Source organism: Paracoccus mangrovi (genome assembly GCF_042648425.1).
Taxonomy (GTDB): domain Bacteria; phylum Pseudomonadota; class Alphaproteobacteria; order Rhodobacterales; family Rhodobacteraceae; genus Paracoccus; species Paracoccus mangrovi.
On record NZ_JBHRXJ010000006.1, the window covers coordinates 1 to 197,392 of the forward strand.

Genomic DNA, 197,392 nt, shown 5'->3' on the forward strand with positions numbered 1-197,392 from the left:
AATCAGCTGGCCATAATGTTCGCAGGGCGTTTCGACGCCTGACCGTATCTGAAAACCGCATGGGCCCGGTCAGATACACAGAGTTTCGGATACTCCCGCCGAAACCGGCGGCACGGGCAAACATGAATGCGCCAAGCAGCCACAGACATGCCAGCCACAAAGCGGCCTTTCCGGGGCGGCGCCCGTAATCGACGGATTTGCCAAGGGTCCAATCCCAGATGCGGGCGATGTTCAGTCGAAACCACGCGCCGACAACCCTGTCCGCGTTTGGGGCGAAACCTTCGGATCGTGCGCTGCGGTCCCGCAAGGCGCGTGCGGATTGAAGTTCCTTGCGTAGCGCGCGCCGCCTTGCCTTTCGTTGCAGGCGTTCCTTTTCGATCAGCACCTCGCGGGCATCTGTACCATGCCCGGCCTCGCGCAGGGCGCGGGCACATTCTTCATAAGGGTGTGGCCAGAAGTCGTGACCGTATTCACGCGGCTTCATCCGGGACAGCCAGTCGATGCGTTCGCGCCCCGAAACACCCTTGCCGGTAAAGGCGCCATAACGGCAACGATGCAGCAGCACTTCGGGCGGCCAACATGTCGGGTCGTCGCAGATTGTGCCGATTTGCGCGGCGGTCAGGTCGATTGCGCCCTTGCTTTGGGCGCCGCTTCGCCAGAACCAATTTCCGGCGATGGTCGCGCCGCTTGCGTTTAGTGCCTTGCCTTTCGCATTCAGCTTTGCGTCGGTGCAGGACAGATCGCCCCCCAGCTTTGCGCTCAGCAGGCGTATCTCACCTGCTGCCTCGAGGTTGTCTAGGAATACGCTTCCTGCTACCTCCAACCTGTCCGCACTCAGTGCATCTTCCGTCGCATTCAGCTTTGCGCCGGCGCAGGAAAGATTGCTCCCCAGCTTTGCGCCCAGCAAGCGTATCTCACCTTCGGCCTCAAGGTTATCTAGGAATACACTCCCCTTTGCCTCCAACCCGTCCGCACTCAGTGCATTTCCCGTCGCATTCAGCTTTGCGCCGGTGCAGGAGAGATTGCCCCCCAGCTTTGCGCCCAGCAGGCGTATCTCACCTGCGGCCTCGAAGTTGTTTAGGAATATGCCTCCCTGCGCCTCCAACCCGTCCGCATTCAATGCCTCGCCTTTCGCATTCAGCTTTGCGCCGGTGCAGGAAAGATCGCCCCCCAGCTTTGCGCCCAGCACGCGTATCTTACCTGCGGCCTCGAGGTTCCTCAGGAATACGCCCCCCTTCGCTTCCAGCCTGTCCGCAAGGAGTCCTTTAGCCAGCTCTGATCCGCTGAGAAACAGGCTGGCCAAGCGGGCGCTGCGCAATAGGATCGGGTCCGGGAAGCGACATTTAAGCAGCGCAAGATCGTTGTCCAATGTCGCGCCTTCAAGATCGAGGCCGCTCGTTCCGCCGCCTTTCGGGCTGTCGCCGTAGATATATGCGCCCATCACCCTCAATCCCCGTTCGGGCAGCGGGCAATCCTCGACCTGCTTCAGCACCAATGCCCGGATCAGGCTGGCGCGGATATGCAGATCCTTGGGGGCGTTTTCGGGCGGAACGCTTCCTGATACGGAATAAACCCCCGGCTTTCCCGCCCGCAGATGCGCAATCAGGCCCGTCTCGGCCTTGGTCAGTTTCCCGAAATCCTCGACCTTCATTCCTATCCCTCGAAAAGTGCGCCCTGTTCCGGCGCGGGCGGTGCCTCAAGTCCCAGATGCCGCCAGCCGCCGCGCGCCAGAACCCGGCCGCGCGGGGTGCGCGCGACAAGGCCCTGTTGCATCAGATAGGGCTCGATCACCTCTTCGATGGCGTCGCGGCTTTCGGACAGCGCGGCGGACAGGGTTTCGACGCCGACCGGGCCGCCGCCGTAATGTTCGGCCATCAGCGTCAGATAGCGGCGGTCGGCGCCGTCCAGCCCCAGATGGTCGACGCCCAGCCGGGTCAGCGCCGAATCGGCGATTTCGCGGGTCAGGCGGCCATCGCCCTCGACCAGCGCGAAATCGATGACGCGGCGCAAAAGCCGGCCGGCGATGCGGGGGGTGCCGCGGGCGCGGCGGGCGATTTCGCGGGTGCCGGCAGGTTCCGAGGGGATGTTCATCAGCTTGGCCCCGCGCGTCACGATCAGGTCCAGTTCCTCGACCGTGTAGAATTGCAGCCGCGTCGGAATCCCGAAGCGGTCGCGCAGCGGCGTGGTCAAGAGGCCCAGCCGGGTGGTGGCGCCGACCAGCGTGAAGGGTTGCAGCTCGATCCGCACGGTGCGGGCGGCGGGACCTTCGCCGATGACCAGATCCAGCTCGAAATCCTCCATCGCCGGATAAAGGACTTCTTCGACGGCCGGGCTCATGCGGTGAATTTCGTCGATGAACAGCACGTCGCGGGATTCCAGATTGGTCAGGATCGCGGCCAGATCGCCGGCGCGGGCCAGAACCGGCCCCGAGGTCATCTTGAAGTTGACGCCCAATTCGCGGGCCATGATCTGGGCCAGCGTGGTCTTGCCCAGGCCGGGGGGGCCGTGGAACAGCGTGTGATCCATGGCCTGACCGCGCATGCGGGCGCTTTCGATAAAGACGCGCAGATTGGCGCGGGCCTCGGCCTGACCGACGAAATCGGCCAGAAGTTGCGGGCGCAGCGCGCGGTCCTCGGTGTCGGTGTCGATCGGTTCGGGGCGCAGCAGGGGGTCGGGCTGGCTCATTGGGTGCCCCACGGGCCGCGGCCGGATGAGGCCATGGCTTGCAGGCGGGCAATGCGTTCCTCGGTCGGGGGGTGGGTGGCGAACAGGCGGTCCATGCGCAGCGCATGCAGGGGGTTGATGATGAACATGCTGGCCGAGGCGGGGTTGCGCTCGGCGGGGATGTTCACGCTGCGGCCGGCGGCGCGGGCGATCTTGGCCAGCGCCGAGGCCAGCGCCATGGGATGGCCGCTGATTTCGGCGCCGGTGCGGTCGGCCTCGTATTCGCGGGTGCGCGAAATGGCCATCTGCACCAGACCCGCCGCAAGGGGGGCGAAGATCATCGCCAAAAGCGTCGCCAGCCCGCCGCCGCGATTGTCGTCGCGGCCACCGAACATCGATGAAAACATCAGCATATTGCCCAGCATGGCGATGGCGCCGGCCATGGTCGCGGTCACCGTCATGGTGAGCGTGTCGCGATGCTTGATATGGGCCAGCTCATGGGCGATGACGCCGGCCAGCTCGTCGCGGTTCAGGGTTTGCAAAATGCCCTGTGTCACCGCCACGGCGGCGTTTTCGGGATTGCGGCCGGTGGCAAAGGCATTGGGCTGTTCGGTGGCCAGCAAATAGACCGCCGGCATCGGCAGGCCGGCGCGGTTCGCCAGCGCGGCGACCATGTCTACCAGTTCGGGCGCTTGCTCCCGGGTGACGCGCATTGCGCCCTGTTGGTTCAGGATCGCCTTGTCGCTGTTCCACCAGGCCCAGAGGTTGCCGGCCCCGGCGATGACCAGCGCGATCACCGCGCCGCCCTGACCGCCCAGCAGATAGCCCATGCCCATGACCAGCGCGGTCATCGCGGCCATCAGGATGAAGGTGCGGATATTGCCGGTCATGGCGTCACTCCTTTGGGGCCAGCAGCCGCAGGGCTGCGCGGATCAATGCGGGCGTGGCCGCGCCGGGTTCCGCGCCTGCGGCCTCGGCCACGGCGCGGGCGGCCTCGGACGGAGCATAACCCAGATTCCCCAAAGCCGAGAGCGCATCCGCCGTCGCCTGTGCGCCGCTATCCGGCGCGGGGCGCGAAGCGGGTTTCTTCGGGGCGGGGGCGGCGTCGGCTTCCACCACGACGGGGCCGGGATCGACGGTCAGCGCGCCCCCCAGCGCCATCACGGCCGGGGCCTTGTCCTTGAGTTCCATCGTCACACGCTGCGCCAGCTTGGGGCCTACGCCCGGCGCCTTGCGCAGCGCCGACCAGTCGCCAAGCGCCAGCGCCCGCGACAACCCGTCCGGCCCCAGCGTGCCCAGAATCGCCAGCGCCACCTTGGCCCCCACCCCCTGGACCGAGGTCAAAAGCCGGTGCCATTCCTTTTCCAGAAGCGTCGGAAAGCCGAACAGCTGCAACAGATCCTCGCGCACCAGAAGTTCGGTATAAAGCGCGATCGTCTGACCGGCGGGGGGCAGGCTGGCGGCGGTGCGTTCGCTGACATGGACGATATAGCCCACGCCGCGCACGTCGATCAGCACATGGTCCTGTGCCCGGTGCAGGATGATGCCCGCGATACGTCCGATCATACGCCGTCCCCTTATGCGCTGGTCTTGATGCACAGGGCGCGGCCCTGCAAATGATGGGCGTGGCAGATGGCGACGGCCAGCGCGTCGGCGGCATCCGGCCCGGCAAAGGTGACGCCGGGCAGCATGAAGCGCACCATGTGCTGGATCTGTTCCTTGGCGGCATGGCCGACGCCGACCACGGTTTTCTTGACCGCGTTCGGGGCGTATTCGCCGATCTCAAGCCCGGCCTCGGCGGGCGCCAAAAGCGCGATGCCGCGCGCCTGACCCAGCTTCAGCGTGCCGACCGCGTCCTTGTTCACGAAGGTCTGTTCGACCGCCGCCGTATCGGGACCGTGTTCGGCGATGACCGCGCAAAGCCCGCGATACAGCGCCGCCAGCCGCGGCCCCAGATCGTCGCCGCTGGAATGGACGATGCCATTCGCGAGATGCCGCAGGCGCGGCCCGTCCACCGCGATCACCCCCCAGCCCATATTGCGCAGGCCCGGGTCTATGCCGATGATCTTCATGCCTGTTCCCTTTTTTGGAAAGGGTTAGCACGAAAGGCGAACATCGCCTAGCGGCTTTGTCATCTGCTTGACATTGCGACCTTGCATCGCAGAGACAGGGGATTAACCGGGAAATGAGGGTCCATGTCACCAGCGCTGATTGCCGTTTTGCCCTTTATCGGGGCCCTTTTGCCGGGCCTTTTGATCCGTTCAGGCCGCGATGTCGCGGCGATATCCTGTGGTACGGCGACATTGATCGCGCTGTTGGGGTTGTGCCTGCATATCCCGGCGATCATGGCCGGCGAGGTGATCACCGCGCGCATCGAATGGCTGCCCTCATTGGGGCTGAACGCGAATTTCCGCATCGACGGGCTGGGCCTGCTGTTCGGCATCCTGATCCTGGGGATCGGGCTTTTGATCATCACCTATGCGCGCTATTACCTGTCGCGCAACGATCCGGTCGGGGTATTCTATACCTATCTGATGTTGTTCCAGGGCGCGATGATGGGCATCGTGCTTTCCGATAACATCCTGCTTTTGCTGGTGTTCTGGGAACTGACATCGCTGTCGTCATTCCTGTTGATCGGCTATTGGCGCCACCTGCCCGAGGGGCGGCAGGGTGCGCGGATGGCCTTGACCGTGACCGGCATGGGCGGCCTCGCGATGATCGCGGGCATGCTGATCCTTGGCAATATCGCCGGCAGCTATGAAATCAGCGACATCCTTCAGTCGCGCGAGGCGATTCAGGCCAGCCCGCTTTACCTGCCGGCGCTGATCCTGATCCTTTTGGGCGCCTTCACGAAATCGGCGCAGTTTCCGTTCCATTTCTGGCTGCCTCATGCGATGGCCGCGCCGACGCCGGTCTCGGCCTACCTGCATTCCGCGACCATGGTGAAGGCGGGGCTGTTTCTGATGGCGCGGCTCTGGCCGGTGCTGTCGGGGACGCCGGAATGGTTCTATATCGTCGCCACCACCGGGTTGGTGACCATGGTTCTGGGCGCGTGGATCGCGATTTTCCGCGACGATCTGAAATCGCTGCTGGCCTTTTCGACGGTGTCGCAGCTGGGCCTGATCACCATGCTTCTGGGTTTCGGGACCGAGGCGGCGGCGGTTGCGGCCATGTTCCACATCGTCAACCACGCCACGTTCAAGGCGGCGCTTTTCATGACCGCCGGCATCATCGACCACGAGGCGGGCACCCGCTCGATCGCACGGCTCGGGGGTCTGCGCAGGCTGATGCCAATCACCTTTGTCATCGGCACCATCGCCTCGCTGTCGATGGCCGGGGTCGCGCCGCTGAACGGATTTCTGTCGAAAGAGCTGATGCTTGAGGCGGCCGCCCATACCAGCTGGATGGGTCATCCCTATCTGCTGGGGGTGCTGGCGACGGTGGGGGCGATTTTTTCGGTCTGCTATTCGCTGCGCTTTGTCTGGCAGGTGTTTTTCGGGCCCGAACGCGACGATTATCCCCATCATCCGCATGATCCGGGCTTTGGGTTGTGGGTCGCGCCGGCCTTTCTGGTGGTGCTGGTCGTGCTGATCGGGCTGTTTCCCAACCTCACCGCCGGCTGGCTGGTCGAGGCCTCGGCCAGCGCGGTGACGGGCGGGCATCCGCATCCGCATTTCGCCCTGTGGCACGGGGTGACCACGGCGCTGAAACTGTCGGCGATCGCACTGATCGGCGGGGTGATCCTGTTGACGCTGAACCCGCGCATGCTGGCGCTGCGCGATGCGGTCTGGCGGCCGGATGCCAAGCGCATTTTTGACGCCATCACCCGCGCCGCGACCGGCGCCGCCCGCTATGTGACCGAGCGTTTCACCAATGGCTCGATGTCGCGGGCGCTGGCGGCGCTGTCGATCAGCATCGTGCTCTGCGGGCTGTGGGCGTTTTCGACCGGACGCTATCAGGGCGTTACCCGGCCGATGCTGGAAATCCGCGCCGTGCCGCTTATCGCGTGGGTCCTGTTGATGGTGGCGACGGGCTGCATGGTCTATTTCCACCGGCTGCGCATTCTTGCGCTGGTTCTGGTGGCGATCATCGGGCTGATCGTGTCGTGCAGCTTTATCTATCTGTCGGCGCCGGACCTTGCGCTGACCCAGATCTCGGTCGAGGTGGTGACCGTGATCCTGCTGTTGCTGGCGCTGAATTTCCTGCCGAAATTCACCGTGCTGGACAGCGCCGACCGCAAGCGCGGGCTCGATGCCTTTATCGCCACGGTGACCGGCGTCGGCTTTGGCGCGCTGTCCTATATCATCATGCGCAGCGATTTCGCCTTTCCGTCGATTTCGGGCTATATGCTGGAAAACAGCCACAAGCTGGGCGGGGGCGACAATGTCGTCAACGTCATTTTGGTGGATTTCCGCGGCTATGACACATTCGGCGAAATCACCGTGCTGGGCATCGCCGCGCTGACCATTTTCGCGCTGACCGAGACCTTGCTGATCGGGGCAAGCGGGCGGCGGCTGCGCAATTGGGTGCATGACAGCCTGCGCGCCGGGGATCGCCACCCGCTGATGCTGGTGGTGGTGACGCGGCTGATCCTGCCGATTTCGCTGGTCGTGGGGCTTTATATCTTCCTGCGCGGGCACAACCAGCCGGGCGGCGGCTTCATCGCCGGTCTGGTGGTCGCCATCGCGCTTGTGTCGCAATACATGGCCTCGGGCTTTGCTTGGGCGCAGGAGCGGCAAAAGATCAATTATCACGCCCTGATCGGCGCGGGCGTCATCGCCGCCGGCATCACCGGCATCGGCGCATGGTTCGCGGGGCTGCCCTTCCTGACCTCGACCTTTGGCTATGTCAAACTGCCCGGGATCGAGAAATTCGAGCTGGCTTCGGCCATGGGCTTTGATCTGGGCGTGTTCCTGTGCGTCGTGGGCGCGGTCATGCTGGCGCTCAATTCGCTGAGCCGGATCGCGCGCCAGACCGGGGCGGTCGTGAACCTTGACCCGATGGATGTCGATCCCAGCAAGGAGGCAGGGCACCCCTGATGGAACTGTTGATTTCAAGCGCGATCGGGGTGCTGACCGCGGCGGGCGTCTATCTGATCCTGCGGCTGCGGACTTTTGCGGTGGTGCTTGGCATGACCATGCTGAGCTATGCGATCAACGTCTTTCTGTTCACCACCGGCCGGCTGGTCGTGGACGCGCCCCCGGTCCTGCAGGACGGGGTGACGAGCTATACCGACCCGCTGCCGCAGGCGCTGGTGCTGACCGCCATCGTGATTTCCTTTGGCATGACGGCCGTGGTGGTGATGATGTCGCTTGGCGCCTTTCTCGAAGGGGGCGACGACCGCGTCGACATGCCCAGATCCGATCGCATCCCCCCGCGTGACACAGGGGACGAAGGCGCATGAACCACCTGATCATCGCCCCCGTCATTCTGCCCGCGGTTATCGGGCCGCTGATCATCCTGTGGATGCGCAACGACCTGTTGTTGCAGCGGGTGTTTTCCATCGTGGGCACGGTCCTGCTGGTCGGGGTCGGGATCTATCTGAACCATCTGGCCGCATCGGGCGAGGTGCTGGTTTACCGGCTCGGCAACTGGTCGGCGCCCTTTGGTATCGTGCTGGTGCTGGACCGGCTGGCGGCGCTGATGGTGCTGTTGACGGCGGTGCTTGCGCTGATGGTTCAGCTTTATGCCGTGGGCTCGGGCTGGGATCGCAAGGGCTGGCATTTCCATGCGCTGTGGCAGTTCCAGCTGATGGGGATTTGCGGCGCGTTTCTGACCGGCGACGCCTTCAACCTCTTCGTGTTCTTCGAGGTTTTGCTGATCGCCAGCTACGGGCTGATGATCCATGGTGGCGGCGAGATGCGGCTGCGCGCGGGCGTGCAGTACATCGCCTATAACCTTGCCGGCTCGACCCTGTTTCTGGCGGCGCTGGGGGTGCTTTATTCGGTCACCGGCACGCTGAACATGGCCGATATGGCGGTCCGCATCGCCCAGATGCCGGCCGAGGACACCGCGCTTTTGCGCACCGGCGCGGTGCTGATCATTCTGGTGTTCGCGATCAAGGCGGCGCTGGTGCCGCTGCATTTCTGGCTGCCCTCGACCTATGCCAATGCGCCGGGGCCGGTGGCGGCGCTGTTTGCGATCATGACCAAGGTGGGCGTCTATGCCATCATCCGTTTCCTGACGCTGGCCTTTCCGCAGGATACGGTGATCGAAAGCATGATTTCGGATCTGCTGTTGCCGGCGGCGCTGTTCACGCTGATCATCGGTCAGATCGGGATCTTGGGCACCCGGCATCTGGGGCGGCTGGCGGCTTTCGCGGCCATCGGATCGATCGGGACGCTGATGATCGCGGTGGCGCAATATACGCCGCAGGCGACGGCGGCGGCGATCTATTACATGATCCATTCGACGCTGGCGGCGGGGGCGCTGTTTCTGGTGGTCGACCTGATCGGGGCGCGACGGGGCGATCTGTGGCTGCGGCTGGACCGGGTGATGCCGGGCAGCGGGGTGATTTCGGTCCTCTACATCCTGACCGCCATCGCGGTGGCCGGCATGCCGCCGCTGTCGGGGTTCATCGGCAAGCTGTTGATCCTGGATGCCAGCGCGCAATCGCCGGCCGCGACCGTCATCTGGACGGTGATTCTCGTGACCTCGCTCATTGCGATCTATGGGCTGTCGCGGGCCGGCACGCTGATATTCTGGAAATGCTATGAGATGCAGGGGCCGGGCGCGCCCGAAGCGCCGGCCGCGGCCCCGCGTCCCGGGCCGATCCCGCCCAAGGTCGAACCCGATGAGCCGATCCAGGACCTGCGCGATGCCTCGGCGACCTGGCTTGCCATGCTGGCGACCGGGCTTTTGATCGCGGGCATCGTCGCCCTGTCCGTATTTGCGCAGCCGGCCATGCGGCTGGCCGAGGATACGGCGCGGCAATTGCACAACCCCGTCGCCTATCTCGAGGCGGTGCTGACCGCGCAGGAGGGCACGAAATGATCCGCCGCCTGTTTCCGCATCCCTGGCTTTCGGTGGTCCTGATCCTGACCTGGATGCTTCTGGTCAACCGCTGGGCCGTGGGGTCGATGGTCTTTGCCGTCATCGTCGGCGTGGTGGTGCCGATCATGACCGCGCCCTATTGGCCCAATGCAAGCGGTTACAGCCAGCCGGGCCGGATCCCGGCCTATCTGGGGATCGTGATCCTTGATATCGTCAAGGCCAACTTCGCGGTCGCGCGGATCGTGCTTTTCACGCCGCGCCGCAATCTGCGCCCGGCCTGGATCACGGTGCCGCTGGAACTGCGCCGCCCCGAGGCGATCACCGCGCTTGCCGGCACCATCACCCTGACCCCCGGCACGGTCAGCTGCGATCTTTCGGAGGACGGGCACGCGTTGCTGGTTCATTGCCTGCACGCCCCCGATCCCGCCGCCGTTCTCGATGAGATCAAGACCCGCTACGAGGCCCGGCTGAAGGAGATTTTCGAATGATCGAATACGCCCTTTACTTTGCCTATGGCTGCTTTGGTCTGGCGCTGCTGTTCTGTCTTTACCGGGTGGTTTTCGCGCCGGGACTGGCGGATCGGGTGCTGGCGCTGGACACCATGACCGTGAACATGATCGCGCTTTTGACGCTGTTTGGCATCGACCATGGCACGACCATGTATTTCGAGGCCTCGCTGCTTTTTGCCATGGTCGGCTTTATCTCGACGGTGGCTTACGCGAAATTCGTCCTGCGCGGCGACATCATCGAATAGGGGGGATGCGATGATCTGGGACATCATCATCTCGGCGCTGCTGGTCATTGGCGGGTTTTTCGGGCTGGTCGGTTCCTATGGGCTGGTCAAGCTGCCCGATCCGATGACGCGGCTGCATGCGCCCACCAAGGCGGCGACGCTGGGGGTGGGGGCGGTGCTGCTGGCCTCGATGATCTGGTTTCCGACCCAACAGGGCCAGGTCACCTGGCATGAGCTGCTGATTGCGCTGTTTCTGTTTCTGACGGCGCCGATGACCGGGTTCTTCATCGCCAAGGCGCATATGCATCTGGGCTGGGACGCGAGCGAGCTGCCGCGCCCGGCGCCGGACCGCAACTGGGCGACCTTTGCCAGCCCCGAACAGGACAGCCTGTTCGACCGCCGCGACGCCAAGGATAACTGCCAGCCGGAAAACTGAACCCTGATGCGCCACGGGCGCAGGGGCTGCATATGAAAAGACCCGCCGCAGGTGATGCGGCGGGCCTTTTCATTCAGGCGCTGTCGCCCCGGTTCAGATCAGCCCGGCATGGCGCATGGCCGCGTCGATGGCCGATTTTGTCGCGTCGGTCGGCCCGACCAGCGGCAGACGCACCCGGTCGCTGCACAGACCCAGCCGCGACATGGCGTATTTCGCCCCGGCAAGACCCGGCTCAAGAAAGATCGCCACATGCAGCGGCATCAGCTTGTCCTGATAGCTCAGCGCCAGCGCATAGTTGCCCGCCAGCGTGGCGTTCTGGAACTCGGCGCAGAGCCGCGGCGCGACATTGGCCGTGACCGAGATGCAGCCGACGCCGCCATGGGCGTTGAAGCCAAGCGCGGTATCGTCATTGCCGGAAAGCTGGATGAAATCGGTGCCGCAGGTGATGCGCTGCTGGCTTACGCGCTCAAGCTTGCCGGTGGCGTCCTTGACGCCGGCGATGCGCGGCAGTTTCGCCAGCTCGCCCATGGTTTCGGGCGTCATGTCGACGACCGAACGGCCGGGAATGTTATAGATGATGATCGGCAGATCGCTGGCCTCGTGCAGGGCGGTGTAATGCGCGATCAGCCCGGCCTGCGTGGGCTTGTTGTAATAGGGCGTCACCACAAGCGCGGCATCGGCGCCGGCGGCCTGGGCATGCTGGACCAGACCGATCCCCTCGCGGGTGCTGTTGGAACCGGCGCCGGCGATCACGGGGATGCGGCCGGCGGCGACACGGATCACCTCTTCGACGACCTTGCGGTGTTCATCATGGCTGAGCGTCGGGCTTTCGCCGGTGGTGCCGACCGGCACCAGTCCGTGGCTGCCTTCGGCGATATGCCATTCGACAAGCTTTTCCAGCGCGGGGAGATCCAGCTCCCCGTCGGGGGTGAATGGGGTAACCAGCGCGGGCAGCGAGCCTTTGAACATGACGGTATCCTGATTTTCTGATCTATAGGGGCTTACAACCGGCAGCGGCGATTGCCAAGGATGTGAGTTGCGCCCCCTGGCAGAGTCTCGCAGAAATGAGTCCATGATGTATCCATTCCGCGACATGATCCTTGGGCCGCTGCTGGCCGCGCTGTTGGCCGCCGGTATCGCGCCGGCACGGGCCGAGGATGCGGGCGAGCTGTCGCAGGCGCTGGTCGCCGCCAGCCAGCGCGACTGGGCGACGGCCGAGGCGCGCGCCGCGCGATCCGGGCCGATCGCCCGCGACCTGATCCTGTGGCAGCGGCTGCGCGCCGGACAGGGCAGCTGGCCCGAATATCGCGATTTCGCCGCCCGGCACGGCGACTGGCCGGGGATGGCGCTGCTTTACAAGCGCGGCGATGCGGTGTTGCGCGCCGATTTGCCGCCGGCCGAGGTGACCGGATGGTTCGGGACCCGCCACCCCGACACGCTGAACGGGGCGCTGGCTTTGATCGCGGCCTTGCGCGCGACCGATCCCGATGCCGCCCGGGCCGAGATCGCGCGTTTCTGGACCCAGCAGGCGCTGAACAAGGCCGAGAGCGATATCTTTCTGGCCGCCTATGGCGCGGATGCGGCGGGGCTGCATGATGCGCGGGTGATGCGGCTTCTGGATCTGGGCGAATGGCAGGCGGCGCGGGTCGCGCTGCCCTTGGCATCCGAGGGGGCGCAAAAGCTGGCCAATGCGCGGCTTGCGCTGCAATCGGGTCAATCGGGGGTGGATGCGCTGATCCTTGCGCTTCCCGCTGCGCAACAGGCCGATCCGGGCCTCGCGCTGGACCGGTTCCGCTGGCGGGTCTGGGCCAGGATGCCGGATCTGGCCCGCGACCTGATGCTGGAACGTTCGACCAGCGCCGAGGCCTTGCGCGATCCGCAGGCCTGGGCCGGCAAGCGCGCCGATTACGCGCGCCTCGCGCTGCGTCAGGGGGACTGGGCACAGGCCGAAAAGCTGGCGGCGGGGCATTTTCTGGAACCGGGGACCGAGGATTATTCCGATCTGGAATGGCTGGCCGGCTATGGCGCGTTGCGCGGCGGTGCGCCCGACCGCGCGCTTGCGCATTTCCGCGCGCTTGAGACGGCGGTGGTCAGCCCGATCTCGCTTGCGCGCGCCCATTACTGGCAGGCCCGCGCGCATGAGGCGGCGGGCGATGCCACCGCCGCCGAGGCCGCCTATCGCCGTGCCGCCGGCTATCAATCGGCATGGTACGGGCAGTTGGCTTCGGAAAAGCTGGGCCTGCCGATGGCGGCGGATCTGGCCATAGCCGGGCGCAGCGAAACCACGCTGCCCGAATGGCGCGGCAGCGCGCTGCGCGAAAACGGTGTTTGGCAGGCCGGGATATGGCTGATCGCGGCCGGGGATCCGGCGCAGGGGCAACGGTTCCTGATGCATCTGTCCGAAACCGCCACGCCCGAGGATATCGGCCGCATGTCGCGGATGATGCTGGAAATGCACATGCCCTGGCATGCGCTGCGTCTGGCCAAGGCGGCGGCGGCCAAGGGCGTGGTCTATCCCGCCGCCTATTTCCCGCTGACCGGGCTTGAAACCAGCGAGCTGGGCCTGCCGCCGGAACTGGTCATGGCCATTGCCCGGCGGGAAAGCGAATTCAATCACACCGTCTCATCCCATGCCGGGGCGCTGGGGCTGATGCAGGTCATGCCCGATACCGGCCGTGCCATGGCCCGCCGCATCGGCGAACCCTTTGATCAGGGGCGGATGACGCGCGATGCGGCCTATAACGCGCGGCTGGGCGGGGCCTATCTGGCGGGGCTGCGCGAACGCTTTGGCCCCTCGATCGCGCTGGTCGCGGCGGGCTATAATGCCGGGCCGGGGCGTTCGGCGCGCTGGCTGGGCGAATTCGGCGATCTGCGCCGGGGCGCCGATCCGGTCGAATGGGTCGAGATGATCCCCTTTGACGAAACCCGCAACTATGTCATGCGGGTGGCGGAATCGCTGCCCGTCTATCGCGCCCGGATCAGCGGCCGGCCCGCGCCGCTGGTGCCGACATGGGACCTGACCGGGGGCGGGATGCTGCCGGCGCCGCCGGCCGCACAGGTCCGCATGGTCAATTCGCCCCGGCCGCGTCCGGGCGGGCGCGCGTTGCTCCATTACGCCGGTGGCGGTGTCCTGTCCGAGGTGGTGCTGGGGCCGTTGGCCGCCATGCCCGCCGCCCCGGTCGAACAGGCACAGGCCGAAGCGGAGAGCGCGGTCAGTTCCGCTCGGCCCGCTCGTTCTGGCGCGAACGCCACCAGGTAAAGAGCCCCGCGCCCACGACAATGGCGCCGCCAAGCGCCACGTTCGGGGCCAGCGTTTCGCCAAAGATGGCGACGCCAAAGATGCTGACCCAGACCAGCTGGGTATAGGAAAAGGGTTGCAGGGCGGAAGCCTCGGCCAGCTCATAGGCCTTGATCAACAGGAAATGCGCGCAGGCCGCGCCAAGGCAGAGCAGCAAAAGCCACGGGATGTCGCGCCCCGCGATGGGTTCCCAATGCCAGATCCCGACAAGAGTGATGGCGACCGCCCCGGACATGCCGGTCCAGAAAAAGCTGGTCGTGGCCGGATCGTCGCGCCCGACCAGCCGCGTCAGCAACCCATAGACCGCGAACATGATCGCACCGGCAAAGGGCAGGGCCGCCTCGGCGGTAAAGACGCCGCTGCCGGGTTTCAGCACGATCAGAATGCCCAGAAAGCCGACCGCGACCGCCGCCCAGCGGCGCCAGCCGACCTTTTCGCCAAGCACCGGCCCCGCCAGCGCCGAAATCAGCAAGGGGTAACAGGCGAATATCGCATGCGTGTTGATCAGGCCCAGCCGCACGAAGGCCTCGACCGTGACGATGACCTCGGCCGCCAGAAGCACCCCGCGAAAGGCCTGTGTCCAGGGCCGTTTCGTGCGCACCGCACCCGCCAGCCCGCCCGGCGCACGGGCACAGATCACCACGACGAAAACCGCAAAGAACCAATAGCGCAGCATGATCACGAAGATCGGCGAATAGGTCGCGCCCAGATAGCGCGAGATCCCGTCCTGCGCCGCAAAGATAAAGGCCGAGGCACAGATCATCAAAATCGCCATGCCCTGCCGGTCGATGCGCGGGCGCGCAAGCGGCGGCGGCACGGCGGGATGCTGGGCCGAAGGGGCCATCAGCGGCCCCGAAGGCGGGGCCGCATGGGGATCGCCGTGATGGCCTGGCTTAAGATCGTCTGGCATTGCGCATGTCCGGGTCTGGTATACCAGCCATGCGCCCAGCCTCTGGCAAGGTCAAGCGGGGCTCAGTCGCGCTGACGTATAATTCCCGAGAATTCGTCGAAAAGCTGCGGGTTACCGCAGACGATCGATCCCGATTCAACCGGGTTTTCATCCGGGCGGATCGATTCGACAAAACCGCCCGCCTCTTTGACCAGCAGGATACCCGCCGCCACGTCCCAGGAATTGATGCCGCGTTCCCAGTAACCTTCGTAGCGGCCGCAGGCCACATAGGCCAGATCCAGCGCCGCCGCGCCCCAGCGCCGCACGCCCGCGGTCAGCGGCATCAGCCGGCCCAGATCGCGGATGGTCGCGGGCAGGGTGCCGCGCCCGCCAAAGGGCACGCCGGTGGCAAAGATCGACTCGATCATCTGCCGGCGCCCGGACACCCGGATGCGGCGGTCGTTCAGAAAGGCGCCGTCGCCGCGCTCGGCGGTGAACATTTCGTCCTTGGCGGCGTCAAAGACCACGGCGGCGACGATTTCGCCCTTGTGTTCCAAGGCGATGCTGACCGCCCAATGTGGCAGCCCGTGCAGAAAATTGGTGGTGCCGTCCAGGGGGTCGACCAGCCAGCGCCGGGTCGGGTCCTCGCCCGGCTCGGTGCCGGTTTCCTCGCCCAGCCAGCCGTAATTGGGGCGCGCGCCGCGCAGCTCTTCCTTGATGATGCGCTCGGCCTCGCGGTCGGCGCGGCTGACGAAATCGCCCGCCCCCTTGACCGAGACCTGAAGGTTTTCGACCTCGCGAAAGTCCTTGACGAGGCTGCGGCCCGCCTTGCGCGCGGCCTTGATCATGATGTTGAGATTGGCGCTGGCCATGGCTTTTCCTTTGTGGGATTGGCCGACCTCTTAGGCGAAGGCCGCCCGAAAGCCAAGCGGGACTAGGGCGTCGCGATCAGTTGATAGCCGGGATGAAAGGCCAGCCGCACCGTGGTGATGGCGCCAAGGTCGTTGAAGGTCGTCCGTTGCAGGATCAAAAGCGCCGTGCCCTGCCGGGTTTCCAGATGGCGGGCATCGCGGGCATCGGCGCTTTCGGCGGAAAAGGCGATGTCGGCATGCAGCCACGGGAAATTGCGCACCAGCCATTCATTGGCATTGATGCGGTGAAAGTCGATCTTTTCGACGCCGGGCGCGGCGGCGGGGTTGATCCAGCGATCCTCGACCTGAAACGGGCGGCCATCGCCGTAATGGATGGTGCGCATGCGGATCAGCATGGTCCCTTCGGACAGCGCCATGCGGGCGGCGATATCGGCGGGGGCGGGGCTTGGGCGCTGGGCCAGGACGCGGTGGCTGTATTCCAGCCCGGTGCCCTCGATCTGTTCGCGCACGATGGGGATGGTCAGCGTGGCCTTGCGCGCCGGGTTCACCGTGACATGCGTTCCGGCGCGGCGCTTGCGGTCCAACAACCCCTCTTCGGCCAGAAGTTGCAGCGCCTTGTTCACGGTGGCGCGGGCGGCGCCGAACTGTATGGCCAGCTCGGCCTCGTCGGGAATGCGGTCGCCCTGACGCCATTCGCGGTCCACGATGCGGCGGCGGACTTCGTTGACGATGGCCTGAGCCTTTGATGTCGTGGCGGAGCGTGCGGTCACATTCTGTCCTGAATCCGGGCGATGGTTTGCAGATATTCCGACATGATGCGGTCATGGTCCATATGCTTGCCCTCATGCACCATATGGCGGCCGGCCGACCAGACATCGCGGATCAGCCCGTCATGGCCCGCAAAGATCAGGCTGTCCAGCAGCTGGTCGCCGGCGCGCCCGGCCATGACCGGATTGTGCAGATCGACCGCGACCAGATCCGCCCACAGCCCCGGCGCGATGGCGCCCGTCTCGCGCCCGGCGGCGGTTGGGCTGGCGGCCAGCCCGGCCTCATAGAGCACCCGCCCGGTCGAGCGCTCGCGCGTGGCCAGAACAGCCCGGCCCCGGTCGCGCAGCCGCTGGCTGTATTCCAGCGTCCGCAGCTCTTCGATCAGCGAGATGCGGATATTGCTGTCCGAGCCAAAGCCAATGCGCCCGCCGGCCTCTGTCCAGATTGTGCCGTTGAAAATCCCGTCGCCCAGCGATGATTCGGTGATCGGGCACAGGCCCGCGACCGCGCCGGTGGCGGCCAGCCGGCGGGTTTCGTCCTCGGTCATGTGGGTCAGGTGGATCAGCGTCCAGTTCCGGTCCGGCTGATGATGGTCCAGCACCCATTCGACGGGGCGGCGGCCATAGGCGGCGCCGACCTCGTCGATTTCGGGAACCTGTTCGGCAAGATGCATGTGAAACGGCCGGCCCGGGCGCAGGGTTTCGCACAGGCGCAGCGCCTCGGGCGAAACGGCGCGCAGCGAATGCGGCGCGACACCGATGCCCGCATCCGGGGGCAGGGCGGCCAGCGCCACCCCGGCACCATCGAGCAGGCGCTGAAATTCGTCGGGGGTGGTGCCGAACCGGATCTGTCCCGGACCCAGCGGCCGGCGGTCGACGCCGCCGAACTGGTAATGCACCGGCAACAGCGTCAGGCCGATACCGGTCCGGGCGGCGGCCGCGGCGATGCGTTCCGACATCTCGGCCAGGTTGTCGTAATGGCCGCCGCCGGGGCGGTGATGCAGGTAATGAAATTCGACATTGGTGGCATAGCCGGCCTCAAGCATCTCCATCTGGACCAGCGCGGCGATGGCCTCGACATCCTCGGGGGTGAGGTGGTCCAGAAAGCGATACATGATCTGGCGCCAGGTCCAGAACGTGTCGCGGGGTTCGGGGCCGCGCGCCTCGGATAGGCCGGCCATGGCGCGCTGGAACGCGTGGCTGTGCAGGTTCGCCATGGCCGGCAGCAAAAGGCCGACCCGCTGCCCCTCTGGTGCGGCGCCGGGGGTCACGCGGGCGATTCGCCCCCGATCAAGGGTCACGCCGACATTTTCCGCCCAGCCGCCGGGCAACAGGGCCTGCTCTGCCCAGATATGAACCATCCGCCTGCCTCGTTTGCGAAAATAAGTTTAGACATAGAGTTTCATTAAGTTTAGACATAGAATCACAGGGAAAGCAATCGGGAAGGGTGGGATGCAGCTTCTGACCAATGCCAGTCTGGCGACAATGGATGCCGAATCGGGGGGATATGGCCTGATCGCGCGGGGTGTCGTGGCGATGGCGGACGGGCGCATCCACTGGGCCGGTCCCGAGGCCGATCTGCCGGCGGAATATGCCGGCGTCCCGCGCCACGATCTGGAGGGGCGGCTGGTGACGCCGGGGCTGATCGATTGCCATACCCATATCGTCTTTGGCGGCGACCGCGCCCGCGAATTCGAGATGCGGCTGGAAGGCGCGAGCTATGAAGAGATCGCGCGCGCCGGCGGGGGCATCGTGTCATCCGTCGCGGCGACGCGGGCCGCCGATGAGGCGGCGCTTTTGGCCAGCGCCCAGGCCCGCGCCGATCACCTTCTGGCCGAGGGCGTGACCACGCTGGAAATCAAGTCGGGCTACGGTCTGGATATCGCGACCGAGATCAAGATGCTGCGCGTCGCGCGCCTGATCGGCGAAACCCGCCCGGTTCATGTCCTGACCACCTGGCTTGCGGCGCATGCGCTGCCGGCGGAATATGCGGGCGACCGCGCCGGCTATATCCGCGATGTGGTGATCGGGGGGCTGGACGCCGCCCATGCCGAGGGGCTGGTCGATGCCGTCGACGGCTTTTGCGAGGGGATCGCCTTTTCGCGTGACGAAATGGCGGCGATCTTTGACCATGCCGCCGGGCTTGGCCTGCCGGTCAAGCTGCATGCCGAACAGCTGTCCGATCTGCACGGTGCGGCTATGGCGGCGGCGCATGGGGCGATTTCGGCCGATCATCTGGAATATCTGGGCGCCGATGGCATCGACGCCATGGCCGCGTCGGGGACGGTGGCGGTGCTGCTGCCCGGTGCGTTCTATACGCTGCGCGAAACCCAGCTGCCGCCGGTTCAGGCCCTGCGCGATGCGGGTGTGCCCATCGCGCTGGCCACCGATTGCAATCCCGGCACCTCGCCGCTGACCTCGATCCTGCTGACGATGAATATGGGGGCCACGCTGTTCCGCCTGACCCCCGCGGAATGTCTGGCGGGCGTCACCCGCAATGCCGCCCGGGCGCTGGGGCTGGCGGATCGCGGCGCGATCGCGCCGGGGCTGCGCGCCGATCTGGCGATCTGGGACGTCAAACACCCTGCCGAGCTGATCTATCGCATCGGCTTCAACCCCCTTCATGCCCGCATCGTCGGAGGCGAATTTGTCTGAACTGAACCTGACCCCCATGATCCTGACCCCGGGGGAAACCACGCTGGCGCAGCTCGAAGAGGTCTGGCGCAAGGGGCTGGCCGTGCGGCTGGCCGACAGCGCGCGGCCCGGCATCGCCGCATCCGCCGCGCGCATTCAGGCGGCGGTCGACGGCGACGCGGCGGTTTACGGCGTCAATACCGGCTTTGGCAAACTCGCCTCGATCAAGATCGCGGCCGAGGATACCGCCACGCTGCAACGCAATCTGATCCTGTCGCATTGCTGCGGCGTGGGCGAGCCGGTCGAGCCGGAAACCGTGCGCCTGATCATGGTGTTGAAACTGCTGTCGCTGGGCCGTGGCGCATCGGGCGTCCGCCCCGAGGTGATCCAGCTGATCGAGGACATGCTGGCGCGCGACGTGCTGCCGGTGATCCCGGCGCAGGGCTCGGTCGGGGCCTCGGGCGATCTAGCGCCTTTGGCGCATATGGCCGCCGCCATGCTGGGCGAGGGGCGCGCGACCTATCAGGACCGCGAAATGCCGGCGGCCGAAGCGCTGGCCGCCGCCGGGCTGAAGCCGGTGGTGCTGGCCGCGAAAGAGGGGCTTGGCCTGATCAACGGCACCCAGGTTTCGACGGCCTTTGCGCTGGCGGGGCTGTTTGACGCCTTTGCCAATGCGCGCGCGGCGCTGGTCGTGTCGGCCATGTCGACCGATGCGATCATGGGCTCGACCGCGCCTTTCCTTGAGGAAATCCACAGCCTGCGCGGCCATCGCGGCCAGATCCTTGCCGCCCGCGTCATCCGCGACCTGATGGCCGGATCGGAAATCCGCGAAAGCCACCGCGAGGGCGATACCCGCGTGCAGGATCCCTATTGCATCCGCTGTCAGCCGCAGGTGACGGGCGCTTGTATCGATATTCTGGCGCAGGCCGCGCGCACGCTGGAAATCGAATCGAACGCCGCCACCGACAACCCGCTGGTGCTGGTCGAGGCCGACATGATCGTCTCGGGCGGGAACTTCCATGCCGAGCCGGTGGCCTTTGCCGCCGACCAGATCGCGCTGGCCGTGGCCGAGATTGGCGCCATTTCCCAGCGCCGGATCGCGCTTATGGTGGATCCGACGCTGTCGCATGACCTGCCGCCCTTTCTGACCCCCGATCCCGGCCTGAACAGCGGGCTGATGATCGCCGAGGTCACCAGCGCCGCCCTGATGAGCGAAAACAAGCATCTGGCGACGCCGTGTTCGACCGATTCCACGCCCACCAGCGCCAATCAGGAAGACCATGTCAGCATGGCCGCCCATGGCGCGCGCCGGCTGCGGCGGATGAACGCGAACCTTGCCCAGATCATCGGCATCGAGGCGCTTTGCGCCGCGGCCGGGGTCGAATTCCGCGCGCCGCTGAAAACCTCGGACAGCCTTCAAGCGGTGATCGCGCGGCTGCGCGAGACCGTGCCGCCGCTGGATCAGGACCGCTATCTGGCCCCCGACCTGACCGAGGCCGCGAACCTGATCCGCGAGGGCGAGCTGACCGGCGCCGTCGCAGGGGGCATTCTGGACGAGGTGCGGCCGTGATCCCGGTCGAGGTCGCGCCCGGCGACAGCCCGGTCATCCTGGGCCTGCCCCATACCGGGACATGGCTGCCCGATGACATCCGCGCCCGGCTGAACGCGCGCGGACAGGTTCTGGCCGATACCGACTGGCATATCCACCGCCTTTATGACGGGCTTTTGCCCGGTGCGACCACGGTGCGGGCGGTGTTTCACCGCTATGTCATCGATGCCAATCGCGGGGCCGATGATGCGAGCCTTTATCCCGGGCAGAACACGACAGGGCTGGTGCCGCTGACGGATTTCGATGGTCAGCCGATCTGGGAAAGCGAACCGGACGCGACCGATATCGCCCATCGCAAGCAACAGTTCCACGCCCCCTATCACGCCGCCCTCGCGGCCGAGATCGCGCGGGTGCGGGCGCGTCATGGCGTGGCGATCCTTTATGATTGCCATTCGATCCGCAGCCATATCCCGTTCCTGTTCGATGGCACCTTGCCCGATTTCAACATCGGCACGAATAGCGGTGCGTCCTGCGATCCGCGGATCGAGGGCGCGGTTCACGATCTTTGCGCCGCCACCGGACGCAGCCATGTGCTGAACGGCCGCTTCAAGGGCGGCTGGACGACGCGCCATTACGGCCAGCCGGGAAGCGGGGTCCACGCCATCCAGATGGAGCTGGCGCAATCGACGCATCTTGCGACCGAGGCGCCGCCCTTTGCCTATGACGAGGACAAGGCCGGGGCGCTGCGCGTGACCCTGCGCGCGATCCTTGAGCGGCTTGCCGCGCTGGCGCCCGAGGTGCGGGCATGAAGCCGCTGGACGGAATCCGGGTGCTGGACCTGTCGCGGGTGCTGGCCGGGCCTTATGCCACCGCGCTGATGGCCGATCTGGGGGCCGAGATCATCAAGATCGAACCGCCCCAGGGCGACGATTACCGCCATATCGGCCCGTTCCGGGACGGGGAAAGCGCGCTTTTCACGCTGAACAATCGCGGCAAGCAAAGCCTTGCGCTGGACCTCAAGGATCCGGCGCATCTGCGGATCGCGCAGGCCATCGCCGCGCGGGTCGATGTGGTCGTGGAAAACTTTCGCCCCGGCGTGGCCGCGCGGCTGGGCCTAGGCGCGGATGCGCTGCGCGCGGAAAATCCGGGGCTGATCTATTGCTCGGTCTCGGGCTTTGGGCAGCAGGGGCCGTTTTGCGATCTGCCGGCCTATGATCTGGTCGTGCAGGCCATGTCGGGCCTGATGGCCGGAACCGGAGAAGAGGGCGGCGCGCCCCTGAAAACCGGGGAAAGCATGGCCGACCTGATCGCCGGGCTGTTTGCGAGCTGGTCGATCATGGCGGCGCTGGTACAGCGCGGACGGACCGGGCAGGGGGCGACGCTGGACGTTGCCATGTATGACGCGCTGTTTTCCATGCTGACCACCAGCCACGCGCTGCATTTCTATGCCGGGCAGGTGCCGCAGCGGGTCGGAAACCGCCATCCCCTGTCCACGCCCTTTGGCTGTTTCGCGACCCGCGACGGGCAGGTGGTGATCGCGGTCCTCAGCAGCAGACAGTTCGCCGCGCTGGCCGCGCTGATCGGTGCGCCGGGGGCGGCGGACGATCCCCGCTTTGCCAGCGACGAGGCCCGCACCGCGCATGAACCGGAGGTCCGGGCGCTGATCGAGAACTGGTCGCGCGGTCTGAGCACGGATCAGGCGGTCGCCGCACTGACCGGCGCGGGCATTCCGACCGCGCCGATCTGGGACATCGCGCAGGCGGCGGACAATGCGCATGCGCAGGCGCGCGAACTGGTGAGCCAGTTGCCGCATGCGACGCTTGGCACCGCGCCCAGCGTCGGCCAGCCGGTGCGTTTCGACGGCGCGAAACCGATTGCCGCGCGTTCCGCCCCCCAGCTCGGCGGCGACCTGCACGCCGTCCTGCGCCAATTCGGACTGGAGGATCACGCATGAATGACGACTGGCACATGCTGGCCGAGGAAGAGCGGCTGTTCTGCGACGTGCTGACCCGCATCTGCGCCGATGAGATCGCGCCACGGGCGGCCGAGACCGACGAAACCGCGGCCTTTGTCCATGACCAGCTGGCCGTTCTGGGACAGGCCGGGATGATGGGCGCGAATCTGCCCGAAGAATATGGCGGCGGCGGCATTTCCGCCCCGGCGCTTTTGCGGGCGGTGGCGATCGTGGCGGCGGCCTGCGGCTCGACCGCCTCGGCGCTGACGGCGCATTATCTGGCGACCGATTCCATCCTGATCGGCGGATCGGACGCGCAACGTCACGAATGGCTGCCCCGCGCGGCGACGGGCGAGGCCTTGGGGGCCTTCGCGCTGACCGAACCCACCGCTGGCTCCGACCCCGCCGACATGAAGACCCGCGCGCGGCGGACCGATGACGGCTGGCATCTGAAGGGCACGAAATGCTTTATCTCGAACGGGGGCGTGGCGGATTTCATCGTGGTCTATGCGGTGACCGACCCCGACAAGGGTCATCGCGGCATTTCCGCCTTTATCCTGCCCAAGGGCACCGCCGGGCTGGAACCCGGCCCGGCCGAGCGCACGATGGGCCTTAAGGGCGGGCATGTCTTTACGCTGAACATCGATTGCCAGCTGCCCCATGACGCCATCCTTGGCGATGAGGGCCGGGGGTTTCGCACCGCCATGCAGGTGCTGGACAATGGCCGGATCGAGGTCGCGGCCCAGTGCCTTGGCCTTGCCGGTGCGGCAATGGATGCCGCCATCGCCTATGCAAAGGACCGCGTGATCGGCGGCCAGCCCCTGACCGAGCGACAGGGCATCCGCTGGATGATCGCCGATATGGGCGTGGCCTACCGGTCCGCGCTGTTGCTGTCGCAGGATGCCGCGCGCCAGCGGCAGGCGGCCCATGACGGCGCGGGCGGCCGGTTTTCGCTGGCCTCGGCCATGGCCAAGCTTGCGGCCAGCGAGGCGGCGGGCCGGATCGCCGACACCGCGCTGCAACTGCATGGCGGTTATGGCTATACCCGCGATTTTCCCATCGAACGGATCAACCGAGATCTGCGCATCATGCGCATTTACGAAGGATCCAGCGAAATTCAACGTATCATCATTTCCGGCAATATGCTGGCCTGAGGGAGCACGACATGGACAATCCCCGTCACAACACCCGTGACATCTTTCCCGCGACCGGCACCGAGATCACCGCGAAAAGCTGGCTGACCGAGGCGCCGATGCGGATGCTGATGAACAACCTGCATCCCGACGTGGCCGAGAACCCCCATGAGCTGGTCGTCTATGGCGGCATCGGCCGCGCGGCGCGGACATGGCAGGATTTCGACCTGATCGTCGACAGCCTGAAATCGCTCGAGGATGACCAGACGCTGCTGGTGCAATCGGGCAAGCCCGTGGGTGTTTTCCGCACCCACAAGGACGCGCCGCGCGTGCTGATCGCGAACTCGAACCTTGTGCCGCATTGGGCGAACTGGGACCATTTCAACGAATTGGACAAGAAGGGTCTGGCCATGTACGGCCAGATGACCGCCGGATCGTGGATCTATATCGGCACGCAGGGCATCGTTCAGGGCACCTATGAAACCTTTGTCGAGGCCGGGCGCCAGCATTACGGCGGCAACTTGAGCGGCAAATGGGTACTGACCGGCGGGCTTGGCGGCATGGGCGGCGCCCAGCCGCTGGCCGCCGTGATGGCCGGGGCCTGCTGTCTGGCCGTCGAATGCGACGAGACCCGCGCCGATTTCCGCCTGCGCACCCGTTATGTCGATGAAAAGACGCATTCGCTGGACGAGGCGCTGGCGATGATCGACCGCTGGACCAAGGCCGGCGAGGCGAAATCCGTGGCCCTGATCGGCAATGCGGCCGAGGTGTTCCCGGAACTCGTGCGCCGCGCGCAGGCGGGCGGCATCCGTCCCGATATCGTCACCGACCAGACCAGCGCCCATGACCCGGTCCACGGCTATCTGCCCGAGGGCTGGAGTGTGGCCGAATGGCGCGCGCGCCAGGAAACCGACCCCAAGGCGGTCGAGGCCGCCGCCCGCAAATCGATGCGCAAACAGGTCGAGGCCATGGTCGCATTCGCCGACATGGGCATCCCCACGGTCGATTACGGCAACAATATCCGCCAGATGGCGCTGGAAGAGGGGTTCGAGCGCGCCTTTGCCTTCCCCGGTTTCGTTCCGGCCTATATCCGGCCGCTCTTCTGCCGGGGGGTCGGCCCGTTCCGCTGGGCGGCGCTGTCGGGCGACCCCGAGGATATCTACAAGACCGACCAGAAGGTGAAAGAGCTGATCGACGATCCGCATCTGCACAACTGGCTGGACATGGCGCGGGAACGGATCAGCTTTCAGGGCCTGCCGGCGCGCATCTGCTGGGTCGGGCTTGGGCTGCGCGACAAGCTGGGTCTTGCCTTCAACGAGATGGTCAGGAATGGCGAGCTGAAGGCCCCCATCGTGATCGGTCGTGACCATCTCGACAGCGGCTCGGTCGCCAGCCCCAACCGGGAAACCGAGGCGATGCGGGACGGCTCGGACGCGGTCAGCGACTGGCCGCTGCTGAATGCGCTGTTGAACACCGCCTCGGGCGCGACCTGGGTCAGCCTGCATCACGGCGGCGGCGTCGGCATGGGCTTTTCCCAGCATTCGGGCATGGTCATCTGTTGCGATGGCAGCGAAGATGCCGACCGCCGCATTGCCCGCGTGTTGTGGAACGACCCGGCGACCGGCGTCATGCGGCACGCCGACGCGGGCTATCAGATCGCGCTGGACTGTGCGCGTGAGCATGGGTTGAATTTGCCCGGCATTCTCTGATCCATAGGGGGGCCGCGCAACGCATCGCGGCCCGTCCCGGATACTTCGTCCAACCAGGAGAAAACGACATGACCATTCAGACCAGCATCAAGGCCGCCCTGTTCGGCATGGCCGCCCTTGGCCTTGCCGGCGCGGCGCAGGCCGACCAGCTTGCCGATATCAAGACGGCGGGCAAGATCGTCACCGCGACCGACATGCATTACGCCCCCTTCGACATGCTGAACAACGGCACCTATGAGGGCATCACCAAGGACCTGTTCGACGAGGTCAGCAAGGAAATCGGCGCCGAGCCGGTCTATCAGGACATTCCCTGGACCGCCGAGCTGCCGGGCCTTGAGGTCAAGAAATTCGACATCGTGATCGCCCCTGTCACCATCACGCCCGAGCGGCTTGAGCGGTATACCTTTACCCTGCCGATCGCGGATGCGACCGTGTCGCTGGTCAAGGCCGCCGGCAATGCCGATCTGACCAAGCCCGAGGACATCAAGGGCAAGACCGTCGGCGTCCAGCAGGGCACGGCCCAGTTCAAGCAGCTTGAGGCTTACGGCGAAAAGCTGGGCGGCGTCACCATCAAGGAATACGGCACCACCGACGAGGCCTATGCCGATCTTGCCGCCGGCCGTCTGGACGCGGTCGCGGGTTCGCTGCCCAACCTGACCTATCTGGTCAAGAACCGTCCCGAAAGCTTTGCCCTGTTCGAGCCCGCCCAGTTCGGCGAGCCGAAATATTTCGCCTGGGTGCTGCGCAAGGATGCCGATACCGAAAGCTTTGCCAAGGCGATCAATGACGCGCTGCTGAAAATGACCGATGACGGCCGCGTCAAGGCGATTCAGGAAAAATGGTTGGGCGCCGCCGTCGAGCTGCCGCGCGAAGTGCCGACGAAATAAGTCCCTTGCGGGCGGGGCCATCCCCGCCCGCACCCCATTCGCCCGCTCAATTCCCCGTCTGCCGAGGCGCGCATGTTCTCGATCCCGGTCTTTCTGGAAAGTTTCGGGCCGCTCATTTGGGCGGCGCGCAATACGCTTTTGATCTCGGTCCTTGGCATCGGGCTGGGGCTGGTCATCGGCACGCTGATCTGTGCGGCGCGGCTGTCGCCCTATGGGGCCCTGCGCGGCTTTGCCGCCCTTTGGGTCAGCTTTCTGCGCGGGGTGCCGCTTCTGGTGCAGCTGCTGGTCTTTTACTACACGCTGCCGGTGATCGGGATCGATGTGCCGGCCACGGTCGCGGCCATCGTGACCGTCGGGATCTGCGCCAGCGCCTATATCTCTGAAATCTGGCGCGGGGCCATCGCCGCCCTGCCGAAAGGCCAGGCCGAGGCCGCCATCGCCATCGGCATGGGGCCGGTCGACATCTGGCGCCGGGTGATCCTGCCGCAGGCGTTCTCGATGTCGTTGCCGGCGCTGATCAACGAGCTGATCCTTTTGGTCAAGGCAAGCTCGCTGGTGTCGGTGGTGGGGATCATGGAACTGACCCGCGCAAGTCAGGCGCAGGCCGCCACCACCTTTCGCCCGCTTGAGGTCTATATCGCCGCCGCCTGCATCTATCTGGCCATCAACCTGTGCCTTGCGGTGCTGGGGCGGTATCTTGAACACAGGACGGCGGTCTAATGGATTTCAGTATTTTCCTGCAATACGGCCCGGCGCTTTTGCGCGGTTTCGGTGTCACCATCCTGTGCTGGCTTGCGGGCACCGTCTTTGGCATGGCGCTGGGTCTGGTGATCGCGCTGATCCAACGTTACGGGCCGCGCTGGCTGGGCTGGATCATCCAGATCTATATCGAGGTGATCCGCGGCACGCCGTTTCTGGTCCAGCTTTTCGTGCTGTATTACGGCGGCCCGCTGATCGGGCTGCGGCTGGATGCGCTGCCGGCGGGCATTCTGGGCCTGACCATCTATGGCAGCCCCTATTTCGCCGAAATCTTTCGCTCGGGCTTTCGTGCCGTGCCCCATGGCCAGATCGAGGCCGCCCGCGCCATCGGCATGACCGAACCCACGATCATCCGCCGCATCCTGTTGCCGCTGGGCCTTGTCTCGTCCCTGCCGGCGCTGGTCAATTTCTCGATCATCCTGACCAAGGAAACGGTGATCCTGTCGATCATCACGGTGCCCGAGCTGATGTATCAGGTCGGCCGCATGTCGGCCGAGACCTTTCGCTATCTGGAAACCAACCTCGTGCTGGCGCTGTTCTTCTGGCTTCTGGTCGAGGCGATCTCGCGTCTGGGCCGCCGGCTTGAGGCGCGCGTCACCAAACATCTGATCGAAGAAAGGAGCTGAGCATGCAGGCCTCTGCCGTCGAAATCAGCAAGGTCAACAAGTTCTACGGTCCCTTTCACGCGCTCAGGGATGTGGATCTGTCGATCCCGCCGGGCAAGGTGACCTGTCTGATCGGGCCGTCGGGTTCGGGCAAGTCGACGCTTTTGCGCTGTGTCAACTTTCTCGAAGAATACGATTCCGGCGAAATCCGCATCGATGGCCAGATGATCGGCTATGACCGGCCGGGACAAAAGATGTCGGGCCGGCGCCTGCGCGAGATGCGGCGCGCCATCGGCATGGTGTTCCAGCAGTTCAACCTTTGGCCGCATATGACCGCGCTGGAAAACGTGGCCGAGGGGCTGATCCGGGTGCGCGCCCTGTCGCGGCCCGAGGCGGAATCCCGCGCCCGCGCCGCGCTGGAAAAGGTCGGGCTTGGCGACAAGATGGGCAACCACCCCTCGCGCCTGTCGGGCGGTCAGCAACAGCGCGTGGCCATTGCCCGCGCCATCGCGATGGAGCCGCGGCTGATGCTGTTCGATGAGCCGACATCGGCGCTTGACCCCGAACTGGTTGGCGAGGTCTTGAACGTGATGAAAACCCTGGCCAGCGAGGGCATGACCATGGTCGTCGTCACGCATGAGATGGGCTTTGCCGCCCATGTCGCCGATCAGGTCGCCTTCATGGAAAAGGGTGAGCTGGTGGGCGTGGACAGCCCCGACCGCATCCTGCACCAGCCGCAGGACCCGCGCATTCAGGCGTTTCTGCGCACCTATCACGAAAGAAACAGTTTCTGACGGGGCTTGCGCCCGGCCTGCCGCGACCTACCTGCTAACGGTAACAATTGCAGGAGGGGCAGATGCCCAACCCCAAGCTTTTCGAGCCGATCACCATTGGCGGCAAACAGCTTATGAACCGCATCGTCATCGCGCCGATGTGCCAGTATTCGGCCACCGACGGGATGATGAACGACTGGCACCTGATCCATCTGGGCGGGCTGGCGCTGTCGGGTGCGGGCATCCTGACCATCGAGGCGACTGCCGTCACCCCCGAAGGCCGCATCACTTACGGCGATGTGGGGCTTTACGACGACGCGACCGAGGCGGCGATGGGGCGCGTTCTCAAGGGCATCCGGGCATGGTCGGACATGCCCGTCGCGATTCAGCTGGGCCATGCCGGGCGCAAGGCCTCGACCGAAAAACCGTGGCTCGGCGGACAGCAGATCGCCCCCGATGCGCCGGGCGGCTGGCAGACATTCGCGCCCTCGGCCGTGCCGATGCGCGCGGATGAAAACCCGCCCGTGGCGCTGGATACGGCCGGGCTGGCCCGGATCCGCGAGGGCTTTGCCGATGCCGCGCGGCGCGCGGTGCGGCTGGGCATCGACGCGATCCAGATCCATGCCGCGCATGGCTATCTGTTGCACGAATTCCTGTCGCCGCTGTCGAACCGGCGCACCGATGAATATGGCGGCAGCCTTGAAAACCGCATGCGCTTTCCGCTTGAGGTTTTTGACGCCATCACGGCGGCGGTGCCGGCCGGCTATCCGGTGACGGCGCGCGTCTCGGGGACCGATTGGGTGCCCGGCGGCTGGACCATCGAGGATACCGTGGCCTTTGCCCGCGCGCTTGAGGCGCGGGGCGCGGCGGCCATCCATATCAGCAGCGGCGGCATCGATCCGGGCGCGGCGATCCCGGTCGGGCCGGGCTATCAGGTGCCGCTGGCCCGCGCCGTCAAACAGGCGGTGACGATGCCGGTCATTGCGGTCGGGCTGATCACCGCGCCCGAACAGGCCGAGGAAATTATCGCCACGGGGGATGCCGACCTGATCGCGATTGCCCGCACGGCGCTTTACGATCCGCGCTGGCCCTGGCACGCGGCGGCGGCCCTGGGCGCCCATGCCAAGGCGGCGCCGCAATACCTGTTCTCGGCCCCGCGCGCAGCACCACGGCTGTTCCAGGGGGCATAGGGTCGCCCCGGCGCGTGGCGCCGGGCAGGGATGCGGCAGGGGCGGTTCGCGTGACGGGGCTCGTCATGGGTCGCCCCTTGCTTTGCGCCGCCCCTTGCCTTGCGCCTGTCTTGCCTTGCGCCCGCCTTGTCTGGTCCCGCGCCGCGCGGCCGGGGCCTGAACGGGAAAGCTTTTTGCGGCGGCCAAGGTTCTGGCGGGTCGCGGATTGCGGGCGCCCGATCTTGCGACGGGCGGTGCCCCGCGTCCGCCGATGACAGGGATTTCGCGCAAGCCAATGACCAGACCGGGAAAACCCCCGCGATATGGCGGATTTGCCGATGCGTGACGAAAATCCGCCACCTTGCGGCCCCTTGGGCGCGCGGCGATTGCCAAGCGCCGCCCCGCGCCTATATTGTGGCATGACCCAGCCGGAGCGCCCCGCCGATACGCGTATGATCGACGACATATTCGCAGGCCCGATATTGCCAGGCCCGCCATGCCGTGCGCCTGTCCCGGCCCCTTTCCCAAACCAGCCGAGCCCGCCCGATGTGGATTGAAATCGCCATCGTTCTTGTCCTGATTCTGATCAACGGGCTTTTGGCCATGTCCGAACTGGCCATCGTGTCGGCCCGGCCGGCGCGGATGAAGGTGCTGGCCGAGCGCGGCGATCACGGCGCGGCCATCGCGCTGCGTCTGGCCGAGGATCCGGGCCGGTTCCTGTCCTCGGTCCAGATCGGGATCACGCTGGTCGGCGTGCTGTCGGGGGCGTTTTCGGGCGCCACGCTGGGCGCGCGGCTGGCGCAGGCGCTGCCCGGTTGGGGGGTGCCCGCGTCGCTGGCACAGCCGCTGGGCATGGGCGGCGTGGTCGTGGCCATCACCTATCTGTCGCTGATCATGGGCGAGCTGGTGCCCAAACAGATCGCCCTACGCGCGCCCGAGGGCGTGGCCCAGCGGGTCGCGCCGCTGATGCTGCTGATTTCGCGCGTTGCGGCGCCGCTGGTCTGGCTTCTCGACAAGTCGGGCAAGCTGGTGCTGGCGGCTCTGGGCCAGTCCGGCGATGGCCGGCAAGGCATCAGCGACGAGGAAATCCGTCTGGTCATCTCCGAGGCCGAAACCGCCGGCGTCATGCATCGCGCCGAAACCGAGATGATCGCCGGCGTCATGCGCATCGCCGACCGCAGCGCCCGCCAGCTGATGACCTCGCGCCGCGATATCGAGCCGGTGGACACCGCCGACAGCTGGCAGGTGGTGGCGCGCAAGTTCCGCGACAGCCGCCGCACCCGCCTGCCGGTCAGCGATGGCGATCCCGACGAGCTGATCGGCGTCGTGGCCAGTGTCGATCTGTTGTCGCAAAGCCGTGGCGCCAGCTTCGACCTGCGCGAGGTGATGCAGCCCGCGCCCATCATCCCCGAAACCATGGCCGCCCCCGAGGTTATCGCCAAGCTGCGCGCCGCACCGGGGCAGATGGTGCTGGTCTATGACGAATATGGCCATTTCGAGGGCGTGGTGACGCCGATGGATGTGCTTGAGGCGATTACCGGCGAATTCGTCGGCTGGGACGATGACGAGCCCAAGGTCGTCGAGCGCGAAGACGGCAGCCTTCTGGTCGCGGGCTGGATGCCGGCCGATGAATTTGCCGACCGCCTGTCCCTGCCGCTGCCCGAAGATCACGACTATTCGACCGTGGCCGGGATGGTGCTGGATCTGATGGGACGTCTGCCGCAGGCGGGCGACAGCGTCCGCTGGCAGGGCTGGCGGATCGAGGTGGTCGATATGGACGGGCGCCGCATCGACAAGCTTTTGGTGTCGCGCCTGCCGCGCTAGGCGGCGGCCGGGCGCTTGGGCATTCGCTCAGGTCACGCAATGGACCGCCACGCAAATGAACAAAGGCCCCGCAAATGGCGGGGCCTTTTCACATTCGGGCATCTTCATGGCGGGCGGATAGCCGGGGTCCGGTCGGGATGCGTCCGGGCAGGGTCGGCCGCGTCTACATCCTGATCTGGACCGGCAGCACCAGCGTCGTGGTCTTGCCCGTCGGCGGCGCCGGCAGGCGCGGCAGCCGCGCCGCCTGACGGCTCAGCGCCTGATCGATGCGCGCATCCCCGGTCGAGCTGGCCAGCCGCGCCCCCGCGACCTGACCGCCGGGACTGACGCTGAAGCTGATATTGACGGTGACCGTGCCGCCCCACCCGCTTAGCCGGGTGCGGCGCATGTGCCGGGCGACGGCGGCTTGCACCTTGGATTGCCAGCTTGCCACCTGCTTTTGCGAGGGCGCGCCCGCCTGTGCCTGTGGGGCGGCCGACCGCTCGCCGCGTTCGGCGCGCAATTGGGTGCGGGCGGCGCGCGCGGGCTGTTGCTCGGTGGCCTTTTCGCGGACCTTTTCACGCCGTTCCTCGCGCCGGGGCTCGGCGGTGCGCTTTTCCGGCTCGGGTTCCGGCTCGGGTTCGGGACGCTCGGGCGGGCGGCGCGATTGCGCCAGCGCGACCGCATCGGGTGGCGGCGGGAACAGGGTGTTCATATCCGGCAGCGGCGCCAGCTCTTGCAGCGGCGGCAGGGCGATTTCCGGCTCTGGCTCCGGCTCCGGCTCTGGCTCTGGCTCTGGCGCGGGTTCGGGTTCGGGGGCGGCTTCGGCCATTTCCTCTTGCTCGACCGCGTCCGGGGGGGCCGCGGCGGTGGGCAGGGGCGCCAGTTCGACATAGACGGGATCGGGCAGGCCGGCGGGGGCGGCGGCCTCGGCCTGTCGCAACAGCCAAAGCGCGCCGCCCAGATGCAGGCCCGCGACCATTGCGGCCGCCCCGCCCCAGATCGCGACCTCGCGCAGGATCGGCGGCACGCGCCCGCTCATCCGTCCGCACCCGTGACGGGCGGGGCAGGGGTGGCCGGTGTCGGGGCCGGGGCCGGGGCGGTCACTGGGGCCGGGGCCGCCTCAAGCCCGACCAGCGCGATCTTCAGGTAACCCGTCTCGCGCAGCGTGTTCATCACCCCCATCAGATCGCCATAGGTCACCGCCTGATCCGCGCGCAGGAAAATCCGCTGTTCGCGGTCGTTGTCGGTGGCCTTGGCCAGCGCCTCGGCCAGGCCGCCGGGGGCGATATCGTCATTGCCAAGCGCCAGCGTCAGGTCGGGCTTGACGGTGACATAGACCGGATGGTCCGGGCGCTGTGCCGGGGTCGCGTTCGAAACCGGAAGGTCGACATTCACATCCACCGTCGCCAGCGGCGCCGCCACCATGAAGATGATCAACAGCACCAGCATGACGTCGATGAACGGGGTGACGTTGATTTCGTGATTGTCGGGCAGGTCGTCGCCCGCAATGTCGCGAATGCCGCCGGCCATGGCTATTCCCCCGCGACCGCGGCGCTGCCGCGAAAGTCCAGATCGCGGCTGACCAGACGTCCGACACCGGCGGCGGCATTGGCCAGACGCAGCCGATAGCCGGTGATGGCGCGGGCAAAGACGTTATAGATGACCACCGCCGGGATCGCCGCGACCAGCCCGATGGCGGTGGCCAGCAGCGCCTCGGCGATGCCCGGCGCGACCACGGCAAGGTTGGTGGTCTGCGCCTCGGAAATGCCGATAAAGCTGTTCATGATGCCCCAGACGGTGCCGAACAGCCCGACAAAGGGCGCGGTCGAACCGATGGTGGCCAGAACGCCGGTCCCCCGGCCCATGCGGCGCCCGGCTGCGGCCTGAATGCGGTCCAGATGCGACCCCACGCGTTCCTTGACCCCGGCATCGCCCGCCCGGTCCAGCGCCGGGGCCGAGCGGTCATATTCCCCTGCGGCGGCCCGCACCATGCGCGAGACCGGATCGCGGCGCGACCCGACCGAGGCCAGCGCGGCCGGCAGGCTGGGGGCATGTTCCACCCGCCGGATGCCCGCCTGTGCCCGCCGCGAGGCCGCGACCAGCTCAAGAAGTTTGACCACCAGCACCGTCCAGGTGATGACCGAGGCGATGGCCAGACCGATCATCACCGCCTTGACCACCCAATCGGCGGCCATGAACATGCCCAGCGGCGACAGGTCATGCGGCAGGTTCGGATCGCGCGCCGCAAGCATCGGGGTCAGCGTTTCCCGCATGGATTGCGGCAGAAAATCCGGCGCGGTGGCGGTCGTGTTTTCGGCGGCCTTCTCTTGGGGATTCGTGTCTTGGGCGGCCGTGTTTTGGGGGGGCGTCGCGGCAGGCTCTGCGATGGTGGGGGCCGGGCTTGCGGTGTCTGGACCTGGCGGGGGCGTCACCGCGGCGGGCCGGGCATCGGTGGATGGCGCGGCACCGGGTTCCGCCTGCGACGGGGTCGCCCCGGATGCGGGTGCCGTCTGGGCGGGCTGCGTCGCCGGTTGGGGGGATGTGTCGACGGCTGTCCCGGTGGGGGCCACCGTGCCGGTGGCGGGCGCGGGGCTTTCTTGCGCGGCGGCGGAACTGCCCAGCACCGGATCCGAAACCAGCGCGGCGGCAAGCACCAGCGCGGCAAGCCCTGTGGATGTCCCCAAGCCACGGCGCGATGAAAGTTTCATATTGGATCCTATGCTTTGACGGTTCGCGGGGCCGGGCGTGACAGGGACGACAGCGGTGGCGGCATCGCCGGTCCGATCCGACCCGGCCTGTTCTGGCTGGCGCGGCTTGTATCTGGCAACCATGTAAAATTGTCAACTATTGGTTCCGGCCATGCGGGATGCATGGCCGCGACCGCCACGCGCCGGCCGAACGACGCGGGAAAATCAGGGGCGCGGCGCCGCGATCGCGCGCGCTGCCGCCTCAAGCGCGCCGGGGCCATGGGGGATGTTCAGCGCGGTCATGCCGGCCTCGATCACGGCCAGGGTGCCCAGAATCTGCGACGCGTTGGCGTAACCCATATGGGCGATGCGCAGCGCGTTTTCGGGTTCCGCCGCGCCCAGACCGATGCCCAGCGTCACCCCGGTCTCGCGCGCCGTCCATGCGCGCAGCCCGGCCGCACCGGGCAGGGCGGCGGCGGTCACGGCATGGGCGCGCGCGGCGGGATCGGCGACGGTCGGCGCGATGCCGGTCCCGCCCGCGCCCCAGGCATCCAGCGCGGCCCATGTCGCCTGTGCCAGCCCCCGGTGCCGGGCCCAGACGGCGGGCAATGTCTCTTCGTCCAGAAGCATGCGCAGCGCCTCGTTCAGGCCAAAGATATGCTGGACAGGCGGCGTGCCGCCCCAGAATTGCCACAGCTCTTCGGCCGCGAAACGCGGCGCCCAGTCCCAATAGGGCGTCGCCAGATCGCTGCGCGGCCGCGCCAGCACGCGTTCGGATACCCAGAGAAGCGCCACGCCCGGCGGGGTCATCAGCCCTTTCTGACTGGCCGAGACCAGCACATCGACGCCCCAGTCGCGCATCTGCATCGGCTCGCATCCCAGCGAGGCGATGGCATCGACCACGAACAGCGCCGGATGCCCGGCCATCGCCTGTCGCAGGGCCGGGATATCGGCGCGGACCGAGCTTGCGGTATCGACCTGACAGACGAGCACGGCGGTGATCCGGCGGTCGCGGTCCTGTGCCAGCCGGTCGGCCAGCCGCTGTGGATCGGGGGCGGCGGGGCCGCATTCCATTTCCTCGACCTCGATCCCCTGGGCCCGGGCCGTGGCGGCCCAGGCGCGGCCGAAATGGCCCGAACACAGCACCAGCGCGCAATCGCCCCGGTTGAACAGGTTGGTATTCGCGGCCTCCCATGCGGCATGGCCGTTGCCGATATAGGTCGCGACCGCGCCGGCGCCGCCCGCCAGCCGGCCCAGATCGTCGATCAGCCGGCGGTTTTCCCCCGCCAGCGCATCGCCGTAGATATCGGGCGAGGCGCGATGCATGGCGCGCAGCACGCGTTCGGGCACGGGCGAGGGGCCGGGAATGGCGATGACGGGGTGGCCTTGGGCAAAGCTCATGGGCGGATCCTTGTGGCGATGCGCAATCGGTAGGCCGTGCCGGGAACAAGGTCAACGCATCGGAGGCCCCGCCCGCGGCCCGCTCCCGCGCTAGCGGCTTGCCCCCGGGGCGCGCGCGGCTTATCCCTTTTTGCCAGACCGATATTTCCGGGGACATGATGGCGGACAGACTACACAAGACGGCCAATCTGTTCGCCCGCATGTGGCGCGACTATCTGCACCCCTATTGGGCGCGCATTCTGCTTGCGCTGTTTTTCCTGGTGATCGAGGGTTCGACGCTGGGCGTGCTCAGCTGGATGCTGAAGCCGCTTTTCGACCGGGTCTTTGTCGGCGGCGATACCAATGCGATCTGGTGGGTCGGCGGCGTCATCTTTGTGCTGTTCCTGATCCGGGCGGCGACATTCGTCATCAACCGCAGCCTTATGACATCGGTCTCGCTGGCGGTGTCGACCAAGATGCAGACCGATATGCTGCGCCATATCATGACGCTGGACAGCAGTTTCTTTCAGTCCAATCCCCCCGGCGCGCTGATCGAGCGGGTTCAGGGCGACAGCATCGCCGTGCAAGGCGTGTGGTCGACCTTTATTTCCGGGGCCGGGCGGGATGCGGTGTCGCTGGTCGCGCTGTTCGGGGTGGCGATCGCGGTCGATCCGGGCTGGACGCTGGCGGCGCTGATCGGGGCGCCGCTGCTGATCCTGCCCACGGTGCTGGTGCAACGCTATATCCGCCGCAAGATGCGCCAGAACCGCGTCAATGCGAGCCAGCGCGCGACCCGGCTGGACGAGGTGCTGCACGGCATCAACGCCGTCAAGCTGAACCGGATGGAGGAATATCAGGCCGACCGCTTCGCGCTGATCGTCGACCGCATCCGGCAGGGTCAGATCAAGATGTCGGCCATCGGCGCCACGGTGCCGGCGCTGGTCGATATCGTCACCGGGCTGGGGTTCATCGGCGTTCTGGCGCTGGGTGGGGCCGAGGTCACGCGGGGCGAACGCACGGTCGGCGATTTCATGTCCTTCTTTACCGCGATGGCGCTGGCTTTTCAGCCGCTGCGTCGGTTGGGCAGCCTTGCCGGGACATGGCAGATCGCGGCCGCCAGCCTTGAGCGGATCTATCAGGTGCTGGATCTGCGGCCCTCGATCACCTCGGGGACGCGGACGGCGCCGCCGCCCGACACCACCATCCGGCTTGATGACGTGCGGCTGTCCTATGACAGCCATCCGGTGCTGAACGGGCTGAGCTTTACCGCCGAGGCCGGAAAGACCACGGCGCTGGTCGGGCCGTCGGGGGCGGGCAAGTCCACCGTCTTCAACCTGCTGACGCGGATGATCGACCCGGAATCGGGGGCGATCACGCTGGGCGGGGTGGCCTTGCGCGATTTCGATCTGGCCACGCTGCGCGATCAGTTCTCGACCGTAAGCCAGGACGCGGCGCTATTTGACGAGACGCTACGCGAGAACATGCTTTTGGGCCATGACCGCGACGATGCCGCGCTGCGCCGCGCAACCGAGGCCGCGCATGTGGCCGAGTTCACCGATGCCCTGCCACAGGGGCTGAACACGCCGGCGGGGCCGCGCGGCTCGGCGCTTTCGGGCGGGCAGCGCCAGCGCGTGGCCATCGCCCGCGCCATCCTGCGCGATGCGCCGATCCTGCTTCTGGACGAGGCGACAAGCGCGCTGGATGCGCAAAGCGAACGGCTGGTCCAACAGGCGCTGGACGATCTGTCGGCCGGGCGCACCACGCTGGTCATTGCGCATCGGCTGTCCACCGTGCGCCAGGCCGACAAGATCGTGGTGATCGAATCCGGCCGGGTTGTCGAACAGGGCAACCATGACCAACTGATGGAACAGGGCGGCGTCTATGCGGCGCTGGTCCGGCTGCAATTCGGGGACAAGTGATGCGACGTATCCTGGCGCTGTCCGGCAAGGACCGCGAAACCTTCCTGCAAGGTCTGGTCACCAATGACGTGCGCCGCGCCCCGGTCTGGGCGGCGCTTTTGACGCCGCAGGGCAAATATCTGGCCGATTTCCTGATCGTGCCCGATGGCGAGCGGCTGTTGATCGATGTCGATGAGGCGTTGGCAGGCGATCTGATCCGGCGGCTGTCGATGTACAAGCTGCGCGCCGATGTGACGCTTGAGCCGACCGATCTTGCCCTTGCGCGCGGCACCGGCCCCGCGCCCGAGGGGGCCATCGCCGATCCGCGCGATCCGGCGCTTGGCTGGCGGCTTTATGGCGCCGCGACCGGTGACGATGGCAGCGATTGGGACGCGATCCGCGTCGCCCACACCATTCCCGAAACCCTGATCGAGCTGATCCCGAACGAGACTTTCATCCTTGAGGCTGGGTTTGAACGGCTGCATGGCGTCGATTTCCGCAAGGGCTGTTATGTCGGCCAGGAGGTCACCGCCCGCATGAAGCACAAGACCGAGCTGAAAAAGGGTCTGGTCACCCTTGGCATCGAGGGCGCGGCCCCGGTCGGCACCGCGATCCTTTTGCCCGACGGGCGCGAGGCGGGGGTGCTCTACACCCAAAGCGGTGGCCGGGCCATCGCCCATATGCGTTTCGACCGCATGGTCGAGGGGCTGACGGCGGGGGATGCGCGCATCCTTCCGTGACCGGGATCCTTGTCGCCGCCGACCTGCATCTTGACCAGTGGAAGCATCAGGGCCGCGATCCGCTTGCGGCATTGACGGATGCGGAATGGGCGGCGCTGGACGGGTTGATCGTCGCGGGCGATCTGTCGAACGCGGCCATGCGGAAATGGCCGCGCTTTCTGGGCCGGCTGGCCGCGCGCATGGATCCCGCCCGCATCCATGTCATTCCCGGCAATCATGACTATTACGGGCTGTCCTTGGGCGACGACGCCGTGCTGGCCGGGCTTTGCGCCGATCACGGCATCAACCTTGCGCAAGAGGCCGAGGTCGAAATCCGTGGCCGCCGCTTTCTGTGCGCGACCCTGTGGAGCGATTTTTCCCTGCCCGCCGATCCCGCGCGGCTGACCGATTTCACCCGCATTGCCGGGCCGGGGGGCGCTGTGCTGCGGCCCGCCGATATCGCCGCCCTGCATCGGCATCAGCGCGACTGGCTGGCCGCGCGGCTGGCGGCTTGCGGGGGGCGGGCCACGGTCGTGACCCATCACGTCCCGCATCCGGCGCTGCTGGCAAAGGCCACGGCAGAGCCGGGGGCATTTGCATCCGATCTTGCGGGGGTGATGCGCGCGCACCCTCCGCAGGCCTGGCTCTTTGGTCACGCCCATGCCGCGCAAAGCCTTGAAATCGCGGGCGTGGCTTGCCGGAATGTCGCGTTGGGGCTGCCCGTGCATTGCGCCGATCCGGGCGCAAGGCTGCGCGCGCTGATCCTGCGCGATTAGCGCGCCGCCGCCATCCGGCTCAGCATCCGCGCGGTTTCCGCCGCCCCGTCCAGCCGCAGGGCAAGGCGCGGCTGGCCGCTGCGCGCCAGTGCCGCGCGGATGGCGGCGGCCATGGCCGTGGGCGTCAACCCGTCCTCGGGCAGGCTGGACGCCAGCCCCAGCGCCGCCAGCTTGTCGGCGCGCAGGCTCTGTTCGGTTTCGCCGCCCGAGGCATAGGGGACCAGCACCGACTGACAGCCCGCCACCAGCATGTCGCAGACCGTGTTATAGCCCGCCTGCGAGACGGAAACCCGGGCCGAGACCATCAGCCCGGCAAGATCCTTGCGAAAACGCTCGACCGTCAGGCGCGGCCCGGCCATGGCGGCAATGGCGTCATATTCCGGCTGCGGCAGGTTCGGACCCGTCAGCACGCACCAGTCCAGATCGGAGGGCAGCATATCCCGTGCCGCGATGGCGCAGCGGATGAGTTCGGCCCCGACCGCGCCGCCGCCGGCCGAAACGGTGATGTCGTGGCGGTCGGGCGCGGGGATGGGCGCGGGCGGCGCGACAAGGCCGGTATAGCGGACCTTGCCGGCGATCCGCGCGGCCAGCGGAAAGCTTTCCTCGATCCGCGCAAAGGCGGGGTCGCCATGGACCAGCACCGCATCGAAACGGTTCAGCGTTTCCACCGTTTCCTCGTCCCGGCCGGGTTTGCGGTTGGCCTGCAATATGTCGCGGACCGAGCTGAGGATCAGCGGCCGGTTCGGGCGGGCATGGGCGGCATCCAGCAAGGGCAGCAGTTCAAAGCGCACCTGCCGGCGGCCAAAGGGAAAGGCCTCGATCAGCAGGGCGTCGGGGGCAAGCTGGTCAAAGGCCGATAACAGCGCGTCGCGGCGGCGGGTGCGAAAGGCGTCGTCGATGGGCTGGCCGTCCCGATCGACAAGGCCGGAAAATCCCTCGGCGGCGACGATCGGCGGCAGGGTCAGGTTGGCGATGCCGGGCGCCGGAAAGCCCGGCACCGGCAGGCCGCCGGTGACCATGGTGACGGACATGCCCTGCGCGGCCATCGCCTCGGCGATGCGGCTGGCGCGGGCAAGATGGCCGATGCCCAAAAGATGCTGGACATAGAACATCACTTTCATGCGTCATCCCTCCAGGCCGCGCGAAACAGCGCCAGCAATTGCCGCACGCTGGCATCGGCGTCGAAATCGGCGCGGACGCGGGCCTCGGCGGCGTCGCCCAGCCGCCGCCGCAGCGCGGGGTCGCGCAGGGCGCGTTCCATGGCCCGGGCCAGCGCCTGCGCGTCCTCGGGCGGGACCAGCAGGCCGTTTTCACCGTCCCGGAAGAGCTCGGGGATGCCCGAGATATTGCTGCCAATGCAGCACAGGCGCTGGCTTGCCGCCTCGACCATGACATTGGGCAGCCCGTCACGGTCGCCATCCGGGGTGATGCGGCTGGGCAGCACGAACAGATCGCTGTCGCGGTAAAGCCCCAGCACGTCCAGCTGGGGCAGGGCGCCGCGCCAGTCGATGCGGTCGCTCAGCCCCAGTTCCCGCGCAAGCGCTTGCAGCTGGTCCAGTTCCGGGCCGCCGCCGATATGCTCGAACCGCCAGGCGATATCGCCCGGCAACAGCGCGAGCGCCCGCAACAGCACGTCATAGCCTTTCTTGGGGACCAGCCGGCCGACACTGACCAGCCGCAGCGGATCGGCCGCATCGCTGCCATCGCGCATGGAATGGGCGCGGTCGGTCGGGCCGAACCGCGTCAGGTCCAGCCCGTGATAGCTGAGATGCACCCGCGCCGGATCGGGCGCGAGGCCGCGCAGATGTTCCCAGCCCGAGCGCGTGCAGGTCACGCACCACGCCGCATCCCCCAGCTTTTGCACGAGGTCCCAGTCGGGCGAGGTCCAGATATCCTTGGCATGGGCCGAAACGGTCCAGCCGATGCCGGTCATCCGGCTGGTGTAACCGGCGACCGAGGCGGGGGTGTGCAGGAAATGCGCATGCAGCCAGCCGGCATCGGCGGGCCATTCCGCCGCCAGCACCGCCGCCTGTCCGAAACGGCGGATGCGGTTGCGGCTGGGATCGCGCAGAAGATCGCGCCAGAACGCCCGCGCCGCGCGCCAGAACCCGCGCCGCCCCGCCACGCGGATCAGCCCGCGCAGCACGCGCCGGGGTTCGTCATGCAGATATTCCGGCAGATAGGTGACGGAGCCTTCGATCTCGTCATGGACGGGATGGCGGCGGGTATCGGTCGGATGCCGCATCGAAATCAGATGCAGCTTCAGCCCGACCTTTTCCAGCCCGCGAAGTTCCTGCGCGATGAAGGTTTCCGAAAGGCGCGGATAGCCCTTTAGCAGGACGGCAATATGGCGGTCCTGCATCAGACGGCCACGGCCTCGGTCACGCGCTTCGGGTCGAGCCAGTCGCCGACGATGCGGATGATGTTGTCCAGCCCGTCCAGATCGGGATGCGGATAGCCGACCGAGGGCGGCAGCTGGGTTTCCAGCGCCCGGATCTTTTGCGCCACCAGATCGGGATCGCGAGCCTCGTCGGGCATCAGCATGGTCGCGGCATTGAGTTCGGTCGCGCGTCGCGCCCGGATCAGCTGTTCCTCGCGCGGTTCGGTGCGCGGCACCAGAAGCGTCGGCTTGTCAAAGGACAGCACCTCGCACCAGGTGTTATAGCCGCTCATGCAGATGACGGCCTTGGCATCGGCCATCAGATCCTCCATCCGCGGCGAGAAATCCATCATCTCGAGCTTGGGGTTCTGGCGGGCGCGTTCCTGCAATTCGTGGCGCTGTTCGCTGGGCATATAGGGGCCGGTCACGATCACCGCGCGCGAAGGCAGGTCGGGATGGTGGCAATAGGCCTCGATCACGGAACGGATCATCTCGGCGCCGTCGCCGCCGCCGCCGGGGGTGACAAGGATATAGGGTTCCTTGACCGGACGCGGCGCAAGGCCATAGGCGTTGCGTTTCAGAAAGCCCACATAGGTCATGCGCTCGCGCAGGTCGTCGGGCACCGCGATCCCCTCGAGCGGGTCGTAAAAACCGCGCGGGCCATAGACCCAGACATCGTCGAAATGTTCGCGGATGCGGGGGATCATGTTCTTGCGGTCCCATTCCGCCGCAAGCAGCGCGGGGGAATCCATCACCTCGCGCAGGCCAAGCACAAGCCGCGTGCCCTGCGTCTTGAGATAGGCCAGCGTGTCCGCGATCTCGCCTTGCAGGCCCATGGGTTCCTTGTCGACGATAAAGACGTCGGGCGCAAAGCTGCGCGCGGTTTCAAGGATCATCGCGCGCCGCATCTTCAGCGTGTCCGATAGGTCCACATGCTCGGCCAGCGAGGTATATTCGCCATTGCGCAGCTTGATGACGCTGGGCACCTTTACGAAATCGACGCGGGCGCGATAGTCAAAGGCCCCGGCGATGGGCGCCCCCGAGATGATCAGCACCTGCATGCCGCTATAGGCTTCGACCAGCGCGTGGGCGATGGCGCGACAGCGGCGCAGATGGCCAAGTCCGAATGTGTCGTGGCTGTATAACAGGACGCGCGCGTCCCTGAGGCGAGTTGTCATGCGGTTCACTTATCGCAACGGGTCGGCGGCGTCACGCAGCCCATCCCCCAGAAAGTTGAAAGCCAGGATCACAAGGACGACAGGTATTACCGGAAACAGAAGCCACGGGTAAAGGGCCAGCGTGTTGACGCTGCGCGCCTCGGTCAGGAGAATCCCCCAGCTTGTCACCGGCGGGCGAAGCCCGAGGCCCAGAAAGCTGAGCGCGGTTTCGCCAAGGATCATCCCCGGAATGGTCAGCGTGGCCGAGGCCACCAGATGCGACATGAAGCCGGGCACGAGGTGACGGCCGATGATGCGCCCGGGGCTGGCGCCAAGGATCTGGGCGGCCTGAACGTAATCCTCTTCGCGCAGGGCCAAAAGCTTGGAGCGGACCGCGCGCGCAAGCCCGGTCCAGTCCAGCATGCCAAGGATGACGGTGATGCCGGCATAGACCAGAAGCGGGCTCCAGGTGACCGGCATGATCGCCGCAAGCGCCATCCAGAGCGGGATCGACGGGATGGATTGCAGGACCTCGATGACGCGCTGGACCACGGCGTCGATCCAGCCCCCGTAATAGCCCGCCATGCCGCCGATCACGATGCCAAGGACAAAGCTCATCGCGACGCCAAGGATGCCGATGGTCAACGAAATGCGCGCGCCATGGATGATGCGCGACAGGATATCCCGGCCCAGCCGGTCGGTGCCAAGGAAATAGGCGCTGCCATCCGTGGGCGCACAGACCAGATGCCGCTCGGCCGGGATCAGGCCCCAGAACATATAGGGGTCGCCCTTGCAGAAGAAGCGCAGCTTTTGCGGCCGCGACAGGTCGTCGGTATAGACGCGGCGCAGGTTCTCCATGTCCAGCTGCATGGTGCGGGCATAGACGAAGGGGCCGATGAACTTGCCGTCGTCGAACAAGTGGACCGCCTGTGGCGGCGCATAGATATTGGCGGTGTCGTGGCGGTGCAGGTCATAGGGCGCGACGAATTCCGCAAATGCCGCGACAAGATAGATGAACACCAGAAAGCCCGCCGACCAGACCGCAAGCCGGTGGCGGCGGAATTTCCACCACATGACTTGCAGTTGCGTGGCATTGGCAAGCTTGCCGCCTTCGCCCTCCTGATCGGCGACGGGGTCGAAGGGCGCGTCGGAAATCCTGTGCGGCAGAGGCGCGCCGGGCGGGGGCAACCGGATCATTTCGTGGCCTTTCCGGCCAGCCGGATCCGCGGATCCAGCAGCGCCAGCGCGATATCGGAAATCAGCACGCCGATCACCGTCAGCACCGCCAGAAACATCAGAAACGACCCGGCCAGATACATGTCCTGCGATTGCAGCGCCCGGATCAGCAAGGGGCCGGTGGTTTCCAGCGACAGCACGATCGCCGTGATCTCGGCCCCCGAGACGATGGCCGGCAAAAGCGAGCCAATGTCCGAGACAAAGAAATTCAGCGCCAGCCGCAGCGGATATTTGGTCAGCACCTTGAACGGATGCAGGCCCTTGGCGCGCGCGGTCAGCACATATTGCTTGTCCAGCTCATCCAGAAGGTTGGCGCGCAGCCGCCGCGCCATCGCCGCCGTGCCCGCCGTGCCGATGATCAGCACCGGGATCCACAGATGCGACAGGATCGAGCGCGCCTTGTCCCAGCTCATCGGCTGGCCCAGAAATTCGCGGTCCATCAGATGGCCGATGGACACCCCGAACCAGACATTGGCGAAATACATCAGGATCAGCGCCAGCATGAAATTCGGGACCGCGATCCCCAACAGGCCCAGAAAGGTCAGCCCGTAATCGCCCCAGCTGTATTGATGCGTGGCCGAATAGATGCCGATGGGAAAGGCGATGACCCATGTCACGATGATCGTCACCATCGAGACCAGCACCGTCAGCCACATGCGCGACGCCACCACCTCGCTGACCGGCATCCGGTATTCGAAGGAATAGCCGAAATCGCCATGCAGCATGCCGCCGACCCAATGCAGATAGCGGATCGGCATCGGCTGGTCAAAGCCGTAGCGGGCCTTGAGTTCCTCGATTTCCTGCAGGTCTGCGGTCTCGCCCATGGCGCGCAGTTCCTGCACATAGCTTTCGAAATAGTCGCCCGGCGGCAGCTCGATAATGGCAAAGACCAGCATCGAGATCAGGATCAGCGTCGGGATCATCACCGCGACGCGCCAGAGCAGATAGCGGATCATGGCGCGTCCTCGGTGTGCTGGGGGGGCGCGCCGCCATCGGCGGCCTCATTGGCCAGCCAGAAGGTATCGGGCATATAGACGCCCAGATAGGCGGTCGGGTCAAAACCATAAAGCGCCTTGGCCGGGTTGTTGCGCATGTCGGCGCGCGTGACCAGCGGTTGCAGGGTCTGGTTCACGGTGCCGATGGTAAAGACCTGTTCTCCCCAAAGGCTCAGCATCTGGTGCCAGACCTCGGCCCGGTCAAAGGCGCGGGCGCTGCTTTGCCATTTCCGGTAAAGCGCCAGCAATTCCTGGGCCTCGGGGATGTCCGGGGCCTCGCCCGCGGTGCCGCCGGATACGAAATGCGCGCTCCAGAGCGGCCATTGCAGCTGATCGTCGGTGACGGGGGCCAGCGCGTCGGGGGGCGTGTCGGCGTTCGGCACGCCGTTATCCAGCCCCTCCCATGCCGACATGATCACCTGTCCGGCCATGATCCGGCTGCGGAACAGGTCGCGCTGGCTGACGCGCGGGATAAGCTGGATGCCGATCTTGCGCCAATGCCCGTCGATCAGTTCCAGCATGTCGGTTTGCAGCATGCTTTCGCCGGTCGTCTCGACGATGATCTGCATCGGGCGGCCATCGGGCAATTGGCGCAACCCGCGCCCCTTGCGCGCATAGCCCGCCTCATCGAGCAGGGCATTGGCCTGATCGGGATCGTGGCTGGCCCACAGCCCGGCCAGCTCGGGGCGGTAAAGCGGACTTTCCGGCAGGACGGTATTCGCGCCCTCGGTGGCAAGGCCAAAGAACACCACCATGTTGATTTCATTGCGGTCCACGCCCAGAGACAGCGCCCGGCGCAGGCGCAGGTCCCGCATCGCCGCGCGCCAGCCCGGATCGGCGCAGTTCAGGTTCGGGATCAACGCCATGCGCGAGCCCTGGATCCGCTTCCACAGGTCGAGATGGATCGGAAACCGCTTTTCGGCCTGTTTCAGATAGGTGTAATCCGCGAAATCCAACCCGGTGAATTGCAGGTCGGAATCGCCCGCGCCGGTCTTGGCCGGGATCAGGTCGGCGGAACTCACATTCAGTTCCAGCCGGTCGATATAGGGCAGTTGCTGGCCCAGATGGTCGATGCGGTGGAAATAGGGATTGCGTTCAAAGATGAACTGTTCGGCCGGGGGCGCGGTGCAGGGCACCCATGCCTCAAGCGTGGGCAGGTCGGGGTTTTCGGGCCGGTTCTGGCGCCCCATCTTCTGGATCAGCGCGACCCAGTCGTCGACACGCTGTTCCTTGATCATCGGGGCCAGCGCCTCGGCCGTCTGATAGTCCGCGTGGAACCCGCGCAGATAGGCCGAGGGCAGCAACAGCCTTGGCGGCGCGGCCGAGGCGAGCTGTGACAGAAAGCCCGGGTTCGGGTCGTCCCAGGAATAGCGCACGGTCAGTTCGTCGACGATCTCGAACCGGGGCGGCCTGCCCATCACCCGCAATTCCGCCGGCACCCCCCCGCGCGAGATTTCGGGATGAAGGGCGACGTCCTCCCAGGCAAAGCGGAAATCCTCGGCGGTGACGGGCGTGCCGTCCGACCAGCGATGCCCGCGCCGCAGCCGAAAGGTGAAGATGCGCTCATTGGCGACGTGAAAGCGTTCCAGAATGTCGGGCCGGATGATGAAATCGCGGTCGCGGCCGACCAGCCGCGAATAGCTGATGATCGGGACATAGCGCACATCGCGGGCGCCCCCGATCAGAATGCGCAGCCGCCCGCCGTAATGGCCCGGAGACTGATCGGGTCCGGTCAGCGGGACGACACGCGGGATCAGGGGCAGACGGTGGCCCACGGGCGGCATCTTGCCGGCCGCGACCGCCGCTTTCAGCATCGGCGCATCGTGATAAAAGCCCGCCTCGGCCAGCGCCCGGCCCGAAAGCGCGACCCCCGCCCCCGCGCCCAGAAGGGCCAGCGCCTGACGGCGGCTGATCGGATCGCCGATCATGCCCTGAGCTCCGCCCGATCGGCACCGGGCTGCACCAGCACCCGATGGCCGGCGCCCAGATCCAGCGCCACCAGCCCCTCGCCCTGAAAGGCCGGGGCCCAGTCCTGTGGGCGCGAGCCGCGCGCCAGCGTCGCGAAATCCAGCGGCCGGTCAAGATCGGGATAGGGCACGGCCGCCAGAAGCGCGCGCGTATAGGGATGGACAGGCCCCTGCATGACGATATCGCGCGGGCCGATTTCGACGATCCGGCCCTGTTGCATGACCGCGACCTGATCGGACATGTAATTCACCACCGCAAGATTGTGGGAAATGAACAGATAGGTCAGGCCAAGATCCCGTTGCAGATCCTTGAGCAGGTTCAGAACCTGCGCCTGAACCGAGACATCCAGCGCCGAGGTCGCCTCGTCGCAGACGATCAGTTCCGGCCCAAGGGCCAGCGCGCGGGCGATGCCGATGCGCTGGCGCTGGCCGCCGGAAAAGCTGTGCGGATAGCGGGCGAGGTCGCGTTCGGGCAGGCCCACGGCCCGCATCAGGTCGCGCGCCACCTGTTTGCGGCTGGCGCGGTCGCCGACCTCATGCACCTCGAGCGGTTCGGTCAGGATGCTGCCCACGGTCATATGCGGCGACAGGGACGAGACCGGGTCCTGAAACACCATCTGGACCCGGCGCTGCATCTCCATCCGTTTTGCGCCGGTCGCGGCCAGAACGTCCTCGCCGTCCAGAAGGATGCGGCCGCTGTCGGGGGTGATGGCGCGCACGATCATCTTGCCGACGGTGGTCTTGCCCGAACCGGATTCGCCCACAAGGCCCAGCGTCTGGCCGCGCGGGATCGAAAAGCCGACATCCTCGACCACGCGGACGGGCTTGGCGGCCGTGAGAAAGCCGCCGCCCTCGCGCGGGGTAAAGGATTTCGTCAGCCCCTCGACCTGCAACAGCGGGCCGTCATGGCGCGCCGCCGCCGGCGCCCCAAGGCGCGAGCTGTCGACCTTGACCGGCACAAGCGGGCGCAGGCGTTCGTTCTGTGGCATGTCGAAATGCGGCACCGCCTGCATCAGCGCCTGAAGATAGGGGTGGCCGGGGCTGCGAAAGATCGGCGCGACCGGCCCCGATTCCACCACCTGTCCGCGATACATCACCACCACCTCATCGGCGAGATTGGCGACCACCCCAAGGTCATGTGTGATCAGCAGGATCGCCATGCCGCGCCGTTCCTGCAAATGCCGCAAAAGCTTCAGCAGCTTGCCCTGAATGGTCACATCGAGCGCGGTCGTCGGCTCGTCCGCGATCAACAGCGCCGGATCGCAGATCAGCGCCATCGCCACCATCGCACGCTGGCGCATGCCGCCCGACAGCTCGAACGGATACATGCGCATCACCCCGGCGGGGTTGCGAAAGCCCACATCCGACAGCATCTGTTCGACCCGCTCGGCGCGTTCGCGCGGCGTCAGGACCGAATGGATGCGCAGCGCCTCGTCGATCTGGTTGCCGATGGTGTGAACCGGCGAGAACGAGCTCATCGGTTCCTGAAAGATCATGCCGATGCGATTGCCCCGGATGGCGCGGATCCGGCGGCCATCGACGGGCAGGGTGGCCAGATCGACCGGCGCGCCCGGCGGCGCCTGCGGATCGTCGAACAGGATCGCGCCACAGACATCGGCGGTGCGGCTTTGCAGCCCCATGACGGTGCGCCCGATCACCGATTTTCCCGATCCCGACTGTCCCACAAGACTGGTGACGCGGCCGGGCAGGATGCGCAGGGATACGTCCTGCACCGCCTGAATATGCCCGCCGTAAAGCGGGAACCCGACGCTGAGATTTTCGATGCGCAAAAGGTCGCGGGATGCGGTCATTCTGGCGGGGCACCCCCGGCTGGCCATTCGGTCTGGCGGAATGCTAGTCAAGCATATTGGGCCTGTCCATGCCTTTCCTTGCGTTTCGGGCGCGCGGGTGCGGATTGGCCGCCCGGCGTAAGCCGTTGATCTTGATGGTGGCAGAATGGCAAAGCACAGGGACAAGGCGTGGTATGACGCGGAACTGGACCGGCTCGACGCGCTGATCCGCGCGGATCGGGCGGACGAGGCGCTGGCGCTGGTGGCCGCGCTTGCGGCCGGGGCCGCGGGCGATCCGGCCCAGCCGCTGGGTCCGCCGACGCTGGCCGGGCTGCCGCGGCGCCTGCATGCCGCGCGGCTGCGGTTGGCGCGGGCCGAGGGGGACATGGTGGCCAAGCTGGGCTGGCAGGCGACGCAGGGGCCGGGGCCAGAGACGCTTTTGCCGCTGGCGCGGTTCACGGCGGATGAACGGGCCGAGGCGGGGCGCCTTGGCCGCGCGCCGGTGCCGCGTCTCTTGCATCAGATCTGGATCGGCGAGCTGCCGCCCCCGCCCGCGCTTGCGGCGTGGCGCGACTGGTGCGCCGGCCACGGCCGCGATTACCTTCTTTGGGACGAGGCCGCGCTGGCCCGGATCGGCGCGCCCGATCATCCCGCCTATCGCGCCATGCTGGCGGCGGGGGATTTTCCCGGCGCGGTCGATGTCGCCCGCTATCTGGTCCTGCAAGCACAGGGCGGGATCTATCTGGATGCCGATTTTCACCCCAATCCGGGCGGCGGCGATTTCGACGACTACCTGCCCGCGCATGGGCTTTCGGCGCTGGCCGAGGATGTGCCGCGCGTGACCGGGCGCGGGCCGGTCCTCATGACCAATGCGCTGATTTCGACCCCGGCCGGGCATCCGGTGATGGCGGCGCTTTTGCGCATCATGCCCGAGGCCGTCCGCCAGCTGCCCCGCGCGCCGGCATGGTGGGTGACCGGGCCGCTGGTCTTTACGCTGCTGGCGCGGCTTTGTCCGTTGGGGGTGGCGGCGCATGACATCATCGCGGGCCGCCTGCCGCGCCGCGCGCCCGCCGAGGCGCTGGGACAGTTCCGGGACAGTTCCGGCCTGCTGATCGACTGGAAAAGCTGGTAGGTCTCGGCGCGGGCCGGTGATTGGGCCAGTGATCAGTCTGGGGATCCGGTGATCAGGCCGGGGATGATGTCGTCGGGCGCGACCCAGCGACAGGCCGGGTGATCGGTCAGCGTCATCACCTCTTCGAGAAAGGCCCAGATCGCGGCGTCGTGGTCAAGGTGATGGGTCAGGATGCCGATGGGGCGTTCCTCGCCCTGCGCGGCGGCCAGCGCCAGCTTGTGCCAAAGGCGGTCCGCGTCATGCAGGCTGCGCGATCCGTGCCAGTCGATCGGGTCGATCTGGGGGTTCAGCAGCGGCAGGGCGGTGGTGGTGACCTTGCCATAGGCCGACAGCGCCCGGATACCGATGCCGGGCAGGCCGTCCATGACCTCGGGCGCGATGCGGTTCCATGGCGGCACCAGCAGCTCGATCAGGTGATCGGGGAAAAGCCCGCGCAGACGGTCCAGCCCCTGCGCCAGTTCCGACAGCACCTGCGGCGCCGGGCGCTGGGGGCCCAGTTCTTGCATCTTTTCGCCGGGGCCGGCGTGGTTTTGATGCGCCCAGCCGTGCTGGGCCACCCGCACCCATGCCGGCAGGGCGGGGGCCAGATCGGCGCGGGCGCGGGCCGGGATGACCGCCAGAACCGGCGGCACGCCATGGCCCGCGCAAAGATCCAGCAGCCGTTCCAGCGGTGCCGAGGGTTCCGTGGCATCGTCGTCGCGCAACCAGAAGCGCAGGCGCTCGCCGCGATCATGGGCATGATCCAGCGCCGCGCGGAAAGCCTGTTTCATCGGTGAGCTCAGGGGCGAATTCAGGGACGAATTCAGGGGCGAATTCATGGGCGAAGCGCCTTTTGCAAAAGGGTATCGAGCCGGCGGCTGGCGGTATCCAGACCCCGATCCCCGCGAGCAAAGCGCCGGGCTGCGGCGGCCATATCCGCCCGGCGCGGCGCATCAAAGGCCAGCGTGGCGATGGCACGGGCGAAGGCCCCGGTATCGCGGGCGGGTGTCAAAAGGCCGGTCCTGCCGTTTTCCACCACCTCGGGCGTGCCGGCGGTTTCCTCGCTGATCACGGGCAGGCCGGCGGCCTGCGCCTCAAGCGCGGCAAGGCCGTAGGCCTCGGCATGGCCCGGCCAGAGATAAAGCCAGCCTTGCGCAAACAGCGCCGCCAGCCCGGGCCGGTCCAGCTGGCCCAGAAAGCTGACGCGGCCGGCGAGGGGGGCGAAGGCCGCCTCGACCTCTGGGCGGGCGGGGCCGTCGCCCGCGATGGATAGCCGCCAGTCCCCCGGCACCAGCGCCAGCGCCTTGGCCAGCGCCAGATAGCTGGACAGCTTGTCCCCCGGCCGCATCATCGCGGCGGTGACGAAATGGCCGGGCTGCGGGGCGGGGGGCGCGGCAAAGGGGTCTGCGTCGATGAATGGCGGCAGGCGGGCGATCCGGGCCTCTGGACAGCCCTCGGCCAGACCCTGCGCGTCGCGGGCGGTGACCGAGATGTTCAGTGCCGCCTGTTCCAGCCCGGCAAGGACCAGATCCTGCGCTCGCGCCCAGTCGCCAAGATTGCGCCGCCGCGACCACGAGCTTTCGACCGTCAGATAGGGAATGCCGAATTCCCGCGCCAGCGGCGGCCCGATCAGATCGGGGGACTTGTAATAGGGATGATAGCAAAGCCACAGATCGGGGGTGCCCCCGTCATGCCAGCGGGTGGCGATCCGCAGCCTTTCGGCCGCGGCCTGCGCCTCGAACGGGGCCAGCAGGCCCGCATCCGCCGCGCGCAGGAAAACCCGCAACTCGGAAACCAGCGTGACGTCGTGCCCGGCCATCTCAAGCGCCCGGATCAGCATCCGCGCCATCGCCCGGTCGCCCGAGGGCACCGGATGGCCGGGTGGTTTCATCGGTGCGTAAAATGCAATGCGCATCGCATCCTTGTTTCCGTGGCGAGGGCGGCATATTTGACGCGCCGGGCCGTGCTTGTAAAGCGCGCGCCAGCAGGGGACTTGCAATCCGCAGACGTTACCGCAAACGATGAATGCCGGCCCTGGTCCATTTCCGCGCCACGGGTCCTTTAACCTGATTTCGGACTGAGCCATGGAACAAAGCCTAAGCCGTTTCATCTGGGACCATACCCGGCGCGAACAGACTTGGATCCTGCTGGTCGTTCTGGTGTCGATGATCCCCTATTACATGGCCTTCGATCTGCCCAAGCAGATCGTCAACGGTCCCATTCAGGGACAGGGCTATGAGGCCGCCGGTGCCACCCAGATCCTGTTTCACATGAGCGTCGACGTGCCGGGATGGGGCAATGTCGTGCTTTTCCCCGGTATCCCGCTTGAGCGGCTGCCGGCGCTGATGGCGCTGAGCCTTGCGTTTCTGGGGCTGGTCGTCATCAACGGTTTCTTCAAATATTACATCAACACCTATAAGGGCCGCATGGGCGAGCGCCTGTTGCGCCGCGTCCGCTTTCAGCTGATCGACCGCATCCTGCGCTTCCCGCCCCAGCAGTTCCGGCGCATCAAGCCCGCCGAGGCCGCCAGCATGGTCAAGGACGAGATCGAGCCGATGGGCGGCTTTACGGGCGATGCCTTTGTCCAGCCGGTGATGCTGGGCGGTCAGGCGCTGATGGCGATGATCTTTATCTGCGTACAGAATATCTGGCTGGGCGCGGTGGCCGGCACCATCGCCGGCATTCAGGTCGTGATCATCCCCCGCATGCGCCGCCGCCTGATCGAGCTGGGCCGCCAGCGCCAGTTGACCGCGCGCCAGCTCTCGGGCCGGGTGGGCGAGCTGATGGACGGCATCTCGACCATTCATGCGCTCGACACCTCGAACTATGAACGCGCCGACATGAGCACGCGTCTGGGGCAGATCTTCAAGATCCGCTATGACCTTTACCAGTGGAAGTTCATGGTGAAATTCCTGAACAACTTTCTGGCCCAGCTGACCCCGTTTGTCTTTTATTCCTTCGGGGGTTACCTGACCATCAAGGGCAGTCTGGACGTGGGTCAGCTGGTCGCGGTGATCAATGCCTACAAGGATCTGCCCGGGCCGCTGAAAGAGCTGATCGACTGGGATCAGGCGCGTCAGGACGTGCAGGTGAAATATGAACAGGTGGCCGAACAGTTCCGCACCCCCGACCTGATCGATCCGGCGCTGCATGACGTCTGTCTTGAAACCGGGCAGATCGGATCGCCGCTGGCGGTTTCGACGCTGGTGGTTCAGGACGACGGCGACAAGAAGCTGGACCGGGTATCGCTGTCCATCGCGCAGGGCGAAAGCGTCGCCTTGATCGACGATTCGGGCAGCGGCGCGGAAACGCTGGCGGCCGTCTTTGGCCGCGCCGTCTGGCCCAGCAGCGGCCGCGTCACGGTCGGCGGGCGGGCATTGAACGAGATAACGGAGGGGCTGGTCGGACGGCGGATCACCTATATCTCGTCCGACGATTACCTGTTCCATGGCAGCCTTGGCGACAACCTGCTTTACGGGTTGCAGCACGCCCCCTATGGCAAACCCGTCCATACCGATGCCGAAGCCGAGCGTCAGGCCAAATGGGAACTGGCCGAGGCGCGGGCTTCGGGCAACGCGCCTTTTTCGCGCAAGGCAAGCTGGCTGAACCGCGACCTCATCCCCGAGGGCGGGAATGGCGAACGCTCGGTCGAGGATGCGGTGGGCGAGGCATTGACCGCGTCGGGGCTGCGCGCCGATGTGATGGCGATGGGCGTGCGCGCCCGCATCCCCGGCACCGACCATCAGGCGCTCAAGAGCGCCATCGTCGAAATCCGCCACCGCCTGCAACGCGATCTGGCCGCGGGCAAGGTCAAGCTGCCGATCGAGTATTTCGACATCAACCGCTATAATCCCCAGGCCAGCATCTGGGAAAACCTGTTGTTCGGGGAACTGCCTTCGGACCAGGCGGGCGGGCAGATCCTGCGCAGCGATTACGCGACCGCCATTCTGGACGGAATGGGGCTGCGGACGCAGTTCTTCGATCTTGGCTATGAGATGGCATCGACCATTCTTGAGTTTCTGGGCGAAGGGCACGAGGCCGATGACACGCTGTTCGGCCGCCTGCCGTTCCTGCGGGCCGAGGATATTCCGGTGCTGCGCGAGGTGGTGCCGCGCACCCATATGGGCGGCGTCAACGATGCCACGCTCGAGGATCAGCTGGTCCTGCTGCGGCTGAGCATGTATTACAGCGAGCCGGTGATGCGTATCGGCCGGCTGACGCCCGAGCTGATGGCGCAGATCGTCGAGGCGCGCGGCCAGCTGGCGGCAAAGATGCCCGCCGAGCTCAGGCCGCTGATCACGCTTTACGATGCCGCGACCTATAACGACGCGGCGCGGGTGATCGACAATATCCTGTTTGGCAAGCTTGGCCGCACCAATCCCGACATCACCCGCCGCCAGACCGAGACGATCAGCGCCTATCTCGCCGAATACGGGATCGAGCGCGACATCCTGCAACTGGGTCTTGCCGAGGATATCGGCATCGGCGGCCGCCGCCTCAATCAGGCGCAACGTCAGAAACTGTCGCTGGCCCGTGCGCTGATGCGCGATTCCGAATATTACGTCTTCAACAAGACGCTGTCGGTGGTTGACCCGCGCCAGCATGAGGCTATCGTGGATGCGACCATGCGCGCCTTGCAGCGCCATCAGGACAAACCGGCGGTGATCTGGGTTCTGTCCAACACCCGGATGGCGGGGCATTTCGAGCGGGTCGTGCTTTTTGACCGCGGCACCGTTGAATTTGACGGCAGCCTTTCCGATCTGAAAAGTGAGCAGAGTGCCGAAAGCTCGCTTGTCTTCACCTGAGGCTCGCCATGATGATGCTGAACGACGAAGTGAACATCCTGCGCCAAGTGCCGCTGTTTTCCAGCATTGACCCATGCCGGCTGAAAAAGCTGGCCTTCTCATCGCATCGCCAGCATTTCGAGGCTGGCGAGGAACTGTTCCATCAGGGCGACGATGCCGACCACGCCTATATCATCATCAGCGGCAATGCCTCGGTGATGACCGACGGCGCCAATGGCCCGACCCGCATCGCCGAGATCCCCGCCGGCAATATCGTCGGCGAGATCGCCCTGCTCTGCGGCGGCAGCCGGCGCGCCACGGTGCAGGCGCTGGATTCCATGGATGTCCTGGCCATCGACAGCAAATGCTTCATGCATATGCTGTCCGAGGACAGCACCGCCTGCGCCAATATCATGCGCGTTCTGGCCGCGCGGCTGGCCGACACCACCGCCGACCTGATCGCGGCGCGCGCCGAACTCAGCAATGACGTGGTGCATTACCCGAACGGGCTTGCGCCCGCGCGGTGCGACGGGCGGAGCGGCGGTCTTTGATGACGGAACGCGGCCCATGGCCCCAGGCCATGGGCCGCGGCGACGATGGCCTATAGTCAGATCACCAGTTTCCGGGACGGCAGCGGATTTGCCGACCGTGGCCGTCTTGTGCTGGCCCGCCAGCTGGCGGGCGGGGTGGTGCTGTGCTTTGTCGTCATGCATCTTGTCAATCATGCGCTGCTGATCGGGTCGGTGCCCTTTGCCGATCAGGCGCGGCGCTGGCTGGCGCTGCCATGGCGGACGCTGCCGGGCACGATCCTGCTTTACGGCGCGCTTCTGGTCCATGCCGGGCTGGCGCTGTGGACGCTTTATGCGCGGCGCACGCTGCAAATGCCTTTGGCCGAGTTTCTGGTTCTGGTCATGGGGTTGCTGATCCCGGATCTCTTGATCGAACATGCCACCGCGATGCGGCTGACCGGGCCGCTGCGCGGGGTCGAGCCAAGCTATCAGATGGTGCTCAAGGCGCAGTGGTTCGACAACCCCGTCCGCGCCTTGCAGCAATCGGTCGCGCTGATCATCGTCTGGCTGCATGCCTGTCTTGGGCTGGGGCGTGCGCTGTCGGCGAGCGCGCGGTTTCGCAACCTGCGCACCATGCTGATCGCGGCGGCGGTGCTGTTGCCGGTGCTGGCGTTGATCGGCTATGCCGATGCCGGGCGCGAAATGGCCCACGACCTGCATCAGGCCGAGATGTCGCAGCATCCGCCCATGCCCGCAGGTCCCGTCGGCGACCGCGCCGGCGCCACCCGGATCGACATGATCACCACCGCGCTGCGCATCGGCTGGGTGCTGCTGATCGCGCTGGTGCTGGTGCTGCGACAGATCCGGGCGTGGATGTCGCGCGGTGGCGAGATCGAGATTTCCTATCTGGGCGGCGCGATGGTGCGTGTGGGGCCCGGCACCTCGGTGCTTGAGGCCAGCCGCATGAACGGCATCGCGCATTATTCGGTCTGTGGCGGCAACGGGCGCTGTTCGACCTGTCGGGTGCGGGTGCTGGCCTCGGACGCGGTGCTGCCGCCGCCGAACACGGTCGAGCAGGCGACGCTTGCGCGCATCAATGTGGGCCAGGATGTGCGGCTTGCCTGTCAGTTGCGCCCGGAAGGCGCGCTGACCATCGCCCGCCTTCTGGAACCGCCCGAGGCGCGGATGACGCAATTCGCCGACACCCCGCCCAGCGAACGCGACATCGCGGTGCTGTTTTGCGATCTGCGCAGCTTTACCGCGCTGTCCGAACGCCAGCTGCCCTATGATGTGGTGTTCCTGTTGAACCGTTATTTCGACATCGTGGGCAATGCGGTCGCGGCCAGCGGCGGCGTGGTCGACAAGTTCATCGGCGATGGCGCGATGGCCGTCTTTGGCCTTGAAAGCGACCTGACCGAGGCCTGCCGGGCGGCGCTGCGCTGTGCGGCGATGATCCGCCACAATATCGGCCTGATGAATGAGGAACTGCGCCGCGACATGGGGCTGACCATCGATGTCGGCATCGGCATCCATGCCGGCAGCGCCATCATCGGCCAGATGGGCTTTGCCGGACATATGACACAAACCGCCATCGGCGACACCGTGAACGTCGCCAGCCGTCTTGAGGGCGTCTCAAAGGATATCGGCGCGCCCATCGTCGCCTCGCATGAGATCATGTCGCGGCAGGAACTTTCCGCCGACGATCTTGCCGCGATAAGCGTGACGGTGCGCGGGCGCGCGACCGAATTGCTGGTCTATCCTTTGCAGGACGAAGACGCCGCCCGCTATCTTGAGGCGCCATCACGTTGAAATGTTCGGCGGGCCATGGCGGGCAGGGTGCCCGCATGCTAGCGCTTGCCGCCCCGCCGGAAAGGGACAGGACATGCTGAACGATTTGCTGCAAAAGATCGAGGATCGCACCGCCAAGGTGGGGGTCGTGGGGCTTGGCTATGTCGGGATCCCGCTGGCCATGCGCATCTCGGAAATGGGCTTGCCGGTGCTTGGCTTCGACATCCTGCCCGAACGCATCCGCCAGATGGACGAAGGCATCAGCCCGATCCGCCACATCCCCGACGCGGCCATCGCCGCCATGCGCGACCGGGGCTTTCGGGCGACCGCGGATTACAGCCGTGCCGCCGAATGCGACGCGCTGCTGATCTGTGTGCCGACGCCGCTCGACAAGCACCGCGAGCCGGATCTGCATTTCGTCACCGCGACCATGGATTCGCTGGCGCCGCATCTGCGCGCGGGGCAGCTTTTGTCGCTGGAAAGCACGACCTGGCCCGGCACCACCGCCGAGGTGCTGGCCCCCTATTTCACCCGCGCGGGCCTGATCCCCGGCGAGACCGCCTTTCTGGTCTATTCGCCCGAGCGCGAGGATCCCGGCAACCCGGATTTCGACACCAGCCGCATCCCCAAGGTGGTGGGCGGCGACGATCCGACCTCGCAGGCGGCGGGGGTGGCGCTTTATTCGGCATTCATCGACACCGTGGTGCCGGTCAGCTCGACCCGCGCGGCCGAGATGGTCAAGCTTTTGGAAAACATCTATCGCGCGGTGAATATCGGGCTGGTCAACGAACTCAAGATCGTGGCGCAGGGCATGGGGCTCGACATTTTCGAGGTGATCAACGCCGCCGCCACAAAGCCCTTTGGCTTCAAGGCCTTTTACCCCGGGCCGGGGATCGGTGGCCATTGCATCCCGATCGATCCCTTCTATCTGACCTGGAAGGCGCGGGAATACGGCATCCATACCCGTTTCATCGAACTCGCGGGCGAGGTGAATGCCGCCATGCCCGATTACGTCCTGCAAAAGACCATTCAGGCGCTGAGCGCGCGCGGCATCGCCATGTCGAATGCGCGCCTGCTGGTGCTTGGCATCGCCTATAAGCGCGACGTGGACGATGTGCGCGAAAGCCCCTCGGTGCATCTGATGGAAAGCCTGCGCAAATGGGGCGCGCGGATCGACTATTCCGACAGCAATGTGCCGGTCTTTCCGGTGATGCGCGAGCACAGCTTTGACCTTGCCTCGGTGCCGCTGACGCCCGAGACGCTGGCGGAATATGACGCGGTGCTGGTGCTGACGGATCACAGCGATGTCGATTACGACATGCTGCGCGAACATGCGGCGCTGATCATCGATGCGCGCGGCCGCTATAGCGGCGTCAGCGACCCGAAAATCGTTTCCGCCTGAGGCGGTTACAACAGGTTCAGCTGCACCCCGGTCGTGTCCCCGTCGGCATCCTCAAGCGAGGACAGCGTGACCCCCAAAAGCCGGATGCCCTTGGGCGGCGGCATCAGCGGCACCAGCAGGTTCAGCGCGACGGTGACCAGTTCGTCGGCGCTGGCCAGCGGCACGGGCATGGTGCGGGATCGGGTGATCTGTTGAAAATCGCCGTATTTCACCTTTAGCGTGACGGTGCGGCCGGTGATGCGCTTGTCCGCGCAATGGTGCCAGACCTTGACCGCCAGCGTCGTCACCTCGTCCCGGGCCTGCGTGGGTTCAAGGATATCGGTCAGAAAGGTGTCCTCGGTCCCCACGGATTTGCGTTCGCGATGCGGCTGAACCGGGCGCAGGTCGATGCCGCGCGCGATGCGGTGATACCACGCCCCCGACTTGCCGAAATGCCGGGTCAGGAATTCGGGCGTCTGCGCGCGCAGATCGGCGCCGGTCAGGATGCCCAGCCGCCCCATCTTTGCCGCCGTCGCCGGGCCGACGCCGTGGAATTTGCCCACGGGCAGCGCCGCCACGAAATCCGCCCCGCGCGCGGGCGGGATCACCGCCTGACCGTTGGGCTTGTTCAGGTCGCTGGCCATCTTGGCCAGAAACTTGTTGTAGGAAATCCCGGCCGAGGCGTTCAGGCCTGTCACCTCCTTGATGCGGGCGCGGATCAGGCGGGCGATCTCGGTCGCAAGCGGGATCGCCTGCTTGTTCTCGGTCACGTCCAGATAGGCCTCGTCCAGCGACAGGGGCTCGATCAGGTCGGTATATTCGGCGAAAATCTCGCGGATCTGGGCCGAGACGGCGCGATAGACGTCAAAGCGTGGGCGGATGAAGATCAGTTCCGGACAGCGCCGCCGCGCCGTCGTGGACGGCATGGCCGAGCGCACGCCAAAGACGCGCGCCTCATAGCTGGCGGCGGCGACGACGCCGCGCGGGCCGGGGCCGCCGACCGCCACCGGCTTGCCGCGCAGATCGGGATTGTCGCGCTGTTCGACCGAGGCGTAATAGGCGTCCATGTCGACATGGATGATCTTGCGCGCCATCGCGTCCTGATCCTCATGCCGGTCCATCCGGGACGCGCCTCCTGACTGCCACCCCGCGCGGGCGTGCGGGAACAAATATGGAACTTATCCCATATCCGCCGCGCTGCAAAGCCCCGCGCATGTGAAAAGGCCGGCGCGGGCGCCGGCCTTTCGGTCTGTTCCGCCCCGATCAGGCGTAAAGGTTGATCACGCCGACCTTGTCATGGATGCCGTTCACCGTCGCCTTGTCGAGGCCCAGATTCTGGGCCAGTTCATGCAGGTATTCGGCCTCTTTGCGGTTGTCGAATTCGATCGCCATCAAGGACATCAGATAGATCTGCGGCCCGTAACCTTCGGGCACCTCGCGCGCCAGCGCGGCGGCATCGACGGGGGCGGCCATCTGGTCGCGGATAAAGGCGCGTTCGTCATCGTCCAGATCGCCGAATTCCGACATCAGCTTGGACTTTTCCTTGTCGTCGATCTCACCATCGGCCTTGGCCGCCTGGATCATCGCCCTCAGCATCAGCCCGGCCAGCGCGTTCTGTTCCGGGGTGGGGGCCACCTCGGGCTCATCGCCCTTGGCGATGGCGTCGTTGAACAACTCGCCAAAACTTGCGTCATTCGCCGGCTGCGAGCCCTTTTGCGCAAGCTGGCCCTGCGGCTGACCCGATTGCTGGCCGCCTCCGCCAAGGATGCCGCCCAGAAGGCCGCCCAGACCGCCCGCCGCCGCACCCGTGGACAGCTGGTCAAGGATGCCGCCCAGACCGCCCTGCGCCTGACCGCGGCGCGGCGAATTGGGGCCGCCATAGGCCGAACCCGCGCCCGAACCGCCCGTGCGCCCGCCCAGAACCTGACCCAGCATGTCGCCAAGCCCGCCCGAGCCGGTGCCGCGATTGCCGCCGCCGCCGGTATTGCTGCCCAGAAGATCGTCCAGAAGCCCGCCCGAGGACTGGCGCTGGCCGGTCTGGCCACCCTGGCCCGGGCGGCTCTGCGCATTCTTCATCATCGCGCCGATGCCTTTGGCCAGCATCACGCCGGCCGCGACGCGGGCAAGGGATTTCATCAGACTCATCACGTTCCTCCACAGGCATTTCTCGGCTGCCTTCCGTGCAGCCTTGTGACGGAATTGAAACGCCTCTCTGCGAGTTCGGTTCCCGCCTTGCAGGACTGGGCGCAAACGACCCGCGCGCCCTTGATTTTTCCCTGCCGGGATTATAAGTCGCGGCGGATGTTACACGGGGGCTGTCGCGCGGGTGGCCCCCCCGATAGGAGGCCATGATGGCAAAGGCAAAGTTTGAACGTACGAAACCGCACGTCAACATTGGTACGATTGGTCACGTTGACCACGGCAAGACGACGCTGACGGCTGCGATCACGAAGTATTTCGGCGAATTCCGTGCGTATGACCAGATTGACGGCGCGCCGGAGGAAAAGGCTCGCGGGATCACGATTTCGACCGCGCATGTGGAATACGAATCGGATGCGCGTCACTATGCGCATGTGGACTGCCCCGGGCACGCGGACTATGTGAAGAACATGATCACGGGTGCTGCGCAGATGGACGGCGCGATCCTGGTGGTGAACGCGGCTGACGGCCCGATGCCGCAGACGCGCGAGCACATTCTTCTGGGCCGTCAGGTGGGGATCCCCTATATGGTCGTTTACCTGAACAAGGTCGACCAGGTTGACGACGAAGAGCTGCTGGAACTGGTCGAGATGGAAGTCCGCGAGCTGCTGTCCAGCTACGACTATCCGGGCGACGATATTCCGATCATCAAGGGCTCGGCTCTGGCGGCGATGGAAGGGCGTGACCCCGAGATCGGCGAGAACTCGATCCGCGCGCTGATCGCGGCGGTCGACGAATACATCCCGACGCCCGAGCGTGCGATCGACCAGCCCTTCCTGATGCCGATCGAAGACGTGTTCTCGATCTCGGGTCGTGGTACGGTTGTGACCGGCCGTGTCGAGCGTGGCGCGGTGAACGTCGGCGACGAACTGGAAATCGTGGGCATCCGCGACACCAAGAAAACGACCTGCACGGGCGTGGAAATGTTCCGCAAGCTGCTGGATCGCGGTGAGGCTGGCGACAATATCGGCGCGCTGCTGCGCGGTGTGGATCGTGACGGCGTCGAGCGCGGTCAGGTTCTGTGCAAGCCGGGTTCGGTGAAGCCGCACACGAAGTTCGAAGCCGAGGCCTATATCCTGACCAAGGAAGAAGGCGGCCGTCACACGCCGTTCTTCGCGAACTATCGTCCGCAGTTCTATTTCCGCACGACGGACGTGACCGGGACGGTGAACCTTCCTGCCGGGACCGAGATGGTGATGCCGGGCGACAACCTGAAGTTCGAGGTCGAGCTGATCGCGCCGATCGCGATGGAAGAAAAGCTGCGCTTCGCGATCCGCGAAGGCGGCCGCACGGTCGGCGCGGGTGTCGTGTCGAAGATCCTGGCGTAATTCCCGACCGGGGATGACGGGATGATCGCAAGACGCGCCTGCTGAGGCCTGTCGAAGATCCTCGCGTCATGCCCGCGAAGGGGATGACCCGCAGACAATCATCGAGTGATCGCGCAAGCGATATCGTGATGGAAAGGCCGCCCCAAAAGGGCGGCCTTTTTCCGCAGAAAAAGGGGGGGGACGCGGGCGGCTTTGTCGCGGCGTCGGGACGCGCATTTGCGGCGCCGCAGCGCGCCTTGGTCTCCGGGCGTCGCTGCGTCCAATTCAGCCCATGATTTTTTTTTTTTATCAATGGAATGGCGAAACATTCCGTGCTGTATCGCGGCGTAGACCGGGGCTGGACAATTCCCCGGCGCTCGCATCAAGCTGGGCTTTGCGGCTCTGTGCCGCCGGTCCCCGGACCGATTGTTTTTATGATGGAGACGCGCATGCCTCAAAGACCCGCTATCGTTCTTGTTCATGGCTTCTGGGGGGGCGCCGCGCATTGGGCCGGCGTGATCAAAGAACTGCACAAGCGCGGCTATCACGACCTGCACGCGGTCGAGAACCCGCTCACCTCGCTGGCCGATGACGCCGAGCGCACCCGCAAGATGGTCAAGCAGATCAAGGGTCCGGTGATCCTGGTCGGACATTCCTATGGCGGCGCGGTCATCACCGAAATGGGCGATCTGCCCAACGTCAAGGGGCTGGTCTATGTCGCGGCCTTTGCGCCCGATGCCGGCGAAAGCCCGGGTGGAATCAGCCAGGCCAAGCCGCCAGAGGCCTTCCCTAACCTTGCCCCGGACAGCGATGGCTATCTGTGGATCAAGCAGGACAAGTTCCACGAAAGCTTTTGTCAGGACCTGTCGGATGCCGACGCGCTGGTGATGGCGGTGACGCAAAAGGCGCCGCTGGCCAGCACCTTTGGCGACAATGTCACCGCCCCCGCCTGGAAGGCGAAACCCTGCTGGTATCAGATTTCGACCCATGACCGGATGATCAATCCCGAAAACCAGCACATGATGTCGGCGCGGATGAACCCCAAACGCGTGATTCAGCTGGCGGCGAGCCATGCCTCGCTGGCCTCGCATCCCGAAGAGATCGCCGATCTGATCGACGAGGCCGGGACCGAAACCGGCTATTGATCGCCCGATCGATGACCTTGCGCCGCCCGGATCCGGTCCGGGCGGCGTTTTCATGCTATCCTGACCCGATCCCGCAATCAGGTTTGACAGGAGAACGGCATGGACAGGGCGCCCCGCAAAAAGGCCTCGGATTTCGACCCGCGCATTCTGGAAATCTATGACGGCTATGTTCACGGCCGGATCGGCAAGCGCGCGTTTCTGCGTCAGGCCGGCCAATATGCGGCCGCCGGCGTCACCGGCGCGATGATCCTTGCGGCATTGCAGCCCGATTACGCGCTGGCCCGGCAGGTTGCGCCCGACGACCCCGCCATCGCGGCCCGCACCGTCAGCTATCAAAGCCCCGATGGTCATGGCGAGATCCGCGGCCTGATGGTGCGTCCGGCGGATACCACCGGCAGGCTGCCTGCCGTGCTGGTCATCCACGAAAATCGCGGGCTGAACCCCTATATCGCCGATGTCGCCCGCCGGCTGGGCAAGGCCGGCTATCTGGCCTTCGCGCCCGACGGGCTCAGCCCGCTGGGCGGCTATCCCGGCAATGACGAACAGGGCCGCGAGATGCAGGCCGGCATGGATCCGGCCGGATTGATGGCGGATTTCTTTGCCGGCTATCAGTTCCTGCGCGATCACGGCGACAGCACGGGCAGGGTGGGCTGTGTCGGTTTCTGCTATGGCGGGGGCGTGTGCAATGCGCTGGCGGTGGCGTTTCCCGATCTGGCGGCCTCGGTCCCGTTCTATGGCCGCCAGCCGGCGGTCGCGGATGTGGCGCAGATCCGCGCGCCCCTGATGCTGCATTACGCCGGTCTGGATGAGCGCATCAATGCCGGGTGGCCCGCCTATGAACAGGCGTTGAAGGATGGCGGCAAGGATTACCGGGCATTCGTCTATCCCGGCGTCAATCACGGTTTCCACAACGACACCACCCCCCGCTATGACGAGGCGGCCGCCACGCTGGCATGGGATCGCACGCTGGCCTTTTTCGGCGAGCGGCTGCGTTAGGCGCTGCTGACGCGAATTGTCAGCATGCTTCGGCCATGATCGTCGCGACGGAGATCACGGGTACGGAGAGAATGCGATGATCGATCATATCGGATTTGCGGTCGCGGATCTGGAACAGGCGCGGCAATTCTATGTGCGCGCGCTGGCGCCTCTGGGCATTTCGGTTCTGATGGAGGTGACCGAAGAAATGACCGGCGGCCATGGCGCGCATCTGGGTCTTGGCCGGGATGGCAATCCGTTTTTCTGGATCGGCACCGGCAAGCCGGCGGTCGGGGGCTGTCATGTGGCATTCGCGGCGCCGGACCGGGCCACGGTCGATGCGTTTCACGCCGCGGCGCTGGCCGCTGGCGGGCGCGACAACGGCGCGCCGGGGCTGCGGCCGCATTATCACGCCGGCTATTACGGTGCCTTTGTGCTGGACCATGACGGCAACAATATCGAGGCCGTCCATCACGGAGACCCGGCATGACCACCTATCACGGATCCTGTTTCTGCGGCGCCGTCGCCTTTGAGGCCGAGGGCGACCTGGCCCAGGGCACCGGCCGCTGCAATTGCGGCTTTTGCCGCAAGATGCGCTATTGGGAAATGCGTCTGCCCGACCCGGACGGGTTTCGCCTGTTGCGCGGGGCCGAGGCGCTGGCCGAAACCCCGCGCAGTCAGGATGACGGGCTGGACATGCATCACCGCTTTTGCGTCCGCTGCGGCACGAGGCTGTGGACCGAGGGGAACATCCCCGAACTGGGCGGCCGTTTCGTCATGGTCTGTGTCAACGCGCTGGACGATATCCCCGAGGCGGATCTGGTCGCGGCGCCGGTCAGCTTTGCCAATGGCGCACAGGACGACTGGTGGAACCCCGCGCCCGAAACGCGCCATCTCTGAGCGGTCGGGCCAGTCTTGACATATCCGGTGCGCGCGGCCAGTTTCGGCGGTCGCGCGCCCTTGCGCGTTCCCGACCTCCTTATCCCGAGGTGTCCGATGTTTCGCTGGTTCGAGCAACGGCTTGACCCTTATCCCGCCGATCCGCCCGCCATGCCGCCGCAGGGCCTGTTGCGGTTCATTCTGCATTTTTCGCGGGGCGCCAAGGGCTATATGCTGGTCATGGCCGCTTGTGCCGCGCTGATCGCCGTGGCCGAGGTGGTGCTGTTTGGCTATCTGGGCACACTGGTGAACCGGCTTTCCTCGGCCGACCGGACCAGTTTCTGGGCCGATGAGGGGGGGCGGCTTCTGGTGATGGCGGCGATTCTGGTCATCGGGTTGCCGCTGTTGCAGGTGCTGTTTTCGCTGTTGATGCATCAGACGCTGATGGGCAATTTCCCCCAGCGCATCCGCTGGCAGGCGCATCGCTATCTGCTGCGCCAGTCGATGAGCTATTTTCAGGACGAGTTCGCCGGCCGGATCGCCACCAAGCTGATGCAGACCGCATTGGCGGTGCGCGAGGTGGCGATGAAATTCATGGACGTTCTGACCTATGTCGGCGTCTATTTCATCGGCGCGCTGATCCTTGCGGCCTCGACGGACGGGCTTTTGGCGCTGCCGTTTCTGGGCTGGGGGGCGGCCTATGGCGTGCTGCTGTGGTGGCTGATCCCGCGCATCGGCCGGGTCAGTCAGGCCCAGGCCGACGCCCGCGCGGTGATGACCGGCCGCGTCGTCGACAGCTATACCAATATCTCGACGGTCAAGCTGTTCTCGCACAGTTCCCGCGAAGAGGCCTATGTTCGCGAAAGCATGGATGGGTTTCTGGTCACGGTGCATCAGCAGATGCGTCTGGCCTCGATCCAGAACATCCTGTTGTCGACGCTGAACTCGGTGCTGACATTTTCGGTCACGGCGCTGGGGCTGTGGCTGTGGAGCACGGGCGGGATCGAGGTCGGCGCGGTCGCGGTGGCGATCCCGCTGGCGCTGCGGCTGGGCAACATGTCGCATTGGATCATGTGGGAATTCGCCGGTCTCTTCGAGGATATCGGCACCGTGCGCGACGGTATCGGTTCGCTTGCGCTGCCGCGCATGGTGACCGATGCGGGCGATGCCCGGCCGCTGATCACCCGGCGGGGCGGTGTCGATTTCGATCACGTCACCTTTCGCTATGGCGATGTGGCGCGGCCCGGGCTGGGCGCGGTGCTGGACGATCTGACGCTGTCCATCGCGCCGGGCGAGCGGATCGGTCTGGTCGGACGGTCGGGCGCGGGCAAATCGACGCTGGTCAATCTGATGCTGCGCTTTCACGATCTGGAAACCGGGCGCATCCTGATCGACGGGCAGGACGTGTCGGGCGTGACGCAGGAAAGCCTGCGCGCGGCCATTGGCGTGGTGACGCAGGACACATCGCTTTTGCATCGCTCGATCCGCGACAATATCGCCTATGGCCGCCCCGATGCGACCGAGGCCGAGATCATGCGCGCCGCCGAACTGGCCGAGGCTGCGGATTTCATTCGTGGCCTCACCGATTCGCAGGGCCGGCGCGGGCTGGATGCCCATGTCGGCGAACGTGGCGTCAAGCTTTCGGGCGGTCAGCGCCAGCGCATCGCCATTGCGCGGGTGCTGTTGAAAGACGCCCCGATCCTGGTCCTGGACGAGGCGACAAGCGCGCTCGACAGCGAGGTCGAGGCCGCGATCCAGAGCCAGCTCGACATGCTGATGCGGGGCAAGACCGTGATCGCCATCGCGCACCGGCTGTCCACCATCGCCCGCATGGACCGGCTGGTGGTGATGGAACAGGGCCGCATCGTCGAACAGGGCACGCATGATGCGCTTTTGGCGCAGGGCGGGATTTATGCCGGCCTGTGGGCGCGCCAGTCCGGCGGTTTTCTTGAGGCGGAATGACGCGGAGATGCGACTTCCCTCTTGAACCGGGCGCGGTCCTGCCGTAATCAGGCGCGCGGCTTAGGGGTTTAGCTCAGTTGGTAGAGCATCGGTCTCCAAAACCGAGGGTCGTGGGTTCGAGTCCCCCAACCCCTGCCAGTCGCCTTCAATGCCGGTCCCGGCGCATCATCCGAACGATTTCCCCTTTTCAAACGTTTCCGTCATGGCGCTGACCATTCATCTGGGCGCGCATAAGACCGCCTCGACCCATCTGCAATATTCGCTGCGTCTTGCGCAGCCCGCGCTGATGCGGGGCGGGGTTTTCTATGCCGATCCGGCGCAGCTGCGTCATCCGGGCCTGCCGCTGACCGATGCGCTGGCCACCGGCCGCCGCGAATATCTGGACCCCGTCGCCAAGCGTCTGGCCCATGCGCGCGCGCTTTATCCCGAGGTGGTGCTGTCCGAGGAAAACATCCTTGGCGGCACGCGAAGCAGCCGGATCTGCGGGCGCAACGGCTTTGTCTATCCCACGGCGGTGGCCCGGGTGCGGCGCACGATCGAGCTGGCCGGGGGCGGGCCGGTGACGCTGTTTCTGTCGGTGCGCGATCCGGCGCATTTCTATGTCTCGGCCTTTGCATTGCAGATGAACCATGGCGCCGAGGTCGAATTCGGCGCCTATCTGGCCGATCGCGATCCGGCCCAGATCGGCTGGACCGGTCTGGTCCGGCGGCTGAGCGGCATTCCCGGCGTCGCCCGGGTCGTCGTCTGGCGCTATGAAGATTATGCCGCGCTGCGCCCGCGGCTTTTGGCGCGGCTCTTGCCGCCGGCGCTGGCGGCCGGGATCCCCGATCCGCCGCCCGCCAATGAAAGCGTGACGCAGGCCGGCTATGAATGGTTCGTTCGCCGCGCGCTGAACGACAGCGATATCGACCTGCGGCTTCTGGTTCGGCGTGCCCGCAACCGCTTTCCCCGCGCCGAAGGCCATGGCCCGATGCGCCCGCTGGACGCGGCCACCTATGCGCGCTCGGCGCGCAAGTATGATGACCAGATGGCGCTTATGGGCGATCTGCCGGGGGTCGAATTTCTGACCCCCTGATCGCCGCGCGCGCAGATCGCAGCTTGAAAACCGGGGCGGGGCAGGCTATCTGACCCGCTGCAAGACCAGAGGAACGCCCATGGAAAGCCCCGCCAAGTTCATCAGTCAGGTTCGCGCCGAAGTCGGCAAGATCGCCTGGCCCACCCGGCGCGAAGTGATCACCACCACGATCATGGTGCTGGTCATGGCCTCGCTGGCCTCGGTGTTCTTCTTCCTTGTCGATCTGGGCATCAAGACCGGACTCGCGCGGCTGTTGGGCTTTGTCGGCGGCTAAAGGGTTGCAATAGGTGTCGGGGGGCGGTATGTCCGCCCGACCTGCCCGTAAAGCGGCGTGCATCGATTCGGTCGTGCGCGCCGATTTCAATTTGGCCGGGTGCTGCGGTGAATTTGCATCGCGCCGGTCGGGCGGTAAGGGAATTCAAGGGGTTGGCGCTGCCGGCCCATAAGGAAAACAGGGGTCGATCGAGACATGGCAAAGCGTTGGTATTCGGTCAGCGTCCTGTCGAACTTTGAAAAAAAGGTCGCCGAGGCGATTCGTCAGGCCGTGGCCGAAAAGGCCCTTGAGGACGAGATCGAAGAAGTGCTGGTCCCGACCGAGGAAGTGATCGAGATCCGCCGCGGCAAGAAGGTGACCTCGGAGCGGCGCTTCATGCCCGGCTATGTGCTGGTGCGCATGGAGCTGTCGGACAAGACCTATCATCTGGTGAACTCGATCAACCGGGTCACCGGGTTTCTGGGCGCGCAGGGCAAGCCGATGCCGATGCGCGACGACGAAGTGAACGCGATCCTGCATCGCAGCGGCGAGGGCGGGGTCGAAGTGGCGCCGCGCAACCTGATCCGCTTTGACGTGGGTGAGAAAGTGAACGTGACCGACGGCCCGTTCGAGGGCTTTTCGGGCATGGTCGAGGAAGTGGACGAGGCGGCGAGCCGCATCAAGGTCACCGTCTCGATCTTTGGCCGGCCGACGCCGGTCGAGCTGGAATTCACGCAGGTCGCCAAGACCGCGTGATCTGTCGCGGGAGGCGCGGGCCCAAGGGCGCGCGCCGCACCGCTAAGTCGGCCCCGCCGCCCAATCACGGGCAGGGGCGTGATGATAAGGAGAGGGCCAGATGGCCAAGAAAGTTGTCGGCAGCCTCAAGCTGCAAATCAAGGCGGGTCAGGCGAACCCGTCCCCGCCCGTCGGCCCGGCCCTGGGTCAGCGCGGCATCAACATCATGGAATTCTGCAAGGCGTTCAACGCCAAGACGCAGGAAATGGAACAGGGTTCGCCCGTTCCGGTCGTGATCACCTATTACGCCGACAAGTCGTTCACCTTTGAAACCAAGACGCCCCCGGCGTCCTTCCTGCTGAAAAAGGCCGCTGGCCTGAAGCCGGTCGGCAAGCGCAACCGCGCCCGTGGTTCGGAAAAGCCCGGTCGTTCGACCGCCGGCTCCGTGACCGCCAAGCAGGTCCGCGAGATCGCCGAGATCAAGATGAAGGACCTGTCCGCGAACGACGTCGAAGCCGCGATGCAGATCATCCTCGGCTCGGCCCGTTCGATCGGCATCGAGGTGAAAGGCTAAGCTCATGGCAAAGATTTCCAAGAACAAAGCCGCCGCCCGCGCCGCCTTTGACGGCAAGTCCAACCTGTCGGTCGAAGAGGCCGTCAAGCTGGTCAAGGCCAACGTCAAGGCGAAGTTCGACGAGACCGTCGAAATCGCGATGAACCTGGGTGTCGACCCGCGTCATGCCGACCAGATGGTCCGCGGCGTGGTGACCCTGCCCAACGGCACCGGCAAGCATGTGCGCGTCGCCGTTTTCGCCCGTGGTCCCAAGGCTGACGAAGCCAAGGCCGCCGGTGCGGAAATCGTCGGTGCCGAGGACCTGCTGGAAACCATCCAGTCGGGCAAGATCGAATTCGATCGCTGCATCGCCACCCCGGACATGATGCCGCTGGTCGGTCGTCTGGGCAAGATCCTGGGCCCGCGCAACCTGATGCCGAACCCCAAGGTCGGCACGGTGACCATGGACGTCAAGGCCGCCGTCGAGGCCGCCAAGGGCGGTGAAGTTCAGTTCAAGGCCGAAAAAGCCGGTGTGGTTCATGCCGGTATCGGCAAGGCCTCGTTCGACGAAGCCAAGCTGGCCGAGAACATCCGCGCCTTTGTCGAGGCGGTGAACCGCGCCAAGCCGACCGGCGCCAAGGGCACCTATGTGAAAAAGGTCTCGATCAGCTCGACCATGGGTCCGGGCGTGTCGCTTGACCTGGCGTCGACCGCCACCGCGCAATAAGCGCATGAATTTCGCCGGGTTTTCCCGGCGGATGGCGGGGCAGAGATGCCCCGTCCTGTCCGAGACGGAGGGTGCGGACCCGATCCAACGGAAACGGTCCGCTTAATGTTCCTTCCTGAGATGGGATCAAGACCATTTTCCGGGCCCTTCGTCCGGGTGATCTTGGGACCGTCACGGACCCGCCCTGCCGCTGCATTTGCGGCGACAGGATTATGAGAGCCGGGGGGAAACCCCCATACTTGGAGTGAAACCGTGGATAGAGCGCAAAAAGAACAGGTGGTCGAAGAACTCGGCCAGATCTTTGATGCCTCTGGCGTCGTGGTGGTTGCCCACTACGAAGGAATGACGGTTGCCCAGATGCAGGACCTGCGCGCGCAGATGCGCGAAGCTGGCGGGTCCGTACGCGTTGCCAAGAACAGGCTCGCCAAGATCGCCCTGGATGGGAAGCCTTGCGCAAGCATCGCCAACTATCTGACGGGTATGACCGTGCTCGCCTATTCCGAGGATCCTGTGGCTGCTGCCAAGGTCGCGGATAAGTACGCCAAGGGGAACGACAAGTTCGTGATCCTGGGCGGTGCGATGGGTGACACGGCGCTTGACCCGGCCGGTGTGAAAGCCGTGGCCGCCCTGCCGTCGCGTGAAGAGCTTATCGCTTCGATCGTGGCCAGCATTGGCGCCCCCGCCTCGAACATCGCCGGCGCGATCGGCGCACCTGCTTCGAACATCGCGGGCATCCTTACGACTCTGGAAGAGCGCGAGGCTGCCTGAGGCAATCCCTATCCCTTCGTGGGCTTGAAACCCGACGTTGGAACACCTTAATGAAAGAACGGAAAAATGGCTGATCTGAAAAAACTCGCCGAAGAAATCGTGGGCCTGACCCTGCTGGAAGCCCAGGAACTGAAATCCATCCTGAAAGACGAATACGGCATCGAGCCGGCCGCCGGTGGCGCCGTCATGGTTGCTGGCCCGGCCGCTGGCGCGGCTGAAGCTGCCGAAGAAAAGACCGAATTCGACGTCGTTCTGACCGATGCTGGCGCGAACAAGATCAACGTGATCAAAGAAGTTCGCGGCATCACCGGTCTGGGCCTGAAAGAAGCCAAGGACCTGGTCGAAGCCGGCGGCAAAGTCAAAGAAGGCGTGTCGAAAGCCGAAGCCGAAGACATGAAGAAAAAGCTCGAAGCGGCTGGCGCCAAGGTCGAGCTGAAGTAATCGGCCGCGCACCAGATGGTGCTTGTCGATTGACTGCAAGAATTAGGCAGGGTCCGGGATATTCCCGGTCCCTGCCGAACCTGTCTTGAAGGACGGTTTCCCGGTTTTGCTCCGATAAGGGCCCCGGATCCGCAGACCTTCCTTCAGGGCATGTTCGGGGTTCGGGAGCCACGCGGTGGGACGCGCGGCACGAATTGGACCCCGCCCCTCATTCGCCGCCTTGCGCCGGTCGGGCCCCGACGACCGATGCAAGCGAAAGACGAAAGGTAAGACCCTCTATGGCGCAAGCTTATGTCGGCCAGAAACGCATCCGGCGTTATTATGGCAATATCCGTGAAGTTCTGGAAATGCCGAACCTCATCGAGGTTCAGAAGTCGTCCTATGACCTGTTCCTGCGGTCGGGCGACGCTGCGGCGCATCAGGATGGTGAAGGCATTCAGGGTGTCTTTCAATCCGTGTTCCCGATCCGGGATTTCAACGAAACCGCCACGCTGGAATTCGTGAAATACGAGCTGGAAAAGCCGAAATACGACGTCGAGGAATGCCAGCAGCGCGACATGACCTATGCCGCGCCGCTGAAGGTGACGCTGCGTCTGATCGTGTTCGATGTCGATGAGAACACCGGCGCCAAGTCGGTCAAGGACATCAAGGAACAGGATGTCTATATGGGCGACATGCCCCTGATGACGCAGAACGGGACGTTCATCGTGAACGGCACCGAGCGCGTCGTCGTCAGCCAGATGCACCGCAGCCCCGGCGTGTTCTTCGACCACGACCGCGGCAAGACCCATTCCTCGGGCAAGCTGCTGTTCGCCTGCCGCATCATTCCCTATCGCGGCTCGTGGCTGGACTTTGAATTCGACGCCAAGGATCTGGTGTTCGCGCGCATCGACCGTCGCCGCAAGCTGCCGGTAACGACGCTGCTTTATTCGCTGGGCATGGATCAGGAAGGCATCATGGATGCTTTCTATGACACCGTGGATTACAAGTTGCAGCGGGCCGGCAAGGGCAAGGATGCCGGCTGGGTCACCCGTTTCTTCCCCGAGCGCGTGCGCGGCACCCGCCCGAGCTATGATCTGGTGAACGCCGCCACCGGCGAGGTCATCACCAAGGCCGGCGACAAGGTCACCCCGCGTCTGGTCAAGCAACTGACCGAACAGGGCGATATCAACCTGTTGATGCCCTTCGACAAGATCATCGGCCGTTTCGTCGCGAAAGATATCGTCAACGGCGCCACCGGCTTCATCTATGCCGAGGCCGGGGACGAGATCACCGCCGAATACGACAAGGATGGCGAACTGTCGGGCGGTCTGCTTAAGGTTCTGTTGGACAATGACATCACCGACATTCCGGTGCTGGACATCGACCATGTGAACGTCGGTCCCTATATCCGCAATACCATGGCGGCCGACAAGAACATGAACCGCGAGCAGGCCTTGATGGATATCTACCGGGTCATGCGCCCGGGCGAGCCGCCGACGGTCGAGGCCGCCAGCACGCTGTTCAACAGCCTTTTCTTTGATGCCGAGCGTTACGACCTGTCCGCCGTGGGTCGGGTCAAGATGAACATGCGTCTTGATCTGGACGCGCCCGACACCCAGCGCACGCTGCGCCACGAGGATATCGTGGCCTGTATCCGCGGTCTGGTGGAACTGCGCGACGGCAAGGGCGAGATCGACGATATCGACCACCTCGGCAACCGCCGGGTGCGTTCGGTCGGCGAACTGATGGAAAACCAGTACCGCGTCGGTCTGCTGCGGATGGAACGCGCGATCCGCGAACGCATGTCGGGCGTCGAGATCGACACCGTCATGCCGCAGGATCTGATCAACGCCAAGCCGGCGGCGGCCGCGGTGCGCGAATTCTTCGGCTCGTCGCAGCTGTCGCAGTTCATGGACCAGACCAACCCGCTGTCCGAAGTGACCCACAAGCGCCGTCTTTCGGCGCTTGGGCCGGGCGGTCTGACGCGCGAGCGCGCGGGCTTCGAGGTTCGCGACGTTCACCCGACCCATTACGGCCGGATGTGCCCGATCGAGACCCCGGAAGGTCAGAACATCGGTCTGATCAACAGCCTCGCGACCTTTGCCCGCGTCAACAAATACGGCTTCATCGAAACCCCCTATCGCAAGGTGATCGAGGGCAAGGTGACCGATGACGTGGTCTATATGTCCGCGACCGAGGAAATGCGCCACACCATCGCCCAGGCGAACGCGACCCTCGACGAGGGTGGCAAGTTCGTGGACGAGCTGATTTCGACCCGTCAGGCGGGCGACTTCATGCTGAACCCGGTCGAGGCGGTGGACCTGATCGACGTGTCGCCGAAACAGCTGGTTTCGGTCGCCGCCGCGCTGATCCCCTTCCTTGAAAACGACGACGCCAACCGCGCCCTGATGGGCGCCAACATGCAGCGTCAGGCGGTTCCGCTTTTGCGCGCCGAGGCGCCGTTTGTCGGCACCGGCATGGAGGCGACCGTGGCCCGCGATTCCGGGGCCGCCATCATGGCGCGCCGGGGCGGCATCATCGACCAGGTCGACGCGCAGCGGATCGTTATCCGCGCGACCGAGGATCTGGGCGCGGGCGACGCCGGCGTGGACATCTATCGTCTGCGCAAGTTCAAGCGTTCGAACCAGTCCTCGACCATCAACCAGCGTCCGCTGGTCAAGGTGGGCGAGCGCGTGGTCAAGGGTCAGGTCGTCGCCGACGGTCCCTCGACCGATCAGGGCGAGTTGGCGATCGGCCGCAACGTGGTCGTGGCCTTCATGCCCTGGAACGGCTACAACTATGAGGACTCGATCCTGATTTCCGAGCGGATCCACCGCGACGACGTCTATACCTCGATCCATATCGACGAATACGAGGTCGCGGCCCGCGACACCAAGCTGGGCCCCGAGGAAATCACCCGCGACATCCCGAACGTCGGTGAAGAGGCGCTGCGCAACCTCGACGAGGCTGGCATCGTCTATATCGGCGCCGAGGTCGGACCGGGCGACATTCTGGTCGGCAAGATCACCCCCAAGGGCGAAAGCCCGATGACGCCGGAAGAAAAGCTTCTGCGCGCCATCTTCGGCGAAAAGGCCAGCGACGTGCGCGACACCTCGCTGCGTCTGCCGCCGGGGGCTTACGGCACCATCGTCGAGGTTCGCGTCTTCAACCGTCACGGCGTCGACAAGGACGAGCGTGCGTTGCAGATCGAGCGCGAGGAAGTCGAGCGTCTGGCCCGCGACCGGGACGACGAGCTGGCGATCCTTGAGCGCAACATCTATGCGCGTCTGAAAACGCTGATCATGGGCAAGGAAGTCGTCAAGGGGCCGAAAGGCATCCGTGCCGGCGCCCATGTCGATGACGATCTGCTGGGCCAGCTGTCGCGCGGTCAGTGGTGGCAGCTTGCCGTCGCCGACGAGGACACCGCCAAGGAAGTCGAGGCGCTGAACCAGCAATTCGACGCGCAGAAACGCGCGCTGGACAACCGTTTCGACGACAAGGTCGAAAAGGTCCGTCAGGGCGACGATCTGCCCCCGGGCGTGATGAAGATGGTCAAGGTGTTCGTGGCGGTGAAGCGCAAGCTTCAGGCCGGCGACAAGATGGCCGGTCGTCACGGCAACAAGGGTGTCGTGTCCAAGGTCGTGCCGATCGAGGACATGCCCTTCCTTGCCGATGGGACCGCGGTCGATATCGTGCTGAACCCGCTGGGCGTGCCGTCGCGCATGAACGTCGGTCAGATCCTTGAAACCCATATGGGCTGGGCCGCGCGCGGTCTGGGGATCAAGATCGACGAGGCGCTGGAGGCGTTCCGCAACGGTTCGGGCGACATGGCCGGCGTGCGCGATGCGATGAAGAACGGTTACGGCGACGAGATGTATGCCGAAACCTTCGAAGGCATGGCGGACGAGCAGTTGCTGGAACATGCCGGCGCCGTGCGCGCGGGCGTTCCGATTGCAACCCCGGTCTTTGACGGCGCCAAGGAAGGCGATGTCGATGACGCGCTGAAACGCGCGGGCTTCGACACTTCGGGTCAGTCCATCGTCTTTGACGGCCGCACCGGCGAGCCTTTCGCCCGCCCGGTCACCGTTGGGGTGAAATACTATCTGAAGCTGCACCACCTTGTTGACGACAAGATGCATGCCCGTTCGACCGGTCCGTATTCGCTTGTGACCCAGCAGCCGCTGGGTGGTAAGGCGCAGTTCGGTGGTCAGCGTCTGGGTGAGATGGAGGTCTGGGCTCTGGAAGCCTACGGCGCCGCCTATACCCTGCAAGAGATGCTGACGGTCAAGTCGGACGACGTGGCCGGCCGGACCAAGGTCTACGAGTCCATCGTCAAGGGCGAGGACAATTTCGAAGCCGGTGTCCCGGAATCGTTCAACGTGCTGGTCAAGGAGGTCCGGGGTCTGGGCCTCAACATGGAACTCCTGGATGCGGAGGACGAGGAGTGAGGGCGCAAGCTCTCACCCCCCATCCATCCCGTGCCCTTCATTAGGAATTGAAAATGAACCAGGAACTTGCCACCAATCCGCTGAACCCGCTGGCCCAGCCGCGGCAGTTCGACGAAATCAAGATCTCGCTGGCCTCGCCCGAAGAAATTCTGGCCTGGTCCTATGGCGAGGTGAAGAAGCCCGAAACCATCAACTACCGCACGTTCAAGCCCGAGCGTGACGGTCTGTTCTGCGCGCGTATCTTTGGCCCGATCAAGGATTACGAATGCCTGTGCGGCAAATACAAGCGCATGAAATATCGCGGCCTCGTCTGCGAGAAATGCGGCGTGGAAGTGACCCTGCAAAAGGTCCGCCGCGAGCGCATGGGCCATATCGAGCTGGCGGCGCCCGTCGCCCATATCTGGTTTCTGAAGTCGCTGCCCTCGCGCATCGGTCTGATGCTGGACATGACGCTGCGCGATCTGGAACGCATCCTCTACTTTGAAAACTATGTGGTCATCGAGCCGGGTCTGACCGACCTGACCTATGGCCAGCTTCTGACCGAAGAAGAGTTCATGGACGCGCAGGACCAGTATGGCGCCGACGCTTTCAGCGCCAATATCGGCGCCGAGGCGATCCGCGAAATGCTGGCCAATATCGACCTGGCCGCCACCGCCGAACAGCTGCGCGAAGAGCTGAAAGAGGCGACCGGTGAGCTGAAGCCGAAAAAGATCATCAAGCGGCTGAAAATCGTCGAAAGCTTCCTGGAATCGGGCAACCGTCCCGAATGGATGGTGCTGACCGTGATCCCGGTCATCCCGCCGGAACTGCGTCCGCTGGTTCCGCTGGATGGCGGCCGCTTCGCGACCTCGGACCTGAACGATCTCTATCGCCGGGTTATCAACCGCAACAACCGTCTCAAGCGGCTGATCGAGCTGCGCGCGCCCGACATCATCGTGCGCAACGAAAAGCGGATGTTGCAGGAATCGGTCGACGCGCTGTTCGACAACGGCCGTCGCGGTCGCGTGATCACGGGCAACAACAAGCGCCCGCTGAAATCGCTGTCGGACATGCTGAAAGGCAAGCAGGGCCGTTTCCGCCAGAACCTTCTGGGCAAACGCGTCGACTTCTCGGGCCGTTCGGTCATCGTGACCGGCCCCGAGCTGAAACTGCATCAATGCGGTCTGCCCAAGAAGATGGCCCTGGAGCTGTTCAAGCCCTTCATCTATTCGCGGCTTGAGGCGAAGGGGCTTTCCTCGACCGTCAAGCAGGCGAAAAAGCTGGTCGAGAAAGAGCGTCCCGAGGTCTGGGATATCCTGGACGAGGTGATCCGCGAGCATCCGGTTCTGTTGAACCGGGCGCCGACGCTGCACCGTCTGGGCATTCAGGCGTTTGAGCCGATCCTGATCGAGGGCAAGGCGATCCAGCTGCATCCGCTGGTCTGTTCGGCCTTCAACGCCGACTTCGACGGCGACCAGATGGCCGTTCACGTCCCGCTGAGCCTTGAGGCCCAGCTGGAAGCGCGCGTGCTGATGATGTCGACGAACAACGTGCTGTCGCCCGCCAACGGCGCACCGATCATCGTGCCGTCGCAGGATATGGTTCTGGGTCTGTATTACACGACCATGGAACGCGAAGGTATGAAGGGCGAGGGCATGGCCTTTGCCAATCTCGAAGAGATCGAGCACGCACTTGCCTCGGGCGAGGTGCATCTGCATGCCAAGATCACCGCGCGCCTGCCCCAGATCGACGAGAACGGCAACGAGGTGATCAAGCGTTATGAGACCACCCCGGGCCGGATCCGTCTGGGCGCCCTTTTGCCGAAGAACGCGAAAGCGCCCTTCGAGCTGGTCAACCGCCTGCTGCGCAAAAAGGACATCCAGAACGTCATCGACACGGTCTATCGCTATTGCGGCCAGAAAGAGGCGGTGATCTTCTCGGACAAGATCATGGGCCTTGGCTTCCGCGAGGCGTTCCGCGCCGGGATCTCGTTCGGCAAGGACGACATGGTCGTGCCGCCCACGAAATGGGATCTGGTCGAGGAAACCCAGGACCAGGTGAAACAGTTCGAACAGCAATATCTGGACGGTCTGATCACCCAGGGCGAAAAATACAACAAGGTCGTCGATGCCTGGTCGAAATGTAACGACCGCGTCACCGATGCCATGATGAAGACCATCTCGGCCACCAAGAAGGACGCCAATGGCGCCGAACTGGAACCGAACTCGGTCTATATGATGGCGCATTCGGGCGCACGGGGTTCGGTCAGCCAGATGAAACAGCTGGGCGGCATGCGTGGCCTGATGGCCAAGCCGAACGGCGAGATCATCGAGACGCCGATCATCTCGAACTTCAAGGAAGGTCTGACCGTTCTTGAATACTTCAACTCGACCCACGGCGCCCGTAAGGGTCTGTCGGATACCGCGTTGAAGACCGCGAACTCGGGTTACCTGACCCGCCGTCTGGTGGACGTGGCGCAGGATTGCATCATCCGTGAGCATGACTGCGGCACCGACAACGCCATCACCGCCTCGGCCGCCGTCAATGACGGCGAGGTGGTCAGCCCGCTGTCCGAGCGTGTGCTGGGCCGGACCGCGGCCGAGGACGTGCTGGTTCCGGGCGAGGATGTGGTGATCGTCCGCAAAAACGAGCTGATCGACGAGCGCAAGGCCGACGAGATCGAGGCGGCGGGCGTTCAGACCGTGCGCATCCGCTCGGCCCTGACCTGCGAATCCGAGGATGGCGTCTGTGCGCTGTGCTATGGCCGCGATCTGGCCCGTGGCACGCTGGTCAATATCGGCGAGGCTGTCGGCATCATCGCCGCGCAGTCGATCGGCGAACCCGGCACGCAGCTGACGATGCGGACCTTCCACATCGGCGGCATCGCGCAGGGCGGTCAGCAGTCCTTTATCGCCGCCGCGCAGGAAGGCGTGGTTGAGTTCCAGAACGAAAGCACGCTGGAAAACGCCAGCGGCGAGCTGATCGTGATGGCGCGCAACATGCAGCTGCACATCAAGAACGCGCAGGGCGAGACGCTGGCCAGCCACAAGCTGTTCTACGGCTCGAAGCTGTTCGTGCGCGATGGCGACGCGGTGACGCGCGGCCAGAAGATGTTCGAATGGGATCCCTATACCCTGCCGATCATCGCCGAAAAGGCGGGTGTCGCGAAATATGTCGACCTGATCACCGGGCTTTCGGTCCGCGATGAGACCGACGACGCGACCGGCATGACGCAGAAGATCGTGACGGACTGGCGCTCGGCCCCGAAAGGCAACGAGCTCAAGCCCGAGATCATCATCGTCGATGCCGATGGCGAGCCGGTGCGCAACGAACAAGGCAACCCGGTCACCTATCCGATGTCGGTCGACGCGATTTTGTCGGTCGAGGACGGGCAGGAGATCCTGGCCGGTGACGTCGTGGCGCGTATCCCGCGCGAAGGCGCCAAGACCAAGGACATCACCGGGGGTCTGCCCCGCGTGGCGGAACTGTTCGAGGCCCGTCGTCCCAAGGATCACGCCATCATCGCCGAAATCGACGGCTATGTGCGCTTTGGCAAGGACTACAAGAACAAGCGCCGCATCGCCATCGAACCCAGCGAGGACGGGCTTGAGCCGGTCGAATACATGGTGCCGAAAGGCAAGCACATCCCGGTGCAGGAAGGCGACTTCGTGCAGAAGGGTGACTATATCATGGACGGCAACCCGGCGCCGCATGACATCCTGCGCATCATGGGGATCGAGGCTCTGGCCGACTATCTCATCGACGAGGTGCAGGACGTCTATCGCTTGCAGGGCGTTAAGATCAACGACAAGCACATCGAGGTGATCGTTCGCCAGATGCTGCAAAAGATCGAGATCCTCGACAGCGGCGATACCACGCTGCTGAAGGGCGAGCATGTCGACCGCGACGAGTTCGAGGAAGAGAACGCCAAGATCGAAGCCAAGGGGGGCCGTCCGGCCTCGGGCGAGCCGGTGCTGCTGGGCATCACCAAGGCCAGCCTGCAAACCCGCAGCTTCATCTCGGCCGCCTCGTTCCAGGAAACCACCCGCGTGCTGACCGAGGCCGCCGTTCAGGGCAAGCGCGACAAGCTGGTCGGCCTCAAGGAGAACGTCATCGTCGGCCGGCTGATCCCGGCCGGGACCGGTGGCGCCACCGCCCGCGTGCGCCGCATCGCCTCGGATCGCGACAATGAGGTGATCGAGGCCCGCCGCGCCGAGGCCGAGGCCGCCGCCGTGCTGGCCGCCCCGATCGAGGTCGCGGTGACGCCCGAGGCCGTGGTCGTCGAACCCGGCAGCGAGGACTGATCGTCCCCGGACGCCTCGGGCCAAGGCCCGATGACAGAATGGAAAAGGCCCGGCCATCGCGCCGGGCCTTTTCATTTCGGGGCCCCGATCCGGGCGGGAGATGCGGCTTTCGGGACATGGCATTTGAGCCGGTATCGGCCCCCCGAAGATGGGACTGGCGTTTCCCCGCGGCCTTGCCTAACGCTTGCGAAATCGCAACCGGAGCGACCATGCGCACCCCGTTCTTGTCCACAAGCCGCCGCCTGCGTCCGAAATCAGAGCCTCCGGTGCGGGATCAGGCGATGTCGGACAATCTGCGCGGTGCGGCGCTGATGCTGATCAGCATGGCGACCTTTACCTGCAACGACGCGGTGATGAAGGCGGTGACGCAGACGCTGCCGCTTTATGAATCGGTGGCGCTGCGCGGGCTTTCGGTGCTGGTGCTGATGCTGGTCGTGGCGCGGATTCAGCAGGGGGGCGTCCGGCTTTCGGTGCCGCGTGAGGATCTTTTGCCGCTGGTGGTGCGCACCGTGGCCGATATCGCCTCGACGGTGCTTTATCTTCTGGCGCTGCGCGAGATGGCGCTGGCGGATCTTTCGGCGATCCTGCAGGCGCTGCCACTGGGGGTGACGCTGGCGGCGGGGCTGTTCTTTCACGAAAGGCTGGGCTGGCGGCGGCTTTCGGCAATCGGCGTGGGCTTTGTCGGCGTGGTCATGATCCTGCGGCCGGGAAGCGGCGCGTTCGACATCTGGTCGGTGGTCGCGCTGGCATCGATGCTGTTGATCGTGCTGCGCGATATCGTGACGCGCACCTTTTCGGCCGGGATCGGGTCCTCGACCATCGCCTTTTATGCGGCGGCGACGATCACGCTGACCGGGTTCATCCTGGGCGTGGGCGAGGAATGGCGCATGCCCGACCAGCGCGAGGCGGGCCTGCTATTGCTGTCGGCGGGGTTTCTGACTGCGGGCTATATCACGGCGGTGGCGACCATGCGCGTGGGCGAGATTTCCCTGATCGCGCCGCTTCGCTATACCTCGCTGGTCTGGGCGATCGTGCTGGGGCTTGTCATATTCGGCGAATGGCCCGATCTGTGGACATGGCTGGGCTCGGTGCTGGTCGTGGGCGCGGGGCTTTACACGATCCTGCGCGAACAGAGTGTGAAAGGGTGATTTGTCATGCGTGTGCAGATGCTGGGACTGTGTCGTTTCTCATATCTGGGCGGCGGCGGCTATCAGGTGGGCCATGACAGCATCGACGCGCGCCGGGCCTTTCTTTATCACCCGGACCGTCTGGCGCGGCGCTGGTTCTGGTTCGAGAACGTCACGCTGCCGGCCTATCTGGCGCAAAGCGATCCCGATTTCACGCTGGTGATCATGACCGGTCCCGACCTGCCCGAACCCTATCTGGGCAAGCTGCATGATCTTGCGCGCGATGTGGCGCAGATCAAGCTGGAACTGATCCCGCCGATGGAGGAACACACCGCCGCCTGCATGGCCGCCGTGGCGCCGCATATGGATGCGAAAGCCGAGGTGATCGGGCATTTCCGACAGGATGACGACGACGCCGTTGCCTTTGATTTCATCAAGCAGGCGCGCAAGGATTTCGCGCTGATGCGGCGGCTCTGGCGCAATCGGGGGCGGCTTTGCTGTGACTATTCGCGGGGGGTGATCCTGAAGGGCACGGGGCAGGGGGTCACGGTCGAGCCGTGGATCGTCTATAATACCGGCATCGCCCAGCCGATCTATCTGCCGCCGGAATTGCAGCGCACGGCGGTGCATTTCCAGCATTGGAAGGTGGGGCTGTCGATGCCCAACGTGATGATGACCGGGCCGGTGATGTTCGCCCGTTTCCTGCATCACGACAATGACTCGGGGGCGATCGGCGCCGGCTATCGCTGGCCGGCCGAGGGCGAGAACTGGGAAAAGCTTCTGGCCAAGCGGTTCCGCATCGACCTTGCGGCGCTGGATCGCGGGGCGCGGGGCTTTGGCCTTCCCGGTGCGGCGCGCGCGCGCTGGGGCACCTGACCCGGCGGGCGGGGACGGGCGCGGCGCGCCATGCGGGGCCGGGCGGGCAAAGGGCAGGGCTGTTGACTCACCCCGGAAATCGCCATATACGCCCCTCACCCAGCGGGTAACCGCTTGGGATCCAGAACCTCATTGGTCTGATCCGGGCCGCTATCGCCTTGATCCTCTGGTAATTTTACCCGTCCTTCCCCTTTTCGGGGCAGGGTGGGCCGTGGCGTCTCACGATTCGCGTGGGACGCTGTCGAGAAGTGGCGCAGCACATCGCTGCGAGTATTGACGAAAGCAAGACGGGGAACCGAATGCCGACGATCCAACAGCTGATCCGCAAACCGCGGCAGCCCAAAGTGCAGCGCTCGAAGTCGCAGCACCTTCAAGGATGCCCGCAAAAGCGTGGTGTCTGCACGCGCGTCTATACCACGACGCCGAAAAAACCGAACTCCGCTATGCGTAAGGTCGCCAAGGTGCGCCTGACGAATGGCTTCGAGGTCATCTCCTACATTCCGGGCGAAAAGCACAACCTCCAGGAACACAGCGTCGTGCTGATCCGTGGCGGCCGGGTAAAAGACCTTCCGGGTGTCCGTTATCACATCCTGCGCGGTGTGCTGGATACCCAAGGCGTCAAAGACCGTCGTCAGCGTCGTTCGAAATACGGCGCGAAGCGTCCGAAGTAAGGAGATCAGCACATGTCTCGTCGTCACGCCGCTGAAAAGCGCGAAGTTCTGCCCGACGCCAAATTTGGCGATCGCGTGCTGACCAAGTTCATGAACAACCTGATGGTTGATGGCAAGAAATCGGTTGCCGAGCGCATCGTCTACAGCGCCCTCGACCGCGTTCAGGGCAAGCTCAAGCGCGAGCCCATCGAGGTGTTCCACGAAGCCCTCGACAACGTGAAACCCTCGGTCGAGGTGCGTTCGCGCCGCGTCGGTGGTGCCACCTACCAGGTCCCGGTCGAGGTTCGCCCGACCCGCCGCGAGGCTCTGGCCATCCGCTGGCTGATCACCGCCGCGAAAAACCGCAACGAGCACACGATGGAAGAGCGCCTTGCCGGCGAGCTTGCCGATGCCGTCAACGGTCGCGGCACCGCCGTGAAGAAGCGCGAAGATACCCACAAGATGGCCGACGCCAACAAGGCGTTCAGCCACTACCGCTGGTAACCGGAAGGAAGGCCCTTTATGGCACGCGAATATCCGCTGGAGCGCTATCGGAACTTCGGCATCATGGCCCACATCGATGCCGGCAAGACCACCACGACCGAGCGCATCCTGTTCTATACCGGCAAGAACCACAAAATGGGCGAGACGCATGACGGCGCCTCGACCATGGACTTCATGGAACAGGAAGCCGAGCGCGGGATCACCATTTCCTCCGCTGCGACCTCGACCTTCTGGCAGAAGCACGAAGACCCGGAATTCACCCCGGATCAGGCCGAGCGCTGCCGCTTCAACATCATCGACACCCCCGGCCACGTCGACTTCACCATCGAAGTCGAACGCTCGCTGGCGGTTCTGGACGGCGCGATCTGCCTTCTGGACGGCAACGCCGGTGTCGAGCCGCAGACCGAAACCGTGTGGCGTCAGGCTGACCGCTACAAGGTTCCGCGCATCGTGTTCGTCAACAAGATGGACAAGATCGGCGCCGACTTCTTCAAGTGCGTCCACATGATCAAGGACCGCACCGGCGGCATCCCCTGCCCGATCGCCCTGCCGATCGGCGCCGAGGACACGCTGGAAGGCATCGTCGACCTGATCAAGATGGAAGAATGGGTGTGGAAGGGTGAAGACCTCGGCGCAAGCTGGGTTCGTCAGCCGATCCGGGCCGAGCTTCAGGACGTCGCCGAAGAATGGCGCGGCAAGATGATCGAACTGGCCGTCGAGCAAGACGACGACGCCATGGAAGCCTATCTTGAGGGCAACGAGCCCGACGAGGCGACGCTGCGCCGGCTGATCCGCAAGGGCACGCTGTCGCTGTCGTTCTTCCCGGTCATGGCCGGCTCGGCGTTCAAGAACAAGGGCGTGCAGCCGCTGCTGAACGCTGTCGTGGATTTCCTGCCCGCTCCGACGGACGTTCCGGCCTATGTCGGCTTCGCCCCCGGTGACGAGACCGAAACCCGCAACATCGAGCGTCATGCCTCGGACAGCGACCCGTTCTCGGCGCTGGCCTTCAAGATCATGAACGACCCCTTCGTCGGCTCGCTGACCTTTACCCGCATCTATTCGGGCGCTCTGAAAAAGGGCGACCAGATGATGAACTCGACCAAAGGCAAGCGCGAGCGCGTTGGCCGCATGATGATCATGCACGCCATCAACCGCGAGGAAATCGAGGAAGCTTTCGCCGGCGACATCATCGCGCTGGCGGGTCTGAAGGAAACCACCACGGGTGACACGCTGTGCGACCCGGCCAAACCGGTGGTTCTGGAAACCATGACCTTCCCCGAGCCGGTGATCGAGATCGCCGTCGAGCCGAAATCGAAAGCCGACCAGGAAAAGATGGGCCTCGCCCTTCAGCGCCTGGCTGCCGAAGACCCGTCCTTCCGTGTCGAAACCGATATCGAATCGGGCCAGACCATCATGAAGGGCATGGGCGAACTTCACCTCGACATCCTGGTCGACCGCATGAAGCGCGAGTTCAAGGTCGAGGCGAATATCGGCGCCCCGCAGGTGGCTTATCGCGAGACCATCTCGAACGAGGCCGAGATCGACTATACGCACAAGAAACAGACCGGTGGTACCGGCCAGTTCGCGCGTATCAAGCTGGTCATCACTCCGACCGAGCCGGGCGAAGGTTATTCGTTCGAGTCGAAGATCGTCGGTGGTGCGGTGCCCAAGGAATACATTCCGGGCGTCGAAAAAGGCATCAAGTCGGTCATGGATTCGGGCCCGCTGGCTGGCTTCCCGGTGATCGACTTCAAGGTCGCGCTGATCGACGGTGCGTTCCACGACGTCGACTCGTCGGTTCTCGCCTTCGAGATCGCTGCCCGTGCCGGTATGCGTGAAGGTCTGAAAAAGGCCGGCGCCAAGCTGCTGGAACCGATCATGAAGGTCGAAGTCGTGACGCCGGAAGAATATACCGGTTCGATCATCGGCGACCTGACCAGCCGTCGTGGCATGGTCCGTGGTCAGGACAGCCGCGGCAACGCCAACGTCATCGACGCGATGGTGCCGCTGGCCAATATGTTCGGCTACATCAACAACCTGCGCTCGATGTCCTCGGGCCGCGCGGTGTTCACGATGCAGTTCGACCATTACGAGGCCGTGCCGCAGAACATCTCGGACGAGATCCAGAAGAAATACGCCTAATCGGGATGGCGGGGGTGACCCCGCCTCTCCATTCAGAACATCAGAATCCAAGGAGCCCTGCTTATGGCAAAGGCAAAGTTTGAACGTACGAAACCGCACGTCAACATTGGTACGATTGGTCACGTTGACCACGGCAAGACGACGCTGACGGCTGCGATCACGAAGTATTTCGGCGAATTCCGTGCGTATGACCAGATTGACGGCGCGCCGGAGGAAAAGGCTCGCGGGATCACGATTTCGACCGCGCATGTGGAATACGAATCGGATGCGCGTCACTATGCGCATGTGGACTGCCCCGGGCACGCGGACTATGTGAAGAACATGATCACGGGTGCTGCGCAGATGGACGGCGCGATCCTGGTGGTGAACGCGGCTGACGGCCCGATGCCGCAGACGCGCGAGCACATTCTTCTGGGCCGTCAGGTGGGGATCCCCTACATGGTCGTTTACCTGAACAAGGTCGACCAGGTTGACGACGAAGAGCTGCTGGAACTGGTCGAGATGGAAGTGCGCGAGCTGCTGTCCAGCTACGACTATCCCGGCGACGATATTCCGATCATCAAGGGCTCGGCTCTGGCGGCGATGGAAGGGCGTGACCCCGAGATCGGCGAGAACTCGATCCGCGCGCTGATCGCGGCGGTCGACGAATACATCCCGACGCCCGAGCGTGCGATCGACCAGCCCTTCCTGATGCCGATCGAAGACGTGTTCTCGATCTCGGGTCGTGGTACGGTTGTGACCGGCCGTGTCGAGCGTGGCGCGGTGAACGTCGGCGACGAACTGGAAATCGTGGGCATCCGCGACACCAAGAAAACGACCTGCACGGGCGTGGAAATGTTCCGCAAGCTGCTGGATCGCGGTGAGGCTGGCGACAATATCGGCGCGCTGCTGCGCGGTGTGGATCGTGACGGCGTCGAGCGCGGTCAGGTTCTGTGCAAGCCGGGTTCGGTGAAGCCGCACACGAAGTTCGAAGCCGAGGCCTATATCCTGACCAAGGAAGAAGGCGGCCGTCACACGCCGTTCTTCGCGAACTATCGTCCGCAGTTCTATTTCCGCACGACGGACGTGACCGGGACGGTGAACCTTCCTGCCGGGACCGAGATGGTGATGCCGGGCGACAACCTGAAGTTCGAGGTCGAGCTGATCGCGCCGATCGCGATGGAAGAAAAGCTGCGCTTCGCGATCCGCGAAGGCGGCCGCACGGTCGGCGCGGGTGTCGTGTCGAAGATCCTGGCGTAATTCCCGACCGGGGATGACGGGATGATCGCAAGACGCGCCTGCTGAGGCCTGTCGAAGATCCTCGCGTCATGCCCGCGAAGGGGATGACCCGCAGACAATCATCGAGTGATCGCGCAAGCGATATCGTGATGGAAAGGCCGCCCCAAAAGGGCGGCCTTTTTCCGCAGAAAAAGGGGGGGCTATTCGGCAATAGTTCGCAACTATTCGGGATCTGCGGGAATAAAGTCACCGAAATGTCGTAATCCCGTCATGATGCCAAAGGGAGCACGACCATGAGCAAGAAGAAAAAGAACAAATCAGCCGGGTCGGAGGATCTTCGGCAAGCCGAGGCACCGGAGCCTGTCCCCCCACAGGATTTGGTGCCCCCTCCATCCGCCGACGCCGAAGAGACCATCATCGATCCGGCAGCGGGCGATGCCCGGGCCCCCGCCGGTTCCGCCCCGGATCCCGGTGCCGCAACCGCCCCCGATATCGAGCTTGGGCAGGTTTCGATCCCGGCGGCGGAACCGGTGGCGAGCCATGTCCCGGATGATGCGGCCCAAATGCCGGAAGCGACCGAGCCCGCCGCCATGCCACCAGGGGACGACGCCGCCACACCCGATGCCGCGTCCGAGGGCAAGACCGGCAAGGAGAAACCGCCCGGATCCTCGAAGGCGATCGAGACGCTGTTTCGCAATGCCATCCGCGCCGAGCTTGAGATCATCGCGCTGGCCGCCACCAAGGCCAATATCATGATCTCGCTGAACGGGCTGATCATCTCGGCCCTGATGATTTCGGGGGCGTTCATCTTTTCGTCGACGGCGGCCTTTCTGTTGCCGGCGGGGGTGTTTCTGCTGACGGCGGCGGCCTCGATCTTTTTTGCGCTGCTGGCGGCCTCGCCGGAGCGGGCGGGCCTGTTCACGGCGCTGCGGGACTGGGCGCTGGCGGTCTGGCGTAAAGAGGCGCGGCTCGCGGATCTGCGCGACTATCTGCGCCGCAATGCCGCCCCGCCACAGGACGGCGCGCCCAACCTGTTGATCTATGAACAGCGGGTGACGCTGAGCCGGGACGAGCATTGGCAGCGCATGCAGATCCTCTTGCGCGACCGCCAGGAAATCTATCACCAGATGAGCGATCAGCTTTACTGGCTGGGGCTGATGGCCGAGCGGAAATTCCGCATGCTCGACCTGTCCTATACGATCTTTCGCTGGGGCCTGCTGGCCTCGGTCCTGACGTTTTTCAGCGTCAAATCGGTGATCGGTCTGTTCCCGGGCCTGTCGGGCGAGCCGGTGACGCGGCTGCGCAATGTCGGCATCGCCGAGTTCACCGATACCTATGAACCCTCGGCCGTGCAGCAGCTGACCGATGGCCGCATCCTTGTGGTCGAGGACGAGGCCGCCCGCGCCATGAGCGTGATGGAGATATCCCCCGATGGCAGTCTGGTCGAGAACGCCGCCAATGACGTCAAGATCACCCGCGCCTTTGGCCGCAAGCTGAGCGATCTTGAGGGGCTGTCGGTCGATGACGAAGGCCATCTTTACACCATCACCTCGCATTCGCGCACCAATGACGGCGAGAGAAAGCCGGATCGCGAACAGCTGCTGCGGTTCCGCATTTCCGGCAATCAGGTCGGCGATATCGTCGCCCATACCACGCTGCGCGACGAGCTTGAGGCCGACGAAACGCTCAAGACGCGGATCCGCGACATGGCCAGCGAAGAGGTCGAGTTCGACAAGCTCAATATCGAGGGCCTGTCGTATCACAAAGAGGCCGGGCACCTGCTTTTGGGGCTGCGCGAGCCGATGGTGGCGGGGCGTTCGCTGATCGTCACCATCACCAATCCCGAGGACATGTTCGAACGCGATGCCGCGCCCCGGTTCGGAACGCCCGTGCTTTTGGATCTGCAAGGCGGCGGCATCCGCGCGCTGAGCCACGATCCGGTTCTGCAAAGCTTTCTGATCGTCAACGAAATCGAGGGCTATGAGGGCAACCGCTATTCGCAGCTCTGGTCCTGGTCGGGCGATGCGGCGGCCCCGCCCGAGCCGGTGGCGCTGCCCGATATCATCAATCTCAACAATGTGGAATCGATCGACTCGATCGTCATCGGGGGCGAGCCGCGCCTGCTTTTGATGAGCGATGAGGGGAATGAAAAGAAGAACCGCCCCGCGCGCTATATGATGCTGGAATACGATCAGCTGGGCCGCTAGGCTGGTCTGGCGGGACCGGGCAGGGGCCGCGAAACGGCCCTTGACTTGGGGGCGCGGATCGGGCAAAGCCTGCCGCGTCGCAGCCGGTATCGCGAATATCACAAGAATCGGTTGCATTGTGCCGGGTCGCCCGTAAGCGGGCGGCCTGCACTGTTTTTGCGGTTCGACGCTGGCGATGCGTGGTGTGTCGTCAGCCTCTCAACTGAAACTCCCCGTGAGAGGGATGACTGATGCAAGGTCAAAACATCCGCATCCGCCTGAAAGCGTTTGATTATCGCGTTCTGGATGCAAGCACGCAGGAAATCGTGAACACCGCCAAGCGCACCGGCGCCCAGGTTCGTGGTCCGATCCCGCTGCCCAACAAGATCGAGAAATTCACCGTTCTGCGCGGTCCGCATATCGACAAGAAATCCCGCGACCAGTGGGAAATCCGCACGCACAAGCGTCTGCTGGACATCGTCGATCCGACCCCCCAGACCGTTGACGCCCTGATGAAGCTCGACCTCGCCGCCGGCGTTGACGTCGAAATCAAGGTGTAAGGAGGCCCCCATGCTGCGGACTGGTGTAATCGCCAAGAAGCTGGGCATGACCCGGCTGTTTCTGGAAGACGGGCGTCAGGTGCCCGTGACCGTTCTGCACGTCGATAACGTGCAGGTCATCGCTCAGCGCACCGTCGAAACCGACGGCTATGTCGCGCTGCAGCTCGGCGCGGGCGAGGCGAAAGCCAAGCGCGTGACCGGCGCCATGCGCGGCCATTTCGCGAAAGCGAACGTGGCCCCCAAGCGCAAGATCGCGGAATTCCGCGTTGCCGCCGAAAACCTGGTCGAAGTGGGCGAGGAAATCATCGCCGACCACTACTTCGCGGGTCAGTATGTCGACATCGCCGGCACCTCGATCGGTAAAGGCTTTGCCGGTGCGATGAAGCGCCACAACTTCGGTGGTCTGCGCGCCTCGCACGGCGTGTCGATCAGCCACCGTTCGCACGGTTCGACCGGCCAGTGCCAGGACCCCGGCAAGGTGTTCAAGGGCAAGAAAATGGCGGGTCATCTGGGTGCCGTTCGCGTCACCACGCAGAACCTGCAAGTCGTGCGCACCGATGCCGACCGTGGCCTGATCATGGTCAAGGGTTCGGTTCCGGGCTCGAAAGGTGGCTGGGTCACCATCAAGGACGCCGTGAAGAAGCCGCTGGCTGAAACCACGATCTTCCCCGCCGCGACCCGTTCGAAAGCCAAGGAAGCCGCGCGTCTGGCCGAAGAAGCCGCCGCTGCCGCCGCCGCCGAGGAAGAAGCCGCCCGCAAGGCCGCCGCTGAAGCCGAAGCCGCTGCGCAGGCCGCCGCTCTGGCCGAGGCCGAAGCTTCGATCGCTGCTGACAGTGCCGCCGAAGGCGATGCCGCGCCCGAAGGAGAAAGCAAATGAAACTCGGTGTGATCACCCTCGATTCCGGCAAAGCCGGTGATATCGACCTGAGCGATGACATCTTCGGGCTTGAGCCGCGCGCCGATCTGCTGCACCGCGTTGTCCGCTGGCAGCGCGCCAAGGCACAGGCCGGCACCCATTCGGTGCTGGGCAAGTCGGATGTCAGCTACTCGACCAAGAAGATCTATCGCCAGAAAGGCACCGGCGGCGCCCGCCACGGTTCCCGCAAGGCTCCGATCTTCCGTCACGGTGGTGTCTACAAGGGTCCGACCCCGCGCAGCCACGCCTTTGACCTGCCCAAGAAAGTCCGGGCGCTTGGCCTCAAGCATGCTCTGTCGGCGAAAGTCGCTGCGGGCGAGCTGGTCATCGTGGACAGCCTGAACATCGCCGAAGGCAAGACCTCGGTCGTCGCCAAGGCGGTCAAGGAAAACGGCTGGAAGCGCGTTCTGGTCATCGACGGTGCCGAAGTGAACGAAAACTTCGCCCGCGCCGCCCGCAACCTGGAAGGGGTGGACGTGCTGCCCTCGATGGGTGCCAACGTCTATGACATCCTGCGCCGTGACACGCTGGTGCTCACCCGCGCCGGGGTCGAAGCTCTGGAGGCTCGTCTGAAATGACCACGAAGCCCGAACATTACGACGTGATCGTCAAGCCGCTGATCACCGAGAAAGCGACGCTGGTGTCCGACGCCAACGCCTATGTCTTTCAGGTGACCAAGGACGCGAACAAGCCCGCCATCAAAGAGGCGGTCGAGGCGCTTTTCAACGTCAAGGTGAAAGCGGTCAACACCACGATCACCAAAGGCAAGACCAAGCGTTTCCGCGGCCGCCCCGGCGTCCGTTCGGACGTGAAAAAGGCCTATGTGACGCTGGAAGCTGGCAACAGCATCGACGTCGCGACCGGTCTCTGATAAGACACCGCGAATCGACGGCCCCGCCAGCGGGGCCGTTACCTTTTGATTGAAACGGACCACTCACGGTCCAAAGCAACGGAAGACAGAAAGCATGGCACTCAAGTCGTATAAACCGACGACGCCTGGCCAGCGTGGGCTGGTTCTGATCGACCGTTCGGAGCTTTGGAAAGGGCGCCCGGTCAAATCCCTCACTGAGGGTCTGACCAAGAACGGCGGCCGGAACAACACCGGACGGATCACGATGCGCCGCAAGGGCGGCGGGGCGAAGCGTCTTTATCGCATCGTCGACTTCAAACGCACCAAGTTCGATGTTCCGGCGACGGTCGAGCGGATCGAATACGATCCCAACCGCACCGCCTTTATCGCGCTGATCAAATACGAAGACGGCGAGCTGGCCTATATCCTGGCCCCGCAGCGTCTGGCCGTTGGCGATGCCGTCATCGCCGGCGCCAAGGTCGACGTGAAGCCCGGCAACGCCATGCCCTTTAGCGGCATGCCGATCGGTACCATCGTCCACAACGTCGAGCTGAAGCCCGGCAAGGGCGGCCAGATCGCGCGTTCGGCCGGCACCTATGCCCAGTTTGTCGGTCGCGACGGCGGCTATGCGCAGATCCGCCTGTCTTCGGGCGAGCTGCGTCTGGTGCGTCAGGAATGCATGGCCACCATCGGCGCCGTGTCGAATTCGGACCATTCGAACCAGAACCTCGGCAAAGCCGGCCGCAACCGCCACAAGGGCATCCGCCCGAGCGTCCGCGGTGTGGCCATGAACCCGATCGACCACCCGCATGGTGGTGGTGAGGGCCGGACCTCGGGTGGCCGTACGCCGGTGACCCCGTGGGGTAAGGACACCAAGGGTAAGCGGACCCGCAGCAACAAGACGACCGACAAGTATATCCTGCGGTCGCGTCACGCGAAGAAGGGGCGTTAATCCATGGCACGTTCAGTTTGGAAGGGCCCCTTTGTCGACGCCTATGTGCTTCGCAAAGCCGAGAAAGCCCGCGAATCCGGCAAGTCGGATGTCATCAAGATCTGGTCGCGTCGTTCGACCATTCTGCCGCAATTCGTCGGCCTGACCTTCGGCGTCTATAACGGTCACAAGCACATCCCGGTCAACGTGACCGAAGAGATGATCGGCCAGAAGTTCGGTGAATATTCGCCGACGCGGACCTATTACGGTCACGCCGCCGACAAGAAAGCGAAAAGGAAGTAAGCCATGGGTAAGGAACAGAATCCGCGCCGCGTGGCGGATAACGAGGCGTTCGCGAAGACCAAGATGCTTCGCACTTCGCCGCAGAAGCTGAACCTGGTCGCGGCGCTGATCCGCGGCAAGAAGGTGGACAAGGCTCTGGCCGATCTGACCTTCTCGCATAAGCGCATCGCCGGCGACGTGAAGAAATGTCTTCAGTCGGCCATCGCCAATGCCGAGAACAACCATAACCTCGATGTCGACAATCTTGTCGTCGCCGAGGCCTGGGTCGGCAAGAACCTGGTCATGAAGCGGGGTCGCCCGCGCGCCCGTGGTCGTTACGGCAAGATCATGAAGCCGTTTTCGGAAATCACCATCAAGGTGCGTCAGGTCGAGGAGCGCGCGTAATGGGTCAGAAAGTTAACCCCATCGGGATGCGTCTTCAGGTCAACCGTACCTGGGACAGCCGCTGGTATGCGGATGACAAGGACTACGGCAACCTGTTGCTGGAAGACCTGAAAATCCGTGACTTCATCCACAAAGAAGCCAAGCAGGCCGGCGTCAGCCGCGTCATCATCGAGCGTCCGCACAAAAAGTGCCGCGTCACGATCTATGCCGCGCGCCCGGGTGTCATCATCGGCAAAAAAGGCGCCGATATCGAAACCCTGCGCAAGAAGCTGGCGAATTTCACCGATTCGGAACTGCACCTCAACATCGTTGAAGTCCGCAAGCCCGAGCTGGACGCCCAGCTGGTGGCCGAGTCGATCGCCCAGCAGCTTGAGCGCCGCGTCTCGTTCCGTCGCGCCATGAAGCGCGCGGTGCAGAACGCCATGCGCATGGGCGCCCTTGGTATCCGTGTGAATGTCGGCGGCCGTCTCGGCGGCGCCGAAATCGCCCGCACCGAATGGTATCGCGAAGGCCGTGTGCCGCTGCACACCCTGCGCGCCGACATCGACTATGCGCTGTCGGAAGCCACGACCCCCTACGGGATCATCGGTGTGAAGGTCTGGATCTTCAAAGGCGAGATCATGGAGCATGACCCGCAGGCCCGCGACCGCCGCGCCACCGAGGCGCAGGATGGTCCGTCGCCGCGTGGTCCGCGTCGTGACCGCGACGCGCGCTAAGGAGAAGAAGAGATGCTGCAACCGAAACGGACGAAGTTCCGCAAACAGCACAAGGGCCGCATTCACGGCGAAGCCAAGGGCGGGTTCAACCTGAACTTTGGTTCCTACGCCCTGAAGGCCACCGAGCCCGAGCGCGTCACCGCCCGCCAGATCGAAGCGGCCCGCCGCGCGATCACCCGCCACATGAAGCGTCAGGGCCGGGTCTGGATCCGGATTTTCCCGGACGTGCCGGTTTCCTCGAAACCGACCGAAGTGCGGATGGGTAAAGGTAAAGGTTCGGTCGATTACTGGGCGGCCCGGGTCCATCCCGGCCGGATCATGTTCGAGATCGACGGCGTGAACGACACCATTGCCCGCGAGGCCCTGCGCCTTGGTGCGCAGAAGCTGCCGGTTCTGACCCGCATCGTCGCGCGCGAAGACTGGTAAGACAGGCCGGGGACCATCCCCGAGCCCAAAATTTCGATGCCCCGCCAGTTCCGCTGGCGGGGCATTTCCGTTGATCTGTGATCCATTGACCCGTGATGCGGCGCGGGACGCATGAAAAAACCCCGGACGACCTGCGCCCGGGGTTCGGATTTTGCTTTATTGCCGAAATCAGCCGGTGATGACCCGGATCGCGTCGGCCGGAACGCCGGTCGCACCGGACAGGCGGACATTGAGCGTCATTTCCTGGGTTTCGCTGGCGGAGACGGCGTCATAGCTGAGGATGACGGTGGTCCCGTTATCGTCTTCTGTGACCTCGTAGCCGGTATAGGTGAGTTGGGCGGCCTGGCCGTTCAGCGTGGCCGTTTCGCCATTATGCGTTGTCGGGTCGATGGTCAGGATGTCGTTCTGTGCATCGAAATCCGAGACGAGCAGGATCTCTTGATCGCCATCAAACACGTATCCGTTGCCGCTTTCGGTGTCGATCTCGACATTATCCGCAGCGATCGTCAGGTTCACCTCATCCGCGCCGTCCCCGGTGCTGACAGGAGCGCCCGACGCGCTTATGCCGACCTCCATATGGGCGTTGATGACATCGTCTCCGTTGCCGGCATCGATGCGGTTACCTTCTTCCCAGCCGCGGTGGGTGTCGTCGTAGTTGATGGTGTCGTTGCCTTCGCCACCCAGGACGACCGACGAAATGGGCGTGACGTTCAAGACGTCATCGCCCGCTCCACCGTCGGTGACCCCGCCATATGCGTCTGTCACGGTAAGAACGTCGTCGCCGTCCTCGCCATAAGCTTCAAAGCCGGGATCCGCGACGACAGTGTCATCGCCCGCACCCGCATGCACGGAATAATAGTCGTCGGCACTATCCCCGAGCAGGGTCGGGGTGATCATGTCATCGCCCTCGGTGCCCGTGACAGTACCGGTCTCGAGGTCGAGGGTCAGACCCTCGGAGTTTTCGACGTCGGGATCGGTGCCTGTGTCGGTACCGGTGTCGGTACCTGTATCGGTGCTGTCCGAACCGTTGTCGTCATCGTCGTTATTGTCGAAAGCTGCAATTCCCAGAACCGCGGCTAGAATGCCGCCGACGGCCAAAGTAACTGGATCCATGTTCGCACTCGGAAATGTTGATTAGGAAATTCGATGATAACGGGTATGTGATCCTGTGCAAGTCATTGCCGACCTTTGGCGCGGGGCGAGAAATGCCTTGTCTTTGCCGGGAAATGCGCCTATAGGCACGGCTTCATCACGAAACTCCACCGGAATCAGGGTGGCCCTGCGATGCAGGGGCTCTCCGGTGATGTTGAAAGGAACAGGCGCATGAAAGCGCAGGAACTGAAAGACAAGACGCCCGATCAGCTGAAAGAACAGCTGCTGGCGCTGAAAAAGGAAGCGTTCAACCTGCGCTTCCAGCAGGCTACCGGCCAGCTCGAATCGACCGCCCGCATGCGCGCCGTCCGTCGTGACGTTGCCCGTGTGAAAACCATTCTGAACCAGAAAGCGGCAGCTGCCGCGGCGTCGAACTAAGGAGCCAGGTCCATGCCCAAACGCATCCTGCAAGGCAAGGTCGTCAGCGACAAGAACGAACAGACCGTCACCGTTCTGGTCGAGCGTCGCTTCAAGCATCCGCTGCTGCACAAGACCGTGCGGTCGTCCAAGAAATACCGCGCCCATGACGCGGATAACCAGTTCAAGGTCGGTGACACCGTGCGCATCATCGAATGCGCGCCGATCTCGAAAACCAAGCGCTGGACCGTTCTGACCGACGCGTCGGTCTGATCCAGACTTAATCGAAACCCTGGGGCCGGTTCTGTCGGTCCCCAAAGGTCGGGAGTAACCCTATGATCCAGATGCAGACCAATCTGGATGTCGCTGACAACTCCGGCGCTCGCCGGGTGCAGTGCATCAAGGTCCTGGGTGGTTCGCACCGTCGCTATGCGTCGGTGGGCGACATTATCGTCGTCTCCGTCAAGGAAGCCATCCCGCGCGGCCGCGTGAAGAAAGGTGACGTCCGCAAGGCCGTCGTCGTGCGCACCGCCAAAGAAGTGAAGCGTGAAGACGGCACCTCGATCCGTTTTGACCGCAACGCCGCCGTCATCCTGAACAACCAGGGCGAACCGGTCGGTACGCGGATCTTCGGGCCGGTGGTTCGTGAGCTGCGCGCCAAGAACTTCATGAAGATCATCTCGCTTGCGCCGGAGGTGCTGTGATGGCTGCGAAGCTCAAAAAGGGCGACAAGGTCGTCGTGCTGGCCGGCAAGGACAAAGGCAAGCAGGGCGAAATCACCGCCGTGTTCCCGAAAGAGAACAAAGCGGTCGTTGACGGCGTCAACATCGCCATCCGTCACCAGCGCCAGACCCAGACCGCGCAGGGCGGCCGCGTGGCGAAAGCCATGCCGATCGACCTGTCGAACCTCTCGCTGATGGACAAGAACGGCAAAGCGACCCGCGTCGGCTTCCGCATGGAAGGCGACAAGAAGGTCCGTTTCGCCAAGACCACGGGGGACCTGATCTGATGCTGGACCAAGCCACCTATCAGCCGCGCCTCAAGACGCTGTTCAAGGACAAGATTCGTGCGGCGCTGAAGGAAGAATTCGGCTACAAGAACGACATGCAGATCCCCAAGCTGGACAAGATCGTCCTGAACATGGGCATCGGCGAAGCCGTGAAAGACACCAAAAAGGTCAAGCAAGGCGCTGAAGAGCTGTCGCTGATCGCGGGTCAGAAGGCTGTCATCACCAAAGCCAAGAACTCGATCGCGGGTTTCCGCGTCCGCGAGGAAATGCCGCTGGGCGCGAAAGTGACCCTGCGCGGCGACCGGATGTATGAATTCCTTGATCGTCTGATCAACATCGCGCTGCCCCGCGTCCGCGACTTCCGCGGCGTCAAGGGCACCTCTTTCGACGGCCGCGGCAACTATGCCATGGGTCTGAAAGAGCACATCGTGTTCCCGGAAATCAACTTCGACAAGGTCGACGAAGTTCTGGGGATGGATATCATCATCTGCACCACCGCGCCGACCGACGCGGAAGCGAAAGCGCTGTTGAAGCATTTCAACATGCCGTTCAACAGCTGATCGCGGAGGGAAGAAGATATGGCTAAGAAATCCATGGTCGAACGCGAGCTCAAGCGCGAGCGTCTGGTTCAGAAATACGCCGCCAAGCGCGCCGCCCTGAACGAGGTCATCCACGACCAGTCCCGCCCGATGGAAGAGCGCTTCAAGGCCAGCCTGAAACTGGCTGAACTGCCGCGCAATTCCTCGGCCACGCGTCTGCACAACCGGTGCCAACTGACCGGCCGTCCGCATGCGTATTACCGTAAACTGAAACTGTCGCGGATCATGCTGCGCGAGCTGGGCTCGTTCGGTCAGATCCCCGGCATGGTCAAATCGAGCTGGTAAGGGGGCAATATGTCGATGAACGATCCTCTCGGCGATATGCTGACCCGCATCCGCAACGCGCAGATGCGTGGCAAATCGACCGTCCGCACGCCGGCCTCCAAGCTTCGCGCCTGGGTTCTGGACGTGCTGAAAGCCGAAGGCTACATCCGTGGCTATGAGCCCGTCACCTCGGCCGCCGGCCATGACGAGCTGGAAATCAGCCTGAAATATTTCGAAGGCACCCCGGTCATCCGTGAACTGGCCCGCGTTTCCAAACCCGGCCGTCGCGTTTATGCCGGCGCCAAGGAAATCCCGCAGGTCCGCAACGGTCTTGGTGTTTCCATCGTCTCGACGCCGAAAGGCGTGATGTCGGACGCAGCGGCTCGCAACGCCAATGTTGGCGGCGAAGTCCTCTGCACCGTGTTCTAAGGAGGGCAGAGATGTCTCGGATTGGTAAAAAGCCGGTCGCTCTCCCCAAGGGCGTGACCGCGGAAATCAAAGGTCAGACGATCGAAGTGAAAGGTCCGAAAGGCACCCGCAGCTTCACCGCGACCGATGACGTGACTCTGGTGCTGGACGAGGGTACGGTGACCGTGACCCCGCGTGGCACGTCCAAACGTGCGCGTCAGCAATGGGGTATGACCCGCTCGATGGTCGAGAATCTGACCGTCGGCGTCAGCGAAGGCTTCAAGAAAGAGCTGGAAATCCAGGGCGTGGGTTACCGCGCCAACATGCAGGGCAAGATCCTGAAGCTGTCGCTGGGCTATTCGCATGAAGTGAACTTCGAAGCGCCGGAAGGCGTGACGATCACCTCGCCGAAGCAGACCGAAATCGTGGTGGAAGGCATCGACCAGCAGCTGGTCGGCCAGGTCGCCGCGGACATCCGCGAGTGGCGCCGCCCCGAGCCCTATAAGGGCAAGGGCATCCGCTACAAGGGTGAGGTCGTCTTCCGCAAGGAAGGCAAGAAGAAGTAAGGGGCGCGAGAAATGGCACTGAAAAAGCAAGAGCTGTTCCAGAAGCGCCGCCTGCGCGTTCGGAACAAACTGCGGAAAATCTCGGACGGTCGTCCGCGTCTTTCCGTTCACCGTTCGTCCAAGAACATCAGCGTTCAGGTGATCGACGACGTCAAAGGGGTCACGCTGGCCTCGGCTTCGTCGCTGGAAAAAGACCTGGGTGTTGTTGGCAAGAACAACGTGGAAGCGGCGGCCAAGATCGGCTCGGCCATCGCCGAGCGGGCCAAGAAAGCCGGTGTCGAAGAGGTGATCTTCGACCGCGGTGGTTTCCTGTTCCACGGCAAGATCAAGGCACTTGCAGACGCGGCCCGCGAGGGCGGTCTGAAGTTCTGATACTGCGGACGGCGTGTCCATGATGCATGGCGCGCCGCCCCGATGATCCGGGGACCTTGGCCCAACGGGCCGGTCCACCAGGATTGGATTTAACGGCGCTGATCGCGCCAGTTTGGAAGGAATGCCGCATGGCAGAACGTGAAAACCGCCGGGACCGCCGCCGCGAAGAGCGCGAGGAAACCCCGGAATTCGCCGATCGTCTGGTTGCGATCAACCGCGTCTCGAAAACCGTCAAGGGCGGTAAGCGCTTTGGCTTTGCCGCGCTTGTCGTCGTCGGCGATCAGCGGGGCCGCGTAGGTTTCGGCAAGGGCAAGGCGAAAGAAGTGCCCGAGGCGATCCGCAAGGCGACCGAGCAGGCGAAGCGCAATCTCGTGCGCGTGCCGCTGCGCGATGGTCGTACCCTGCACCACGATATCGAAGGCCGTCATGGCGCCGGCAAGGTGATCATGCGGACCGCCGTTCCGGGGACCGGGATCATCGCCGGTGGTCCGATGCGCGCTGTTTTCGAAATGCTGGGCGTTCAGGACGTCGTGGCCAAGTCGCAGGGGTCGCAAAACCCCTACAACATGATCCGCGCCACCCTCGACGGCCTGAAAAAGGAAGCCTCGCCCCGTACCGTCGCGCAGCGTCGCGGCAAGAAGGTGGCCGAGATCCTGCCCTCGAACGACAAGCCGGCCGAAGCGGCCGCCGAAGCGTAAGGAACCGGGAACATGGCTAAAACCATCGTCGTCAAGCAGATCGGCTCGCCGATCCGCCGCCCCGCCATCCAGCGCGAGACGCTGAAAGGCCTGGGCCTGAACAAGATGAACCGCACCCGCGAGCTGGAAGATACCCCGGCCGTGCGCGGCATGGTCAACAAGATCCCGCATCTGGTGACCATCATCGAAGAGCGCGGCTGATTTCAGCCCGCATCCGGTTTCGCGTCGGGGATGATCCCCGTGCATTCAAAGGGCCGGGACATGAACAGAACGCCTGCCAGAGTCTTCTGGCAGGCGTTTTTCGTTGGCTTCGCCCCGTGAAATGCGCGGCGGGGCAGGGCGCGACCGCATCGGAACGGGTCTATGACGGCCATGCGCGGGCGGCCCCAAAGATTGCGGGACGCGCCGTCCCGGACGAATATCACCATCAGCGCATGTCCCCGCGTTTCTGGTCCGGTCACGGGGTACGCGCGGGGTCGGTTTTTTCAAGAACTTGCAGGATTCCGGCGCAGTCATGTCCGTCTTGGGGTCCAGGGATATTCCCCCCGCAGGCCGGGCTTTTGATGATCCGCGCCGGCTCACGTTAACCTTGTGCTAACCAGTTCCGGCTAGCTTGATCCCGATCGGAACCGGCCCCGGGGGAATTGTCATGCCGTCCAAAGGATGCTGCCGTCTGGCCCCGCTGCTGGCGGTCCTGGTGCTGGTCCTTGCCGGACCTGCCGCCGAGGCGGGGCCGTGGCCGCGCGCGCCGGGGACAAAGTTCCTGTCGCTTTCGATCGAACGCGACCGGGAATCGAACAGCTATACCGGGCTTTACGCCGAATACGGGATGGATGCGCGCAACACGCTGGGGTTTGAGCTGGGCCACACGAATGTCGGCGAAACCAGCGCCATGATCTGGTGGCAGCGTGCGCTGGACGATGGCAGCGGGCCGAACCGCTGGGTGGTGTCCATGGGACTGGGCGGCTTTTCGCGGGATGGCCATACCGACCCGGTCGGCCAGATCGGCGCCGCCTGGGGCCGCGGCTTCGAGGGCTTTATGGGCGGCGGCTGGATGAGCGTCGAGACGCGGGTCAAATTCGCCGCCAGCCAGACCGAAATCGAGGAGGAAGAGGAAGAAAACGTCGTCTATGAGGGCGATGCGCTGACCTATCTGACGCCCGAGGTCACCGCCAAGGCCGAGGCCACGCTGGGGCTGAAGCCCTTTGCGGGGATCATGTTCATCAATCAGCTGCGGCTGGAGCATCGCGACGATACCGGCTTTTCCAGCAAGCTTGCGACATCGGTCGTGCGCGATCTGGGGGGACCGGCCAAGCTTGAGCTGGGCCTGGTCGCGCCGATTTCGGGTCCCGGCGAGGCGGCGATCCGGCTGGGGACCTGGCTGGAATTCTGACCGGGCTAAAGCCCCGCCTGCCAGTCGCGCACGGCATCCAGCGGATAAAGCAGCATCAGCACATTCAGCGCCAGCCCGTCGCGGATGACCCAGGCGGTCAAAAGCTCGAACCCGATGACCAGCGCCACCGAGGCCCAGACCGGCAGCCAGCGCGCCAGAAAAAAGCCGCCGACCATCGCCATCATATCCGCGACCGAGTTCACCACGCTGTCGCCATAATAATCCAGCGAGATGGTGACCGCGCGATAACGCTCGATCACCGCATCGGAGTTTTCGACGATCTCCCATGCGGCCTCGATCAGGGTGGCGATGGCCAGCCGCCAGCCACAGGGAATGCGCCGCGCCACCAGCCAGAGGAGAGCATAAAAGATCAGCCCATGCAGCAGATGCGAGGGCGTGTACCAGTCGCTGATATGCTGCGAGTTCTCGGCGCTCATCGTCTGGCCGTGCCAGAGCTTGACATAGCCGCATTTGCAGATCGGTTCGCGCCCGATCCAGAGCAGATAGAGCGCGGCTGCAAGAATGGTCAGCGCCGTGACCAGATAGGGCGAAACGGATCGTCTTGTCATGATGCCCGGAACCAATCACGCCGCCCCCGCAATGTCGATGCGCGAGCGCGGTCCGCGCGATCCGTCCCGCATTCCCGTGCCGAGATGTTGCAGCCCTGCCGCGATCTGCGGGGCAGGGGCGGGACCGGCCGGCGGCTGGTGGCAATCCATCGGGTGGGATGTTCGTGGTAGGCCCGGAGGGACTCGAACCCCCAACCAAGGCGTTATGAGCGCCCTGCTCTGACCATTGAGCTACAGGCCCCGAACGAGGCGCAATGTGCGGGGGTTTCATGCGGGCGTCAAGGGATCGCGGCGGCGGTCGCGACCTTTACGGCCGGGCCGCGTCCGCGCAGAACCGGTGGCGGGGAAAGCCCCTTATGCGGTCGGCGTGGCGGGAAAGAGCCTTAATCGGCGATATCGCCGGGCCGGACCAGCGCGATCAGTTCCGCCACCGAGCTGACATCCAGCTTGTCCAGAATGCGGGCGCGATGGTGGTCGACGGTGCGGGGGCTGATGCCGAAATGCGCCGCGACCTCTTTGCTCGACGCCTCTGAGGGGCGCAGGACGATCAGGCGCAGCACCTCAAGTTCGCGTGCCGTCAGGCTGTCGATGCGAAGCTGTTTCTGGCGCTGCGAATCCGCGACGCGCATCTGTCCGCGGGCGATTTCGAACGCGGCCTCGATCCGTTCGATAAGCGCCGATTGCGGAAAGGGCTTCTCGATGAAATCCAGCGCCCCGCCCTTGATCGCCTGAACCGATTCCGGCACGCCGCCATGGCCGGTGATGAAGATGATCGGCAGCTCGATATCGCTGGTATTCATGTGCCGCTGCAATTCCAGCCCGTTCATGTCGGGCATGCCGTAATCCAGGACCAGACAGCCGTTCTGTCCGGGCCGGTAACCCGCCAGAAATGCCCGTGCCGAATCAAAGGTCTGAACCCGATAGGCGCGCATCTTCAGGGCCCGCTCAAGCGAGACACGGATCCCTTCGTCGTCATCGACGACAAACACGGTCAGAGGCAGGTCACTCATCGGTTCCGAATGCAGTCGTGATTCTTTTACATTCCGCGCGGTATTCAAGCGGTTTGGCGCCCGCGACACAACGGCTTTGCCGCAGCGTCACATCGCCTGAGACTGATGCAGGGGGATGGTAAAACAGAATCTCGTGCCGTTTTCGGCCTTTTCATCCAGCCAGAGCGCGCCGCCATTCGCCTCGACGATCGAGCGACAGATCGACAGGCCAAGCCCCATGCCATTGGCTTTCGTCGTCTCGAATTGCGAAAACAGGCTGAGGTCCGGGGCGATGCCCGGGCCGGTATCGTCGACGCTGACGGTGACGAACCCGGCCGCGACCGTGGCGCCGATGGCGATCTCGCGTTGATTGCCGGATTGGCTGGCAATGGCCTCGATGGCGTTGCGCAAGAGGTTGACCAGCACCTGCGCGATCTGGACGCGATTGCCTTCGACCTGCGGCAGGTCGTCCGGCAGGCGGGTCTCAATCGAGACGCCGGCCTCGGTCGCCTCGGCCTGCATCAGACGCAGCGCCTGATCCAGCAGCTCGGGAAAGTTGAAGGCGGTGCGGATCCCCTCATCCTTGCGGATGAAGCTGCGCAGGGCCCGGATGATGTCGCCGGCGCGCAGGGATTGCTGTTCGATCTCGGCGATGATGTCGTGCAATTCGCCGTCATCGCCCTTGCGGTCCAGCATCAGCAGCGCGGTATCGGCATTCTGGGCGATGACTGCCAGCGGCTGGTTCAGCTCATGCGCAAGGCCCGAGGCCATCTGGCCCATCGTGTTGCCCCGCGCGAGATGCGAAAGATCCTTGTTCAGGCGCTCGATTTCCTGCTCGCGCGAACGGCTTTGGGTGACGTCATCCATGGTCAGCACGGCGTGCAGGACCTGGCCCTGGCGGTCGCGGATGGTGATGGCGTTGACGATGACCCAGATCGTCTGGCCATTCCCGCCGATGCAGCGCAGATCGCGGTTCAGCACGAATTCGCCATCTTCGGAACGGTCGGGCGCGACAAAGTTCTGGGCGTCGTCGGGATGGATCAGATCGCCGAAGGGCATGCCGATCAGCGTCTCGACCTCGCGGCCGACGATATCGGCAAAGCGTTTGTTGACGCGGGTGATGCGGCCGCAGCCGGCGGCGATCTGGGCCATCCCGCGCGAGGACATGTTGAAGGTTTCGCCATATTCGCGCTCGGCGGCGCGGCGGGCGAAAATCTCCTGGACGAGGGCGGCGTTCGCGCGCTCAAGCTCGCGATAGGTCTTGGGCATGGGCTCGTCGGGGTCGATCTCGCCCTGCGAGACAAGCGCGGTGCGCACCGCGAAGGCGCGAACCGGCTTGTGGATATAGACCGCCAGCCCAAGCCCGACCGCCGCGGTGACGGCCGCCACCAGCGCCGCCAGCCAGATATTCATGGTACGGTTGCGCTTGATGACCTCGGTGAAGTCGTTTTCCGGCGCATAGACGGCGATGGTCCAGGGCAGCTTGTCGCTGATCACCGGCATCATGGTCGACACATAGCGTTCGCCATCATGGATGAATTGCAGCGGGGTTTCCTTGGTGGCGGGGATGGCGCCGCGTTCGGCGGCGGGGCCAAAGGCCGCGCGGGCGATCGGGTCCTCGATCTCGCGGATATCGGCAAAGCGCAGGGCGCCATCGGCGGTCTTGGTCTTGATCAGTTCCTGATTCGGGTGGGCGATCACATCGCCGTTGCGGTGGATGATCAGCGCCTTGCCATGGGTGCCGATGTTCAGCCGCGACAGGAATTCCGAGATCATGCTGATCTCGATATCGACGCCGACGACGCCGCGCACCGCGCGGTCATTGCGAAAGACCGGCGCGGCCAGGGTGATGCCGGGCTGTTGCGACGAGAAAAAGATATAGGGATCGGTCCAGATGGTGCTGCCCTGTTCGCTGGCCTTGATGTACCAGGGGCGGGTGCGGGGATCGAAGCGGTCCTCGGGGTCCAGCGTGGCCTTGCGGACCGAGAAATCCCCGTTGCGCCAGATCAGCCGGGTCTGGCGGGCGCCGGTATGGGTGCGTTCGATGATCTTGGACCGAAACACCCCCGGCTGATCGGGGCTGCGCATCACATAGACGAAATCGCCATTCGCCGCGCCGTAATAGACGCCGGCGAATTGCGGCGCGATCTGCAATTGCTGGAACAGCAGCTGTTCCAGCCGGCGCGGATCGTCACTGGCCACGACGCGGTTCTGGGCCAGCCGGGCGGCCAGTTCGGCGGCGCCCTCGGCCGGGCTGAGAAAGCCCTTGGAATGTTCCATCGTGTTGATGCCCACATCGCGCAACAGGTCGCGGGCATGGTTCAGAAGCGCGGTCTGCGAGGTCAGATAGGACGAGAAGACGACCGCCAGCACGGCCAGAAACTGCAACCCGGCCAGCCCGAGGGCCAGCAGCGCGCCAAGCGATTTCAGCATCCGCGCCCATCCTTTGCAAAATGGCCGGGGCGCGGCCCTTGCGCGGCGGCGGCAGGGGGGCGGGAACAGAGGCTGGCAGCGGGCATCCCGTGTCTTTCCTTGGCGCCGGTCATCGCGGGCGGTTCTAGCAAGTTGCACGGGCTTTGAAAGCGATCTTTCGCGTCAATCGCGGCGATCTTGCCCCGCGCGTCACCCACATAGGTAGGTTTACCTAGGCAATCACGCGAATTTACGACGTTCCGGCACAATGAGATAAGGTCGCAATAGCCCTGCGGTAAGGCGCTGCCCGAAAGAGCGGGGCGAGTTGTGCAAGAGTGCGCCAGGTCTTTTTGCCGGCGTTGATATAAGGACTGGCTGCGTCTGGTATAGTGCAGGTGGGCCAGTCCAATTTTTGTGCGTAACAAGTGCCGCAGTTTTGTTGTTGTGTGATCGGCCGCCCGGGGATGCATGTCCCGGGGCGGCTGTTTGTTTTGTGAGCTGGCTTTCACGCGCGCCGCGCGCTGAATGCTTGTGCCGGGCGGGGCAATCGCTTATACGCGCCCGGTGCCCGTTCAGGCACTGATTCAACAAGCAAGAAATGCCGTGTCCGCCCCATTCGCTTCGCGGGGCGCTTCCGGCTTAAGGAGAAGCGATATGAAACTGCATGAGATTCGCGACAACGAAGGTGCCAGCCGCAAGAAAAAGCGCGTGGCGCGTGGTCCCGGTTCGGGCAAGGGCAAGACCGCCGGCCGTGGTATCAAGGGTCAGACCTCGCGTTCGGGCGTCGCGCTGAACGGTTACGAAGGCGGCCAGATGCCGCTGTATCGCCGCCTGCCCAAGCGCGGCTTCTCGAAGCCGAATCGCCTGGACTTCGCGGTGGTCAACCTGGGCCAGCTGCAAGCCTTTGTCGACGCGGGCAAGCTGGACGCGAAAGCCGACGTGACCGAGGACGCGCTTGTCGCGGCCGGCGTCATCCGCCGCAAGCTGGACGGCGTGCGCGTGCTGGCCAAGGGTGAACTGAAGGCCAAGCTGAACCTGACCGTGGCCGGCGCGTCGAAAGCCGCCATCGAAGCCATCGAGAAGGCCGGCGGCAAGATCACCGTCACCCGCCCGGCCAAAGAAGAAGCCGCGGCCGAATAAGCTGTTGAAGGGCGCGACCGCGCCCCATAGATAGCAGCTAAGTTTTCCAGGCGCCGCGGGATCGGGAAACGATCCGGCGGCGCTGCCATGAAGGGGCACAAGAATGGCGTCAGCCGCAGAACAGATGGCCGCGAACCTGTCCTGGGGGTCGCTGGGCAAGGCGAAAGAGCTTCGCCAGAGGATCTGGTTCACCCTCGGACTTCTCATCATCTATCGCCTTGGCACCTATATCCCGGTGCCCGGCATCGACGGCGCCGCGCTGCGCAACTTCATGGAGCAGGCGCAGGCCGGGATCGGCGGGATCCTGTCGATGTTCACCGGCGGCGCGCTGGGACGCATGGGGATCTTTGCGCTGGGGATCATGCCCTATATCAGCGCCTCGATCATCGTCCAGTTGCTGGCCTCGATGGTGCCGGCGCTGGAGCAGATGAAGAAAGAGGGCGAACAGGGCCGCAAGAAGATCAACCAGTACACCCGCTATGCCACCGTGGCGCTGGCGCTGTTTCAGGCCTGGGGTCTGGCGGTCAGCCTTGAGGCGGGCAATCTGGCCCATGATCCGGGCCTGTTCTTCCGCGCGACCGTGGTGATCACGCTGGTCGGCGGCACCATGTTCCTGATGTGGCTGGGCGAACAGATCACCGCCCGCGGCATCGGCAACGGTATCTCGCTGATCATCTTTGTCGGCATCGTGGCCGAGATTCCGACCCATATCGCGCAATTCCTGGCGCAGGGCGCCTCCAGCGGCTCGACCCTGCTGACGCTGGGCGTGGTGGTGATGGTCGTGGCCGTGATCGCCTTTGTCGTCTTCATGGAACGCGCGCTGCGCAAGATCCATATCCAGTATCCCCGCCGTCAGGTGGGCATGAAGATTTATGACGGCCAGTCCTCGCACCTGCCGATCAAGGTCAACCCGGCGGGCGTGATCCCGGCGATCTTTGCCAGCTCGCTCTTGCTGCTGCCGGTGACGATCTCGACCTTTTCGCAGAACCAGACCGGCCCGATCATGTCGACGATCCTGGCCTATTTCGGCCCCGGCCAGCCGCTCTATCTGGTGTTTTTCGCGGCGATGATCGTGTTCTTCGCCTATTTCTACACCTTCAACGTCAGCTTCAAACCCGAGGACGTGGCCGAGAACCTGAAAAATCAGGGCGGCTTTATCCCCGGCGTGCGTCCCGGCAAACGGACCGAGGATTACCTGACCTATGTGGTGAACCGGGTGCTGGTCATCGGCTCGGCCTATCTTGCGGCGGTCTGTCTTCTGCCCGAGGTGATCCGCCACCAGCTTTCGATCCCGTTCTATTTCGGCGGCACTTCGGTGCTGATCGTGGTCAGCGTGGTGATGGATACGATCAATCAGGTGCAAAGCCACTTGCTTGCGCATCAATACGAAGGTTTGATCGAGAAATCACAATTGCGTGGCAAGCGCACCAAGACCGGAACGGCCAAGCCCAGAAAGGCGCCCGCGCGTCGCTGAGCAACCCCACCGGAACGGGTAGGAGAGGGACGACATATGACGATCAATATCATCCTGCTGGGCCCCCCCGGCGCCGGCAAAGGCACTCAGGCGGGCCGGCTGATCAGCGAACGGGGTCTGGTCCAGCTGTCCACGGGTGACATGCTGCGCGAGGCCAAGTCCAGCGGAAGCGAGCTGGGCAAGCGCGTCGCCGAAGTCATGGCGCGGGGAGAGCTGGTCACGGATGAGATCGTCGTCGGCCTGATTCGCGAAAAGCTGGCACAGGGCGGCAAGGGCTTTATCTTTGACGGCTTCCCGCGCACCCTGGCCCAGGCCGACGCGCTGGAAAAGCTGATGTCCGAGGCCGGGCAACGGATCGATGCGGTGATCGAGCTGCGCGTGGATGACGCGGCGCTGGTTTCGCGCATCGTCCGCCGTGCCGAGGAATCGGCCGCCGCCGGGCTGCCGGTCCGTCAGGACGACACCCCCGAGGTCTTTGCCGACCGCCTGCGCGAATATTATAAAAAGACCGCGCCGCTTCTGGGCTATTACTATGCCAAGGGCGGCCTGCGTCAGGTCGATGGCATGGCCCCTGTGGACGAGGTCGCGGCACAGATCGCGGCCATTCTGGACGGGATCCCGGCGCAGGGTTGACCTTTCACGGGGAATCCCTTAATCCGCCTCATCTCGCAAGAGAATCGCCTCTCAGGCCCGAAGGCATGGCTTTCGGGTCTTTGGTTGTGAAAAAAGGTTCCGGTGCTACGGAACCGCAACAATGAAAAGGAAAACGCGTGGCTCGTATTGCTGGCGTCAACATTCCGACCGGGAAACGCGTCCCGATCGCTCTGACCTATATCCACGGCATCGGTCCGAAATTCGCCGAAGAGATCATCGCTTCGGTCGGCATCGACCCGACCCGCCGCGTCAATGACCTGTCGGATGCCGAAGTCCTTCAGATCCGCGAATATATCGACGCCAACCTGACCGTCGAAGGTGACCTGCGCCGTGAAACCCAGATGAACATCAAGCGCATGATGGACCTGGGTTCGTATCGTGGTCTGCGTCACCGTCGCGGCCTGCCGGTTCGCGGTCAGCGCACCCACACCAATGCCCGCACCCGCAAGGGCCCGGCCAAGCCGATCGCCGGCAAGAAGAAATAAGGGGGCTGATCCATGGCACGCGATAAAACCCGCATGAAGCGCAAAGAGCGCAAGAACATCGCCACCGGTGTGGCGCATGTGAACAGCTCGTTCAACAACACCAAGATCCTGATCTCGGACGTGCAAGGCAACGCCATTTCGTGGTCGTCGGCCGGCACCATGGGCTTCAAGGGCTCGCGCAAGTCGACCCCTTACGCCGCCCAGATGGCCGCCGAAGACGCGGGCAAGAAAGCCCAGGAACACGGCGTCCGCACGCTGGAAGTCGAAGTTCAGGGCCCCGGTTCGGGCCGCGAATCGGCGCTGCGCGCGCTGGCCGCTGTCGGTTTCAACATCACGGCCATCCGTGACGTGACCCCGATCGCGCATAACGGCTGCCGTCCGCCGAAGCGCCGCCGCGTCTGATCGGCCATGATTTTGCCGCGTTCCGCGCCGTGATCCGGCGCGGGCGCGCTTTTCGCATTTCACCTCGGGCGTTTCCGGCCACCGGTCATGGGTCGGAAACTGGTATGGAGGCAAACGCATGATCCACAAGAATTGGGCTGAACTCATCAAGCCGACCCAGCTTGAAGTCAAGCCAGGCGCCGATTCGGCCCGCGTGGCCACGGTCGTCGCCGAACCGCTTGAGCGCGGCTTCGGTCTTACGCTCGGGAACGCGCTGCGCCGGGTGCTGCTGTCGTCGCTGCAAGGCGCGGCCATCACCTCGGTTCAGATCGACAATGTGCTGCACGAATTCTCGTCCGTCCCCGGCGTGCGCGAGGACGTGACGGACATCGTCCTGAACCTCAAGGGCGTGACGCTCAAGATGGATGTCGATGCGCCCAAGCGCCTGACGCTCTCGGCCAAGGGGCCGGGCGAGGTCAAGGCCGGCGACATTCAGGAAACCGCCGGCATCACCATCCTGAACCGCGATCACGTCATCTGCCACCTCGATGACGGCGCCGAGCTGCACATGGAACTGACCGTTGCCAATGGCAAGGGTTACGTTGCCGCCGACAAGAACCGGCCCGAAGACGCGCCCATCGGTCTGATCCCGATCGACGCCATCTTCTCGCCGGTCAAGCGCGTCAGCTATGAAGTCACCCCCACCCGCGAGGGGCAGGTGCTGGACTATGACAAGCTGACGATGAAGGTCGAAACCGACGGGTCGCTGACCCCGGAAGACGCCGTGGCCTATGCCGCGCGCATCATCCAGGACCAGCTTTCGGTCTTCGTCAACTTCGAAGAGCCGGAAACCGCGACGCGTTCCGAGGCCGAGGACGGTCTGGAATTCGACCCGCGCCTGCTTAAGAAAGTCGACGAGCTGGAACTGTCGGTGCGTTCGGCCAACTGCCTCAAGAACGACAATATCGTCTATATCGGCGACCTGATCCAGAAAACCGAAGCCGAGATGCTGCGCACCCCGAACTTCGGCCGCAAGTCGCTGAACGAGATCAAGGAAGTGCTTTCGGGCATGGGTCTGCATCTCGGCATGGACGTGGTCGACTGGCCGCCGGAAAACATCGAAGATCTGGCCAAGCGTTTCGACGACCAGTTCTGATCTTTCGCGGCGGGGCCTCGGTCCCGCCGCAATTCTGGGCATTCCGCCCCAAGGAGAGCGGCCCGCACGCATGGGCTGCCGGACAAAGCAAAAGACGTAAAAGGAGACAATCATGCGTCACGCACGTGGCTATCGCCGCCTCAACCGTACCCACGAACACCGCAAGGCGCTGTTCGCCAACATGGCCGGCTCGCTGATCGAGCACGAACAGATCAAGACCACGCTTCCGAAAGCCAAGGAACTGCGTCCGATCGTTGAAAAGCTGATCACGCTGGCCAAGCGCGGCGATCTGCATGCCCGCCGCCAGGCTGCCGCGCAGCTCAAGCAGGACATGCATGTCGCCAAGCTGTTTGACGTGCTGGGCGCCCGCTACAAGGACCGTCAGGGCGGCTATGTCCGCATCATGAAAGCGGGCTTCCGCTATGGTGACATGGCGCCGATGGCGATCATCGAATTCGTCGAGCGCGACACCGCCGCCAAAGGCGCCGCCGACCGCGCCCGCGTCGAAGCCGAGGGCGAGACGGAAGAATCCTGAGAAACTTTACCGTTTCTTAGGGTTAGCTGTCGTATAAACCCGCAACCAGGACTTGGTTGCGGGTTTTTTGCAACAGCGCGAAGCCCGGGAATTTCTTGGGGGAAGCGTCGCGAAACGGCCTGTTTCCATTCGGGGTTGTAAAAAACGCCGGGAAATGCGCACAATCCGCACGCGTGCCGAAACGTAATGGGAGGATGAGTGTTGAAAACGACTTAAGGGGCCGTCACATAGCTTACGCTACGGAAGCCGGAAAAGCACATGCGGATGTACACTATCGCTTGAAACAACTGCAATCTGTGCCATTTTCCAGATAACATATAGAAAACGCAATCTGTCCAAATCGTCATGTCGTCTCGCGCGGAAATCAATGCTGCACTTGCCAAGCTGAAAAAGCTTTCGCCTGCGGGCTATTTCATCGGGCTGCACATTCGCTTTGCAGCGCCCTTGATGCAGTTCCAGACCTATAACAAGGAATGGGCCCAGCGCTATTCCGAGCGCGCCTATGCCTTGCGCGATCCGACCATCGCCTGGGGATTCTCCACGACCGGCGCCTGCCGCTGGAGCGTGCTGCCGATCCCGGACCCGTTCTCGATCCTGCAAGATGCCGCCGATCACGGATTGCATTACGGGCTGGCTGTTGCCTTTGGCCCGATCAAGTCGCGCACGATCGCCGATTTCGCGCATGACAAAAGAGAATTCACGGATGACGAGATCGAGGTGATCTCGGCCACGGTACGACGGCTTCACGAAGTGACGGAGCCGCCGGAGAGCCTGACAAAGGCTCAGCAAGAGGCCCTTCGGTGTATCGCAGAGGGGGATCGCCATGCGGCGGCGGCTGCCAAACTTGGTATTACGGAAAGCGCCTTCAAGGCACGTCTGATCTCGGCGCGCGAAAGGTTGATGGCGCGTACGACGGCAGAAGCGCTGCAACGGGCCAAGGATTACCGCTTGCTATAAACGGCCCGTCCACCGTTGCTGTTTACACCTGGGGGCCACCACCACCACACCCCAGGAGAAGACCATGCAGACCACCACACTTTCGTTCGCCAACATGCACAATCACGGCGAACTTTTTGCCAATGTATTCCGCGCTCGGAAACAAAGCTTTATCGATCTGAAGAAATGGCCCCTGCCGGAAGTCGACGGCATGGAGTTCGACCAATACGACACCCCGATGAGCCGCTGGGTCGCCATCCACGAAAATGGCCGCGTTCTGGCCGGTGTGCGTCTGACGCCGACGACGGCACGCTGTGGCGTCTATTCCTATATGATCCGCGACGCGCAGCTGGACCTGTTGGGCGGCACGATTCCGCAAAGCCTGCTGGACGCTTCGGCGCCGGTCGAGGAAACCACATGGGAAGCCAGCCGGCTTTTCGTCGATCACTCGATCCCCAGCAGCCAGCGCCGCCGTGTGCAGCTGAGCCTGATCACGGAAATGAGCAACTCGGCCCGGGCCCTTGGGGCAAGTCGGCTGATCTGTCTGGTCAAGTCGACCTGGCCGCGCTGGCTGACCCCGCGTGGCGTCGAGGCACAGGCCATGGGCCCGGTCATCTGGATCGACGACGACTATTTCCAGTGCGTGTCGATCAATCTTGCACCGAAGATGCATTGATGGCGGATCGGGATGCGGGGGGCTTTCGCGCGATTGGCGCCCGGCGTAACATGTCCGCCTGATGGCAGATCTGTTCGACACGGCGCCCCCCGCAGGCGACCCAGCGCGTGGCAAGACGCGCCCCCTTGCCGACCGCACCAGGCCGGCGCGGCTGTCCGATGTCGTCGGTCAGGCCAAGGTGCTTGGCCCCGATGGACCGTTGGGGGCGATGCTCGGTTCGGGGAGCCTTTCCTCGCTTATTCTCTGGGGGCCGCCGGGTGTGGGCAAAACCACCATCGCGCGGCTGCTGGCGCATGAAACCGATCTGAGTTTCGTGCAGATATCGGCGATATTTTCGGGCGTGCCCGAATTGCGCAAGGTGTTCGACGCCGCCCGGTTGCGCCGCGATCAGGGCCGCGGCACCTTGCTGTTCGTCGACGAAATTCACCGCTTCAACAAGGCCCAGCAGGACAGCTTTCTGCCGCATATGGAGGATGGCACCATCACCCTGGTCGGTGCCACGACCGAAAACCCCAGCTTTGAGCTGAATGCGGCACTGTTGTCGCGCGCGCAGGTGATCGTGCTGGAGCGGCTGAGCCTGGCCGATCTGGAACGGTTGGCGCAGCGGGCCGAGCAAGAGATGGGCAGCCCCCTGCCGCTGACCGGCGAGGCGCGCGAACGGCTGTTGGAAATGGCCGATGGCGACGGGCGCGCGGCGCTTAATCTGATCGAGCAGGTGATGGCCTGGAGGGTCATGGGCAAGCTCGACACCGATCAGCTGTCCCAGCGCCTGATGCGGCGGGCGGCGAAATACGACAAATCCGGCGACGAACATTACAACCTGATTTCGGCGCTGCACAAATCCGTGCGCGGCAGCGACCCGGATGCGGCGCTTTACTGGCTGTCGCGCATGCTGGAAGGGGGCGAGGATCCCCGCTATCTGGCGCGCCGCCTGACCCGCATGGCGGTCGAGGATATCGGCCTTGCCGATCCGGCGGCGCAGCGTCACTGTCTGGATGCCTGGGCGCTTTATGAACGGCTTGGCAGCCCCGAGGGCGAGCTGGCGCTGGCGCAGGCCACGATCTATCTGGCGCTCGCGCCCAAGTCGAATGCCGGCTATGTCGCCTATAAGGCGGCGCGCGATCTGGCGCGGCGCAGCGGCAGCCAGATGCCGCCCGCCCATATCCTGAACGCGCCGACCTCGTTGATGAAGGATCAGGGGTATGGCGCCGGCTATGCCTATGACCACGATGCCGAGGACGCGTTTTCGGGGCAGAACTACTTTCCCGACGGGATGAAGCGGCCGGTCTTTTACCTGCCGGTCGAACGCGGCTATGAACGCGATCTGAAAAAGCGCGTTGAATGGTTCGCCAGCCTGCGTCAGAAGCGGCGGCCAGAGGGCAAGACATGACATATAATTTTCTACAGGTCGCGCTTGGCGGAGCCATTGGCGCCTCGGCGCGCTATGGGGTCAACCTTCTGGCGGTGCGGCTTGCGCCGGGCCTGCCTTTGGGGACCTTGGCCGTCAATGTGCTGGGCTGTCTGGCGATGGGGCTTTTGACGGCGATGCTGATGCTGCGGGGTGGGCAGCATCTGGCGCCGCTGTTGCTGACCGGGGTGCTGGGCGGGTTTACCACGTTTTCGGCCTTTGCGCTGGATGCGGCCGCGCTTTGGGAACAGGGCCGGGGCGCGCTGGCCCTGGGCTATGTGCTGGGTTCGGTGGTGCTGTCGCTATTGGCGGTTCTGGCCGGCCTTTCCATCGGACGGGGGGCTTTCGCATGAGCGGCGTCCAGACCATCACCATCGGCACGGATGAGGGCGATCAGCGCATCGACCGCTGGCTGAAAAAGCGCTTTCCGCAGCTGACGCAGGGCGCGGTCGAAAAGATGTGCCGCACCGGCCAGCTGCGCGTCGATGGCGGCCGGGTCAAGGCCAATACCCGGATCGAAACCGGGCAAGAGGTGCGCGTGCCGCCGCTGCCCGATGCCGCCGCCCCGGTGCCGGCGCGGGCGAAAAAGCCGGCGGTCAAGCAATCCGATGCCGAGATGATCCAGTCCGCGGTCCTGTGGCGGGACGAACATATCATCGCGCTGAACAAGCCGCCGGGCCTGCCCTCGCAAGGCGGCTCGGGGCAGGGCGAGCGGCATGTCGACGGGCTGACCGAGGCGCTGATGTTCGGCTATAAGGACCGGCCCAAGCTGGTGCACCGGCTGGACAAGGACACGTCCGGCGTTCTTTTGCTGGCGCGCACCGACCGCATCGCGCGCGCTTTGAGCGAGGCGTTTCGCCATCGGCTGACGCGCAAGATCTATTGGGCGGCGGTGGCGGGGGTTCCGCATCCGCGCATGGGCTCGATCAAATACGGGCTGGTCAAGGCCCCGGGCCGCGGCCGCATGGGCGAGGGCGAAAAGATGGTCGCCGTCCATCCGGGCGAGGTCGCGACCACCGAAGGCGCCAAGCGCGCGCATACCGATTACGCGGTGCTGGATGCGCTTGGCGGGCGGGTCAGCTGGACGGCGATGGTCCCGGTCACCGGCCGCACCCATCAGCTGCGCGCCCATATGGCCGAAACCGGGCATCCGATCATCGGCGACGGCAAATATGGCGGTTCGGGCCAGGAAAACCTGGGCGATGGCTGGGGGGCGCAGCTGGGCGGCGAAATCAGCCGCAAACTGCATCTGCATGCCCGCATGATCCGCTTTGAGCATCCGATCACCAAAAAGCTGATCACCATCACCGCCCCGCTGCCGGACCATATGGCCCGGACGTGGAAAACGCTGGGCTGGTCGGAACAGGACGTGCCCGAAGATCCCTTTACCGAGGTTTCATGAAACTTGTTGTTTTCGATGTCGACGGTACGCTGATCGACAGCCAGCAGATGATCGTCAGCTCGATGAATGCGGGCTTTGACGCCGCCGGTCTGCCGCATCTGCCGCGTGAGGCGATCCTGTCCATCGTCGGGCTGTCGCTGCCGGTTTCGGTGGCGACGCTGGTGCCGGATGCCTCGCCCGCCGAACAGGATCGGGTCGTCGACGGCTATCGCGCCGCCTATCTTGCCGCGCGCATGCATCTTGAATCGCCGCTTTATCCCGGGGCGCAGGATTGTCTGGACGCGCTTTCGGCGCGCGATGACGTGGCTTTGGCGATCGCGACCGGCAAGGCCCGGCGCGGGCTGGATGCGCTGATCGAAAATCACGGCTGGCAGCGGCTTTTCGTCAGCCGGCAGACCTCGGATTATCATCCCTCGAAGCCGCATCCCGCGATGCTTGAGGCGGCGCTTTACGAGGCGGGCGTCGATGCCGCCCATGCGTGCATGGTGGGGGATACCGAATTCGACATCGCCATGGGGGTCGCCGCCGGCACCCGCGCCTTTGGCGTCGCATGGGGGTATCACCCGCCCGAACGGCTGGTCGCGGCCGGGGCGTCGATGGTCGCGCCCGATTTCCCCACCCTGACCCGCAGCTTGCTGGAGTGGGTCGATGGCTGAATGGAAGGCGCGCCGGTTCTGGAAGGCGGCCGGTATCCGGCCACAGGGCGACGGCTGGGAGGTGGTGCTGGACGACAAGCCCCTGCGCACCCCCGGCAAACAGCCGCTGATCCTGCCGACGCGGGCGCTGGCCCGCGCGATTGCCGATGAATGGAATGCACAGGCCGATGTGATCGACCCGCATAGCATGCCGCTGACCCGGGCCGCCAATTCGGCGATCGAAAAGGTGACGCCGCAGCATGGCGGCGTGGCCGCGATGCTGGGCGATTATGGCGGCACCGATCTGCTGTCCTATCGCGCCACCGAACCCGAGGCTTTGCTGCGCGCGCAGGCCGAGGGGTGGGATCCGCTGATCGATTGGGCCGCGACCGAATTGCGCGCACCGCTGCGCATCACCCATGGCGTGATCCCCGTCGATCAGGATCCGGCGGTCCTGTCGAAACTTCAGGCAGAGGTCGCGGGGCTGGATGCCTGGTCTCTGACCGCGCTGCATGATCTTGTGACACTTCCCGGTTCGCTGGTTCTCGGGCTGGCGGTGCTGCGGGGGCGGATCGATGCCGAAACCGCATGGCGCCTGTCCCGGATCGACGAGGAATTTCAGGTCTCTAGATGGGGTCGCGACGATGAGGCGGATGCCGCCGCACAGGGCCGTCTGGCCGCCATGCGCGATGCCGAGCGTTTCCTGAGCCTGTTGCGGGATCGCGCGGACCCGATGCTTATTTCTTGACGCATCGCTGCCGATCGGCACAATACCGCTTATGGGGCCATAAACAGCCCTTGTTAAGCCGGCTGCGCGGCGACCGTCAGATCGCCGCGGACAGGCCGGAAGCAACAGTGAGGAACTCCATGAAAAAATCGGTATTCTTCGGCTCGGTCACCGTCCTTGCCCTTGCGGCATCGGGCGCCATGGCGGCCGAGGGCGACACGCTGAAAGAGGTCAAAGCCCGCGGTGTCCTGAATTGCGGTGTGAACACCGGCCTTGTCGGCTTTGCCGCGCCCGATGCGAATGGCAACTGGTCGGGTTTTGACGTCGCCTTCTGCAAGGCCGTGGCCGCGGCGGTTCTGGGCGATGCGACCAAGGTGAAATACGTGCCGACCACCGGCCAGACCCGCTTTACCGCGCTGTCGTCGGGCGAGGTGGACCTGTTGGCGCGCAACTCGACCTGGACCTTCCAGCGCGACACCGACCTGAAGCTGGATTTCATCGGCGTGAACTATTACGACGGTCAGGGCTTCATGGTGCGCAAGGATCTGGGCGTGACCTCGGCGAAAGAGCTGAACGGCGCCACGATCTGTATCCAGACCGGCACCACGACCGAGCTGAACCTGGCCGACTATTTCAAGGCCAACAACATGGAATATCAGCCGGTCAACATCGACAGCAATGCCGAGGGTGAACAGCAATACATGGCCGGCGCCTGTGACGCCTATACGACCGACGTTTCGGGTCTGGCCGCCACCCGCGCGGCCTTTGCCGACCCGGAAAACCACATCATCCTGCCCGAGATCATCTCGAAAGAGCCGCTGGGGCCGGCGGTGCGTCACGGCGACAGCAACTGGGGCGATATCGCCCGCTGGACGCTTTACGCGCTGATCGCCGCCGAGGAATACGGCGTCACCTCGGCCAATATCGACGAGCTGTCCAAATCCTCGGAAAACCCCGAGGTTCAGCGCCTGCTGGGCACCATCGACGATCTGGGCAAGATGATGGGGCTGGACGCCAAATGGGCCTATAACGCCATCAAGGCCAGCGGCAACTATGGCGAGATCTTTGCCGCCACCATCGGCGAACAGACCCCGATCGGGCTGGCGCGCGGGCTGAACGCGCAATGGACCCAGGGCGGGCTGATGTACGCCATGCCCTTCCGCTGATCGGCGCTTGAACGGGGCGCGCGGGGGGGGAACCCTCGCGCGTCGAAATGACAAGCCGGCTGAGGAACAGAGGCCAAAGGCCCAAGCTTCAAGCCGGTGACAGGGGGTACAACATGGTCTCTTATCCGGGGGTGGACAATCCGCCCTTCCGACTGTCGATGCTGATCTATGATCGGCGTTACCGATCGCTGACCGTGCAGGTGGTCGTCTTTATCGCGGTGATGCTTGCGGCAAGCTGGCTCATCAACAACGTGCTGATGAACCTGTCGGTCCTGGGCAAGACGCTGAGCTTCGATTTTCTGTTTCGCCGGGCGGGCTATGACATCCCCCAGCAGCTGATCCCCTATAATTCCGACGACACCCATCTGCGCGCGACGGTTGTCGGGCTGTTGAACACGCTGCTGGTGTCGGTGCTGGGCTGTGTCTCGGCGACGGTTCTGGGCGTGATCGTGGGCGTGCTGCGGCTGTCCTCGAACTGGCTGATCGCGCGGCTGATGACGATCTATGTCGAGGTGTTCCGCAATATCCCGCTTTTGCTGTGGATTCTGGTGGTGCTGGCCATCTTTACCGAGGTGCTGCCGCCGCCGAACGCCTATCGCGGGGACAATCCGGCGGCGAGCATGATCCTGTTCGATCTGGTCGCGCCGACGAACCGCTATACGGCCATCCCCTCGCTGGGCATGACCAATCCGCCCGGCACCCTGGCGCTGGGGCGCGAGGGGATCAGCTGGGCTTTCATCGCCTTTGTGGTGGTGATTGCGGCGGCATGGATCGGGCATCGCGTGTTGCGCAACTGGGCGCAGCGGATCCAGGACGCGACCGGGCGCCGGCCGACCACATGGTGGATCACGCTGGCGATGTATGCGCTGCCGGTGCTGTTTCTGACCTGGCATTTCGGCCTGCATCTGGTGCCGCCGGTGCTGCGCGGTTTCAACTTTGCCGAAGGGATCAATCTCGACAACGCGCTGGTGGTGCTGTGGCTTGCGCTGACGCTCTATACCGGCGCCTTCATCGCCGAGATCGTCCGCGCCGGCATCCTTGCCGTCAGCCGCGGCCAGTCCGAGGCGGCATTCGCGCTGGGCATGCGGCCGCGCCGTACCATGTCGCTGGTGGTGTTGCCGCAGGCGCTGCGGGTGATCATCCCGCCGCTGATCTCGCAATATCTGAACCTGACCAAGAACAGCTCGCTGGCCATCGCGGTCGGATATATGGACCTGCGCGGCACGCTGGGCGGCACCACGCTGAACCAGACCGGGCGCGAGATGGAATGCATGGTGCTGATGATGGGCATCTATCTTTTGCTCAGCCTGCTGATTTCGGGCGGGATGAACGTCTTCAACAGCCGCGTCAAACTGAAGGAGCGGTGAGATGAGCGAGACCCATTCCCGACCCACCGCCTATGTGCGCGACACCATGCTGCCGGCGCAGCCGCCGCCGGCGCGCGCCTCGGGCGCGGTGCTGTGGCTGCGCGAGAACCTGTTTTCGGGACCTCTGAACATCGCCCTTACGCTTTTGGGTCTGGGCATCCTGTGGCTGCTGGTCAGCACCTTCTGGCCCTGGCTTTCGCATTCGGTCTGGAACGCGGGCAGCATGGCCGAATGCCGCAAGATCATCGCCGATGCCTATGGCCCGGATGCGCATGGCGGCTGTTTCGCGATCATCAAGCATCGCTGGAACCAGTTCGTCTTTGGGTTCTATCCGCCGGAACTGTATTGGCGGCCGGTTCTGGCCTTTGGCATGCTGTTTCTGGCGCTGGCGCCGGTGCTGTTCGGGGACAGTCCCAGGGCGCGCCGGATCGTGCTGGGGCTGGCTGTCGCGCTGACGCTGATCTGTGCCGCGCTTCTGGGGGCGGGGTCCGTGATCCTTGCGGCTATGGCCGTGGCCTTGCTGGCATGGGCGCTGTTGATCGAGACGCGGCCGGGCGACGCGCTGCTCATGAGCCTGCTTTATCCCTTTGTCGGGGTCTGGCTGCTTTGGGGCGGGTCGCTTTGGGGACCCGGGATGGTGCTGGCGGGCTTTGGCATTGGCATCGCGGTCTGGCGGCTCTGTGCGCGCTTTGGCATGTTCGCGGTCGCTGCCGGGGCGCTGGCTGCGGTGCTGTGGTGGCTTTTTGCCGCCGGGGCGGTGGCCGATCTGCTGGCCGGGGGGCTGCCCCTGCGGCTGCGGCCTGTGCCTTCGGATCAGTTCGGGGGCTTTGTGCTGTCGATCACCATTGGGGTCGCGGGCATCGCGCTTTCCCTGCCGCTGGGGATCATTCTGGCGCTGGCGCGGCGCTCGGACCTGCCGGTGATCAAGATGATGGCGGTGATGTTCATCGAATTCATCCGCGGTGTGCCGCTGATCACGCTGTTGTTCGTGGCCTCGCTTTTGCTGAACTATTTCCTGCCGCTGGGGACGAATTTCGACATCATCCTGCGGGTCATCATCATGGTGACGCTGTTTGCATCGGCCTATATGGCCGAGGTGATCCGTGGCGGTCTGGCCGCGCTGCCCAATGGCCAGTACGAGGCCGCCGATGCGCTGGGGCTGGATTACTGGAAGGCGCAGCGGCTGATCATCCTGCCGCAGGCCTTGAAGATTTCCATCCCCGGGATCGTCTCGACCTTTATCGGCATGTTCAAGGATACCACGCTTGTGGTGTTCGTGGGGCTGTTCGATCCGCTCAAGGCGATGTCCGACACCATCCGCGCCAGCTTTGAATGGAAGGGCGCCTATTGGGAGCCCTATATCTTTGTCGGCGCCATCTTCTTCATCCTCTGCTTCGGCATGTCGCGTTATTCCATGTATCTGGAACGCCGGCTGAAGCGCGACCATCGCTGAGGGGCATATCATGACCGCAAACGCCATCACCAAGCCCGAACTGGGCGAAACCGCGATCGATATCGTCAAGCTGAACAAGTGGTACGGCACATTTCATGTGCTGCGCGATATCGATCTGAATGTGAGCCGGGGCGAGCGGATCGTCATCGCCGGGCCTTCGGGGTCGGGCAAGTCGACGCTGATCCGCTGTATCAACCGGCTTGAGGAACATCAGTCGGGCAAGATCATCGTCGACGGGACCGAGCTGACCAACGACCTCAAGAATATCGACAAGATCCGGTCCGAGGTCGGGATGGTGTTCCAGCATTTCAACCTGTTTCCGCATCTGACGATTCTGGAGAACTGCACCCTGGCGCCGATCTGGGTGCGCAAGATCCCCAAGCGCGAGGCCGAGGAAACGGCCATGCATTTCCTGGAAAAGGTCAAGATCCCCGATCAGGCGCATAAATATCCCGGCCAGCTGTCCGGTGGTCAGCAGCAGCGCGTGGCGATCGCGCGCTCGCTCTGCATGCGTCCGCGCATCATGCTGTTCGACGAGCCGACCAGCGCACTGGACCCCGAGATGATCAAGGAGGTTCTGGACACCATGATCGAGCTGGCCGAAGAGGGGATGACCATGCTTTGCGTGACCCATGAGATGGGCTTTGCGCAGGCGGTGGCGCATCGCGTCATCTTTATGGATCAGGGGCAGATCGTCGAGCAGAACACCCCGAAAGAGTTCTTCAACAACCCCCAATCCGAACGCACCAAGCTGTTCCTGTCCCAGATCCTGGGGCATTGACGCGCCCGGTCGGGCGGTCGCGGGGGACTTCGCGTCCCCCGTCCTTTGCCCTGCAAAGGACTCCCCCTGCGGGATATTTGCGCATGGAAGAGAATGAGCCCGTCGGAGCGGTTGCCGGGCGGGGGGCAGACGGGCTATCGTGCCGCCAACCGCTGCGGAGAATTTACTATGAACCAAACCATCTTTTTGCTGTTGGGGGTGCTCGGCCTTGTCGGGATCGGCGCCGCCGTTTCGAGCAATGATGACGATCATCCGCCCGAGCGCGAAGAAGAAGATCCGCGCCTGGACCCGGAAACCGTGATCAGGGATGACGATGACGATCATGTCCTGACCGGAACCACCGGCGATGATGGCATTGTTGGCGATGACGATGACGAGACTCTGAACGGGCTTGCGGGCGATGACGTGGTTGCCGGTGGCTTTGGCGAGGATACCGTGATCGCCGATCCCGGCAATGACGAGATCTATCTGGGCGGTGGCGACGATCTTTATGGTGTCCATGAAGAGGGCACCAATCAGGGCAATGACAGCATCTATGGCGGTTTTGGTGAGGATACGATCATCACCAACCTTGGCGAACATTCGATCATGGGCGGCGATGGCGACGACCGGATCGAGGATTATGGTGGATCGGTCTATGTCGAGGGCGAAGAGGGCGATGACCTGATCCTGTCGCCCGATGCCTCGGACCCGGATGCGGCCGATACGCTTCTGGGTGGCGAAGGCCGCGACACCATTCATGCCGGCGCGGGCGATGTCGTCGATGCGGGTTCGGGCGCGGATTCGATCGTGCTGCGCAGCGATTCCGGCGGTGCCGCCGATATCACCCTTGGCGGAGCCGACAGCATTACCATCACCCTGGCCGAGGACTATGACGGCGATGAGGATTATGAGCTGGTTCAGGACGGCGAGGATGTGCGTCTTGTGCTGAACGGCGAGGATATCGCCATTCTGCGCGACACGGTGGTGGCCGATGTCACTTCGGTGTCGGTGATCCGGGAAAGCGTCGCGGGCTGATCGGTCCGGTCGTCTCATGAGAAAGGCGCGCCGTTTGTCCGGCGCGCCTTTTTCCTGTCTGGCAGCGGGATCAGAGGGCGCGCTTGCGCGATTCCTCGAGATAGATTTCGCGCAGGCGGGCCGCGACGGGTCCGGGCGTGCCCTTGCCCAGCTGGGCGCCGTCGATTTCCACCACCGGCAGCACGAAGGCCGAGGCCGAGGTCAGGAATGCCTCGTCCGCCTCCTGTGCCTCGGCGATGGTGAAGGGGCGTTCCTCGATCTGCATCTGTGCCTCGGCGGCGTAGCGCAGCAGCGAGGCGCGGGTGATGCCGTGCAGGATGTCGGTCGACAGCTGGCGGGTGATGATCTTGCCGTCCTTGACGATATAGGTGTTGTTCGAGGTGCCTTCGGTCACGAAACCGTCCTCGGTCAGCCAGGCGTCATCGACGCCGCGGGCCTTGGCCTCCATCTTGGCCATCGAGGGATAGAGCAGCTGCACCGTCTTGATGTCGCGCCGGCCCCAGCGCAGATCGGGGACCGAGACCACGCGCAGTCCGGTTCTGGCCTGCGGATTGTCGGCAAGGCCGGGCTTGTTCTGGGTGAACAGCACCACCGTTTGCGGCGTGTCCTTGGGCGGATAGGCAAAGTCGCGATCGCCCGGATTGCCGCGCGTGACTTGCAGATAGATCAGCCCTTCGCGGATGTCGTTCAGCGCCACCAGCTTGTGGTGGATGTCGAGCCATTCCTGCCGGCTGAGCGGGTTTTCCATCCCCAGCTCGTTCAGCGAGCGGGTCAGCCGGGCCAGATGCCCCTCGAATTCAAGGATCTTGCCGTCGAGAACGCTTGTGACCTCATAGACGCCGTCGCCCATCACGAAACCGCGGTCAAAGATCGAGACGCGGGCCTCGGTTTCCGGCAGGTAGTCGCCATTGAGGTAGACGGTGCGGGTCATCTGATTTCTCTCCTATCGCGAAAGCCGATGGGGCGCCGCGATGCGGGGCATCGCTGGGCGACCGGTCCGCTTGGTCCTGCGTCAGAAGCGCCCGTGCGTCAAGATCGCCCCGTGCGCGTTCCGTCGGGTCCCGCACCGCAACGGCGCATTTTGCGGCTGTTGACAGCGCGACCACGGGTCAGGCAAAAGTGATGCAATGTCGTGCAGGCGTGAGCGCAGGCACGCAGACAGAGATACCTGGGCGGCTATGCGGGGAGGCTGGCCGCCAATCAGGGGAGGAGCAACAGGCCTTGCGCATGTCGTAAGGCCTGTTGTTTTTCTGAACCGGGTATTGCGAAATTCGTGTGACGGAATGGTGAAAATCTCGTGATTTAGGCAGTTTTGCCTATGAGGCCGGCATCATGGGCACGCGCCCATGCTCAGCCCTGGCGCGGCTGTCTGCGCAGGGGACGGGCCAGCGGGTCCGGGGTCCGGTTGCCTTGTCCCCAATCGGGAATCGGTGATTCGGGCATGGCCGGCATCGCGGCGGCAACGGATTGATTCGGCCGCAGAGTCGTCTCCTTGCGGGGCGTGTTGCTGTCGATTTTGCGGGTCATCTTGCGGCTCATGAAAAAAACGTCGGCAGGCAAATAGAGGTCCTGGCCGGGTCGCGCAAGGCCGCTGACCTATTCGTGAGGCGACCATTCCGCCGGAATCTGCGGTGACGCAGCGACAAGGCGCCGGGTATAGGGGGTTTGGGGGTTATCCATCACCTGATCGGTGGGGCCGGCCTCGACGATGCGGCCCTTTTCCATGATGAGCACGCGATCGGTGATCCGGCGCACCACGGACAGGTCGTGGCTGATGAACAGATAGGCCAGCCCGTGGCTGGCCCGCAGCCCGGCCAGAAGGTCCAGAACCTGTGCGCGGACCCTGACATCAAGGGCGCTGACGGCTTCGTCGAGGACGATCAGGCTGGGCTTGATGATCAGCGCGCGGGCGATGGCGATGCGCTGGCGCTGGCCGCCGCTGAATTCGTGGATATAGCGGCGCATCGCGTCGCCGGTGATGCCGACCTCATAGAGCGCTTCGGCCACCTGTTCGCGCCAATCGCGGGGCCGTCCAGTCAGGTGAAAGGGTTCGGCCACCAGCCGTTCGACCCGCCAGCGCGGATCGAAACTGCCAAAGGGGTCCTGAAAGACGACCTGCATCCGGGCGCGCAATTCGGGGGGCATGGCGCGGCCGGCATGGATTTCGCGCCCGTCCAGAAGGATGCGGCCGCCTTGCAGCGGATCAAGGCCAAGAATGGCACGGGTCAGCGTCGATTTCCCACAGCCGGATTCGCCGATCAGCCCGACGGATTCGCCACGACCGATATCCAGGCTGACCCCGTCGACCGCGCGCAGCACATCCCCCGGCGCCTGCGCCGATGCGCGGGGCAGGGGGTATTCGCGCACTGCGCCCTCGACCCGCAACAGCGGCGTCGACCGGCCCTTGTGCAGAACCAGTCGCGGCTGATGGTTCGAGGCCTGAAACAGCTGGCGCGTATAGGGATGGGCCTGACGGCGGAACAGCTCTTCGGTCGGGCCCTCTTCGACGATGACGCCTTTCTGCATCACCGCCACGCGGTCGGCGATGCCCGCGACCACCGACAGATCATGGGTGATCAGCAAAAGCGCCATGTTCTCGTCGCGCACCAGCCCGCGCAGCAGGTCCAGAATCTGGGCCTGCGTGGTCACGTCCAGCGCGGTCGTGGGTTCGTCCGCGATCAACAGGTCGGGACGTTCGGCGATGGCCAGCGCGATGGCGACGCGCTGGCGCTGACCGCCCGACAGCTGGTGCGGATACAGGCTCAGCGGAAAGCGCGGCGCGGCCAGCCCGACCCGGTCCAGCCGGTCGCGGGCGCGCGCCAGGGCCGCCTTGCGGTCCAGCCCCTGATGGATGCGCAGCACCTCGGCCACCTGATCGCCGATCGTCATCAGCGGGTTCAGCGCCGTCATCGGTTCCTGAAAGATCATGCCGATCCGCTTGCCCCGGATGCGGCACAGATCGGCCTCGGGCAGGTCCAGAAGGTTGCGGCCGTCCAGATCGACCTGTCCCTCGGCCCGCATGCCCGCGGGCAAAAGCCCGATGATCGCCAGCGCCGCCATCGACTTGCCCGAACCGGATTCGCCCACCAGCCCGGTGATCTGGCCCGGCATCAGCCGCAGGTCGACATCATGCAGGATCTGGTGGTTGCCGGCGGCGACGGCGAGGTCGCGGGTTTCGATCATGATCGCGTCCTGCGCAGTCTTGGGTCCAGCGCGTCGCGCAGCCCGTCGCCCAGAAGGTTCAGCCCCAGCACGGTGATGACGATGGCCAGGCCGGGCACGATGGCGACATGCGGGGCGATGGCGAACATGGTCTGGGCCTCGGCCAGCATGCGGCCCCAGCTTGGCGTCGGCGGCTGCGCGCCAAGCCCGACATAGCTGAGGCCCGCCTCGGCCAGGATGCCGAGGCTGAATTGAATGGTGCCCTGAACGATCAGCAGGTTGGCGATATTGGGCAGGATGTGCTGAATACTGATCCTAGCCGGCCCCTTGCCCGCGACCTGTGCCGCGCGGATATAGTCCAGCGTCCAGATCGGCAGCGCCGCGCCGCGCGTGACGCGGGCGAAAACGGGGATGTTGAAAATGCCGATGGCGATGATGGCATTGACCGCCGACGGCCCCAGCACCGCCGTGATCAGAATGGCGATGACAAGGTTGGGAAAGGCAAAGATCAGGTCGTTGCCGCGCATGATGACGTCGTCGATCCAGCTGTCGCGCCGCGCCGCCGCCCAAAGCCCCAGCGGCACCCCAAGGCCGATGCCGATGCCCACCGCCACCAGCGCCACCGCGATCGAGGTGCGCGCGCCGACCATGATCATCGACAGCATGTCCCGGCCCAGCTGATCGGTGCCCAGCCAATGCGCCGCCGAGGGCGGTTGCAGCTTTTCGGCCACCGACAGTTGCAGCACGTCGCCCGGCGTCCAGACATAAGACAGCGCCGCCGCCACCAGCGCCAGCCCCGCCAGCGCGCCCCCAAGGATCAGCGACCACCTCATGTGCGCAACCTCGGATCGATCAGCGCATAGCCCAGATCGACCAGAAACGTCACAAGGATCACCGCCGCGACCAGCACCAGAACCGCGCCCTGCACCACGATCAGATCGCGCTGGGTGATGGCCTGAAAGATCAGCCGCCCCAGTCCGGGCAGGTAAAAGACGTTCTCGATGATGATCGCCCCGGCCAGCAGGAATGAAAACTGCATGCCCAGAACGGTCAGCACCGGAATCAGCGCATTGCGCAGCGCGTGGCGCGACAGCGCCTGCGCCGCGCTCAGCCCCTTGGCGCGGGCGGTGCGGATATAGTCCTGGCCCAGGGTCTCGATCAGGGCGGAACGCAGAACCCGCGCAAGGATCGCCGCCTGCGGCAGGGCCAGCGCGATGGCGGGCAGGATCAGCGCCCTGAACGCCGCCCCGGGATGGTTCCAGCCGGGAAAGCCGCCCGCCGGCAAAAGCCGCAGCCTGACGGCAAAGATCAGCACCAGAAGCATCGCGAACCAGAAATTCGGCAGCGAGATCCCGATCTGTGTCGCCCCCATCACCAGCGTGTCGCCGGCCCGGCCCCGGCGCGCGGCGGCGAACATCCCGATGGGAAAGGCAATCGCCATCGCCAGCATCAGCGCCATCAGCGCCAGCGGTAGCGAGACCTGAATCCGGTCAAGGATCATGCCCGCGACCGGGGTCTTATAGGTAAAGCTCTGACCCAGATCGCCGCTCAGCACGCCGCCCAGCCAATGCGCGTAGCGCAGCGGCAGCGGCTGATCCAGACCCAGCTCGTGGCGCAGCGCGGCGACCGTATCCGGCTGGGCGCCGGTGCCCAGCATGAAGCTTGCGGGATCGCCCGGCACCAGTTCGACCACCGAAAAAATCAACGCCGAGGCCACGAGCAGGCTCAGGCCAAGCGAGAGCAGTCGTCGGATCACATAACGGCGCATGATCAAAGGCTAATCCGCCGCTCGATTCCGGTAAAGCCAACTTTCGGATATGGTTTTGGTCCCGGATGCGGGGGCCATGCCCGATCCTAGGGCAGTTCCAGCTTGCCAATCAGCGGCATGTCATCGGTTTCGGGCACGGTATGGCGTTCGATCATGCGGTGGACGGCGGGCGGGTGTTCGCCGCGATGCAGCGCCTGCAAGCCCTGATAGGTTTCGAAATCGGCCTTGGTCCGGCGCAGGTTGTGGCGCACATATTCGTCCCAGGTGGCGATGTGATAGCTTTCGCTCCAGCGTTCGGGGTTTTCCAGATCGCGCAGCAGGGCCCAGTTGCGGGCACCGTCGCGGCGGCGGACATTGCGCCGAAGCGCCATCAGCCGCAGGAATTCGGGCACGTCCTTTTGGTCGATGATATAGTCGACGGTCACCATGATCGGCCCCGAACGGCCGCGCAGATCCAGCCGCAGCGCCGGTTCGCGGAAGCGGTTCACCGGGTCCAGATCCAGCGTGCCGAATTCCGGGATGCGCAGCCAATGCCCCAGCACCGCGCCCAGGATCAGCGGCACCGCCGCCGCGACCATCGCCGTCTCGACCCCCTGGCTCGAGGCGACCGCCCCCCAGACCCAGCTGCCAAGCGCCATGCCGCCAAAAACCGCGGTCTGATAAAGCGCGAGCGCCCGCGCCACCACCCAGCGCGGCGTCGACAGCTGCACCGTGACATTGAACAGCGACAGCGCCAGCACCCATGCCGCGCCCGCGGGCAGCATCGCCAGCGCATGCGCCCAGATGCTTTCGGTCCAAGCCAGCGCCAGCGCCGCGCCCGCGAATGCCGCAAAGGCCAGCCGCACGATATTTTCATTGTCCAGCCGCTCGCGGATCAGCGGATTGAGCAGCGCGCCCCCGATGGCGCCCAGCCCGAAACAGCCCAGCAACAGGCCGAACAGCAAGGATCCCCCCTGGGGCTGGGCCTTGGCGACAAGCGGCAAAAGCGCCATGATCACGATGGCCGAAAAGCCGAACATCGCCCCGCGCAGCAGCACTCGCAACAGGTTCGGCGAAAGCGCGACATAGCGCAGCCCCGCCCCCACCGCCGCGACAAAGGGCTCGGGCGAGGTGGTGCGCGGCGGCGTCACCGGATGCCAGCGCGCCAGCGCCCCCAAAAGCGGGATATAGCTGATCGCGTTCACCGCAAAGGCGGTCGCCGCGCCAAAGATCGCGGTGATGATGCCGCCCGCCGCCGGGCCGACGCTGCGCATCAGGTTGAAGCCGACCGAATTCAGCGTCACCGCCGCCGCCAGATCCTCGCGCGGGACGAGGTCCTGCATGCTGGCCTGCCAGGGCGGGTTATAGATTGCCTGTCCGACCCCGATCAGAAATGTCAGCGACAGCAAAAGCAGGGGCGTCATCCATCCCTGCCATGTCAGCACCGCCAGCAGGACCGACACCGCCGCCATGAAAAGCTGTGCCCCCAAAAGCAGCGTGCGGCGGTCGAAAATATCCGCCAGCGCCCCCGAAAGCAGCGCAAACAACATGATGGGCAGCGTGTTCGACGCCTGTACCAGCGCGATCAGCGTGGCGGAATCGGTCAGCTGCGTCATCATCCATGCCGCGCCCACCGCCTGCACCAGCGACCCGAAATTCGATATCAGCGTGGCCGACCAGAGCAGGCGGAAATCGCTGTAGCGAAAGGGGGCAAAGGGGCTTTTGCGGGCGGGGCTGGGCATGGCGCGGGGGAACCTGGGCTGATGCGACCAGCCTAAGCACAGGTTTCGGGCGCTGCAATCGCTTCGCGGCCGATTCTGGTTATGGCGGGATCTGTCCCGGCATTTCCGCATGTTGCGACAAATTGTCCCGATTAACGGCTGATATGCGAAAGAATTGTGCGATGAAATGCCCGGGACGGGGCAAAATCGGGAGTTCATTTTTCGCGGCTTTGCTATCTTTGCCGGCAACTCGGTTCAAAGGGTGCGCGAACATGAAAGTCATCGTTTTGGGTGCTGGCGTTTTGGGCGTCACCTCGGCCTGGTATCTGGCGAAGGCCGGCCATGAGGTGACGGTCATCGACCGGCAGGAAGGCCCGGCGCTGGAAACCAGCTTTGCCAATGCCGGCGAAATCTCGCCCGGCTATTCCTCACCCTGGGCGGCGCCCGGCATTCCGGTGAAGGCACTGAAATGGATGTTCCAGCGTCATGCCCCGCTGGTCCTGCAACCGCGCCTTGACTGGCAGCGGCTGTCCTGGATGGCGCGGATGCTGGCCAATTGCACCAGCGCGGCCTATGCGATCAACAAAAGCCGCATGGTGCGTCTGGCCGAATACAGCCGCGACTGTCTGGGCGAGCTGCGCGCCGAGACCGGCATCGAATATGACCAGCGCATGCAGGGCACGCTGCAACTGTTTCGCAAGGCGGAACAGATGGACGCGGCCGGCAAGGATATCGAGGTGCTGCGCGCCGATGGCGTCCCCTTCGAGGTGCTGGACCGCGCCGGCTGCATCGCCGCCGAACCGGGGCTGGCGGGTGCCGCCGAGCGTATCGCCGGCGGTCTGCGCCTGCCGGGCGATGAGACCGGCGATTGCTTCAAGTTCACCAGCCGTCTGGCCGAGATGGCCGAGGCTGCCGGCGTCACCTTCCGCTGGGGTGTCTCGATCCGGCATCTGCGCGCCGAGGGCGGCCGCATCACTGCGGTCGACACCGATCAGGGGCTGTTCACCGCCGACCGCTATGTGCTGGCGCTGGGTCCGCATTCGCCGCAGCTGGTGCGCCATCTGGGGATCAAGCTGCCGATCTATCCGCTGAAAGGTTACTCGCTGACCATCGATATCGAGGACGAATCCCGCGCCCCGGTTTCGACCGTGATGGACGAAACCTACAAGGTCGCGATCACCCGTCTGGGCGACCGCATCCGCGTCGGCGGTCTGGCCGAGATCGCGGGCTATGACCTGACCCTGAACCCGCGCCGCCGCGCCACGCTGGCGAAATCGGTCGGCGAGCTGTTCGGCGGTTCGGGCGACCCGGACAAGGCGCTGTTCTGGACCGGGCTGCGGCCGATGACGCCGGACGGCACCCCGATTGTGGGCACGACGCCGGTCCCGAACCTGTTTTTGAACACCGGGCACGGCACGCTGGGCTGGACCATGTCGGCGGGCTCGGGGCGGCTGGTCGCGGATCTGATTTCGGGGCGCACGCCCGATATCGCGGCCGACGATCTGGGCTATGCGCGCTATCTGCACGGGGCCAAACGCCCGGCCGCGGGCCTGTTGCAGCCCGCCGGCGCCTGAGCAGGGCGGGGATCGCTGATCGGGGGCCAGTGGCGACGCCGGCCCCTTTTTCGTGCCGGGTCGCGCCAATTGTGGCCCGCAGGACACAGGTTGCGGCGGCTTTGTCACGGGCAAGGGAACGATTCCGGCGGCCGGGCCGTTTGGCCGCGTATATTGGCGCCCCGATGTCGGTGGCGGTCCCGAAGCGCGCGAAAGCCGATTGGCAACAGTCTGGCAACGATTCGTAAAGCGCGCCGGGCCGGCCCTTGACGCCGCAAGGGGGCAGACGGCTGATATAATCATGCGAATCATGCCTGCCCGCTGCTCGGGCCGGGCATGGATCAGGACAAAGCTGCCAGCGCCGCGCCCATGGATGGCGTGGTGCGTTACGAAGGGAAACACGATGCGTCTTGCACCGCTTATGCTGGCACTGGGCCTTGGCCTTGCGGCCTGCGCCCCCACGCCTCAGGCCCCCACCTCGCCCAACGCCGCGACCGGCGTCTATGGCGCGCGGACCGATTCCGGGCCCAATGGCGAGCCGATCGAAATCAACGCCGTGCGCCCGGCCTATCTGACCGAGGAAAACACCCGCCAGCGCGTGGCCTATAACGGCTCTGATGCGCCCGGCACCATCGTCGTCGATCCCTATGCGCGCTTTCTTTACCATGTGCTGGAAGGTGGCGAGGCCATGCGTTTCGGCATCGCCGTCGGCCAGGCCGGCAAGAATTTCCAGGGCACGGCCACCATCAACCGCAAGCAGGCCTGGCCCAGCTGGACCCCGACCGCGAATATGGTGCGCACCCAGCCCGAGCTTTACGGCCCGCTGAAGGGCGGTCTCAAGGGCGGCGTCGACAACCCGCTGGGGTCGCGGGCGCTCTATCTTTACAAGGGCGGGCGTGACACCATGTACCGCATCCACGGCACCATGGACCCGTCTTCGGTCGGCAAGGCCACCTCGGCCGGCTGTATCCGCCTGTTCAACCAAGACATCATGGATCTGTTTGACGAGATCCCGAACGGCACCCGGGTCAAGGTCCGCTCGCGCGCGGAAAGCCTGGCGCTGGAAGGGCAGATGATCGAACAGCCCAACGGCTATCTGGCCCGCGCCAGCAGCGTTCAGACGGCGGCCGCGCCCGCGCAATAAGCGCCCGCGCACATCCCGCCCCGATCCGATGCGACGCCCCGGCTGCAAGGCCGGGGCGTTTCGCGTCGGGCGGCGTCCTGCCGCACCGGGTGTCTAAACGGTTTTCAAGCCGGGGGCGGGCTGTTATCTGAAAGCCGATTCTGGGATTGGTGTGCGATGTTTCGTCTGGCGCTTGTGCTTGCTGCGGCTTTCGCCGCCTTTTCGGCCTCTGCCTATGAGGCGGTGGATGCGACGCATGGCGCGCCCGCGCCCAAGGCCTCGGACAAGTCGCGCTGTACGGCGGACGGGCTGCATTGCATCGCCATCGCCACCTATGTTCCCGATGTCTGTCAGGCCATCGAACGCGAGGCCGGGCGCAACGATCTGGATCCGCATTTCCTGGCCCGCCTGTTGTGGAAGGAAAGCCTGTTCGAGGCCAATGCCATCAGCCCGGTCGGCGCCATGGGGATCGCGCAGTTCATGCCCGGCACCGCCGAGATCGTCGGCCTGGACGATCCGTTCAACCCGGCCAAGGCGATCGAGGTTTCTGCCCGGTATCTGCGCAAGCTGACGGATGATTTCGGCAATGTCGGGATGGCGGCGGTGGCCTATAATGGCGGCGAGAACCGCGCCGCGCGCTATGTCGCAGAGGGCGGCAACCTGCCTTGGGAAACGCAGGATTACGTTCAGGCCATCACCGGGCTGACGGCGCGCGACTGGCGCGAGAACCCGCCCAAGACGCTGGATATCCGGCTGGACAAGGAGCGGCCCTTTCGCGCCGCCTGCATCGATCTTGCCGGAACCCGCAAGCTGCGCGAATTCCAGACGCTGGACCATCCCTGGCCCTGGGGCGTGATCGTGGCCACCCATCCCAGCCGTTCGGGCGTGACCGGTCAGGTGTCGCGGCTGAACCGGCAATTGCGCCCGATCCTTGGCGGCAAGCGGGTCAGTTATGTGCGGCGCAAGGTCTCGGGCGGGCCGAAAAAGCTTTATACGGCGCAGATCGGCTATTCCTCGAAAAGCGAGGCCTTTGCGTTCTGTACCCGGCTGCGCAGTGTCGGCGGCCGCTGTCTGGTGCTGAAAAACTGAACGCCGCGCGGGTGGCGGCGTTCCGTATGGATATTTGAATGAAGAAGAAAGGGCGGGCTCATTCCCGCCAATGCACCGCCGTGAGGTCGTTGGCGGGCATCGGGGCGTTTTCCCAAAGCCCTTCGATTTCGGCTTTGGCGACACCGGTCTTGGCCAGCTGGAACAGATAGGCGTTGACGTAATCGTCGGCGATGATCTGTTGCGCCTGTTTCAACAGCGCCGAGCGCGCGGCCGGGTCGGTGGTGGCGTCGAGTTGCGACATGGTCTCGCGGAAGGCGGGGTTCTTGTAGTTGAAGTAATAGGTGTCGCGCCCATAGATGCCGATATCCATCGGTTCCACATGGCTGATGATGGTCAGGTCGTAATCGGCATTCTTGTAGACCTGTTCCAGCCACTGCGCCCATTCCATATTGGTGATCTGGGTCTGGATGCCCACGGCGCGCAGTTCGGCCGCGACGATTTCGCCGCCGCGCCGTGCATAGGGGGTCGGGGGCAGGGCAAGCCGCAGGGTCAGGTTTTCGGCCCCCGCCTCGGCCAGAAGCTTTTTCGACAGCTCCGGGTCATGGGCGGATTGTGCGGTCAGATCGACATAGTCGGGGTGATGCGGGGCGAAATGCGTGCCGATGGGCGTGCCATAGCCGAACATCGCGCCGTCGATGATGTCCTGGCGGTTGATGGCATGGGCGATGGCCTCGCGGACCTTGACGTTGTCGAGCGGCGGGCGGGCATTGTTCATCGCAAGGATCGTTTCGCCCTCGGTCGTGCCGACGAGCACCTTGAAGCGCGGATCGGCCTGAATCTGGGCCAGGGTTTCGGGCGCGGGATAGATCGGGAAGGCGTCGATATCGCCGGCCATGATCGCGGCGAATGCCGCCGTCGGATCGCCGATAAAGCGGAAGGTCGCGGATTTCAGCGCGGGCTTTTCGCCCCAATAGCCGTCCCAGGCGGTCAGCGTGATATGGTCGCCCTGTTTCCATTCGCCGAATTTGAACGGTCCGGTGCCGATGGGATGGGTGGCGATGTTCTTGACGCTGGCCTCGTCCACCATCACCGCGTCGCCCCAGGCCATCTTGAACGGAAAGGCGCCGTCCGGGGATTTCAGCGTGACCTGCACGGTTTGCGGGTCGATCGCCGTGACGGTTTCGATGCCTTCGAAAAGGCCTTTCTGGGCGTTGGTGCTGTCGGGGGCGCGGGCACGGTCCAGCGAAAAGATCACGTCCTGCGCATCGAAGGTGGCGCCATCGTGGAAGGTGACGCCGGGGCGCAGGTGGAAGGTATAGCTTTTGCCGTTTTCGGCCACGTCCCAGCTGGCGGCGAGTCCGGGCTGCACGCTGCCGTCCGAGGCGATGCGGGTCAGCCCCTCGAAGAGGTTGGCATAGACGATTTCGTCGATGGCGGCCGCCGCGCCGCCCGTCGGATCGAGGTTTGGCGGTTCAAGCACCATCGCGAGCGTGATCGTGTCCGGCGCGGCCAGTGCCGGCGTGGCCAGAATTGCCACCGCGGCGGCGGTCTGCATGAATTTTGCGAACATCCTTGCCCCTTTTCGGCATCTGCAATCAGACGCAGCTTCCGGGCAAATCAGTCGGCGATCAAGTCCGCCGCTCGGTCAGTTGTTGGGCGAGCCCCGCGAACATCAGCCAGAGCGAGGTCAGAAGCAGGCCCCAGCGCGCAAAGCTGTCGGGGTGGAAATCGACCAGCACCGCCCAGATCGCAAAGCCGACCCAGGCCGCCGCCACCGGCAGCGAGATCCAGCGCCAGCGTTCGGTGCGGACCGGGTGGATGAACTTGATATTCGTGAACATGGTATAGGTCAGCGCGACCACCACGATCAGGATGATCCAGAAATTCGGCTTTAGCGCGAAAAGCACCAGCACGAGCATGTTCCAGCAGGCGGGAAAGCCCGCAAAGGAATTGTCCTTGGTTTTCATGCGGGTGTCGGCGAAATAGATCACGCTGCCATAGGTGATGGCGATGATCGCGATCCAGCCGGTCCAGCCCGGCAACAGGCCCGACATGAACAGCGCATAGGCCGGGATGAAGACATAGGTCAGATAATCGATGATCAGGTCCATCAGGACCCCGTCATAGGTCGGCCAGTTGCGCTTGACGTCATAGCGGCGCGCCAGCGGGCCGTCGATGCCGTCCACGATCAGCGCGATCACCAGCCAGAAGAACATGATCGACCATTGGCCATTGGCCGCGGCCAGCAGGGCCAGCATCGACAGGACTGCGCCAGTCGCGGTGAGCAGATGGACGGACAGGGCTTTCAGATGCGGCTTCATCCCCCGCTTCTGTCACCGAACGGTCATGATCGCAAGTTTGCAGGGCGCATTAATCGCCTTTCCGGGCAATGTGATGCGCGGATGCGCCGCAGTGCGGGCCGCTCAGCGCGTGAACTCTTCGGCGGCATAGCCTTGCAGATAGAGCAGCGCGGTCAGGTCGCCGTGATTGATTCGGATATCGACCTGGGCCGCGACCGAGGGTTTGGCATGCAGCGCGACCCCCGTCCCGGCCAGTTGCAGCATGCCCAGATCGTTGGCGCCGTCGCCCACCGCGATGACATCGGCCGGGGTCAGGCCGCGCGCGGCGGCGATCTGTTGCAGGGCCTCGACCTTGGCCTCGCGGCCGAGAACCGGCAATGAGACATGGCCGGTCAGGATGTCGTTGTCGGCCAACAGGGTATTGGCGCGGTGCTCGTCAAATCCCAGCGCGGTCGCGACCGGGCCGGTGAAGGCGGTGAACCCGCCCGAGACCAGCGCCGAATAGCCGCCCTGCGCATGCATGGTGGCGACCAGATCGCGCCCGCCGGCGGCCAGCGTGATGCGATTGTCCAGCACCTCGTCGATGGCGGTTTCGGGCAGGCCCGCCAACAGGCCGACCCGCGCCAGGAGCGCCTCGTGGAAATCCAGCTCTCCGTTCATGGCCCGGGCGGTGATGGCGGCGACGCGTTCGCCGACGCCGGCGACATCGGCCAGCTCGTCGATGCATTCCTGTTCGATCATGGTCGAATCCATATCGGCCAGCAGCACCGCCTTGCGCCGGCCAAGGGTCGGCTGGATGACGATGTCAAAGCCCTGCGTTTGCAGGATTTCCCAGATGGCCCAGAAATCGGCCGGCTGCGCGTCGAGCGGAAATTCGGCGGCAATGCCGGGGTTCAGCCAGATCACATGGCCGCCATTCCACTGAGCGCGCAGATCCTCGGCCAGCGCGGGGGTCAGATCGGCGCGTTTGGGGGCGGCAAGCATGGTGACGGTGAACATGGGACCTCCGGGCCAGATACGTTGCCGAAGGACTAGCGAATGCGCGATGCGGGTTCAATTGCGCAGCCGCCGGATCGGGGTGGGAAAAGCCCCCCGGTCAGGCGACCAGCGGCTTGTGATTGCGGATATGTCGCGCGGCCAGTTTGCGGGCATGCCGGCCCGAGGGGCAGGGGCGCGCCATGTCCGGCACAAAGCCAAGATCGCGCAGTTCGGGAAAAATCGTCAGGATCTCGTCCCGCGCCGCCGGACCCAGGGATTTCAGCGCCTCGGGGCCGGTATAGAGGGATTCCGTTTCGGCGCCGTTGGTGGTGATGACCTGATGCCGGTCGAACAGGATGTGGAAATATTCGGCGGTTTCGACATCCTCGGCAATGCTGATGCCGTCCAGCTCCAGCAATTGCTTTGCGGCGACGAGAACCTCGGTCGCGCCGAAAAGCCGTGCTGCGATGGCCGAGCGGATCAGGATGCGATGCTGGGGCGAAACCAGCAGGTCGCGGGCGGGTATGCCCGGCCCAAGCGCTGCGGCGCGGATGCGCACCGGGCGCAGATAGGGCATCGCGGCCAGCATATGCGGGCCAAGCTTGCGGGTGCCAATCCAGCGAATGACCTGTGGGCCGTTGTCGCGCGTCAGCACCGCATCGCCGACTTGCAGCGTTTCGACCGCTTGCGGCCCCGAGGGTGTGTCGATCATCGTGCCACGGGTCAGGCAGGGCACGCCCTCGATTTCGATATGGTTGCTGCGGATGCTGACCGTGCCGACCGCATCGCCGTTGCTGTCATAGACGATGCCCGACCAGTCCTTTGAGCCGGGCGCCTCGTCCCGGGTTTCGCTCATGCCGGTGACCTCGAATCGCCAGCCATCGGGCAGGTTGACCGTGGTTTCCTCGACCTCGCCATCGGCGCCCAGCGCATCGACGGTGATGGTGCCCCGGAAATTCGGGCCGATATTGACCGTGATGCGGTCATTCGTGCCGTTGCCGCCAAAGTTCCGGTGAAATGCACCAAAGCTGTTGGCATCCAGTGTGAAATCAGCCATCGGACTGTCCCCCCAGAATGTCAAATTTGACCGGTCTGAATAGCAGATGGCGGCTGATCGCCGCCGGGTTCGCGCGTGTAATTCTGGGATATGTGGACCCAGCCGGCCGATTTCCATGCCTGTTGGGTAATATTTTGTCATTTTTCTGTGCGTAACCTTGCCGAAAATTTCACTTGCGGGAATCTGCGGCCCGATATATCGCCATCAGCGGGACACGCCGCCCCAACGCGGCGCTATCTAGCTGGAAGGCTATACATAATGAGCATGACTGCTCCGGCTGCGCGCCCGGTCAATCCGCGCTTTTCCTCGGGCCCCTGTGCCAAGATCCCCAATTTTTCGCTGGATATGCTTGCCGACGCGCCGCTGGGCCGTTCGCATCGTGCGGCCATCGGCAAGTCGAAGCTGGCCGAGGCCATCGATCTGACCCGTGAGGTTCTGGACGTTCCCGCCGATTACCGGATCGGCATCGTTCCGGCATCCGATACCGGCGCCGTCGAGATGGCGCTGTGGTCGCTGCTTGGCCCGCGCAAGGTCGAGATGCTGGCCTGGGAAAGCTTTGGCGAAGGCTGGGTCACCGATGTCGTGAAGCAGCTCAAGCTGGATGCGGTGACGCGCAAGGCCGATTACGGCCGGATCGTCGATTTCGCCGAAGTCGATTTCGACAATGACGTGGTTTTCACCTGGAACGGCACCACCTCGGGCGTGCGGGTTCCCAATGGCGATGCGATCCCGGCAGGGCGCGCAGGTCTGACGATCTGTGACGCGACGAGCGCCGCATTCGCGATGGATCTGCCCTTCGACAAGCTGGATGTGGTGACCTTCAGCTGGCAGAAGGTGCTGGGCGGCGAGGGCGCGCATGGCGTTCTGATCCTGAGCCCCCGCGCGGTCGAGCGGTTGGAAAGCCATGTGCCCGCATGGCCGATGCCCAAGATTTTCCGCATGACCAAGGGCGGCAAGCTGATCGAGGGCATTTTCAAGGGCGAGACGATCAACACGCCCTCGATGCTCTGCGTCGAGGATTATCTGGTGGCGCTGAAATGGGCGCAGTCGCTGGGCGGGCGCAAGGCGCTGATCGCGCGGGCCGAGGCCAATTCCGGCGCAGTGCGCGATTTCATCGCCGGCAAGGACTGGATCGCCGATCTGGCCGAGGATCCGGCGACGGCCTCGACCACCTCGGTCTGTCTGAAATTCACCGATCCGCGCATCAAGGATGGGGCGGCTTTCGCCAAGGCCGTTGCCAAGCGGCTTGAGAAAGAGGGCGTCGCACTGGATGCCGGCGCATACCGCGATGCACCGCCCGGCCTGCGGATCTGGTGCGGCTCGACCGTCGAGGCCTCCGATGTCGCGGCGTTGATGCCGTGGATCGAATATGCGTTCGAGGCCGAGATCGCGGCGCAGGACGCCTGAAGTCGCTGCCGGACCGGGGCCTGCCCCGGGCCCCGGGATATTTTTTGCATGAAAGAATGACGTGACGCCGGTTTTCCGGTGCGCGCCCGCTTATCCAGAGGATGAAAAACATGCCCAAGGTTCTTGTTTCGGACAAGCTTTCGGAAACCGCCGTCCAGATTTTCCGCGATCGCGGGGTCGAGGTCGATTACCTGCCGGAGATCGGCAAGGACAAGGAAAAGCTGGCCGAGATCATCGGTCAGTATGACGGTCTGGCCATCCGTTCGGCCACCAAGGTGACGGCGAAGCTGTTGGAAAGCGCGACCAATCTTAAGGTGATCGGCCGCGCCGGGATCGGGGTCGACAATGTCGAGATCCCGGCCGCGTCCAAGAAGGGCGTGATCGTGATGAACACGCCCTTTGGCAACAGCGTCACCACCGCCGAACATGCCATCGCCCTGATGTTCGCGGTGGCGCGGCAATTGCCCGAGGCCAGCGTCTCGACCCATGCCGGGAAGTGGGAAAAGAACCGCTTCATGGGGGTCGAGGTCTTTAACAAGGTGTTGGGCATTATCGGTGCCGGCAATATCGGTTCGATCGTGATCGACCGGGCGCTGGGGCTGCGCATGAAGGTCTTGGCCTATGACCCCTTCCTGTCCGAGGAACGCGCGGTCGAGCTGGGCGTGAAAAAGGTCGAGCTGGACGAGCTGCTGGCCAAGGCCGATTTCATCACCCTGCATGTGCCGCTGACCGACAAGACCCGCAATATCCTGTCGCGCGAAAACCTGGCCAAGACCAAGAAGGGCGTGCGCATCGTCAATGCCGCGCGGGGCGGTCTGATCGACGAGGAGGCGCTGGCCGAGCTTTTGAAATCGGGCCATGTCGCGGGCGCGGCGCTGGATGTGTTCGCGGTCGAGCCCGCGACGGAAAGCCCGCTTTTCAACCTGCCCAACGTGGTGGTGACGCCGCATCTGGGCGCCTCGACCAACGAGGCGCAGGAGAATGTCGCGTTGCAGGTGGCCGAGCAGATGTCGGATTATCTGCTGACCGGCGCGGTCTCGAACGCGCTGAACATGCCCTCGGTCACGGCCGAAGAGGCCGCCGTCATGGGGCCGTGGATCAAGCTTGCGGGGCATCTGGGCGCGTTCATCGGCCAGATGACCGATGAGCCGATCAAGGCGATCAACGTGCTTTACGACGGCATCGCCTCGGAGATGAACCTCAAGGCGCTGAATGCGGCGGTGATCGCGGGCGTCATGAAGGCCACGAACCCCGACGTGAACATGGTTTCGGCCCCGGTGATGGCGGTCGAGCGCGGCGTTCAGGTGGCCACCACCACCCAGGCCAAGACCGGCGTTTTCGACGGCTATATCAAGGCGACCGTGGTGACCGACACGCGCGAGCGTTCGATCGCCGGGACGGTGTTCAGCGACGGCAAGCCGCGTTTCATCCAGATCCGGGGCATCAATGTCGATGCCGAGATCGGCGAGCATATGCTTTACACCCGCAACAAAGACGTGCCGGGCGTGATCGGCGCGCTGGGCATGACGCTGGGCGATCTGGGCGTCAACATCGCAAACTTTACCCTGGGCCGCACCGCCGCGGGCAATGACGCCATCGCCATTCTCTATCTGGACGAGGCGCTGCGTGCCGACGCGCTCGAGGCGCTGCGCGCGACGGGCAAGTTCTTGCAGGTCCGACCGCTGCATTTCGAGGTTTGAACCTTGCAGGCCCCCGGAGTAACGTCCGGGGGTTTCGCATTCAGGGGGTGCCATGCGGTTCTATGCCATCGGCGACATTCACGGCCAGCTTGAGCTGTTGAAATCCGCGCATGAACGGATTGCGCGGGACGATGCGGCCCATGGCGGCGCGGGCGAGGTCATCCATGTCGGTGACCTGCTGGATCGCGGCCCGGATTCGCGGGGTGTCGTCGATTATCTGATGCGCGGTCGGGATGCGGGGCGGCCCTGGACCGTGCTCAGGGGGAACCATGATCGGTTTTTGCCGCGATTCATTCGTCAGCCGGGTTGGATCGATGCGGGGCTGGGATCGGGCAAGCACTGGCTGGATCATCAGGCGCTGGGCGCGACCCAGACGCTGGCGTCATATGGGGTCGGAAATGACGGCGATCACCAGCGCAGCCATGCCGAGGCCCTGCGCGCGGTGCCCGAGGCGCATCTGCGCTGGCTGGAAAGCCTGCCTTTGTGGCGGTTGATGCCGCAGACGCTCTTCGTGCATGCGGGCATCCGCCCCGGGATCGACCTGTCGCAGCAGAGCGAGCAGGATCTTTTGTGGATCCGCACCGGCTTTCTGGATGACAGGACCGATCACGGCCCGCTGGTCGTGCATGGTCACACGGTCGTCGACGAGGTGACGCATTACGGCAACCGGCTGGCCATCGATTCCGGGGCGGCCTATGGCGGGCCGCTGAGCGTGGTGGTTTTCGACGAGGGCGGGCCGTATCTGTTGACCGATGCAGGTCGGGCAGAGATCCGCCGCGAGGGCGCGACGGCCTGAGCGCGCGGTCGGGCGATCTTGCCGGGCGGGTTCCGGTTTGCGATGATCGCGGCTGCAACTGGGCCGGAGGGCATGATGAGGAACTGGATCGCCGCGCTGATGCTGATGGCTGTGCCGGCAAGCGCGGATGTGGTCGGAAAGGTCGGCGTCGACTGGACCGGAAATGACATTCTGATCGAGGCGATCGCGGATCCCGCCGTGCAGGGCGTGACCTGTCATCTGGCCTATTTCGACCGCTCGGTGATCGACCGCCTCAGCCAGGGGAACTGGTTCGAGGATCCATCGAATTCGGCCATCGAATGCAGCCGCACCGGACCGATCCGCATTGGCGACATCCAGCGCGGCGCCAAGGGCGAGGATGTGTTCAGCGCGTCGCGTTCGCTGATCCTCAAATCGCTGCGCGTGAAGCGCATCTATGACGAGCAAAATCAGGTGCTGGTCTATCTGGCCCATTCCGATCAGCTGAGCGAAGGGTCGGCCAAGATGTCGATTTCGACCGTGGCGCTGTTGCCCGAAGAGGCGCTTCCGGCGAAGTGACGCGGGGGTCGCCGGGAGGGGCCGGCCCGGCGTCGCACATCGCAGGCAGGGGCCGCCACGGCGCGCAGAGGTGGACAGCGGCCGCGCGGGGCTGTAAGAGCCGCGCCAAACAGGAACGATGAGATGCGGAAAAGCTCCACCACCGCGAAGTACAATCTGGGCCAGGTCTTGTGCCACCGCGAACATACTTTTCGCGGGGTGGTTTTCGATGTCGATCCTGAATTCGCCAATACCGAGGAATGGTACGAATCCATCCCCGAGGAATCGCGCCCGTCCCGCGACCAGCCGTTCTATCATCTTTATGCGGAAACCGAGGCAACCTATTACGTTGCCTATGTTTCGGAACAGAATCTGGTTCCCGACGCCTCGGGCGAGCCGCTGGATCATCCCGAAGTGCCCGAAATGTTCGGCGAGTTTCAGGATGGCCGCTATCCGCTGCAATTCGGTCTGAACTAAGGGCCCCGCCCGGACCGGATCGCTATCCGGCGGACTGGTTTCTTTCCGCCCTGTTCTGGTCATAGGACAGCGATTCGCTGACCGGGACGATGAATGCCAGGAAATTCCGGCGGCCTTCGCGGAAATAGCTCAAAGATGCGGTAAGGTCCTGGATCAGGAACCAGCCGAACCCCCCCTCTGGCAGTTGCCCGAGATCGATCGCGCCATCTTCGGGCGGGAGATAGGGAAGGCCGGTGGTTTCCAGACAGCTCGCGGGCAGCGGCTGACCGTCATCGGTAATGGCACAGGCGATCCCGCCGGTATGACGCGCCACGCAGAGATGGATCAGCGGCGTATGCGTCCGGCCGCCCAGACGCAGGGCGTCGTGACGCGCGCCATGTTCGCAGATATTGTTCAGCACCTCGGCCAGCGCCAGCTCGACACGGGCGATCACGTCCTCGGCGGCGCTGCCGTCAAAGCGTTCGCGCAGAAAGGTCAGCGCCTCGCGCACGGTCATCGGGTCGGCGCGAAAGATCCGGTGCATCATCGGCCGGCGCCCCGGGGGCACCGGACGCAGCCTTCTGTCACCCGCGCGGGTCGCGGCAGGTGTGCTCATTTGTCCGCCGTCCGGGCGACGCGGTCATGCCCGTCCATCTGCGGCGGCCGGATCGTCAGCACCGTATCCATGCGCGTCAGCTGAAACACCCGTTCGACATTGGGCGTCAGCCCGGTCAGTTCCAGCTTGCGGCCCGGCGGCATGGCCTTGAAGATGGCGATGACGGCGCCAAGGCCCGAGCTGTCCATGAAATCGACGCCGCCAAGGTCCAGCGTCACCTGTGCCCCGCCATCCCCGATCAGGTGGCGGACCTGATCCTTGAAGGCCGTGGCAATGGCGGCGTCCAGGCGTTTTTCATCGACATGGATCGTCAACCGGTCGGGTTCGGGGATCAATGTCAGCTGCATTTGCGGTCCTGCATTCTGTTGGTCGTTTCGCCATTGCTAGCGCAGAAGCGTTACCAGATGGTAAGCGAAACGCAGTCCGTAACGGTGCTGAATACCAAGCATTCGACTTAAATTTCGCATCAGGTCGGCGCGTCGGCGTGGCCTGCGACATTGCGCGTATCTGACGAAAAGGTCAGGTTGCGTCCGGTTGAACGGATGTTCCGGGAAAGCTATGGTCCCCTGCAGATTTCATCACTTTGGCCGGAAAATATTCAGATGCGCCTGCTTGCCCTGCCTGTCCTGTTTCTTGCGGCATGCGGCGTGGACGGGGGCGGAAAGGCCACGGCGGGGACGGCGGTCGCGCTGATCTGTCCGCAATCGCCGGCGCCGGCCACCGCGCAGCTTTGTGGCGCGCTTGAAACGGCATTGCGTCAACGCGGATATGCGCTGGACCAGAGCGGCCAGACCGCGCCCCTGCGCCTGATCCTGGATGCCGAGAGCCCGCGCGCCACCGTGCTGAACGCCCGGCTGACGGTCGAGCGGGACGGAACCCGCACCCCCGGCGAGGATATGCAGCTTATGGTCGTGGATCGCGACACGATCCCGGACAGACAGATCGACGATTTTGCCAGGACCCTGTTGCTTCGGGCTGGATTGCCGGCCCCGACGCACAACCCGTAATGAGGAGCCTTTGATGACCCTTCGCCCAGAACCTCTTGCCTTTGATGCCGGCCCTGCCGGCGGTGACATCCCGGCCGTTCAGGCGGTGCGTGTGGAAAGCGGGGATGCGGCCGCATCGCGCGCAACCACCTATACCATGAACCCGGGCGACAGCTTCAATGGCGCGCTTGACGGGACCGGCGATGTCGACTGGGTGCGGGTCAATCTTCAGCCGGGGGTCTATCTCATCTCGCTGGACAGCCGGGGCGGGACGCCGCTGTCGGACCCGCTGTTGCGGGTGATGGATGCCTCGGGCAACCAGGTCTCGTTCAATGATGACGGCGGCAACGGCCTGAACTCGCTGGTGACGCTGAGCGTGACCACGGCCGGCACCTATTACCTTGTCGCGGACAGCTATAATTCGTCCGGCTCTGGCGGTTATGCCCTGTCGGTCGAAGAGAGCAATTCCCCCGACGACGTGCTGACCACCGCCGAGATCGCCGAACAGCTGACCGATGGTTTCTGGGACTATGCCGGCGGCGGCCGCCGGGCCTTTGATGTCAGCCAGGGCGGAACGCTGAACGTGGATCTGTCGGGGCTGACCGCCGAGGGGCGGGCGCTGGCCAATTCGGCGCTGTCGGTCTGGGAATCGGTGCTGGGCATCACCTTCAACCGCAATCCCGGCGCCAATGCCGGCATCGACATCCTCTTTGACGACAGTCAGGAGGGGGCCTATTCGACATCGCAGGTGGCGGGCGAAACCATCATCCAGTCATTCGTCAATGTCAGCACCGACTGGCTGACCTCTTATGGAACCGGCTACAACACCTATTCCTATCAGACCTATATCCACGAGATCGGCCACGCGCTGGGTCTGGGGCATGCCGGCAATTACAACGGCTCGGCCACCTATGGCATCGACAACACCTATGGCAATGACAGCTGGCAGGCCTCGGTGATGTCCTATTTCAACCAGACCGACAACACCATCGTCGATGCCAGCTATGCGCTGGTGATGGGGGCGATGCCGGCGGATATCCTGGCGATGCAGACGCTTTACGGCACGGGTGCGATCCGTACCGGCAGCAACACCTATGGCGAAACCACCAATGCCGGCGCCGGCTATAACATCATCGCCAACCTGCTGCGCAACGGCACGACCCGCGACGACATCGCCTTTACCATCTTTGATCAGGGCGGTTTCGACACGCTCGACCTGCGCACGGACACCACGGATCAGCGGATCTGGCTGACGCCGGGGCAGCCTTCGAATGCCTATGGGCTGATCGGTAATATCCAGATCGCCGAAGGCACGGTGATCGAACAGCTTTGGGGCGGGCGCGGCAACGATTTCCTGTCGGGCAACTGGGCCGGCAACCTGATCGCGGGGGGCGTCGGGCAGGATACGATCTATGGTCTGGGCGGCAATGACACGCTGAACGGTCAGGCAGGCGCGGATGTGCTGATCGGGGGCGCCGGCAACGACACCTATGTCATCGACGCCACCGACCGGATCACCGAGACCGCGAATGGCGGTTCGGACACGGTGCAGGTCGGCTTTTCCTATGTGCTGGGCGCGAATATCGAAAACATCGTGCTGACCGGCGGCACGGCGGTGACCGCGCGCGGCAATGGCGCGAACAACCTCCTGGCCGGCAACGGGCTGGGCAATGTGCTGGTCGCGCTTGACGGCAATGACACGCTGCGGGGCGCTGCGGGCGACGACACGCTGCACGGCGGAAACGGCAATGACACGCTGGCCGGGGATGGCGGGCGCGATGTGCTGCATGGCGGTGCGGGCAACGACTATTACATCGTCCGCGACGCGCTGGATACCATCGCCGAGACCGCGACCGGCGGCCTCGACATCGTGCAAAGCACCGTGTCGCTGCGGCTGGGCGCCTATATCGAGAACCTCTATCTGCAACTCAGCTCGGCGCTCGAGGGGTATGGCAACGGTTCCGACAACCGCCTGATCGGCAATGCCGGGGCCAACGTCCTGAACGGCATCGGCGGCAATGACACGCTGAACGGTCAGGCCGGCAATGACACGCTTTTGGGCAATGTCGGCAATGACTGGCTGGTCGGTGGCGGCGGCAATGACGTGCTGCGCGGCGGCACAGGCAACGACTATTACGTCTATGACGGTCAGGACCGCATCATCGAGGATGTCGGCGGCGGCGTCGATACGGTCTATACCGCGCTGTCGGTGGCGCTCATGGCGCGGGTCGAGAATCTGGTGATGAACGGCAGCGGTCCCCAGCATGGCTATGGCAATGGCTGGAACAACCGCATCGTCGGCAATCAGGCCGCGAACCTGCTTAGCGGCAATGGCGGCGATGACACGCTGGTCGGCGGCGGCGGCGAGGACGTGTTCCTGTTCAATGCCGGCAGCGACGTGATCGGCGATTTCCGCAATGACATCGACACCATCCGCATCGACGACCGCTATCTCGGCAGCACCCTGACCGTGGATGCGGTGCTTGCGCGGGCGGCCGTGTCGGGGGGCAATACCGTGATCGACTTTGGCAACGGGCACCGGCTGACGCTGAACGGCGTCACCGATATCGCCAGCCTTCAGGACGATCTGGTGATCATCTGACGGTCTGGCCGTCGGCCGGCCGGTCATGCATTCGGGGGTGCCGTGATTCTCGCGGCACCCTTTTTGCTGCGCGGGCGGGCGATCCGGGAAAGCGGCGTCCGGGCCATGTTCTGCACGTTTTTTAGGCACTTCCAAAGCCCTTCGCGGGGATGCGCGGCCTTGTTCCGGCCTCAATCGGCCTGATCGGTGGACAGCGCCGACCCAGATGCGAAGATCATGGGCAGAGCTGAGGGTGCCAGTGATGACAACTTATTATAACGAGATGCTGGATGGCGGCCGGGTCCGGGAACCCTATGCGCTGTTGTCCGATTGGGTTGAAACGATGCCGGACGAGATCCGGCAGATGAAACAGGCCGAGGCCGAGGCCCTGTTCCGGCGCATCGGCATCACCTTTGCCGTCTATGGCGAAGGGGGCGACCCGGACCGGCTGATCCCGTTCGACATGATGCCCCGGGTGTTTCTGCAAAGCGAATGGCGCAAGCTGGAACGCGGCATCAAACAGCGCGCGCGCGCGCTGAACGCGTTCCTGCGCGACGTCTATGGCCGCGGCGAAATCGTGCGCGCCGGCCGCATCCCGGCCCGGCTGGTCTATCAGAACGAGGCTTATGAAAAGGCCGTGGTCGGTTTCGTGCCGCCGCGCGGGGTCTATTCCCATATCGTCGGCATCGACATCGTGCGCACCGGCCGCGACGAATTCTATGTGCTCGAAGACAATTGCCGCACCCCTTCCGGCGTCAGCTATATGCTGGAAAACCGCGAAATCATGATGCGCATGTTCCCGGCCCTGTTCCGCAACAGCCGCATCGAGCCGGTGGACCAATATCCCGAACTGCTGCGCCGCACGCTGGCCTCGGTCGCGCCGGCGAAATGCGAGGGGACGCCGACGGTCGTCATCCTGACGCCCGGGCATTACAACAGTGCCTATTACGAGCACAGCTTTCTGGCCAACCTGATGGGGGTCGAGCTGGTCGAGGGCAGCGATCTGTTCGTCGACAAGGGCTTTGTCTATATGCGCACCACCCAGGGGCCCAAGCGCGTCGACGTCATCTATCGCCGCATCGACGATCCGTTCCTGGACCCCTTGTGTTTCCGCCGCGATTCCATGCTGGGCGTGCCGGGGCTGATGGATGTCTATCGCTCGGGCGGGGTCTCCATCTGTTCGGCGCCGGGCGCGGGCGTGGCCGATGACAAGGCGATCTATACCTTTGTGCCGGAAATGGTGCGTTTTTATCTGGGCGAAGAGCCGATCCTGAACAACGTCCAGACCTGGACCCTGTGGAAGGATGACGATTACCGCTATGTCATGGACAACCTTGCTGATCTGGTGGTCAAAGAGGTCCATGGTTCGGGCGGCTATGGCATGCTGGTCGGCCCGAAATCCACGCGCGAGGAAATCGAGACCTTTCGCCAGAAGATCGAGGCCGATCCCGGTAATTACATCGCCCAGCCGACGCTGGCCCTGTCCACTTGTCCGACATTCGTCGATGCGGGGATCGCGCCGCGCCATGTCGATCTGCGGCCCTATTGCCTTTGCGGCGACCGGATCGAGCTGGTGCCCGGGGGGCTGACCCGTGTGGCGCTGCGCGAGGGCAGCCTTGTCGTGAACTCGTCGCAGGGCGGGGGCGTCAAGGACACCTGGGTGCTGACGGAATAAGGAAAGGGGACAGACATGCTGAGCCGCACCGCCTCGAACCTGTTCTGGATGGGTCGCCACCTGGAACGCGCCGAAACCGCCGCCCGCCTTCTGGATGTGGGCGCGCGCATCACGCTTTTGCCCAATACCGAAGAGGGCTATCGCAACGAATGGGAATCGCTTTTGCGCGCCTCGGGGGCGAGCCTTGCGTTTTCCGAACGCTATGGCGACGCCATCAATCAGGACAATATCGAATCCTGGCTGTTCTTTGACCATGAAAACCCGTCCTCGGTCGCATCCTGCATCGAACAGGCGCGCGAGGGCGGGCGCATCGTGCGCACCGCGCTGACCAGTCAGGTCTGGGATGCGCTCAATTCCGCGTTTCAGGAATTGCGGGTGATCGAACGCAAGCGGCGCGGCCAGCTGGATACGGCCGAGCTGACCGATTTCACCACCCGCCACAGCTCGGCCGTGCGCGGCGCGATCAATGCCACGCAGCTGCGCAACGATGGCTGGCATTTCACCAATCTGGGCTATTCGCTGGAACGGGCCGATGCGACCGCGCGGCTTTTGGACGTGAAATATTTCGTGCTCTTGCCGCGGGTGGAATTCGTCGGCTCAGGGCTCGACAATTACCAATGGCAGGTGATCCTGCGGGCGCTGTCGGCGCACCGGGCCTTTCACTGGGCTTACGGCGGCGACATCACGGCGAGCAAGGTGGCCGATTTCCTGATCCTGAACGGGGAAAGTCCGCGCTCGCTTCTGACCTCGCTTTATGAGGCGGTCTGGCATCTGGACGGGCTGGCGCGGCGCTACGGCGCCGAGGTCCCGGGCAGCGCCAAGACCCATGCCCATGCCACGCTGGATGCGCTGGTCGCCCGCGACATCGAGGCGATCTTTGACGAGGGGCTGCATGAATTCCTGTCCTGGTTCATCAACGAGGTGGGCAGCATCTCGGATGCGGTGCATGACGATTACCTGAGCGGCCGGATGTAAGGGGGATATGCGATGCGGTTGAAGATCACCCATCAGACCAGCTACCGCTATGACCAGCCGGTGCAATCGCTGGTGCAAAGCCTGCGGCTGACGCCTTCGGTCTTTGAGGGGCAGCGGGTCGTCGACTGGACCATCTCGGTCAGCGGCGGCCAGCGCGGCGCGGCATTCCGCGACGGCGCCGGCGACTGGATCGAGGGCTGGACCGTGCGCGGCCCGGTCGAAGAGGTCACCGTTGCCATCGAAGGCCAGATCGAGACCCGCGACACCGCCGGTGTCCTGCGCGGCCATCGCGAAGGGGTCAATCCGCTGGTATATCTGCGGGCGACGGCGCTGACCAAACCCGATGCCGGGCTGCGGGAACTGGCGGCTTCGGTCACCGGGGACGATGCGCTTGATCTGGCGCATAAGCTGTCGGCGGCCGTCTCTGGGGCAATTGCCTATCTGCCCGGCGTGACCGAGGCCGGGACCACCGCCGCCGAGGCCCTGGCCCTGGGGCAGGGGGTCTGTCAGGACCATGCCCATGCCTTGATCGCCTGTGCGCATCTGCATGGGCTGCCGGCGCGCTATGTTTCGGGCTATCTGCATTCCAGCGCCGATGGCGAACCCCATGACGCAGCCCATGCATGGACGGAAATCCATGTCGGATCATTGGGTTGGGTCGGGTTCGACGCCGCCAATGCCTGTTGCCCCGATGCCCGCTATGTGCGGCTGGGATCGGGCTATGACGCGCAGGACGCGGCGCCGGTGCGCGGCCTGACGGTCGGTTCGGGCGCGGAAAGCATGGATGTCCGCCTGCAAGTCCAGGAGATGGAAGAGCAATAGAACCATATCGTCGTTGCGCGGCGCGGTGCGCGGCCCTATCTGTCGGCTCGGAAATCTGTGCTGCGGAACGATCATGACCTATTGCGTCGGCCTGAAACTGAATGCGGGCCTTGTGCTCTTGTCGGATACCCGGACCAATGCCGGTCTGGACAATATCTCGACCTATCGGAAGATGTTCTTCTTTGAGAACCCCGGCGAGCGGGTGATCGTGATCATGACCGCCGGCAGCCTGTCGGTGACGCAGACCACGCTGGCCCGCCTGAACGAGGCGATCGAACATCCCGACGCGGATGAACAGAATTCGATCATGCATGCCAGTTCAATGTTGCGTGTGGCGACGATCATCGGCGAAAATCTGAACAGGACCCGGCGAGATATCGCCGAACAATGTCGCGATCTGAACCAGCAAGCCAGCGCCAGCATGATCGTCGCGGGCCAGCGCAAGGGCGGCGATATGCGGCTGTTCCTGATCTATCCCGAAGGCAATTTCATCGAGGCGACCGATGACACGCCTTTCCTGCAAGTCGGTGAACATAAATACGGAAAACCGATTTTGGACCGTGTCGTGACCCCCGAAACCAGCCTTGCCGACGCCCAAAAGGCGGTGCTTCTGTCGATGGATTCGACGCTGCGATCGAACCTTTCGGTGGGCATGCCGCTGGATTTGGCGGTCATCGAACGCGATGACTTTCGCGTCAGCCAGCGCCGCCGCATTATGGACGGCGACCCGGCATTCATGGCAATGTCGGCGGCGTGGTCCACGGCGCTGCGCGACAGCTTCGTGAAGGTGACAATCTAGGAAAGCGGCATCGTATTTTGGGTGCCGCAAGGTGCGCCAAGGGACGCTTTTGCCCATGAAATTCGACTTCGGCCGTCCGCCGATGGAAATGTTTCATATGCCGACACTTCACCCGGGACTGCATTATGTCCCGCCCCGTCCGGGCTGGGTGATGCGCCCCGCCCAAGGGGGTCGTGTGCGCGGCTTTGCCGCCAGCGAAAACGAAGCCATGCGCGCGATGCAGCGCGAAACCATCCAGAACTTCGACCGCCGTCTGATGGACGAGGTGATGGAGATCAATTCCACCCCCGTGGTCATGGAACAGGCCGAGTTCTGCAAGGATGGCGTGCTGATCGACAAGCGCGCGTTGCTGAACGGGGCTTCGGGCGACCGGCTGCGGCGCAAATACGATCTGCAAAACAGCGACAAGGCCCGTCAGGACCGGCTGGCCGACGCATTTGCGCGTGCGCGTCGCCGGGGGACGTCGAACCTGCCGGTCTGGAAGGACCCGGTCGACAGTCTCGACATCGCCATCGAGGTCAAGAACGGCTTCAACTATTACCACTTTACCCAGGAATCGCTGGGTGCGCTGGCGCATTTTTCCGGCGATGACAGCGGCCGGCCGATCAATCTGCACCTGCCGCCGGGGGATGTGCGCGGCTTTATCATGGGCTTTATCGGCGCCATCTTTCCACAGCTCGCCGACCGGATCAGGATTCAGCACAAGCCCACGCGCTATAAAAAGGTGCGCTCGGTCTATTCGCATCGCCATTACCTGTATCAGGTCGCCGATGAGCGGATCGGCCAGACCGCCACCAATATCACCGAAGGCCGCTGGGGCCGGCCGCGCCATGACATTACCCATCGCCGCATCGTCGGCATGTCCTCCTTTGACAGCTGTCTGCGCCTGCTGCGCGACCATGCCCTGCGCCGGGTGCCACAATCCATGGTCGCGGGGATGCCGAAACTGGTCTGGATGGGGCGCGACGAATCGGGCGATGCGCGCGCGCGCGGCATTGGCGGGCACGAGGCGCTGTTGGAGGAACTGACCGCGCGCGGCTTTGAGACGGTGATTTTCGAACATCTTGCGCCGCTTGAACAGATCGCGGCGATGCAGGCGGCCGATATCGTCATCGCCCCGCATGGCGCGGGGCTGGTCAATATGGCCTATGCCCGCCCCGAGACGCTGGTGATCGAAATCGGATCGCGCCAGACCCAGCTGCATCGCTGGGGCGTGTTCCATTCCGCCGCCCATGTCGCCGGCTGCCGCTATGACGCGGTTTTCGCCGATATCATGGGCGCCACCAACCCCGAGGGCGTGCCGCCGATTTCAAAGGGGCTTTTGGGGGTCACGCTGGACAAAAGGGCCACGGACCGCATCCTGCGGATCGTGGCCGAGGCGACCGGGGACAAGAGCTCGGAACCCCTGTGCTCAGCGGGCTGATCCCGCCGGACTTTCGGGCAGCATCTCGCGCAGCTCATAAAGCAGGTTCAGCGCCTCGCGGGCGCTGATCGCATCGGGGTTCAATCCGCGCAGCCTATCCTCGACCGCCGAGGCGGCGGTCTTGGCCGGTGCGGCGGGTGCGGGGATGGGGGCTGCGGCGCGAAACAGCGGCAGATCATCCAGCAGGGCGGCGGGCCGGCCGGCGCCCTGATCCTCGCCGCTTTCCAATTGGTGCAGGATGTCGCGGGCGCGTTCGACCACCGCCGAAGGCAGGCCGGCCAGCCGCGCCACCTGCACCCCATATGAACGGTCGGCGGCGCCCTTTCGGACCTCGTGCAAAAAGATCACCTCGCCTTCCCATTCGCGCACGGTGACGGTGGCGTTCTCGACCCCGGGCAGGCGGGCGGAAAGAGCCGTCATCTCGTGGTAATGGGTGGCGAACAGCGCCCGGCAGCGGTTGGTCGCATGCAGATGCTCCATCACCGCCCAGGCGATGGAAAGCCCGTCCCAGGTCGCGGTGCCGCGTCCGATTTCATCCAGAATCACCAGCGCGTGGTCGTCGGCCTGGTTCAGGATCGCGGCCGTTTCGACCATCTCGACCATAAAGGTCGAGCGGCCCCGCGCCAGATCGTCGGCGGCGCCCACGCGGCTGAAGAGCTGGCTCACCACGCCGATATGGGCGCGGGTCGCGGGCACGAACCCGCCCGCCTGCGCCAGAATGGCGATCAGTGCGTTCTGGCGCAGAAAGGTCGATTTACCGGCCATGTTCGGCCCGGTCAGCAACCAGATCGCCGGCGTTTCGCCGCTGGTCAGGGCGCAGTCATTGGCCACGAACGCCTCGCCCTTGCGCTTGAGCGCACGTTCTACGACCGGATGGCGGCCGCCCTCGATCTCGAAGGCGCGGCTGGCATCGACCTTTGGGCGCGTCCAGCCCTGACCCGAGGCGAGATCGGCGAAACCGGCGCTCAGATCGATTTCGGCCAGTGCCCGGGCGGCCTGTCCGATGGGGCCGGCGCGGTCCAGCACGGCGCGGGTCAGGCGGGCGAATATCTCGCGTTCGATTTCCAGCGCGCGGTCGCGGGCGTTCAGGATCCGGGTTTCCAGCTCGCTCAGCTCGATCGTGGTAAAGCGGATCTGGTTGGCGGTGGTCTGGCGGTGGATAAAGCGTTCGTTCAGCGGCGCGGCCAGCATCCGTTCGGCATGGGTCGATGTCGTCTCGATGAAATAGCCCAGCACGTTGTTATGCTTGATCTTAAGGCTGGTGACGCCTGTTTCGGCGATATAGTCGGCCTGCATCCGGGCGATGACGCCGCGCCCCTCGTCGCGCAGGCGCCGGGTCTCGTCCAGATCGTCGTCATAGCCGGGCGCGGTAAAGCCGCCATCGCGGGTCAAAAGCGGCGGCTCGGCCACCAGCGCCTGATCCAGAAGGTCGATCAGCTCGTCATGCCCGGTCAGATCGCGCGCCGCATCCGCCAGCACCCGCACATCGCCGCAATCCAGCATGGCGGCGATGGCCGCGCCCTGGGTCAGGCCGGCGCGGATCCCGGCCAGATCGCGCGGCCCCCCGCGTTCAAGCGCCAGCCGCGACAGCGCCCGGTCCATGTCGGGTGCGCGCGACAATGCCTCGCGCAGATCGGCGGTCAGGCGCGGCGCGGCCACCAGATGCGCCACCGCCGCCTGCCGGGCATGAATTTCGTCCAGATCGCGCGAGGGGGCGCCGATGCGGCGTTCCAGCAGCCGCGCGCCGCCCGCGGTCGCGGTGCGGTCGATGGCCGCCAGAAGCGAGCCTTCGCGCCCGCCCGACAGCGCCTGCGTCAGTTCGAGGTTGCGCCGGGTGGCGGCGTCGATCTGCATGGCGCCGCCCAATGCCTCGCGCACGGGCGGACGGATCAGGGGCATCCGGCCTTTCTGGGTCAGGTCCAGATAATCGGCGATGGCGCCCATCGCGGCCAGCTCGGCGCGGCTGAAATGGCCGAACCCGTCCAGCGTTTCGACCCCGAACATCGCGCCCAGCCGCCGGGTCGCGGCGCCGCTGTCGAAACTGCCGGCGGGCAATTCGGTCAGCGCGGCGCCCGCCTCATGCGCGATCTCGTCCAGACGCGATCCTTCGGGCGCCAGCAATTCGCGCGGCGCGTGGCGCGCCAGTTCCGGCGCCAGACGCGCAAGCGGGCAGGGCATGACACGGAACTCCCCGGTCGAGATATCGACCCAGGCCAGCGCGGATTCGTCGCGCACATTGGCGAAACTGGCCAGAAAATTGTGCCGCCGCGCCTCGAGCAGCGATTCCTCGGTCAGGGTGCCGGGGGTGACAAGGCGCACCACGTCCCGGGCGACCACGGATTTCGAGCCGCGCTTTTTCGCCTCGGCCGGGTCCTCCATCTGCTCGGCGATGGCGACGCGAAAGCCCTTGCGGATCAGCGTCAGAAGATAGCTTTCGGCGGCATGGACCGGGACGCCGCACATCGGGATCGGTTCGCCCAGATGGGTGCCGCGTCTGGTCAACGCGATGTCCAGCGCGGCGGATGCGGCGACCGCGTCGTCAAAGAACATCTCGTAGAAATCGCCCATGCGATAGAACAGCAATGCGCCGGGATTGGCCTCGCGGATCGCAAGGTATTGCGCCATCATCGGGGTGGGTTGATCGCTCATGCCGGGCCTTGTCATTCGGTGTCGTCCCCTGTCTTAGGGGATGGCGCGGGCGATGCAAACACGGGCGCCGCATCCGGGGCCGTCCAAGGCGGTGGAACCGGGGCAGAATCCATGTGACAGTCGCCGCGCATTGCGGCATCGTTCGGGGCGCATAATGCACAATGAAGTGAAAGGCATCGGCATGAGGTTTCTGGTCTGCGGCATGACCCTGGCTTGCCTGACGGGGCCGGCGCTGGCGGCGTGCCCCGATGTTTCGCTGATGCAGAATGCCGCGCGGGGCTGGATCGCGGGCCAGCGCCTGCCCGACCCGGTGGTGTTGAACATGCAGGATGCCGATTGCGCCTATGCCACCTTTCGCAGCGTGCTTGAGGCCGAGCTGGGCCCGGCCGTGGGGGTCAAGGTCGCCTTTACCTCGCGTTCGGCGCAGGAAAGCTATGGCATCGAGTCCCCGATCGCGGGCGCGCTGTTTGCGCCGATGCTTCTGCCCGACGGGGCGCGACTCAGCCTGAAGGGCAGCCGCAATCCGTTCTATGAGGTGGATCTTGCGGTCACCGTGGGCGATTCGTCGATCATGCAGGCCCGCACCCGCGAGGATGTCGCCGCCGCGCTCAAGGATATCCGCCCCTTTATCGAGGTGCCGGATCTGGCGTTGCAAAAGACGGTCGTGCCCACCGCCGCGTTGATGGCGGCCTATGGGGTGACGCCCTGGCGCGGGGTGTTGGGGCGCGGCATTCCCATCGCGGATCTGGACGATCCGGTCGCGGATCTGGCGGCGCTGACGGTGGATCTGCGTGTCGACGGGCGGTCGGTGGATGCGGGCGATGGCGGCATGCTGATGGAACATCCGCTGGATGTGGTGTTGTGGCTGGTTCAGCGCGGCGGATATGAGCTGAAACCCGGCTCGGTGATTTCGCTGGGCGCGCTGGGATCGGCGCATCCCGCCACGCCCGGCCACCGTCTCAGGGCGGAATACCGGATCGGGGGGCGCAGCATGCAGGTCGGCGTGACGCTTGTTCCGTGACGGCCGCGCGCGGGGTCCGTCCGCCTGTCTATTTCGCCATGGGTGCGGTAGAAAAAAACCTTTGCGTGGTGGTCACATGTGTCGCAACACTGTCACTCGGCGCCGGTAGGTGGCAGCCAGCCGCCATGCGGCACGTTCTGGAACGGAGTTGACGAAATGACCATTCAATCGACCGCTGCGGGCCTTGCCGCCCTGGTCGCGCTGGCGGCCTCGGGTGCTGCCCATGCGCAGGATCTCGCGGCGCTGGAAGAGGCTGCGAAGGCCGAAGGCATGCTGACCACCATCGCGCTGCCCCATGACTGGTGCGGCTATGGCGCCGTGATCGAGGGCTTCAAGAAGAAATATCCAGAAATTCAGGTCAACGAGCTGAACCCCGATGCCGGTTCCGCCGACGAGCTCGAGGCGATCCGCGCCAACAAGGACAACAAGGGCCCGCAGGCGCCCGACGTGATCGATGTCGGTCTGTCCTTTGGTCCGCAGGCCAAATCCGAAGGGCTGATCCAGCCCTATAAGGTCGCGACCTGGGACACGATCCCCGAGGACGCCAAGGATGCCGAAGGCTATTGGTATGGCGACTATTACGGGGTCATGGCATTCGGCGTGAACACCGACCTGATCGAGGAAGGTCCCCAGACCTGGAAGGATCTGACCAAGCCCGAATTCGCCAATGCCTTCGCGCTGGCCGGCGATCCGCGCGCCTCGGCGCAGGCGATCATCTCGGTCATGGCGGCCGGCATCGCCAATGGCGGCGAGGCGGGCGAGGCCTCCGGCCAGAAGGGCATGGAGCTGATGGCCGAGGTGAACAAGGCCGGCAACTTTGTCCCGGTCATCGGCAAATCGGCAACCATCGCCCAGGGCGCGACGCCCATCGTCACCGCATGGGACTATAACCTGCTGTCGTGGCGCGACGGGCTGAACGGCAACCCGCCGGTCGAGGTGATCATCCCCTCGGACGGCGTGGTTGCGGGCGTCTATGTGCAGGCGATTTCGGCCTATGCACCGCATCCGAACGCCGCGAAACTGTGGATGGAATATCTTTATTCCGACGAGGGTCAGCTGGGCTGGCTGAAAGGCTATTGCCACCCGATCCGCTTCAACGATCTGGTCAAGAACGGCAAGGTTCCGGCCGAGATGCTGGATGCGCTGCCCCCGGCCGAGGCCTATGAAAAGGCGATCTTCCCGACGCTGGAGCAGCAAGAGGCCAACAAGAAAGTCGTGACCGAGGGCTGGGACAGCGTCGTCGGCGCGGCGGTCAAGGAATAAGACAAGAACCGGCCCCGCCCGATACGGCGGGGCCATTCGCGCAGTGGGGGGCGAATGAAGCAGATCGGCTGGAACTGGCTGGGCGTGGTGCCCTTTTTCGCCTTTGCGCTGTTGTTCCTGATGCTGCCGACGATGAATATCGTCATCGGCGCGATTCAGAACCCCGAGGGGCAATTCACCCTGCAAAACCTTGCCGGGCTGACCTCGCCCCGGATCGTGGACAGCTTTGTCATCTCGATCAAGGTGTCGCTGGCCTCGGCCGTCATGGGCTGTCTGATCGGTTTCGCCATGGCGGCGGCGGTGGTGATGGGGGGCGTGCCGGGCTGGATCAAGGCGCCGCTGATGACGTTTTCGGGGGTCGCCTCGAACTTTGCCGGGGTGCCGCTGGCATTTGCATTCATCGCCACGCTGGGCCGGGTCGGGCTGGTGACCATGCTGCTGAAACAATGGTTCGGCATCAATATCTATGCGATGGGCTTTAATCTCTTGTCCTTCTGGGGCCTGACGCTGACCTATCTGTTCTTTCAGATCCCGCTGATGATCCTGATCATCACCCCCGCGCTTGAGGGGTTGAAACGCGAATGGCGCGAGGCGGCCGAGGTGTTGGGCGCATCGACCGGGCAATACTGGCGCATGGTGGCGCTGCCGATCCTGTTCCCGTCGCTTCTGGGGACCTTCGCGCTTTTGTTCGCCAACAGCTTCGGCGCGGTGGCGACGGCCTATGCGCTGACCGGATCGTCGCTGTCGATCGTGCCGATCATGCTGTTCGCGCAGATCCGGGGCGATGTGTTGCAGGACCCGCATCTGGGCTATGCCATGGCCTTCGGGATGATCCTGGTGACGGGGCTGGCGAACCTTGCCTATGTCATCATGCGCACCCGTGCGGAACGGTGGATGCGATGAAACGGATCTGGTCCTGGGCCGCCATCGTCGCGGGCGGTCTTTATTTTCTGCTGCCGCTGATCGGCACGGTCGAATTCTCGCTCAGGATGCGGCGCGGGGAATATTCGCTGGACGCCTATCGCTCGGTGCTGGCGGACCCGAATTTCCGCGACACTTTCGGCTATTCGATCGTCATGGCGCTTTTGACCATCGTGCTGGGTGTGCTGATCGTGGTGCCGACCGCCTATTGGGTGCGGCTGCGCCTGCCGCGGCTGCGCCCGGTGATCGAATTCATCACCCTGTTGCCGCTGGTCATTCCGGCCATCGTCGTCGTCTTTGGCTATATCCGGCTTTACAATACCTCGTCGGTGCTGCCGCTGACCGGCTCGGCCTCGGGCACCAACCTGCTGCTTCTGTGCGGTTATGCGACGCTGGCGCTGCCCTATATGTACCGCGCCGTCGATACGGGCCTGTCGACGCTGGACGTGCGCTCGCTGACCGAGGCGGCGCAGTCGCTTGGTGCGGGCTGGATCAGGATCATCGGCCGGCTGATCCTGCCCAATGTGCTGGGCGCGGTGATGTCGGGGGCGTTTCTCAGCTTTGCCATCGTCATCGGCGAATTCACCATGGCGGCGCTGCTGAACCGCCCGGCCTTTGGCCCCTATATGCAGCTTCTGGGCGCCAACCGCGCCTATGAACCCGCCGCGCTGGCCGTCATCGCCTTTGCCGCCACCTGGGGCTGCATGGGCCTGATGCAACTGATTTCACGCCTGCTGGGCGTCAGAAAGACCGCGAAATGAGCTTCCTTGTTCTTGACCACCTGCAAAAATCCTTTGGCGCCACCAAGGTCGTCCATGACTTCAACCTGTCGGTGGAAAAGGGGGAATTCGTTTCCTTCCTTGGGCCGTCGGGCTGTGGCAAGACCACGGTGCTGCGCATGGTCGCGGGGTTTGAAACCCCGAGCGAGGGGCAGATCGTCATCGACGGACAGGATGTGACCCGGCTGCGCCCGAACCAACGTCAGATCGGCATGGTGTTTCAATCCTATGCCCTGTTTCCCAACCTGACCGTGGCCGAAAACGTGGGCTTTGGCCTTAAGGTCGCGGGCGTGTCGCGGGCCGAACGTGGTCCGCGCGTGGCCGAGATGCTGGAACTGATCGGCCTGCCCGATCTGGGCGGGCGCTATCCCTGGCAGCTTTCGGGCGGCCAGCAACAGCGGGTGGCGCTGGCGCGCGCGCTGGCGCCGCGCCCGCGCGTGTTGTTGCTGGACGAGCCGCTTTCGGCGCTGGACGCCAAGATCCGCGTCAGCCTGCGCAACCAGATCCGCGAGATCCAGCAACAGCTTGGCATCACCACCATCTTCGTGACCCACGATCAGGAAGAGGCGCTGTCGATTTCCGACCGCATCGTGGTCATGCACAAGGGCATCGCCGATCAGACCGGCTCGCCCTCGGACATCTATAACAGCCCGGCCACCGATTTCGTCGCGGGCTTTGTCGGCACGCTGAACCGCCTTGAGGCCGAGGTGGTCGATGCCGCCACCGGCCATGTCCGGATCGCGGGCGCCGGCATCCTTTTGGAACGTCCGTTGCCGGCGGGCCGGGTCACGCTTGCCGCGCGGCCCGAAAGCCTGCGGATCGCGGATGAAGGCATCCCGGCCGAGATCACCGGCGTCGAATTCCTGGGTTCGGTCCAGCGGCTGCGCGCGCGGGTGGGTGCAACCGAGGTGGTTCTGGACCGGTTCAACGCGCCGGGCGAGGTGCTGCCCCAGCCCGGCGACCGGGTGCATCTGACCGCCGCGCGGTCCGGCTGGCTGGTGCTTTAACCAAGAGTTTCGGGCATTTCCGGGGCCCGCGATGGTTAAACCTGTCTAAAAGAACATCTGAACTTTCAGCCCCTGAATTTGTTAGATCAGCGGTATCCCGCCGATTCCAGTGGCGGACTTGCGCAGGTTTTTGCGCGCAAGCGTAACAAGTTTAGTTCGAGGCTATCATGGCGACGATCCCCGGAACCGCTGGCGATGACCCGCTGATTGGCACGAATGACCCCGATCTGATCCAGGCAGGGGCCGGGAATGATACGGTCGATGGCGGCGCGGGCGGTGACACGCTGGACGGCGGCACGGGCAGCGATGTGGTCAATGGCGATACGGGGGCCGATGTCCTGCTTTGGGGCGAGGATGCCGGGGCCACCGGGGCGCATGACGAATATCACGGCGGTTCGGGGGATGATAACTACAACCCCAGCGTCTATTCCAATCAGGGCGGCGACACGCTGAGCCTGGGCTATGGCGGCACCGGGGCGGGCGGATTCGATGTCACCCTGTCGACGCCCGGCATCGGCACGGCCGAGGATGCCTATGGCAATACGCTTTCTTTCGACGGGATCGAGCGCATCGCGACCGGCGACGGCGCCGACCGGATCGACGCCACCAATGCCGTCCCCACCAGCGGCGAGGGCATCCGCGTCTTTACCGGCGCCGGCGACGATACCGTTCTGGCAGGGTCGGGGTCGAACTATATCCATACCGGCGATGGCAACGATCTGGTCTATGGCGGCGACGGCTATGATCTGGTCGAAACCGGGGCGGGCAATGACACCGTCTATGGCGGCGATGGCGGCGACGGCATCCGCTGGGGCGAAGGCAATATCGACTGGAATGTCGGTCAGGACGTCTATTACGGCGGTTCGGGCTATAACACGCTGAACGCCTGGCAGACCGACAGCGCGGGCAATGGCGTGCGCATGGTGCTGAACAGTTCGAGCAGCGGCACGGTCGATGCGACCGGGGCGGCCACCGGGCATCTGGACTTTCAGGAGTTCCAGAATTTTCTGACCGGCAATGGCAGCGATACGGTCGATGGCTCGGCCGCCGGGGTGAACGGGTTCCGCACCTATACCTCATGGGGCAACGATTCCATCATCGGCAGCGCCGGCAGCGATTCGATCGAGGGCGGCTGGGGTGCCGATACCGTCGATGGCGGCGCCGGCAATGATTTCATCTCGATGGCGGGTGACCTGTTTTCCAGCGGCACGGCCTGGGTCGACGATGGCAGCGACCTTCTGGTGCTGCGCGACGGCTTTGGCGCGGATACCGTGCGCGCCTTTTCCATCGAGGCGGGCACCGATCAATGGGGAACCCCGCTGCCTATGGATCGGTTGGATGTCAGCGGGTTGCACGATGCAGACGGCAATCCGATCGACCTGAACGATGTCACGGTCGGCACCTATATCGACCAATGGGGCAATCCGCAGGCGCAGCTGACCTTTCCCAATGGCGAAACGCTGGTCCTGCATGGCGTCGATCCGGCCGACCTGACCCGCGCCAAGCTGCATGAACTGGGCATTCCCTGCTTTTGCGAAGGCACCCAGATCGCCACGAGTCAGGGCGATATCGCGGTTGAACAACTTAAGGTTGGCGATCTGGTGCGGACGCGCGACCATGGGTTGCGCCCGATCCGCTGGATCGGCCGGCGTCATCTGGACAGCATCGACCTTGTCACGGCGCCGCATCTGCGACCCATTCGCATTTCGGCCGGCGCGCTGGCGCCCAATGTGCCGGCGCGGGATCTTCTGGTTTCGCCGCAGCACCGTATTCTCGTGCGTTCGCATATCGCGCAGCGCATGTTCGGCAGCCACGAGGTGCTGATCGCGGCCAAGCAACTCTTGGCGATCAATGGGATCGAACAGGTCGCCGCAGACACGGTCACCTATTTCCATATCCTGTTCGACGCCCATGAGATCGTGCTGTCGAACGGGGCCGAGACCGAGTCGCTTTATACCGGCGCGCAGGCGCTGAAGGCGGTCGGACCCGCCGCCCGGGCCGAAATTCTGGCCCTGTTTCCCGAGCTGCGCGACACCCCCGCAGAGGCGGCGCGCTGTCTTGTTCCCGGCGGTCGCGCCCAACAGCTTGCCCGCCGTCATGCCCGCAATGGAAAGGATCTGATTCAGGCGATTTAAGCAACCATCGGTTGAATTTAGCGTATTTTGACAGGGGTTTTCTGCCCGAAAGGACAGGTAACCTGATTTTTGCAGTTTCTCTCTAATCCCGGCCGAATAAGCGATTCGGTCGGGTGCATGTGTTTGTTCCCTCCGAAACGTCAGGATTTTGACAATTCGAGGAACAAGATGGCTTTTCTACGAGGCGGGAATGGTGCCGACAGTCTGGTCGGTACAATCGGCAGTGACACGCTTGCGGGCTTTTACGGCAGTGATCGGCTGAATCCGGGGCGCGGTGCGGACCGCGCCGATGGTGGCCCCGGTGCCGATGTGCTGCTTTGGGACGAAGATCGCAACAGCTCGGGCGTGATCGACAATTACACCGGCAGCGACTGGTACGAACAATACGATTCCAATCTTTATGGCAGCCTGTCGGGCGGCGACCGTCTCGTGCTGGGCAGCAGCGCCGGCGCGGGCGGCTTTCGCGTGACCTTCACCACCAGCGAGGCGGGTAGGGCCAGCGACGCCTATGGCAACCGGCTGAATTTCACCGGGATCGAGCGGATTCAGACCGGTGTCGGCAACGATCTGATCGATGGCACCCATGCCCGGATCCTGGGCGAGCGCCATGCCGGCGATGCCACCAGCTATGTGCCGCAGCATGGGCTGACGGTGATGGCGGGCGCGGGCAATGACACGGTGCGCGGCACTTCGGCCAGCGATGTTCTGGATGGCGGCGGCGGCAATGACCGTCTGTTTGGCGGCGGCGGCACCGATCTGATGATGTCCTCGGCCGGCAATGACTGGGTGCATGGCGGCGCGGGCGACGACAATGTGCGCTGGGGCAATAATGGCGGCACGGGGCCGATCCACAATATCGGCCATGACACGCTGATCGGTGGCAATGGCACCGACCTGCTGAACCTCTGGGGCAAGGGCGACGGCGAAAACAGCGTCGGCACCTATGTGGTGCTGACCGGGCGAAGCTCGGGCTGGGCCACCTTTACGGCCGATAACGGCCGCGCCACTTTCAGCGAGTTCGAACAGTTCTGGACCCATGAAGGCCGCGACACCGTCAGTGGCGCGAATGCCGATATCGGGCTGAATACGCGCGGGATCATGTTCAACACCCGTTGGGGCGACGACGTTCTGACCGGCAGCCGTGGCAATGACACGCTTGAGGGCGGCGACGGCGCCGATACCATCAATGGCGGTCGCGGCAACGATGTCATCTCGATGTTCGAATCCTTCTGGGTGGCGGATGGCGGCTCGGTCGCGGCGGATGGCGCGCGCGATGTGCTGGTGCTCCAGGACGGCTCGGGCGTCGACAAGGTGCGCGCCTTCAAGATCGGCGGTTCCGATGGCGACCGGCTGAATGTCGGCGGAATGCATGACGCGCAGGGCAATCGTGTCGATGTGAACGATGTCCGTGTCGGGTCGAGCAATGGCGATGCCGTGCTGATCTTTCCGAATGGCGAGCGCGTGATCTTTGAGGGCGTCAGCCCCGCCACCCTGACCCGTTCGGTGCTGGTCGATCTGGGCATTCCGGCGACCAGCTCGCAATCGGCGGCGCAAAATGCGCCGGCGGCGGTTCAGGCCGCCCGCAGCACTGATGCCGATGCCAGCGCGAAACAGGATCTGGCCGCGGCAGGGGACGATGCAAGCGCGGCGACCGGCAGTCACGATCCGATGCCGGCCGATGACGCCGGGGCGATGGCCGCCAATGCCCCGGCCGCCGGGGATTCGCTGCTGTCGCTTTATTCCGGGCTTGCGGATCTTTTCGGCGATGCCAACGCCCAGTCGATGGCCGAGGCCGATGCCATGGACTTCAACTGGGGCTGAGGCCGCAGGTCGATTCCTGTCGGTTCCGCAATGACATCAATGGCGTCCGCGTATCGCGCGGGCGCCATTTCGCATGTCGATTGCGCGGCGCGGCGGCTTATGGTGTGGCGTCGCGATCCCGCGCCCGCAGCGCCAGCGCCTGACGGGCATAACCCGGCATGATCGTAAAGCCCTTGGCATAGCGCAGAAACAGCCGGCGCGGATTGGACAGCATCCGCCATGCCCATTCCATCTTGATCCGGCGCACCAGAACCGGCGCGCGGCGTTGATGCCCGGACAGGAAATCCAGACCCGCCCCGATCGAGGCAAAGCCGGTATTCCCAAGCGCGTCGCGGGCGCGGATGGCAAAGCGTTCCTGCCGGGGCGCCCCCAGCGCCAGAAAACAGAGCCGCGCGCCCGATTGGCGGATGCGGGCGATGATGTCGTCGGCCTCGGGGCCATCGGGGTCGAAGGGAAAACCCGGCGCATGGGTCATCGCGATCCTAAGCGTCGGGACCCGTGCGCGCATGCTTTCGGCCGCGCGGGTCAGGGAATCGTCATTGCTGCCGATCAGCGCGACGGGCAGGCCCAGCCCCGCCGCGAGCTCGGCCAGCGGCAGCACCTGATCCGATCCGGGCGCAAGCCGGACCGGCCGCCCGGCCAGCCGCGACAGCCAGACGATGGGATTGCCATCGGCACAGATCAGGTCATGGGCGGCATAGGCGCGGCGGAAACCGGCATCCTCGCCCAGCCGTTGCAGGTGGTCGACATTGATGGTGGCGATGGCAAAGCCCCGGCCTTGTTCAAGCCGTTGCCGCGCCGCCGCCAGAAGCGCGGCAGAATCGTGACAATTGATCCGGACAGCATTGCCGTCGGGAAAAGTGAAATGCATGATATGCCTCGGTCCGGCCGGATTTGTGGCAGGATGGGTTGACGGCCCGGGGAATGCAACGCCCTTCCCAAGCGAAGGTAAACGGCCCGGGTCGCCGCAAGACAGGAGATAAGCCCTTGCCCATATTGGCGCTGACGGTGTTGCTGTCCTGGCCCGTCATCGTGGCGATCCTGTTTTCGCGTCTGCCCCGTCCGCAGGCGCTGATCTGGTCCATCTATGCCGGATATCTGTTGCTGCCGCCGCTGGTCGAGATCGACCTGCCGGTGTTTCCGGGGCTGAACAAGGCGATGGTGCCGGCGCTGGCCGCCGCCGCCATGATCTATCTGGTGCAGCGGGATCAGGGGGAGGACAGCGACGCGCCGCCGCCAATGGGCGGGTTCGTCACGCTGCTTCTGGTGATGAATTTCGTGGGGCCGCTCTTGACCTCGCTGACCAATCCCGACCCGCTGATCGACGGCATCAACTATCGCCCCCCCGTCAACCTGAGCCAGGGCGTCGCCAGCATGATGTTGGTGGGGATGCAGATCCTGCCATTCCTGATGGGCTACAAGATTCTGTGGAACGCACAGGGGGCGCAGCTCTGGGTCCGCAGTCTGGTGCTGGGCCTTTTGTGGTACACGATCCCGATGCTGATCGAATTGCGGCTGAGCCCACAGATGAACGTCTGGGTCTATGGCTTTTTCCAGCACGATTTCATCCAGACCATCCGCTATGGCGGGTTCCGCCCGATCGTCTTTTTGCAGCATCCGCTTTGGGTCGCGCTGTTGACCATGACGGCGTTTCTGGGCGCCATCGCGCTGGCCCGCAATGACCGCAGCAAGCGCAATATCCTGATCGCGCTTTATCTGGGGGCTATCCTGGTGCTGTGCAAATCGGCGGGCGCGCTGCTTCAGGCGCTGATGGCGGCGCCTCTGGTGGCGTTTGCGCGGCCACGGGTGATGATGCTGGCGGCGGCCATCGTGGCGGGCATCGCCTTTTCCTATCCGACGCTGCGCACCACCTCGTGGATGCCGTTGCAGGGGATCGTCAATGTCGCCATGTCGATTTCGCCCGAACGGGGGCGGTCGCTGGAATTCCGGCTGATGAACGAAGAGGCGCTTCTGGAGCGCGCGATGGAGCGGCCTCTGTTCGGCTGGGGCGGTTGGGGGCGGTCGCTGTTTTACGACCCCTATAGCGGCCGGCTGGCCTCGGTCCCGGATGGGCAATGGGTGATCTGGATCGGCTCGAACGGGATTTTCGGCTATCTGGCACAGTTTCTGTTGCTGCTGGTGCCGATCTTCGCCCTGTTGCGGGCCATGCCGCGCGACCGCGACCGCGCGCGCGAGCCGGAATTCGTGATTCTGGGCACGGTCTCGTTGATGCTGGCGATGAATCTGCTGGACCTGATTCCCAATGCGACCATCACGCCGCTGACCTGGCTGACGGCGGGGGCGCTTCTGGGCAATGCCAATCGCCTGCGACAAGCTGTCCCACAGGCGCCGCAAAGCCTCAATCCGGGACAGGTTCTGCCTAAAAAGGCAGGCATTCAAACGGTTTTATAGGTTGGTCCGACAGCTCGGATTCGCTATGCCGGTTACGCCCACAAGTTGTTAAAAGCTTTAGCCCCATCGGGTAGTATATGAGTTGAAGAGGGAGCGTTATGGCCTTCGATCTGCACGATGTTGAAGACAGCGATATCGCTGTCGTGGGCATGGCCGCACAATTGCCGGGCGCGGCCGGCGTGGCCGAATATTGGGACAATCTGTGCCGGGGCGTGGAATCGATCCAGCGCGTGCCCCAGGCCGATCTGATCGCGCGGGGCGAGGCGCGGGCGCGGCTTTCCGATCCGAATTACGTCCCCTCGGCCGCCATTCTGGCGGGTTACGACGAATTTGATGCAGAATTCTTTGGTCTGTCGCCGAAAGAGGCGGCGATCATGGACCCCCAGCATCGCAAGTTTCTGGAAACCTGCTGGCACGCGCTTGAGGATGCCGCCCACCCGCCCGAGCGTTTCGCCGGCAATATCGGCGTCTGGGCCGGCTGCGGCATGGGCAGCTATTTCTATTGGAACGTCTGTTCGAACCGCGATCTGGTCGATGGGGTCGGGCATTTCCTGCTGCGCCATACCGGCAATGACAAGGATTTCCTGTCCACCCGCGTCAGCCATGTCTTCGACCTCAAGGGGCCATCGGTCAACGTCCAGACCGCATGTTCGACCTCGCTGGTGGCGATCCACATGGCTTGCCAGTCGCTGCAATCGGGCGAATGCGATATGGCGCTTGCCGGGGGCGTGACCATCGAGATGCCCCATGGCGTCGGCTATCTTTACAAGGAAAACGAGATCCTGTCGCCCGACGGGCATTGCCACGCCTTTGACCACCGTGCGCAGGGCACCGTGTTCGGCAGCGGCGCGGCGGTGGTGACGCTGCGCCGGCTCAGGGATGCGATTGCGGATGGCGATCACATCTGGGCCGTGATCAAGGGCACGGCCATCAACAATGACGGCGCCGCCAAGGCCGGCTATCTGGCGCCCAGCGTCGAGGGCCAGGCCCAGGCCATCGCCGAGGCGCTGGTCATGTCCGGGATCAGCCCCGATGACATGGGCTATGTCGAATGCCATGGCACCGGCACCGCGCTGGGCGACCCGATCGAGGTCGCCGCACTCAATCAGGCCTATGCCCGCCTTTCCGAAGGCCGGCGTCAGGGGCCGTGCCGCATCGGTTCGGTCAAGACCAATATCGGGCATCTGGACACGGCCGCAGGCAGCGCCGGGCTGATCAAATCGGCGCTGGCGGTGCATCACGGCCAGATCCCCCCCAGCCTTGGCTATGAGGCACCGAACCCCGCCATCGATTTCGAGGGCGGCCCGTTTCAGGTAAATGACCAACTGGGCGGCTGGCCGGTTCCGGGGCCGCGCCGGGCGGGCGTGAACTCGCTTGGCGTGGGCGGCACCAACGCGCATGTCATCCTGCAAGAGCCGCCGGCGACGGATGCGCCGGCCGAATCCGATTGGCCCTTTCACATCGTCACCGTGTCGGGGCGCAGCAAGGCGGCGCTGGACGCCAACAGCGCGGCGCTGGCCGCATGGCTGCGCGCGCATCCCGATGCGGATATGGCCGATCTGTCCTTCACCCTGACGCAGGGGCGGCGGCAATTCGACCGCCGCCGGGTGCTGGTGGCGACCGATGCCGCGCAGGCGGCCGGTATGCTGGAAAATCCCGACCCGCTGTTGGTCTTTGATCATCAGCCGGTGGGCGAGCCGGCGGATGCGGTCTTCATGCTGCCCGGTGGCGGCGCGCAATATGCGGGCATGGCGCGCGGGCTTTACGACACCGAGCCGGTCTTTCGCGAATGGATGGATCGCGGTCTGGATCACATGGCGCGGGCGCATGGCACGGATCTGCGCGCGCTGTGGCTGCCCGAGCCGGGCGCCGCGGCCGAGGCGGACCGGCGTCTGCTGCAACCCTCGTTGCAGCTGCCGCTGCTGATGATCACCGAATATGCGCTGGCACAGCTCTGGATCAGCTGGGGCGTGCGGCCTGCGGCGCTGATCGGGCATTCGATGGGCGAAAATACCGCCGCCTGTATCGCCGGGGTCATGTCCTTCGAGGATTGCATCGGGCTGGTGCGGCTGCGCGGGCTGTTGATGGATCGGGTGCCGGCGGGGGGGATGCTGTCCGTTCCGCTTGAGCCGCATGAATTCGCGGCCGAGCTGGACGAGCTGGGTCTGGATCTGGCGGCGGTGAACGGGCCGTCGATGTCGGTCGTCTCTGGCCCCGACGCGGTGCTGGACCAGTTCGCGGCGCGGATGGCCGCGCGCGAGATCGAATGCCAGCGCATCGCCATTTCCATCGCCGCGCATTCGCGGCTGCTGGATGGCATCATGGCCGAGTTCCGGGACTATCTGGCCTCGATCCCGCTCAATGCGCCGCAGATCCCGATCATCTCGAACCGGACCGGCCTGCCGATGACGGCAGAACAGGCGACAAGCCCCGATTACTGGACCGCGCATCTGCGCGGCACGGTGCGTTTCGCCGATGGCATCGCGCATCTGGCGCAGGTGCCGGGGCGGGTTTTCCTTGAGGTCGGGCCGGGCCGCGCCATGCAGGCGATGGCCAAGGCCAATCCCGGCGTCGCGGCCAATCAGGTGGTGTCCACCCTGCGTCACCGCGACCATGCGACCGGCGACGACACCTATTTCATGGCGGCGCTTGGTCGTTTCTGGGCCTGTGGCGGCGTGATCGACTGGGATCAGATCTGGGGCGGCGCGCGGCGCCGGCGGCTGTCGCTGCCCGGCTATGCGTTTCAGCGCAAACGCTATTTCATCGAACGCTCGGCCGGCGTCACGTCCGAGGCCGCCGATGAGCTGGCCCGGATCGACGAGCCCGCCGAATGGGGCTGGCGCCCGGCATGGCGGCTGGCCTCGCCCGCGATCGAGATCGGCGCCGATGGGCCGGTCGCGAATGGGATGCGCAACTGGCTGATCTTTGCCGATGATCTGGGACTGGGCGCGCGTCTGGCCGACCGTCTACGGGGGCTTGGGCAAAGCGTGGCCGTGGTCACGCCGGGCGACACCTTTGCCGACCGGGGGCAGGGGCATTTCACCCTGCCGCTGGAATCCGACCGCGAGGGGTATGAGATCCTGCTGGCCTCGCTGGTGGGGCAGAACATGGTGCCCGACCGCATCCTGCATCTGTGGTCGGTCACGCAGGGCGCACAGTTCCGCGCCGGATCCAGCCTTTTGAACAGCCAGCTTGAGCGCGGCTTTTTCGGGCTTTTGCATCTGGCACAGGCCATTGGCGCGGAACTTCCCGACACGCCGCTTGAGGTGATCGCGGTCTGCAACGACGCGCTGCGCGTCGCCGACGAACCCGCGCCGGTGCCGGAAAAGGCGACCGCCGCCGGCCCGATCCGCGTCATGCCGCATGAGATGCCCAATGTCGCCGCCCGGCTGGTCGACATCCGGATCCCCGAGGGGCGCGGCAAAAATCTGGACGCGCTGGCCGCCAACCTGCTTGAAGAGGCGCTTGCGCCATTCGGGGCGGCCATTGCCGCATGGCGCGATGGCCGGCGGTTCGAACAGGGGCTTGAGCGTGTGGCGTTGGCCGATGATGGCATGGCTGCGATCCCGCAGGGCGCGGCCTGTCTGATCACCGGCGGCTTTGGCGGCATCGGTCAGGTCATCGCGCGCGAACTTGCGCAGCGTGGCGGCGCGAAACTGGCGCTGACCACGCGCGGGCGGGTCGATGCGCCCGGTGTGCTGGCCTCGATCCGTCAGCTTGAGGCGATGGGGGCCGAGGTGCTGGCCCTGCGCGCCGATGTGACCAGCCCCGAGGACATGGCCCGCGCCGTCGCGGATGTCCGTGCCCGGTTCGGCAATGTCGATGTGGTGCTGCATGCGGCGGGCGTCATTCGCGACAGCCTGATCGCGGCCAAGACCGATGACGATGCCTGGGACGTGCTGGCGCCGAAACTTCTGGGCACGCGGGCGCTGATCCAGGCGCTGGCGGATCATCCCGCCAAGCTTACGGTACTCTTTGCCTCGACCTCGTCGGTGATCGCGCCGGCGGGGCAGGCGGATTATGTCGCGGCCAATGAATATCTGAACGCGGTGGCGCGCAGCGCGCCTGCGGCGCTTGGCCGGGTTGTGGCGGTGAACTGGGGCGTCTGGGCCGATGCCGGCATGGCCGCGCGCGCGATGGGGCTGGACACCGCCTCGGCGATTGCCGCGCCCGAGGGGCGGCCGCTTCTGGACGCAAGCCTGCCCATGCCGGGCGGGCGCGAATTCCGCAGCGCGCTCAGCACCGCGGACTGGATCATCGGCGGGCACCGCACCGCCTCGGGTCAGGCGCTGATGCCCGGCACCGGCTGGATCGAGCTGATCGCCGAGGCGGCGATGGAATCGGGGCTGAGCCTGCCCTTTGTCATCCGCGAGCTGGAATTCCAGCGCCCGGTTCTGGTCAATGACACCGCGCTGGTCACCACCCGCATCGGACCCGAGGGGGACGCGATGCGCGTCCAGATCCTTGACGATCCGCAGGGCGAGGGGAATGTCTCGGCGCTGGTCGCGCCTTTGCAAGAGGCCGAGCCCGCCCCCCTGACGCCATCGGGCGGCTGGGATCAGGACGGGCAGGGCGCGGCGCTGGCCTCGGCGCAGGAACGCCAGATGAGTTTCGGCCCGCGCTGGAAGGTGCTGCGGCGTTTCCGTCTGAACGGCGATGAGGGCGTCGCGGAACTGTCGCTTGCCCCCGAATTTGCCGGCGATCTGGATCAGGGCTGGCTGACCCATCCGGCGCTGCTGGACATTGCGACGGGCTGGGCGATGGCGCTGATCCAAGGCTGGACGCCGGACCATCTGTGGGTGCCGATGGGCTATCGCTCGATCCGGCTTTACCGTCCGTTGCCGGCACAGGTCATCAGTCGCATCCGCAATGCCGGCGAAAACAGCGATGCGCAGGGCGTGGCACAGTTCGACATCACGCTGGCCGCGCCGGATGGCACGGTTTGCGCCGAAATTCGCGGCTTTGCGCTGCGCAAGCTGCAAGCCGCGATCTCGGCCCGGCCCCAGGGGCGGGTGCAGACGGCCCGCAGTCTGTCGCCGGCCGAACGCCGGCTGCATCACAATATCGGCCAGGGCATTCCGGCGGCGATTGGCCCGGCGATGATGTCGCGCGCGATCTCGACCGGGCTGGCACAGGTCTATGTCTCGTCGCTGGACCTGAAATCGCTGATCGCCGAGGCGGCCCTTACCGAGGATGCCGCCCCGGCCGAGGGTGGGTTCGAGCGCCCCGATCTGGACAGCGATTTCGTCGAACCGGCGCCGGGCACGCAGGCCGAACTGGCCGCGATCTGGTCCGAGCTTCTGGGCATCGCGCAGGTGGGCGCGGCGGACAGCTTTTTCGATCTTGGCGGGCATTCGCTGATCGCGGTCAGGATGTTCGGGCAGGTGCGCAAGAAATTCGGCGCCGATCTGCCGATTTCGACCCTGTTCGAGGCGCCGACGGTGGCCGAGCTGGCCGCCCTGATCGAGGAACGCACCGGCCCGCGCGAAATCGCCACCGCCGAGAATCTGCATGTCCTGCCGGCGGGCGAGCGCCCCAAGCGCCGCTTTATCGTCGATATGGGCGGGCGCGGCGATGGCACGCCGTTCTTCATGGTGGCCGGCATGTTCGGCAATGTGATGAACCTGCGCCAGCTGGCGCAGCGGCTGGGCGGCGACCGGCGGTTCTATGGCATTCAGGCGCGCGGCCTTTTGGGCGACGACAAGCCGCATGAGACCTTTGCCGAGGCCGCCCGCGATTATATCGCCGAGCTGCGCGAAGTTCAGCCCGAGGGGCCCTATCTGCTGGGCGGGTTCTCGGGCGGCGGGCTGACGGCCTATGAAATGGCACGGCAATTGCGCGCGGCCGGCGAAGAGGTGGCGATGCTGGTCATGCTGGACACGCCCCTGCCGCTGCGCGAGCCGGTCAGCCGGCAGGACCGGCTGGCGATCCGGCTGGGCGAGCTGCGCGAGGGTGGCCCCGGCTTTGCGTGGAAATGGCTGCGCGACCGTGTGGGTTACGAATTCCAGCGCCGCAACAAGGCCCGCGCCGTCGAGGCCGAGGTTGCCGCCGAGGCGACCGGCGCCTTCCACGATCTGGCCATCGAGGCGGCCTTTTATGCCGCGCTGCCGACGCTGGATCTGTCGGTCTGGGACGGGCCGGTGGCGCTGTTCCGGCCGCCTCTGGACAAGCGCTGGAAGGCGACGGGCGGGCGCTGGATCAATTCCGGGCGCGATTATGTCGTGGCCGATAACGGCTGGACGCCGTGGATACCCAATCTGCGGGTGGTCGAGGTGCCGGGCGACCACGATTCCATGGTGCTTGAGCCGAATGTGCGGCGCCTGACCTCGGTCCTGCGCGAAATTTTGGCCGATGCCGATCTTGATGCCGGTGCCCGCAGCAAGGCGGCGGAATGACCATGACCGGATCCGCCGCCGCGCCCAGCGTTCATGTCATCGTGCTGAACTGGCGCACGCCAGAGATGTCGCTTGAGGCGGCCGATGCCGCCATGCGTGAAATGCAGGGGCTGGATGGCGGTCTGACCATTGTCGACAACGATTCCGGCGATGGGTCGTTCGAGACGCTGCGCCAGGCAGCGCAGGCGCGGGGCTGGCTGGACAGCGGCCGGGTCGCGGTGGTGCAATCTGGCTGGAACGGCGGTTTTGGTGCCGGCAACAATTATGGCATCCGCCAGAACCTGCCCGATGGGCGCCGCGCCGATCTGGTTTATCTTTTGAATTCCGACGCGCTGCCGCAGCCCGGGGCGATCCGGGCGCTGGTCGATTATCTGGCCACGCATCCCCAGGCGGGCATCGCCTGTTCGCGTCTGCGCGGCACCGATGACGTGCCCCATTCGACCGCCTTCCGCTTTCCCTCGGTCGCCAGCGAGTTCGAGGCGACCAGCCGCACCGGCCCGATCTCGCGCCTGTTGCGCGGTTCGATCGTAGCGCTGCCCCAACCCGTGACATCTGGTCGCGTGGACTGGTCGGCCGGGGCGTCCATGATGATCCGCATGGATGTGCTGGACCGGATCGGCCTTTTTGACGAAGGGTTCTTCCTTTACTACGAGGAAACGGACCTGTGCCGCCGCGCGGCCAATGCCGGCTGGGAAACCCATTACGTCGTCGAAAGCCTTGTGCTGCATATCGGTTCGGTCAGCACCGGCATGAAAACATGGAAGCGTGCGCCCGATTACTGGTACGACTCGCGGCGGCGCTATTTCGAAAAGCATCACGGCCGGATGGGTGCGCTTGGCGCGACGGCCGCGCATCTGGGGGGCGCGGGGATATTCCGCCTGCGCTGCCTGCTGGCGCGGCGCAAGCCCGACACGCCCCCCGGCCATTTCGGTTATCTGACACGCCACGCGCTGCGACCGCAGCCGCGGCCCGTGCATGTTGAAAAGGGTAAGCCATGACGCAGTTTTCCGCGATTCTGGTCGGTAATGAATCTCTAACGCGGCACGCGGCGGAAACGCTGTTGGCGCGGGGGCACCGCATCGAGGCCATCGTCACCCGCAGCCCCGAGCTGCGCGACTGGGCGGCCGGCGCCGGCCTGCGGGTCGAGGATCAGGACGCGCCGGTTCCGGCCGATGCGCCGGTCGCGGACTGGCTGTTCAGCGTGGCGAACCTGTCGATCCTGCGCCCCGAGATGCTGGCGCGCGGGCAAAGGGGCGCGATCAATTTCCATGACGGCCCGCTGCCGCGGCTGGCCGGGCTGAACGCGCCGGTCTGGGCGATCATTGGCGGCGAGGCCAGGCACGGCATCACCTGGCACATGATCGAGGGGGGCGTCGACGAAGGCGACATCCTGACTCAGCGTCTGTTCGATCTGCGCCCCGACGATACCGCGCTGACGCTGAACGCGCGCTGTTTCGCGCGTGGCGCCGAAAGCTTTGCCGATGTCGTGGCCCAGCTTGAGGCCGGCGGCCCGCAGCGGGTGAAACAGGATCTCAGCCGGCGCAGCTATGTCGGCAAGGACAAGCGGCCCGAGGCGGCTTCGGTTCTGGATTTCACCGAGCCGAAGGTGCGGATCGGCGCGCTGGTGCGTGGGCTGGATCATGGCGGCTATTGGAACCCCTTGGCCGCGCCCAAGGTCGTGCTGGGCGATCGCGTGCTGATCGTCGATTCCGTTCTGGATTACGAGGCATCGTCGGCGGCCCCCGGCACGGTGCTGGATCATGACGAAGGGACCGCGCTGATCGCCGCCGGCGATGGTGCGATCCGCTTGCGTTTCGCGGGCGATCTGCCCCCGGTCGGCACGGTGATCGCGCCGCTTTCGGCCGGGGATCGCGCCCGGCTGAGTGATCTGGCGGGGCAGGCGGCAAAGCATGACGGCTGGTGGCGCAAGCGTGTCGCGGCGATGAACCCGGCGGTGCTGCCCGGCGAGGGATCGGGGCAAAGCCAGCGGGTGCAGATCATGCCCGGCGCCGCGCCCGAACGGCTGGCGCTTGCGGCCGCGTTGATGGCGCGGCTGGCGGGGCAGGTCGAATTCGACATCGCCCTGCGCCCCGGGGCACAGCCCGAACTGTCCGGCATCGGGGCGGCCGTGGTCGCCGATTGGCAGCCGCTGGCGGTCGATGCGCGCAGCGGGCGCAGCCTGAGCGATCTGGGGGCCGAGCTGTCGGACCGGATCGCGGCCCAGGAAAAGCGTGGCTGGTTCACCGCCGATCTGCTGCATCGCGCGCCCGAACTGCGCGAGGCGGCGCGGCCGGATCTTGCGATCAGCCTGGTTGCGCGCGGCCCGGTTCCGGGGGCGGCGCTGACCGTCACCCTGACCGAGGGGGGCGCCTATCTGGACCATGATCCGGCGCGGATCAGCCCGGCGCAGGCGCAGCGGCTGGCGCGTGCGCTGGATGCGGGGCTTGCGCTGCCGGGGGACACGGCGCTGCGCGACATTCCGATGATGGATGCGGCGGAACGGGACGAGCTGCTGCTTGCCCGCAACGCGACACAGGCCGATTTCCCACAGGCCTGCATTCACCAGCTGATCGCCGATATGGCCGCGCTGGAACCCGATGCCGTGGCATTGGCCTTTGAGGATCGCAGCCTGACCCGCGCCCAGCTGGACCGTGCCGCGAATGCGCTGGCCGCCAAGCTGGTGCAGATGGGCGTCGGGCCGGATCAGCCGGTGGGCCTGTTTGCCAAACGCTCGCCCGAGCTGGTGATCGGCGCGCTGGCCATCTGGAAGGCGGGCGGGGCCTATGTGCCGCTGGACCCGGATTATCCCGGCGACCGGATCGAGCTTTATATCCAGGACAGCGGCGCGAAAATCGTGCTGGTTCAGGACGGTCTGGCCGAACGCCTGCCGGCGCATGGCGCGCAGGTCGTGCCCATTCCGTCCGATCTGCCCCATGGCATGGTCGCGGGACCCGAAGGCCGCGTCGGGCCGGAAAACCTCGCCTATCTGATCTATACTTCGGGGTCGACCGGGCGGCCCAAGGGGGTGATGGTCGAACATCGCAACGTCGCCAATTTCTTTGCCGGCATGGATGCGGTGATCCCGCATCAGCCGGGTGACGCCTGGCTGGCGGTGACCAGCCTGTCCTTTGACATCTCGGTGCTGGAAATCTTTTGGTCGCTGGCGCGCGGCGTGAAATTGGTCATCGCGGGCGAGGAATCGCGGCTGGCCGTGTCCAGCGCCCCGGCCGCGGCCCCGCGCCGCACGGTTCAGGGCGGCATGGATTTCAGCCTGTTCTATTGGGGCAATGACGATGGCCCCGGCCCGCGCAAATACCAGCTTTTGCTGGAAGGCGCGCGCTTTGCCGACCAGAACGGCTTTGTCGCCGTCTATACGCCGGAACGCCATTTCCACGCCTTTGGCGGCCCCTATCCGAACCCCTCGGTTTCGGGTGCGGCGGTGGCGGCGGTGACCAAGAATATCTCGGTCCGCGCCGGCAGTTGCGTGCTGCCCCTGCATCACCCGGCCCGCGTGGCCGAGGAATGGGCGATGATCGACAACCTGACGGCGGGGCGCGCCGGGCTTGCCATCGCCTCGGGCTGGCAGCCGGACGATTTCGTGCTGCGCCCCGAAAACGCGCCGCCGAACAACAAGGCGGCGCTGGTCGAGGGCGTCGACCAGCTGCGCCGGCTGTGGCGCGGTGAAAAGGTCGAATTCCCGCGCGCGGGTGGCGGCACCTTTGGCGTCGTCAGTCAGCCGCGCCCGGTGCAAAAGGAACTGCCGCTGTGGATGACCATTGCCGGCAACCCGGACACCTGGATCGAGGCCGGGCGGCTGGGCATGAACGTGCTGACGCATCTTTTGGGCCAAAGCATCGATACGGTCGAGGCGCGGATCAAGGATTATCACGCCGCGCTGCGTTCGGTGGGGCATGATCCGGCGAATTTCACCGTCACGCTGATGCTGCATACCTGTCTGGCCGAGGATCGCGAAACCGCGCGCGAGATCGCCCATCAGCCGATGAAGAATTATCTGGCCAGCGCCGCCGCGCTGGTCAAGCAATATGCCTGGGATTTCCCGGCCTTCCGCCGCCCGGCCGGCATGACCAACCCCATGGCCATCGATCTTGGCAGCCTGACCCCCGATGAGGTGGACGGCATCCTTGAATTCGCCTTCCTGCGCTATTTCGAGGATTCGGGCCTGTTCGGCACGGTCGAGGATGGCATCGCCCGCGTCGAACATCTGAAAAAGATCGGCGTGACCGAGGTGGCCTGTCTGATCGATTACGGCATCGCGCCGGAACAGGTCATGGCCAGCTTCCCGCTTTTGGCGCGGCTGCGCTCCGAGGTGAACCCGCATTCCGACGCGCCCGAGGACGGTGACTTCTCGATCGCGGCGCAGATCCGGCGCTGGGGCGTCACGCATCTGCAATGTACGCCCAGCATGGCGCGGATTCTGGTTTCGGACCCGCAGGTGGCTGCGGCCATGTCGGGGCTGAAATGCGTGATGGTGGGGGGCGAGGCGCTGCCGCCTTCGCTTTTGGCGGAAATCCGGTCGGTTACCCGGGCGCGGATTCTGAACATGTACGGGCCGACCGAAACCACGATCTGGTCCACGGTCGCCGACCTGACGGCGGGGGGCGAGGTCACTTTGGGCCGGCCCATCGCGAATACCCAGGTTTATGTGCTGGACGCCGACGGCGTGCCGGTTCCCCCCGGCGCGCAGGGCGAGTTGTGGATCGGCGGGCATGGCGTCACGCGCGGCTATTGGCAGCGCGAGGATCTGACCGGCGCGGCCTTCCGCCCCGATCCCTTTGTCCCGGCGGATCGCGCTGCGCCCTGGGGCGCGCGCATGTACCGGACCGGTGATCTGGTGCGTTGGCGCGAGGATGGCGGGCTGGACTATATCGGCCGCGCCGATCACCAGATCAAGCTGCGCGGTTTCCGCATCGAATTGGGTGAAATCGAGGCCGCGCTGGCCGAGATGCCGGGCGTGCGCGAGGCGGTGGCGCTTGTGCGCGAGGATGCGCCCGGCGACAAGCGGCTGGTGGCCTATGTCACCGGCGAGGCGGGCTTGTGCGAAAAGGCGCTGCGCGAGGCGCTGATCGCGCATCTGCCGGCGCATATGGTTCCGGGCCGGATCATCCGTCTGGAACGGATGCCGCTGACCCCGAATCGCAAGATCGACCGCCGGCAATTGCCGGTGCCGGGGGCGGCGGCGTTGCCGGCGGTGGTGACGGGCCCGGCGCCCGCCGCCGATTCCGCCAGCGCCGCGACCCCAAGCAGCGCGCCGAGCGAAGAGCTTGCAGCGGCGGTTCAGGCCCTGTGGTCCGAGGTTCTGGGCGTGCCCCAGATCGCGCCGCGCGACAATTTCTTCGCCCTCGGCGGTCATTCGCTTTTGGCGATTCAGCTGCATCGGACCATGCGCGACCGGCTGTCGCTGCCGCGATTGGGGGTGACGGATATTTTCCGTTTTCCGGTCATGGCCGATTTCATCAAGCATGTCGCGGGCCTTGGGACCGTTGCTGCCCCGGCACCGGCGGCAGGCGCGGCACCGCCCATGCCCGCCGTTGCAAAGCCTGCTGTCGCGGAACCCGCAACCGCGGAATCCGCGCCGCCGGTCGATGACGCCATGGCCAGACGCCGCGCCCTGCGTGCGCAGCTGCGCGGATCGTGATCCCGCCGGATAGGGCGCTGCGCGATCTGGCGCGGCGCATGATGCCACCCGGTTTCGGGTGCGCCGTGCTGCCGCTTGATGCGGATCCGCCGCCGCTTTTGCCCGAGGAAGAGGCGGTGATCGTCCGCGCCGTGCCCAAGCGACGCCGGGAATTTGCCCTTGGGCGCAGCGCGCTGCGCATGGCGATCGGCGATGCCGGGCATCGGCTGGCGCCGTCGCGCGCCATTGGCGCACGTCCCGACCGCCAACCCGATCTGCCATCCGGCATCCGCGCCAGCCTGTCGCATAGCGGCGATTATTGCATCGCGGTCGCCGCACCGCCGGGCGGGCCGGGGATCGGTGTCGATCTTGAGCCGGTAGACCGCTCGATCCCCGAAAACCTGGCCGAAGCGGTCGCTCCATACCGTTCAGTATCCGGCGGAGATCACGATCCGCTGTTGGTTTTCTGTATCAAGGAGGCGCTCTTCAAGGCGCAATATCCGCTGACCGGGCGGATGCTGGATTTCGGCGACGTGCCGGCGGTGATCGGCGCCGGCCATTTTCGCGCCTGTCTTGGGAATCGGCTGATCGGTGGTCTTTGGGGCCGCGCGGCGGGCTATTACCTGTCGATCAGCCTGTGGCGCGGCTGAACAGCCCGACAAGCCGCCTTGCGGATTCGTTGATGTCGTGGCGGGCGCGGACCCGGTCGCGCGCTGCCATGCCCATCCGCGTCAACTGGTCATGTCCGGTCAGCGCCGCCAGCAACATGGTATCCGCCAGCGCATCGGCATCGCCCGCCGGCACCAGCCAGCCCTCTTGCCCGGGACGGATCAGTTCGGGGATACCGGCGATATAGGTCGCGATGACCGGGCGGGCGCAGGCCATCGCCTCCATGATGACCACGGGAAGCCCCTCGGCAAAGCTGGGCGTGACCAGCACATGGGCCGCGTTGATCGCGGCGCGGACGCCGGCCTCATCCTGCCAGCCCAAAAGTGTCACCGCCTCGGCCATGCCTTCGGCGGCGATCCGGTCAATGATCTGGGGCCGCAATTCGCCATCCCCGACCAGCGACAGGCGCAGGGCGGGGTTGTGGCGCCAGGCACGGGCAAAGGCGCGCATCAACAGGCCAAAGCCCTTTTGTTCCGCAAAGCGTCCGACCGCGACCATGTGCAGCGGGCCGCGCGGCAGGGGCGCGGGATCGCCCCACCGTTCAAGCGCGAGGCCGCAATGGATCACCTCGACCTTGTTCCAATCCTCGGGCCGCACCCAGCGATACATCTGGGACCGTCCGAAACTGCTGACCGTGGCGCAAAACTCGGCCAGGGCCAGTTTGCCGCCCAGATCCTGCGCGGCGATATTGTCGAATTCCTCGGGGCCATGGACGGTAAAGCTGAAGCGCGGTCCCCCGAGCAGCCGCGCATAGCTGGCAACGCGGGTCGAATTGGTGCCGAAATGCGCATGAATATGCGTCAGCGCCAGATCGCGGGCGCGGGCGGCGATGCGCGCGCCTTCGGCCATATAGATGATCTGGCGCGACAGGCTGGATTCGCCCGCGCCCGCGCGCTGTCGCGCCAATTGCATCGCCTGTCCGACCTGACGCGGGCTTGCCGCAAATTGCCGCGAAAGCCCGGCCAACAGGCGGGCGCCCCCGGCCTCAAGAATGCGTTCGGTTCGCTCATGCTCGGCCAGATCGGCGGGATCGTGCAGGCCGGCGCGGTCGCCCCGCATGGCAAAGCGGTGAATCTCGACCCCCTGTGCCTCGATTGCGGCGATCTCGCGGCGGATAAAGCTGTGCGACGGACGCGGATAGGTGTTGATCAGGTAACCGATTCGCACGGGGGGAATTCCAATCGTGATAAAAGACGTCGGGTTTTACGGTGCCTAATTACCGTTTCGGCTGTTTCATGCTTGTCAGAGCATGCTCATAGGCGAATATCTTACCATCAAGGGTTCAGTCACAAAGTTTATGTAGCCAATTATTCATTATTGTTCACAATGATACCTACAGGGGCTGACAAAACTGGGGAGTAGGGCCGCTGACGGGGATTTTGACCATAGGCGTTGCAGTGGCGTTGATCTGCGCCGTGGCCGGGGCGCTTGCCTTTGGCCTGTCACTGTGGGGTGCGGTGCTGCTGTACTCGCTCAGTGGAACGGCCGCCACGCTTTTTGTCGCATGGCGGCGCTATCGCTGTATTGAATTTCACGAAATGCGCAATTAGCGCGGTCTCAGTAGCCGGTGCAGCGCAGGACGACACCAACGGTCTTGGCGATGATGCCAAGATCGCAATGCAGGCTAAGATTTGCTGCATATTCGGCGTCGAAATTCGCGCGGGCGGCGAAGCTGCTGTTGTTGCGGTCCGAAATTTGCCACAGCCCGGTCACGCCGGGACGCAGGTGATAGTAATCCGCCCCCGGATAAAGCTGCGCCTGTTCCAGCATCATCGGTCGGGGACCGACGATGCTCATGTCGCCGCGCAGAACGTTCCACAGCTGCGGCAGCTCATCGAGCGAGGTCTTGCGCAGGAAGTGGCCGCTTGAGGTGATGCGGGGATCGTTCTTCAGCTTTTGGGTGACATCCCATTCGGCCTTGGCCTCGGGGCTGGTCGCCAGATATTCCTCAAGCCGCTTGTCCGCGTTTTCGACCATGGTGCGCAGTTTCCACAGGCGGAAGCTGCGGCCCGAACGGCCGACGCGCAGCTGCGTGTAGAACGGCTTTTCGCCGTGATACAGGATCACCAGGACCAGGATCACCACGACCGGAAGCACGATGGGCGCGGTCATCACCACGGCCAGGATATCCAGCGGTCGTTTCAGAAAGCGTGCGTAAAAGGAACGCGTCCCAACCGGCGACAGCGTTTCGACCTCAGCGGTCGATTGCAGCACAGTGGTCGCCGTCTCGATGTTGAAATCCGAACTGTGCCGCATAACAGAAAACCCATCTCAATCGTTACGGTCGCAGTATAGTCTCGCATTTTAATAAAACTAGAACGAATTGAGGGACTGACTAAAAGTACAGGTGTCAGCCTTATCAGTGCGTTACGCGGCATTTTCTGGCCCTGCCGAAAGGGGTTTCACGCTCAACTAACGCGTGTATTTTTCGCCGCCAGATCACTAAAATGTCAATGTTTATGGTTCGTACGTGTATATAATCAACCTTTGGTTGATAAATAGATTGGTTAATTGATTTAGCAATTTTTGCGCGATGTTTTCGAAAACAATCATCGGTTGAATTGGAATACTGAACGATATGGTTAACCGATGAAACTGAACGATTCCCGGTAGAATCGGTTAATCGGATGCGTGGTGATGGCCCGACTGCATAAGCGGGGGGCAGCAGGGGCGACGGCGGGTGACGACAGGGGGGATGGCTCTGCAAACCGGGCGCTGCGCCCGACATGGCCTTGCATAAAGATGCTTCGGTCGAAGTAAAAAATTGACTCAAGTAAATATTTAACCTAGATCTCGGTCAACCGCCCCAGAGGAGGGGCTGCGGGCGGGGCGCGTGGATGCGCTTGGGGATCCTCTCCGTTGTGATCTCTCGGGGAGGGAAGGATGAACCTTAAGAATTTGATTTCCGTGCTTGCGACCACGGTTGCCCTGGGCGCCGGGCATGCGGCCTGGGCCGAGGGAATCGGCGCATCGCTGCTGACGCAGCAGCATCCGTTCTATATCGAGCTGGCAGATGCCATGAAGGCCGAGGCCGAGGCCAAGGGTGTCCCGCTTGAACTCAGCATCGCCAATCAGGACCTGAACAAGCAGCTTGCCGATGTCGAGGATTTCATCGTCAAGGGCGTCGATGTCATCGTGATCTCGCCCGTCGACAGTCAGGGCGTTCTGGCCGCCATCGCCAAGGCCGAGGCCGCCGGGATCAAGGTCGTGACTGTCGATATTCCCGCGACCAATGCCAAGGTGGTTTCGCATATCGGCACCGACAATTACACCGGCGGCGTCAAGGCCGGCGAGCTGATGGCCGAGGTTCTGGGCGGCAAGGGCAAGGTCGCGATCATCGATTACCCCACGGTTCAGTCGGTGGTGGCCCGCGTCGATGGCTTCAAGAAGGCGCTGGAGGCCCATCCCGAGATGGAAATTGTCGCCCAGCAGACCGGCATCACCCGCGCCGAGGCGCTGGCCGCCGCGCAGAACATGCTGCAAGCCAATCCCGACATCACCGGCATTTTCGGCTTTGGCGACGACGCGGCGCTGGCCGCGGCGGTTGCGGTCAAATCGGCCGGGCTTGAGGGACAGGTCAAGGTGATCGGCTTTGACGGCATGGAAGAGGCCCGCAACGCCGTCGACACCAATCCCGTCATGGTCGGCGTGATCCAGCAATTCCCCGCAGAAATGGGCAAGACTGCCGTCGATACCGCCGTGGATGTGATCGCGGGCAAAGAGGTTCCGGTCGAACAGCCCATCGTTCCCGGCGTCTATATCAAGAAATAAATCATCGGCCCGAATGCGCCCGCGACGCCCCCGGACAGCCCCGGGGGCGAAACCGCCCTTATCCATGCGAGGTCCGAATGCGCCCTGCGGCGTCCAGCGTGCTGACTTTGCACGATATCAGAAAGAACTTTGGCCCTGTCGAGGCCATAAGACATATGCGGCTTGAGGTACGTCCCGGCCGTGTCCACACGCTTTTGGGGGAAAACGGTGCCGGCAAGTCGACCCTGATGAAGATCCTGGCCGGCGTCCATCAGCCCAGTGCCGGCCGGATGGTGCTGGACGGGCATCCCTATGCGCCCCAAAACCCGCGCGACGCACAGCGTCAGGGCCTGTCCATCGTGTTTCAGGAACTGAGCCTGTGCAACAATCTGACGGTGGCCGAAAACATCATGGCCACGCAGGAACCGGCGCGGTTCGGCTTTATCAACGACCGCTTGCTGCGCGCCCGTGCGGCGGCGCTGGTGGCCGATCTGGGTCTGCCGGTGGATGTGGGCGCGCGGGTCGGCCAGCTTTCGATCGCGCAGCGCCAGCTGGTGGAAATCGCCAAGGGGCTGAGCCATCCGGCCAAGGTGCTGATCCTGGACGAGCCGACCTCGTCCCTGTCGGATTCCGAGGCAGAGATCCTCTTTTGCATCATCGAACGGCTCAAGGCGCGCGGCACCGCTATCATCTATATCTCGCACCGGATGGAGGAGATCATGCGTCTGTCCGACGACATCACCGTCATCCGCGACGGCGAATATGTCGACACGCGGGCGAAAAGCGACACCACCATCGAAGAGCTGATCGCGCTCATGGTCGGCCGCCGGATGGAGGAAATCTATCCGCCCCGCATCGGCGCCGCACCCGATCCCAGGGCGGCGCCGGTTCTGTCCGTCCACAACCTGACCCGCCCCGGCGAGTTCGAGGATGTCAGCTTCGACCTGCGCCCCGGTGAAATCCTGGGGTTTTTCGGGCTGATCGGATCGGGCCGGTCCGAGGTGATGAACGCGCTGTTCGGCATGCGCCCGGCCCGCGGTGATATCCGTGTCGCGGGCCAGCCGGTCGCATTGCGCGGTGCCGCCGATGCCATTGCCGCCGGTATCGGCTTTGTCACCGAAAACCGCAAGGAAGAGGGGCTCGTGCTGGGCGCGGCGGTCCGCCCGAACATCACCATGGCCGCCCTGCCGCAATTCGCCGGGGCCGGGGGGTTCCTGCGTTTCGGCGCCGAACGCCGCGCCGCCGGCGATGAGGTGCGGCGGCTGGCGATTCGCACCAATACGCTGGACACGATTGCCGGCACGCTTTCGGGCGGCAATCAGCAAAAAATCGTGCTGGCCAAATGGTTGCAGACCCGGCCCCGGATCCTGCTGCTGGACGAGCCCACGCGCGGCGTCGATGTCGGCGCCAAGTTCGAAATCTATCGCATTATCCGCCAGCTTGCCGCCGAGGGCACCGCCATCGCGCTTGTCTCATCCGAACTGCCCGAGGTTCTGGGGCTGGCCGACCGCATCATCATCATGGCCGAAGGCCATGTCACCGCCGCGCTTAACCGTGACGAACTGACCCCGGAACGCGTCATGGCCTTTGCAACGGGAACATCGAAATGACACAGATCCCAGACCTGAATGCCGGCGCCCGGCGCCTGCAACCCGGTGCCGTGCTGCGCCAATATGGCGGCATCCTGATCGCGCTGGTGGTGCTTTGCATCATCTTTTCGGTCGCGAACGGACGCTTCATGACCGTGGCGAACCTGACCAATATCCTGCAACAGGTGGCGGTGGTGGCCATCGCGGCCTTTGGCATGACCTGGGTGATCCTTTTGGGGGAAATCGACCTGTCCATCGGGTCGATCATCGCGGTGGCGGGCATGGCGGGGGCACAGGCGCTGGCCATGGGCGTCGGCTTTGTGCCGGCGCTGGCGCTGACGCTGCTGGCGGGGGCGGTGATGGGGCTGATCAATGGCGTGCTGACGGCCAAGCTTTTGCTGCCATCCTTTATCGTGACGGTGGCGACGATGGGGATCTATCGCGGGCTGGTCAGCCTGCCGACCAATGGCGCGCCGGCCATGATCACGGATCCCGCCTGGACCGCCATCGGCGCGAACGGTTTTCTGGGCGTGCCGATCATCATCTGGATCGTGGCGGTGCTGTTCCTGTTCAACCACATCCTGTTGTCGCGCACGACATTCGGCCGGCGCACCTATCTGACCGGCGGCAACCGCGAGGCGGCGCTCTATTCCGGGATCAAGGTCGACCGGCTCAAGATCGCGATCTTTACCCTCTCGGGGGCGATGGCGGCGATTTCGGGGATCCTTTTGTCCTCGCGGCTCTATTCGGCCCAGACCAATGCCGGCATGAGCTATGAGCTGGACGCCATCGCTGCGGCGGTGCTGGGCGGGACCAGCCTTGCCGGCGGCGTCGGCACCATGGTCGGCACCCTGATCGGGGCGTTGATCATCGGTGTGATGAACAATGGCATGAACATGCTGTCCGTGCCTTATTTCTATCAACTGATCGTCAAGGGGCTGGTGATTCTGATCGCCGTCTGGCTGGACGTTCGCGCCAAGCGTCGGGGGTAATCATGCGCAAGGCTTTGACCATCGGCGAGGTTCTCGTCGAGATCGTGGCAACCACCAAGGGTGACGGCTTTCTTCGGGCCCAGCCGCTGATCGGTCCGTTCCCGTCCGGGGCGCCGGCCATTTTTATCGACCAACTGGGCCGGCTGGGCACGCCCTGCGCCATCGTTTCGCGGGTGGGGGACGACGATTTCGGGCGGGTGAATATCGACCGGCTGCGCGCCGATGGCGTCGATGTGTCCGGCATCGAGATCGCGCCCGGCGAATCCACCGGCAGCGCCTTTGTGCGCTATCGCGACGATGGCAGCCGCGCATTCGTCTATAACATCCGCCACAGCGCTTGCGGCAATCTGCGCCCCACCGCCGCGTCCGAGGCGCTGATCGACAGCTGCGATCACCTGCATGTCATGGGCACCGCGCTGTCGGCGCCCGGGCTGGGACAGATGGTCATGGAGGCGGCGCGCCGGATCAAGGCGCGCGGCGGCACGCTGAGCTTTGACCCCAATCTGCGGGCCGAGATCATGGATGCGCCCGGCCTGCGCGAGGCCATCGCCGAGGTCGTCGAAATGACCGACCTGTTCCTGCCCTCGGGCGAGGAGCTGTTTCTGTTCGCGCCCGCGGGTGACGAACAGGCGGCGGTCGACGCGCTGCTGGATCGGGGCATGACCACCATCGTGGTCAAGCGCGGCGCCCAGGGTGCCAGCCTGTTCGAACGCGGCCTGCGTCTGGATGCGGCGCCGATCGCGGTCACCGAAATCGACCCGACCGGGGCCGGCGACTGTTTCGGCGGCGCCTTCCTCAGCTTTTGGCTGGCGGGGGCCGCGCCGCGACAGGCGCTGCGCTATGCCAATGCCGCCGGGGCGCGGGCGGTGACCCAGCTTGGCCCGATGGAGGGCGCATCGACGCGCGAGGAACTGGATGCCCTCATGGGTGACATGGAAAGGATAGCGCAATGACCACGAACAGCCTGCATTCCATCGCCGCGTGGCGCGGCCGTCCCGGCCCGTCGGGGATCCCGTCCATCTGCACCGCCCACCCGATGGTGATCGAGGCGGCGATGCGCGCGACGCTGCCCACCGCGCTGCCGCTGCTGATCGAGGCGACCTGCAATCAGGTCAATCAGGATGGCGGTTATACCGGCATGACCCCCGCCGATTTCCGTCGCTTTGTCGAGGATATCGCCGCGCGGACCGGCTTTCCGCTGGCGCGGCTGATCCTTGGCGGCGACCATCTGGGTCCAAACCCGTGGAAGCATCTGCCCGCCGATCAGGCCATGGCCAAGGCCGAGGTCATGATCCGCGACTATGCCGCCGCCGGGTTCACCAAGCTGCATCTGGATTGTTCGATGGGCTGTCTGGGCGAGCCGGTGGCGCTGGACGATGCCGAAACCTCGGCCCGCGCCGCCCGGCTGGCCGCGATGGCCGAGGCCGCCCGGCCCAAGGACGGCATCCCGCCCGTCTATATCATCGGGACCGAGGTGCCGGTTCCGGGTGGCGCGCTTGAGGAAATCGAGGGGCTTGAGGTCACAGGCCCCGAGGCCGCGCTGACCACATTCGCCGTGCATCGCGACGCCTTTGCGGCCGCCGGTCTGGCCGATGCATTCAGCCGGGTGATCGGGCTTGTGGTCCAGCCCGGCGTCGAATTCGGCAATCACAACGTCGTCGATTTCGATCCCGAAGGCGCGGCCGCGCTTTGCGCCGCGCTGCCGGCGATGCCGGGGTTGGTCTATGAGGCGCATTCGACCGATTACCAGACCCGTGACGCCCTGCACGCGCTGGTTCAGGACGGTTTTGCCATTCTCAAGGTCGGGCCGGGCCTGACCTTTGCGCTGCGCGAGGCGTTCTATGGTCTGGACGCCATCGCCGAGGAACTCTTTCCGGGGCGGCGCGTGCAGACCCTGCGCGCCGCGATGGAGGGGGTGATGCTGGCCGCGCCGAAAAACTGGGACAAGTATTATCACGGCACCGATGCCGAACGCGCCTTGCAGCGGCATTTTTCCTATAGCGACCGCATCCGCTATTACTGGCCCGAGCCGGCGGCGGTTCAGGCGGTGACGGCGCTGTTCGATCTTTTGGGGGATCGCGATCTGCCAGAGACGCTGATCGGTCAATATCTGGGCGGGCTTTACCCGGATGTGCGTGCCGGCCGGCTGCCGCCGCGTGCCCGGGACCTGGCCCTTGCCGCCGTCGACCGCGTGACGCAAGACTATATCGCCGCGTGTGTCGATTAAGAGGGTCGCGCGCTTTCGGATCACGACGACACGGGAATGGGCATGACCAGAAAGACCGAGGCCGCAGATATCCGCACGATGGAGGATTTTGCCACCTATGTCGGATTGTCCCGGCCGACCGTGTCGAAATATTTCAACGATCCCGCCTCGGTCCGCGACAAGACCCGCAAGCGGATCGAGGCGGCGGTCGCCGTCTCTGGCTTTCGCCCCAATCTGTTCGCCGTCAACCTCAAGCGGCGGCGGACCAAGATTCTGGGGGTGATCCTGCCCAATCGGGCCGACCCGTTCTATATGGAACTGACCCGGCGGATCGAGGAAATCGCCGATGACGCCGGCTATTTCGCCGTCGTGCTCAGCTCCGGGGGGCGGCCGGACCGCGAAGCCGAGGCGATCGAGCGGTTTCAGTCGATGAACATCGCCGGCGCCATTGTCGCGCCCCTTGGCCAGCCCGGCGCGCAGGGCAAGCTGGCATCATTGGGCAGCCGCATTCCCTTGATCTATGTCGACAGTCCGGGGGCCGATGACGCCCCCTTTGTCGGCACCGATAACAGCCAGAGCTTTGGCCTGATCGTCGATTACCTGTGCCGTTCGGGCGATGCGCCCTGTTTTCTGGGCATGCCGGATGTGAACCGCAACGCCCATGCCCGCCGCATCGCCTATGAAAGGGCGATGGCCGCCGCCGGTCACGATCCGATGGTGCTGTCGATCCCCGAAGGGTCGAGCTGGGATTTCGAAAAGTTCGGGCATGAGCAGATGTGCCGGGCCATGCAGGCGGGGCTGCCCTCGGGGACGCTGCTTTGCGCCAATGACCGCATCGCCTTTGGCGCGCTTCTGGCGGCGTGGGAGGCGGGGCGCCGCGTCGGTCATGGCGCCGGGTTCGATCTGCGCATCGCGGGCCATGACGATCATCCGCTGGCCCGCTATACCTGTCCGCCGCTGACCACGGTGGCACAGGATTATGCCGAAATCGCGCGACAGGCGACCGCCCGGCTCTTGGCCATGCTGGGCGAACGCGATCCCGAACCCGCGCCCGAGGGCGGCGGCGATCAGCTGCTTTTGAAAGCCAGCATCATGTTGCGATCCTCTGCCTGATGGGCGGCCTGATCGGGCTGTGAAAAGCATTCGCCGCGATCGGCCTGACGCTGGCGTTCGCGAAAGCGGGCCCGGTCGGCATCGCTGTATTCGCCCAGACAGCGGTGGCATGATACCCCATCCTCATATTCCGGGCGGCTGCGGTCCTCGGGGGTGAGAGGGCGGCGGCAGGCATGGCACAGGACATGCGGCCCCTGCCGCAGCCCGTGCCCAAGACTGACACGCTTGTCAAAGACAAAGCATTCCCCCTGCCAAAGGCTGTCCTCTTCGGGCACATCCTCAAGATATTTCAGAATGCCGCCTTGCAGGTGAAAGACATCCGCGACGCCCTCGCCCAACAGAAAGTTGGTCGATTTTTCGCAGCGGATGCCGCCGGTACAGAACATGGCGATGCGCTTGCCCTGAAAACGCTCGGCATTTGCCCGCCACCATGCCGGAAAATCCCGAAAGCTGCGCGTGCCGGGATCGACGGCCCCGGCAAAGGTGCCGATCTGGACCTCGTAATCGTTGCGGGTGTCGATCACCGCGACATCGGGGGCCGAGATCAGCGCGTTCCAGTCGGCCGGCGCGACATAGCGCCCGACGGCGGCGGTCGGGTCCACGTCCGGTTGGCCCATGGTCACGATCTCGCGTTTCAGGCGCACCTTCATGCGGCCAAAGGGCATGGTCTCGGCGGTGCTTTCCTTCCATGCCAGTCCGGCACAGCCGGGCAGCGCGCGGATATGGGCCAGCACCGCGTCGATGCCGTCGCGGGTGCCGGCGATGGTGCCGTTGATCCCTTCGGGCGCCAGCAAAAGCGTGCCGCGCACGCCATGGCCACAGGCGATCCGGGCCAGCGGGCCTTGCAGCGCGCGGGGATCGGGAAAGGGGGTGAAATGGTAAAGCGCGGCGACGATCAGCATGGGCTGGCCATAGCCGCCGCGCAGGCGCGCGTCAAATCATCCGAAGGTGATCCCCAGCGCGATCCCCCCCACCAGATAGATAAAGGCGGTGATCAGAAAGATCCCGACCACGTTCAGCACGACCCCGCCCCGCGCCATCTGACCGATGGTCACGGCCCCGGTGCCAAAGACGATGGCATTGGGCGGCGTGCCCACCGGCAGCATGAAGGCACAGGTCGCCGCAAAGGCCGCCGGGATCAACAGCGCCATCGGATCGGCGCCGATCCCCATGGCCACCCCGCCCAGAATCGGGATGAAGGTCGCGGCGGTGGCGGTGTTCGATGTGACCTCGGTCAGAAACAGGATCAGCGTGGTGACCGCCGCGATCAACAGGATCGGGGGCAGGGCGCCCAGACCCTGCACCTGCTGGCCGAACCATTGATCGAGCCCGCTTGCAGCGACGGCGCCGGCCAGGCTGAGCCCGCCACCGAACAAAAGCAGCACCCCCCAGGGCAGGCCGTCCTCGGCATCCTTCCAGTTCAGCACCATGGTCGTGCGCCCCCGTCCGGGCAGGATGAAAAGCGCGATTCCCGCGGCAATGGCCACGGCGGTGTCGTTCAGATCGCCCAGCAGCCCCAGATCCAGTCCGGTCAGGCTGGTCAAAAGCCCCGGTACCACCCAAAGAAAGGCCGCCGCGCCAAAGACGATCATCACCATGCGCTCCCCCTGGCTGACCGGGCCGAGTTCGGCGATCTGTTCGTCGATCATCCGCCGGCCGCCCGGCACCTCGTTCAGATGAAAACGAAACAGCACATTCGTCATCAGGAACCACGCGATCAGCACAAAGACCAGCGACAGCGGCAATCCGATCATCATCCATTCCAGAAAGCCGATCTTGCGCCCCAGCTCGTCCGAGACATAGCCCGCGACGATGGCATTGGGCGGGCTGCCGAGCAATGTGCCCAGGCCGCCGATGGTCGCCGACCAGGCGATGGCCAGCACAAGGCAGATGCCGAAACGCTTGATGTTTTCATCCTCGACCGCGTCGCTGATCCGGGTGCCGGCGGCCAGTTGTTCGACCGTATCGCCGCCGCCGCTGGTCCGGCTGCGTTCGATCACAAGCGTCAGGATCGACAGGCCGATGGGCAGCATCATCAGCGTGGTCGCGGTATTGGACACCCACATCGACAGAAAACCGGTGGCCAGCATCATGCCCAGCACGATCCGCTTGGGCTGAACGCCGACCCGGCGCAGCGTCAACAGGGCGACCCGCCGGTGCAGGTTCCATTTCTCCATCGCGATGGCGATCAGAAAGCCGCCCAGAAACAGGAACACGATAGAGCTGGCATAGGGGGCCGTCGCCTCGTTGACGGTCCGCTCGGTCAGCATCGGGATCAGCACGATCGGCAAAAGCGAGGTCGCGGAAAGCGGGATCGCCTCGCTCATCCACCAGATCGCCATCAGCGTGCCGATGGCGGCGACGGCGCGGGCATCGGGCGAAAGCCCCTCGGACCCGCCCAGAAGCAGCCAGACCAGCCCCGCCACGATCAGCCCGGCGGCGCGCAGCCCCCAGACCATCCCGGCCGAGCGTTCCGGGCCATCGTCATAATCGTCATATTCGCCCTGTTGGCGTGTCCGGTCCAGGTCGTCGGATGGATGCTCTTGCGTCATGATCGTCCCCTCCCTTTGCGATGGTTAACCAAACCCAGAATACGCGCCGGACGCGAAATGTCGCGCGGTTTCGTCGCCGGGCATGGGTGGGACAGGGGCGCCACAGGGGCGGAATATGCGGGGCTTGCGTGTCATGTGCGGGCATTGACGCCCCTGTGAGGCGGCCCTACCGTCGCTTTCGGAAATGCGCCGATACCGGAGGTCCACAGATGGGCAAGGCTCTGATCGTCATCGACATGCAGCCCGATTTCTGTCCCGGCGGCCGGCTGGCCGTCGCGGGCGGCGATGAAATCGTGGCCCCGATCAATGACCTGATGGCCGATTTCGACGCGGTGGTGCTGACCCAGGACTGGCACCCGCCTGATCATGCCAGCTTTGCCGAGAACCATCCCGGCGCGGCGCCGTTTTCGATGATCGACATGCCTTATGGGCCGCAGGTGCTTTGGCCCGCGCATTGCGTCATCGGCAGCGAGGGCGCGCGCCTGCATCCCGCGCTGGCGGTCGATTGCGCCGATCTGATCCTGCGCAAGGGGTTCCGGCCCCAGATCGACAGTTATTCGGCATTCTTTGAAAACGATCACCGGACCCCGACCGGGCTTGAGGGCTATCTGCGCGCGCGCGACCTGCCGGATCTGACCTTCGTCGGATTGGCGCATGATTTCTGTGTCGCCTGGTCGGCCATCGACGCGGCGAAGCTGGGTTTTCGCGCCACCGTCATCGAGGCGGCCACCCGGGCAATCGATCTGAACGGCTCGCGCGAGGCGGCGCGGGCGAACATGCGCAAGGCAGGAGTTGAACTGGCATGATGATCCCGACCGTCGACATCGCCGCACGGGTCTATAACCACAAATGGAAAATCGACCCGATCGTGCGTTCGCTGATCGACACCGATTTCTATAAGCTGCTGATGTGCCAGTCGGTGTTCCGAAACCGGCCCGATACGCAGGTCGCGTTCAGCCTGATCAACCGCTCGACCCGCATCCGTCTGGCCGATCTGATCGATGAGGGCGAGCTGCGCGAACAGCTGGACCATGTGCGCGGGCTGACGCTGGCGCGGGGCGAAAGCACCTGGATGCGCGGCAATACCTTTTACGGCAAGCGACAGATGTTCCGCCCCGATTTCATGGAGTTTCTGGAAAATCTGCGCCTGCCCGCCTATCATCTGGAAAAGCGTGACGGCCAGTATGAGCTGACATTCGAAGGCCGCTGGCCCGAGGTCATGCTTTGGGAAATTCCGGCGCTTGCGATCATCATGGAACTTCGGTCGCGGGCCGTGCTCAAGGATATGGGGCGGTTCGAATTGCAGGTGCTCTATGCCCGCGCCATGACCCGGCTTTGGGAAAAGATCGAGGAATTGCGCAAGCTTGGCCCCGATCTGCGCATGGCCGATTTCGGCACCCGGCGGCGGCACAGCTTTCTTTGGCAGGATTGGTGCGTGCAGGCCATGGTCGAGGGGCTGGGCGATCAGCGTTTCATCGGCACGTCGAACTGTCTGATCGCCATGCGCCGCGATATCGAGGCCATCGGCACCAATGCCCATGAATTGCCCATGGTCTATGCCGCGTTGGCCGATAATGACGATGAATTGCGTCGCGCCCCGTATGATGTTCTCGCCGATTGGCAGGAAGAGCATGAGGGGATGCTGCGCATCATCCTGCCTGATACATATGGCACAAAAGGCTTTCTGGAACATGCGCCGGACTGGCTGGCCGGTTGGACCGGCATCCGCGTCGACAGCGGCGATCCCGCCGAAGGGGCCGAGATGGCGATCCGCTGGTGGCAGGAGCGGGGCGAGGATCCGCGCGACAAGCTGATCATCTTTTCCGATGGGCTGGATGTGGCCAAGATCGCCGAGCTGTTCCAGCGCTTTCACGGCCGGGTCAAGGTCAGCTTTGGCTGGGGTACGCTTTTGACCAATGATTTCCGGGGGCTGGTCTCGGGCGACGGGCTCGCGCCCTTTTCGCTGGTCTGCAAGGCGGTGGCCGCAAATGGACGGCCAACCGTCAAGCTGTCGGATAACCCGGAAAAGGCGACCGGACCCAAAGCGGAAATCGAACGCTATCGCAGGGTCTTTGATGTCGGCCAGCAACAGCGGCTGGACGTGGTCGTCTGATCCCCGGCATCGCCTGACACCCGGTATCGGGACAAGGGGCGCCGGGTAAGATCAGGCCCCGGTGTGGTGGCGAACCGGGGCCTGAGGAGTTATCGGCGCTTAGCGCGCCTGTTGCAGCTCGCGTTGGTTCTCGGCGTGGCGCTTTGCGAGCTGGCGCCCCCTGCGGCCTTCGCCCAGACGGCGCGCGGGTTCCCAGGCGCGGTCGGTGGCAAGAAGTTCCGGGAACAACGCCAGGATTTCGGCCCGGGCCGCGGGATCAACGGCTTTCAACGCTTCGGGGCCGGTGAACAGGGACTCGGTATGCGCACCTTCCGAACAGACGATTTCGTGCTGGTCGAACAGAAGGTGGAAATATTCCAGATCCTCGTTGCTGCGGTCGATTTCGACCCCGTCGATATCGGTCAGATGCTTGGCGGCGATCAGCACCTCGGCCTCGCCGAACATGCGTTCGGCAATGCGCGAATTGATCAGCACGCGGTGCTGTTGCGAGACGTAAAGATCACGCTTGGGCAGCGCATCGCCAAGCGCGCCGGCGCTGATGCGGACCGGGCGCATGGTGCCGAACGCCTGCAACAGGGCTGCGTCGACCTTTTTCGAACCGATCCAGCGCAGCGGCTGCGGCCCGTGATCGCGGGTGATCACCATGTCGCCCACGCTCAGCTCTTCGACGGGAACGTCGCCGCGCGTCGTCTGGATCAGGGTGCCGTTGCGGAAGCAGACAAAGACCGGCGCGTCCGCAAGGCCATAGCGCGACGAGTTGAGCGCGTCGAAATTGTTCTGCCGCACCCCGGTCAGGGTGATCGACTGGATGGCGCGCGAGGTCAGGGCCTGAACCTCGGCCTGCGAGGCGCCGCTGGGCGGGGGCACCAGCGCCAGATTGCCGCTGGTATCCTGAAGGATGCGCAGCGGCACATTGGTCGCCGTCGTCCCGTCCATATAGGTGACGGTGCCGGTATAAAGGATGCCGGTATCCAGATAGTGGTTCGTGCCGTTGATGGTGGTGTATTCACCGCGCGGCAGGCCGTTCGGCCCGTCAAAGGACACGCTGCCATTGTCGTTGCCGTCGCGCAGCGTGGATTCAAAGATGCTGCGGGCAAGCGGCGCGTCCTGGCTGCCGAAGGTGGTCCCGATCAGCTCGTTGGCACGCTCGGCGCCGGTATAATATTCGTTGCTGTCGAGGTCGCGATGGGTTCCCAGGGAAATCGCGCGGATGGTCGTATAAGTTGGCATTGCAGACCCTAATCATTATTCAGCCCCGAGATCGGGACGACAGATAGAAATCGAAGCGACACGACGAAAGCCTTGCACAATTCGTGCAAATCCCCATCGGGCCGCAGCGCTCAATACACCTTTGGCCGTGTCTGAAGATAGGGGGGAATGCATATTATTTCACCTGTCTGAAAGGACAGGTTTCTGCGCAAGTTTATGGTATTTTCCGATCCCCGGCACCGGGTTGGCGGATATCTTGTGCCACCCGTGCAGGGCGGCCCGCGATGGCGGCCGCCCCGGTCCCCCGGGTCCCCTGGTCAGAGCTGGTCGCGCCAGCGGTTGACCAGCGGATAGCGCCGGTCCAGCCAGAAGGCCTTGGTCGAAATGCGCGGCCCGGGCGCGGCCTGGTAGCGTTTCCATTCGCTGCCATAAAGCAGCTTTTCGACCTTTTTCACCGTCTCGAGATCGAAGCCCTGCGCGACCAGATCCTTGAGCGCCAGATCCTTTTCGACCAGCCCTTCCAGAATGGCGTCCAGCACCTCATAGGGGGGCAGGCTGTCCTGATCCTTCTGGTTGGGGCGCAGCTCGGCCGATGGGGGTTTCGAAATGATCTGCGGCGGGATCACCTCGCCGGCCGGGCCCATCATCCAGTCGCGGTGATTGGCATTGCGCCAGCGGCAGGTCTCGAACACGCGGGTCTTGTACAAATCCTTGATCGGATTATAGCCGCCCGCCATGTCGCCATAGATCGTGGCATATCCGACCGCGACCTCGGATTTGTTCCCGGTGGTCAGCAAAAGCTCCCCGAACTTGTTGGAAATCGCCATCAGCATCAGACCGCGCAGGCGGGACTGGATGTTTTCCTCGGTCGTGTCGGGCTTTGTGCCCTGCATAAGATGCGCCAGGGCCGCCGTCACCGCGTCGCGCGGGCCTTCGATGCCCACCGTGTCCAGCCGCGTACCCAGCCGGCCGGCGCAATCGGCGGCATCGTCAAGGCTGGCCTGCGAGGTATATTCGCTGGGCAGCATCACGCAGCGCACGTTTTCGGGGCCGATCGCATCGCTGGCAATGGTGGCGACCAGCGCGGAATCGATGCCGCCCGAAAGGCCCAGCAGCACCTTTCTGAAGCCCGATTTGCGCATATAGTCGCGCAAGCCTTCGGTCATGGCGCGGTAATCCTGTTCCCATTCGTCGGGCTGTTCGGCCATCACCCCGGGCGTGGCGCGCCAGCCGTGGGGCGTGCGGGTGAAATCGACATGCACCACCGCCTCGTCAAAGGGCGGCAACTGCACGACCTTGGTGGCGCCGCCGGTTTCGCCGGGGTTCAGGACAAAGCTCGCGCCGTCATAAAGCTGATCGTCCTGCCCGCCGACCGAGTTCAGATAGACCACCGGCAGGCCGGTTTCGACGACGCGCGCGACGATATGGCCCATGCGCAGGTCCAGCTTGTGGCGGTGATAGGGGCTGCCATTCGGGACGATCAGGATCTCGGCCCCGCTTTCGGCCAGCGTCTCGGCCACGTCGGGCCACCATGCATCCTCGCAGATCGGGCTGCCGATGCGGATGCCATCGACGCTATAGGGGCCTTGCAACGGTCCCTGATCGAACAGCCGCAGCTCGTCGAACAGCTGTTTGTGCGGCAGGTCGTGTTTCAGCACCCGCGTCACCACCTTGCCGTGTTGCAGGATCCAGAAGGCGTTAAACAGCTTTTTCCCCTCGGCATAGGGGCCGCCGATGCCGATCACCGGGCCGTCGGCGCAATCCCGGGCCAGCTTTTCGATCTCGGCCATGGCGTCCTCGGTAAAGGCGCGTTTCAGCACCAGATCCTGCGTCTGATAGCCGGTGATGAACATTTCCGGCAGCACCAGCATCGCCGATCCGGCCGCGCGCGCCTGTTCCCATGCCGCGCGGGCCTTGGCGGCATTGCCGGGCAGATCGCCCACGGTCGGGTTCAGCTGGGCAAGGGTGATGCGGAAATTCTCGGGCATGGCGCGCTCCTTCGCGGATGTCGTCCAAGTGATAGGCGAGGATGCGGCCAAGGGAAAGTCGGGCTTTGCGCCCGGCATTGGCATGCGGTAAACCCTAGGCAAAACCATTCTGAGGCAGGGGGCAGGACCCATGAAAGCAGCCATTTTCGCCTGTGCGGTCGTTCTGGCCGGCGCGGGCATGGCCGGGGCTCAGGCCGTCGTGACCAAGCAATATGACGACGGGGGTGTCTATGAGGGCACCTTTCGCGGCGGCAAGCAGCACGGGCGCGGCACCTATAAGCTGCCCTCGGGCTATGAATATACCGGCGACTGGGTCGAGGGCGAGATCCTGGGTCAGGGCGTGGCCAAATTCCCCAATGGCTCGGTCTATGAAGGCGCCTTCGCCAAGGGCAAGCCCAGCGGCAAGGGCAAGATCACCTATGCCGATGGCGGCACCTATGAAGGCGACTGGCTCGACGGCCAGATCACCGGACAGGGCGTGGCCCATTATGCCAATGGCTCGGTCTATGAAGGCGGCTTTCTGAACGCGCTGCATGACGGCAAGGGCCTGCTGACGCAGCCGAACGGTTATCGCTATGAAGGTGGCTGGGCGCAGGGCGTCAAAGAGGGGGCGGGCAAGATCACCTATCCCGATGGCGCCAGCTATGACGGTCAGATGAAGGCCAACCAGCGCGCCGGTCAGGGCAAGCTGACCATGCCCGACGGGCTGACCTATGATGGCGGCTGGTCCGCCGGCCAGATGTCGGGCGAGGGGCGGTTGGTCCAGCCCTCGGGCGACGCCTATCAGGGGCGTTTCGCCAATGGCCGGCGCGAAGGCCGCGGCATCGCCACCTATGCCAATGGCGACCGTTACGAAGGCGATTTCCGCGCCGACAAGCGTTGGGGCGTCGGCACCTTCACCGGCACCGATGGCTATGTCTATGCCGGCGACTGGGTCGAGGGCCGCATGGAGGGTCTGGGCCGCATCACCTATCCAGACGGCTCGGTCTATGAGGGCGCATTGAAAAACGACCTGCCCGACGGGCGCGGGCTGATCACCTATCCCGACAAGGCCAGCTATGACGGCGAATGGGTCGCCGGCGCGATCGAGGGGCAGGGCGTCGCGAAATACGCCAATGGCCTGACCTATGAGGGCGGCTTCAAGCGCGGCCGGAACGAAGGCCAGGGTCGGATGACCTATCCCGACGGCTATGTCTATAACGGCGCCTGGCGCGACGGTCAGCGCCATGGCGAGGGACAGGCCACCTATACCGACGGCACCACCTATGACGGCTCATTCGTGGACGGGCTGCGCCACGGCAAGGGCCGGCTGATCGCGCCCGACGGGTTCCGCTATGAAGGCGGCTGGAAAAACGGCGAGATCGACGGCGAGGGCGTGGCCACCTATGCCAATGGCGATGTCTATACCGGCCATTTCGTGATGGGCAAACGCCAGGGCGACGGCGTCATGCGCTATGCGACGGGCCAAGTGGCGGCGGGCGAATGGCAGGACAACCGGCTTGCGGTGCCGGCGCCGGATAGTGCGGTGGTCGAGGGCGAAGGCGCCGAGGTTGCGGTGCCGGCGGAGCCGAGCGAGGTGCCGTAGGGGGCTTGGCTGTCTGCTTTGCGGGACGGAGCGGTCATTTGCTGCGACTGTCCCAATGGCGGCTTTTGGACGGCAGGGCAAAAACGCTAGCTTTCGACGGCGGTCAGAAACGTGTGGGCTTTGGCAACATCCCACCGCACGGTAACTTTACATTCAGTTAATCCGACATTCTCCAAGTGGCCTGCCGCTTGACTTCAAGATCGCCTGATTTTGCTCGCTGGGCAAGCGTTTTTCGCCCCGAGCGGTGTCTGTCGT

At 64.8% G+C, this 197,392-nt stretch carries 174 protein-coding genes and 2 tRNA genes; 126 read left to right on the forward strand and 50 right to left on the reverse strand.

Going from position 1 to position 197,392, the window contains the following annotated elements:
• The 5 genes from ACFOMH_RS09760 to ruvC all read right to left on the reverse strand — a co-directional run.
• Positions 1-1,651: hypothetical protein (locus tag ACFOMH_RS09760; RefSeq protein ID WP_377744199.1), on the reverse strand; the 1,651-nt coding region annotated here is incomplete at its 3' end.
• A gap of 2 nt (positions 1,652-1,653) precedes the next feature.
• Positions 1,654-2,685 (reverse strand): Holliday junction branch migration DNA helicase RuvB, encoded by a 1,032-nt coding sequence (ruvB, locus tag ACFOMH_RS09765; RefSeq protein WP_377744202.1) that lies wholly within the window; start codon positions 2,683-2,685, stop codon positions 1,654-1,656.
• Positions 2,682-3,554: a zinc metalloprotease HtpX gene (gene htpX, locus ACFOMH_RS09770; protein WP_377744204.1), complete on the reverse strand. Its 873-nt coding sequence runs from the start codon at positions 3,552-3,554 to the stop codon at positions 2,682-2,684. The genes ruvB and htpX overlap by 4 nt, the downstream gene beginning before the upstream one ends.
• A gap of 4 nt (positions 3,555-3,558) precedes the next feature.
• Positions 3,559-4,230 (reverse strand): Holliday junction branch migration protein RuvA, encoded by a 672-nt coding sequence (gene ruvA / locus ACFOMH_RS09775; protein WP_377744205.1) that lies wholly within the window; start codon positions 4,228-4,230, stop codon positions 3,559-3,561.
• Between the two features lie 11 nt (positions 4,231-4,241).
• Entirely contained in the window at positions 4,242-4,736 is a 495-nt protein-coding gene (gene ruvC / locus ACFOMH_RS09780; protein WP_377744207.1) for a crossover junction endodeoxyribonuclease RuvC, read from the reverse strand.
• Positions 4,737-4,859: 123 nt separating this feature from the next.
• On the opposite strand from ruvC, the gene ACFOMH_RS09785 reads away from it, so the two are divergent.
• Genes ACFOMH_RS09785 through ACFOMH_RS09810 form a run of 6 tightly spaced genes read left to right on the forward strand, consistent with a single transcriptional unit; the run spans position 4,860 to position 10,826 of the window.
• Entirely contained in the window at positions 4,860-7,703 is a 2,844-nt protein-coding gene (locus ACFOMH_RS09785) for a monovalent cation/H+ antiporter subunit A (protein WP_377744209.1), read from the forward strand.
• Positions 7,703-8,068, forward strand: coding sequence for a Na+/H+ antiporter subunit C (locus ACFOMH_RS09790; protein ID WP_374425649.1), 366 nt, complete (start codon positions 7,703-7,705; stop codon positions 8,066-8,068). The genes ACFOMH_RS09785 and ACFOMH_RS09790 overlap by 1 nt, the downstream gene beginning before the upstream one ends.
• The gene (locus tag ACFOMH_RS09795) at positions 8,065-9,657 is read left to right on the forward strand and encodes a monovalent cation/H+ antiporter subunit D (protein WP_374425650.1); all 1,593 of its coding nucleotides are present in this window, start codon (positions 8,065-8,067) and stop codon (positions 9,655-9,657) included. Before ACFOMH_RS09790 ends, ACFOMH_RS09795 begins: the two co-directional genes overlap by 4 nt.
• A complete protein-coding gene (locus ACFOMH_RS09800) occupies positions 9,654-10,145 on the forward strand; it encodes a Na+/H+ antiporter subunit E (RefSeq protein WP_377744211.1) in 492 nt (163 codons plus the stop codon). Before ACFOMH_RS09795 ends, ACFOMH_RS09800 begins: the two co-directional genes overlap by 4 nt.
• Positions 10,142-10,411, forward strand: a complete 270-nt coding sequence (locus ACFOMH_RS09805) for a K+/H+ antiporter subunit F (RefSeq protein WP_374425652.1) — start codon at positions 10,142-10,144, stop codon at positions 10,409-10,411. Before ACFOMH_RS09800 ends, ACFOMH_RS09805 begins: the two co-directional genes overlap by 4 nt.
• Before the next feature lie 10 nt (positions 10,412-10,421).
• Positions 10,422-10,826, forward strand: a complete 405-nt coding sequence (locus tag ACFOMH_RS09810) for a Na+/H+ antiporter subunit G (protein ID WP_374425653.1) — start codon at positions 10,422-10,424, stop codon at positions 10,824-10,826.
• A gap of 93 nt (positions 10,827-10,919) precedes the next feature.
• Here the strand turns inward: ACFOMH_RS09810 and dapA are convergent, their stop codons facing one another.
• On the reverse strand, positions 10,920-11,795 hold the full coding sequence (gene dapA / locus ACFOMH_RS09815) for a 4-hydroxy-tetrahydrodipicolinate synthase (protein ID WP_377744214.1): 876 nt from the start codon (positions 11,793-11,795) through the stop codon (positions 10,920-10,922).
• A 103-nt stretch (positions 11,796-11,898) separates the two neighbouring features.
• Here dapA and ACFOMH_RS09820 point away from each other — a divergent pair, with 103 nt between their 5' ends.
• Positions 11,899-14,085, forward strand: coding sequence for a lytic transglycosylase domain-containing protein (locus ACFOMH_RS09820; RefSeq protein WP_377744216.1), 2,187 nt, complete (start codon positions 11,899-11,901; stop codon positions 14,083-14,085).
• Here the strand turns inward: ACFOMH_RS09820 and ACFOMH_RS09825 are convergent.
• From ACFOMH_RS09825 to ACFOMH_RS09840, 4 genes are all read right to left on the reverse strand, one after another.
• Positions 14,039-15,034 carry a DMT family transporter gene (locus ACFOMH_RS09825; protein ID WP_377744219.1) on the reverse strand — a complete coding sequence of 332 codons (996 nt, stop codon included), beginning with the start codon at positions 15,032-15,034 and terminating at the stop codon, positions 14,039-14,041. The genes ACFOMH_RS09820 and ACFOMH_RS09825 overlap by 47 nt on opposite strands.
• 62 nt (positions 15,035-15,096) lie before the next feature.
• Positions 15,097-15,885, reverse strand: a complete 789-nt coding sequence (locus ACFOMH_RS09830) for an inositol monophosphatase family protein (RefSeq protein WP_374425657.1) — start codon at positions 15,883-15,885, stop codon at positions 15,097-15,099.
• A gap of 62 nt (positions 15,886-15,947) precedes the next feature.
• Entirely contained in the window at positions 15,948-16,655 is a 708-nt protein-coding gene (locus tag ACFOMH_RS09835; protein ID WP_377744221.1) for a GntR family transcriptional regulator, read from the reverse strand.
• Entirely contained in the window at positions 16,652-18,013 is a 1,362-nt protein-coding gene (locus ACFOMH_RS09840; RefSeq protein WP_377744223.1) for a formimidoylglutamate deiminase, read from the reverse strand. Before ACFOMH_RS09840 ends, ACFOMH_RS09835 begins: the two co-directional genes overlap by 4 nt.
• 91 nt (positions 18,014-18,104) lie before the next feature.
• Between ACFOMH_RS09840 and hutI the strand changes: the two genes are divergently transcribed.
• The 12 genes from hutI (at position 18,105) to ACFOMH_RS09900 (ending at position 31,648) form a co-directional block, all read left to right on the forward strand.
• On the forward strand, positions 18,105-19,307 hold the full coding sequence (gene hutI / locus ACFOMH_RS09845; protein ID WP_377744225.1) for an imidazolonepropionase: 1,203 nt from the start codon (positions 18,105-18,107) through the stop codon (positions 19,305-19,307).
• 16 nt (positions 19,308-19,323) lie between these two features.
• Positions 19,324-20,856 carry a histidine ammonia-lyase gene (gene hutH, locus ACFOMH_RS09850; RefSeq protein WP_377744394.1) on the forward strand — a complete coding sequence of 511 codons (1,533 nt, stop codon included), beginning with the start codon at positions 19,324-19,326 and terminating at the stop codon, positions 20,854-20,856.
• Complete coding sequence (gene hutG, locus ACFOMH_RS09855) at positions 20,853-21,644, forward strand: N-formylglutamate deformylase (RefSeq protein WP_377744227.1); 792 nt, start codon at positions 20,853-20,855, stop codon at positions 21,642-21,644. The genes hutH and hutG overlap by 4 nt, the downstream gene beginning before the upstream one ends.
• Positions 21,641-22,789 (forward strand): CaiB/BaiF CoA transferase family protein, encoded by a 1,149-nt coding sequence (locus tag ACFOMH_RS09860; protein WP_377744229.1) that lies wholly within the window; start codon positions 21,641-21,643, stop codon positions 22,787-22,789. The genes hutG and ACFOMH_RS09860 overlap by 4 nt, the downstream gene beginning before the upstream one ends.
• Entirely contained in the window at positions 22,786-23,943 is a 1,158-nt protein-coding gene (locus tag ACFOMH_RS09865; protein ID WP_377744231.1) for an acyl-CoA dehydrogenase family protein, read from the forward strand. The genes ACFOMH_RS09860 and ACFOMH_RS09865 overlap by 4 nt, the downstream gene beginning before the upstream one ends.
• An 11-nt stretch (positions 23,944-23,954) precedes the next feature.
• Positions 23,955-25,631 (forward strand): urocanate hydratase, encoded by a 1,677-nt coding sequence (hutU, locus tag ACFOMH_RS09870; RefSeq protein WP_377744233.1) that lies wholly within the window; start codon positions 23,955-23,957, stop codon positions 25,629-25,631.
• Between the two features lie 68 nt (positions 25,632-25,699).
• Entirely contained in the window at positions 25,700-26,518 is an 819-nt protein-coding gene (locus ACFOMH_RS09875; RefSeq protein WP_374425665.1) for a transporter substrate-binding domain-containing protein, read from the forward strand.
• 72 nt (positions 26,519-26,590) lie between these two features.
• Complete coding sequence (locus tag ACFOMH_RS09880) at positions 26,591-27,238, forward strand: amino acid ABC transporter permease (RefSeq protein WP_374425666.1); 648 nt, start codon at positions 26,591-26,593, stop codon at positions 27,236-27,238.
• On the forward strand, positions 27,238-27,903 hold the full coding sequence (locus tag ACFOMH_RS09885) for an amino acid ABC transporter permease (RefSeq protein WP_377744236.1): 666 nt from the start codon (positions 27,238-27,240) through the stop codon (positions 27,901-27,903). The genes ACFOMH_RS09880 and ACFOMH_RS09885 overlap by 1 nt, the downstream gene beginning before the upstream one ends.
• 2 nt (positions 27,904-27,905) lie before the next feature.
• The gene (locus tag ACFOMH_RS09890) at positions 27,906-28,676 is read left to right on the forward strand and encodes an amino acid ABC transporter ATP-binding protein (RefSeq protein ID WP_374425668.1); all 771 of its coding nucleotides are present in this window, start codon (positions 27,906-27,908) and stop codon (positions 28,674-28,676) included.
• 62 nt (positions 28,677-28,738) lie between these two features.
• Entirely contained in the window at positions 28,739-29,845 is a 1,107-nt protein-coding gene (locus tag ACFOMH_RS09895; RefSeq protein ID WP_377744238.1) for an NADH:flavin oxidoreductase/NADH oxidase, read from the forward strand.
• A gap of 525 nt (positions 29,846-30,370) precedes the next feature.
• On the forward strand, positions 30,371-31,648 hold the full coding sequence (locus ACFOMH_RS09900; protein WP_374425670.1) for a hemolysin family protein: 1,278 nt from the start codon (positions 30,371-30,373) through the stop codon (positions 31,646-31,648).
• A gap of 163 nt (positions 31,649-31,811) precedes the next feature.
• Here ACFOMH_RS09900 and ACFOMH_RS09905 read toward each other — a convergent pair whose 3' ends face one another.
• The 4 genes from ACFOMH_RS09905 to ACFOMH_RS09920 form a co-directional block, all read right to left on the reverse strand.
• On the reverse strand, positions 31,812-32,669 hold the full coding sequence (locus ACFOMH_RS09905; RefSeq protein ID WP_377744240.1) for a TonB family protein: 858 nt from the start codon (positions 32,667-32,669) through the stop codon (positions 31,812-31,814).
• The gene (gene exbD / locus ACFOMH_RS09910; protein ID WP_377744242.1) at positions 32,666-33,160 is read right to left on the reverse strand and encodes a TonB system transport protein ExbD; all 495 of its coding nucleotides are present in this window, start codon (positions 33,158-33,160) and stop codon (positions 32,666-32,668) included. Before exbD ends, ACFOMH_RS09905 begins: the two co-directional genes overlap by 4 nt.
• Before the next feature lie 2 nt (positions 33,161-33,162).
• Positions 33,163-34,338, reverse strand: a complete 1,176-nt coding sequence (gene exbB, locus ACFOMH_RS09915) for a tonB-system energizer ExbB (protein WP_377744243.1) — start codon at positions 34,336-34,338, stop codon at positions 33,163-33,165.
• Positions 34,339-34,542: 204 nt separating this feature from the next.
• Positions 34,543-35,718: a pyridoxal-phosphate-dependent aminotransferase family protein gene (locus ACFOMH_RS09920; RefSeq protein WP_377744244.1), complete on the reverse strand. Its 1,176-nt coding sequence runs from the start codon at positions 35,716-35,718 to the stop codon at positions 34,543-34,545.
• A 158-nt stretch (positions 35,719-35,876) separates the two neighbouring features.
• Here ACFOMH_RS09920 and ACFOMH_RS09925 point away from each other — a divergent pair, with 158 nt between their 5' ends.
• From ACFOMH_RS09925 to ACFOMH_RS09935, 3 genes are read left to right on the forward strand one after another with little or no spacing between them, the layout of a single operon-like run.
• Positions 35,877-37,616, forward strand: a complete 1,740-nt coding sequence (locus ACFOMH_RS09925; protein WP_377744396.1) for an ABC transporter ATP-binding protein — start codon at positions 35,877-35,879, stop codon at positions 37,614-37,616.
• Positions 37,616-38,335: a CAF17-like 4Fe-4S cluster assembly/insertion protein YgfZ gene (gene ygfZ / locus ACFOMH_RS09930; protein ID WP_377744246.1), complete on the forward strand. Its 720-nt coding sequence runs from the start codon at positions 37,616-37,618 to the stop codon at positions 38,333-38,335. Before ACFOMH_RS09925 ends, ygfZ begins: the two co-directional genes overlap by 1 nt.
• Positions 38,332-39,090: a metallophosphoesterase family protein gene (locus ACFOMH_RS09935; protein WP_377744248.1), complete on the forward strand. Its 759-nt coding sequence runs from the start codon at positions 38,332-38,334 to the stop codon at positions 39,088-39,090. Before ygfZ ends, ACFOMH_RS09935 begins: the two co-directional genes overlap by 4 nt.
• On the opposite strand, the gene ACFOMH_RS09940 is transcribed toward ACFOMH_RS09935, so the two are convergent.
• Genes ACFOMH_RS09940 through ACFOMH_RS09970 form a run of 7 tightly spaced genes read right to left on the reverse strand, consistent with a single transcriptional unit; the run spans position 39,087 to position 48,636 of the window.
• Positions 39,087-40,211, reverse strand: coding sequence for a glycosyltransferase family protein (locus ACFOMH_RS09940; RefSeq protein WP_377744249.1), 1,125 nt, complete (start codon positions 40,209-40,211; stop codon positions 39,087-39,089). The genes ACFOMH_RS09935 and ACFOMH_RS09940 overlap by 4 nt on opposite strands.
• Positions 40,208-41,452, reverse strand: coding sequence for a glycosyltransferase family 4 protein (locus ACFOMH_RS09945; RefSeq protein WP_377744251.1), 1,245 nt, complete (start codon positions 41,450-41,452; stop codon positions 40,208-40,210). The genes ACFOMH_RS09940 and ACFOMH_RS09945 overlap by 4 nt, the downstream gene beginning before the upstream one ends.
• Positions 41,452-42,648 carry a glycosyltransferase family protein gene (locus tag ACFOMH_RS09950; RefSeq protein WP_377744252.1) on the reverse strand — a complete coding sequence of 399 codons (1,197 nt, stop codon included), beginning with the start codon at positions 42,646-42,648 and terminating at the stop codon, positions 41,452-41,454. Before ACFOMH_RS09950 ends, ACFOMH_RS09945 begins: the two co-directional genes overlap by 1 nt.
• Before the next feature lie 9 nt (positions 42,649-42,657).
• Entirely contained in the window at positions 42,658-43,824 is a 1,167-nt protein-coding gene (locus tag ACFOMH_RS09955; RefSeq protein ID WP_377744253.1) for an ABC transporter permease, read from the reverse strand.
• Positions 43,821-44,819, reverse strand: a complete 999-nt coding sequence (locus tag ACFOMH_RS09960) for an ABC transporter permease (RefSeq protein WP_377744255.1) — start codon at positions 44,817-44,819, stop codon at positions 43,821-43,823. Before ACFOMH_RS09960 ends, ACFOMH_RS09955 begins: the two co-directional genes overlap by 4 nt.
• Positions 44,816-46,786: an ABC transporter substrate-binding protein gene (locus tag ACFOMH_RS09965; RefSeq protein WP_377744256.1), complete on the reverse strand. Its 1,971-nt coding sequence runs from the start codon at positions 46,784-46,786 to the stop codon at positions 44,816-44,818. Before ACFOMH_RS09965 ends, ACFOMH_RS09960 begins: the two co-directional genes overlap by 4 nt.
• The gene (locus tag ACFOMH_RS09970; protein WP_377744258.1) at positions 46,783-48,636 is read right to left on the reverse strand and encodes a dipeptide ABC transporter ATP-binding protein; all 1,854 of its coding nucleotides are present in this window, start codon (positions 48,634-48,636) and stop codon (positions 46,783-46,785) included. The genes ACFOMH_RS09965 and ACFOMH_RS09970 overlap by 4 nt, the downstream gene beginning before the upstream one ends.
• Before the next feature lie 145 nt (positions 48,637-48,781).
• Between ACFOMH_RS09970 and ACFOMH_RS09975 the strand changes: the two genes are divergently transcribed.
• Complete coding sequence (locus tag ACFOMH_RS09975) at positions 48,782-49,747, forward strand: glycosyltransferase family 32 protein (RefSeq protein ID WP_377744259.1); 966 nt, start codon at positions 48,782-48,784, stop codon at positions 49,745-49,747.
• Between the two features lie 32 nt (positions 49,748-49,779).
• Here ACFOMH_RS09975 and ACFOMH_RS09980 read toward each other — a convergent pair whose 3' ends face one another.
• A complete protein-coding gene (locus ACFOMH_RS09980) occupies positions 49,780-50,565 on the reverse strand; it encodes a polysaccharide deacetylase family protein (protein WP_377744261.1) in 786 nt (261 codons plus the stop codon).
• Entirely contained in the window at positions 50,562-51,617 is a 1,056-nt protein-coding gene (locus tag ACFOMH_RS09985; RefSeq protein ID WP_377744263.1) for a glycosyltransferase family 4 protein, read from the reverse strand. Before ACFOMH_RS09985 ends, ACFOMH_RS09980 begins: the two co-directional genes overlap by 4 nt.
• A 193-nt stretch (positions 51,618-51,810) precedes the next feature.
• Between ACFOMH_RS09985 and ACFOMH_RS09990 the strand changes: the two genes are divergently transcribed.
• The 4 genes from ACFOMH_RS09990 to ACFOMH_RS10005 all read left to right on the forward strand — a co-directional run bounded on the left by ACFOMH_RS09990 (position 51,811) and on the right by ACFOMH_RS10005 (position 58,209).
• Complete coding sequence (locus tag ACFOMH_RS09990) at positions 51,811-54,531, forward strand: ABC transporter transmembrane domain-containing protein (RefSeq protein ID WP_377744265.1); 2,721 nt, start codon at positions 51,811-51,813, stop codon at positions 54,529-54,531.
• Between the two features lie 8 nt (positions 54,532-54,539).
• The gene (locus tag ACFOMH_RS09995) at positions 54,540-55,061 is read left to right on the forward strand and encodes a cyclic nucleotide-binding domain-containing protein (protein ID WP_377744266.1); all 522 of its coding nucleotides are present in this window, start codon (positions 54,540-54,542) and stop codon (positions 55,059-55,061) included.
• A gap of 45 nt (positions 55,062-55,106) precedes the next feature.
• Entirely contained in the window at positions 55,107-56,828 is a 1,722-nt protein-coding gene (locus tag ACFOMH_RS10000; RefSeq protein ID WP_377744268.1) for an adenylate/guanylate cyclase domain-containing protein, read from the forward strand.
• A gap of 73 nt (positions 56,829-56,901) precedes the next feature.
• Positions 56,902-58,209 (forward strand): nucleotide sugar dehydrogenase, encoded by a 1,308-nt coding sequence (locus ACFOMH_RS10005; protein WP_377744269.1) that lies wholly within the window; start codon positions 56,902-56,904, stop codon positions 58,207-58,209.
• Positions 58,210-58,214: 5 nt separating this feature from the next.
• On the opposite strand, the gene dinB is transcribed toward ACFOMH_RS10005, so the two are convergent.
• Positions 58,215-59,309: a DNA polymerase IV gene (gene dinB / locus ACFOMH_RS10010; protein WP_377744270.1), complete on the reverse strand. Its 1,095-nt coding sequence runs from the start codon at positions 59,307-59,309 to the stop codon at positions 58,215-58,217.
• A 142-nt stretch (positions 59,310-59,451) separates the two neighbouring features.
• Positions 59,452-60,333 carry a DUF533 domain-containing protein gene (locus tag ACFOMH_RS10015; protein ID WP_377744272.1) on the reverse strand — a complete coding sequence of 294 codons (882 nt, stop codon included), beginning with the start codon at positions 60,331-60,333 and terminating at the stop codon, positions 59,452-59,454.
• A gap of 206 nt (positions 60,334-60,539) precedes the next feature.
• On the opposite strand from ACFOMH_RS10015, the gene tuf (ACFOMH_RS10020) reads away from it, so the two are divergent.
• From tuf (ACFOMH_RS10020) to rplP, 32 genes are all read left to right on the forward strand, one after another.
• Complete coding sequence (tuf, locus tag ACFOMH_RS10020) at positions 60,540-61,715, forward strand: elongation factor Tu (RefSeq protein ID WP_377744287.1); 1,176 nt, start codon at positions 60,540-60,542, stop codon at positions 61,713-61,715.
• A 428-nt stretch (positions 61,716-62,143) separates the two neighbouring features.
• Complete coding sequence (locus tag ACFOMH_RS10025; RefSeq protein WP_374427937.1) at positions 62,144-62,839, forward strand: alpha/beta hydrolase; 696 nt, start codon at positions 62,144-62,146, stop codon at positions 62,837-62,839.
• Positions 62,840-62,938: 99 nt separating this feature from the next.
• Positions 62,939-63,835, forward strand: coding sequence for a YghX family hydrolase (gene yghX / locus ACFOMH_RS10030; protein ID WP_377744274.1), 897 nt, complete (start codon positions 62,939-62,941; stop codon positions 63,833-63,835).
• 76 nt (positions 63,836-63,911) lie between these two features.
• Entirely contained in the window at positions 63,912-64,304 is a 393-nt protein-coding gene (locus tag ACFOMH_RS10035) for a VOC family protein (RefSeq protein WP_374427940.1), read from the forward strand.
• Positions 64,301-64,714 (forward strand): GFA family protein, encoded by a 414-nt coding sequence (locus ACFOMH_RS10040; RefSeq protein WP_377744276.1) that lies wholly within the window; start codon positions 64,301-64,303, stop codon positions 64,712-64,714. The genes ACFOMH_RS10035 and ACFOMH_RS10040 overlap by 4 nt, the downstream gene beginning before the upstream one ends.
• A gap of 96 nt (positions 64,715-64,810) precedes the next feature.
• Entirely contained in the window at positions 64,811-66,655 is a 1,845-nt protein-coding gene (locus ACFOMH_RS10045; protein WP_377744277.1) for an ABC transporter ATP-binding protein, read from the forward strand.
• A 62-nt stretch (positions 66,656-66,717) separates the two neighbouring features.
• Positions 66,718-66,793, forward strand: a tRNA-Trp gene (locus ACFOMH_RS10050).
• Between the two features lie 64 nt (positions 66,794-66,857).
• Positions 66,858-67,730 (forward strand): hypothetical protein, encoded by an 873-nt coding sequence (locus ACFOMH_RS10055; RefSeq protein ID WP_377744278.1) that lies wholly within the window; start codon positions 66,858-66,860, stop codon positions 67,728-67,730.
• A gap of 79 nt (positions 67,731-67,809) precedes the next feature.
• Positions 67,810-68,004 (forward strand): preprotein translocase subunit SecE, encoded by a 195-nt coding sequence (gene secE / locus ACFOMH_RS10060; protein ID WP_374427950.1) that lies wholly within the window; start codon positions 67,810-67,812, stop codon positions 68,002-68,004.
• A gap of 195 nt (positions 68,005-68,199) precedes the next feature.
• The gene (nusG, locus tag ACFOMH_RS10065; RefSeq protein ID WP_374427953.1) at positions 68,200-68,739 is read left to right on the forward strand and encodes a transcription termination/antitermination protein NusG; all 540 of its coding nucleotides are present in this window, start codon (positions 68,200-68,202) and stop codon (positions 68,737-68,739) included.
• A 100-nt stretch (positions 68,740-68,839) separates the two neighbouring features.
• Positions 68,840-69,292 (forward strand): 50S ribosomal protein L11, encoded by a 453-nt coding sequence (rplK, locus tag ACFOMH_RS10070; RefSeq protein ID WP_374427956.1) that lies wholly within the window; start codon positions 68,840-68,842, stop codon positions 69,290-69,292.
• 4 nt (positions 69,293-69,296) lie between these two features.
• Positions 69,297-69,998, forward strand: a complete 702-nt coding sequence (rplA, locus tag ACFOMH_RS10075; protein WP_374427959.1) for a 50S ribosomal protein L1 — start codon at positions 69,297-69,299, stop codon at positions 69,996-69,998.
• 252 nt (positions 69,999-70,250) lie between these two features.
• Positions 70,251-70,766, forward strand: a complete 516-nt coding sequence (gene rplJ / locus ACFOMH_RS10080; protein WP_374427962.1) for a 50S ribosomal protein L10 — start codon at positions 70,251-70,253, stop codon at positions 70,764-70,766.
• 66 nt (positions 70,767-70,832) lie between these two features.
• A complete protein-coding gene (gene rplL / locus ACFOMH_RS10085) occupies positions 70,833-71,207 on the forward strand; it encodes a 50S ribosomal protein L7/L12 (RefSeq protein WP_374427965.1) in 375 nt (124 codons plus the stop codon).
• A 278-nt stretch (positions 71,208-71,485) separates the two neighbouring features.
• The gene (rpoB, locus tag ACFOMH_RS10090) at positions 71,486-75,637 is read left to right on the forward strand and encodes a DNA-directed RNA polymerase subunit beta (RefSeq protein ID WP_374427968.1); all 4,152 of its coding nucleotides are present in this window, start codon (positions 71,486-71,488) and stop codon (positions 75,635-75,637) included.
• Positions 75,638-75,690: 53 nt separating this feature from the next.
• On the forward strand, positions 75,691-79,920 hold the full coding sequence (gene rpoC, locus ACFOMH_RS10095; protein WP_374427970.1) for a DNA-directed RNA polymerase subunit beta': 4,230 nt from the start codon (positions 75,691-75,693) through the stop codon (positions 79,918-79,920).
• 209 nt (positions 79,921-80,129) lie between these two features.
• The gene (locus ACFOMH_RS10100) at positions 80,130-81,068 is read left to right on the forward strand and encodes a DMT family transporter (RefSeq protein WP_377744282.1); all 939 of its coding nucleotides are present in this window, start codon (positions 80,130-80,132) and stop codon (positions 81,066-81,068) included.
• A 6-nt stretch (positions 81,069-81,074) separates the two neighbouring features.
• Positions 81,075-81,923 (forward strand): glycosyltransferase, encoded by an 849-nt coding sequence (locus tag ACFOMH_RS10105; RefSeq protein ID WP_377744284.1) that lies wholly within the window; start codon positions 81,075-81,077, stop codon positions 81,921-81,923.
• Between the two features lie 299 nt (positions 81,924-82,222).
• A complete protein-coding gene (gene rpsL, locus ACFOMH_RS10110) occupies positions 82,223-82,594 on the forward strand; it encodes a 30S ribosomal protein S12 (protein ID WP_022705687.1) in 372 nt (123 codons plus the stop codon).
• Between the two features lie 12 nt (positions 82,595-82,606).
• The gene (gene rpsG, locus ACFOMH_RS10115) at positions 82,607-83,077 is read left to right on the forward strand and encodes a 30S ribosomal protein S7 (protein WP_114347820.1); all 471 of its coding nucleotides are present in this window, start codon (positions 82,607-82,609) and stop codon (positions 83,075-83,077) included.
• An 18-nt stretch (positions 83,078-83,095) separates the two neighbouring features.
• Positions 83,096-85,219, forward strand: coding sequence for an elongation factor G (gene fusA / locus ACFOMH_RS10120; protein ID WP_377744286.1), 2,124 nt, complete (start codon positions 83,096-83,098; stop codon positions 85,217-85,219).
• 63 nt (positions 85,220-85,282) lie between these two features.
• Entirely contained in the window at positions 85,283-86,458 is a 1,176-nt protein-coding gene (tuf, locus tag ACFOMH_RS10125; RefSeq protein WP_377744287.1) for an elongation factor Tu, read from the forward strand.
• Between the two features lie 359 nt (positions 86,459-86,817).
• Positions 86,818-88,644, forward strand: a complete 1,827-nt coding sequence (locus tag ACFOMH_RS10130; RefSeq protein WP_377744290.1) for a DUF3616 domain-containing protein — start codon at positions 86,818-86,820, stop codon at positions 88,642-88,644.
• A gap of 230 nt (positions 88,645-88,874) precedes the next feature.
• Positions 88,875-89,183, forward strand: coding sequence for a 30S ribosomal protein S10 (rpsJ, locus tag ACFOMH_RS10135; protein ID WP_071469578.1), 309 nt, complete (start codon positions 88,875-88,877; stop codon positions 89,181-89,183).
• Between the two features lie 10 nt (positions 89,184-89,193).
• Positions 89,194-90,060: a 50S ribosomal protein L3 gene (gene rplC, locus ACFOMH_RS10140; protein WP_374423812.1), complete on the forward strand. Its 867-nt coding sequence runs from the start codon at positions 89,194-89,196 to the stop codon at positions 90,058-90,060.
• On the forward strand, positions 90,057-90,677 hold the full coding sequence (gene rplD / locus ACFOMH_RS10145; protein ID WP_374423814.1) for a 50S ribosomal protein L4: 621 nt from the start codon (positions 90,057-90,059) through the stop codon (positions 90,675-90,677). Before rplC ends, rplD begins: the two co-directional genes overlap by 4 nt.
• Complete coding sequence (locus ACFOMH_RS10150; protein WP_374423816.1) at positions 90,674-90,970, forward strand: 50S ribosomal protein L23; 297 nt, start codon at positions 90,674-90,676, stop codon at positions 90,968-90,970. Before rplD ends, ACFOMH_RS10150 begins: the two co-directional genes overlap by 4 nt.
• A 94-nt stretch (positions 90,971-91,064) precedes the next feature.
• Complete coding sequence (rplB, locus tag ACFOMH_RS10155; RefSeq protein ID WP_374423818.1) at positions 91,065-91,901, forward strand: 50S ribosomal protein L2; 837 nt, start codon at positions 91,065-91,067, stop codon at positions 91,899-91,901.
• 3 nt (positions 91,902-91,904) lie between these two features.
• Entirely contained in the window at positions 91,905-92,183 is a 279-nt protein-coding gene (rpsS, locus tag ACFOMH_RS10160; RefSeq protein ID WP_374423820.1) for a 30S ribosomal protein S19, read from the forward strand.
• A gap of 3 nt (positions 92,184-92,186) precedes the next feature.
• Positions 92,187-92,567, forward strand: a complete 381-nt coding sequence (gene rplV / locus ACFOMH_RS10165) for a 50S ribosomal protein L22 (RefSeq protein WP_374423823.1) — start codon at positions 92,187-92,189, stop codon at positions 92,565-92,567.
• Positions 92,567-93,283, forward strand: a complete 717-nt coding sequence (gene rpsC / locus ACFOMH_RS10170; protein WP_374423825.1) for a 30S ribosomal protein S3 — start codon at positions 92,567-92,569, stop codon at positions 93,281-93,283. Before rplV ends, rpsC begins: the two co-directional genes overlap by 1 nt.
• Before the next feature lie 12 nt (positions 93,284-93,295).
• Positions 93,296-93,709, forward strand: a complete 414-nt coding sequence (gene rplP, locus ACFOMH_RS10175) for a 50S ribosomal protein L16 (RefSeq protein WP_374423827.1) — start codon at positions 93,296-93,298, stop codon at positions 93,707-93,709.
• Between the two features lie 168 nt (positions 93,710-93,877).
• On the opposite strand, the gene ACFOMH_RS10180 is transcribed toward rplP, so the two are convergent.
• Complete coding sequence (locus ACFOMH_RS10180) at positions 93,878-94,822, reverse strand: hypothetical protein (protein ID WP_377744293.1); 945 nt, start codon at positions 94,820-94,822, stop codon at positions 93,878-93,880.
• A 210-nt stretch (positions 94,823-95,032) separates the two neighbouring features.
• On the opposite strand from ACFOMH_RS10180, the gene rpmC reads away from it, so the two are divergent.
• From rpmC to ACFOMH_RS10240, 12 genes are all read left to right on the forward strand, one after another.
• Complete coding sequence (gene rpmC, locus ACFOMH_RS10185; RefSeq protein ID WP_058097362.1) at positions 95,033-95,239, forward strand: 50S ribosomal protein L29; 207 nt, start codon at positions 95,033-95,035, stop codon at positions 95,237-95,239.
• 12 nt (positions 95,240-95,251) lie between these two features.
• Complete coding sequence (gene rpsQ, locus ACFOMH_RS10190; RefSeq protein ID WP_374423832.1) at positions 95,252-95,491, forward strand: 30S ribosomal protein S17; 240 nt, start codon at positions 95,252-95,254, stop codon at positions 95,489-95,491.
• A gap of 62 nt (positions 95,492-95,553) precedes the next feature.
• Positions 95,554-95,922 (forward strand): 50S ribosomal protein L14, encoded by a 369-nt coding sequence (rplN, locus tag ACFOMH_RS10195; protein WP_010400243.1) that lies wholly within the window; start codon positions 95,554-95,556, stop codon positions 95,920-95,922.
• A complete protein-coding gene (gene rplX, locus ACFOMH_RS10200; protein WP_374423834.1) occupies positions 95,922-96,227 on the forward strand; it encodes a 50S ribosomal protein L24 in 306 nt (101 codons plus the stop codon). Before rplN ends, rplX begins: the two co-directional genes overlap by 1 nt.
• Positions 96,227-96,787: a 50S ribosomal protein L5 gene (gene rplE / locus ACFOMH_RS10205; protein ID WP_374423836.1), complete on the forward strand. Its 561-nt coding sequence runs from the start codon at positions 96,227-96,229 to the stop codon at positions 96,785-96,787. Before rplX ends, rplE begins: the two co-directional genes overlap by 1 nt.
• A gap of 18 nt (positions 96,788-96,805) precedes the next feature.
• Entirely contained in the window at positions 96,806-97,111 is a 306-nt protein-coding gene (gene rpsN, locus ACFOMH_RS10210; protein ID WP_374423838.1) for a 30S ribosomal protein S14, read from the forward strand.
• Positions 97,112-97,120: 9 nt separating this feature from the next.
• Positions 97,121-97,519, forward strand: a complete 399-nt coding sequence (gene rpsH, locus ACFOMH_RS10215) for a 30S ribosomal protein S8 (protein ID WP_374423839.1) — start codon at positions 97,121-97,123, stop codon at positions 97,517-97,519.
• 11 nt (positions 97,520-97,530) lie between these two features.
• Complete coding sequence (gene rplF / locus ACFOMH_RS10220; RefSeq protein WP_377744297.1) at positions 97,531-98,064, forward strand: 50S ribosomal protein L6; 534 nt, start codon at positions 97,531-97,533, stop codon at positions 98,062-98,064.
• A 12-nt stretch (positions 98,065-98,076) separates the two neighbouring features.
• Entirely contained in the window at positions 98,077-98,436 is a 360-nt protein-coding gene (gene rplR, locus ACFOMH_RS10225) for a 50S ribosomal protein L18 (protein WP_374423843.1), read from the forward strand.
• Positions 98,437-98,564: 128 nt separating this feature from the next.
• Positions 98,565-99,134, forward strand: a complete 570-nt coding sequence (rpsE, locus tag ACFOMH_RS10230) for a 30S ribosomal protein S5 (RefSeq protein ID WP_374423844.1) — start codon at positions 98,565-98,567, stop codon at positions 99,132-99,134.
• Between the two features lie 12 nt (positions 99,135-99,146).
• Entirely contained in the window at positions 99,147-99,335 is a 189-nt protein-coding gene (gene rpmD, locus ACFOMH_RS10235; RefSeq protein ID WP_312527384.1) for a 50S ribosomal protein L30, read from the forward strand.
• A 448-nt stretch (positions 99,336-99,783) separates the two neighbouring features.
• Complete coding sequence (locus ACFOMH_RS10240) at positions 99,784-100,527, forward strand: hypothetical protein (protein ID WP_377744300.1); 744 nt, start codon at positions 99,784-99,786, stop codon at positions 100,525-100,527.
• A gap of 5 nt (positions 100,528-100,532) precedes the next feature.
• Here the strand turns inward: ACFOMH_RS10240 and ACFOMH_RS10245 are convergent, their stop codons facing one another.
• From ACFOMH_RS10245 to ACFOMH_RS10260, 4 genes are all read right to left on the reverse strand, one after another.
• Positions 100,533-101,096, reverse strand: a complete 564-nt coding sequence (locus ACFOMH_RS10245) for a DUF2585 domain-containing protein (protein WP_377744302.1) — start codon at positions 101,094-101,096, stop codon at positions 100,533-100,535.
• Positions 101,097-101,261: 165 nt separating this feature from the next.
• A tRNA-Ile gene (locus ACFOMH_RS10250) sits at positions 101,262-101,337 on the reverse strand.
• A gap of 142 nt (positions 101,338-101,479) precedes the next feature.
• On the reverse strand, positions 101,480-102,106 hold the full coding sequence (locus ACFOMH_RS10255) for a response regulator transcription factor (protein ID WP_374423850.1): 627 nt from the start codon (positions 102,104-102,106) through the stop codon (positions 101,480-101,482).
• A gap of 87 nt (positions 102,107-102,193) precedes the next feature.
• Positions 102,194-104,518, reverse strand: coding sequence for a sensor histidine kinase (locus ACFOMH_RS10260; RefSeq protein WP_377744304.1), 2,325 nt, complete (start codon positions 104,516-104,518; stop codon positions 102,194-102,196).
• Positions 104,519-105,151: 633 nt separating this feature from the next.
• Between ACFOMH_RS10260 and rplO the strand changes: the two genes are divergently transcribed.
• The 19 genes from rplO to ACFOMH_RS10355 all read left to right on the forward strand — a co-directional run bounded on the left by rplO (position 105,152) and on the right by ACFOMH_RS10355 (position 121,890).
• Positions 105,152-105,637 (forward strand): 50S ribosomal protein L15, encoded by a 486-nt coding sequence (gene rplO / locus ACFOMH_RS10265; RefSeq protein WP_374423854.1) that lies wholly within the window; start codon positions 105,152-105,154, stop codon positions 105,635-105,637.
• A gap of 103 nt (positions 105,638-105,740) precedes the next feature.
• Positions 105,741-107,111 (forward strand): preprotein translocase subunit SecY, encoded by a 1,371-nt coding sequence (gene secY, locus ACFOMH_RS10270; RefSeq protein ID WP_374423856.1) that lies wholly within the window; start codon positions 105,741-105,743, stop codon positions 107,109-107,111.
• Between the two features lie 36 nt (positions 107,112-107,147).
• Positions 107,148-107,744: an adenylate kinase gene (locus tag ACFOMH_RS10275; RefSeq protein ID WP_377744305.1), complete on the forward strand. Its 597-nt coding sequence runs from the start codon at positions 107,148-107,150 to the stop codon at positions 107,742-107,744.
• 137 nt (positions 107,745-107,881) lie between these two features.
• Positions 107,882-108,250 (forward strand): 30S ribosomal protein S13, encoded by a 369-nt coding sequence (gene rpsM, locus ACFOMH_RS10280; protein WP_374423860.1) that lies wholly within the window; start codon positions 107,882-107,884, stop codon positions 108,248-108,250.
• Between the two features lie 12 nt (positions 108,251-108,262).
• On the forward strand, positions 108,263-108,652 hold the full coding sequence (rpsK, locus tag ACFOMH_RS10285; RefSeq protein ID WP_167622718.1) for a 30S ribosomal protein S11: 390 nt from the start codon (positions 108,263-108,265) through the stop codon (positions 108,650-108,652).
• 118 nt (positions 108,653-108,770) lie between these two features.
• The gene (locus ACFOMH_RS10290) at positions 108,771-109,787 is read left to right on the forward strand and encodes a DNA-directed RNA polymerase subunit alpha (RefSeq protein ID WP_374423861.1); all 1,017 of its coding nucleotides are present in this window, start codon (positions 108,771-108,773) and stop codon (positions 109,785-109,787) included.
• Positions 109,788-109,899: 112 nt separating this feature from the next.
• A complete protein-coding gene (gene rplQ / locus ACFOMH_RS10295; protein WP_374423864.1) occupies positions 109,900-110,322 on the forward strand; it encodes a 50S ribosomal protein L17 in 423 nt (140 codons plus the stop codon).
• 345 nt (positions 110,323-110,667) lie between these two features.
• A complete protein-coding gene (locus ACFOMH_RS10300; RefSeq protein ID WP_374423866.1) occupies positions 110,668-111,279 on the forward strand; it encodes an autoinducer binding domain-containing protein in 612 nt (203 codons plus the stop codon).
• 64 nt (positions 111,280-111,343) lie between these two features.
• Positions 111,344-111,934, forward strand: coding sequence for an acyl-homoserine-lactone synthase (locus tag ACFOMH_RS10305; RefSeq protein WP_374423868.1), 591 nt, complete (start codon positions 111,344-111,346; stop codon positions 111,932-111,934).
• Between the two features lie 61 nt (positions 111,935-111,995).
• Positions 111,996-113,324 (forward strand): replication-associated recombination protein A, encoded by a 1,329-nt coding sequence (locus ACFOMH_RS10310; RefSeq protein WP_377744308.1) that lies wholly within the window; start codon positions 111,996-111,998, stop codon positions 113,322-113,324.
• Positions 113,321-113,695: a fluoride efflux transporter CrcB gene (crcB, locus tag ACFOMH_RS10315; RefSeq protein WP_377744310.1), complete on the forward strand. Its 375-nt coding sequence runs from the start codon at positions 113,321-113,323 to the stop codon at positions 113,693-113,695. Before ACFOMH_RS10310 ends, crcB begins: the two co-directional genes overlap by 4 nt.
• On the forward strand, positions 113,692-114,744 hold the full coding sequence (locus ACFOMH_RS10320) for an RluA family pseudouridine synthase (RefSeq protein ID WP_377744312.1): 1,053 nt from the start codon (positions 113,692-113,694) through the stop codon (positions 114,742-114,744). Before crcB ends, ACFOMH_RS10320 begins: the two co-directional genes overlap by 4 nt.
• Complete coding sequence (locus ACFOMH_RS10325) at positions 114,741-115,400, forward strand: HAD-IA family hydrolase (protein ID WP_374423876.1); 660 nt, start codon at positions 114,741-114,743, stop codon at positions 115,398-115,400. The genes ACFOMH_RS10320 and ACFOMH_RS10325 overlap by 4 nt, the downstream gene beginning before the upstream one ends.
• Positions 115,393-116,127 (forward strand): ATP12 family chaperone protein, encoded by a 735-nt coding sequence (locus ACFOMH_RS10330; RefSeq protein ID WP_377744313.1) that lies wholly within the window; start codon positions 115,393-115,395, stop codon positions 116,125-116,127. The genes ACFOMH_RS10325 and ACFOMH_RS10330 overlap by 8 nt, the downstream gene beginning before the upstream one ends.
• A 119-nt stretch (positions 116,128-116,246) precedes the next feature.
• Positions 116,247-117,272, forward strand: a complete 1,026-nt coding sequence (locus ACFOMH_RS10335) for an amino acid ABC transporter substrate-binding protein (protein WP_374423880.1) — start codon at positions 116,247-116,249, stop codon at positions 117,270-117,272.
• Positions 117,273-117,385: 113 nt separating this feature from the next.
• Positions 117,386-118,639: an amino acid ABC transporter permease gene (locus ACFOMH_RS10340; protein ID WP_377744315.1), complete on the forward strand. Its 1,254-nt coding sequence runs from the start codon at positions 117,386-117,388 to the stop codon at positions 118,637-118,639.
• A gap of 1 nt (position 118,640) precedes the next feature.
• Positions 118,641-120,092, forward strand: coding sequence for an amino acid ABC transporter permease (locus ACFOMH_RS10345; protein WP_374423884.1), 1,452 nt, complete (start codon positions 118,641-118,643; stop codon positions 120,090-120,092).
• A gap of 10 nt (positions 120,093-120,102) precedes the next feature.
• A complete protein-coding gene (locus ACFOMH_RS10350; protein WP_374423885.1) occupies positions 120,103-120,873 on the forward strand; it encodes an amino acid ABC transporter ATP-binding protein in 771 nt (256 codons plus the stop codon).
• 168 nt (positions 120,874-121,041) lie between these two features.
• Positions 121,042-121,890: a calcium-binding protein gene (locus ACFOMH_RS10355; protein ID WP_377744317.1), complete on the forward strand. Its 849-nt coding sequence runs from the start codon at positions 121,042-121,044 to the stop codon at positions 121,888-121,890.
• A gap of 70 nt (positions 121,891-121,960) precedes the next feature.
• On the opposite strand, the gene ACFOMH_RS10360 is transcribed toward ACFOMH_RS10355, so the two are convergent.
• From ACFOMH_RS10360 to ACFOMH_RS10385, 6 genes are all read right to left on the reverse strand, one after another.
• Positions 121,961-122,821 (reverse strand): D-amino-acid transaminase, encoded by an 861-nt coding sequence (locus ACFOMH_RS10360; RefSeq protein WP_377744319.1) that lies wholly within the window; start codon positions 122,819-122,821, stop codon positions 121,961-121,963.
• Positions 122,822-123,240: 419 nt separating this feature from the next.
• Positions 123,241-123,417, reverse strand: a complete 177-nt coding sequence (locus ACFOMH_RS10365; RefSeq protein WP_377744321.1) for a hypothetical protein — start codon at positions 123,415-123,417, stop codon at positions 123,241-123,243.
• Between the two features lie 69 nt (positions 123,418-123,486).
• On the reverse strand, positions 123,487-125,073 hold the full coding sequence (locus ACFOMH_RS10370; protein ID WP_377744323.1) for an ABC transporter ATP-binding protein: 1,587 nt from the start codon (positions 125,071-125,073) through the stop codon (positions 123,487-123,489).
• Entirely contained in the window at positions 125,070-125,885 is an 816-nt protein-coding gene (locus ACFOMH_RS10375; RefSeq protein ID WP_377744324.1) for an ABC transporter permease, read from the reverse strand. Before ACFOMH_RS10375 ends, ACFOMH_RS10370 begins: the two co-directional genes overlap by 4 nt.
• Positions 125,882-126,820, reverse strand: coding sequence for an ABC transporter permease (locus tag ACFOMH_RS10380; RefSeq protein ID WP_377744325.1), 939 nt, complete (start codon positions 126,818-126,820; stop codon positions 125,882-125,884). The genes ACFOMH_RS10375 and ACFOMH_RS10380 overlap by 4 nt, the downstream gene beginning before the upstream one ends.
• Positions 126,821-126,906: 86 nt before the next feature.
• A complete protein-coding gene (locus tag ACFOMH_RS10385; RefSeq protein WP_377744327.1) occupies positions 126,907-128,541 on the reverse strand; it encodes an MFS transporter in 1,635 nt (544 codons plus the stop codon).
• Positions 128,542-128,792: 251 nt separating this feature from the next.
• Here ACFOMH_RS10385 and ACFOMH_RS10390 point away from each other — a divergent pair, with 251 nt between their 5' ends.
• The 3 genes from ACFOMH_RS10390 to ACFOMH_RS10400 all read left to right on the forward strand — a co-directional run bounded on the left by ACFOMH_RS10390 (position 128,793) and on the right by ACFOMH_RS10400 (position 132,285).
• Positions 128,793-130,094, forward strand: a complete 1,302-nt coding sequence (locus ACFOMH_RS10390; RefSeq protein WP_377744328.1) for a D-amino acid dehydrogenase — start codon at positions 128,793-128,795, stop codon at positions 130,092-130,094.
• A 382-nt stretch (positions 130,095-130,476) separates the two neighbouring features.
• On the forward strand, positions 130,477-131,217 hold the full coding sequence (locus ACFOMH_RS10395; protein WP_374423902.1) for a L,D-transpeptidase: 741 nt from the start codon (positions 130,477-130,479) through the stop codon (positions 131,215-131,217).
• A 156-nt stretch (positions 131,218-131,373) separates the two neighbouring features.
• Positions 131,374-132,285, forward strand: coding sequence for a lytic transglycosylase domain-containing protein (locus tag ACFOMH_RS10400; protein ID WP_374423904.1), 912 nt, complete (start codon positions 131,374-131,376; stop codon positions 132,283-132,285).
• A gap of 58 nt (positions 132,286-132,343) precedes the next feature.
• On the opposite strand, the gene ACFOMH_RS10405 is transcribed toward ACFOMH_RS10400, so the two are convergent.
• From ACFOMH_RS10405 to ACFOMH_RS10420, 4 genes are all read right to left on the reverse strand, one after another.
• Complete coding sequence (locus ACFOMH_RS10405) at positions 132,344-133,816, reverse strand: ABC transporter substrate-binding protein (RefSeq protein WP_374423906.1); 1,473 nt, start codon at positions 133,814-133,816, stop codon at positions 132,344-132,346.
• Between the two features lie 58 nt (positions 133,817-133,874).
• Positions 133,875-134,567 carry a CDP-alcohol phosphatidyltransferase family protein gene (locus ACFOMH_RS10410; protein ID WP_374423907.1) on the reverse strand — a complete coding sequence of 231 codons (693 nt, stop codon included), beginning with the start codon at positions 134,565-134,567 and terminating at the stop codon, positions 133,875-133,877.
• 102 nt (positions 134,568-134,669) lie between these two features.
• Positions 134,670-135,545, reverse strand: coding sequence for a phosphoserine phosphatase SerB (gene serB, locus ACFOMH_RS10415; protein ID WP_374423909.1), 876 nt, complete (start codon positions 135,543-135,545; stop codon positions 134,670-134,672).
• Positions 135,546-135,642: 97 nt separating this feature from the next.
• Positions 135,643-136,581 carry a Hint domain-containing protein gene (locus ACFOMH_RS10420; RefSeq protein WP_377744331.1) on the reverse strand — a complete coding sequence of 313 codons (939 nt, stop codon included), beginning with the start codon at positions 136,579-136,581 and terminating at the stop codon, positions 135,643-135,645.
• 258 nt (positions 136,582-136,839) lie between these two features.
• On the opposite strand from ACFOMH_RS10420, the gene ACFOMH_RS10425 reads away from it, so the two are divergent.
• The 5 genes from ACFOMH_RS10425 to hspQ all read left to right on the forward strand — a co-directional run bounded on the left by ACFOMH_RS10425 (position 136,840) and on the right by hspQ (position 141,477).
• Positions 136,840-137,988 carry a phosphoserine transaminase gene (locus ACFOMH_RS10425; protein ID WP_374423913.1) on the forward strand — a complete coding sequence of 383 codons (1,149 nt, stop codon included), beginning with the start codon at positions 136,840-136,842 and terminating at the stop codon, positions 137,986-137,988.
• Positions 137,989-138,098: 110 nt separating this feature from the next.
• A complete protein-coding gene (serA, locus tag ACFOMH_RS10430) occupies positions 138,099-139,688 on the forward strand; it encodes a phosphoglycerate dehydrogenase (protein ID WP_377744334.1) in 1,590 nt (529 codons plus the stop codon).
• 52 nt (positions 139,689-139,740) lie between these two features.
• Positions 139,741-140,484: a metallophosphoesterase gene (locus ACFOMH_RS10435; protein WP_374423917.1), complete on the forward strand. Its 744-nt coding sequence runs from the start codon at positions 139,741-139,743 to the stop codon at positions 140,482-140,484.
• Positions 140,485-140,556: 72 nt separating this feature from the next.
• Positions 140,557-141,021, forward strand: coding sequence for a CreA family protein (locus tag ACFOMH_RS10440; protein ID WP_374423919.1), 465 nt, complete (start codon positions 140,557-140,559; stop codon positions 141,019-141,021).
• A 123-nt stretch (positions 141,022-141,144) separates the two neighbouring features.
• Positions 141,145-141,477 (forward strand): heat shock protein HspQ, encoded by a 333-nt coding sequence (gene hspQ, locus ACFOMH_RS10445; RefSeq protein WP_377744336.1) that lies wholly within the window; start codon positions 141,145-141,147, stop codon positions 141,475-141,477.
• A gap of 22 nt (positions 141,478-141,499) precedes the next feature.
• On the opposite strand, the gene ACFOMH_RS10450 is transcribed toward hspQ, so the two are convergent.
• Both ACFOMH_RS10450 and ACFOMH_RS10455 read right to left on the reverse strand, forming a co-directional pair.
• Positions 141,500-142,003, reverse strand: a complete 504-nt coding sequence (locus ACFOMH_RS10450; protein WP_374423923.1) for an ATP-binding protein — start codon at positions 142,001-142,003, stop codon at positions 141,500-141,502.
• A gap of 65 nt (positions 142,004-142,068) precedes the next feature.
• Complete coding sequence (locus ACFOMH_RS10455) at positions 142,069-142,419, reverse strand: STAS domain-containing protein (protein WP_374423924.1); 351 nt, start codon at positions 142,417-142,419, stop codon at positions 142,069-142,071.
• A 255-nt stretch (positions 142,420-142,674) separates the two neighbouring features.
• Here ACFOMH_RS10455 and ACFOMH_RS10460 point away from each other — a divergent pair, with 255 nt between their 5' ends.
• The 7 genes from ACFOMH_RS10460 to ACFOMH_RS10490 all read left to right on the forward strand — a co-directional run bounded on the left by ACFOMH_RS10460 (position 142,675) and on the right by ACFOMH_RS10490 (position 151,333).
• The gene (locus ACFOMH_RS10460; RefSeq protein ID WP_374423926.1) at positions 142,675-143,079 is read left to right on the forward strand and encodes a hypothetical protein; all 405 of its coding nucleotides are present in this window, start codon (positions 142,675-142,677) and stop codon (positions 143,077-143,079) included.
• A gap of 13 nt (positions 143,080-143,092) precedes the next feature.
• Positions 143,093-145,660 (forward strand): M10 family metallopeptidase, encoded by a 2,568-nt coding sequence (locus tag ACFOMH_RS10465; protein WP_377744340.1) that lies wholly within the window; start codon positions 143,093-143,095, stop codon positions 145,658-145,660.
• 241 nt (positions 145,661-145,901) lie between these two features.
• Positions 145,902-147,314, forward strand: a complete 1,413-nt coding sequence (locus ACFOMH_RS10470; RefSeq protein WP_377744342.1) for a circularly permuted type 2 ATP-grasp protein — start codon at positions 145,902-145,904, stop codon at positions 147,312-147,314.
• Between the two features lie 15 nt (positions 147,315-147,329).
• Positions 147,330-148,289 carry an alpha-E domain-containing protein gene (locus ACFOMH_RS10475; RefSeq protein WP_377744344.1) on the forward strand — a complete coding sequence of 320 codons (960 nt, stop codon included), beginning with the start codon at positions 147,330-147,332 and terminating at the stop codon, positions 148,287-148,289.
• A 12-nt stretch (positions 148,290-148,301) separates the two neighbouring features.
• Complete coding sequence (locus ACFOMH_RS10480) at positions 148,302-149,111, forward strand: transglutaminase family protein (RefSeq protein WP_374423933.1); 810 nt, start codon at positions 148,302-148,304, stop codon at positions 149,109-149,111.
• 73 nt (positions 149,112-149,184) lie between these two features.
• On the forward strand, positions 149,185-149,910 hold the full coding sequence (locus tag ACFOMH_RS10485; RefSeq protein ID WP_374423935.1) for a proteasome-type protease: 726 nt from the start codon (positions 149,185-149,187) through the stop codon (positions 149,908-149,910).
• A 97-nt stretch (positions 149,911-150,007) separates the two neighbouring features.
• A complete protein-coding gene (locus ACFOMH_RS10490; protein WP_377744347.1) occupies positions 150,008-151,333 on the forward strand; it encodes a glycosyltransferase 61 family protein in 1,326 nt (441 codons plus the stop codon).
• On the opposite strand, the gene mutS is transcribed toward ACFOMH_RS10490, so the two are convergent.
• Positions 151,322-153,982 (reverse strand): DNA mismatch repair protein MutS, encoded by a 2,661-nt coding sequence (gene mutS, locus ACFOMH_RS10495; RefSeq protein ID WP_377744349.1) that lies wholly within the window; start codon positions 153,980-153,982, stop codon positions 151,322-151,324. The genes ACFOMH_RS10490 and mutS overlap by 12 nt on opposite strands.
• A 181-nt stretch (positions 153,983-154,163) precedes the next feature.
• Between mutS and ACFOMH_RS10500 the strand changes: the two genes are divergently transcribed.
• From ACFOMH_RS10500 to ACFOMH_RS10530, 7 genes are all read left to right on the forward strand, one after another.
• Positions 154,164-155,003, forward strand: coding sequence for a 2-keto-4-pentenoate hydratase (locus ACFOMH_RS10500; protein ID WP_374423940.1), 840 nt, complete (start codon positions 154,164-154,166; stop codon positions 155,001-155,003).
• Between the two features lie 156 nt (positions 155,004-155,159).
• Entirely contained in the window at positions 155,160-156,266 is a 1,107-nt protein-coding gene (locus ACFOMH_RS10505; RefSeq protein ID WP_374423942.1) for an ABC transporter substrate-binding protein, read from the forward strand.
• Positions 156,267-156,320: 54 nt separating this feature from the next.
• Positions 156,321-157,169: an ABC transporter permease gene (locus tag ACFOMH_RS10510; RefSeq protein ID WP_377744352.1), complete on the forward strand. Its 849-nt coding sequence runs from the start codon at positions 156,321-156,323 to the stop codon at positions 157,167-157,169.
• The gene (locus tag ACFOMH_RS10515) at positions 157,166-157,948 is read left to right on the forward strand and encodes an ABC transporter permease (RefSeq protein WP_377744354.1); all 783 of its coding nucleotides are present in this window, start codon (positions 157,166-157,168) and stop codon (positions 157,946-157,948) included. The genes ACFOMH_RS10510 and ACFOMH_RS10515 overlap by 4 nt, the downstream gene beginning before the upstream one ends.
• Positions 157,945-158,973 (forward strand): ABC transporter ATP-binding protein, encoded by a 1,029-nt coding sequence (locus ACFOMH_RS10520; protein WP_377744356.1) that lies wholly within the window; start codon positions 157,945-157,947, stop codon positions 158,971-158,973. Before ACFOMH_RS10515 ends, ACFOMH_RS10520 begins: the two co-directional genes overlap by 4 nt.
• A 167-nt stretch (positions 158,974-159,140) precedes the next feature.
• Entirely contained in the window at positions 159,141-161,108 is a 1,968-nt protein-coding gene (locus ACFOMH_RS10525; protein WP_377744358.1) for a Hint domain-containing protein, read from the forward strand.
• A gap of 168 nt (positions 161,109-161,276) precedes the next feature.
• Entirely contained in the window at positions 161,277-162,929 is a 1,653-nt protein-coding gene (locus ACFOMH_RS10530) for a calcium-binding protein (protein WP_377744360.1), read from the forward strand.
• Positions 162,930-163,026: 97 nt separating this feature from the next.
• Here ACFOMH_RS10530 and ACFOMH_RS10535 read toward each other — a convergent pair whose 3' ends face one another.
• Positions 163,027-163,800, reverse strand: a complete 774-nt coding sequence (locus ACFOMH_RS10535) for a WecB/TagA/CpsF family glycosyltransferase (protein ID WP_377744362.1) — start codon at positions 163,798-163,800, stop codon at positions 163,027-163,029.
• Positions 163,801-163,916: 116 nt separating this feature from the next.
• Between ACFOMH_RS10535 and ACFOMH_RS10540 the strand changes: the two genes are divergently transcribed.
• The 5 genes from ACFOMH_RS10540 to ACFOMH_RS10560 all read left to right on the forward strand — a co-directional run bounded on the left by ACFOMH_RS10540 (position 163,917) and on the right by ACFOMH_RS10560 (position 178,021).
• Positions 163,917-165,341, forward strand: coding sequence for a hypothetical protein (locus ACFOMH_RS10540; RefSeq protein WP_377744363.1), 1,425 nt, complete (start codon positions 163,917-163,919; stop codon positions 165,339-165,341).
• Between the two features lie 98 nt (positions 165,342-165,439).
• Positions 165,440-171,736 carry a type I polyketide synthase gene (locus ACFOMH_RS10545; protein ID WP_377744365.1) on the forward strand — a complete coding sequence of 2,099 codons (6,297 nt, stop codon included), beginning with the start codon at positions 165,440-165,442 and terminating at the stop codon, positions 171,734-171,736.
• 2 nt (positions 171,737-171,738) lie between these two features.
• Positions 171,739-172,734 carry a glycosyltransferase family 2 protein gene (locus tag ACFOMH_RS10550; protein ID WP_377744399.1) on the forward strand — a complete coding sequence of 332 codons (996 nt, stop codon included), beginning with the start codon at positions 171,739-171,741 and terminating at the stop codon, positions 172,732-172,734.
• Positions 172,731-177,392: a MupA/Atu3671 family FMN-dependent luciferase-like monooxygenase gene (locus ACFOMH_RS10555; RefSeq protein ID WP_377744367.1), complete on the forward strand. Its 4,662-nt coding sequence runs from the start codon at positions 172,731-172,733 to the stop codon at positions 177,390-177,392. Before ACFOMH_RS10550 ends, ACFOMH_RS10555 begins: the two co-directional genes overlap by 4 nt.
• Positions 177,389-178,021, forward strand: coding sequence for a 4'-phosphopantetheinyl transferase family protein (locus ACFOMH_RS10560; RefSeq protein WP_377744369.1), 633 nt, complete (start codon positions 177,389-177,391; stop codon positions 178,019-178,021). Before ACFOMH_RS10555 ends, ACFOMH_RS10560 begins: the two co-directional genes overlap by 4 nt.
• Here ACFOMH_RS10560 and ACFOMH_RS10565 read toward each other — a convergent pair.
• The gene (locus ACFOMH_RS10565) at positions 178,002-179,207 is read right to left on the reverse strand and encodes a glycosyltransferase (protein WP_377744370.1); all 1,206 of its coding nucleotides are present in this window, start codon (positions 179,205-179,207) and stop codon (positions 178,002-178,004) included. The two genes, ACFOMH_RS10560 and ACFOMH_RS10565, sit on opposite strands and share 20 nt — an antisense overlap.
• Positions 179,208-179,597: 390 nt before the next feature.
• Complete coding sequence (locus ACFOMH_RS10570; protein WP_377744372.1) at positions 179,598-180,296, reverse strand: sugar transferase; 699 nt, start codon at positions 180,294-180,296, stop codon at positions 179,598-179,600.
• A gap of 627 nt (positions 180,297-180,923) precedes the next feature.
• On the opposite strand from ACFOMH_RS10570, the gene ACFOMH_RS10575 reads away from it, so the two are divergent.
• The 6 genes from ACFOMH_RS10575 (at position 180,924) to ACFOMH_RS10600 (ending at position 187,690) form a co-directional block, all read left to right on the forward strand.
• The gene (locus tag ACFOMH_RS10575; RefSeq protein WP_377744374.1) at positions 180,924-181,811 is read left to right on the forward strand and encodes a substrate-binding domain-containing protein; all 888 of its coding nucleotides are present in this window, start codon (positions 180,924-180,926) and stop codon (positions 181,809-181,811) included.
• Between the two features lie 155 nt (positions 181,812-181,966).
• Positions 181,967-183,400 carry a sugar ABC transporter ATP-binding protein gene (locus ACFOMH_RS10580; protein WP_377744375.1) on the forward strand — a complete coding sequence of 478 codons (1,434 nt, stop codon included), beginning with the start codon at positions 181,967-181,969 and terminating at the stop codon, positions 183,398-183,400.
• On the forward strand, positions 183,397-184,371 hold the full coding sequence (locus ACFOMH_RS10585) for an ABC transporter permease (protein WP_377744377.1): 975 nt from the start codon (positions 183,397-183,399) through the stop codon (positions 184,369-184,371). The genes ACFOMH_RS10580 and ACFOMH_RS10585 overlap by 4 nt, the downstream gene beginning before the upstream one ends.
• Positions 184,372-184,373: 2 nt before the next feature.
• Positions 184,374-185,324 (forward strand): tagatose kinase, encoded by a 951-nt coding sequence (locus ACFOMH_RS10590; RefSeq protein ID WP_374423972.1) that lies wholly within the window; start codon positions 184,374-184,376, stop codon positions 185,322-185,324.
• Positions 185,321-186,598, forward strand: coding sequence for a D-tagatose-bisphosphate aldolase, class II, non-catalytic subunit (locus tag ACFOMH_RS10595; protein ID WP_377744379.1), 1,278 nt, complete (start codon positions 185,321-185,323; stop codon positions 186,596-186,598). Before ACFOMH_RS10590 ends, ACFOMH_RS10595 begins: the two co-directional genes overlap by 4 nt.
• A gap of 42 nt (positions 186,599-186,640) precedes the next feature.
• Entirely contained in the window at positions 186,641-187,690 is a 1,050-nt protein-coding gene (locus tag ACFOMH_RS10600) for a LacI family DNA-binding transcriptional regulator (protein ID WP_377744382.1), read from the forward strand.
• Here ACFOMH_RS10600 and trhO read toward each other — a convergent pair.
• Together trhO and ACFOMH_RS10610 are read right to left on the reverse strand one after the other, a co-directional pair.
• Positions 187,645-188,592 carry an oxygen-dependent tRNA uridine(34) hydroxylase TrhO gene (trhO, locus tag ACFOMH_RS10605; RefSeq protein ID WP_377744383.1) on the reverse strand — a complete coding sequence of 316 codons (948 nt, stop codon included), beginning with the start codon at positions 188,590-188,592 and terminating at the stop codon, positions 187,645-187,647. The two genes, ACFOMH_RS10600 and trhO, sit on opposite strands and share 46 nt — an antisense overlap.
• 36 nt (positions 188,593-188,628) lie before the next feature.
• The gene (locus tag ACFOMH_RS10610) at positions 188,629-190,242 is read right to left on the reverse strand and encodes an SLC13 family permease (RefSeq protein WP_377744385.1); all 1,614 of its coding nucleotides are present in this window, start codon (positions 190,240-190,242) and stop codon (positions 188,629-188,631) included.
• A gap of 209 nt (positions 190,243-190,451) precedes the next feature.
• Here ACFOMH_RS10610 and pncA point away from each other — a divergent pair, with 209 nt between their 5' ends.
• Both pncA and pncB read left to right on the forward strand, forming a co-directional pair.
• Positions 190,452-191,048, forward strand: coding sequence for a bifunctional nicotinamidase/pyrazinamidase (pncA, locus tag ACFOMH_RS10615; protein ID WP_377744387.1), 597 nt, complete (start codon positions 190,452-190,454; stop codon positions 191,046-191,048).
• Positions 191,045-192,355 carry a nicotinate phosphoribosyltransferase gene (gene pncB / locus ACFOMH_RS10620; RefSeq protein ID WP_377744389.1) on the forward strand — a complete coding sequence of 437 codons (1,311 nt, stop codon included), beginning with the start codon at positions 191,045-191,047 and terminating at the stop codon, positions 192,353-192,355. The genes pncA and pncB overlap by 4 nt, the downstream gene beginning before the upstream one ends.
• Before the next feature lie 99 nt (positions 192,356-192,454).
• Here pncB and ACFOMH_RS10625 read toward each other — a convergent pair whose 3' ends face one another.
• Entirely contained in the window at positions 192,455-193,585 is a 1,131-nt protein-coding gene (locus ACFOMH_RS10625; RefSeq protein ID WP_377744390.1) for a Hint domain-containing protein, read from the reverse strand.
• A gap of 296 nt (positions 193,586-193,881) precedes the next feature.
• Positions 193,882-195,552 (reverse strand): NAD+ synthase, encoded by a 1,671-nt coding sequence (locus tag ACFOMH_RS10630; protein WP_377744392.1) that lies wholly within the window; start codon positions 195,550-195,552, stop codon positions 193,882-193,884.
• A 130-nt stretch (positions 195,553-195,682) separates the two neighbouring features.
• Here ACFOMH_RS10630 and ACFOMH_RS10635 point away from each other — a divergent pair, with 130 nt between their 5' ends.
• Positions 195,683-197,137 carry a 2-isopropylmalate synthase gene (locus ACFOMH_RS10635; RefSeq protein ID WP_374423986.1) on the forward strand — a complete coding sequence of 485 codons (1,455 nt, stop codon included), beginning with the start codon at positions 195,683-195,685 and terminating at the stop codon, positions 197,135-197,137.
• Positions 197,138-197,392 lie beyond the last annotated feature (255 nt).

Coding starts and splice junctions, on each gene's coding strand:
- ruvB (WP_377744202.1), bottom strand. CDS start 2,685: ATGAGCCAGCCCGACCCCCTGCTGCGCCCCGAACCGATCGACACCGAC.
- htpX (WP_377744204.1), bottom strand. CDS start 3,554: ATGACCGGCAATATCCGCACCTTCATCCTGATGGCCGCGATGACCGCG.
- ruvA (WP_377744205.1), bottom strand. CDS start 4,230: ATGATCGGACGTATCGCGGGCATCATCCTGCACCGGGCACAGGACCAT.
- ruvC (WP_377744207.1), bottom strand. CDS start 4,736: ATGAAGATCATCGGCATAGACCCGGGCCTGCGCAATATGGGCTGGGGG.
- ACFOMH_RS09785 (WP_377744209.1), top strand. CDS start 4,860: ATGTCACCAGCGCTGATTGCCGTTTTGCCCTTTATCGGGGCCCTTTTG.
- ACFOMH_RS09790 (WP_374425649.1), top strand. CDS start 7,703: ATGGAACTGTTGATTTCAAGCGCGATCGGGGTGCTGACCGCGGCGGGC.
- ACFOMH_RS09795 (WP_374425650.1), top strand. CDS start 8,065: ATGAACCACCTGATCATCGCCCCCGTCATTCTGCCCGCGGTTATCGGG.
- ACFOMH_RS09800 (WP_377744211.1), top strand. CDS start 9,654: ATGATCCGCCGCCTGTTTCCGCATCCCTGGCTTTCGGTGGTCCTGATC.
- ACFOMH_RS09805 (WP_374425652.1), top strand. CDS start 10,142: ATGATCGAATACGCCCTTTACTTTGCCTATGGCTGCTTTGGTCTGGCG.
- ACFOMH_RS09810 (WP_374425653.1), top strand. CDS start 10,422: ATGATCTGGGACATCATCATCTCGGCGCTGCTGGTCATTGGCGGGTTT.
- dapA (WP_377744214.1), bottom strand. CDS start 11,795: ATGTTCAAAGGCTCGCTGCCCGCGCTGGTTACCCCATTCACCCCCGAC.
- ACFOMH_RS09820 (WP_377744216.1), top strand. CDS start 11,899: ATGATGTATCCATTCCGCGACATGATCCTTGGGCCGCTGCTGGCCGCG.
- ACFOMH_RS09825 (WP_377744219.1), bottom strand. CDS start 15,034: ATGCCAGACGATCTTAAGCCAGGCCATCACGGCGATCCCCATGCGGCC.
- ACFOMH_RS09830 (WP_374425657.1), bottom strand. CDS start 15,885: ATGGCCAGCGCCAATCTCAACATCATGATCAAGGCCGCGCGCAAGGCG.
- ACFOMH_RS09840 (WP_377744223.1), bottom strand. CDS start 18,013: ATGGTTCATATCTGGGCAGAGCAGGCCCTGTTGCCCGGCGGCTGGGCG.
- hutI (WP_377744225.1), top strand. CDS start 18,105: ATGCAGCTTCTGACCAATGCCAGTCTGGCGACAATGGATGCCGAATCG.
- hutH (WP_377744394.1), top strand. CDS start 19,324: ATGATCCTGACCCCGGGGGAAACCACGCTGGCGCAGCTCGAAGAGGTC.
- ACFOMH_RS09860 (WP_377744229.1), top strand. CDS start 21,641: ATGAAGCCGCTGGACGGAATCCGGGTGCTGGACCTGTCGCGGGTGCTG.
- ACFOMH_RS09865 (WP_377744231.1), top strand. CDS start 22,786: ATGAATGACGACTGGCACATGCTGGCCGAGGAAGAGCGGCTGTTCTGC.
- hutU (WP_377744233.1), top strand. CDS start 23,955: ATGGACAATCCCCGTCACAACACCCGTGACATCTTTCCCGCGACCGGC.
- ACFOMH_RS09875 (WP_374425665.1), top strand. CDS start 25,700: ATGACCATTCAGACCAGCATCAAGGCCGCCCTGTTCGGCATGGCCGCC.
- ACFOMH_RS09880 (WP_374425666.1), top strand. CDS start 26,591: ATGTTCTCGATCCCGGTCTTTCTGGAAAGTTTCGGGCCGCTCATTTGG.
- ACFOMH_RS09885 (WP_377744236.1), top strand. CDS start 27,238: ATGGATTTCAGTATTTTCCTGCAATACGGCCCGGCGCTTTTGCGCGGT.
- ACFOMH_RS09890 (WP_374425668.1), top strand. CDS start 27,906: ATGCAGGCCTCTGCCGTCGAAATCAGCAAGGTCAACAAGTTCTACGGT.
- ACFOMH_RS09895 (WP_377744238.1), top strand. CDS start 28,739: ATGCCCAACCCCAAGCTTTTCGAGCCGATCACCATTGGCGGCAAACAG.
- ACFOMH_RS09900 (WP_374425670.1), top strand. CDS start 30,371: ATGTGGATTGAAATCGCCATCGTTCTTGTCCTGATTCTGATCAACGGG.
- ACFOMH_RS09905 (WP_377744240.1), bottom strand. CDS start 32,669: ATGAGCGGGCGCGTGCCGCCGATCCTGCGCGAGGTCGCGATCTGGGGC.
- exbD (WP_377744242.1), bottom strand. CDS start 33,160: ATGGCCGGCGGCATTCGCGACATTGCGGGCGACGACCTGCCCGACAAT.
- exbB (WP_377744243.1), bottom strand. CDS start 34,338: ATGAAACTTTCATCGCGCCGTGGCTTGGGGACATCCACAGGGCTTGCC.
- ACFOMH_RS09920 (WP_377744244.1), bottom strand. CDS start 35,718: ATGAGCTTTGCCCAAGGCCACCCCGTCATCGCCATTCCCGGCCCCTCG.
- ACFOMH_RS09925 (WP_377744396.1), top strand. CDS start 35,877: ATGGCGGACAGACTACACAAGACGGCCAATCTGTTCGCCCGCATGTGG.
- ygfZ (WP_377744246.1), top strand. CDS start 37,616: ATGCGACGTATCCTGGCGCTGTCCGGCAAGGACCGCGAAACCTTCCTG.
- ACFOMH_RS09940 (WP_377744249.1), bottom strand. CDS start 40,211: ATGAAAGTGATGTTCTATGTCCAGCATCTTTTGGGCATCGGCCATCTT.
- ACFOMH_RS09945 (WP_377744251.1), bottom strand. CDS start 41,452: ATGCAGGACCGCCATATTGCCGTCCTGCTAAAGGGCTATCCGCGCCTT.
- ACFOMH_RS09950 (WP_377744252.1), bottom strand. CDS start 42,648: ATGACAACTCGCCTCAGGGACGCGCGCGTCCTGTTATACAGCCACGAC.
- ACFOMH_RS09955 (WP_377744253.1), bottom strand. CDS start 43,824: ATGATCCGGTTGCCCCCGCCCGGCGCGCCTCTGCCGCACAGGATTTCC.
- ACFOMH_RS09960 (WP_377744255.1), bottom strand. CDS start 44,819: ATGATCCGCTATCTGCTCTGGCGCGTCGCGGTGATGATCCCGACGCTG.
- ACFOMH_RS09965 (WP_377744256.1), bottom strand. CDS start 46,786: ATGATCGGCGATCCGATCAGCCGCCGTCAGGCGCTGGCCCTTCTGGGC.
- ACFOMH_RS09970 (WP_377744258.1), bottom strand. CDS start 48,636: ATGACCGCATCCCGCGACCTTTTGCGCATCGAAAATCTCAGCGTCGGG.
- ACFOMH_RS09975 (WP_377744259.1), top strand. CDS start 48,782: ATGGCAAAGCACAGGGACAAGGCGTGGTATGACGCGGAACTGGACCGG.
- ACFOMH_RS09980 (WP_377744261.1), bottom strand. CDS start 50,565: ATGAATTCGCCCCTGAATTCGTCCCTGAATTCGCCCCTGAGCTCACCG.
- ACFOMH_RS09985 (WP_377744263.1), bottom strand. CDS start 51,617: ATGAAACCACCCGGCCATCCGGTGCCCTCGGGCGACCGGGCGATGGCG.
- ACFOMH_RS09990 (WP_377744265.1), top strand. CDS start 51,811: ATGGAACAAAGCCTAAGCCGTTTCATCTGGGACCATACCCGGCGCGAA.
- ACFOMH_RS09995 (WP_377744266.1), top strand. CDS start 54,540: ATGATGATGCTGAACGACGAAGTGAACATCCTGCGCCAAGTGCCGCTG.
- ACFOMH_RS10000 (WP_377744268.1), top strand. CDS start 55,107: ATGGCCTATAGTCAGATCACCAGTTTCCGGGACGGCAGCGGATTTGCC.
- ACFOMH_RS10005 (WP_377744269.1), top strand. CDS start 56,902: ATGCTGAACGATTTGCTGCAAAAGATCGAGGATCGCACCGCCAAGGTG.
- dinB (WP_377744270.1), bottom strand. CDS start 59,309: ATGGACCGGCATGAGGATCAGGACGCGATGGCGCGCAAGATCATCCAT.
- ACFOMH_RS10015 (WP_377744272.1), bottom strand. CDS start 60,333: ATGAGTCTGATGAAATCCCTTGCCCGCGTCGCGGCCGGCGTGATGCTG.
- tuf (WP_377744287.1), top strand. CDS start 60,540: ATGGCAAAGGCAAAGTTTGAACGTACGAAACCGCACGTCAACATTGGT.
- ACFOMH_RS10025 (WP_374427937.1), top strand. CDS start 62,144: ATGCCTCAAAGACCCGCTATCGTTCTTGTTCATGGCTTCTGGGGGGGC.
- yghX (WP_377744274.1), top strand. CDS start 62,939: ATGGACAGGGCGCCCCGCAAAAAGGCCTCGGATTTCGACCCGCGCATT.
- ACFOMH_RS10035 (WP_374427940.1), top strand. CDS start 63,912: ATGATCGATCATATCGGATTTGCGGTCGCGGATCTGGAACAGGCGCGG.
- ACFOMH_RS10040 (WP_377744276.1), top strand. CDS start 64,301: ATGACCACCTATCACGGATCCTGTTTCTGCGGCGCCGTCGCCTTTGAG.
- ACFOMH_RS10045 (WP_377744277.1), top strand. CDS start 64,811: ATGTTTCGCTGGTTCGAGCAACGGCTTGACCCTTATCCCGCCGATCCG.
- ACFOMH_RS10055 (WP_377744278.1), top strand. CDS start 66,858: ATGGCGCTGACCATTCATCTGGGCGCGCATAAGACCGCCTCGACCCAT.
- secE (WP_374427950.1), top strand. CDS start 67,810: ATGGAAAGCCCCGCCAAGTTCATCAGTCAGGTTCGCGCCGAAGTCGGC.
- nusG (WP_374427953.1), top strand. CDS start 68,200: ATGGCAAAGCGTTGGTATTCGGTCAGCGTCCTGTCGAACTTTGAAAAA.
- rplK (WP_374427956.1), top strand. CDS start 68,840: ATGGCCAAGAAAGTTGTCGGCAGCCTCAAGCTGCAAATCAAGGCGGGT.
- rplA (WP_374427959.1), top strand. CDS start 69,297: ATGGCAAAGATTTCCAAGAACAAAGCCGCCGCCCGCGCCGCCTTTGAC.
- rplL (WP_374427965.1), top strand. CDS start 70,833: ATGGCTGATCTGAAAAAACTCGCCGAAGAAATCGTGGGCCTGACCCTG.
- rpoB (WP_374427968.1), top strand. CDS start 71,486: ATGGCGCAAGCTTATGTCGGCCAGAAACGCATCCGGCGTTATTATGGC.
- rpoC (WP_374427970.1), top strand. CDS start 75,691: ATGAACCAGGAACTTGCCACCAATCCGCTGAACCCGCTGGCCCAGCCG.
- ACFOMH_RS10100 (WP_377744282.1), top strand. CDS start 80,130: ATGCGCACCCCGTTCTTGTCCACAAGCCGCCGCCTGCGTCCGAAATCA.
- ACFOMH_RS10105 (WP_377744284.1), top strand. CDS start 81,075: ATGCGTGTGCAGATGCTGGGACTGTGTCGTTTCTCATATCTGGGCGGC.
- rpsL (WP_022705687.1), top strand. CDS start 82,223: ATGCCGACGATCCAACAGCTGATCCGCAAACCGCGGCAGCCCAAAGTG.
- rpsG (WP_114347820.1), top strand. CDS start 82,607: ATGTCTCGTCGTCACGCCGCTGAAAAGCGCGAAGTTCTGCCCGACGCC.
- fusA (WP_377744286.1), top strand. CDS start 83,096: ATGGCACGCGAATATCCGCTGGAGCGCTATCGGAACTTCGGCATCATG.
- tuf (WP_377744287.1), top strand. CDS start 85,283: ATGGCAAAGGCAAAGTTTGAACGTACGAAACCGCACGTCAACATTGGT.
- rpsJ (WP_071469578.1), top strand. CDS start 88,875: ATGCAAGGTCAAAACATCCGCATCCGCCTGAAAGCGTTTGATTATCGC.
- rplC (WP_374423812.1), top strand. CDS start 89,194: ATGCTGCGGACTGGTGTAATCGCCAAGAAGCTGGGCATGACCCGGCTG.
- rplD (WP_374423814.1), top strand. CDS start 90,057: ATGAAACTCGGTGTGATCACCCTCGATTCCGGCAAAGCCGGTGATATC.
- ACFOMH_RS10150 (WP_374423816.1), top strand. CDS start 90,674: ATGACCACGAAGCCCGAACATTACGACGTGATCGTCAAGCCGCTGATC.
- rplB (WP_374423818.1), top strand. CDS start 91,065: ATGGCACTCAAGTCGTATAAACCGACGACGCCTGGCCAGCGTGGGCTG.
- rpsS (WP_374423820.1), top strand. CDS start 91,905: ATGGCACGTTCAGTTTGGAAGGGCCCCTTTGTCGACGCCTATGTGCTT.
- rplV (WP_374423823.1), top strand. CDS start 92,187: ATGGGTAAGGAACAGAATCCGCGCCGCGTGGCGGATAACGAGGCGTTC.
- rpsC (WP_374423825.1), top strand. CDS start 92,567: ATGGGTCAGAAAGTTAACCCCATCGGGATGCGTCTTCAGGTCAACCGT.
- rplP (WP_374423827.1), top strand. CDS start 93,296: ATGCTGCAACCGAAACGGACGAAGTTCCGCAAACAGCACAAGGGCCGC.
- ACFOMH_RS10180 (WP_377744293.1), bottom strand. CDS start 94,822: ATGGATCCAGTTACTTTGGCCGTCGGCGGCATTCTAGCCGCGGTTCTG.
- rpmC (WP_058097362.1), top strand. CDS start 95,033: ATGAAAGCGCAGGAACTGAAAGACAAGACGCCCGATCAGCTGAAAGAA.
- rpsQ (WP_374423832.1), top strand. CDS start 95,252: ATGCCCAAACGCATCCTGCAAGGCAAGGTCGTCAGCGACAAGAACGAA.
- rplN (WP_010400243.1), top strand. CDS start 95,554: ATGATCCAGATGCAGACCAATCTGGATGTCGCTGACAACTCCGGCGCT.
- rplX (WP_374423834.1), top strand. CDS start 95,922: ATGGCTGCGAAGCTCAAAAAGGGCGACAAGGTCGTCGTGCTGGCCGGC.
- rplE (WP_374423836.1), top strand. CDS start 96,227: ATGCTGGACCAAGCCACCTATCAGCCGCGCCTCAAGACGCTGTTCAAG.
- rpsN (WP_374423838.1), top strand. CDS start 96,806: ATGGCTAAGAAATCCATGGTCGAACGCGAGCTCAAGCGCGAGCGTCTG.
- rpsH (WP_374423839.1), top strand. CDS start 97,121: ATGTCGATGAACGATCCTCTCGGCGATATGCTGACCCGCATCCGCAAC.
- rplF (WP_377744297.1), top strand. CDS start 97,531: ATGTCTCGGATTGGTAAAAAGCCGGTCGCTCTCCCCAAGGGCGTGACC.
- rplR (WP_374423843.1), top strand. CDS start 98,077: ATGGCACTGAAAAAGCAAGAGCTGTTCCAGAAGCGCCGCCTGCGCGTT.
- rpsE (WP_374423844.1), top strand. CDS start 98,565: ATGGCAGAACGTGAAAACCGCCGGGACCGCCGCCGCGAAGAGCGCGAG.
- rpmD (WP_312527384.1), top strand. CDS start 99,147: ATGGCTAAAACCATCGTCGTCAAGCAGATCGGCTCGCCGATCCGCCGC.
- ACFOMH_RS10240 (WP_377744300.1), top strand. CDS start 99,784: ATGCCGTCCAAAGGATGCTGCCGTCTGGCCCCGCTGCTGGCGGTCCTG.
- ACFOMH_RS10245 (WP_377744302.1), bottom strand. CDS start 101,096: ATGACAAGACGATCCGTTTCGCCCTATCTGGTCACGGCGCTGACCATT.
- ACFOMH_RS10255 (WP_374423850.1), bottom strand. CDS start 102,106: ATGAGTGACCTGCCTCTGACCGTGTTTGTCGTCGATGACGACGAAGGG.
- ACFOMH_RS10260 (WP_377744304.1), bottom strand. CDS start 104,518: ATGCTGAAATCGCTTGGCGCGCTGCTGGCCCTCGGGCTGGCCGGGTTG.
- rplO (WP_374423854.1), top strand. CDS start 105,152: ATGAAACTGCATGAGATTCGCGACAACGAAGGTGCCAGCCGCAAGAAA.
- secY (WP_374423856.1), top strand. CDS start 105,741: ATGGCGTCAGCCGCAGAACAGATGGCCGCGAACCTGTCCTGGGGGTCG.
- ACFOMH_RS10275 (WP_377744305.1), top strand. CDS start 107,148: ATGACGATCAATATCATCCTGCTGGGCCCCCCCGGCGCCGGCAAAGGC.
- rpsK (WP_167622718.1), top strand. CDS start 108,263: ATGGCACGCGATAAAACCCGCATGAAGCGCAAAGAGCGCAAGAACATC.
- ACFOMH_RS10290 (WP_374423861.1), top strand. CDS start 108,771: ATGATCCACAAGAATTGGGCTGAACTCATCAAGCCGACCCAGCTTGAA.
- rplQ (WP_374423864.1), top strand. CDS start 109,900: ATGCGTCACGCACGTGGCTATCGCCGCCTCAACCGTACCCACGAACAC.
- ACFOMH_RS10300 (WP_374423866.1), top strand. CDS start 110,668: ATGTCGTCTCGCGCGGAAATCAATGCTGCACTTGCCAAGCTGAAAAAG.
- ACFOMH_RS10305 (WP_374423868.1), top strand. CDS start 111,344: ATGCAGACCACCACACTTTCGTTCGCCAACATGCACAATCACGGCGAA.
- ACFOMH_RS10310 (WP_377744308.1), top strand. CDS start 111,996: ATGGCAGATCTGTTCGACACGGCGCCCCCCGCAGGCGACCCAGCGCGT.
- crcB (WP_377744310.1), top strand. CDS start 113,321: ATGACATATAATTTTCTACAGGTCGCGCTTGGCGGAGCCATTGGCGCC.
- ACFOMH_RS10320 (WP_377744312.1), top strand. CDS start 113,692: ATGAGCGGCGTCCAGACCATCACCATCGGCACGGATGAGGGCGATCAG.
- ACFOMH_RS10325 (WP_374423876.1), top strand. CDS start 114,741: ATGAAACTTGTTGTTTTCGATGTCGACGGTACGCTGATCGACAGCCAG.
- ACFOMH_RS10330 (WP_377744313.1), top strand. CDS start 115,393: ATGGCTGAATGGAAGGCGCGCCGGTTCTGGAAGGCGGCCGGTATCCGG.
- ACFOMH_RS10335 (WP_374423880.1), top strand. CDS start 116,247: ATGAAAAAATCGGTATTCTTCGGCTCGGTCACCGTCCTTGCCCTTGCG.
- ACFOMH_RS10340 (WP_377744315.1), top strand. CDS start 117,386: ATGGTCTCTTATCCGGGGGTGGACAATCCGCCCTTCCGACTGTCGATG.
- ACFOMH_RS10345 (WP_374423884.1), top strand. CDS start 118,641: ATGAGCGAGACCCATTCCCGACCCACCGCCTATGTGCGCGACACCATG.
- ACFOMH_RS10350 (WP_374423885.1), top strand. CDS start 120,103: ATGACCGCAAACGCCATCACCAAGCCCGAACTGGGCGAAACCGCGATC.
- ACFOMH_RS10355 (WP_377744317.1), top strand. CDS start 121,042: ATGAACCAAACCATCTTTTTGCTGTTGGGGGTGCTCGGCCTTGTCGGG.
- ACFOMH_RS10360 (WP_377744319.1), bottom strand. CDS start 122,821: ATGACCCGCACCGTCTACCTCAATGGCGACTACCTGCCGGAAACCGAG.
- ACFOMH_RS10365 (WP_377744321.1), bottom strand. CDS start 123,417: ATGACCCGCAAAATCGACAGCAACACGCCCCGCAAGGAGACGACTCTG.
- ACFOMH_RS10370 (WP_377744323.1), bottom strand. CDS start 125,073: ATGATCGAAACCCGCGACCTCGCCGTCGCCGCCGGCAACCACCAGATC.
- ACFOMH_RS10375 (WP_377744324.1), bottom strand. CDS start 125,885: ATGAGGTGGTCGCTGATCCTTGGGGGCGCGCTGGCGGGGCTGGCGCTG.
- ACFOMH_RS10380 (WP_377744325.1), bottom strand. CDS start 126,820: ATGCGCCGTTATGTGATCCGACGACTGCTCTCGCTTGGCCTGAGCCTG.
- ACFOMH_RS10385 (WP_377744327.1), bottom strand. CDS start 128,541: ATGCCCAGCCCCGCCCGCAAAAGCCCCTTTGCCCCCTTTCGCTACAGC.
- ACFOMH_RS10390 (WP_377744328.1), top strand. CDS start 128,793: ATGAAAGTCATCGTTTTGGGTGCTGGCGTTTTGGGCGTCACCTCGGCC.
- ACFOMH_RS10395 (WP_374423902.1), top strand. CDS start 130,477: ATGCGTCTTGCACCGCTTATGCTGGCACTGGGCCTTGGCCTTGCGGCC.
- ACFOMH_RS10400 (WP_374423904.1), top strand. CDS start 131,374: ATGTTTCGTCTGGCGCTTGTGCTTGCTGCGGCTTTCGCCGCCTTTTCG.
- ACFOMH_RS10405 (WP_374423906.1), bottom strand. CDS start 133,816: ATGTTCGCAAAATTCATGCAGACCGCCGCCGCGGTGGCAATTCTGGCC.
- ACFOMH_RS10410 (WP_374423907.1), bottom strand. CDS start 134,567: ATGAAGCCGCATCTGAAAGCCCTGTCCGTCCATCTGCTCACCGCGACT.
- serB (WP_374423909.1), bottom strand. CDS start 135,545: ATGTTCACCGTCACCATGCTTGCCGCCCCCAAACGCGCCGATCTGACC.
- ACFOMH_RS10420 (WP_377744331.1), bottom strand. CDS start 136,581: ATGGCTGATTTCACACTGGATGCCAACAGCTTTGGTGCATTTCACCGG.
- ACFOMH_RS10425 (WP_374423913.1), top strand. CDS start 136,840: ATGAGCATGACTGCTCCGGCTGCGCGCCCGGTCAATCCGCGCTTTTCC.
- serA (WP_377744334.1), top strand. CDS start 138,099: ATGCCCAAGGTTCTTGTTTCGGACAAGCTTTCGGAAACCGCCGTCCAG.
- ACFOMH_RS10435 (WP_374423917.1), top strand. CDS start 139,741: ATGCGGTTCTATGCCATCGGCGACATTCACGGCCAGCTTGAGCTGTTG.
- ACFOMH_RS10440 (WP_374423919.1), top strand. CDS start 140,557: ATGATGAGGAACTGGATCGCCGCGCTGATGCTGATGGCTGTGCCGGCA.
- hspQ (WP_377744336.1), top strand. CDS start 141,145: ATGCGGAAAAGCTCCACCACCGCGAAGTACAATCTGGGCCAGGTCTTG.
- ACFOMH_RS10450 (WP_374423923.1), bottom strand. CDS start 142,003: ATGATGCACCGGATCTTTCGCGCCGACCCGATGACCGTGCGCGAGGCG.
- ACFOMH_RS10455 (WP_374423924.1), bottom strand. CDS start 142,419: ATGCAGCTGACATTGATCCCCGAACCCGACCGGTTGACGATCCATGTC.
- ACFOMH_RS10460 (WP_374423926.1), top strand. CDS start 142,675: ATGCGCCTGCTTGCCCTGCCTGTCCTGTTTCTTGCGGCATGCGGCGTG.
- ACFOMH_RS10465 (WP_377744340.1), top strand. CDS start 143,093: ATGACCCTTCGCCCAGAACCTCTTGCCTTTGATGCCGGCCCTGCCGGC.
- ACFOMH_RS10470 (WP_377744342.1), top strand. CDS start 145,902: ATGACAACTTATTATAACGAGATGCTGGATGGCGGCCGGGTCCGGGAA.
- ACFOMH_RS10475 (WP_377744344.1), top strand. CDS start 147,330: ATGCTGAGCCGCACCGCCTCGAACCTGTTCTGGATGGGTCGCCACCTG.
- ACFOMH_RS10480 (WP_374423933.1), top strand. CDS start 148,302: ATGCGGTTGAAGATCACCCATCAGACCAGCTACCGCTATGACCAGCCG.
- ACFOMH_RS10485 (WP_374423935.1), top strand. CDS start 149,185: ATGACCTATTGCGTCGGCCTGAAACTGAATGCGGGCCTTGTGCTCTTG.
- ACFOMH_RS10490 (WP_377744347.1), top strand. CDS start 150,008: ATGCCGACACTTCACCCGGGACTGCATTATGTCCCGCCCCGTCCGGGC.
- mutS (WP_377744349.1), bottom strand. CDS start 153,982: ATGAGCGATCAACCCACCCCGATGATGGCGCAATACCTTGCGATCCGC.
- ACFOMH_RS10500 (WP_374423940.1), top strand. CDS start 154,164: ATGAGGTTTCTGGTCTGCGGCATGACCCTGGCTTGCCTGACGGGGCCG.
- ACFOMH_RS10505 (WP_374423942.1), top strand. CDS start 155,160: ATGACCATTCAATCGACCGCTGCGGGCCTTGCCGCCCTGGTCGCGCTG.
- ACFOMH_RS10510 (WP_377744352.1), top strand. CDS start 156,321: ATGAAGCAGATCGGCTGGAACTGGCTGGGCGTGGTGCCCTTTTTCGCC.
- ACFOMH_RS10515 (WP_377744354.1), top strand. CDS start 157,166: ATGAAACGGATCTGGTCCTGGGCCGCCATCGTCGCGGGCGGTCTTTAT.
- ACFOMH_RS10520 (WP_377744356.1), top strand. CDS start 157,945: ATGAGCTTCCTTGTTCTTGACCACCTGCAAAAATCCTTTGGCGCCACC.
- ACFOMH_RS10525 (WP_377744358.1), top strand. CDS start 159,141: ATGGCGACGATCCCCGGAACCGCTGGCGATGACCCGCTGATTGGCACG.
- ACFOMH_RS10530 (WP_377744360.1), top strand. CDS start 161,277: ATGGCTTTTCTACGAGGCGGGAATGGTGCCGACAGTCTGGTCGGTACA.
- ACFOMH_RS10535 (WP_377744362.1), bottom strand. CDS start 163,800: ATGCATTTCACTTTTCCCGACGGCAATGCTGTCCGGATCAATTGTCAC.
- ACFOMH_RS10545 (WP_377744365.1), top strand. CDS start 165,440: ATGGCCTTCGATCTGCACGATGTTGAAGACAGCGATATCGCTGTCGTG.
- ACFOMH_RS10550 (WP_377744399.1), top strand. CDS start 171,739: ATGACCGGATCCGCCGCCGCGCCCAGCGTTCATGTCATCGTGCTGAAC.
- ACFOMH_RS10555 (WP_377744367.1), top strand. CDS start 172,731: ATGACGCAGTTTTCCGCGATTCTGGTCGGTAATGAATCTCTAACGCGG.
- ACFOMH_RS10570 (WP_377744372.1), bottom strand. CDS start 180,296: ATGCGGCACAGTTCGGATTTCAACATCGAGACGGCGACCACTGTGCTG.
- ACFOMH_RS10575 (WP_377744374.1), top strand. CDS start 180,924: ATGAACCTTAAGAATTTGATTTCCGTGCTTGCGACCACGGTTGCCCTG.
- ACFOMH_RS10580 (WP_377744375.1), top strand. CDS start 181,967: ATGCGGCTTGAGGTACGTCCCGGCCGTGTCCACACGCTTTTGGGGGAA.
- ACFOMH_RS10585 (WP_377744377.1), top strand. CDS start 183,397: ATGACACAGATCCCAGACCTGAATGCCGGCGCCCGGCGCCTGCAACCC.
- ACFOMH_RS10590 (WP_374423972.1), top strand. CDS start 184,374: ATGCGCAAGGCTTTGACCATCGGCGAGGTTCTCGTCGAGATCGTGGCA.
- ACFOMH_RS10595 (WP_377744379.1), top strand. CDS start 185,321: ATGACCACGAACAGCCTGCATTCCATCGCCGCGTGGCGCGGCCGTCCC.
- ACFOMH_RS10600 (WP_377744382.1), top strand. CDS start 186,641: ATGACCAGAAAGACCGAGGCCGCAGATATCCGCACGATGGAGGATTTT.
- trhO (WP_377744383.1), bottom strand. CDS start 188,592: ATGCTGATCGTCGCCGCGCTTTACCATTTCACCCCCTTTCCCGATCCC.
- ACFOMH_RS10610 (WP_377744385.1), bottom strand. CDS start 190,242: ATGACGCAAGAGCATCCATCCGACGACCTGGACCGGACACGCCAACAG.
- pncA (WP_377744387.1), top strand. CDS start 190,452: ATGGGCAAGGCTCTGATCGTCATCGACATGCAGCCCGATTTCTGTCCC.
- pncB (WP_377744389.1), top strand. CDS start 191,045: ATGATGATCCCGACCGTCGACATCGCCGCACGGGTCTATAACCACAAA.
- ACFOMH_RS10625 (WP_377744390.1), bottom strand. CDS start 193,585: ATGCCAACTTATACGACCATCCGCGCGATTTCCCTGGGAACCCATCGC.
- ACFOMH_RS10630 (WP_377744392.1), bottom strand. CDS start 195,552: ATGCCCGAGAATTTCCGCATCACCCTTGCCCAGCTGAACCCGACCGTG.
- ACFOMH_RS10635 (WP_374423986.1), top strand. CDS start 195,683: ATGAAAGCAGCCATTTTCGCCTGTGCGGTCGTTCTGGCCGGCGCGGGC.